This window comes from Bosea sp. 124 (assembly GCF_003046175.1).
Taxonomy (GTDB): domain Bacteria; phylum Pseudomonadota; class Alphaproteobacteria; order Rhizobiales; family Beijerinckiaceae; genus Allobosea.
In genome coordinates, this window is sequence record NZ_PZZM01000001.1 from 4,883,087 (window position 1) to 5,107,214 (window position 224,128).

The following is a 224,128-nucleotide window of genomic DNA, read 5'->3' on the forward strand; positions in this document are numbered from 1 at the left end:
CCTCGATTGCGTGAGCGAGGACGCGCATGCGCTCGTCGAACCAGTTGCCACCCATCGCGTGCGGGTCGATGGCGAGGATGAGCTGGCCAGTGTCGGGCGGGCCGCCCTTGTCGTCCAGGAAGGAAGAGGCCTGGAAGCCGAAATGCGCGCCGACCAGCGCCGCCGCCAGAATCTCGACCATCATGGCGAGCGTCGCGCCCTTGGCGTCGCCCAGCGGGACCATGGTGCCGGCGAGCGCAGCGGCTGCATCGGTCGTCGGCTTGCCATGGACGTCCAGCGCCCAGCCCTCGGGAATCGTCTCGCCTCTCTGCTTGGCCGCGACGATCGGCCCGCGGGCGACCTTGGACAGCGCCATGTCGATGACGACCGGCTCGCGCCCGGCCAGCGGCGCCGCGAAGGCGATCGGATTTGTGCCGAAGACCGGCTTAGAGCCGCCCCAGGGCGCGATGGCGCCAGGCGTGTTGGCGAACAGCATGGCGACGAGCCCCTGCTCGGCCAGACGCTCGACATGCAGCCCCGCGGCGCCGCAATGGTTCGACCGGCGGATCGGCGCGGCGATGACGCCCTGTTCGCGGGCGAGGTCCGGCAGTTCGGCCACGGCGAGATCGATCGCCGGATAGGCGAAGCCGTGGCCGGCATCGATCGCCAGCACGCCGGGCTTCGGCCGCGACGCCTTGGGCACGACCTGGCCGTCGATCTTGCCGGCCTTCAGCATGGCGAGATAGGTCGGCACGCGCGACAGGCCATGGCCCTTCAGGCCGTCGGCCTCGGCCATCACCAGAGCCCATGCGACGGAAGCGGCATTGGCCGGCGAGGCGCCTGCGCCTGCGAAGATCCCGGTCAGGCGGGTTTCGACCTGTTCGAAGGAGAGCCTGGTCATGCCCGGCCCTCCAGTGCCGCCATGACGCGCTCGGCCACCAGCCCGGAGACGCGGCCGTTGGATTCGACCGTGTTGCCGGCGATGTGAGGCGTCAGGATCAGGTTCGGCACATCGGCGAAAATCTTGCCGGCGCCACGCAGCGGTTCCTCGGCGAAGACGTCGATCGCCGCGCCGCCGAGCTTGCCTGCTTTCAGCGCCGCTACCAGCGCGCCCTCGTCCATGATGCCGCCGCGCGCCGCGTTGATCAGGATCGCGTCCGGCTTCATCTTGGCGAAGGCGTCCTTGCCAATCAGGCCCTTGGTCTCGGGAGTCAGCGGCAGATGGATGCTGATGACGTCGGAGGTTGAAAGCACGGCGTCGAGATGGAGCCGCTCGGTTCCGGTCCAGGCCTTGTCGTCGGCGGGGACGTATGGATCGTAGGCTGCCGTGGTCATGCCGAGCAGGCGGCCATGGGCGGCAGCGTCGCGGGCGATGGCGCCGAACCCGACCAGGCCGAGGCGCTTGCCGGCGATCTCGCGGCCGATCAGCTTCGTCTTCGGAAACTCGCCCGCGACCATCGCCGTATTGGCGAAATAAGCGCCGCGCAGCAGCATCATGGCGCTGCCGATGACATATTCGACGACCGAGAGGCTGTTGGCGCCCGTCGCCGGGAAGACCTTGATGCCGCGCGCCGAACAGGCGTCCATGTCGATATTGTCGAGGCCGACGCCGAGGCGGCCGACGACCTTGAGCTTTTTCGCGGCGGCCAGCACATCGCCCCGGACCTGCGTCTGATTGCGCACGATGAGCGCGGGAACATCAGCGACGAGCCTGGCGAGTTCCTCCGGCTTGCCGAAGAGTTCGGGGTCGTGATGGACGGTGTAGCGAGCGCTCAGCGCAGCGACGGCCGCCTCGTCCATGAATTCGGTGATGACGATATCGGTCATGGCGTTGCGCTTTCCAGCCTTGACGGTCAGCCCAGTGCGATCAGGCCGCCGGTGACGATGACGAGGATGACGAGGCTGGTGCCGGTGACCAGCACCATATGACGCCAGCCGAGCCGGGCCATCGCGCCGAGAGAGGTGCCCAGCCCCAGCGCCGCGATGGCGATGAGCAGGCCCCAGCCCGAGATCGCGAGCAGCAGCGTGCGGATCGGGCCGTAGAGGCCGGCCAGCGACGGCTGCATCGCGAGCACGCTGTTCACCAGGCAAAGCACCAGGAACATGATGGCGAAGACCGGCACCGGCACCTTGGCCTTGTCGGCGACATCGCCGGTGCGCTTCGCATCGTCATGGACCAGCCACCAGCCGACGATCAGCACGGCCGGCAGCAGCAGGAAGACACGGAAGAGCTTGACGATGATCGCGGCATTGGCGGCCTCGACCGAGACCGACTGGCCGGCGCCGACCACCTGCGCCACGTCATGGATGGTGGCGCCGAGCATGATGCCGGTCTGCGCGGGCGAGAAGCCGAGCCAGACGCAGATCAGCGGATAGCCCAGCATCGCCAGCGTCGAGAGCGCGTTCATCGCGATGACGGTGAAGGCGACGTCGGCGGCCTTGCTCTTGTAATCGGGCACGACGGTCGCGGTGGCGAGCGCGGCGGACGCGCCGCAGACCGCAGTCGCGACACCGCCGAGCGCGCCCATTCCGGTCTCGCGGCCAAGCCAGCGCGCCAGCAGGAAGCCGGACAGGATCGTCGCGGCCATCGCGGCGATGACGAGGAGTGCCGTTGTCAGGCCGAGCGCGACGATGTCGCCGAGCGCGACGCGCAGGCCCAGCAGCGCGATCGCCCAGCGCAGCATCTTCTTGACGCAGAAGACCATGCCAGCCTGAAAGCGCACGGCATTGGCATAAGGGTGCAGAAGCATGCCGATAATCAGGGCGATCACCACGGCGGGAATGCCGAAACGACCTCCGGCGGCCGATTTCAGCAGCGGCTCGGCGATATAGGCCGCGACAGCGACGGCGGCCGAGAGCGCAATCCCGTCGAGGAGCGGACGCCAGGCAGCCAGGCGGGTCGTCGTCGCGATGGACAAGACTTGGAGCTCCCGAAGGTTTCGGCCGGGACGAAGGGAGAGGCCGGAGCGGCGCGCGGACGCCGCCCCGGCTGTTAGCAGCGGCTCAGGCCGAGCGGTAGAGCTTGGTCATCGAGAATTCGCGGTGCCCCAATGCTTCCGCCGCAGTCAGGCGGCCATTGGCGGTGCGCACGATGTTCTCGATCAGGGCGTCGCCGGCCTGCGGGATCGTCATGTCGCGGCGCAGGATGCCGGAGACGTCGACGTCGATATGCTCCGGCATAGTGCGCATCGTCTTGGGGTTGCCGGTGATCTTGATGACCGGCACGATCGGGTTGCCGATGACGTTGCCCTGCCCGGTCGGGAAGGTGTGCACGACATAGCCGCCGGCCGCCATCAGCGTGACGCATTCGGCCGCCGCGGACGAGGTGTCCATGTAATAGAGGCCCGGCCCCTTGGCCGGCGCCTCGGCCGGCTGCAGGATGTCGATGTATTTGCACTCGCGGCCGATCTTCTCGAGATTGCCGAGCGCCTTTTCCTCGATCGTGGTCAGGCCGCCGGCGATGTTACCCTTGGTCGGCTGCGAATCCGAGAGGTCGTCGGTCTTGTGGGCCTCAATGACGTCGTCCTGATAGGCCTTCCACATCTTGTACCAGCGCTCGCCCACCTCCGGCGTCGCCGCGCGCGCCTTGCAGAGGTGCTCGGCGCCGGTGATCTCGGAGGTCTCGCCGAAGACGCCATAGACGCCGCGCGGGATCCACTTGTCGTACATGTTGCCGACGGTCGGGCAGGACGACAGGCCGGTCGTGGTGTCCGATTCACCGCATTTGGTCGAGACCCAGAGCTCCTCGATGCCGCATTTCACGCGCTGCAGTTCGGTCGCCCACTGGACGAATTCCTTGGCGACGTAGGAGGCACGGGCGATGGTCGAGATGTCGCCATGGCCCTCGATGCCGAAGCCGACGACCGGCTTGCCGGTGGCGGCGATGCCGTCGACGACGCGCTTGGTCCAGCCATCCTCGATGCCGATGACGATGACGGCGGCGACGTTCGGGTTCGAGCCCGTGCCGATCAGGGTGCGGAAATGCAGGTCGAGATCCTCGCCGAACTGCAGGCGGCCATAGGCATGCGGGATCGCCAGCGTGCCCTTGACGTTGTTGGCGACGGCCTCGCAGGCGGCATTCGAGAGATCGTCGAGCGGCAGCAGCAGGACGTGGTTGCGTACGCCGACGCGGCCGTTCTCGCGGCGCCAGCCGGTGAAGGAATCGAGGCTGCGGCCGGTCGGGCGCTTGACCACCGGGGTCTTGAATTCGGGGGCCTCGATCTTGCGGCCCTTGATCCTGGCGAGCTTGCCTTTCACGAGATCGAAATTGGCGACAATCGACATGGCGTTTCCTCTTGTTCTGGGTGGGCTCGACCTTGCCGGGAGCCCCGTTCTGGCTGGAATCAGATCGAACTCGTGAGCGCTGCGCTCACCAGCGCTTGGTCTTGGCGTTGTGGACATGCAGGTGCTCGCCCTGCTTCACATCGGCCTTGGCCTGGCCGATGTCCTGGCCGTATTTCCAGATCGTCTCGCCCTTCTTGATGTCCTTGAGCGCAACCTTATGGCCGATCGGGATGTCCATCTTCGCCGCCAGGCGGAAATCGGAATTGTCGTGCGTGACGACGCAGAGCATGTCGGTGCCGGCCTTCAGACCCTCGACGACGACGACGCCGACGGTGTCCTTCTTCTCGTGAACCAGGAGGTGGGGTTTGCTCATCTTTGTCTCCTCACAGCCATTCTTGTCCGGCTTCCCGCCTGAATTCAGGACTCGACCGGCCTTGCGACAAGTCTTATATAAGACACATGACTGAGCACAAGCTCGAAATTGCAACGCGACCGGAAACGGCCAGCGGGGCCGAAATCCTCGGATTTCGGCCGCTTTACCGTCAGGTCAAGGCGAATTTCGTGCGCCGACTCGTCGACGGGAGCTGGGCTCCCGGTATGGCCCTGCCGAGCGAAGGCCAGCTCGCCAGCGAGATCGGCGTCAGCCAGGGCACGGTCAGGAAGGCGCTGGACGAGCTCGCCGCGGAGAACCTGCTGGTGCGCCGGCAGGGCCGCGGCACCTTCGTCGCCGAGCATGACGAGCAGCGCATCCTGTTTCAGTTCTTCAAGCTGGTTTCCGATGACGGGGTCGCGCGCTTTCCCGACAGCGCGGTGCTCGACATCGCGAGCGGGGCGGCCGATGCGGCCGAACGCACGGCGCTGAACCTGCAGGCCGAGGAGCGCGTCATCCGCATCCGCCGCATCCGCTCGCTGGGCGGGTCGCCGCTGATCCTCGAGACCGTCAGCCTGCCCGCCCATGTCTTCCCGGGGCTGCAGGACGCGTCGGTGCCGAACAACCTCTACAGCCTGTTTGCGACCCGCTACGGCATCACCATCGCGAACGCCCGCGAGCGCCTGAAGGCGGTGGCGCTGTCAGCCGATCAGGCGCGCCATCTCGGCGTCGCGGCCGGCACACCCGCCCTCGAGATCGACCGCATCGCCCTTTCGCTCGACGGTTCGGCCGTCGAGCGTCGTCTCAGCCTGTGTCTGACGGAGGAGGCTCACTACCAGTCCGATCTGCGCTGACGCGTTCGAGGTCCCTGAACTTACCCACCCAAGCCGACACAGAGCGGCCGTTCATCACGACCAATGGAGGATACGCATGAGCATGACGAAACGAACGACCCTTGCCGGGCTGCTGGCCCTTGGCCTGTCCGCATCCGGCCTGTCCGCGCCCGCGCTGGCACAAGCCTTTCCGACCAAGCCGATCACAGTGATCGTCTCCTTCGCAGCCGGCGGACCGAGCGACGTGATCGCCCGCCTGCTGGGCGAGCAGATGAGCAAGACGCTGGGTCAGCCGGTGGTGGTGGAGAACGTCGCCGGAGCCGGTGGAACGGCCGGCGCCAAGCGCGTCGCTGCAGCCGAGCCGGACGGACATACGATCCTGATCCATCATCTGGCGCTCGCCGCTGCGCCGGCGCTCTATGCCAATCTCGGCTACGACACGAAGACGGCCTTCGCCCCGATCGGGCTGGTCAACACCGGGCCGATGGTGATCGCCAGCAAACTCGCCCTGCCTCCGACGGACGCCAAGGCCTTCTTCGCCTACATCAAGGAGAATGCCGACAAATTGACGATCGCCCATGCCGGCGTCGGCTCCAACGCGCATCTCTGCGCCGTGCTGATGTCTCAGCAACTCGGGGCCAAGTTCAACCAGGTCGCCTATCGCGGCACCGGCCCTGCGATGAACGACCTCGTCGGAGGACAGATCGACATCCTCTGCGACCAGTCGACCTCGGCGATCCCGCAGATCCAGGGCAAGAGCATTCGGGCCTACGCCGTGACCTCGGCGCAGCGGCTCGACGTGCTGCCCGACACGCCGACCATGGCGGAGGCCGGCGCCAAGCTCGACATGACGATCTGGCACGGGCTCTACGCGCCGAAGGGCACGCCGGCTGCGGTGCTCGACAAGCTGAACGCCGCGCTGCGCGTCGCACTCAAGGACGCGGCCGTGGTCGAGAAGTTCAAGGCCTTCGGCACCAGCACGTTCCCCGAAGCCGAGTGGACGCGCGACGCGCATGCGAAGCTGTTCGCGGCCGAGGTCGACAAATGGGCGACCTCGCTGGCGGCTGCCGGCGTCAAGCCGCAGGGCTGACCGCGAGCCTGACCAAACCCTCGGGCATGCGCCGCTCGCCTCAAGCGGTGGCGCATGCTACCGCCTCGGCATGCCCAGCAACATCGTGCCGCTCGAAGCCTTTCTCGCCCTGCCCGATCATGCGCGGCTGCTCGGCCTCGACCTCGGGACCAAGACGATCGGCCTGGCGCTGTCGGACGTCGAACGGCAGATCGCGACGCCTCTGGAAACGATCCGCCGGGTCAAGTTCGGCCAGGACGCCGCTGCGCTGCTCAAGATCGCCGAAAAGCATGCGGTCGCCGGCCTCGTGATCGGCCTGCCGCTCAACATGGACGGCACGGAAGGTCCGCGCGTGCAGTCGACCCGCGCCTTCGTGCGCAATCTCGGGCCGCTGACGAACCTGCCGACCGTGTTCTGGGACGAGCGCATGTCGACCATGGCCGTCACGCGGACGCTGCTCGATGCGGATGCGTCGCGCGCCAAGCGGGCGGCCGTCGTCGACAAGATGGCAGCCGCCTACATCCTGCAAGGGGCGCTCGACCGGCTGATGCGGATGCCGCCGGATGAAACGCCGCAAGACTGAGCCAAATGACCCGCGCGCCCTGGGGCACGCGGGTCCATGGAGTTCCGGCCGCCCTCAGCGGTGGTCGCGGAAATCGTAGCTCGGCCGGTAGTAGTTGCGACGATAGACGGGCGCGGGCGCGTAGACCGGCGGGGCCTCGTAGACCGGCGCGTAGCCATACCCGTAGCCGTCGTCATAATAGTATGGGTCGGCATAGGCGCCGCGGCTGGACGCGATGGCCGCCGCCCCGAGGATGCCAAGGCCGACACCGGCTGCAACGGCGGCGCCGCGGTTACCGCCACGCCATCCACCGCGGTAGCCGCGATAATACTGGCTATACGCGGCCGGCGCCTTGTCGAGCCTGGCAGCGTCGAAGCTGCGGGGTGCGGCGAAGGCTGGCGCGACGAAGCCGGCCGAAACGACGCCCACCGAGGCGAGCGCGACGATGGCGGTCTTCCTGAGAGACATCATGATCAAATCTCCTTCTTGCCGGGATATTCCCGACCTGACGGGAAGTTTCGTCCCGCGCGATTGAATGCGGCGTGAACCAATCTCGGCCGGATTGCGGCGAACGCAATGCCGCCCCAACCTGTCGCCATTGCCGCATGGCGACCGCCATGAAAGGAGTGGCGCTGAGGCCCCTCCGGCTCGACAACGGCTGTCTCGTTGACATCAACGAGGAGCCCATCACTCTTGTTCCACCCGGGTCGGCGGGCAGGAGCTGGAGCCCGATGGCGGTTCCTCTCCCCATCCCTCCGATTCGTTCCCAGATGCCATGCTCGCCAGCCTGATCGCCGTCTTCCTCGTCATCGCGACGGGCTGGGTCCTCAAGGTCCGCGGCACGGTCTCGCCTGCACATTGGCTCGGCGTCGAACGCCTGACCTATCAGGTGCTGTTCCCGGCCGTGGTGGTCCATACGCTGGCCGTGGCCGATCTCGGCCGGCTGCCGGTGCTGGCCATGGGCATGAGCCTGGTCCTGACGATCCTCACCGTCGCCGGCCTTCTCCTGGCGTCGCGACCGCTGCTGCTGCGCGCCGGCATCGACGGGCCGGCCTTCACCTCGATCTTCCAGGGCTCGATCCGGTGGAACACCTTCATCGGGCTCGCCATGGCGGCGGGCCTGCTCGGGCGCGACGGGACCACGCTGATGGCGATCGCGGTTGCCGCGATGATTCCGCTGCTCAACGTGCTCTGCGTCGTGGTCCTGGCGCGCTATGCCAATGGCCGGCCGATGGGTGCCCTCGCGACGGCGCGCTCGATCGCCTTCAATCCCTTCATCTGGTCGTCGGCGCTGGGGCTCGTGCTGAACCAGTTGCAGTGGATGCTGCCGGTGCCGATCGTCACCTATCTCGACGTCATGGGGCGCGCTGCGCTCGGCGTCGGCCTGCTGGCGGTCGGGGCCGGACTCGATCTGCGCAGCCTGGCGCGGCCACGGCTCGCCCACTGGATCGCGATCACGCTCAAGCTCGTCGTGATGCCGCTCCTGGCCTGGACGATCGGCCGCTCCCTGGGTCTTTCCGGCCCGGCCCTGACCATGACCATCGTCGCAGCCTCGGTGCCGACGGCGACGGCGGCCTATTTTCTGGCGCGCGATCTGGGGGGCGATGCGCCGCTGATGGCCGAAATCACCACGCTCCAGACCCTGCTCGCTCTCGCGACCCTGCCGCTGGCGGTGCTTTTCCTCGGTTGAGGCGAACAGCCGCTTGTGATCGGCACCGTATACACTCTATGATTGTGTTATCGCGACTCGCTCCCCCATGGGTGCGGTCGCGACCCAGCCATTCAGCCAAGTCCAAGACTCGCAGGGGGTCCGTCGGCAATGACGTCAAAAGGGTGCAACCCGCTTGTCCCGCATGACGAGGCCAAGCCGCGGCATGACGCGGTCGAGCCCGTGGCGGCTGGTGGAGGAAGAGCTGCAAACCGCCCAGAAACCGGCGGCCTGCACGCGACGCAACGTGAGGTGGCCGCTTATATCGAAGGTCTGACCGCAGGGCTGCGCGCCATGGCCCGCTCGGCCGATCTCGACGGTCTCGCCTATTTTCTCGAGATGGCGCGGCTGGAAGCCTCGATCCAGGGCGAGCGCCTCGCGCGATCCGGTGGCGAGACAGGCAGCACCGGAGATTCTTAGCCGGCACGATTTCGTCGGCCGAATTGGCTGCCGGGCAACGGTCAGCAATCTCAGGTTGCAACGTAACGCAACGAGCGGGGCTCAGGGCTCGATCCGGGTCAGCGAGCCGCCGGGATGACGGCGGAGCAGGCTGTCGAGTTCGAGATCCAGCACCGTCCGGCTGATCTCGCGGGCGGAACGCCCGCTGGCGTGGACGAGGTCGTCGACCGAGATTGGCGCGCTGCCGAGAAGCTGCAGGACGAGGCGGCGCAGGTCCGCGGCATCGACCGCACCCGGTATGGAGGCACCCAGTATCGCAACGCCCGGTATCGCGCTTGCCAGCGTCTCCGGCTCGGGAACCGCTGCAGAGGACGCGGCCCCGATCCCCGGCAGGTCGAGTTCGTCCCAGAGCGCCTGCACCCGATCCTCTCCTGCCCCTTCGCGCATGGCGGGCGGCGGCGGAAGGAAGCCGGCATCACCGTGGAGCAACGGTGTCAGCGCCTCGATGACATGGGAGGCATCGGCGCAGAGCGTCGCGCCCTCGCGGATCAGGTGGTTGCCGCCTTCCGCACGCGGATCGAGCGGTGAGCCCGGTACGGCGAAGACCAGCCTGCCCTGCTCATTGGCGAAGCGTGCCGTGATCAGCGAGCCGGATTTGCGCGCCGCCTCGACCACGACCGTGCCAAGCGAAAGGCCCGAGACCAACCGGTTGCGGCGCGGGAAATCCCGCCCGCGCGGGGCCAGCCCCAGGGGCATCTCGCTGACCGCTGCGCCCTCCGCCAGCAGCCGCTGCAGCAGCGGTGCATTCTGCGGCGGATAGATTTCGTCGAGACCCCCGGCGAGGACCGCGACGGTGCCGCTCTGCACGCTGGCCTCATGAGCCGCCGTGTCGATCCCGCGGGCCAGACCGGAGACGACAACGAAGCCGGCCTCGCCGAGATCGCGCGCCAGACGGGCGGTGAATTTGAGCCCCGCGGCCGAGGCGTTGCGGGAGCCGACCAGCGCCACGCAAGGGCGCAGCAGAACCTCGGGCCGGCCGAGGACGGCGATCAGCGGCGGGGCGGTGTCGATCGCCTGGAGCGGTCGCGGATAATGAGCCTCCCCCATCGCGACCAGCCGGCCGCCGAGCCGGCGCAATGCCTCGGCCTCGCGCTCGGCTTCCGCCATCGTGCAGATGCGGATGTCGCGGCCGGCCTGGCGGGCGAGATCGGGCAGGGCCTCCACTGCGGCGGCGGCTCCGCCGAAGCGGTTCATCAGCGAGCGGAAGGTGCGCGGCCCAATGCTTTCGCTGCGGATCAGGCGAAGCCAATCGAGGCGCTGGCGATCGGTGAGAACGATGCCAGCCATGCCGCCTCAGCCCTTCTGGCCGATCTTGCCCTCGGTGCCCGAGAGCAGGCGGGCGATGTTGGTTCGATGCATGAACCAGAGCAGCACGGTCAGTCCGGCCATGAGCAATGCCGCCTGACGGTGGTCCATGGCGAACCAGAGCAGGACAGGCGTGGCCAGGCTCGCCGTCAGGGCCGAGAGCGACGAGTATTTCGAGAGCTTCGCGACAGCGAGCCAGATCGCGGCGAAGGCGAGCGCCACCGGCCAGGCGATGCCGATCAGCACGCCGAGATAGGTCGCGACGCCCTTGCCGCCCCTGAAGCCGATCCAGACCGGGAAGAGATGGCCGAGAAAGGCGCCGAGGCCCGCAACGAGAGCCGCCTGAGGGGCGCCGAGCGCAAAAAAACCGATCACGACCGCCGCTGTGCCCTTGAGCATGTCGCCGAGCAGCGTCGCCGCCGCGAGCTTCTTGTTGCCGGTGCGGAGCACATTGGTCGCGCCGATATTGCCGGAGCCGATGCTGCGCAGGTCAGGCCCGCCGCTCAGCTTCGTCAGCACGATGCCGAAGGGAATCGAGCCGAGCAGGTAGCCGAGCAGGAGGGCCATGGCGAAGGCCGGCCAGGACAGGCCCCAGTTCAACAGATCCGACATGCAGCCCCTCTCGTCCCGCGCGCGCAGCGTAACCTATGCCGCAGGTGCCTCATAGACCATGCGGCCACCGACGAAGGTGGCCTCGACCAGGCCTTGAAGCCGGGCCTCGTCGAAGGGCGAGTTCTTGGCGCGCGACTTTAGCTTGCGCTTGTCGACGACATAGGGCGCATCGGGATCGAGCAGCATCAGATCGGCCGGTGCGCCGGGCGCGAGGCGCCCGCAGCCGAGCCCAAGCAACCGGGCCGGCCGCGTCGACAGCGCCGCCAGCAGGTCAGGCAGCGCGATCTGTTCGGCCTGCACCATCCGCAACGAAGCCGAGAGCAGGGTCTCGATGCCGAGCGCGCCGTCGGCGGCCTCGGCAAAGGGCTGACGCTTGGTCTCGACATCCTGCGGGTCGTGATCGGAAACGACGACGTCGATGACGCCTTCCGCCAGCGCCGCGACCAGAGCGAGGCGCTCCTGCTCGTCGCGCAAGGGCGGCGAGACCTTGCAGAAGGTGCGGTAGTCGCCGACGTCGTTCTCATTCAGCGTCAGATTGTTGATCGAGGCGCCGCAGGTGACGCGCAGCCCCTCGGCCTTGGCCCGGCGCATGAGTTCAACCGAGTCGGCGCAGGAGATCATGGCGGCGTGGTAGCGGCCGCCGGTCGCCCTGGCGAGCCTGAGGTCGCGCTCCAGCATCACCGTCTCCGCCTCGCGCGGAATGCCCGGCAGGCCTCGGCGGCTGGCGAACTCGCCGTCGTTCATGACGCCGGAGCCGCGCAGGTCCGGGTCCTCGACATGGTTCATGATCAGCGCGTCGAAATCGCGGGCGTAGATCATCGCGCGGCGCATGATCTGCGGGTTGCGCAGAGCCTTCGCACCATCTCCGAACGCGACCGCCCCGGCCTCGAGCAGCAGACCGAACTCGGTGATCTCCTTGCCATGCAGACCCTTGGTCAGGGCGGCGCAGGGCAGCACGTTGACGATCGCCTTGTCGCGGGCGCGGCGCTTGATGAAGTCGATGATCGCGGGATCGTCGATCGGCGGGTCGGTGTCCGGCCGGCAGACGATGGTGGTGACGCCGCCGGCAGCCGCCGCCTGCGAGCCGGTGCCCAGCGTCTCGCGAAACTCGGCGCCGGGCTCACCCAGGAAGGCACGCAGGTCGACGAGGCCGGGCGCCAGCACAAGGCCCTTCGCATCGATGCGGCGGACGCCCTCGCCCGTTTCCGGTGCCGCCCCGCCCCAGCCGACCGCGGCGATGACGCCGGCGCGCAGCAAAAGCGAGCCCGGCTCGTCGCGCCCCGTGGCAGGGTCGACAAGGCGCGCATTGACGAACGCGATGTCCTGAAGCTCGGCCATGCCCGGTTCCACTCGCGCGTTTGCCTCAAACATTGGGCAGATGCTGCGCCAGCGCGTCGAGCACCGCCATGCGCACCGCGACGCCCATCTCGACCTGTTCGCGGATCAACGACTGGGCGCCGTCGGCAACCTCGGACGAGATTTCGACGCCACGGTTCATCGGGCCTGGATGCATTACCAGCGCGTCCGGCTGCGCGCGCTCCAGCTTGTCGCGGTCGAGCCCGAAATAGCGGAAATACTCCTTCGAGGACGGTACGAAGGCGCCATGCATGCGCTCGAGCTGAAGACGCAGCATCATCACGATGTCGGCGCCCTCAAGGCCCTTGTTCATGTCGGTGAAAATCTCGACACCCATGCGCTCGATACCGGCCGGCAGCAGCGTCGAGGGGGCGATCAGGCGGACTTTCGCGCCGAGCGCATTCAGCAGGATGATGTTCGAGCGCGCCACGCGCGAATGCAGGATGTCGCCGCAGATCGCCACGGTCAGCCCGGCGATGCGGCCCTTGTTGCGGCGGATGGTCAGGGCGTCGAGCAGGGCCTGCGTCGGATGCTCGTGGGCGCCGTCGCCGGCATTCACGACCGAGCAGCCGACCTTGCGGGCGAGCAGGTTGACCGCGCCGGCGGCGTGATGGCGCACGACGATGATGTCGGGGCGCATCGCGTTCAGCGTCGCAGCCGTATCGATCAGCGTCTCGCCCTTCTTCACCGAGGAGGAGGCGACCGACATGTTCATGACATCGGCGCCAAGCCGCTTGCCGGCGAGCTCGAAGGAGGCCTGCGTCCGGGTCGAGGGCTCGAAGAACAGGTTGATCTGGGTGCGGCCGCGCAGCGTCGCGGTCTTTTTCTCGACCTGGCGGGAGAGCGCGACATAGGCGTCGGCCCTGTCCAGCAGCGCCTCGATGTCCAAATGGGAGAGCCCCTCGATGCCGAGGAGATGCCGGTGCGGATAGAGCGGTGCTGGCGATGTCATTTGAAGAGGGGTGTTTAGGCGCGAGTCGGGGTCAGCGCAAGGCTCGCCGACAAATCGCTCGGGGACAAAAGCCTGGCAGATCGTGAAACCCCACGGCCCTGGATCGTCACTCTGTCGGCGGGGCCGCCAGGTTCTAGACGGCAGCGAGTCGGCGCGCCCGCAAGGCCCAGGCAAAGAAGAGCTGTGCCGCAAGCGCCGCCCCCGTCAGCACCATGCCGGCGGCAAGCGAGGGCTGGTTGCCGAGCCCCGTCAGGGAGGTTGCGAGCGCGCCGATCATCATCTGGATGAAGCCGTAGAAGCCAGAGGCAGAGCCCGCCAGAAGCGGCTCGACGCTCAGCGCCTCCGCCAGCGCCGCAGCGCTCGCCAGGCCGGCGCCGAAGGTGAATAATGACGCTCCGGCCAGTGTAAGCGCGACGCTCAGATGGCCTGACAGCGCGCCGCCGAGCAGCAGCAGCGCCCCGATCAGGCTGACCGCGCTGCCGCCGGTCATCAGCCTGGAGACGCTGACCCGCCTGACGAGTCGGGTCGAGCAGAGGTTCCCGAACCAGAAGCCGGTGACGACGAGGGCGATCAAGATGCCGACCTCATGCGGAGGGCGATGCAATTCCTTGCCGAAGATGAAGGGCGCAGCGCTGATGAAGCCATACATCGGCGTCGTCGCGAAGCTGCCGCCGACCGCATAACCGAGAAAGACCGGCGCCTTGAGCAGGCGGCTATAGCTGCGCAGCACCGCGCCCAGATCCCTGCCCGGCTCAATGCGGGCCGTCTCGGGCAGGACTCGCCAGGTCAGCAGGAGATTGGCGACGCCCAGCGCGGCGAGGCCACAGAAGATCGCGCGCCACCCAAGCGTTTCCGAGACCAGCGTGCCGATCAGCGGCGCGATACCCGGCCCGAGTACGACGACCAGGTTCATGGTCGCGAGCCGGCGCATGGCATCGGTCACGCCCGAACGGTCGCGCACGATCGCCCGGCCGAGCACGAGGCCGGCACAGCCGCCAAGCGCCTGCACCAGGCGCGTGGCGATCAGAGCCTCGGGCCCCGGTGTCAGAGCGGCGGCAAGGCTGGCGAGAGTGTAGACGACCAGACCGACCATCAGCACCGGCCGGCGGCCATAGCGGTCCGAGATCGGGCCGTAGAAAAGCTGCCCAAAGGCGAGGCCGAGAATGTAGAAGCTGATCGTCAGTTGCAGCGAGCCGGCACTGGCGTCGAGATCGCGCGCCGCCAGCGGCAGAGCCGGCACGAAGACATGCATGGCAAAGGTGCCGCTGAAGGTGATCATGGCGAGCAGCCACAGAGGAGCCGGGCGGATCGGCCCGGTCGACGACATGTCGGGCGTCATGTCGCGGCCTTGTCGGCAGGCACTTTTTCAACGGGCATGGCGAGCGCTTCGCAGATGCGATCGAGCACGGCGATCGTGTGCAGGAGATCCTCCTCCGGGATGTCCCGGATCGCGGCGAGCCTGACGTCGCGCGACACCGTCTCGACACGGTCGACGAGCGTCTCGCCTTCGCGTGTCAGGTGGATCGTCTTGGCGCGGCGATCCTCCTCGTCCTCCCGTCGCTCGATCAGCGCGGAGGCCTGCAGCCCGTCGAGCAGCCGCGCGACGGTAGAGCCGTCAAGGCCGAGCGATGCGGCGAGGTCCTTCTGGCGCATCGGCTCCCCGGCGCGCGACAGATGGAGCAGCGGCAGCCAGGTCGCTTCGGTCAGGCCGAAAGCCTGGAGGCGAATGTCGAGCGCCCGGCGCCAGACCCGCGCCGTGCGTGCCACCGTGCGGCCGATCATGTCTTTCGAGGTGGTCGCGTCCATGTCGCCTTTTGTGATCATGTCGCCTTCTTGGATGCAGACACAATAATTGTATCTGCATCTATTTTGAAATGCCCCTTTGTCATGGCGGCTCCGCCCATCTCGCAGGATGCTTGCGCCTTGCGCATGGGGCGTCTTTGGGCGACACGGCGAAGGACGCCCGCCCGCCCCGCCGTGAAAGGATCCACCCTTGCCTGCCTATGTCCCCGCAGACCACGGCGCCGCCTGGGAGAGCATCGCCCCCACCGAGGCCGGCTTCGATGGGGCGCGGCTCGATGCCGCCGTCGCTTTCGCCCAGAGCCATGACAGCCCCTGGCCGCGCAGCCTGTTTTATCCCGACGGGCGCTATGTCGGGAATGTCGAGTGGAACGAAAGCGGCCCCTGGAGCGAGATCGTCGGCCCTGTCCGCGAGCGCGGCGGTCCGGCCGGCCTCGTTTTGAAGGGCGGGCGGATCGTCGTCGAATGGGGCGACACGAGCCGCGCCGACATGACCTTCTCGATCGCCAAGAGCTATCTGTCCGTTCTCACCGGCCTTGCCGTGCAAGACGGGCTGATCCGCGATCTCGACGACGCCGTGGGCAAGACCGTGTCCGGACCGTTCTTCGCTAGTGACCATAATGCCGGGATCACCTGGCGGCACCTGCTGCAGCAATCGAGCGAGTGGCAGGGCGAGATTTTCGAGAAGTCCGATCAGGTCGACCACAACCGCCAGATCGGGCCCGGCGCCGACAACAGCCGCAAGGGCCAGCGCCGGGAGCTCAAGACGCCCGGCAGCTTCTACGAATACAACGATGTCCGCGTGAACCTGCTCGGATATTGCCTGCTGCAGCGCTTCCGCAAGCCGCTGCCTGAGGTTTTGCGCGAGCGCATCATGGGCCCGATCGGCGCCTCGGCGGACTGGGAATGGCAGGGCTACGAGAATTCCTTCGTCGAGATCGACGGCCAGCGCATGCAGTCGGTGCCCGGCGGCGGACATTGGGGCGGCGGGCTGTTCATCGGCGCGCGCGACCATGCCCGCTTCGGGCTGCTGATGGCGCGCAAGGGCGAATGGGACGGCCGCTCGCTGCTTTCCGCCGACTGGATTGCGCAGATGGTCTCCCCCTCCCCGACGCTCCCGAATTACGGCTATCTCTGGTGGCTGAACCGCGGCGCCTCGACGAAGGCCGGCGTGCCTGCGAGCGCGTTCTGGGCGCTGGGCGCCGGCACCAACGTGATCCTCGTCGATCCCGAGCACGATCTCGTCGCGGTGCTGCGCTGGATCGACGGCGCCTCCTATGACGGCTTCCTGACGGCGCTTTACGGCGCATTGCGCTGAAACCGGCACAGATCGCACGAAGGGTGCCGCCCTTGTGCGGCGGCACCTGACTCGCCATCTCAGGCAGGCCTTGGGGCGGGCCTTGGGGATTGTGGCCAAAACGCCGCCGAACGCCGCAAAAGCGTAAACGGCGTTTGACACGGCCTGCTCCCTGAACCACTTTCGCGCGCAATTCCGAACCGCCGGGTCCGTCACCGGTCGCGAGATCGCCCCCAGGGCCGGTTTCGCGCTCCGATGAGGCTGTTACCGAGACACCGCACCATGAAGCTCCTCGTCGTCGAGTCGCCGGCCAAGGCCAAGACGATCAACAAGTATCTCGGCTCGGACTACGAGGTGATCGCCTCGTTCGGGCATATCCGCGACCTGCCTGCCAAGGACGGCTCGGTGGAGCCGGACAATGACTTCGCGATGAAGTGGGAGATCGAGGGGCGCGGCGCCAAGCAGGTCGCCGAGATCGTCAAGGCGCTGAAGGGTGCCGACAAGCTGATCCTGGCGACCGACCCGGACCGCGAGGGCGAGGCGATTTCCTGGCACGTGCTGGAGGCGCTGAACGCCAAGCGCGCGCTGAAGGGCATTCCCGTCGAGCGCGTCACCTTCAATGCCGTCACCAAGGATGCGGTGCAGACCGCGCTCGCCAATCCGCGCCAGGTCGACCAGGCGCTGGTCGATGCCTATCTGGCCCGCCGCGCGCTGGACTATCTCGTCGGCTTCACGCTTTCGCCGGTGCTCTGGCGCAAGCTGCCGGGCGCGCGCTCGGCCGGCCGCGTCCAGTCGGTGGCGCTGCGCATCGTCTGCGACCGCGAGCGCGAGATCGAGGCCTTCCGGGCCCGCGAGTACTGGTCGCTGGTCGCGACGCTGGCGACGGCCGCCGGCGGCGTCTTCGACGCCCGGCTCGTCGGCGCCGACGGCAAGAAGATCACGCGGCTCGACATCGGCACCGGCGACGAGGCCAGGGCCTTCAAGGAGGCGCTGGAGACGGCTGCGTTCAACGTCGCCAGCGTCGAGGCCAAGCCGGTCAAGCGCCATCCCTATCCGCCCTTCCAGACCTCGACCCTGCAGCAGGAGGCCTCGCGCAAGCTCGGCCTTGCGCCGGCCCGCACGATGCAGCTCGCGCAGCGGCTCTATGAGGGCGTCGACATCGGCGGCGAGACCGTCGGCCTGATCACCTATATGCGGACGGACGGCGTCGACATGGACGGCTCGGCGATTGCCGCTGCCCGCCGCGTCATCGGCAAGGAGTTCGGCGACGACTACGTACCGGGCGTTCCGCGCAAATACACCGTCAAGGCCAAGAATGCTCAGGAGGCCCACGAGGCCATCCGCCCGACCGATCTCGGCCGGCTGCCCGCGATGGTGATGCGCCATCTCGAGCCGGAGCAGGCCAGGCTCTACGAGCTGATCTGGAAGCGCACCATCGCGAGCCAGATGGAATCGGCCTCGCTGGAGCGCACCACGGTCGACATTGCGGCCAAGGTCGCAGGGCGCAATCTCGAGCTGCGCGCCACCGGGCAGGTCACCCTCTTCGACGGCTTCCTGACGCTCTATCAGGAGAGCCGCGACGACGAGGAGGACGAGGACTCCAAGAAGCTGCCGGCGATGAAGGATGGCGACCCGCTCGAAAAGCGTGCCATCGCCGCCGATCAGCACTTCACCGAGCCGCCGCCGCGCTATTCGGAAGCCAGCCTCGTCAAGCGCATGGAGGAGCTCGGCATCGGCCGGCCCTCGACCTATGCGGCGACGCTCTCGACGCTGCGCGACCGCGAATATGTCCGCATCGAGAAGAAGCGCCTCGTGCCCGAGGACAAGGGCATGCTGGTGACGGCGTTCCTCGAGAGCTTCTTCAAGCGCTATGTCGAGTTCGACTTCACCGCGAACCTCGAGGAGAAGCTCGACCGCGTCTCGAATGCCGAGATCGACTGGAAGGTGCTGCTGCGCGAGTTCTGGGAGGAATTCACCAGGTCGATCGGCGACACCAAGGATCTGCGCGTCACCGAGGTTCTGGAGGCGCTGAACGGCGTGCTCGGCGCCCATGTCTTCCCGCAGCGGGAGGATGGCGGCGATCCGCGCTCCTGCCAGGTTTGCGGCACCGGGACGCTGTCGCTGAAGCTCGGCAAGTTCGGCGCCTTCGTAGGCTGCTCGAACTATCCCGAATGCCGTTATACGCGCCCCCTGACCGTCCAGGCGGCGGACGGCGAAGCCACCGCCGAAGGCGGAACCGGCGCGCCGGGCGTGCGCGTTCTCGGCAAGGACCCGGTCACGGAAGCCGAGGTGACGATCCGCGACGGCCGTTTTGGCCCCTATATCCAGCTCGGCGAGGGCGAAAAGCCGAAGCGCTCCAGCCTGCCCAAGGGCATGAGCCCGGGCAGCGTCGATCTCGAAAAGGCGCTGGCGCTGCTCTCGCTGCCCAAGGAGGTCGCCAAGCATCCCGAAAGCGGCGAGCCGATCCTGGCCGGAATCGGCCGCTACGGACCTTACGTCCAGCACGGCAAGACCTACGCCAATATCGACAAGGACGACGATATCCTGCAGATCGGCGGCAACCGCGCCATCGACCTGATCGTCGCCAAGGAGAGCGGCGGTGGCGGCAGCCGCTTCGGGCGCGGCGCGGCAGTGCCCGGCCGCGATCTCGGCGAGCATCCCGGCGGCGGCAAGCTCGTGGTCCGGGCCGGCAAATACGGTCCCTACGTCAACTGGGGCAAGGTCAATGCGACCCTGCCCAAGGCCATGACGCAGGAGGCGATCACGCTCGATCAGGCGGTCGAACTGGTCAACGCCAAGGCCGAGTCGAGCGGCGTCAAAGGCCCGGGCAAGGCGACGGCGAAGCCCAAAGCCGCGGGGGCCAAGGCCAAACCTGCCGCGAAGAAAGCCGCGTCGAAGCCGAAGGCGCCTGCGAAAGCCGCGACCGCCAAGCCCAAGGCCGCCGCCAAGGGCTGAAGTTCGACCAAGGCCAGCTCGATGCCGGCGGGAGAGGCTCCATGATCGATCATCTCGGCTTTGCCGTCGCTGATCTGGAGCGGTCGCGGGCCTTCTATGCGCAGGCGCTCGCGCCGCTGGCGATCGCTCTCGTCGCCGAGGTGACGGCAGAGCAGACCGGCGGCGCTGCCCATCTCGGCTTCGGGGCAAAGGGCAAGCCGTTCTTCTGGATCAGCAGCGGCGCGCGCCCGGTCTCGGGCCTGCATGTCGCCTTCGCGGTGGCGTCGCGCGCCGAGGTTCGCGCCTTCCATGATGCCGCGCTGAAAGCCGGCGGAACGGATAACGGCCCACCGGGCCTGCGGCTGCACTATCACCCGAACTACTATGGCGCCTTCGTGCTCGATCCGGACGGCAACAACATCGAAGCGGTCTGCCACGCTCCCGAATAGGGCCCGCCGGAGTAAAGCCTGCCGGATGAGCGCCCCCTGCCCTCAGTTCAGGCTGGCCACGACGACGAGGCGCCTGACCTCACCGCGCAGATAGGCCTGCAGGAAGCGGTCATAGTCCTTGAAGGACACGCAGCCGTTCGAATCGCCGTTGGGGCCGAGGAGATAGGGGTGGGTCAGCAGGCCGGCGCGGCCATGGATCGCGCCGCTGCCGCCGACCGGGTGCAGGCGCAGGGCGCGGTGGCCGTGGAACAGGGCCTCGCGCTCGGTCAACGTGTAGGTGTGCGGCGGCGTCGCGCCCTTCATCCGGATATGGACGAAGCGCGGGTCGTCCATCTTGTCGCCGAGGCCGGAATGGGCTTCCAGCCTGTCGCCATTCGGCATATGGACGACCCTGGCGCTGATGTCGTAGATCGCCGTTCCCTGCGCCGTGCTCACCGCCGGCCCGAAGGAGGGGCTGAGGCGCCTGCCGCGCGAGCGGTCGACGACATCGTCCTCGGGCGCAGCATACGCCATGGCGGGCCCGTTCGGCTGCCGCGGCGCGCTGAACAGCTTTTCGATGAAGGAGCGGTTGTCCTCGACGGCGGGTTCCGGTGTTGCCGCGACCTTCACGCGGCGTGCGGGCTGACGCAATGCGATGGCGGGCGGCTCTGCGGTCGCGGGCTGCTTCAGTTCGGCCGGACGCGGCGTCGGCAGCGGTGCATCCTTGACGATGCGCGAGACCGCTTGCGTCGCCGTCGCCAGAGCGTCGGCAGGCGGAACGGCGACGGAAGCGGCCGGGAGTGGTTGCGAAGGCTGGATGGCAGCCAGTGCAGCCGGACGCTCCGGCGCCGGCAGGGTCGCCTCGGACGCCTCGCTGCGCTGGAGCGAAGCCTGCATCAGCCGATTGCCGCCGAAGGAACCGGGCGTCGTTCCCAGTGTGAAGCCCGGCTTCAGGAGATCGCGATAAGCCGTTGACGACGATGGGAGAGAGCCGGTCGTCATCACGTCGAGCTGGACCGTCGCGCGGGCCGGAATCCGCGCCTCCTGCCCCGGATCGAGCGCGACGTAGCCGACGCCGCAGGCGACGACGATGACGGCGATCTGGAGAAAGACGTTGTGGCCGACCCGGTAGCGCATGCGCCCGGCCTTGCGCAGCCTATAGCCCTGTCCCGACATCACGCTACGCTCTCGACCCGACGCAACACACGCCCCGCCATCCGAAAAGACAGCGGAAAAACCGGCAACCTTGCCGGATTCGAGTAGAGGCCCACGTGGTTAAAGCCGGGTGAATCGCCTGCGTCGAATTCCGATAAAAAAAAGCGCGGCGGAACCGATGCCGGTCCGCCGCGCCGTCTCGTCTCCGCCCGGATATGTGACTGGGCGATCGTCAGTTCAAAGAGGCTTCAGCCCGGCTTCGATCTGGGCGCGCTTGCCCTCCAGGAAGGGCGGCAAAGAGAGCTTCTCGCCCATCGTCTCGGCCGGCTCGTCGGTGGCGAAGCCGGGCTCGTCCGTCGCGATCTCGATCAGGATTCCGTTCGGCTCGCGCAGATAGAGCGAGCGGAAATAGAAGCGATCGACCGGCCCGCTATTGGGATAGCCGGCCGCGCGAAGGCGTTCCGCCCAGGCGTCGTAATCGGCGAAGGTCGGCGTGCGCAAGGCCAGATGGTGCACGCCGCCGGCCCCTTCGCGAGCCTGCGGCAGATCGGGCTCGACCGCGACATGGAGCTCTGCATCCGGGCCACCCTCGCCGATCCTGAAGACGTGGATGTCGCCTGTGGCATGGCCCGCATCGCGATAGCTCCCGATGCGTTCGAGGCCGAGGAGCTGGGTCAGCACGACCTCGGTGCGCTCGAGCTTCGGCACCGAGATGGTGACGGGCCCGAGCCCGCGAATCTGGTGCTCGGCCGGAACCGAGCTCCTGTCCCACACGACGAAGGGGATCGCGCCGCCATCGGCGATGAGGGTCAGGCGCTGGCCCTCCGGATCCTCGAAGTCGACCGCCGGGCGCCCGTTGATCTGGCGGACCGGCGTCACGGCCACGCCTGCCTCAGTGAGGCGAGCGCGCCACCACTCCAGAGAAGCCTCGTCGGCAACGCGCAGGGAGGTGCGGCTGATGGCGTGCGTGCCCCGGCGCGCCGGGGACGCTGGCCAGTCGAAGAAGGTCAGGTCGCTACCGGGCGAGCCGGCGCCATCGGCGTAGAACAGGTGATAGGCGGAGGTATCGTCCTGATTCACCGTCTTCTTGACCAGGCGCATGCCGAGCGTTTCGGCATAGAAGCGCCGGTTGGCGGGCGCATCGGCCGAGATCGCCGTGACGTGGTGGATGCCTGTGAGCTTCATCGAATGGCCCTCAACATGGACGCCGGCCAAAGGGCTCGGCTGTTGCAGCCAGAGATAACGTGCCTTCAACGCAATGGAATGCCCCAGAAGGCAATCATACTATTGCGTCGATGCAATTTCGTCAGGCGCGCCGCGCCGATCTCGATCCAGGCACCGCCCGATCAGCCACAGAGGCTCAAGGCTTCGCAGGCGGCGTGGTCGCCGAGGTCGCGGGTGTGCTCGCCTTATCGGACGGGCTGGCAGGCGTCGTGCAATCCTGCGGCTTGGCCTTGCAATCGAACACCATCGTCGGGGCGGCGGATTCGTCGGAGCGCCCGGCCGAAGGCAGGATCATGTTCTGGCCCTTGTCGATCTGGGTCGGATCGGTGGTCTTCGGGCCGAGTCCGCCGCTGGCCTGGGCTTCCGCCGGCTTGTCCGGCCGCGTGGTGGTCGGCGACGTCGTCTGCGCTGCGGCCGTCAGGGCCAGAGACGACAGGGTTACGGCGAGCGCGAGGCCCGGCAGCGTGCGAAGCATTGGATGTCCCCTTTCGCAGCCCGCACGATCGGCAGGCTTCCGATCAGGGAACCCTGCTCGGCGCGGGATGTTCCGCCGCGAGGCGCCACGGCGCCTGACGGCGGAGGCCGGCCGATCAGGCCGAGAGCGCGTGGCGGCCCGGCTTGGCCTTGAGCTTCAGCTCTTCGAGATCCTGCCGCTCGCGCGGGGTGTTGCGCATAAGCTGGTCCTTGCCGGGCTGGTACTGGACCGGCTGCATCAGATCGACATCGTACCAGGCTGCCGCCCGGAGCACGAAGGCAGGGTCGGCGAGGTGCGGGCGCCCCAGCGCGACGAGGTCGGCGCGGCCCGAGGCGACGATGGTGTTGGCCTGGTCGGCCGTCGTGATGTTGCCGACGCACATCGTCGCGATGCCGGCCTCGTTGCGGATCTGGTCCGAGAACGGTGTCTGGAACATGCGGCCATAGAGCGGCCGCGATTCCCGCACGGTCTGGCCGGTCGAGACATCGACGAGGTCGCAGCCCTCGGCACCGAAGGCCTCCGCGATGGCAACAGAATCCGCAGCCGAGAGGCCGCCCTGGGCCCAGTCGGTCGCGGAGATGCGCACCGACATCGGCTTCTCCCGTGGCCAGACCTCACGCAGGGCGCGAAAGATCTCGAGCGGATAGCGCAGGCGGTTTCCGACCGAACCGCCATAGTCGTCCGTGCGGCGGTTGGTCAGCGGCGAGAGGAAGCTCGCCAGCAGATAGCCATGGGCACAATGCAGTTCCAGCATGTCGAATCCAGCGCGGATGCCGCGCGCGGCAGCGAAGACGAACTCGGCCTTGACCCGGTCCATGTCGGCGCGATCCATCTCGCGAGGGACCTGGCTCTCGGGGTAGTAGGGCAAGGCGGAGGCCGAGATGATCGGCCAGGCGCCCTCCGCCAGCGGCCGGTCCATCCCGTCCCACATCAGCTTCGTCGCGCCCTTGCGCCCGGCATGGCCGAGCTGGAGGCAAAGCTTCGCGGCCGAGTTCGCGTGGACGAAAGCGACGATGCGCGTCCAGGCGGCTTCTTGCTCGTCCGTGTAGAGCCCGGCGCAGCCCGGCGTAATGCGGGCATCGACCGCGACGCAAGTCATTTCGGTGAAGAGCAGGCCCGGCCCGCCAATCGCGCGCGAGCCGTAATGCATCAGGTGCCAGTCGCCCGGGACGCCGTCTTCGGCGGAATACTGGCACATCGGCGCCAGCACCATGCGGTTCTCGATGCGCATCTCGCGCAGCATCAGCGGCTGGAAGGCCGGTGGCACGGGCGAGCCGTCCTTGCGGCGCCGCGCGAGCGGACCGAGTTCGGCCGCGACCATCGCATCGACCGCCCCGACCATGGCCGGTGCGCGCAAGGCCAGGTTGTCATAGGTGATGGCCTTGGAGCGCGTCATCAGTCCGAAGGCGAAACGCAAGGGATCGAAATCCCAGAAACGCCCGAGCTGCTCGAACCAGACCAGCGAGACATCGGCCGCATGTTGCGTCTTCTCGACCTCCTCGCGGCGGGTGCGCTCGAACAGCGCCAGCGCCTCGCCGACATGCAGGCCGGCCTTGTGGAAGGCCTTGTGCAGGCCGATGGCGTCCTCCATCGCCAGCTTGGTGCCGGACCCGATCGAAAAGTGCGCCGTCGCCTTGGCGTCGCCGAGCAGCACGACATTCTCGACGACCCAATTGCGGCAGCGGATCATCGGGAAGTTGCGCCAGAGCGAGCGGTTGGTGATCAGCCCATGGCCCTGCAGTTCCTCGGCGAAGACACCTTCGAGGAAGGCGGCCGAGGCGGCCTCGTCCATGGCTTCGAGCCCGGCCCTGGCAAAGGTCCCGGGATCGGTCTCCAGCACCCAGGTCGAGCGACCCGCCTCATACTGGTAGCAATGGGCGATGAAGACGCCATGCTCGGTCTGCTTGAAGAAGAAGGTGAAGGCGTCGAAGGGCCGGGTCGAGCCCATCCAGGTGAACTTGTTGGGCCGCAGGTCGACCTCCGGCTGGAAGCGGTCGCGCCAGCCCTCGCGGATGCGACTGTTGATGCCGTCCGCCCCGACGACGACGTCGTAGTCGCGCTTCAGCACCTCGATGTCGGCGGCCTCCTCGCCAAAGCGCAGGGTCACGCCGAGTTCACGCGCCCTCGCCTGCACGAGCAGCAGCAGCGAACGACGCGAGCAGCCGCAGAAGCCATTGCCGGAGACGCGATGGACGCTGTCCTTGAAGTGGACCTCGATATCGTCCCAGTATGCAAAATTGTCGCGGATCGCGGCATAGCTGGCCTCGTCCGCCGCCTTGAAGATGTCGAGCGTCTGGTCGGAGAAGACCACGCCGAAGCCGAAGGTATCGTCCGGCTGGTTGCGCTCGAAGACGGTGATGTCGAGGCCCGGCCAGTCGCGCTTCATCAGGAGCGCGAAATAGAGTCCGGCGGGTCCGCCGCCGACGACCGCGATACGCATGATGCCCCTCCCGAGAACCGATTGCCAAATTATTTTAGGCCTAAAATAATTTAGGCTCAAGCGGCGATGGAACGACCTTGATCAAGATCAATTATGGTGTCGTCAATCGGCCCGTTTTACCCGTTTTTCCAACGAAGAATCATACACGCTCTGCGAAAATGAGCCCGGCGCCACCGAGCCCTTGCAAAATGCTTTAGACCTAAAATAGATTGTCCACATCTGGAGGTGGATCGAATGCTCCTGGCAGGGCGGCACGCAGTGGTGACGGGTGGAGGGCGCGGCATCGGCCGGGCCATCGCCGCAACGCTCCGGCGCCACGGCGCCCGCGTCGCGATCATCGGACGCGACGAGGCCGCGCTGGCTTCGGCCTGCGAGGCGGGCGATGCAGACGCCTATGCGATCTGCGATGTCGGCGACGAGGCCGCCATGGCCGCCACTGTCTCCCGTCTGGCGGAGACCCAGCCCATCGACATCGCCATCGCCAATGCGGGCGCCGTCGAGACCGGGCCGTTCCTGCGCAGCCCGGCCGAGCGCTTCCGCCGGCTGAGCGAGATCAACCTGATCGGCACGGTGAACCTGTTTCACGCCGCCCTGCCCGGGATGATCGAGCGCGGCGACGGCCGGCTGATCGCGATCGCCTCCACCGCCGGCCACCGCGGCTATCCTTACGTCTCGGCCTATGTCGCAGCCAAGCATGCCGTCGTCGGGCTGGTGAAGTCGCTGGCGCTGGAGACGGCGCGCTCCGGCGTCACGGTCAACGCGGTCTGCCCGGGCTACGCCGATACCGAGATGGTCGCTGGCGGCATCGACACCATCGTCGCCAAGACCGGCGCGACCCGCGAGCAGGCGCTGGCCGAGATGGTCAAGGCCAATCCGCAGGGCCGGCTGATCGCACCCGGGGAGGTCGCGGCCAGCGTGCTCTATCTGTGCGGACCGGGCAGCGGCTCGGTGACCGGCCAGTCACTTCTGATCAATGGCGGGGAGTTCTGAAAGCCATGGAGACGACCGTCCCCGGCCTGATGCTCGACCGCGAGACCAAGGCCAGCGAGCGCCCCGGCGACCACAAGGACGAATTGCGGCTCTGGCTCAGGATGCTGACCTGCTCGACCCTGATCGAGACCGAGATCCGCAACCGGCTGCGCGAGGAGTTCAGGACGACGCTGCCGCGCTTCGACCTGATGGCGCAGCTCGACAAGTCGAGCACCGGCATGACCGTGGGCGAGGTCTCGCAGCGGCTGATGGTCTCGAACGGGAACGTCACGGCCGTCGTCGCCGGGCTTCTGGCGGACGGTCTCGTCGACAAGCGCGCCGCGACGCAGGACCGGCGCGTGCAGGTGCTGACGCTGACGGCACAGGGCCGCAAGGCCTTCAAGGCCATGGCCGAGCGGCATGAGGGCTGGATCGCCGAGCTCTTCGCCGGGCTCGACCAGCCGGAGATCGCGCAGCTGTTTCGCCTGCTCGGACAGACCAAGACCTCGCTGCACCGCGCCATCGCGGCGCGGGCACAGGAGGCGAACAGGAACGAAGCCGGCAAGACCGAGACCGGCAAACATCAAACCGGGTCCGGAGACGCCTGATGACCACCCTCGCCAATGCCACGATCCTTCCTCTGGCGGAGTTCGAGCCCGCACATTTCGCGCTTTCGGTCACCGGGAAGGTCGCGACCGTGACGCTGAGCCGGCCTGAGAAAAAGAATCCGCTGACCTTCGCAAGCTACCGCGAACTCACGGACTTCTTCCTCGCCGCGCAGAAGGACGACGAGGTCAAGGCGATCGTGGTGACAGGCGCGGGCGGCAATTTTTCGTCCGGCGGCGACGTCTTCGAGATCATCGGCCCGCTGGTCGCGATGGAGACCAAGGAGTTGCTCCGGTTCACGCGGATGACGGGCGATCTGGTCAAGGCGATCCGGTGTTGCCCGCAGCCGGTGATCGCAGCGCTCGACGGCATCTGCGCCGGCGCGGGCGCGATCATCGCGATGGCCTCCGACCTGCGGCTCGGCACGGCGGAGACCAAGATCGCCTTCCTGTTCAACCGTGTCGGGCTCGCCGGTTGCGACATGGGCGCCTGCGCGATGCTGCCGCGCATCATCGGTCAGGGGCGTGCGGCCGAACTGCTCTACACCGGCCGCGTGCTGCGCGGCGAGGAGGCGGAGCGCTGGGGCTTCCTGAACCGCCTCGTCGCCCGGGAGGCCGTCGTGGCCGAGGCGCAGGCGCTCGCTGGCGAACTGGCCGACGGCCCGACCTTCGCCAACGCCATGACCAAGCGCATGCTGGAAATGGAATGGGCGATGTCGGTCGAGAGCGCGATCGAGGCGGAAGCCGTGGCGCAGGCGCTGTGCATGCAGACCGAGGATTTCGCCCGCGCCTACCACGCCTTCGCTGCGAAGCAGAAGCCGGTCTTCGAGGGCAACTGAGATGGGCGCGCAAGGCAGCGGACGGCTCGGAACGGCGATCCTCGGCGATACGCTCGACTGGCCGTTCTTCGAAGACCGGCACCGGCGCTTCGCCGAAGAGCTGTCGAGCTGGGCCGATGCGACCTTGCCCGGCCTGCCGCATGACGATGTCGACGCAGCCTGCCGGGCGCGCGTCAAGGCGCTGGGCGAAGGCGGCTTCCTGCGCGCCGTCGTGCCGGAGGCCTTCGGCGGGCTGAATTCCGCGCTGGATGTGCGCACGCTCTGCCTCGCTCGAGAGATTTTGGCGGCACGCGACGGGCTCGCCGATTTCGCCTTCGCGATGCAGGGGCTCGGCACCGGCGCGATCACGGTGGCGGGTTCCGAGGCGATGAAGGCGCGCATCCTGCCCGGAATCTGCGAAGGCGCACGGATCGCAGCCTTCGCGCTCTCGGAGAAGGAGGCCGGCTCGGATGTCGCGGCGATGGCGACGACGGCCGTGCCGGATGGCAACGGCCATCTCCGCATCGACGGCGAGAAGACCTGGATCTCGAATGGCGGCATCGCCGACCATTACGTCGTCTTCGCCCGCACGAGCGAGGCTCCCGGTGCGCGCGGGCTCTCGGCCTTCCTGGTCGAGGCCGATACGCCGGGCCTGAGCATCACCGAGCGGATCGAGGTGATCGCACCGCATCCGCTGGCGACATTGCGCTTTGAGGCCTGCCGCGTGCCGGTCGAGAACCGGATCGGCGGGGCCGGCGACGGGTTCAAGGTCGCCATGGCGACGCTCGACATCTTCCGCTCGACCGTGGGCGCGGCGGCGCTCGGCTTCGCGCGACGGGCGCTGCACGAGACGCTCAGCCACGCCAATGGCCGCAAGCTCTTCGGCGGCACGCTCGGCGATCTCCAGCTTTCGCAGGCGGCCATCGCCGACAGCGCGGCGGAAGTCGATGCGGCGGCCCTGCTGGTCTATCGCGCCGCCTGGACCAAGGATCGCGGCGCGGCGCGGGTCACACGGGAGGCCGCACTCGCCAAACTCGTCGCGACAGAGAACGCCCAACGCGTGATCGACCGGGCCGTCCAGATCCATGGCGGGCTCGGCGTCACCAAGGGCGTCAAAGTGGAGGAACTCTACCGGGAGATCAGGGCGCTGCGCATCTACGAGGGCGCCAGCGAGGTCCAGAAGGTCGTGATCGCGCGCGACCTCCTCAAAGCCAAGAACTGAAGCACGAGGGGTAACGGCAATGCGGTTCCTGCGCTCCGGCCATATCGACAGTTTCGCGCGCGACAACCTGCCGCCATCGGAGCAATGGCCGCAGATCGACCTCGAAAAGGCCGGTCTGCGCTATCCCGAGCGGCTGAACGCAGTGACCGCGCTGGTCGACGACCATGTCGCGCAGGGGCACGGCAGTGCGACGGCGATCATCGGGGACCATTTCACCTGGAGCTATGGCGAACTCGCGGAGCGCATCAACCGCATCGCCAATGTGCTGACCCGCGATCTCGGCATGGTCGCAGGCCATCGCGTGCTGCTGCGCGCGGCCAATACGCCGATGATGGTCGCGGCTTATCTCGCCGTGATCAAGGCCGGCGGCGTGGTGGTCGCGACCATGCCAATGCTGCGTGCAATCGAGCTGGTCTATCCGATCCGGAAGGCCCGGATCGCGCTCGGCCTCTCCGATCATCGCCTGCTGGCGGAACTGGATCGCGCGAAAGAGCAGGCCCCGGAACTGGAACGGATCGTCGCCTTCGGTGAAGACACGTGCGAACTCGAAAAGCTCATGGCCCAGCCGGGCTACGAGGTTTTCGAGGCCGTCGACACGTCGAGCGACGATGTCTGCCTGATCGGCTTCACCTCCGGCACGACGGGCGAACCCAAGGGCACGATGCATTTCCAGCGCGATCTGCTGGTGATCTGCGATGCCTATGGCGCGAAGGTGCTGAAGGCCGCCCCGCAGGACCGTTTCATCGGCTCGGCACCGCTCGCCTTCACCTTCGGGCTCGGCGGCATGGTACTGTTCCCCTTCCGGATCGGCGCGGCTGCCGTGCTGCCGGACAGGACCGGACCGTTCGACCTGATCGACGCGATCGAGCGGCACAAGGCGAGCGTGATCTTCACCGCTCCGACCGCCTACCGCGCCATCCTCGATAGGCTGGACAATCGCGACATCGGCTCGCTCAGGATCTGCGTCTCGGCCGGCGAGACGCTGCCGAAGCCCGTCTTCGATGCCTGGCTGGCCAGGACCGGCCTGCCGCTGATGGACGGCATCGGCGCGACCGAGATGCTGCACATCTTCATCGCCGCCCCGCGCGAAGCCATCCGGGCCGGTTCCACCGGGATTCCGGTGCCGGGCTATGAGGCGAAGATCGTCGATGATGACGGTCGCGACATGCCGGACGGCTCGCCCGGGCGGCTCGCCGTGCGCGGTCCGATCGGCTGCCGCTATCTCGCTGACGAGCGCCAGGGCAAATATGTCCAGAACGGCTGGAACGTCACCGGCGACACCTATATCCGCGATGCAGACGGCTATTTCTGGTATCAGGCCCGCTCCGACGACATGATCGTCTCGTCGGGTTACAACATCGCCGGACCCGAGGTCGAAGCCTGCCTGCTCGCCCATCCGGACGTGCTGGAATGTGGCGTCGTCGCAGCGCCCTGCCCCGAGCGCGGCAACATCGTGAAGGCCTATGTGGTTCTGCGCGAGGGCCTGGCCGGCAGCGACGCGCTCGCCAAAGCCTTGCAGGAGCATGTGAAGGCCGGTATCGCGCCCTATAAATATCCCCGCGCCATCGCATTCGTGGCGGCGCTGCCCAAGACCGCGAGCGGCAAGCTGCAGCGCTTCACCCTGCGCCGGATGGCGAGCGATGGCGACGAATCGTGATCTTCCATGGTTAGAAGCGAAAACCCGAAGGCATCTCAAGCCGGAACGGCCCCGACCCGAGGCGACGCCCATGCCGAGTGATACCCTGTCCCGCGCCATCCTGCCCGAGGGCTGGCCGGCGCCGCGCGGCTATGCCAACGGCATGGTCGCGCAGGGCCGCGTGCTGGTGACGGGCGGCCTCGTCGGCTGGGACGAGCACGGCGTCTTCGCCACAGGCTTCCTGCCGCAGCTCCGGCAGACCTTCCTCAACATCAAAGCCGTGGTCGAGACCGGCGGCGGACGCATCGAGGATATCGTGCGGCTGACCTGGTACGTCACCGATATCGAGGCCTATCGCGCGAGCCTGAAGGAGCTGGGGCCGGTCTATCGCGAGGTGCTCGGGCGGCATTTCCCGGCGATGGCCGTGGTGCAGGTGGTCTCGCTGGTCGAGCCCGAGGCGATGGTCGAGATCGAGGCGACGGCGGTCATCGCCTGAGGGAACCAGCTTCGCGACGATTGTGTTTCCGGCTGTTTCCGGGGCGTAAATCCGAAACGTCACGTAACCAAGATGTTGGCGGCGACGCGGCCGCCTTAGCCTTCGGGCATGGAATCGGGGTCGAAACTCCTCGCGCCGCCATCCGGCGGTGACGCGATGGAGACCAATCATGTCCAGCATCAGCGGCGTCGGCGGCGGCTTCCGCCCGCCTCCGCCGAAACCCCCGAGCTTCGAGACGACAGCGATACGAACGGCGCGCTCAGCCTCGACGAATTCAAGGCCGGCGCGCCCAAGGGCCCCGACAGCACCAAGAGCGAGGAGCTCTTCAAGGCAATCGATTCCGACAGCGACGGCTCGGTCACCAAGGAGGAGTCCGATGCCTTCAAGGCCAAGGCCGAGAAGGCCCAGCAGACGCTGCAATCCTTCCTGTTCGGCTTGCAGTCCGATGCGGCAAGCCAGACCGCCTCGACGAGCGAAAGCGACGACGAGACGGACATCTTCGCCCAGCTCGACGCCAACTCGGACGGCAGCATCGCCAAGGACGAGTTCCTCTCGGCGCTCTCGTCCGGCACGCAGTCGTCGAACGATTTGCTGAGCAAGCTGTTCGAGGCGATCGATTCAGACTCGGACGGCTCGGTCACCGAGGAGGAACAGAGCTCGTTCCAATCGGCGCTCGAAAAGCGCGGCCCGCCGTCCGGCGCCTCCTTCGGCGCGTCGCAGGCCTATGGCTCGACCTATCAGCTCGGCGCGTCGAACGCGTCCGGCGCGGCTTATTCGCAGGCGGCCTGAACCAATCCGCCTGGCTAACGCCGGTCAGCAGAAGGCTGGCCGGCGCTTTTTTTGGAAAGATGTGGAAGCCCTGTGAGGCTCAGATGCCCCGCGTCGCGCCGCCGTCGATGCGGATCTTGGCGCCCGTCACATAGCTCGCCCGCTCGCTGGCGAGGAAGGCGACAACATCGGCGAATTCCTGCGCCGTACCGTAGCGGCCGGCGGGGATCGTCGCCTGCGAGGCCTTGGCGGCCTGCTCGGGCGTGGTGCCGGTACGATCGGCTGCCGCCTTGTCGAGCTGGTCGACCCGCTCGGTGTGGATGCGGCCCGGCAGCACGACATTGACCGTGACGCCCTGGCCGGCGACTTCCGCAGCCAGCGTCTTCGACCAGCCGACCACGGCCGAACGGATGCCGTTCGACAGAGCAAGCCGCGGAATCGGCTGCTCGACGCCCGAGGAGGCGATGGTGACGATGCGGCCGAAGCCGCGCTCGACCATGCCCGGCAGCATGCCCTGAGCGAGATGGAACAGGTTGGCGGCCATCGCCTCGAAATGCTTGAGCCAGTCGTCGCGCCCGGCCTCGCGCGCCTCGGCCGGCGGCGGACCGCCCGAATTGCCGATCAGGATATCGATGCCGCCGGCATCCCTGAGCACGCCGACGAGGGAATCAACCGAGGCAAGGTCGGAAAGATCGAGGCTCGCCGCGAAGATACGGCCGCGCACCTCCTCGGGGCACTGGCTGACCCAGGCATCGGTCGCCGCGACGTTGCGGGCGGCGGCGATGACCGAGGCGCCTTCGCTGGCGAGCGTGCGAGCGATCGCCGCGCCAAGACCGCGGCTCGCGCCCAGCACCAGCGCGCGCTTGTCGTGAAGGCCGAGATCCATGGTCTGCTCCGTCGGGTTGGCGCAGCAAGGTCGCGGCGCGTGGTCGACTTGCTGATAGCCGGTCGCTTCCGCAGAGGGAATGGCTTGTGGCGCAGGGCAGGATTTGCAGCGATCTCAGGCCGCCGCGAGCGCCTGCTCGGCCAGGATGCAGCGCACCACCCGGCCCTCGCCGAGCTGGACGACCGGCGGCAGGGCTGCCCGGCAGCGCTCCTGGGCAAATTTGCAGCGCGGAGCGAAGGAGCAGGAGGATGGCGGCTCGTTCAGGGCCGGCGGCGCGCCGGGGATCGCCTCCAGACGCTCGCCCTTCTTGGCGCCGTGCAGGTTCGCCGCGAGCAGGCCGCGCGTATAGGGGTGCTGCGGATCGCGAAGGAGTTCGCGCACGGTGCCGGTCTCGACGATCTGGCCGGCATACATCACCGCGAGCCGGTCCGAGACCTCGACCGCGACGCCGATGTCGTGGGTGACGAAAAGCATGCCCATGTTGAGGTCGCGCTGGAGCTGGCGCAACAGCAGCAGGATCTGGATCTGCACGGTGGCGTCGAGCGCCGTCGTCGGCTCGTCGGCGAGCAGGAGCTTCGGCCGCGCCGCGAGCGCGAGCGCGATCATGGCGCGCTGGCGCATGCCGCCCGACATCTCATGCGGATACGCCTTGAGCCGGCGTGCCGGCGAGGGAATGCGGACGAGTTCGAGCAGTTCGAGCGCGCGCGCCATCGCCGCCTTATTCGAGAGCTTCTCGTGGCGGACGATCGCCTCGGCGATCTGCTCGCCGACCGTATAGACAGGGTCGAGCGCCAGCGCCGGGTCCTGGAAGATCATCGAGGTGACGGCGCCGCGGTAATCCGACAGGTCCTGCGGATTCAGCGCCAAGACGTCACGGCCATCGACCCGCACGCTGCCGCCGATATCGGTGCGGCTCTCGGGCAGAAGGCGCAGCAGCGTCTTCAGCGTGACGCTCTTGCCCGAGCCGGATTCGCCGAGGATGCCGAGGACCTTGCCCGGCTCCAGCGTCAGCGAGACGCCGTTGACGGCATGAACCGTCTGGGCGCCGCGAAAGCGCACCGTGAGATTCTCGATGGCGACGAGGGGCGCCGTGCCCTGGGGCTTGCTCGTGACCTGGGGCTTGCTCATGCCGCATCCTCCAGGCGGGGCGCATGGCTGTGGCCGGAGCCCGCAACCTGCATGTGGCAGGCAACCTCGCGCGTGCCACCGCCCGTTGTCGCCAGCACGGGCTTGGTCTTCGCGCAAACGGTCTGGGCGTGCGGGCAGCGCGGATGGAAGCGGCAGCCCTCGGGCGGGTTGATCGGGTTGGGCGGGTCGCCGGCGAGCGGCGCCTCCATCGTCCGGTTGTCCGGGTCCATCGACGGCATCGCCGAGAGCAGCGCGCGGGTATAGGGGTGGCGCGGATCGTCGTAGAGTTCCTCGACCGGGCCGATCTCCACCACCTCGCCGAGATACATCACCATGACGCGGTCGCTGATGAAGCGGACGACGTTGAGGTCGTGCGAAATGAAGATATAGGTCAGGCCGAACTCCTCGCGCAGATCGGCGAGCAGGTTCAAGACCTGCGCCTCCACCGACTTGTCGAGTGCCGAGACCGCCTCGTCGAGGATGACGAGGCGCGGGCCCAAAGCGAGCGCGCGCGCGATGTTGACGCGCTGGCGCTGACCGCCGGAGAGTTCGTGGGGATAGCGCGCGGCGAAGCGGGCCGGATCGAGCCCGACGCGCTGGAGCAGGTCGCGCGCCTTCAGGATGGCAGCCGCCTTGGGGACACCGTGGACGGTCGGGCCGAAGGCGACCGAATCCTCGATGGTGAGACGCGGGTTGAGCGAGGCGTATGAATCCTGGAAGACCATCTGCGCCTGGCGGCGATACTCCTTCAGCGTCAGGGCCGAACCGCCGACGATCTCGCCGTCGAACAGCATCTCGCCCTTGTCCTGCGGGATGAGCTGCATGACGACGCGGGCGGTCGTCGACTTGCCGCAGCCGGATTCGCCGACGACGCCGAGCGTCTCGCCCTTCATCACCGCGAAGTCGACGCCGTCCACGGCGCGCACCACCGCGCCGCCACCGAGCGGGAAATGCTTGGTCAGGGTCTTTGCCTGCAGCAGCGGCGTGCCCGGGCCGCCACGGTCGGAATGGGTTTCCAGCATCATGGTCAGCCCTTCACGTCCATCGCCGAACGCAGACCGTCGGAGAGCAGGTTGAACGAGATCGAGGTGATGAAGATCGCCGCGCCCGGCAGCGCCGCGACCCAGGGCTGCACATAGATCGCGGTGCGCAGCGTGTTCAGCATCAGGCCCCATTCCGGCGTCGGCGGCTTGGTGCCCAGGCCCAGGAAGGAGAGGCCAGAGGCCAGGATCATCGAGACCGAGATCAGGCTGGTCGCGTAGACGAAGATCGGCCCGAGCACATTGCCGAGGACATGGACGCGGATGATCGTCAGGGCATTGGCGCCGCTGGCGCGGGCCGCCTCGACATAGTCCATGCCGCGCACCTGCGTCGTCACGCTTTCGGCGATGCGCGCGATCGGCGGGATGAAGACGATGGTCAGCGAGAGCAGCGAGTTGGCGATGCCGGCCCCCATCGCGCCTGACAGCGCGATCGCCAGCAGGACCGAGGGGAAGGCGTAGAACACGTCGACCGTGCGCATGGTGATGGTGTTGAACTTGCCACCGAAGAAGCCGGCGGCGACCCCGATGACAGAGCCGACCATAAAGGCGATGAACACCGGCACCACGCCCATGAAGAGCGAGAGGCGCGCGCCGAAAATCAGGCGCGAAAGCATGTCGCGGCCGAGCTCGTCGGCGCCCAGCGGATAGCCCGGCGTGCCGATCGGGCGCAGGCGGCGCAGCATCGAGGAGCGGGTCGGGTCGGCGGGGGCGATGTAGTCGGCGAAGACCGCCATCAGGATGATCGCCAGCACGACGAGACCGGCGCAGACCGCGACCTTGTCCTTCCTGAAGCGTTTGAAGACGCCGGCCCAGTAGCCCGGCGACTTCGCCAGCGGCGGCACGACGAGGGGCGCCGAAGCTTCCGTGATCGCGGCCATCTCAGCGCCTCCTGACGCGGGGGTCGAGCAGACCCTGCAGGATGTCGACGAGCAGGTTCAGGCCCACGAAGAACATCGCCAGCACGAGGATCGTGCCCTGCAGCAGTGGAAGGTCACGCTGGAAGATCGCGTTTCCGAGCAGGAAGCCGGTGCCTGGCCAGGAAAATACCGTCTCGATCAGGATCGAGCCGCCGAGCAGATAGCCGAGCTGGAGGCCCATCACGGCGAGAGCCGTCGGAGCAGCATTCTTCACGACATGCCTGAACACGCCGAAATCCATCAGCCCCTTGGCCCGCAGCGCCGGCACGAATTCCTGGTTGAGGATGTCGGCGACAAGCGCGCGCACGGTGCGAGCGATGATGCCCATCGGGATCACCGACATCGTGATCGCGGGCAGGATCATGTAGCTGACATGCTCCCAGTTCCAGATCCAGGCGGCCGAGCCGCCCGGCCCCGCGCCACCCGGCGGCAGCCAGCCGAGCTGCACCGAGAACACGATCACCATCACCATGCCGAGCCAGTAATGCGGCACGGAGACGCCGAGCACGGCCAGCATGGAGGCGAACTTGTCGAGGAACGAGCCGCGGAAATAACCGGCTACGAAGCCGAAGAACGAGCCGAGTAGGAAGCCGATGACGGTTGCCAGGATCGCGATCAGCAGGGTGTTGGCGACGGCCCGCCAGACCTCGGCCGCAACGGGGCGTCCCGTCGCGATCGAGGTGCCGAGATCGCCCTGCAACGCCTTGATCAGCCAAAGCCCAAATTGCACCGGCAGCGGCCTGTCGAAGCCGTAAATTTTGCGCAGTTCGTCCTGCATCGCCTGCGAGGCATCCGGCGGCAGCACAGAGGTCAGCGGATCGCCCGGGGCGATATGCACCAGCAGGAAACAGAACAGGCTGACGCCGAAGGCCACCGGCAGGACGTAGAGGATGCGCTTGGCGAGATAGCTCAGCATGGGCGCCTCGTCGGACGCGCCGTGACGCGTACCCTTCCCCCCGCTTGCGGTGGGGAAGGGCTAGGGATGAGGGGCCGGAAAGCCAGAGCCTTGTCCTTGAAGGTCGAGCCAAGCGGCGCTGCCCCCCACCCTAACCCTCCCCACAGCAAGCGGGGGGAGGGAAACCCGGCGGCGCCCGTCGTCGGATGCGGTGCACAGGCCAAAGACAACCTCACTTCGCCATCGTGATCGGCGAGAAGTCCTGGAACCAGTTTTGCGCCTGGACGAAGCCCTTCACCTTGGGGCTGAGCGCACGCGGGTTGACGTCGTGCGTCACCATCAGGAACAGCGCCTCGTCGACATATTTCTCGTGGACCTTCTGCAGCACCTTGGTCTGCTCTGCGGGATCGAAGGTGTTGCGGATCTGGTCGAAGAGCTTGTCCATCTCCGGATCGCAATACATGCCCCAGTTCGTGCCGGCCGGCGGAACGAGGTTGCACTGCAGGTGGCGGACGAAGCCGGTGAAGGGGTCCTGGATGAAGTAGGTGTAGTTCATGCCCGTCGCCTTGCGCGACGATTCATGGTTGGCGCCGGCCCGCCAGATGTTGATCAGCGTGTTCCACTCGACAACCTCGAACTCGATCTTGATGCCGACCTCGGCGAGGTTCTGCTGGACGAACTCGTTCATCGGCAGCGGCTGCATCTGGCCCGAGCCCGACGGCGCGATCAGGATCTTGGTGGTCACCGGCTTGGCGGGCGAGAAGCCGGCCTCGGCGAGGAGCTTCTTGGCCTCGGCCTGATCGAGCTTGAGCTTGAATGTCGGGTTGCCGAACCACTGGTGGCCGGGTGGGTAGAAGCCCTCGGCCGGGATCATCATGCCGCCGAGCAGCTCCTTCAGCCCCTGCCGGTCGACGGCGAGGTTGGCGGCCTTGCGGACGCGGATGTCGTTCCAGGGCGAGCCCTCGGCGCGCGAGAGATGCCAGGTCCAGTTGTGCGGATAGGCGTTGGTGATGATCTGGAAGCCGGCGCTCTTCAGCGAGGGCACGAGATCGGGCGACGGCGCCTCGATCCAGTCGACCTGCCCTGCCCTGAGCGCCGCGGCACGGGCATTGGCCTCCGGCAGCGGCAGCAGCACCATCTTGTCGAGCTTGGGCACGCGCGCCTTGTCCCAGTAACCGGGGAAGGGCGAGAGTTCGGCGCGCTCGCGCGGCTGGAAGGCGGTGAGCTGCCAGGGGCCGGTGCCGGACGGGGTCTTGGCAAAAGCCTCCCAGCTCTTGCCGAGCTTCTCCCACTGCGCCGGGGACGACATCATCACCCAGGCGATCTGGTAGGGCAGCGTCGCGTCGGGCGCCTTGGTGGTGATTTCGACCTTGTACTTGTCGACGACCTTGTAGGCCGCGACCGCCGGGATGCGCGAGCGGCCCTGTGCCGCCTGGCGCTGGTCGAATTGCGGCGCGTCGTTCTTCAGGAGCTTGTCGAGGTTCCAGACCACGGCATCAGCGGTAAACTCCGAGCCATCATGGAACTTGACGCCCTCGCGCAGGACGAAGGTCCATTTGTTCTTGTCCGTGGCATCGACCGCCCAGCTCGTGGCGAGGCCCGGCGTCAGGTCGGAGGCCTTGTCGGCCTTGCTCAGGTCCCAGTTGATGAGGCCGTCATAGACCGTATAGCCCATGAAACGCATGCCCTCGCCGCCCTGGTCGGTCTGGCCGGTGGTCAGCGGGATGTCGGAGGCGGTCATGCCGATGCGCAGCGTGCCCTGGGCATGCGCCGAGGCCGCGAACAGGGAGATGCCGGCGGCGAGCGACAGGGCTAAGACGGAACGGATCATCGGGGAACTCCGAATTGGACGGTTTCAAAGCTGGCTTCGCAAGGGCTGTGCCAGCGGGCAGGCGTCCCCGCCGTCATGCCCGGGCTTTGTCCCGAGCATCCACGTCCTGAACACCGCACTCGACCAGTGAAGACGTGGATGGCCGGGACAAGCCCAAGCATGACGGAGGTGGCTGTTCAGTCGGAAGCTGGGCCCGTCACTCCATCGACATCGGGGCCAGATCGATGAACCAGCTCTTAGGCTGGACCACGCCCTTGACCTTGGTGCTCATGGCGCGGGGACCGACGTCATGGGCCACCCAGACGAAGGGCGCTTCCTCGACGATCCGGGCATGGAGCTTGGCGAGCGCGGCGTCGCGGGCCGCCCCCTCGAAGGTGGTGCGGGCGTCGGCAATCAGCTTGTCGAACTCGTCATTGCCGAAATAGCCCCAGTTGTTGGAGACCGGCGGGAACGCCTTGGTCGAGGTGAAGCGCACCATCGCGAAGAACGGATCCATCGCCGCAAAGGTGACGTTGGTGGCATTGGCGCCGCGGGCATTGGCGTGCTTGGCGCCTTCGCGCCAGTTGGTGAAGACGGCGTTCCATTCGCCGACCTCGAGCGCGACGTCGAAGAAGCAGTCCTTCAGCGCCTGCTGCATGAACTCGTTCATCGGCAAGGGCTGCATCTGGCCGGAGCCCGAGGCCGAGGTCAGCACCTTGACCTTCGCCGGCTTGGAAGCGGAATAGCCGGCTTCGGTCATCAGCTTCCTGGCGGCGTCGAGATCGTATTTGATGTCGAATTTCGGATTGCCCCACCAGGGGTGGCCGGGGGGCACCGTGCCCTTCGGAATCTCCATCAGCCCGCCGAGCAGCGTCTTCAGCTCCTCGCGGTTGACGCAGAGATTGGCGGCGTGGCGGACCTTCCGGTCGATCCAGGGCGAGCCCTCGACGAAGGAGAGTTGCCACGGCCAGACATGCGGCTGGGCATTGGTATAGACGGTGAAGCCACGCTGCTTGATCTGCGGCACGGCATCCGGCGAGGGCGACTCGATCCAGTCGACCTGCCCCGACAGGAGGGCCGCGGTGCGGGCATTGGCTTCAGGCAGCGGCAGCAGCACGACGCGGTCGATCTTGGGCACGCGCCTGGGGTCCCAATAGGCCTTGTTGGCGACCATCTCGAAGCGCTCGCGCGGCGAGAGCTTGACGCCCTTGAACGGGCCGGTGCCGGACGGGTCGCCCGAGAAGGCCGTCCAGGCCTGCTTGGCGCGCTCGGCCGGGTCGGTGACGGACGCCGGGACCGCCGCGAGCTTGGCGGCCCAATGCGCCGGCGAGACGATGAACAGGTTTGTCAGGTTGATCGGCAGGAAGGCGTCGGGTTCGGTCGTGATCAGCTCAACCGTCATCGGGTCGACCGCCCTGGCGCTCTTCAGCGTCGGCATGCGCGAGACGGTGACGCCGATCTGGTCGGGCGCGAAATGGGCGGCTTCCTTGTTCAGGACCTTGTCGACATTCCAGACGACGGCCGCGGCGTCGAAGGCCGAACCGTCCTGGAACTTGACGCCCGGACGCAGCTTGAAGGTCCATTTGGTCTTGTCGGTGGCATCGACCGCCCATTCGGTGGCGAGGCCGGGAATGACGACGCTCGCCTTCTCCGCCGAGGAGAGGTCCCAATGGGTCAGCGCGTCGAACATCGGGATTCCGGTGAAGCGGTTACCCTCGAAGCCCTGGTCCGGCTGGCCATGGGTGCGCGGAATATCCGCCGCCGTCATGCCGATGCGCAGGACCTTCTCCTGGGCGAGCGCGGCGGTTGCCAGCGCCGTCGAAAGACCCAGACCGAGAAGGACGGAGCGGGTGAAATGGGATGCAGACACGGTTTTTCTCCCCTGTGATTGGCCGTCAGCTCCTGCGAGCTGCGGCAAGGGAAGGTTAGCAACGGCCATGCCAGACGAAGGTCGTACGACTAGCACTTTCGGATAAGCGGGCCGCGCTCCGCCCAACAGATGATCATCCAACACGACAGGTATGCGCGCAGGAATTTTATGCTCACTATTTAGGCGAATTGACTGAATCGGCGGCAGATCAATGGAAGTCGCGCGATTTCGGCAGGATGCGGACATTGCGCGGATGGCGGCCGCGCGGAGGCGGCGGGTTGCGGATCTCATCCGCCCGCGTCAGCGCGATCTCGACATGGTGGGTGTCGGAGAGGCCGGCCAGATCGGCCGTGCGATCCACGACGCGCTGTCCCATCAGATGCACCACGCCTTCCGGGCTCTTCTGCACCCTGCCCTCGATCTGCAGCAACCGCCCGCTCATGACCTCACGCCGGAAGCGCTCGAACAGTCGCGCCCAGAGCAGGATATTGGCGATGCCGGTCTCGTCCTCCAGCGTGATGAAGATCGCCTTGCCGTTGCCGGGGCGCTGGCGCACCAGCACGACGCCGGCCGCCCTCGCCCAGCTTCCATCGAGCCGGGTGTCGAGTTCCGCGCAACTCAGCACGCCGTCGCGCCGGAACAGCGGCCGCAGCATGCCCATCGGGTGGCCTTTCAGGGAGAGCCGCACCGTCTGGTAATCGGCGACGATCTGCTGCGGCAGCGGCATGACCGGCAGCGCCATGACCGGCTCCGCGCCGAGTTCGCGGGCCTGCGCGGCGGCAAACAGCGGCAGCGCCTCGTCATCCGGCAACCGGCGCACCGCCCAGAGCGCCTCGCGCCGGTCGAGCCCGATCGAGCGGAAGGCGTCAGCATCCGCCAGCAAACGCATGGCGCGGCCCGGCAGCACGGCACGGCGCATCAAATCCTCGACATCGCGATAACCGTCGGCGCGGGCCTTTGCGATGCGCAGCCCCCATTCCTCCTGAAAGCCGTCGATCTGGCGGAAGCCGAGACGCAATGCGAGGGGTAAGGCTTTGTCCTTCGCTTCACCCACCACATGTTCGATGTCAGCGCGGGGGGAACCCCTCTCCTGTAAGGAGAGGGGCAGGGGTGAGGTGTCGGCCCCTGGACCAGTTTTGTGTTCCGTTTCGGCGGCGCAGCGGTGAGGTTCGGCCAAAGCGTCCAACGGCCGACCCCTCACCCTGCCCTCTCCCTCCGGGAGAGGGTTCCCCGCGCCCTTTTCGGCAAGATCATTGAGATCAGAGTTGCCGAGTTCGACCCTTTCCAGCCCGTTGTCCCAGAAGCTGAAATTCACATCGATCACGCGCGGTTCGACGCCGCCATATTCCTGCGCCTCGCGCACGATCTGGGCGGGGGCGTAGAAGCCCATGGGCTGGGAGTTCAGCAGCGCACAGGCGAAGGCGGCCGGATGGTGCTTCTTCAGGAAGGACGAGACATAGACCAGCTTGGCGAAGGAGGCGGCGTGGCTTTCGGGGAAGCCGTAGCTGCCGAATCCCTTGATCTGGTCGAAGCAGCGCTGGGCGAAGTCGCGCTCATAACCACGTTCGACCATGCGCCCGACCATCAGATCTTCGTAATTGCTGATGGTGCCGAGATTACGGAAGGTCGCCATGGCGCGGCGCAGGCCGTTCGCCTCGATATCAGAGAATTTGGCGGCGACCATGGCGAGGCGCATCGCCTGCTCCTGAAAGAGAGGCACGCCTTCCGTCTTATTCAGAACCTCGAAAAGCTCGTTCTCGTCACCGTGCTCCGGCGAGGGAGCCGGGTAGGTCACCTCTTCCAGCCCAGCACGCCGCTTCAGATAAGGGTGCACCATGTTGCCCTGGATCGGGCCGGGCCGGACGATCGCGACCTGGATGACGAGGTCGTAGAGTTTCCTCGGCTTCAGCCTCGGCAGCATGTTCATCTGCGCCCGGCTCTCGACCTGGAAGACGCCGAGCGACTTGCCCTCGCAGAGCATGTCGTAGGTCTCCTCGTCGCCATCCTTGATGTCGAGCGTGAGCTCCTTGTTTTCGTACTGTTTCACCAACTCGAAGGCCTTGCGGATGCAGGTCAGCATGCCGAGCGCCAGCACATCGACCTTCATCAATTTGAGTTCGTCGATGTCGTCCTTGTCCCATTCGATGAAGGTGCGGTCCGCCATCGCGGCGTTGCCGATCGGCACCATCTCGTCGAGGCGCCCGCGCGCCAGCACGAAGCCACCGACATGCTGGGAAAGATGGCGCGGGAAGCCGAGCAGCCGGACAGCGAAATCGACGGCACGGCGGACTGTCGGATTGGTCGGGTCGAGCCCGGCCTGGCGGACACGCTCATTGCCGATCTCAGTGCCCCAACTGCCCCATTGCGTATCGGCGATGCGGGCCGTGACGTCCTCGGTCAGCCCCAGCGCCTTGCCGACGTCGCGGATGGCGCTGCGCGGCCGATAGCGGATCACGGTCGCGGCGATGCCGGCGCGGTCGCGACCATAGGTCTTGTAGATCCACTGGATCACCTCCTCGCGCCGCTCATGTTCGAAATCGACGTCGATGTCGGGCGGTTCCTTGCGTTCGGTCGAAAGGAAGCGCTCGAACAGGACGTCGCTCTCGGCCGGATCGACCGCGGTGATGCCGAGCACGTAGCAGACGGCGGAATTGGCAGCCGAGCCGCGGCCCTGGCAGAGGATGCCCCGGCTTTCGGCAAATTCGACGATCTGGCGGATGGTAAGGAAATAACGGGCGTAGTTCAGATGCGCGATCAGATCGAACTCCTTGCGCAGCAACCCCTGGACTTTTGGCGGCACGCCGTCCGGATAACGGATCTCACTGCAGCGGCGCACCAGTTCCTCGAGCCAGGCCTGGTCGTTCCAGCCTGGCGGGACGGGCTCATCGGGATACTCGTATTCGAGCTGGCCGAGATCGAATTCGATCCGGCTGATCAGATGCTGTGTCTCGGCGATGGCCTCAGGCGCGTCGCGAAACAGCCTCACCATTTCCTGCGCCGTCTTGAGATGGCGCTCGGCATTGGCCTCGAGCAGGCGCCCTGCCCGCTCGATGGAAACGCCCTCGCGGATGCAGGTCAGCACGTCCTGCAGATCGCGTTGTTCCACTGCGTCGTAGAGCACGTCGTTTGTCGCCAGCAGCGGCGTGCGGGTCGCGGCCGCGAGCGCCTTCAGGCGTGCGAGACGGCGCCTGTCGTCGCCGCGCCGGGGCATGGTGGCGCCGAGCCAGATCGCGCCGGGAGCGGCCTCGTCGAGCCGGGCGAGCAGCGCCGGAAGGCCATCGAGGCTGCGGCCCGGCATCAGGATCAGCAGGAGATCACGCGCATCGGCGAGCAGATCCCCGAGATGCAAGGTACAGTCGCCCTTGCCAGCGCGAAGATTGCCCTGGCTCAGCAGGCGGCAGAGCCGCCCCCAGCCCTGCCGGTTGGCCGGATAGACGACGATGTCGGGCGTGCCGTCAGCGAAGACGAGGCGGCTGCCGGTGGCCAGTTTGAAGCGGCCCGCCATCGCTTTCATCTGCTCCGGCGAGAAGGGCAGTTCGTCAAAGGCCGGGTTCTCGATCCAGATATATTCGCCGGGGCTGCCGCCTTCCCGGACCTTCTCACGCGAGGGCAAACCGTCCTCGCGCAAATCCCGCAGGGCGCTCCAGGCCCGCACCACGCCGGCCACCGTGTTGCGGTCGGCCAGCCCCAGGCCGGCATGGCCGAGCAGCAGCGCCGTCAGCACCAGATTGGGGCCGGGCGATGCGCCGCGCAGGAAGGAAAAATTCGTCGCGGCAACGAGTTCGGCGAAGAGGCTGGCATTCCGATTCATGCGAAGAGCCCATGCAGGAACCAGCGCGGCGGAGCCCGTTCCGGCTCGTGGAAGCCGATGCGGAAGAGCCAGAAGCGGCGCCCCTGCGCATCTTCCACGCGGTAATAATCGCGCATCGGCTCGGAGGAGCCGTCGCGCCACCATTCCGGCGCGATCCGCTCAGGCCCCTCGGCGCGAGCGACGTCATGGATCAGGCGGCGCCAGCGGAAGCGGATCGGCGGACCGTCCGGCACCTCGGCGATGGCCTCCACCGGCTGGGGCGGCTCGAACAACTGGAGCGGGCGCGTCGGCGGCTCATGCGGCTCCGGCACCGGCCAGGCGGCGGCCGACGCCGGCAGCGCCGCCGAGAGCGCGGCCGACAGGGCCCTGGCCGCGCGCACCGGGTGATGCGTATCCTGCGCGACGAAACGCAGGACCCTGTCGCGGCCGAAGCGGGCGACCAGCCGGTCGACGAGATCCGCCACCGCCTCGTCCTCGACGGCGCGGCCGTCGAGGCTCGGTTGATGGGTGTCCAGCGGCTCGCAGACCGGGACGGCGAGCCGAACCGCATCGAAGCCGAAGCCGGGATCGAGCGGATCGGCCAGCGTGTCGATGCGCTCGCGCCAGAGCCGCAGGATGGCTTTCGCATCGCGCGAGGGTCGCCCGGTCTCGACCATGAGGCGCCTGACCGCTCCATCACTGCGAAAGAAGCTGATTTCGAAGGCGCGCCCGCCCTCGCCACGCTGCTCCAGTAGACGGGCCGCCTCCTCGATCAGGCGTGCCACCACCTCCTCCAGCCCGGCGCTGTCGAGCATGGGTTCGGCGAAATGGCGCTCGACGACGCAGGCCGGCGGCGGACGCAGCGGCGTGATGCGCGCATCCTCCCGCCCCAGCGTGCGCCGCAGCTTCACGACCAGGTCTTCGCCAAAGCGGGCAGACAGGGCGGCGGATGAGCGATCCGCAAGATCGGCCAACGTCTTCAACCCGGCTCGCGACAGGGCGATCACGGTCTCCGCCGAGAGCTCCAGCGCCGCGACCGGAAGCGGACGCAGCCTGGCTTCGTCATCCCCCACCGGCACGATGCCGCCGCTCCCGAAGCGCGACAGCGCATGTGCCGCTTCCGGCGTCCCTGCGATGGCGGCGCGGACCTCGAGGCCTCCTGCCCGCATCCACCGGCCGATCGCCTCATGCAGCGCCGCCTCGCCGCCGAAGAGATGGGCACAGCCGGTGATGTCGAGCATCAGCCCGTAAGGCAAATCGAGCGCGACCAGCGGCGTGAAACGGTCGCAGAAAGCCGCGAGCCGGCCAAGGAAGGCTTCGTCGGCCTCGGGCTCGGCCTCGATCGCCAGCAGGGACGGAATCCGGGCGCGCGCATCCGCCAGCGTCAAATCCCGCGTCAGGCCGAGCGCGACCGCGCGCTGGTCGCCATCGACGAGCCTCAGCGCGTTGCGCTGCGTGGCGAAGACGACCACTGGCGGCTCAGCCGGTGCGCCGGATATCGTGCTCCGCCCCTCCCGCCGCAGCCGGTCTGTCGGCAGGAAAGGGAACCAGAGTGCGAGATAGCGGCGCGGCATCGCGGCTGGCCCCATCGTGAGCGGCCCTGTCCGGATCGGCTCTGCGGCGGCTGACTGCGGCCTGATGCTCAAGGACGGTTTCCTGGAATGATTGTCGGTCACGGCTCCACTCCACATGCCACTCACGCTCGCCCAGGCCGCCGCGATGGCGCAGCAGCCTGAGACTGAAAGCCGGATCGCCCGGCGCATTCGCTTCCAGAGCCCGCGACGGCAAGGCCGCGACCTGCCAGCGGGTCGCGGCCGCGCTCGCCACGGGCGAGACCGCGGCGCGCAACAGCAAAGTCGTCGCCCCCGAGCTTTCCGCCGCCAGTGACAGGCGCCGGCTCGCGGTCAGGTCGAGACGTCGCGGCTCGCCCCAGGGCTCGATCAGCACGGCCCCCAGCGCCGGGCAGCGCGCGGCTTCCGACCCCGCCCGCAACACCCCTTCGGCATCGCGCGCCCGCACCAGCAGGACACGCGCCGGATCGAGGCCGAGTTCGGTCAGGCCCGGCGGATGCAGCCGGCCGGTCTCGGCATCGACGACATCCTGCCGAACCCAGAGGATCGGGCGCATCCCGGCCGCCCGGATCGCCAGCCCGACCGCAAATCCCGTCGCCGCCGCGAGATCGGCCGTGGCGGGTGCATAGACCTCATGCAGCGCCGCCCGCGCGATGCCACCACCCAACACCCCGTCGAGACCGGGCGCGCCGAAGCTCACCTGCCCGATGGCTGCCGGCACGGAGCGCAGCGCCGCCTCCGCCAGTCGGCGGCGCAGATCGGCAAGGGCGAAAGGGTCCGGTTGGGTCCGCATGGAGGCTCGAGTTCTTTATTTGTTCTTTTATAGAACGAGCCTCGGCGGAAGGCGAGTCGTGGCTGTCATCGCAGGTCATCATGAGCTTTAGAAATTCAGATACACATCGTGTATCTTGGCTGCTATCCTCATGTGACAAAGGAGACCGTCTCATGCCGCAAGCATTCAAAACAGTGACACGCGCCGTGAATCTCCGGATACGCGAGGATGTTCGCGACCTGATCGACCACGCGGCGCGCGCCCACAGCAAGACGCGCTCCGAGTTCATGATCGACGCCGCCCGCCGCGCCGCCGAGGACACGCTCCTCGGCCAAACGCTCGTCCGTGTCGATCCGGAGACCTATGCCGAGTTCCTGACGGTACTGGACCAGCCACCCGGAGGCGAGGGCTTCGAGCGGCTCATGGCGGCGCCGCGGCCATGGAAGGGCTGACGCTACGCGCACCCGCCCCGCTGGCGGACAGACATCTGCTGGATGCCTTCGATTCGGGCGCTCCGGCTCTCGACGACTGGCTGAAGCGGCGCGCGCGGGCCAATCAGGCCGGCGGTGCCTCCCGGATTTATGTCGTCGCCGAGGAGACAGGCCGGGTCGTAGCCTATTATGCCCTCGCCTCCGGAGCCCTCGCATCTGCCGTGGCGACCGGGCGGCTGAGGCGGAACATGCCCGATCCCATCCCCATGGCCATCATCGGACGGCTGGCCGTTGATCGCGGCTTCCAGGGGCAGGGACTTGGCGTCGCGATCCTGAGGGATGCAGTGCTCCGCACCCGTCAGGCCGCAGCGATCCTTGGAATCAGGGGCATCCTCGTTCATGCCTTGTCCGAGGATGCCAAGCGCTTCTATGAGTGCCACGGCTTCAGGGCCGGATCAGCGAGCCCGATGACACTGGTCATGAGCACCGCCGACCGGCCATGAGCATCGTCCGTTCTCAGTTCGCCGTATAGACCAGCTCGCGCTCGGCCTTGGGCGGCAGGAAGGCGCGGGAGAAGATCTCCTCGGGCTTCGGCGTGCGGGCGAGCTGATAGCCCTCGACGATGATGCCGATGGCGTTGGCCATGCGAGCGTCCTTGGTGTCGCCGACGCCGATCTCCTTCAGCTCGGGCGAGACCATCAGCTCGGTGAAGGAGTATTGCAGGCGTCGCTTCTCGATCTTCTCGTCGACGAGATTGTCGAAGTTCATCACGCCCTTCATGCCGATGGACTGATCCTTGGCGATCTCCATCATCGCCTTGTTGGTCGCGCGCACGAGGCCAGCGACGGCCTTCGGGTTCTCCCTGATCAGCTTCTGCGAGACCATCAGGCCATTCGAATAGAGATCGAGGCCATAATCGCCGAAGCTGAGGAAGTTGAAGTCCTTGTCCGGGTCCTGGCGGTTGAGCAGCAGGTTGAAATAGCCGGTGATGTTGAAGATCAGCGCGCCGTCGATGTCGCCCTTGATCAGCAGCGGCTCCTGCAGGTTCGGCGCCATGTTGGAGAGCTTGACCTTGCTCATATCGACACCGTTCTTGCGGGCGAAGACCTCGAGCAGGCGGGTGGTCGGGGTGCCCTGGGCGCCGCCCAGCGTCTTGCCCTCGAGATCCTTGGGTTTGGCGATGCCGGCCGTCTTCTTGCTGGAGATGGCGAAGGGCGGGCGGTTCCAGATCATGTAGACCATCACCGGCGCCTCGCCCGGCTTGGCGGCGGCGTTCTGGATGATCGCGTTGACGTCGCCGAAGCCGGCGTCATAGGCGCCGCCCATGATGCGGGTGACGGTCGCACCGGAGCCCTCGCCCTGGTCGATGACGACATTCAGCCCCTCGGCCTTGTAGTAACCCTTGTCCCTGGCGACGAAGAAGGCGGCGTCCGACCCTTGCGTCTTCCAGCCCAACGTGAACTTGACCGTGGTCTCCTGGGCCTGGGCGAGGCTCGTGAAAGCAAGGCCGGCGATGAACGTGCCTACGAATCTTTTCAGCATCTTGGTCCCCTCTGTTGAGATTTTGAGTCAGGTTCAGGCGGCGATGAGATCGTTCTTGCGGGTGGCCCAGCCGGTGACGCGGCCCTCGATCAGCGAGAAGGCGGCGTAGAGCGCGACGCCGAGGCCGGCGAGGATGAAGAGCCCGGCGAAGACCAGCGGCACGTTGAAGTTGGACGAGGCCGACATCATCACATTGCCGATGCCGCGGTTGGAGGCGACAGTCTCGGCCAGCACCGTGCCGACGAAGGCATAGGTGATCGCGACCTTCAGCGAGGCGAAGAAGAACGGCATGGTCCGCGGCAGGCCGACATTCCAGAGGATGTCGAGCTTCGAGGCGCCGAGCGCCTTGAGCACGTCCTCCATCTCGGGCTCGGTCGTCGCAAGCCCCGTCGCGATGTTCACGACAATGGGGAAGAAGCAGATCGAAAGCGAGGTCAGCACCGCCGGCACCGTGCCGGAGCCGAACCAGAGCACGAAGATCGGCACCACCGCGACCTTGGGGATCGAGGAGAAGCCGATCAGCAGCGGATAGACCGTGTCATAAGCCGTCCGCGAGACGCCGATCATCGCGCCGAGCAGGACGCCGAGCGCGACGCCGAGCACGAAGCCGGTCATCGTCGTCGCCAGCGTCTGCAGGATATGCGGCCAGAGGATCGGCATGCGCTGCCAGAGCGTGACGAAGATCTGACTCGGGCGTGGCAGGATCAAATCCGACATGCCCGACACGAGGCAGAACGCCTCCCAGCCGACGAAGAACAGCAGGATCAGCCCGGCCGACCAGAACTTCTGCCTGTAGGCGAGATGGGTCATGGGGTGCTCCCCTCGGCAGCAGGCACGGAGCGGGCATCGACGATGAGGCCGCGCAGGCGCTGGTTCAGCGCGACGAAGTCAGGCTCGAAGGTCATGGCGATGCTGCGCGGGCGGGCGAAGGCGACGGCGCTGTCGTCGACGATGCGGCCGGGACGCGCGCTCATCACGCAGATGCGGCTGGCCAGATAGCCGGCCTCGCGCAGATCATGCGTGACCAGCAGCACGGTCGGGCGATGCGCCAGCCAGAGCTCCTGCATGATCGCCCAGAGTTCCTCGCGGGTGAACTGGTCAAGCGCGCCGAAAGGCTCGTCGAGCAGCAGCAGTCGCGGCTCGTGGATCAACGCCCGGCAGAGATTGGCGCGCTGGAGCATGCCGCCGGAAAGCTGCCAGGGATATTTGCCGGCGAAGCCCTTGAGGCCGACCTGTGCCAGCAGCGCATGCGCCTTGTCGCGGAAGGCGCCCTTGCGCTCCTGCCAGAAGCGCGAGCGGAACGGCTCGACGATCTTCAGCGGCAGCATGATGTTCCGCTCGATGGTCAGCCAGGGCAGCATGGTCGGGTTCTGGAAGGCCATGCCGACGCGCAGGGCCCGCGCCGCGACCTCGCGCCCGCCGACGATCACCACCCCGGAGGTCGGCTGCACCAGACCGCTGACGAGACGCAGGATGGTCGACTTGCCGCAGCCGGACGGGCCGACCAGCGCGACGAAGTCGCCATCGGCGATCCGCAGCGTGGTCTGCGCCAAGGCCGGCACCGAATTTGCTCCGCGTCCGAAGGTGACGCAGGCCTGCGACAGCTCGATCGCCAGGGCAGATGGCGCAGCCCCGGCCGAGGCATGCGGGGCCGGCGGGCGAGAGGGGACGGCGGGCTGCGGATGCATGCTGGTCATCGCAAAAGTGCATGCAAGCTCGATGCCAGACTGCATTCGATCGGCCGGCCCGCGCCTTTTGCGCCGGCTGGCAGCCGGCCCGCCGGGCGCCGGATTGCGAGGTTACCCATGAAGACGCTAAGACGAGGCTTCAGCAGTTCGGAATTTGACGATGGCGCGTGAGGAGAACCGGGGCCGCAATGCGACGGACCGGGTCGGGACGATCTGCCGCGCTCTGCGCCGGGCGATCATCGAGCAGGCGCTCGAGCCGGGCGCCAAGCTGCCGGAGGATGCGCTGGGCGAGCGCTTCGGCGTCAGCCGCACGATCGCGCGCCACGCGCTCGGGCAACTCGCGGCCGAGGGCCTGGTGGAGCTTCGCCGCAACCGCATCGCCGTCGTCGCGACGCCGAGCTGGCAGGAGGCGCGCGACGCCTTCGACATCCGCATCGAACTGGAACGGCTGGTCGTGCGGCAACTCGCCGGCCGCCTGAGCAAAAGCCAGGTCGCGCAGCTCCACGCCCATGTCGACGCCGAGGACGGGGCCCGCAACGGGCCCGATGCCGTCTCGATCCGGCTGGCGACCGAATTTCACATCCTGCTCGCGAACATGACCGAGAGCCCGATCCTGATCCGCTATGTCAGCGAGATCGCCTATCGCTGCTGCCTGACGCTGTCGCTGTTCACCCGTCCGCATTCGTCGGAATGCGCCATCAACGAGCACCGGCTGCTGATCGACGCGCTGGCGGGCGGCGACGCCGAGACCGTAATGTCGCTGATGCACCACCATCTCGATTCCGTCGCGAACCGCGCGCTCGTGGCCCAGTCGCGGCCGCGCGGGCGCGACATCATGGATATCCTCGCTCCCTATGCCGAACCGCCGCGGCCTGTGCTCTTGGCCGTGCCGGCTCCGGCCGCAGTCGTGAGAGGGACCCGCCGGAAGGCAGCCGCCGGCAGCGCCTGACCGCGCCAGGCAGCAGGCGGCGGTGTGCCCATGGCAACCGTTCCACACGGCATGACGGCATGTAAAGTGCATGCAGTTTAATCACGAACCGCAAGCCAATGATCACCTCACGCCGATGCCAGACGACAACATCTTCGACCTGATCTTTCGCCAGGCCCGCCTCGCCGGCCATGAGCGCCCGGTCGATATCGGCGTCCGGCGCGGGCGTTTCGCGGCGATCGCGCCGGCTCTCACGGTGGATGCGCCGGAGATCGTCGTCGGTGGCCGCGCCGTGCTGCCGGGCTTCGTCGATACCCACGTCCATCTCGACAAGGCCTGCCTGCTCGGGCGCTGCGGCCATCTGCATGGCGGCCTGCGGGAGGCGATCGCCGCCGTCTCGGCGATGAAGCGCGATTTCACCGTAGCCGATGTCTATGCGCGCGGCGCACAGGTGCTGGAGCTCGCCATCGGCAAGGGCACCACCCGGATGCGCAGCCATGTCGAGGTCGATCCGCGCGCGGGCCTGCGCAGTTTCGAGGCGCTGAAGGCGCTGAAACGCGACTATGCCTGGGCGATGGATCTCACGATCTGCGCCTTCCCGCAGGAGGGGCTGACCAATGATCCGGGCACGGAAGACCTGCTGGTGCGGGCAATGCGCGACGGCGCCGACGCGCTCGGCGGCTGCCCCTATACCGATACCGACCCGCATGCACAGATCGAGCGGCTGTTCGCCCTGGCCGAGCGTTTCGACGTCGATCTCGACTTCCATCTCGATTTCGACCTCGACGCGAGCTGGATGCATCTCGACGAGGTCTGCCGGCAGACCCGGATGCGCGGCTATGGCGGGCGCGTCGCGATCGGCCATGTCACCAAGCTGTCGGCGCTCCCGCCCGAAGCCTTTGCGCGGGCGGCCGAGCGCCTGGCCGAGGCCGGTGTCGCGGTGACCGTGCTGCCTGCGACCGATCTCTATCTGATGGGCCGCGAGGCGAGCCATGACGTGCCGCGCGGCCTGACCCCGGCACATCGGCTGATGGCGCATGGCGTCACCTGCTCGGTCGCGACCAACAATGTGCTGAATCCGTTCACGCCCTTCGGCGATGCGTCGCTGCTGCGGATGGCCAATTTCTACGCCAATGTCGCCCAGGTCGGACCGGAGGGGTTCGACGGCTGCATCGATCTGGTGACGACGCTGCCGGCGCGGCTGATGAACCTGAAGGATTACGGCATCGCGGTCGGCAATCCGGCCGACCTGATCGTGCTGGACGCCGCGACGGCCAGCGAGGCGCTGGCCGGAATCGCCGAGCCGGTGCTCGGCTTCAAAGGTGGGCGGCAGAGCTTTTCACGCCCGGCGGCAGCGCTGCATGCGCCGGAGCGCGAGGCGGCGCTGACGCGCGCCGCTTCGCTGTAGCCAGCGGCCGGATCACTCCGCCGCATTGCCCATGGCGAGCCGCAGCGGCGCGACCTGCGCCTCGTGCAGGGCCTGGTAGGGGCCGCCGGCCCGCACCAGTTCGTCATGACGTCCCTGCTCGGCGATCCCCGCCTGGGTCACCACGACGATACGGTCGGCATGGCGGATCGTGGCGAGGCGATGCGCGATCACAAGCGTCGTCCGCCCCTCGGCGAGTTCGGTCAGGGATTGCTGGATCGCGGCCTCCGTCTCGGTGTCGAGCGCCGAGGTGGCCTCGTCGAGGATCAGGATCGGCGGGTTCTTCAGGAAGATGCGGGCAATGGCGAGCCGCTGCTTCTGGCCGCCCGAGAGCTTGACGCCGCGCTCGCCGATCAGGGTGTCGAGCCCGGCCGGCAGGTCGGCGATCATCGTCTCCAGACGCGCGCGACGCGCGGCCTCGGCGATCTCGTCCTCGGTGGCGTCGAGACGGCCATAGGCGATGTTCTCGCGGATCGTGCCGGCGAAGAGGAAGACATCCTGCTGCACGATGCCGATCTGGCGGCGCAGCGAGGCCAGTGTCAGCCTGCGGATATCATGGCCGTCGACGGTGATGCTGCCGGCATCGATCTCGTAGAAGCGCGGCAGCAAGGAGAGCAGCGTCGTCTTGCCGGCGCCCGACGGCCCGACAAAAGCAACCGTCTCGCCGGCCGCGATGGAGAGGTCGATGCCGGCGAGGACCGGCCGGCCCTTCGTATAGCCGAAATCGACCTTCCCGAAGCGGATGTCGCCCTTTAGCGGCGGTGCCTCGATCGCATCGGCTGCATCGGCTATGTCGGGCTCCGTCGCCAGCAATTCCTGATAGCGCTGGAAGCCGGCGATGCCCTTCGGATAGGTCTCGATCACGCTCGCGATCTTGTCGAGCGGACGATAGAACACGCCGACCAGCAGCAGGAAGCCGACGAAGCCGCCGACGCTCAGGCTGCCCTGCACGACATACCAGGTGCCGGCCAGCATCACCGCTAGCTGGACCATCCGCATGCCGAGATAATTCACCGCCTGGCTCGCCGCCATGATTCCGTAGGCTTCGAGCTTGGTCGTGCGGTAGCGCTGGTTGTCACCGGCGAAGAGCGCGCGCTCATGGGCCTCGTTGGCGAAGGCCTGGACCACCCGCATGCCGCCGATATTTTCCTCCAGCCTCGCGTTGAAGGCGCCGACCCGACCGAACTGGCTGCGCCAGTTCTGCGCCATGCGGGCGCCGTAGCGCGCCACGACGAAGCCGGCGAGCGGTACGATCAATGCCGTCATCAGGGCGAGCTGCGGATGCACGCTCAGCATCAGCAGGAAGGCGCCGATGAAGGTCATCACCGCGATGAACAGATCCTCGGGGCCGTGATGGGCGACCTCGCCGATCTCCTCCAGATCCTTGGTGACGCGCGCGACGAGATGGCCGGTCTTCTGCTCGTCGTAGAAGCGGAAGGAGAGCTTCTGGAGATGGTCGAAGGCGCGGCGGCGCATCTCCGTCTCGATGTTGATGCCGAGCCGATGGCCCCAATAGGTGACCACCGCCATCAGGCCGGAATTGACCGCGTAGATCACCAGAAGCGCAGCGCCCGCCATCAAGATCAGCGGCCAGTCGCCGCGCGGCAGCAGCAGGTCGACGAAGGCCTTCACGGCCATGGGGAAGCCGAGTTCGAGCAGCCCCGAGATGACGGCGCAGCCGAAATCGACCAGGAACAGCGTCCGGTGCGGGCGATAATAGGCGAAGAACTCTCTCAGCATGGCGGGTTCATAGCAGATCGCCGGCCGTGGGCATCAGCCCGCCGACGCGAGCCCGCCATGCCGGCGCCGGCCCGGTCCGGACGTATCACCTGACCGCGATGGTGCCGATCGCCATCGCCACGGCGGCCTGGGTCGGGTCGATGACGGGAATGCCGAGCTCCTGCTCCAACGGCCGGCGATGGCGCGCCATCCCGGCGCAACCCATGACGATGGCACCGGCACCGTCGATCTCCTTCAGTTCGCGGCCGATCGCGATCATGCGCTCCAGCGTGCGGTCGCCCGAGGCGGTCTCGGCGACGGACATCTCGAGCGGCCGCTCGCCGGCGAGCCGGTCCATCAGGCCCATCTGGCGCAGATAGCGGATATGACGCGGGATCGAGCGGCTCTTGATCGCGATGACGCCGAAGCGGTCGGCGCGGGCCAGTGCCGTCAGCACGCCGCTCTCGGCGATGCCGAAGACGGGGCTCGTCGTGCCTTCGCGCGCAACGTGAATGCCGGGGTCGGAATAACAGGCGATGACGAAGGCATCGACATCGTTGGCCGCCTCGATCTTGCGCCGCAAGGGAATCGTGACACTGTCGGCATGCTCCTGCGTCTCGACGCCGAATGGGCCCTCGGCAAGCGTCTCGCAGACGATCTCCGGCCCTTCCGCATAGCAGAGCGGCAGCACGGCCTGGCGCAGCCCCTCCGTCACGACCTCGTTGGAGTTGGGATTGATCACGAGGATACGGGCGCGGCGGGTCATGAGGGTCTCATCCATTCTGGGCCGGCAGGTCTCGGTTCGGCCGTGTGGCGGCATCATCGGGCGGCGCGCGGCGCAGGTCCACCCTCGGCAGCGGATGACAGCCCTCCTCCCGGATCGTGGCGGCGGCTTGCCGCGCCATGAGGCTTCGCGCAGATTGCCGGGCAATCGGGTCCGGACCGGGGGAGAACGACCATGCGGCGCGCACTGACGATGAGCATGGCAGCGCTTGGGCTGCTGGCGGGCAGCGCCGCTATGCCGGCCCCAGCGCGGGCCGAGAGCTGCGAAGATCTCTGGTATGCCCGCAACGAAATCTACAAGGCGCAGGGCTACTGCTTCCGAACCCGCCGCGGCATCGAGGCCTTCGGCAATGCCGGCTGCCAGTACGACAATGCGGAGGACCTGCCGCTGTCGAACAGCCAGCGCCGGACCATCGCGGAAATCCAGCGCGAGGAGCGCGCCCGCCGCTGCCCGCGTTGAGAGAACGGCCACGCTGAAACTCCGCCCCGATTATTGTGGACGCCGGCCCCCGACTCGGACGCAACTGCGAAAGGCCGTGCTAGAAGCGCCGGTCGCGAGCCCTCCGGTCATCCACCTGACGGCGGCCCAGAGCCTCGCGAGCAAGACTGAATATCGGCGGAGCGGCGCGATCACGGCATGACGACGGCCATCGACATGGGCTTGGGCCAAGGCGGTCAACCCGCCCTGCTCGATCTCGCTGAATTGCTGGCGACGCGGCTTCTGGTCCAGGGTAATTCCGGCTCCGGCAAGTCGCATCTGCTGCGGCGCCTGCTCGAACAGAGCGCGCCACTGGTGCAGCAGGCGGTGATCGACCCGGAGGGCGACTTCGTTTCGCTGGCCGACCAGTTCGGCCATGTCGTCGTCGATGCCCAGTGCGGCGAGGCCGAGCTGCAGCGTGTCGCCTTGCGGGTGCGCCAGCATCGCGTCTCGGTCGTGCTCAATCTGGAAAACCTCGAAGCCGACGAGCAGTTGCGCGCGACCGCCGCCTTCCTCGGTGGGCTGTTCGACGTCGACCGCTCGCTCTGGTTCCCGATGCTGATCGTGGTCGACGAGGCGCAGCTCTTCGCGCCAGTGATGGCGGGCGAGGTCTCCGACGAGGCGCGCCGGCTCTCGCTCGGCGCCATGACCAACCTGATGTGCCGGGGCCGCAAGCGCGGGCTCGCCGGCGTGATCGCGACGCAACGCCTCGCCAAGCTGGCCAAGAACGTCGCGGCCGAGGCCTCGAACTTCCTGATGGGGCGCACCTTCCTCGACATCGACATGGCGCGAGCCGCCGACCTGCTCGGCATGGACCGCAAGCAGGCCGAGATGTTCCGCGATCTCGAGCGCGGGCAGTTCGTGGCGCTGGGCCCCGCCCTGTCGAAGCGGCCGCTGCCCTTGCGGATCGGGCCCGCCACCTCCGTCGACCGTGGCGGCGCGCCGGGGCTGATGCCGCTGCCCGAGCAGGCGCCGGAAGAAGCCGGCAAGCTGATCTTCACGGCCGGTGCCGACGAACCCCTCCCGATCAGCCGGATGCCACGCCCGGCGCCGCGCCCGCGGCCGGCCGTCCATGAGACGATGCGACAGATCGAGAGCTATCGTCCGACGGCGGCGCCCGATCCCGAGCCGGAAATCCCGATGGAGCCGGCCGAGCGCGAGGCGATCATGACCGAGATCCTGCGCGAGCTGATGGCCGACCCCGAGGCGCGCTCGCGCCAGGTCGCGGTGCTCTATCAGGATTTCACGGTGCGCTGCCGGATGCGCCGGCTCGGCCGCACCAATCCCGGCCTCGACGAGTTCCGCCGGCGGCTGGCCGTCGCGCGGGCCGGAGCCAGCGACGAGATCGTCGGGTCCGACATCTGGCGGGCCGCGGTCGAGGCCTCGCTGGCCTTGCCGGACGACCTGCACGGACTGTTCCTGTTCATCGCGCGGGCCGCGATGGAAGGGGCGCCCTGCCCCAGCGACGCCGAACTCGCCAGCGTCTATGGCAGCCATTCGCCCAGCCGGGCGCGGCGCCTGATTACCTATATCGAGGAGCGCGGGCTGCTGGTCTGCCATGTCGATTTCCGCGGCCAGCGCACGCTCGCCCTGCCGACGCTGGGGATCGAGACCGCACCGGGCCAGGGCACGATCCGGACGGCCGGCGTGCCGCGCGGCGCGCGCGCCTGACGGGCCGCGGCGGCGCTCCACGCGTTGCGCCGCACAACATCCCGAGGCGCCCGCGAACTTGACCAGCCGGCCCATGACCGTGCATGACCGGAGCCCGAAATCCACGGTCCCTGCCGATGCGCATCCTGCTGATCGACAACTACGACAGCTTCACCTGGAACCTGGTCCACCTGATCGGCGGACTGGGCGCGCAGGTCGACGTGCGCCGGAACGACGCGTTGACGGTCGACGAGGCGCTCGGTGGCGATCACGACGCGATCGTGCTGTCGCCCGGTCCGTGCACGCCCAACGAAGCAGGCATCTGCCTCGATCTCGTGCGCGAGGGCGCGGTCAGCAAGCCGATCTTCGGCGTCTGCCTCGGGCTGCAGGCGATCGGCCAGGCCTTCGGCGGCGATGTGGTGCGCGCGCCACTGCCGATGCATGGCAAGGTCTCGGCGATCCAGCACAGGGCGCGCGGGCTGTTTCGTGGCATCAACGGACCGCTGCAGGCGACGCGCTATCATTCTCTGGTCGTCGCGCGCGAAACCTGCCCGACCGATCTCGAGATCGAGGCGGAGACGAGCGACGGGCTGATCATGGCGCTGTCGCATCGCAGCCTGCCGGTGCATGGCGTGCAGTTCCATCCCGAGAGCATCGCTTCCGAACACGGTGCGACGATCCTGCGGAATTTCCTCGACCTCGCCGAGCGATGGCAGCGCGACCATGAGAGCGCCGCGCTGGCCGGCGCGGTCTGAGCCCGGAACGCCCGTTCGAGCCGCCCTTTTCCAGATCGACTGCTTCCAGGTCGCCCTCTACACAGAGTTCCCATGGACGATTTCAAACCCTTCATCGCCAAGGTCGCGACCGGCGCCTCACTGTCCCGCGACGAGGCCCGCGACGCCTTCGACACCATCCTTTCGGGCGGTGTGACCAATGCACAGGCGGCCGCCTTCCTGATGGCGCTGCGCGTGCGCGGCGAAACCACGGAGGAGATCACCGGCGCGGTCGGGGCGATGCGCGGCAAGATGCTGACGGTGAAGGCGCCGGTCGACGCCATCGACATCGTCGGCACCGGCGGCGATTCGTCGGGCTCCTACAATGTCTCGACATTGGCCTCGATCATCACCGCTGCCTGCGGCGTGCCCGTCGCCAAGCATGGCAACCGTGCCGCCTCGTCCAAGACCGGCACGGCGGATGTTCTGATGGCGCTCGGGGTCAAGGTCGGGCTCGATCCGGCGGCGACCGAACGCTGCCTTGCGGAAGCGGGCCTCTGCTTCATGTTCGCGCCGACGCACCATGCCTCGATGCGCCATGTCGCGCCGGTGCGCGTCGAACTCGGCACCCGCACGATCTTCAATCTGCTGGGCCCGCTCTCCAACCCCGCCGGGGTGAAGAAGCAGCTTATCGGCGCCTTCTCGGAGACCTGGCTAGAGCCGATGGTGCGCGTGCTGGCGACGCTGGGCTCGACCCGAATCTGGGCCGCGCATGGCTCCGACGGCCTAGACGAGATCACCACCACCGGGCCAAGCCGCATCGTCTCGCTCGACAACGGCAAGGTCGAGAGCTTCACGATCAGCCCCGACGATGTCGGGCTTCCCCGCGCAAAGCCCGAGGATCTGCGCGGCGGCGAACCGGCGCAGAACGCGGCGGCGCTGCGCGCCGTGCTCGATGGCGAGAAGACCGCCTTCCGCGACATCGCCGCCTTCAATGCGGCGGCAGCGCTGCTTGTCGCGGGCAAGGCGGGCGATCTGCGCGACGGACTGGCACAGGCCACCGCCGCGCTCGATTCCGGCAAGGCGAAGGCGACGCTGGCTGCGCTCGTCGCCAGCTCCAACGCGTGAGGCGGCGATGACCGACATCCTCGCGAAGATCGAAGCCTACAAGCGCAGGGAGATCGCCGCCGCGAAGGAGGCCGTGCCACCGGCCGAGATCGAGCGGCGCGCACGGGCGGCGGACCCGGTCCGCGGTTTCGCCGCCGCCATCGCGGCGAAGCATGCCCAGGGCAAGCCGGCGCTGATCGCCGAGATCAAGAAGGCCAGCCCGTCCAAGGGCCTGATCCGCGCCGATTTCGACCCGCCGGCGCTGGCGCGCGCCTATGCGCAGGGCGGCGCCGCCTGCCTCTCGGTCCTGACCGACGCGCCCTCCTTCCAGGGCAAGCCCGAATTCCTGACGCAGGCGCGCGAGGCCTCCGGCCTGCCGGCGCTGCGCAAGGATTTCCTTTACGAGCCCTATCAGGTCCATGAGGCGCGTGCCTGGGGCGCCGACTGCATCCTGATCATCATGGCCGGCGTCGACGACGCCACGGCCGGCAGCCTCAACGCGACGGCGCGCGAACTCGGCATGGACGTCCTCGTCGAAGTCCACAACGAGGCCGAGCTCGAGCGCGGGCTCTCGCTCGGAAGCCGCCTGCTCGGTATCAACAACCGCGACCTGCGCAGCTTCCATGTCGATCTCGCCGTGACCGAGCGCCTCGCGCCGCGCATCCCCTCCGACCGGATCATCGTCGGCGAGAGCGGCATCTTCAGCCATGCCGAGACGCTCCGGCTGAAACGCTGCGGCGTCGAGACCTTCCTCGTCGGCGAGAGCCTGATGCGGCAAGCCGATGTGGCGCAGGCGACGCGCGATCTGCTCGAAGGCCCGGGCCGCGAGGTCGCCGCGTGAGCCGGCTCAGCCATCTCGACGCCCGCGGCCAGGCCCATATGGTCGATGTCGGGGACAAGGCCGAGACGTCGCGCATGGCCATCGCCGAGGGCTGCGTCGTGATGCAGCCGCAGACGCTGGCGATCGTGCGCGACGGCGACGCCAAGAAGGGCGACGTGCTCGGCACCGCACGGCTCGCCGGCATCATGGCCGCCAAGCGGACGCATGAGCTGATCCCGCTGTGCCACCCGCTGCTGATCAGCAAGGTTGCCGTCGATCTCGTCCTGGACGAGGCCCTGCCCGGCGTGCGCGTCCGCGCCGAGGTCAAGATGAAGGGCCAGACCGGCGTCGAGATGGAGGCCCTGACCGCGGTCAGCGTCGCCTGCCTGACGGTCTACGACATGGTCAAGGCGGCCGACCGCGCCATGCGGATCGAAGGTATCCGGCTCGTCCACAAATCGGGCGGCAAGTCCGGCAGCTTCGACGCCGGCGATTCTGCGGCGGAGACGGCCTGATGGCGCTGACCCCGGTCCCCGTCGCGCTCAGGGCCCTGCTCGACAGCGTTCCGGCGGCGACGCCGGCCGAGACCCTGCCGCTGGCGCAATGCGCCTGGCGCGTGCTGGCGGGCGATATCGCGGCGCTGCGCACGCAGCCCCCCTTCGCCAATTCCGCGATGGACGGCTATGCGGCGCGGGCCGACGATCTCTTGCCCGGACGCGACCTGCGCGTGACCGGCGAATCCGCCGCGGGACGCTCCTTCGCCGGTTCGCTCGCACCGGGCGAGGCCGTGCGCATCTTCACCGGCGCACCGATCCCCGACGGCGCCGACACCATCCTGATCCAGGAGAATGCCGACGGGGTCGGCTCCGCCACGATCCGCGTGCGCGAGGGGGCCCCCAGAGGCAAGTTCATCCGCGCGGCCGGGCTCGACTTCGGCACGGGCGATGTGCTGCTGCAGGCCGGCCGCAAGCTCGACAGCGCCGCACTCGGCCTTGCCGCCGCGGCGGGCCATCCGACGCTTTCGGTGCGCCGCAAGCCGCTTGTCGCGATCCTCGCCACCGGCGACGAACTCGTTTCGCCGGGCGATCCGGTCGGGCCCGACCAGATCGTCGCCTCGAACAGCTTCTCGCTCGCCGCGCTGGTCGAGCAGGCAGGTGCGACGGCGCTCGATCTCGGCATCGCGCGCGACAACCATCCCGACCTCGCCGCGCGGATCGAGCAAGCCCGGGCCGCCGGCGCGGATGTGCTGATCACGCTCGGCGGTGCGTCGGTCGGCGCGCATGATCTGGTGCAGGAGGCGCTGACGCGAGCCGGCATGGCGCTCGGTTTCTGGAAGATCGCGATGCGCCCGGGCAAGCCGATGATGACCGGCCGGCTCGGCCGCATGGTCGCGGTAGGGCTGCCGGGCAACCCGGTCTCGTCGATCGTCTGCGGCCATCTCTTCGTCGTGCCGCTGATCGAGGCGCTGCTCGGCATGCCGGCGCCCGAGCGAGACCGCAGCGAGCCCGGCATCCTCGGGCGCGACATGCCGGCCAATGACGAACGCGAGGATTATCTGCGCTCCGACCTTGCCTTGACCGAAGCTGGCTGGCAGGCGACGCCGTTCGAGCGGCAGGATTCCTCCATGCTCGGCCTGCTGTCACGCGCACAGGCGCTGGCGATCCGCCCCGCCTTCGCGGCGCCCGCCAGGACAGGCGATCCCTGCCGCATCATCAGGCTGCGCTGACGCAAGGCGAGGCGCGCTTGCGGAACACAACGCGAACGGGTATGGTGTTCGTGATTTGTTTCGAATCTGCGCCCACTTACATCTATCATCGCGCCGGCGGGGACCATGCTGACACGCAAACAGTTCGAACTGCTTCGCTTCATCCAGGAACGCCTGCGCGAAAGCGGCGTCCCCCCTTCCTTCGACGAGATGAAGGATGCGCTCGACCTGCGCTCCAAATCCGGCATCCATCGCCTGATCATGGCGCTGGAGGAGCGCGGCTTCATCCGCCGGCTGCCGAACCGGGCGCGCGCGCTCGAGATCATCAAGCTGCCCGAGGGCGTCGGTGCCGGCGGCCAGCCGACCGCGCGGGGCCGTTTCAGCCCGTCGATCGTCCAGGGCGGTCTCGGTAAGGACAGCGGGCTCGGCAAGGTCAGGCCGGTCGAGACGGCCTCCGACGACATCCGCACGACCATCGCGATTCCGGTGATGGGCCGCATCGCGGCCGGCACGCCGATCTCGGCGATCCAGAGCCGCAGCCACAGCGTCGCGCTGCCGGCCGACATGCTGGGCGCGGGCGAGCATTTCGCGCTCGAAGTCCGCGGCGACTCGATGGTCGACGCCGGCATCCTCGACGGCGACACGGTGGTGATCCGCAAGCAGGACAGCGCCAATACCGGCGACATCATCGTCGCCCTGATCGACGACGAGGAGGCGACGCTGAAGCGGCTGCGCAAGCGTGGCTCCTCGATCGCGCTGGAGGCGGCGAACCCGGCCTATGAGACGCGCGTGCTCGGCCCGGACCGGGTCAAGATCCAGGGCCGGCTCGTCAACCTGATGCGGCGCTACTGAAGCCGTTCCGGATTGGCCGGATCGTCCACCGGCTGGGCGGCGGCCGGCCTGGCCGGCGCTGATGCTGGAGCCTCGACCCGGCGGCTCCAGGGCCGCTCGCCGGAGCCCTGTTCCGACGTGTGGCTGCGCCATGCCCCTCCCCGGCGGATGAGCGCTGTCGCGCCATCGCGGGCCAGCGCCGTGCGGTCGACGAGTTTCGTGGCGCAAGGCGCGGTCCAGGGGATCGGCGTGACGACGAGATCGGCGCGGCGACAGTCCTCGATGATGGCGAGCCGGTCGCGCGCATAAGCGATGCTGCGGCCGTCCCTGGTCGCGATGACGCAGCCGGCATCATCGCAGGCAGCCGCCTGTCGCAAGCTGGCGTCGTCGGGGTTGCGGCCATCGCCGTCGGCGGTGAGCCATTGCTGCAGGACGAAGCGGCTGGGCTTGCCGGCGACGACCAGCAGGCCGTCCTTGCCGCGCACGGCAATGCCCGAGCCGTCACGCTCGATCAGGACGTCGGGTCGCTCGGGCTTGGCCGCGACCGCGACGCCGACGACGAGCGGCAGGAGCGCGAGCAGGCGCAGTCTGGTGGTCCAGAGGGTGAGCCAGAGCAGCGTCGCGGCGAAGCAGGCGAGCGCGGCCGGGCCGAAGGCCGCGATGACGAGCGTCGAATGGTCGATGGTCGCGACCCAGTGCGCCAGCTTCAGGACCACGTCCGAAGCGAACCCCATCAGCCACCAGGCCGGAGCATCGAGCCCGAACGGATAGGCGAGCACGCCAAAGACCGCCGCCGGCATCACGCAAAGCGACACGAAGGGCAGTGCCAGCGCGTTGCCGAGCAGACCGAATGGATTGAAGGTCTGGAAGTGATAGGCGCCGAAGGGCGCTGTCGCGGCGGTCGCCAGCAGGGTCGTGACGATGACGCCGACCGAGGCGATCCAGAGTGGGCCCAGCGGCCAGGGCAGCAATGATGGCGGGTGCGGACGGGTGCGGTTCTCCCAACGCTCAGCGAAGGCGATCAGGGCCGCCACCGCGCCGAAGGACATCTGGAAGCTCGGCCCGAGCAGCGCGTCGGGCTCGCGCAGCAGCACGATCATCGCCGCCAGCGCCAGATTACGCATGCTCAGAGCCGGCCGGTCGACCAGGATCGCCCCGAGTATGACCAGCGTCATGATCAGCGAGCGCACGGTCGCGACCTCGGCGCCGGAGAAGACGCAATAGCCGATGGCGCCGACCATGGCGGCGACGGCGGCGATCTTCTTGACCTGCCAGTGCAGGGCGAGCGTCTGCGAGAGGGCGAGCAGCGCCCGCACCAGCCAGAAGATCGTGCCGGCGGCGAGCACCATGTGCAGGCCCGAGATCGAGACGATGTGGTAGGCGGTTAATCCGGCTTCAGGATACCGTCAGCACGTATGCGATCGCGCTAGATGCGGTCTGAGGCTGGCGAAAGTCTCCGCCATCAGCGTGGACAGCCGCTGCGCGGAGTACTGATCGCGCCTTCTCGATGTCGCTGGCGTCCGTAAGGGCTATCCACAGCAGGATCTGCTGAACCCGCAACGCAAAGGCCTCGCCGGAGCGGACGTCACCGGCATCCATGCGAGCGAAGGCAGCCTGTCTCTCCTAGAAAGCGGTCCGGACGACGTCGACGATCTGCTCCCGGTCGCCGCCTTCCTGCTCGATGATGTAGTCCACCGTGCGGAACAGTGCCTGGTTCGAAACCGCCAGGAAATTCCGGTCCTCGCCGTTCTCACGATCGTTCCACCAAGCGTAGATGAAGAAGGCATAGGCGGCGCTGGCCAGCGAGACGCGGCCGCGCTCCAACGGTCCGGCCCTATGGACGCCTCGCTCAGCCTCTCCTGCAGCAGCAAGGCGATATCCGTCGCCGTCCGCTTGAACTTCCGCTGTACGATCTCGACAGGTGTACCGCTGACGTCCTTTTCCTTGCCGCCGAACATGCGGCCGATCAGATTGCCGATGCCCAAGTTAGCCCCTCGCCTCGCCAGGTTTCATACTAGGCCGTAATCCATGGCAGGCTAATTCGAGGCCGTTGGCCCAGGGTAAACCACTCGCACTTTTCTCTGATTGGTCGGCGCGGCTTCGGTGCCGGAGGAAATGGGTGTCGCGAGCGTCTCCGGCGGTTTCGGAGCCGCGAGCTCCAGTTTGGCAGAAGGACGCGCTCGACTGGTTAGATCCAGTCCAGGTGAACCGTGGCTTTTGCCTTGGTGCTCCGCGCCGGCTGATGTTGCCATCAGGATGCCCAGGACCGCCGAGCCAACCGGTACCGACAAGATGCGTCGCATCAGAATCCCCATTTAACCGAGCCTGAGATGAGCGAGGGGCCGGTCCTTTCGGAGCCGGCCCCTTGCGACGCGAAATCAGTCGATGACCTGCACGATGCGTCCAGTGTCGGGATCGACGAGCACGGTGCGGTTGTTGACTACTGTGTAACGATAGGTGGTCGCGCCGTATTCACGCGGGACTTCGTAATAGGTCACGCCCTGGCGCGGCAGGGTCGAGCCGACCACGACCGGCTCGGCATAGGTATAGGACGGACGGCGCTGCTCGGTGACATAGCTCTGGAAGCGCGGGGTGTTGTCGCCGATGATCCCGCCGACCACGGCGCCGCCGACACCGCCCACTACCGCACCAACCGGGCCGCCGACGATGGCACCGCCCACGGCACCGGTGAGTGCGCCGCTCGCTGCACCACCCTGTGCGCCCGGAGGATTCTGCGCGATCGCGACGGCGGGGACTGCAGCCAGAGCGAGAACCAAAGCAAACTGCTTGATCATAATGAAGTCTCCTCGCCGCCATACGTCGGGACGATCCCTGGTTGGCAGCCGGGGCGATAACTCGGCTAAATTACTAAGGTTCCAAACTGCGTAGTTTGGCAAACAATAAAAGTCATTCATGTGGTGTTCATTTTGCAAGCAAATTTTTTCGACCATGAAGAACTAACAACGCTAGTTGAATTTATGTTCATCTGGCGTTCGGGAGCGCGCTTGCCTGAGTGAAATCAATAAAAATGCCATCGCGTCTGCAACGTCATGTCGTGCGCGCTATTGGGAGCCATGCCCTAATAGACTGAAATTGGGACGGCGGCGGGCCCGGAAGTGGGCACCCCGTGGCCGCCTGCTACGCTAGCGCGAAGCACGTGGCCAGTCGTTGGTTTGGTCCTATGCTGGCCGAGCGCAGTCCGCCCCTGCCGCCCTCATCGTGCTCGTCGGCCTCTATCCCGGATAGATCGGTTGGCAGAGACTTCAGCACGCCGTCGCGTGAGCCCTAGATCTGTTTCGTCACGGGCGGCTGTCCGGCATACGGAACGCCGCCATCGCGACGAGGTGCATGACCCGGATACGGCCGCCAAGCGCGACAGAGGCCGTGGCCAGCGAGCGATGCGCGGGATGGGCCGCCTCGTGATTTTCAGCCCGTCTTAAGTGATGGCTTCTCGGTGCATACGGTGCTCTCGATCGGCTCGCCTTGTTCATTCAGCCACTGCCACTGCTTCAGGTCAGGCTGGAAGAGCAGTGTTGGTAGACCTTGATCGCGTGGAACCAGTTTACGTTCTTGGAGAGCGTACTGGCGAGCCTTCCCATCAACTTCGACCGTCACTTCGCCCGCCGCATTGGCCTGCTCGATTACGATCCGCCCCGCCTTGAACTGACACGTGAAGACTGGGTTTGCCACCGGGTCCGTTTCAGCCGCCAAGGCCAGACTGATAGGCATGAGCAGAAGCGCGACGTGCAAAATCATGTTGTTCTCCCAAGGTACCGGACAGGGCGGAAAGCCTTGTCCGGGAAAAAGGTTCCTTTGGGGAACAACCCATCGATCGGGAGCAGTCGTGACAGGGTCGCGTCCTCGAACAGGGTACGCCGAGAGCAGCTCAAATAGCTCTAACCCCCTCATTATGAACGGTTATTCATGGAACGGACGCTTTCGGCCGCAGTTTAGATTGCGACTGAGGGGCAACATGTCCTCGAAAGGGAGAAGACCATGATCAAGAACATCGCACTCATCGCCGCCCTCGCTCTCGTCCCCGCGACTGCCTTCGCGCAATCCAACTCCGGCGCGGCTGGTGGCGCAGCCAGCGGCGCGGCTACTGGTGCTGTCGGCGGTGCCATCGTCGGTGGCCCTGTCGGAGCCGTGGTGGGTGGCGTCGGTGGTGCGGCTGCTGGCGCGATCGTCGGCGGCATCGCAACCGAGAACCGCACCGAGTTCCGCACCTATGTGACGCAGCAGAAGGTGCCTTCGGTGGCGTACCGCGAGAAGGTCGTTGTCGGCGCGACGTTGCCCGACACGGTCACTTATCGCGAGGTTCCGGCTCGCTATGGCAAGACCGAGTATCGCTACACGGTGGTCAACGACCAGACCGTGCTGGTCGAGCCGAAAACGCGCAAGATCGTTCAGATCATCGAGTGATCAAATCGGAGCCCGCCCTTTTCAAGGGCGGGCTCTTTTTCCGCGAAATCAGGAGCGACAAGCTATGTTCAAGACCCTCTTGCTGGCTGCGGGCGTTGCCGCAACAGCGCTTATTACGGCTCCCGCACAGTCTCAGGTGCGGGTCGAGACGCGCATCGAGCGATCTGACGACGACGGACCGCGCTATCGGGAACGGCGTGGGTACGAGGAACGTCGAGGCGGGTATGAGCGTCGGATCGTGCGCAGCCGCTTCGGCGATGACTGTCGAATGGTGGAAAAGCGTCGCGTCAACCGGTTCGGCGAAGTTGTCATACGGCGTACGCGTATCTGCGGGTGACACCATGAGGCGGTGGGCAGTTGTAGCGCCCGCCGCTTCTCTGCTTTTCCAGCAATGGTTTCGACAGGAGAGTCCTATGCGAACGCTCGTTCTCGTTGCGGTGGCCATGTTGGGCTTCGGCTCGATCACGCCATCGACTTCACAGGCCGCCCCGGTGGCGGGCCCAACAGCGATCGAGACGCCAGACCACGTCGAGCAGATCAAGAAGGGTGGACACGGGTACAAGGGCCATAAGGGTTGGGGCGGGTCCCGCAATTGGAACCGTGGACGTGGCTATGGTCATCATTATGGCAGCCCACCTGCGCATGCTCGCGCCTATGGTCGGCGGGCTCGTGACTTCGGATACTACCGTTATCGGTAAGTGAGATGGCGACGGTGGGTGAAATAGCGACCGTCGCCAGTATTGTCGCGCGCTGGCTTTAACGGAAGAATGGTACAATGCGCCAAGGGCAACAGGCTTTACGACAGGCCTTCAGGCGCTTCGAGCAGGAGGTACCTCTCTGGCTCGGTTCTTGGATGCGTTGGCTTCGGCACCCAGCATCTCGCTGGCTTCGCATTCCTGTAGGCGTGCTGCTCATGCTCGGCGGGGTGTTCTCAATCCTGCCAGGGCTTGGCATCTGGATGCTGCCGCTCGGTCTCCTCCTGCTCGCCACCGATGTTGCGCTTCTTCGAAAGCCCGTCGCGAGGTTTACCGTCGCGAGTGCAGATCAATGGGCCCGTATTCGACAATGGCTCGGGCAGAAGTGACTGCTCCGCTGCTCACAGGCAACGCTGCGGATCCTACAACTTGGTCGCATATGCGACCCAAGAGCGCACGATTTCTCAAAAAATGTGTCAAATTGGCGCGGAACTGGGCGGGATCTCGGCGACATCACGACCGAAGTCGTCACGCTCTCCTGCTGGACGTCGATTGAGGCGATCAAGGCGTTCGCCGGCGACGACCATGAGCGCGCCCGCTGCTATCCGGAGGACGACCGTTACCTGCTGAAGAAACCCGATGAGGTGGAGCACTCCGACGACGTGATCGAGGGCTGATTGGCCCCGACGAAATGGCAGCGATTGTCAGGAACCCGTCTCCGGCATTTTCGTTTGAGGATCGGGGACCATGGGACTTGTAGACGCATGCCTCATTTCAGGATCGCGACCGACGCCGGCAACGGCTTGGAGCCCTTCGATGAGCCGCTGGAATTCCCGGACCGGGACGCGGCCACCTTAGATGCCCAGGTGGCGCTGACGGACATGTGCCGCGAGAACCTGCCGCATGCCGGGAAAGCCGACTACCGCGTCCAGGTCGAGGACGAGACCGGCAAACCCGTTTATAAGGCATCGCTCAAGTTCGATGCCGAAACCGAGACCGACGACAAGGCTGACAGCGGCGCTGCCGCGTCTAACATGCGACCGGCGAGATACGTGATTTGACAGGCGCAGCTCATAAATCCCGTGCTAGCCCGGACGTGGGCTAATCACGAGAAGAGACTTGGTGCCGATCGCGACGAGAATTTTTGACAACCCGCAGATGCTTCGGGTCCTCACCGACGCCATGCCGCAGATGGTCTGGTCCACCCAACCGGACGGGTTCCACGATTACTACAACGCCCGCTGGTACGAGTTCACTGGCGTGCCAAAGGGCTCGACCGATGGCGAGGGCTGGAGCGGCATGTTCCATCCCGAGGACCAGGACCGGGCTTGGGGACGCTGGCGGCATGCGCTGGAAACCGGTGAGCCGTACGAGGTCGAGTATCGCCTGAAGCACCACTCCGGCGAATACCGATGGACGTTGGGCAGGGCGCTGCCGGTGCGCGACGGCGACGGTAAGATCGTGCGCTGGATCGGCACATGCACCGACATCGACGAGGCCAAGCGCGCAGCCGAACAGAACCAGCTTCTCAGCCAGGAACTCGCCCACCGCATCAAGAACATCTTCGCCGTGATAAGCGGTCTCATCGGCCTGTCCGTCCGGCAGGCACCCGAATGCAAGGACTTCGCGACCTCGCTGCGCGAACGGATCGCGGCCTTGGGCCGGGCCCATGAGTTCGTCCGACCGCACAGCGTGGAATCCCGTCCAACCATTGGTCGCACAACACTGGGTGGGATGCTCCGCGAGCTGTTCGAGCCCTATCCCGCCCTCGACACCGGCAACATCACGATCGTCGGCGACGATGTCCCGGTCGACGACAGGGGCGCGACGCCCTTCGCCCTGCTGTTCCACGAACTGGCCACCAATGCGGTCAAATATGGCGCGCTGTCGACAGACGACGGCAAGGTGGCCATCTCGATCTCTATCGCAGGCGACGATGTCGTCGTCATCTGGAAGGAGATTGGCGGCCCCGCAGTGTCAGGTGCGCCCGAACGGACAGGCTTCGGGTCACGGCTTTCCGAGGTCGCAGTTCGCAACCAGCTCGCCGGCGATTTGCAGCGGTCCTGGGAGCCAGACGGCCTGCGGCTAACCGTGCGCGTGCCGGCCGCCAACCTGGCGAGAGGCGACATCGCCTGAGAAAGGCAGAAAGCATGCAGGAGGCACGACGTCCCTGCCTTCTCGCTTGGCGATGGCGAACGAGATGATCGAGGCGATCAAGCCGTCATCTAAGGGCTTCTCGACCACCCCCAGGGCGCCGGGAATACCGTCGGCCAGTAGGCGGGGGTTCGCGGTCACGAAGACGACCACGATGCCGCGCTTGGCCAACTCTCGTCCTACGTCTGGCCCGGTCAGGCCATCGCGCAGGTTTAGGTCGACGAGGGCCACGTCAGGCTTGTCCTCGGCAAGCTTCAAGGCCTCAAGGCTGTCGGCGGCGATGCCGACCGGCTGGAAGCCGGATTCCTCGATGATGGCTTCCATTTCCATGGCTACCAGCACCTCATCTTCGACGATTAGGATGCGGGCTGTCATGACTTCTACCGGAATTCCTGATTGATGACGTTCTTAACCACCCTACCTAGCGGGTTGTTCCTGATCCAATAACGCTTTGTCGCCTTTGCCCAACGAAACACGGGCCGCCTCTCGGCAGCCCGCTCATCATTCCGTGATCGCGTCGTTAGACCTTGTCGACGACCTTCTTGATGGTCTCCTGGCCATCGTCAGAGCCTGTTGGCCCTCGCCCTTGGCTTCCTCGGCCTCAAGCTCGGCTTGTCCAGCGCCTTGCCGGCGACCTGCTTGACGTTGCCGACCGCCTCGCAGAGTGCCGGAAAGCAGACGCTCCAGAAGTCTGCTGGGAGCCATTTAGGGAAGCGTAAGCTGAACTCACCTCGTCACGCAGGGATCCAAAATTCGACGATGTGGTAGGTGTTTAATCCGTACTCTTGGTGGGGGCCCGGTTGCTCCTGGTTCGAGGTAGCACCCGTCTTAGCGGGTCTCAAAGCGCGCCCGCAGCCCGCCCTCCCCGCCCGGAACAACCGCACCAAACTAGCCAACAGTTCGCCATACGAAATGCGCCAATGGAAGATGAGGCGAGTTCAGGAACCCGCCATCAATCTGTCGAGTCCCCGGTTGTGGCTCAGCTCAGGAACTAGTGCCAGGCAATCAGCGTTGCGGCGTCATGGCCAAGTTACGCTCGCAAAACATAGATCCCGTCGAGGTTCTCGCTCGCATCGGTTATGCGGCACGAGGGCTGGTCTACACAATCGTCGGGTGGCTCGCTGTTCTAGCAGCCCTTGGCGGCGCGGCACGCGCGCCGGACAGTAAGACGGCGCTATCTGCCATCCTGACACAGCCGTTCGGCGCGGTGCTGCTCGGCTTGGTTGCGGCCGGCCTGGTCTGCTTTGCCATCTGGCGCATCGCGCAAGCTGCTTTAGATGCGGATCGTCTTGGTACCACAACAAAAGGATTAGTTCGTCGCGTAGGCTTTGCTGTGAGTGCAATCATCAACGCCGGTCTCGCATTCTCAGCCGTGCAGATGATCATGCGGACTTCTGCCGTGGGAGGCGGAGACAGCGCAGCCCGCGACTGGACCGCATATTTGCTGTCATTCCAATTCGGCCAAATTCTGGTTGGCGTCGTCGGGGTTGTTGTCTTCGCCGCAGGGGGAGCTAACGCATGGAAAGGCTACAAGGGCCGTGTCATGGATCGAGTTACTGCCGACGGTCAGGTTGAACCTTGGCTGGTGAGGCTAGGACGGGCTGGCTACCTCGCCCGTGGCCTCGTATTCGCGCTTATAGGCGGCTTTTTCATCAGCGCGGCTTACCAAGCCAGGGCCAGCGAGGTTCAGGGCCTGGCGGGTGCGCTTCGGACATTGCAGGAGCAGCCTTATGGCTGGGCGTTGCTGTTGGTGACCGCGCTTGGCCTATTCGCGTTTGGTGCCTTCCAAATTGCTCTTGCGCGCTACCGCCGGATAAATCCAACTGGGTTCACTGCTTCAGTTTAGCTTTGGATCAAGTTCGCCGCGAGGAGTCTCGTGGCGGACTAAACAGGCCGCTGCAAAAAAATTCTCATCAGTGTCGACCTTTTCGCGTTTCTGGCTACGGGTTTGTGGCCTGCATAGTTGAAAACCAGAACCGAAGATGCGCCATCGGATTATGACATCTCTCATTCTTGTTGCGGCGCGTTTATCGCTAAAACTGCGCAGGTCGTTTCCCCTGATCTGTCACGTCCGGATGTAATGCGCCAATAGCTGCCGTTCGGGCCTTGCCAGGAACCGAACGTGCGAGGCGAAGGTGAGTCGGGACTGCTTTCGACCGAGGCTGTGTAAAAACGCGCTGCCTGCCTTTGATCAACTGGGGCGGCGAGCCCGCGATGAGGGGCAGTGTCAGGCCCGGATCGCTTCCATCAGCGGCTTGGCGCCGATGATGGCGATGACGCGCTTGAGGTTATAGGCGAGGATGTGGAGGCCGATTTCGGTCTTCACGTTGGGCAGGCGCCTCGTCAGGAAGTGCGTCGCCCCCATCCAGGCCTTGATCGTGCCGAAGGGGTGTTCGACGAGCCGCCTTCGTTGGCGCATGGCGCCAGGCGTCAGATCCATCCGCCGTTGAAGGGCGTCGATGATCGCCTCGTGTTCCCAGCGGGTGACCCGCCGTTCGACGCTGGGCGTGCACTGAGCCTTGAGGGCGCAGGCCTGGCAACTAGCGCGATCCCAGTAGCGGTGGAGCGTCATTCCCCGCTCGACCGTGGTCATATGGCGCGGCAGCAGCGCGCCGGATGGGCAGCGATAGACATCCTGCTCGGGCAGGTAGACGAAGTCCTGCTTGCCGAACCGGCCCTCGGCCTTGGCGCCCGAGGTCAGCGGCTTGGGCAGATAGGGCGTCACGCCCAGGGCCTCGCAGGAGCGGATCTCCTCGCCGGAGAAGTAGCCGCGGTCGGCCAGCGCATCGAGCTTTTCCGCGCCCATGGCGTTCTTTGCCTTGGCGGCCATGGCTGCGAGCTGCTCGCGGTCGCTGCCGGTCATGACCACGTCGTGGGCGACGATCAGGTGATGCTTGGCCTCGACAGCGGACTGGACGTTGTAGCCGACAATCCCACTGCCGCGTCCGCTGGTGGCCATCGAGCGAGCGTCCGGATCGGTCAGCGAGATCTGGCCTTCAGGTGAGGCAGCGACTTGCGCCTCCATGGCCTTGAGCATCTTCATCTGCTCGCGCAGCCGCTCGACCTTCTCCTGCAGCCGTCCCGAGCGCGCCTCGGCGGCCTCGTCTTCCTGACGATCGGCCGTGTCGAGGTCACGCAGATAGCCCGCGATGTGTTCAGCCACCTGCTGCAGGCGCCTCGTGAGCTTGTGGGCCGTGAAGTTCTTGTCGCGGCTGTTCACTGCTTTGAACTTGCTGCCGTCGATGGCGACCAGGGTGCTCCCGAACAGGCCGATCTGACGGCACAGCACCACGAACTGAGCGCAGGCGCCCTGGATCGCGGGCCCATTCTCCTTCCGGAAGTCGGCGATGGTCTTGTGGTCGGGCGCAAGCCTCCCCGTCAGCCACATCAACTCGACATTGCGCCCCGCCTCGCGTTCCAGCCGGCGGCTGGACTGCACCTTGTTCAGGTAGCCGTAGATGTAGAGCTTGAGCAGCGTGGCCGGGTGGTAGGCCGGGCGTCCTGTCGCTGCCGGCGTCACGCCCTCAAAACCCAGGACCTCCAGATCCAGGTCATCGACGAACACGTCGACCACCCGCACCGGGTTCTCATCCGCCACATAGTCGTCCAGGCAATCGGGAAGCAGCGTCGGCTGCCGGCGGTCGCAACCCTCAACGAAGCGGCTCAAATCCGACCTCCCGACTGCAACGTCAGGAGTCTACCCGAACCAGCACGGTTTTCACACAGCCTCGACCCATAGCGGACGCGGTGTTCCAATGCCGATTGCCAGTCCGCCATTCTATAGGGCTCGCCCGGAAGCAGACGTTCTATACGTCGGCTATGGCCAAAAGCGTCAGCTGCCCCCTCCCGGCGCAGGAATCCATAATTCAACAATGTGGTAGGTGGTTAATCCGAGTTCGAGGTCTCCCCCCGACAACGAGGTGTCCGCTACCAGTGCCAGGCACTTGGGGGTGCAGTGAACGCGGTGGTCACGGCTTCAAGGTCAGCGCGGATTTTCCGGGAAAGTCAGATAAAGCTCTCGAACTGCTTCGATGTAGCTGGCCAATGGGCGCTTATCGCAGAATGACCGCAAGAACTGCTTTTTTGTCGGATTTGGGACGACCCGGAGATCGCGCGTTGGTTCGCCGCGAGAACGAACCGCCTCATTGATCGCGCTCCAATAGCCCTGAGCCCAGGCGAACGACTGCACTTCTGCGACTGCCGGGTTTCGCCTGTAGAATTCTGCGAACTCAGCGCATGGAACGATCCCAAGCCCTGCGGTCACCGGCATCTGAGCATTGGCTGAGCCGGTCAAGATTATCAGGGCAATCATAACGCGACGCATCTCAACTCCTGCCTGCTAACATCGCGGCCGATGGTATCCGCCTTTCGGCACGGCGTCTCGGATTAGGACCGCGTCCACGATCGCATCAGCAAGCTCGTAAACCGGCTTGCCAGCGTGGCGGGTCAGGGTCTGGACGATGGTGGCGTGGAGATCGTCGCGGTCTGACTTTTCGGCTGCGAGCTTTTCGCGCTCAAGTTTGCGGCGGAACGCTTCCATATTGCGGTGCGCCTCAGCGTGCGTCCTGCCGCATAAGATTAGATGCGCGAGCTTCCTGCGAAACCGGCAGCAGGCCATTTGAGCGATCTCTCATTCTGGATCGTGCTAGCTCTGGTCGGACCGCTGCCAAGGCTAGGGGCGTGAAGTTCGGGCGAACGCCCGCGATGACCCCGCAGAAGTTAGCTGTTGCGCGTGAGTTGCTAGCTCAGCCTGACAACACTATGAGCCAGGTCGCCGCAGCAATCGGTGTTCACCGGGCGACGCTTTACCGAGCATTGGGCGCGCGCAACTGAGTGGCGCAACTCTCAATGGTCGGGATATCGAGTTTGGTATCGCTCGTCAGGCGCGAGCCAATCAGCGAGATAGCTGAGGGGATCTTGCTCGCCCAGCATCGCTCGCGCCAGCGCCAGGCGGCTTTGAATGTGCTCCCGGCGATCCTCACCGAGGTGCTCCAGCCGCTTCTCCGCCTCCACGAAGAAGCGCTCAACAGCGGTAGCCGCCGCCCACTGCTCCATGATTTCGGCCAACTGCTTCTTGCTATGCGACAGCGCCTGCTCGACGGCTCTCCGATCCTCTTGCCGGCGATACCGCTCTTGCGCCTCGGCCCATTCTTTGCGGCGCTTGGCGGCAGCCTTTTCCTCAGCGTCGATCAGCGCCTGTAGTTCAGCCTCGGAACCGTGAAGCCGTGCGACGATCGAGGGAACGAGCGACTTCAGGCCAGCTGCATCTGTTTCCTGCCAGCTTGCTGACCATTCGATGTTCGCCAGCGGGCAATAGGCCACAAACCGAAACCGGCCGCAGGGTAGGTCTTGCTCGGTCGTCCATGAGTGCGTGAGCTGCCAGGGTCTGGCGGAGCGAACCAGCTTGCTGTCTTCCCGAACATAAGAGCCGTCGAGATATCGCATCGTCACGCGCTCGGTCATCTCGGTCAGCACCAGGCCGACTGGGATAGAGCCGACGTAGGTGACCGTGGGACGGCGCGGAGACCAGATGCTGCCTGTCTGATACCGCCCGTACTTTCGATCCTTGCGCGGGACCTCCTGCTCGTCCACGTGCCTGCGCCGCATCTCCTGATCTGCAGGCGCAAACATGACGCGATGTCCCTTCAGGTCGAGCGCGTTGTAGATCTCGTTTGCGATGTCGAGTGCGGTAGATAGGTGGTCGGCCGACGCCACAATGTCGGGCAAGAGATATTTGTACGGCCGCAAAAACTCGTTCTTCTCGTCGGTGCGCGTTTTGCGGAAGGACTCGTCGACGCCGATCAGCATCGGGTGGCGTGCCGGTCTTTGTGGGCGATCGGCCGCTTTCCGCTCCACGCGACGGTACACACGCTTTGGCAGGGGCGCTAAAAGCCGAGTGCCTTTACTCCAACGGGCATGGTCTCCAGGCAGTGCAGCGGGCAGCTCGGGCCGAGGCGCCTCCTTCCCAACCGCCTTCTTCTGCCAGTACCCGGCGGGCGGTCTGGGCACGTTGAGCGCTTCGCAGATGCGAGCGAACTGGTAGTGGTTCATGCCGAGTTTTTCGGCCAGGTGGTTGATCGGCGTGGTCCAGACCCGCTCGAATAGGTCTTCACGCGTGATGCCAGCGGGCGGTGATGCTGCGTTCTCCGGGTCCATTTGGTGCTCACGGTCGACGTGGTTTCGGCCTCGCAATCTCAAGCAGGAGCGCGATGGCGTGAAGTCCGAATGACAGCACGGAGCGTGCGTCGCCGGGGCAGGCGCCCTTCAGATAGCTTCTCGATTTCCGAGGCGATCGTCGCTACGAAGTGAGCTGTGCCAACCCTACCGGATACCCAAACTCGCGCTGCAGGAACCGACTGGGAACCCGTCGAGGTCGCAGCCGTGGTCGCCGAATACTTCGCGATGATGGCCAATGAGGTGGCCGGCCGACCGTACACCAAGCGCGAGCATAATCGGGCGCTACAGGCTTTGACCGGCCGCTCTGCGGGCTCCATCGAGTTCAAGCACAGAACATCAGCGCCGTATTGTCCGAACTGGGGCTGCCATGGCTGCGCGGATACAAGCCTCGCGCAAACTACCAGGATGCACTCGTCGCCGAGGTCAGCGGGCATCTACCATCCGCGGCCTGGTTGCAATCCGTACCCGTAGAGCGCCCGGTTCCAGCAATTCCAGTTGGCGACCTATTTGTGCCACCGCCAGAGCGCCGCCGGAATAGGATCACTCAGCCCCTGGAGCGCCTGGTGCGCACATTCGATCCGGCCGAGCGGGACGAGCGCAATAGGAGCTTGGGCAGGGCCGGTGAAGAGTTTGTCGTAGAGGTCGAGGAGCGGCGCCTGCTCGGCGCTGGTCGGCGTGATCTGATGGGCAAGGTTCGATGGGTCGCCAGGGACGATGGCGATGGTGCGGGCTACGACATCCGCTCGTTCGAGGATGACGGGCGCGAGACGCTGATCGAAGTGAAGACTACTCGCGGCGCGAGGACCACGCCCTTCTATCTGACCCGCAACGAGCTGGCTGTAGCCGGTGAAAGGCCAGACGCCTGGCGGATCTACCGCGTCTTCGAGTTCGGCGAGGCTTCCCGGATATTCACGCTCAAGCCGCCGCTGGAGGAGACCGTCAGTCTGAGTCCGGCGACCTGGTCAGCGTCATTCTAGATGACCGCTCTGGCCGGTTTCGGAAGCGTCAGTTACACCCCCCTCCCCGCGCAGGGATCCAGAATTCAACGATGTGGTAGATGCCGGCCGCGCGCAAATCGGTGTTGGTGGTCTCGGTGATCAGACCGCGCTTGCCCGTCACGAGCGCGGCCGCCATCGCGCCGGCCTGCCCCCCCGCCGATCTCGGCGATGCGCCGGGTCAGGGCGTTGCGCGCCCGGTCGATCGTCGCAGCCAGCACCAACTCGGTCGGCGGAGGCCGTGGCGGCGGGGTCAGCGCGATCTTGCCGGGAATGCTGCCGACGGCACCCAGCCCGCGAAAGAAGGCGTCCCGGCCGAAATCATACCCGCCGGGCCGTGCCGGCCCCGGTGGCGGCAGCAACCGGGCCATGGCCGCGATATGGTCCCCCGGCGAAACACTGCCGCTGCGAATATTGACGCGGACGCGCCTGGGCCAACGCTCGGGCTCGAGCCCGGCCAGGCTCGTCACCAGGATGACGAGGCGTGCGCCGGCATCGCGGGCCTCGACCGATTCCACGAAGCCGCTGACCTGGCCAATACGGGGCCGGTCGAGCATCGGCGCCGCTACCGTGGCGGTGCGCCAGGTCGCCGCCGCGAAACCGGCGAAGGCGGCGGCACAGCCGAGAGCGATCAGCGGCGCGAGGCGCCGCCGCCGCAGGGCAAATGCGGCCCCGGCGGCGAGCCCGAGGCCGGTCAGCGGTGCCCAGAGCGCAGGCTCGCGATCGGCGAGGAAGTAGAGCAGGATGCCGGCGCCCATCATCACCGGCAGCCAGAGGAAGAGCCGCCGGCGTTCGGCTTCGAGCGCAAGCGCCCGGAAGAACCCGCCGCGCCAGGCGGTGAGCGTTACGCCGAGCCCCGGGCCGCCAAGTACGAAGGTGGGCAGGCGCGAGGGCAGCACGTCGGCCCGGGCGCCGCGCGCGGGCCCCGGTGCCGGCATCCCCTGCCCTGGTCGCGCCGGCTGCATGCACCGCTCCTGCCCCAGCCGGCTGCATCTTGCGCTTAACGCAGGCGGCAAGGGCATGTTACAGGGGCGGCGCCGGATGTCATGTCGCCTCCGGCGCGAGCCCGCGTCCGGCTCGCCGTTTCGTCCTCCCATCTCGTTCTGGGCCCGCGATCATCCGCCCAGCCGGAGCTTTGCCTTTCATGAGCGACGCCGTCGTCACGCGCTTTGCGCCCTCGCCCACCGGCTTCCTGCATATCGGCGGCGCGCGCACAGCCCTGTTCAACTGGCTCTATGCCCGCCGGCATGGCGGCAAGATGCTGCTGCGCATCGAGGACACCGACCGGGAACGCTCGACGGACGCCGCGATCACCGCGATCCTCGACGGCCTGTCCTGGCTCGGGCTCGATTGGGACGGCGACACGGTCTACCAGTTCGCCCGGGCGGAGCGGCATCGCGAGGTCACCCGGCAGATGCTCGCCGCCGGCACCGCCTATTATTGCTATGCGACACCGGCCGAGCTCGACGAGATGCGCGAGAAGGCGAAGGCCGAAGGCCGCCCGCTGCGCTATGATGGGCGCTGGCGCGACCGCGACCCTGCGACGGCCCCGGCCGGCGTCAAGCCGGTGATCCGGCTGCGCGCAGCCCAGACCGGCGAGACCGTGGTCGAGGACGAGGTCCAGGGTCGTGTCGTCTGGCAGAACGAGAACCTCGACGATCTCGTGCTGCTGCGCTCCGACGGCAACCCGACCTATATGCTCGCGGTGGTGGTCGACGACCACGACATGGGGGTCACCCACGTCATCCGCGGCGACGACCACCTGACCAACGCCGCGCGCCAGACGCAGATCTACCAGGCGATGGGCTGGACAGTGCCGAGCATGTCGCACATCCCGCTGATCCATGGGCCCGACGGCGCCAAGCTGTCGAAGCGCCATGGCGCGCTCGGCGTCGATGCCTATCGTTCGATGGGCTATCTGCCGGTGGCGCTGCGCAACTATCTGCTGCGGCTCGGCTGGAGCCATGGCGACCAGGAGATCTTCTCGACCGACGAGATGATCGCGCTGTTCAATCTGTCCTCGATCGGGCGTTCGCCGGCGCGCTTTGACTACGCCAAGCTGGAGAGCCTGAACGGGCTCTATATGCGCCAGTCGGACGACCGCGACCTGCTCGAGGCGCTGAAGGTGATCCTGCCCGAGATCGGCCCGGCACGCGGAGCGCCGGCCGCGCTGTCGCCGGAGCTGGAGGCGAAGTTCCTCGCCGCCATGCCGGGGCTTAAGGAGCGGGCGAAGACCCTGGTCGAACTGCTCGAGAGCGCCTACTACCTCTATGCGGCACGCCCGCTCCAGCTCGACGCCAAAGCCGCGACCCTGCTCGACGATGCCGGCAAGCAGCGCCTGCCGGGATTGGCCCAGACGCTGTCAGCCGTGAACGACTGGTCCGTCGCGGCGCTGGAAGCCGCGGTGCGGGCCTATGCGGAGGAGCACGGGCTTAAGCTCGGCCAGGCTGCGCAGCCTCTGCGCGCGGCACTGACGGGCCGGGCGATGTCGCCCGGGCTGTTCGACGTGATGGCGGTGCTCGGACGCGAGGAAACCCTCGCGCGCCTGGCCGACCAGGCATGAGCCCGAGGCAGTGTCGACAGTCTTTCGGCTCGGTTGAACAGCTCCCGCAAATGGTCTAGTGACGCGACGTGTAGCCCGCTTCGGCTCCCGCCGGGTCGGGCACAAATATTGCTTGAAAATCAGTCGGATGAACCGCTCTTCCAACCTGTCCACCCGGGAACCGACACGACGCTGTCATGTCGGTTCGATCTGACGACGGAAAAGGCCTCATGGACAACCGTGGCCGGATCGAGCGCGACGACGACTGACCAGCAGCGAGCCTGAAAGGATCGGTATCGATGAGCGGAACCACCAGCCAGCTTCAGGTCGACGGCAAAACCGTCGACATGGCGATCAAGACGGGTTCGATCGGCCCGTCCGTCATCGACATCGCCAAGCTCTACGCCCAGACGGGCATGTTCACCTTTGATCCGGGCTTCACCTCGACGGCGAGCTGCGAGTCCCAGATCACCTATATCGACGGCGACGAGGGCGTGCTGCTCCATCGCGGCTACCCGATCGAGCAGCTTGCCGAGCATGGCGACTTTCTCGAGACCTGCTTCCTGCTGCTGGAAGGCGAACTGCCGACGGCCGCCCAGAAGGCCGATTTCGACTATCGCGTGACGCGCCACACCATGGTGCACGAACAGATGGCCCGCTTCTTCCAGGGCTTCCGCCGCGATGCGCATCCGATGGCGGTGATGGTCGGCTCGATCGGCGCGTTGTCGGCCTTCTATCACGACTCGACCGACATCTCCGACCCGCACCAGCGCATGATCGCCTCGATGCGGATGATCGCGAAAGTGCCGACGCTGGCGGCGATGGCCTACAAATACACGGTCGGCCAGCCCTTCGTGTATCCGCTGAACTCGCTCGACTACACCTCGAACTTCCTGCGGATGTGCTTTGCCGTCCCCGCCGAGGAGTACAAGGTCAACCCGGTGCTGTCGCGCGCGCTCGACCGGATCTTCATCCTGCACGCCGACCATGAGCAGAACGCCTCGACCTCGACGGTCCGGCTGGCCGGCTCGTCCGGCGCCAACCCCTTCGCCTGCATCGCGGCCGGCGCGGCCTGCCTGTGGGGGCCTGCCCATGGCGGCGCCAACGAAGCGGCCCTGAAGATGCTCGAGGAGATCGGGACGGTCGAGAACATCCCGAAATACATCGCCAAGGCCAAGGACAAGAACGACCCGTTCCGTCTGATGGGCTTCGGCCATCGCGTCTACAAGAACTACGATCCGCGCGCCAAGATCATGCAGAAGACCACGCATGAGGTGCTGAACGAGCTCGGGATCAAGGACGATCCGCTGCTCGACGTCGCCATCGAACTGGAGCGGATCGCGCTGTCGGACCCCTACTTCATCGAGAAGAAGCTCTATCCGAACATCGACTTCTATTCGGGCATCACCCTGAAGGCGATGGGCTTCCCGACCTCGATGTTCACGGTGCTGTTCACGCTGGCACGCACCGTCGGCTGGATCGCGCAGTGGAAGGAGATGATCGAGGATCCGTCCCAGCGCATCGGCCGGCCGCGCCAGCTCTATACCGGCGCTGCGCAGCGCGAGTACAACCCGATCGGCCGCCGCTGAGGCCTTTGTCTCGCGGTTGAAACAAAAAGGGGCGCCCCGGTCGGGGGGCCCCTTTCGCATTCCTGGTCTTTGGCCGTCGCGGCCTGCCTTCAGGATCGCATTTCGAGCAAGGCCAGCGCGGCCTCGACCGCGTTGGCGGCCGGGCTCGCTCCGGCGGATTTCATGATCGCCTCGACCTCGGCGAAGCCATCGAGCTGCCCCGCGCGGTCCGGCCCTTCAGCCAGGACTGCGAGCAGATGTCCGCTCAGCGCCTCCGCCGTCGCATCGTCCTGAAGAAATTCCGGCACGACACTGCGGCCGAGGATCAGATTGGGCAGAATGACACTCGGCAGCTTGATCAGGCGGCGTGCGATGGCGGCTTCCCAGCCGGCACCACGATAGGCCGCCACGGTCGGCACCTGGGCCAGCGCCAGTTCGAGTGTCACGGTACCCGAGGCCGCCAGCGCCGCCCGCGCCTTGCGGAAAGCCGCGAGCTTCCCGTCGGCGCCGACGACGATCTCGGGCCGGACTGGCCAGCGCGACGCCGCCTGCGCGATCTCCGCCTGGAGATGCGGGACCGCCGGCAGCACGAAGCGTGTGCCGGGCTTCGCCGCTGCAATGCGCGCGACCGCCTCGCCGAAGACGGGCATGAGGTGGCGGACTTCCGAGCCGCGACTGCCGGGGAGGATCAGCACCCGCGGAGCCGTGGTGTCCGCGCGGATCGCCGCCTCCTCTGCGTCAGGCCTGAGGTCGGACAAGCGCTCTATCAGCGGGTGGCCGACATAGACGGTCCTGGGCCCCTGCAGGCGCTCCAGCGCCGCCGGCTCGAAAGGCAGCAGCGCCAGGATGCGATCGACATGCGGCGCCATCCGGCGGGCGCGGCCGGAGCGCCAGGCCCAGACGCTCGGGCAGACCCAGTGGGCGATCGGAATCGAGGGGGCGCGGGCGCGGACCTTCTTCGCGACGCGCAGGTTGAAATCCGGCGCATCGATCGTCAGCAGCAGATCGGGCGCGAAGGCCGCAATGCCGCGCGCCGCATCCTCCATCCGGCGCAGCAGAAGCGGCAGGCGCGCGACCACAGGGCCGAAGCCCATCACGGCGATATCGGCCTGCGGGAAAAGCGGAACCAGCCCCGCCGCGATCAGGCTTTCGCCGCCGACGCCGGTGATGACGAGCTCGCGGTCGCCCAGACGCGCGCGGAGGCTCTCCAGGAAGCGCAGCGCCAGCGCGTCGCCCGATGCCTCGCCCGCGACCAGAGCGAGGCGGAAGGGCGGGCTCACGCCACGCCCTCGACGAACAGTCCGGACTGGTCCGCCAGCTTCGCAAGGCCTGCGGCATTGCCGACCAGGACGCGCCCGGCCCGAAGGCCGATGCCGGCGAGGCCCGCTGCCGCGACGTGGCGCAGGGTCTCGGAGCCGATGGCGGGCATGTCGACCCTAAGGTCCTGGCCATCCTTCGGCGCCTTCACCAGCACGCCGTCGCCCTTGGCGATGCGGAGCCGTCCGGACGCGATCATGTCTCCGACGCGGCGGATCATCGCGTCCGTGCCTTCGGCAGCCTCGATCGCGATGACGCGATGATCGGCCAGGATCGCGGCCTGCCCGACATCGAAGGGCGAGAGTGCCGCCAAGAGCTCGAAGCCCCGCGCGACAAGCGCCCTCTGCTCCGGCGAGGCCTGCCTGCGGCCAAGCGGGCCGGGCTGCGCGGTCATCTGCGGCGCGATGTCGGCAGGGCCGTGGACAGCGAAGCCCTGGCCCTCGAAGAAGCTGACGACGCCGCGCAGCAGGTGATCGTCGCCGCCGCGGAAGGCGCGCGCGAAATGAGGCAGGTATTTCAGCGTAGAAGCCTCGGGCCGCAGCGCGGCGAAGCTCGGCCGCGGCAGGCCGCCGATCAGGACGAGATCGACGATCTCGCGCCGGCGCAGTTCCTCGAGCAGGCGGCCGAGCTGGCCGAGGCGATAGCTCCGGAGTTCGGCACTGCCGAAGGCGGAGGGGTCGGCCGCGCCTTCGAGCGCCGCGATGAAGACGGGCCGGCCGCTCGTCACGGCCAAACTGGCGAGATGGGGCGGAAAATCGCCGGCGCCCGCGATGATCGCGAGCGGCCTGTCGTTCACGGCCGCGGCTGACGGTTCAGCGCTCACCGATCCGGCGCGTTGACGTCATGGGGCACGCAGATCGCGCGCTCGCCGCCGAGCCGGATGAAATCGAGGATCTCGTGGACCAGCGGATGCGAGGCGAACTCGCTGGCGACGTCCTCGACGCGCTCCGACAAGGTGCCCTCATCGGCGAAGAGCAGGCGATAGGCGCGGCGCAGCTCGTGGATCTGCTCGCGCGAAAATTCCCGGCGGCGCAGGCCGACGAGATTGAGCCCCGCCAAATGCGCCGGGTTGTCCCGGACGAGGCCGAAGGGAATGACGTCGTTCAGCACACCGGCGCCGCCGCCGATGAAGGCATGATCGCCGACGCGGATGAATTGCTGCAGGCCCGTGCCACCACCGACAATCACGAAATTGCCGACAGTGACGTGGCCCGCGCACATGACGTTATTGGAGAAAATGACGTTGTTGCCGATATGGCTGTCATGCCCGACATGCGAATTCGCCAAAAAGAAGCAGCTATCGCCGACGGTGGTTTTCATGCCCCCGCCTTCGGTGCCGGGATTCATGGTCACGCCTTCGCGAATCTTGCAATCGGCGCCGATCGTCAGCGTCGACGGCTCGCCACGGTACTTCACGTCCTGGGGCGGATGGCCGATCGAAGCGAAGGGATAGATGCTCGTCCTCGCGCCGACCGTGGTGCGCCCGGCGACCGCGACATGGCTGATGAGCTCGACGCCATCGGCCAGCACGACGTCGGGGCCGACCGTGCAGAACGGGCCAATCGTGACGCCCTCGCCGATGCGCGCGGCGGGATCGACGACCGACATGGGATGGATGCTGGAAGTCATGACCGGACACTCATGGAAAGGGCCGTGCTGATCGTGCGGAGTGTCATCAGTTCAGACGACCATGGCCGACAGATCGGCTTCGGCGACGAGCATGCCGTCGACGCGGGCCTCGCCCCGGTAGAACCAGATGTTGCGCTTGCGTGCCACCTTGGTCAGGTGGAAGCGCAGCGTGTCGCCGGGCCCCACGGGCTTGCGGAATTTGGCCTTGTCGATCGTCGTGAACAGCACGCTGCTGACCGCCGGGTCGGCCTCGCCGCGCGAGCTGACGACGAGCACACCGGCCGTCTGGGCCATCGCCTCGATCATCAGCACACCCGGAAACACCGGCCGTCCCGGAAAATGGCCGGTGAACTGCGGCTCGTTGATGGTGACGTTCTTGATGCCGATCCCGGACTCATCGCCATTGATCTCGACGACGCGGTCGACGAGCAGAAAGGGATAGCGGTGCGGAATGCAGGCCATGATCTTCTGGATGTCGGCCACACCCAGCGCCGCCGTCGTCGCATCGGTCATCGTTTCGTCTCTCCCGTGCGGGCCGTCCGTGCGGCCGCATCATCAATCCGTTCCAGCCCGTGCCGTTCTAGCCCGTGTCCCGGCTCGTGGCCAAGCGTTCGGCCGGCCGGCGGCCGCGCCCCCGGCCGACAGACGGCACAAGGAAGGTCGGCCCAGCGAGCACAGCGCCGGGGCATCAGCCCTCCGGCTGCCCCTTGCCGCGCTTGGCCACCAGCGATTTCAGCAGCGCAATCTCGCGCGCCCAGGTCAGTGCCGGTTGAGCCGGCGTACCACCGTAGCGCGCACCGCGCGGAATATCGCCGGCGACGCCACTCTGCGCCGCGACCTGCGCCCCCATGCCGACGGTCAGATGGCCGGCGAGGCCGACCTGGCCTCCCAGCACGACGAAATCCTCGAGCGTCGTCGAGCCGGCGATGCCGACCTGCGAGACGATGACGCAATGACGCCCGACGACGACATTGTGGCCGATCTGGACGAGGTTATCGATCTTGGTACCTTCGCCGATCACGGTGTCGCGGCTGGCGCCGCGGTCGATGCAGGTGTTGGCGCCGATCTCGACATCGTCCTGCACGATGACGCGGCCGATCTGCGGCACCTTCATATGGCCACGCGGGCTCATGGCGAAACCGAAACCGTCCTGCCCGATGCGAACGCCGGGATGGATGATGACACGGTTGCCGATCAGCGCGGCCTGCAGCGTGCAGCCCGCCCCGATCGAGCAGTTGCGGCCGATGCGGACCTGCGGACCGACGACCGCATGCGAGGCGACGACGGTTCCCGAGCCGATCTCGGCGCCGGGACCGATGACGGCGCCCGGATCGACCGTAACGCCCGCCTCGAGCACCGCCGTGGCGTGGACGAAGGCGCCCGGTGCCACGCCCTGCGAACCGAAAACCGAGCCGGGCCTCAACGCCGAGGGGAAGAAGCGGGCGAGCACCTTGGCAAAGGCGTGATAGGGCGTCGGCGAGACCAGCGCGATCGTGCCCGAAGGCACTCGTTCGGCGAAGCGCGGCGAGACCAGGCACAGGCCCGCCGCCGTCGCGGCGAGCGCGTCGGTGTATTTCGGGTTGTCCATATAGGCGATGTCGGCCGGGCCGGCGTTCTCCAGCGCCGCGGCGCCGGTGATCGCGCGCGCCGGATCGACGCCTTCAGGCAGCGTGGCGCCCGAAATGGCAGCGACCTCGCCGAATTCGAGCGAGGTCGCGACCGGGAAGAATTGGGGTTCTGACATCGAGAGGTGTCCGGAGCGGGGCGCTGGAGGCGCCCCGCTTCGTCAGAAGCGGGTGCCGCCGGAGAAGCGGAAGGCCTGGGTCCGGTCGCCGCCGTATTTGCCAGAGATGCCGGTGGTGGGATTCGTGCCCCACTGGCCGTCATCCTTCGACAGGGCATAGGCATAGTCGAAGCGGATCGGGCCGAGCGGCGACTGCCAGAGCAGGCTGACGCCGACGGACGAGCGGATGATGTTCTTGTCACGCACGCAGGCGACGTTGGTCTGATAGATCGACGTCGTCGCGACGTTGAACTGGCGCGCCGATGCACCCGCGGGGCAGCCCGCAAACGCCGAGGCATTGCCACCGTCGTAATTGAACAGCGTACCGGCGTCGGCGAAGACCGCGCCGCGCAGGCCGAGATCGCGCGGCAAGCCCCAGATCGGGAACTGCACTTCGAGCGAACCGCCAAAATAGGTGGTGCCGCCGAGCGCGTTGGCCGTGGGATCGTTCAGCACGTCGCGCGGGCCGATGCCGGACGGGGCGAAACCGCGCACCAGGGTCGGTCCGAGGAAGTAGTGGTCGATCATGCGGAGATCGCCGCTGGTGGCCTGGACGTGACCGCCCTGGACCCGTGCGAAGCCGACGACGTCGTCGAAGATCTCTTTGTAATAGCGCGCATCGGCCGAGACACGCAGGAACTTCGAGTCACCGCCTACGCCAGCGAACTCAGGCTTGATCTCGGCGATGAAGCCGTTGCGCGGGGTCTGGTTGCTGTCGAGCGAGTTGTAATTGAAGCTCAGGCCGACGAGCGAGGTCAGCGTCGTGCCCTGAGCTTCCTTGACCGCGATCGTCGCCTCGCCATTGGTCAGGCAGTTGATCGAGTTGCTCGCGCCGATCGCGCCGATCGTTCCGGGGGTGATGCCGGTCAGCGGCAAGCTACAATCGTTGTAGGGCCTACTCGATGTGTTCGGGATCTCGATCTCGGTGCTGTAGATCGAGTAACGCGGCGTGATCGAGAGCTCTTCCGTGATCGGGAAGGTCAGGCGGACGGTGCCGCCGGTGACGCGGCTCTCGAAGCGGCCGGTGTTGTAGTTGTCGCTGAACTTCGAGAACAGGTCGAAGCCTGCCGCGATGCGGCGACCGAGGAAATAGGGCTCGGTGAAGGAGAAATCGACACCCTGGGTGCGCTGGCCGAGCGTACCCGCGATGCGGACGAACTGGCCACGGCCGAGGAAGTTCGATTCCGACAGCGAGATTTCGCCGATGATGCCGTCCGAGGTCGAATAGCCGCCGGCGATCGAGAAGGAGCCGGTCGCCTTGTCCTCGACATCGATGTTGACCACCACGCGATCGGGCGCGGAGCCCGGCTCGTTGGTGATACGGACCTTGTTGAAGAAGCCGAGATTGTTCAGGCGACGTTCGGCGCGATCGACGAACACCTTGTTGTAGGCGTCGCCTTCACCGAGATCGAGCTCGCGACGCACGACATAGTCGCGCGTGCGGGTGTTGCCGCGCACGTTGATGCGCTCGACATAGACCCGCGGGCCCTCGTCGACGACATAGGTGATGCCGATCAGGCGGCCGGCCGAATCCCGGTCGCCGCGCGGGCGGACCTGGGCGAAGGGATGGCCGCGACGCGAGACCTCGGTCGTCAGATTGACGAGCGACTTCTCCACGGCTTCGGCGTTGTAGGTGTCGCCGGCCGAGGTGACGACATAGTTCTGCAGCACGGTGGAATCGAGTTCGCGCAGGGTCGAATCGACCGCGACATTGCCGACCTTGTACTGCGGGCCTTCGGCGACGGTGACATCGATCACCCAGCCGCCGGCGCTTTCGTCGAAGCGAGCCGTGTTGCCGACGATCTGGAAGTCGGCATAGCCGTTCTTCAGATAAAAGCGGCGGACCAGTTCGAGGTCAGCGGTGATCCGCTCCGGATCGTAGACGTCGGAGGTCTTGATCCAGCTCAGGAAATTCGACTCGGTCGAGCTCATCAGGCCGCGCAGGCGGCCATCCGAGTAAACCTCGTTGCCTTCGAAATTGATCGACTTGATGCCGGTCTTGCCGCTCTCGTTGATCGTGAAGACCACGTCCGAACGGCCGTTCGGGAGAGGTGCGATGCGGCCGCTGACCGAGGACAGGCCATAGCCGGACCGGCGATAGATTTCCTTCAGGCGACCGACGTCGGCGTCGATCAGGGCCTGGCTCATCGGGCCGCCAGCCTTGGACTGGACCTGCTGAAGCAGCATGTCGCTCTTCAGGCGGCGATTGCCCTCGAACGCGACGCGGTTGATCGTGTCGTTCTCCTGCACGGAGATGACGGTCTGGGAGCCGCGACGGTTCACCTGGACATTCGTGAACAGGCCGGTGGCGAGAAGATTCTGACGAATCTCCTGCGGGCCGCCCTGCCCTGCGGCGTAGGAGCGGATCGTCTCCGCATCGACACGCCTGTTGCCCTGGACAATCACGGCCTGCGCGAACACCACGCCACCGCTAACGGCCAACATGAAGGCCGAAAGTCCGACTGATCGAGAGAGCCGCATTCTGAAAGACCGGCTCTTTTGGGTCGACGTCATCGGGTCGCCTATTCCATTTCTCAGGTCACCACCCCAACGCAGGGGACCGCCACCCGACAGAGGCAGCAGCATGGGGACATTGCAGTCCATTCGCTTCTACAAAGTTTCCTGCGGGGTGCAAACCGGCATTGTCGTTAACAAATTATTTTTAGCCCCCTCGTTGCCATGAGGCCACGCGTCACGCCGCGATTTTGCCGCAAAGTCGCACGATTGGCCTCCGAAATCGTATTCCGGCCCCTGGCCGGAAATCTCGATCCGGGCGCCACGCGGCAGCGCGAAACCTAAAAAAGCCGGGAATCCATTAACACTGCCTCGCTGCGAGGCGCATGGCGGCACCGGCTCAAGGCTGCGCCTCCGGCCCGGCGGATTCCGGGGAAATCCTTGGACGGACCTGCCCGGCGGGATCCCTCGCAGCCTGTCGCGTGGGACCCGACGCTCTCCTAGAGCAGGGAGCGGACGTGGGTGATGTCGTTCCAGGTGACGAACAGCATCAGCATCAGCACGAGGCCGAGGCCGACCCGGAAGCCGATCTCCTGCGCGCGCTCGCTCAGCGGCCGGCCGCGCAGCGCCTCGACGGCGTAAAACAGCAGATGTCCGCCATCCAGCATCGGCACCGGGAACAGGTTCATCAAGCCGATCGAGACCGACAGGATGGCGGCGAGGTTGATCAGGCCGAGCAGGCCGCCATTCGACGCGACCAGCCCGGAGACCTGCGCGATTCGGATCGGACCGGAGAGCTGGTCGGCCGATTCCCGGCCACTGACCAGTTTCGCCAGATAGTCATAGGTGCGCTCGACGACGAACCAGGTCTCGGTGACGCCGACCCTGGCCGATTCGAGCAGGCTGAAATGCTGGGTCTTCCAGTCGCCGGCCAGATTCGAGGCCTGGACACCGAGGACGCCGATGCGCTGCTTGCCGAGCGGCGAACTCTGCTCGACGAGGGCGGGCGTGACCGGCAGCGTCACCGTGCCGCTCGCGCGCTCGACCACCATCGAGAGGGTCTCGTTCGGCCGCACCGAGATGACGCGCTGCATGTCGGCGAAGCTGCCGATCGGGCGCCCGTCGATCGAGATGACGAGATCGCCCGGAAGCAGCCCGCCGCGCTCGGCGGCGCTGCCGGCGACGACCTGGTCGACGCGCGGGGCCAGCACCGGCTTGCCGAAGAAATAGACCGTCGAGGCGAAGATCACGATGGCGAGCAGGAAATTCGCGATCGGGCCGGCAGCGACGATGGCCGCGCGCTCGCCGATCGACTGCGCCGGGAAGGAGCGCTCGCGCTGACGCGCGGTCATGCCGGAAAGCTCGGCGGAATCGCCGACGCTGGAGGTGGCGTCGCCGTCACCGGAGAATTTGACATAGCCGCCGAGCGGGATCGCGGCGAAACGCCAGCGCGTGCCGTGCCTGTCGTTGAAGCCGAAGAGCTCGCGGCCGAACCCGATCGAGAACACCTTCACATCGACGCCGCACCAGCGGCCGACGAGGAAATGACCGAGTTCATGGACGAACACGACCACGGTCAGGACGAAGAGGAAGGGAACGAGATAGCCGAGCAGGAACGAGCCGGCGTTCCAGATTGTTGCCACGAAATCCATCAAAATCTCCCGATCCGTCCCCCTCTGGAGCATGGCGCGAAAAAGCACGAACCGGCTTTTCGCTAACGCCCTGCGCCAACCCCAGGTCGACGATCATGTTCTTCGCGTTCGCGACGATACCGCCCGAATGCGACGTGATCTAGGTGACAGCGAAGGGCGCCCGCGACAAGAGCGCGCCGGCGCGGTTTCTCGCCTCATGGTCAATGGCAAGCGCGGCGGCGACATCGGCGGGTGCGGCGAGACCCGGCGCGGCTGCGGCGCAAACCGCTTCGACCAGCGCCGCGATGCCGGGAAAGGCGATGCGTCCCTCGAGATAGGCCGCGACGGCGACCTCGTTCGCCGCGTTCAGGATGGCGGGCATCGCACCGCCTGCCGCCAGCGCCGCAATGGCGAGACCGAGCGCCGGGAAGCGCGCGAGATCCGGCCGCTCGAAGGTCAGCGGCATGGTCGTCGCGAGATCGAGGAAACGCGCCGCCGGTGCGTCGAGCCGGCCATCGACGCCGAGGCAATGGGCGGCAGCGACACGCATGTCGGGCAGGGCCATGCCGGCGCTGACCGAGCCGTCGCGGAAGGTGACGAGGCCATGGACGAGTTGCTGCGGGTGCACCAGCACCTCAAGCTGCCCGGGAGCCAGACCGAACAGGAAGCAGGCTTCGATCAGCTCCAGCCCCTTGTTCATCATGCTGGCCGAATCGATCGAGATCTTCGTGCCCATCGCGTAGTTCGGGTGAGCCAGCGCCTGCTCCGGTCGAGCGGCCGCGATCTCGGCCGCGCTCCAGGTCCGGAATGGGCCACCGGAAGCCGTCAGCGTCATACTGCGGATCGCCGAGATCGGTTCAGAACCCAGCACCTGGAACAGCGCGTTGTGCTCGGAATCGAGCGGCAGGATGCGCGCACCGACCGCACTTGCGCGCGCCATCACGGCCGCACCGGCACAGACGAGGCTCTCCTTGTTGGCGAGCGCGACGACACGGCCGGGCACGAGCGCTGCGAAGGTCGCCTCCAGCCCGGCAGCGCCCGCTATCGCGCTGACGACGATGTCGCTCTCCATCGCGACGGCGTCGAGCACGGCTTGGCGACCTGCCCCGCAGGCAATGCCGCTGCCGGCCAGGGCCTCAGCCAGCGCCGGCCCCGCCCCAGCATCGGCGAGAGCAGCGAAGGAGGCCCCCGTCTCGATCGCGACCCGCGCCAGCGCCACGGCATCCCGGCCCGCAACGACGGCCCCTATCCGCAGGCGCTCGGGATTCTCGGCCACGACCTCGCGCGTCGATCTGCCGATGGAGCCGGTGGCTCCCAGAAGCGTGACGGTACGGAGCATGGCGGCTTTTAGAGTTTGAGATGCGTCAGGAACAGCACCATGCCGGCGAAGACGAGCACCGCCCAGTAGCCGTCGAGGCGATCGAGGAAACCGCCATGGCCCGGGATGAGACGGCTCGAATCCTTGGCGCCGAAACGGCGCTTCAGCGCGGATTCGAACAGATCGCCCATCTGGCTGAACACGGAGGCCGCGAACGAGCCCGCGATGACGAGCACCGGCCCGACGATCTGCGTCGCTGCCGGCGTCAGCGCCCAGACGGCATAACCGCCGAGCGTGCCGGCGATGGTTCCGCCGAGCGCGCCGGACCAAGTCTTGCCCGGACTGACGCTCGGCATCAACTTGGGGCCGCCGAACCTGCGGCCGGTGAAATAGGCCGCGATATCGGTGAACCAGACGACCGCGAAGCTCCAGATGACGAGAGCCAGCCCGAGTTCGGGCAGCGACCGCAGCGCCGGGGCGACCAGCGCGAAGGCGAGCGCATAGGCGACGCCGCAGAGCTCGAGGGCGAGCCGGCTCTCCACCCGGGGCGTCAGCACGGCGCCGGTCAGGGCTGCGACAGCCGCGACACCCGCCAGAGCCGGCTGGCTCGCCGAGGAGAAGCCAAGGAGGGTCCCGGCGAGGACCACGCCAATCGCGGCGGCGATCGCGTGGTCGCGGTTGGCCATGGAGAGCCACTCATAGGCGACGAGTCCGGCCACCAGAACCCAGACGATGCGGAAGGGCCAGCCGCCCCAGGCGGTGGCGATCAGGATCACGGCCGCGAGCACCAGCGCCGAGACGATCCTGAGGCGCAGTTCGCCCGAAACGGCCTTCGTCCCGCCGCCGGGAGGCGCCTCGCTCACGCCGCGCCTGCAGCGCGGCCGGAGGGTTCCGCCAGGCCGCCGAAGCGCCGCTCGCGGCGGCCATACTCGGCCAATGCGGCCTCGAAGGCGGCACGGTCGAAATCCGGCCAGAGGACCGGCGTGAAGACGAACTCGGCATAGGCCGCCTGCCAGAGCAGGAAGTTCGAGATGCGTGTCTCGCCGGAGGTGCGGATCACCAGTTCGGGGTCCGGAAGACCGGCGGTGTCGAGGCGCAATGCCAGCATCGCCTCGTCGATCGCGGTCGCTTCGATCCGCCCGGCGGCGGCATCGGTCGCGAGTTGCCGCGCCACCCGGACGATCTCGTCGCGCGAGCCATAGTTGAAGGCGACGACGAGCGTCATCCCGTCATTGTCGCGGGTCACCGCCTCGGCATGCTCGACCATGCGGCGCAGATCGGGCGCGAGGTCATCGCGGCCGCCGATGACGCGGACGCGGACGCCCGCGGCATGGAGCTCGCCCAGATCCTTCTCGACGAAGCGCTTGAGCAGGCCGAGCAGGAAGGAGACCTCGGTCGCGGGCCTGCGCCAGTTCTCGGTCGAGAAGCTGTAGAGGGTCAGGACACGGATGCCGAGCTCGCCCGCATTCCTGACGGTGCCGCGCAGCGCTTCCAGCCCCCGCCGATGACCTTCCTGCCGCGGCAGGCCGCGAAGCTGCGCCCAGCGGCCATTTCCATCCATGATGATGGCAACATGCGCGGGAGCGACTTGGGCGGGAGCGACTTGGGCCGGATGGGCGGCTTGCCCCGGGCGCTGGCCTGCTGACATTCTCGATATGCCTCGTTCGGCCTCGTGCCGGATGATCTCGCCGGGTGATCCGGCCCGCCGCAAGCTGGCGCGGAACCCGCGCCAACGACGTCAGACGCTCAGGATTTCCTTTTCCTTTGTCGCAAGCGCCTGGTCGATCTCGGCGATGTGCTGGTCGGTCGCCTTCTGGACGAGGTCGGACTGGCGGGTGACGTCGTCCTTGGTGAAGGCGCCGTCCTTCTCGACCTTCTTGATGATGTCGATGGCATCGCGGCGGACATGGCGCACGGCGATCTTCGACTCCTCGGCATATTTATGCGCGACCTTGACCATCTCCTTGCGGCGCTGCTCGTTCAGCTCCGGGATGCGGATGCGCAGCACCTGGCCTTCGGTCTGCGGGTTGAGGCCGAGATCGGATTCGCGGATCGCCTTCTCGACGGCATTGACCATGCTGCGGTCCCAGACCTGCACGCTGAGCAGGCGGGCCTCGGGGACGCTGACGGTCGCGAGTTGGGCCAGCGGCTGGCGCGCGCCATAGGCCTCGACCTGGATCGGGTCGAGCATGTTGGCGGAGGCGCGGCCGCTGCGCAGCGAGGCGAGATCGCCCTTGAAGGAGGTCAGCGCGCCCTGCATGCGGCGCTTCACATCGTCGAGATCGAATGTCGTCTGGGCCATCGTCTTCAAGACCTTGAACTGGTGCATCGCGCGAAAAGCGGAAACCCGGCTTTCCTCCAGCGACGATGCGAGATCGGTGTTGCATGCCGGGGTGTTTCTAAAACCCGGCGCGACCATGGCGGGGGGGCCGGCCAGGGTCAAGAACATCGTATCGCGAGGCGCTTACGGCGTCACATAGGTCGCCCTGCCCTCGCCGCGCAGCACGGCCGCAAGCATGCCCGCCTCCGCGATCGAGAACACCACGATGGTCAGCCCGGCATCGCGAGCCAGCGCAAAGGCCGCCGTATCCATCACCTTCAGATCGCGCGTGATCGCCTCGGCATGGGTCAGCGTGTCGTAGCGGGTGGCGCGCGGGTCCTTCTTCGGGTCGGCGGAATAGACGCCATCGACCTGCGTCGCCTTGAGCAGATGGCTGCAGCCGAGCTCGGCCGCCCGCAGGGCCGCACCCGTATCGGTGGTGAAATAGGGATTGCCGGTGCCGCCGCCGAGCACCACGACCTTGCCGTTGGTCAGGTGGTCGAGTGCGCGCTTGCGGGCGTAGCTCTCGCAGAGCGAGGGCATCGGCACCGCCGACATGGCGCGCGCAGGCGCACCCGCGCTCTCGATTGCATGCTCCAGCGCGAGCGCGTTCATCACGGTGCCGAGCATGCCGATCGAATCGGCGCTGGTGCGGTCGAGCCCCTTGTTAAGCCCCTGGACGCCGCGGAAGAAATTGCCGCCACCGACGACGATGGCGATCTCCACACCCTCTCGCGAGGCATTCGAAATATCGCTTGCAAGCGCCGTCAGCGTCGCGCCGTCAAGGCCGGATCCCGCTTGTCCGGCAAGGGCTTCGCCGGAGAGCTTAACGAGAACGCGATTGGGTCTCATCAGATCGTCTCCGTAATGCCGTTCATGATCGCATCATCCTGCCGGGACGAGCGAATCCGCAAGTCCGGCCGATGCCCAAGGGGTCCGCCGCGATTCGCGACGACCTCCCTTCTACAAAAAAGGCCGCGCTGGGCGCGGCCTTTTTCCGTCTCGCTGAGAGGCCCGATCAGCCCGTCGTGCCGCCGGCGGCCGCAACCTCGGCGGCGAAATCGGTCTCTTCCTTCTCGATGCCCTCGCCCAGCGCATAGCGCGCGAAGCCGGTGAGCGCGACCGGAGCGCCGACCTTGCCCTCGATCTCCTTCAGCACCTGGCCGACCGACTTCGAGCCGTCATGGATGTAGGCCTGCTCGAGCAGGCAGAACTCCTTGGCGTAGCTCTTCATGCCGCTCTCGGTGATCTTCTCGAGCACATGAGCGGGCTTGCCGGCGTTCTTCTCGGCCAGGATCGCCTTCTCGCGGGCCAGCAACTCGGGATCGATCGAAGCGAGATCGAGCGAGACCGGATTCGTCGCGGCGACATGCATGGCGAGCTGGCGGCCGAGGGCTGCCAGTTCATCGGCCTTGCCGGTCGATTCCAGCGCGACGATGACGCCGATCTTGCCGAGGCCATCGGCGACCGAACCATGAACGTAGGAGCCGATCAGGCCGGCAGAGACCTTGAGCTGCGCGACGCGGCGCAGCGTCATGTTCTCGCCGATCGTGGAGATGGCGTTGGCGATCGCATCCTGCACGGTGCCGCCGCCCGGATAGTGGTGGGCGAGCACGGCTTCGGCGTCGCCGCCGCGCTCCAGCGCGACATTGGCAATGCCGTGGGCGAGGCCCTGGAATTCGAGGTTGCGGGCGACGAAGTCGGTCTCGGAGTTGAGCTCGACCACGACGCCGCTGTGGCCGGACACGGCCACGGCGACGAGACCCTCGGCGGCGACGCGGCCAGCCTTCTTGGCGGCCTTGGCGAGCCCCTTGGTGCGCAGCCAGTCGATCGCGGCCTCGATGTCGCCGTCGACGGCCGTCAGCGCGGTCTTGCAGTCCATCATGCCCGCGCCGGTCTTGTCGCGGAGTTCCTTCACCATGCCGGCGGTGATCGCAGCCATCTTTGTCGTCCTTGTCTGTCGTGCGGCGCCGGATAGAGGCCGGCCGCGGAATCAGGCCGGCCAGCCCCTATGGGGAAACGCCGACGCTCCGTTTCCGGTCGTCGGCGCTGGTCGGCGTCAATCAGAGTTCAATGCAGCAACCGGATTGCGACGCGTCGATGACGCGCCGCCTCCCGTCTCGAAAGCGTCAGGCGTCGGCGAGCTCGCGCGACTGGGCGACCCAGCCCTCGCGCTCGATGCGGCCGGCGAGCTTCAGGTCCTGATCGACCTTGGCGAGGTCGGCGGGCGACATCGCAGCGAACTGCCAGAAGTGGAATAGGCCGCCATCATTGAGCTTCTGAACCAGCTCGGGACCCATGCCCGAGAGCTTCATCAGATCGTCCGGCGCGCCGCGCGGCGCGGTCAGCAATTCGAAGGCCACGCCGAGATCGGCGGCGGCGGGCTCGGCGAGAGCCTCCTCGACGACCGGAGCCTCGGCGGCGCCGAGATCGATGCCATGGTCGCCCGAAGCGCGCGAGATGCCGTCGATGGCCGAGCGCGCGACGAGGTCGCAATAAAGCTGGATTGCGCGGCCGGCGTCGTCATTGGCGGGAACCGGGAAGGTGATGCCATCCGGATCCGAGTTCGAGTCGATGATCGCGGCGACCGGGATGCCGAGGCGCTGGGCCTCCTTGATCGCAAGCGCTTCCTTGTTGGTGTCGATCACGAAGATCATGTCCGGCACGCCGCCCATGTCCTTGATGCCGCCGAGCGCCTTCTCGAGCTTGTCGCGCTCGCGGGCGAGCATCAGGCGCTCCTTCTTGGTCAGGCCGGTGCCGCCTCCGTTCAGCAGCTCGTCGACCTTGCGCAGGCGCTGGATCGAAGCCGAAATGGTCTTCCAGTTGGTCAGCATGCCGCCGAGCCAACGCGAATTCACATAATACTGGGCCGAGCGCTTGGCCGCGTCGGCGATCGAGTCCTGCGCCTGGCGCTTGGTGCCGACGAAGAGGACACGGCCGCCGCGGGCGACAGTGTCCGACACCGCCTGCAGGGCGCGCGATAGCATCGGCACCGACTGCGACAGGTCGAGGATGTGGATGTTGTTGCGCGTGCCGAAGATGTAGGGCGACATCTTCGGGTTCCAGCGATGCGACTGGTGGCCGAAATGGGCACCGGCCTCGAGGAGCTGGCGCATGGAGAAATCTGGCAGAGCCATGGTCTGTATCGTCCTTCCGGTTGAGCCTCTGGGGTGCGAATGAACGAGGCATAAGCTGCCAAGTCACCGGAACGCCTCGGAGATGAGGCGATGCTCCCCATGTGGGATGGGCTGCGCCATACAGGGAATGGCGCGGGAAGGCAAGACGCGCCGCACCTATTGGCTGGCGGCAATTCTGCGTAAGCGGGCGAGGCTTATTGTTCTTTGCCCATTCTTCTGCATCTTGCCAGCTTGTTGCCAAGCCGGTCCTCCGGCACCGTCATAAACAATCTCAGCCTCTTCGGGCGAAACGACCTTGAGCACAACCAGCCTGTCGCAGTCGGCATAGAGCGAAATGCTCGCTGTAGCGGTCATCTTGATCTGAACGTCGCCGCCCGCGTCATAGGCATCGTGACCGGCATGCGACGAGGGATACAGGGTCAACCCTAGTCGCTCAGCCGCGATCACTTCGCCTATCGATCCGACGAGATGCCCATCCGGCGTGAATTTTCTGCCAGGATAGAGTGCAGATAGCTCTTCCACTGCGCGGTAAATATCCTGCACCGGCTTTGGTAGCTTGATGCGCATTACCACCGCCCCCTCGCCTCAAAAGCACACGCTTCGCCGCGGCCAACTCAGCCACCGTCACCAATCTAACGCCGCCATATCTGTCAGAGCGAAGCAAATGCGGCTTTACCTCCCAGCCGCGCGCGTCATCCGCGTCATGCCCTTGCGGGCGGCGAACATGCGGCCATAGACGTCGCCGGCGAGATCAGGGCGGTAGCAGCGCTGTTCCAGCAACGGGTCCCAGATGTGCTCGACGGTGTCGATCAGGTCGAACCCGGTCTTCAGCCGGCCCGCAAGCTGGTCGCGGTTCTTGCGATTCTGATATTCGAGCAGGACCAGCGAGGTTTTCGACAGATCGATGCTGTCGAGCACGTCGCCCTCACCGCCCTCGATGTCGATCTTGACGATGTCGGCGGAGGGCAGGCTCGCCGGGTCGACGACTGCGACCTCGTAACGCTCGACCATGGCCCCGTCGACGAAGGTGTCGCCGGCATAGGACGCCAGACCGGACTCCCCGTCGCCGGCGAAGCGGCTGACGAAGCTCGCCGTCTTCGCGCCGCCGGGGAACAGAGCCGCATTGACCGCGACGATGTCGCGACGCTGGTGCGTGTTGCGCTTGAGCAATTCGAAGGTGCCGGGATGCGGCTCATAGGAGGTGACCAGGCTGCCCGGCCAGCGCGCTGTGGCCCAGAGCGCGAAGGAGCCGACATTGGCGCCGATATCGAGGATATCGAGGCCGACGCCGTCAAATCCGGTCTCGTATTCGCCTTCCAGAACGTCCTTGATGGCCCAGTACATCGCCTCGGGCACGGCAAGGCTCATCGGAATCTGCGCGACGTAGTGCTTCACCGTTGCCCCCCGGCATTCACGCCGCGCCCCGACGCTCCGACAGGACATGCGTCACGGAAGCTGGCGTCACGGGACCTGGCGTCCCCGCCCCAGAATGCACTGCCAGCCGGTTCGCACAAGGCCGGAATGCGCCGGGTCAGCGCAGCTCGACGCTGACCACCCCCGGCGCGGCCCTGACCGCATTGGCGATCTGCTGGTTGACCGGGTAGCGTCCGGGCAGCTCGATCTCGACCTCCTGGGCGCCGTCGTTCAGGATCATGACCAGCGCGATCTTGCCCTCGGCCTTGATGCCGTCCCCGCGCGGACGGACGCGCTCGGCGATCGAGGCCAGCGCCTTGTCGTCGCGCAGATAGACCAGCAGATCCTGCTTCTGCCGGGCGGCGAGTTCGTCGAGCACCTCGACATCCTCGATGCGGGGGCGGACATCCTCGCCGTCGAGCACCGCCGAGAGACGCAGCACCAGCGCCCTGCCCGGCTCCAGGAAATCGCGGAAGCGCTGCAGACCTTCCGAGAACAGGATCGCCTCGAACTGGCCGCTGGGGTCGGACAGGTTGACGATGCCCATCTTCGAGCCGGATTTGGTGCGTCGCTCGGACTTGTCGATGACCGAGACCGCGACCTTGGCGACGCCCGTGCCATTGGCGCGAACGGTCTGCGCGAAATCGGCGAAGCGCTGCACGCGCAGCCGCTTCAACACATGCTCGTAATCATCGAGCGGATGGCCCGAGAGGAAAAAGCCGACGGCATCGTGCTCACGCTTCAGCCGCTCGGCCGGGGCCCAGGGCTCGACCGGCGGAATGCGGAAGGCCTCCTGCACTGTGCCGCCGCCGAACAGCTCCGACTGGCCGCCGAGCGCGGCATCGCGGGTGCGGTTCGAGAGCGCCAGCATGCCGTCGATCGCCGCCATGGCGCGGGCGCGCTCGGGCTCCAGCACATCCATCGCGCCAGCCGCGATCAGCGCCTCGATGGTGCGCCGGTTGACCAGCTTCGTGTCGATGCGCCGGGCAAAATCGGCGAGGTCCCGAAAATCACCCCCGGCGCGCCGCGCGGTGACGATCGATTCGACCGCTGCGCTGCCGACGCCCTTGATCGCGCCCAGCGCATAATGGATCGCGCCCTCATGGACGTCGAACTCGACACCGGAGCGGTTGATCGCGGGCGGCAACACCTTGATGCCAAGGCGCTCGGCATCGCGGCGAAATTCCGAGAGCTTGTCGGTGTTGCCCATGTCAAGCGTCATCGACGCGGCCAGGAACTCGACCGGGTAGTTCGCCTTGAGATAGGCGGTCTGGAAGGCGACGACGGCATAGGCCGCCGCATGGCTCTTGTTGAAGCCGTAATCGGCGAATTTCGCCAGCAGGTCGAAGATCTCGGAGGCGACCTCCTTCTTGATGCCGCCCTCGACGGCGCCCTTTACGAAACGGTCGCGCTGGGCGTCCATCTCGGCCTTGATCTTCTTGCCCATGGCGCGGCGCAGCAGGTCGGCCTCGCCGAGCGAATAGCCCGAGAGCGCCTGCGCCACCTGCATCACCTGCTCCTGGTAGACGATGATACCATGCGTCTCGGCCAGGATCGGCTCCATCTTCGGATGGAGATAGGTCGGTTCCTCCTGGCCGAGCTTGCGCCGGCAGTAGCTCGGGATGTTGTCCATCGGGCCGGGACGGTAGAGCGCGACCAGCGCGATCAGGTCCTCGATCCGATCGGCCTTCATCTCGACCAGGGCCTTGCGCATGCCGGCGCTTTCCACTTGGAACACGCCGACCACCTCGCCACGCGCCAGCATCGCGTAGCTCGGCGGATCGTCGAAAGGCAGGCTCGCCAGATCGATCGCGATATTGCGCTGGGCGATCAGCTTCACGGCCGTGGTCAGCGTGGTCAGGGTCTTGAGGCCAAGGAAGTCGAACTTCACCAACCCGGCCTGCTCGACCCATTTCATGTTGAACTGGGTGACGCGCATGCCGGTGCGCGGGTCGACCGAGAGCGCGACCAGTTCCTCCAGCGGCCGGTCGCCGATCACCACGCCGGCGGCGTGGGTCGAGGCGTGGCGGTGCAAACCTTCGAGCTTCTGGCCGATCTCGAGCAGGCGGGCGACGACCGGCTCCTCGGCCGCCGCAGCCTGCAGCTTGGGCTCGCCCTCGATCGCATCCTTCAGCGAGATCGGCTTGGCCGGATTCTGCGGGACGAGCTTGGTCAGGCGGTCGACCTGGCCATAGGGCATCTCCAGCACGCGGCCGACATCGCGCAGCACGCCGCGCGCCAGCAGCGTGCCGAAGGTGATGATCTGCGCGACGCGCTCCTCGCCATAGCGATGCTTGACGTAGTCGATCACCTCTTCACGCCGGTTCTGGCAGAAGTCGATGTCGAAGTCCGGCATCGAGACGCGGTCGGGATTGAGGAAGCGCTCGAACAGCAGGCCGAAGCGCAGCGGATCGACATCGGTGATCGTCAGCGCATAGGCGGCGAGCGAGCCCGCTCCGGAGCCACGACCCGGACCGACCGGGATGTCGTGATCCTTGGCCCATTTGATGAAGTCCGCGACGATCAGGAAGTAGCCCGGGAACTTCATCCGCGTGATGATCGAAAGCTCGAAAGCGAGGCGCTTCTCGTAGTCCTCGACGGTGTAGCCCGAGGCCGGGCCATGCTTGGCGAGCCGCGCGGCAAGGCCAGCCTTCGCCTGCGTCTCGAGCTCCTCGGCCTCGTCGCGGCCGACCTCGCCGAAGCGCGGCAGGATCGGCTTGCGCAGACCGACGCGCCAGGTGCAGCGCATCGCGATCTCGACGGTTGCGGCCAGCGCCTCCGGCAGATCGGCGAAGCGGCGCTTCATCTCGGCGCGGCTGGTGAAATGATGCTCGGCCGTGACGCGCCGGCGCTCGCCATCCGAGACGAGCCGTCCGGCGGCGACCGCGAGCAGCGCGTCATGGGCATCGTAGTCGGCGGGTTTGGCGAAGAAGGGCTCGTTGGTCGCGACGATGGCGACATCCGCCTCATAGGCCAGCCGCAGCAGATGTGCCTCGACCGCCGCTTCGTCGTCACCGCCATGGCGCTGGATCTCGACATAGAGACGGTCGCCGAAGATCTCCGACAGCGCCGCCAGCCGGGCCTTCGCCTGCGGGACCTGGCCATTGCGCAAAGACAGGTCGACCGGCCCGCCATGGCCGCCGGTCAGTGCGATCAGGCCCTCGTGATGGGAGGCGAGACGTTCCAGGTTCGAGATCGGCTGCCCGGAACCACCGCTCGCCAGCGCGGCCTCGGTGACGAGTTTCATCAGGTTGCCGTAGCCGGCCTCGTTCATCGCGAGCAGGACGATATGCGGAGGCACCTGCTGCAGGGATTTTCGGCTACCCTCGGCCTCATCGGCAAAATCGACGGAGAGTTGCACGCCGGCGATCGGCTGCACGCCGGAGCCGACCAGCTTCTCGGAGAATTCGAGCGCCCCGAACAGGTTGTTGGTATCGGTCAGTGCCAGCGCGGGCTGGCCGTCGGACGCAGCCATCTTGGCGAGCGTCCCGACCGTCATGGCGCCCTCGAGCAGCGAATAGCTCGAATGGACATGGAGATGGACGAAGCCGACCTCGGAGAGGATGCGCGTGTCGCCCGGTTCGCGTGCCATCATCCGCCCTGCTGCCTGTCGTCGCGACTCACGCGTCGCCGCCAAGGGTCCTTATGGAGCGCCGCAGGCTCCGGCGCCACGCTACTGATCGTCGCTTTTGTGGACGGTCAGATATTCGGACCGGACAGGAGCGCCGCCCAGACCCAGACCATGCCGAGGAAGAGCCCGAGCGATGCAATCTCTGCGATGCCGGCTGCCAATTTACGCGCTACGGTCATGACGACCTCCTCGTGTTTTCGATATGTCCAAGTTAATTCATGTTTTGTTCTCGTCAATGCCTGTGCGTCAATTGCAGGCCGCGCATATCAAAATCAGTTAACAGGTCGTAAATTCAGAGACTGCGCGAGCGAGGCCGATCCCGCGGTCAAGCGAGCACGGGATGACGCTGTCGATGCCCGGCCAAACGATACCGCTACAGCGGCACGACATGCCCGTCGCGGATCGTCACCTGACGGTCCATGCGACGTGCGAGATCGAGGTTATGGGTCGCGATCAGGGCGGCCAGTCCCGAGGCCCGCGCCAGCGCGACCAGCGTCGAGAAGACGTGAAGCGAGGTGTGCGGATCGAGATTGCCCGTCGGCTCGTCGGCCAGCAGCAGGCGCGGCGTGTTGGCGACGGCACGGCCGATGGCGACGCGCTGCTGTTCGCCGCCCGAGAGCTCGCCCGGCAGGTGGTCGAGCCGCTCGCCAAGGCCAAGGAAGGTCAGGAGTTCGGCCGCCCTCTCCTCCGCCAATTCCCGGTCAAGGCCGCGGATGCGCTGCGGCAGCACGACGTTCTCCAGCGCCGTGAACTCGGGCAGCAGGTGATGGAACTGGTAGACGAAGCCGATCTCGGTGCGGCGCAGGCGCGTGCGGCCCTTGTCGTCGAGCTTGGTCGTCGGCAGGCCACCGACGAAGACCTCGCCGCCATCGGGCCGCTCCAGCAGGCCGGCGACATGCAGCAGCGTCGACTTGCCGGTGCCGGACGGGGCGACGAGCGCGACGAGCTCGCCGGGCCAGAGCGCGAAATCCGCCTTGCGCAGAATCTCAAGCGGCGCGTCGGTCTGGGGATAGTGGCGCTCGACCTGGGAAAGGAAGAGCGTCGGGGTCTCGCGTTGCGCGGCGGCCATGGACGTCACCCCATCCTCAGTGCCTGGACGGGGTCGAGCCGCGCCGCCTTCCAGGCCGGGTAGAGGGTCGCCAGCAGCGACAGGACGAGAGCCATCATCACGACGCTCGCAACCTCGCTCCAGTCGATGACCGAGGGAATGTCGCTGAGGAAGCGCACGGTGGGGTCCCAGAGATTGGCGCCCGTGATCCAGTTCAATGCGGCCATGATCGCCTTGATGTTCCTGGCAAAGACGACGCCGAGCGCGAGCCCGGCCAGCGTCCCGAAGACGCCGATCGCCGCGCCCGTGATCAGGAAGACGCGCAGCACCGTGCCGCGGGTCGCGCCCATGGTGCGCATGATCGCGATGTCGGCGGTCTTGTCCTTCACCAGCATGATCAGGCCGGAGACGATGTTGAGCGCCGCCACCAGCACGATCAGGGTCAGGATGATGAACATGACGTTGCGCTCGACCTCCAGCGCATTGAAGAAGCTGCGGTTGCGCTGGCGCCAGTCCGAGAGCACGAGCGGGCGCGGCGCGTTGGCCTCGATCGCGTCGCGCACCCCTTGTGTCCAGTCGGGGTCGTCGACGAAGATCTCGATGACGTTCACATCGCCTTCGCGGTTGAAATAGGCCTGCGCCTCGGTCAACGGCATGAAGACGAAGGAGGCGTCGAACTCGGTCATGCCGATCTCGAAGACCGCCTGGATCGGATAGGCCTTGATGCGCGGCGCCGTGCCGAAGGGGGTCGAGGCGCCCTTCGGCGAGATGATATTGATCGAATCGCCGACCTGAAGGCCGAGCGAATCGGCCAGCCGCTTGCCGATGGCGACGCCGCCGGCGCCGTCGAAACCATCGAGCGTGCCGCGCCGGATATTGCCGCCGACGAAGGGGATCGCCTTGATGTCGGCCTCGCGGATGCCGCGGACCAGTACACCGCCATTGCCGGTCTGCGAGGACGCCAGCGCCTGCCCTTCCACCAGCGGGATGGCGAGCCTGATGCCAGGGATCGCCTTCAGGCGCATCGAGACGACGTCGTAATCGTCGAGCGGGCGATCGATCGGCGTCGCGAAGATGTGGCCGTTCACGCCGACGATCTTCTCCAGCAGTTCCTTTCGGAAGCCGTTCATCACCGACATCACGATGATGAGCGTGGCAACGCCGAGCAGGATGCCGAGAAACGAGAAGCCGGCAATGACCGAGACGAAGCCCTCGCGCCGACGCGTGCGCAGATAGCGCCCGGCCAGCAGCCATTCGAAGCCGGCGAAGGGCTTCGTGCCGGTCGGGGCCTCGTTTCGGGTGTCGGTTTCTGCCGCGCCGCTCACGCCGCCTTGCCCTTGAACCTGTCGAGCGCAGCCTCGAGCGAAACCAGCTCGCGCTCACCGCCGGCGCGGCGCTTGATCTCGACCTTGCCTTCGGCCAGCCCCTTGGGGCCGACGATGATCTGCCAGGGCACGCCGATCAGGTCGGCGGTGGCGAATTTTCCGCCAGGGCGCTCATTCGTATCGTCGTAGAGCGCGTCGTAGCCCTTCGCGAGCAGCGCCTCGTAGAGCTGCTCGCAGGCGCCGTCGGTCGCGGCATCCCCGGTCTTGAGGTTGAGTACGGCGATGTCGAAGGGCGCGATCTCGTCCGGCCAGACGATGCCGGAATCGTCATGCCCGGCCTCGATCAGGGCCGCGACGAGGCGGCTCGGGCCGATGCCGTAGGAGCCCATATGGACGGGAACGTTCTGGCCATCGGGGCCCTGGACGGTCGCGCCCATCGGCTCGGAGTACTTCGTGCCGAAATAGAAGATGTGGCCGACCTCGATGCCGCGGGCCGAGAGCTGCTTGTCGGCCGGAATGGCCTCATAGGCCGCCGTCTCGTGCATCTCCTCGGTCGCCGCATAGAGGCTCGTCCACTTGTCGACGATGCCCTTCAGGCCCTCGACGCTGTCGAAATCGGTGTCGACTGCGGGAGTTTCGAAGTCGAGATAATCCTTGTGGCAGAACACCTCGCTCTCACCGGTCGAGGCAAGCACGATGAATTCGTGGCTGAGGTCGCCGCCGATCGGGCCGGTATCGGCCCGCATCGGGATCGCCTTCAGGCCGAGCCGGGCAAAGGTGCGCAGATAGGCCGTGAACATGCGGTTATAGGCGTGACGGGCGGAGTCCTGGTCGATATCGAAGGAATAGGCGTCCTTCATCAGGAATTCGCGGCCGCGCATCACGCCGAAGCGCGGGCGGACCTCGTCGCGGAACTTCCACTGGATGTGGTAGAGGTTCAGCGGCAGGTCCTTGTAGGACTTGACGTAGGACCGGAAGATGTCGGTGACCATCTCCTCATTCGTCGGGCCGTAGAGCATCTCGCGGTCGTGCCGGTCCTTGATGCGCAGCATCTCCTTGCCATAGGCGTCATAGCGCCCGCTCTCGCGCCAGAGATCGGCAGACTGCACCGTCGGCATCAGGATTTCGATCGCGCCCGAGCGATCCTGCTCCTCGCGGACGACGGCGCTGATCTTGTTGAGCACGCGCAGGCCGAGCGGGAGCCAGGAGTAGATGCCGGCCGATTGCTGGCGGATCATGCCGGCGCGCAGCATCAGCCGGTGCGAGACGATCTCGGCTTCCTTCGGCGTGTCGCGCAGGATCGGCAGGAAATAGCGGGAGAGGCGCATCGGACAAACTCAATTGGGGGGCGATGCGCGGCGGATGGCGCATCGAGTCACTTCGCCCAGAGACACCATCGCTCTGCGCAAAATGCAAACCAAAATCCGCAGGATGTGATCGAAGCGCAGCCTGACTTGCCGCAGCGTCGTCAGCGCTGCGCGAAGCGATCCTTCAGCGCCTGGAGCACCGCCGCGGGAACGAAGGGCGCGACATCGCCCCCCATCGCCGCAATCTGCCGGACCAGCGTCGCGGTGATATGGCGCACCGCCGGCGATGCCGGCAGGAAGACCGTCTGCAGCTCGGGCGCCATGACCGCGTTCATACCGGCCATCTGCATCTCGTAGTCGAGGTCGGAGCCGTCGCGCAGGCCGCGGACGATGATCGTGGCGCCGGCGCGGCGCGCCGCATCGACCGCGAGATCGTCGAAGGTCACGACGTCGAGGCTAGCCCCCGTCGCCACCAGCAGCGGCGTCGCGACCGCGCGCAGGAGTTCGGCACGGTGCTCGGCGCTCAGCAGCGGCGTCTTGCCGGGGTGGACGCCGATCGCCAGCACAAGGCGGTCGCAAAGCCGGGCAGCCCCGGCGATGACGTCGGCATGGCCGTTGGTGACGGGGTCGAAGGAGCCGGTGTAGAAGGCGGTGCGTGTCATGTTGCAAGCGTTAAACGCTGGCCCGGCGCCCGACAAGGACCCGGCCGGGCAGACCGGACCAGACGGTGCGGTCATGCTGCACAGTCACGCCGCACGGTCATGCGGCACAGTCATGCGGCACGGATTTGCACGATGAATTCCGCGACGCGCGATTTCAGCGAGTGGGCGAGTTCCGTCAGTTCGCCGGAGGCGCGCGACACCGCGGCGGCTGCGTCCGAGGTTTGCTGCGAGGCGGCGGAGACAAGGCTCGTCGCCTCGCCGATGCGACTGAACTCGCTCGTCGCCATGCCGACATCCTCGACGATCGCGTGAGTGACGCCGTGCTGGCGCCGCATCGTCTCGGCCGAGCGCCTGACCGCCTCGCTCAGGCCGCCGATCATGTCGCGGATGCCGGTGATCGCCTCGACCGTCGCGGTCGTAGCCTCGTTCATCGTCGCGATCTGGCGCGAGATGTCGTCGATCGCCCGCGCTGTCTGTCCCGACAGGCCCTTCACCTCGGAAGCGACCACGGCGAAGCCGCGCCCGGCCTCTCCGGCGCGCGCCGCCTCGATGGTGGCGTTGAGGGCGAGCAGATTGGTCTGGGCCGCGATGTCGGAGATGAGGCCAATGACATCGGAGACGCGCGCCGCGCCGGCGGCGAGCTGATCGACGACGCCGCCCATCTGGTCGGCATGCTCCTTGGCCGAGCGAGCCGATCGGTCGGACGACTGGACGTCGCCGTCGAGCTGGTCGATGGCGTGCCGCAGTTCCCGTGCGGCGCCCTCGATCGAGCGGATGCTGGCGACCGCACGCGAGGTCGCGCCATGGACGGTCCCGGCATTCGCCAGGGTCTGCCGCGCGCCGCCCGAAAGCTCATGGGCCGTGACGTTGAGCTGTTCGGCCGATGCCGATACGGCGGCGGTCACGCCGAGCACGGAGCGTTCGAGGTCGCTGGCGAGATCGGCGAGCAGCGTCATGCGCTGGACGCCCGCCTCCTTCTCGCGCTCCTCGCGCTCACCCAGGCGAGCGGCCTCGTCCTGCAGCAGGTTTTCGCGGATCTGGCGGACCGATCGCGCAATCTCGCCGATCTCGTCTCGCCGCTTCTCGCCCGGGATGCGTTGGTCTGTGCGGCCCGCGGCGATGCCGGCGAGCGCCTCGGCCAGACCGCCGATCGGCCGCGCCACGGACAGGCCGAGCAGGAGCGCGACCAGCAAGAGCGGACCGAGGACGCTGAGCCCGCCGATCACGATTGCCCGGTCCATCTTGTCGACCACAGCGAAGGCGACGCGCTCCGGCTCAGCGAGCCAGAGCAGCCAGGTGCCCTGCCCGACCTGAAATTCGCGGCCGATGACGACGAGCGGCTCGCCCTCGCGACTGGCCAATCTCAACAGCGAACCGCCGGTCTGCGTCAGCCGGTTCCGGTCGAGTGTCCCGGCCGGCGCAGTGCCGGCGCGGCGCGCCGCCGGATCGGAGCGCATGAATCCATCCGCGCCGACGACATACGTCATGATGTCCAAGGAGGCGCCCGCAATCGAGGCCAGCGTATTGTCGATGAAGGCCGGGCTGATCGAGATCACCATCGTCCCGACCAGCTCTCCGGAGGCCGGATTGCGGAAGCGCTGCGCCAGAAAGGCACGGGGCTCGCCGCCGATCACGTCATAGGGCGCCAGATCGCGCATGGAGGGCTCGTCAGCGGCCGTCGCAGCGGCGGCGACGACCTTTGCAAGGCCCGTCTCCGCCAGATCCGGATCACTCAGCAGGCGCCCGAATTCCGGCCCCTTGGTGACGCTGTAGACCACCCGCCCCCTCGGCGAGACGAGGTAGATGTCGGCATAGTCGAACTGCTGAAGCGCGGCGAGATAGGTATCGTGGATCGCCGCGTGCCGCTGCAGATAGCCGTGGCTCTGCCCGGCGCCGGTGCGCTGCATGCGCTCGTCGCGATCGGGCAGCCCATCACCCTGGAAATGCGCCACGATCCTCGCGCGCTCCTCGGGCAGCTCCATCCACCCCCTGATCTCGTCGAGAGAGGACACGAGATAAGCGCTGCGCGCTTGAACGGAGAGCTCTGCGCCCAGACGCTGCCAGCGGCGCTCCAGCGCCCTGGCACGCCCCTCCGCGAGAACACTGAGTCGCTCCTCGACGGCATCCTCGGCCCAGACCGTCACCGCGCGATAGGCGGACAGCCCGACCGCGAGCACGGCCAGGCACGCCAGCCCGAGCATGGCGGCAGGAAGTCTGACCCTGAGGCTGAGCAAAATCCCGGGACTCCGGTTTCGGCGCTGGTTTAACCAACACCGAATACAGCAGACCAAGGTTAACTTTGGTTGAAGAGTGACGTTAGGACAGAGGCACGAAGGCTGCCAGCGCAGCGACACTGCCGGCCAGGACCGACAGGAAGACGAGCATCGAGGCGGCCATCGAGCTACGACGCCGACCGAATGCATTCAAATCGAACCGCATGACGTCCCCGCCGAATCAGGAATTCTTGACTTACCCTGCGTGACGGCGCCTCCCGGCCGCGAAAAGGCGGTATCATGGCGAAAGCGTGGCGCGGCATTTGCCCTGGTTTTCGTGATTGCCTTCGCCTCGGCTTCACGCCAAAACCCCGGCCATGCTCACCATCAACGATATCACCTACCGTCTCGGCGAGAGATTGCTGCTCGACCATGCCAGCGCCTCGCTGCCGGATGGCTCGCGCGTGGGCCTCGTTGGCCGCAACGGCACCGGCAAGACCACCCTGTTCCGGATGATCACCGGCGAGCTCTCGCCGGAGGGCGGGACGATCAGCCTGCCCAAGGGCCGCCGGATAGGCGGCGTCGCCCAGGAAGCGCCGGGCGGACCTGAATCGCTGATCGAGGTCGTGCTCGCCGCCGACACCGAGCGCGCCGCGCTGATGGCGGAATCGGAGACCGCGACCGATCCGCACCGCATCGCCGAGATCGAGACGCGGCTGGCCGACATCAATGCCCACTCGGCCCCGGCGCGGGCAGCCACGGTGCTGCACGGCCTCGGCTTCAACGAAGAGGCCCAGCAGCGGCCCTGCTCCGATTTTTCCGGCGGCTGGCGCATGCGCGTCGCGCTGGCGGCCGTTCTGTTCTCCGAGCCCGATCTGCTGCTGCTCGACGAACCGACCAATTATCTCGACCTCGAAGGCACGCTCTGGCTCTACGACTATCTCGAGCGCTACCCGCACACTGTCCTCGTCGTCAGCCATGACCGCGAACTGCTCGACACCTGCGTCGACCACATCCTGCATCTCGATCAGGGCAAGCTGACGATCTATCGCGGCGGCTACACCTCTTTCGTCAAGCAGCGCGCCGAGAAGCAGATGCAGCTCTCCAAGGCCAAGGAGAAGCAGGACGCCGAGCGCAAGCATCTTCAGGCCTTCGTCGACCGCTTCAAGGCCAAGGCCTCGAAGGCGCGCCAGGCCCAGTCGCGCGTCAAGCGGCTCGAAAAGATGGAATCGATCGCGAGCATCGTCGACCGCGACGTCCAACCGTTCAGCCTGCCTGGTCCCGAGCGCCCGCTGGCGCCGCCGATGATCGTGCTGAACGACGCCAGCGCAGGCTATGGCGAGCGCAAGGTGCTCTCCAAGCTGAACCTGACACTGCTGCCGGACGACCGCATCGCGCTGCTCGGCTCGAACGGCAACGGCAAGTCGACCTTCTGCAAGCTGATCGGCGGCAGGCTCGCGCCGCTGTCGGGCGAGATGCGCAGTTCGTCCAAGCTGGAGACGGCGTATTTCGCCCAGCACCAGCTCGACGAGTTGCGGATGGAGGACACGCCGGTCGGCCATCTGCGCGACCTGATGCCCGACGCGCCCGAGGCCAAGGTCCGCTCCAAGGCGGCGCAGATCGGCTTTCCGGCGCAAAAGGCCGAGACGCCGGTCAAGAACCTGTCGGGCGGCGAGAAGGCCCGGCTGATGCTCGGGCTGGCAGCCTTCGGCGGCCCTCACCTGCTCATCCTCGACGAGCCGACGAACCATCTCGACATCGACAGCCGCACCGCATTGGTCAACGCGATCAACGATTATCCGGGCGCCGTCATCCTCGTCAGCCATGACCGCTTCCTGATCGAATCCTGTGCCGACCGGCTCTGGATCGTCGGCGACGGCACGGTCAAGAATTTCGACGGCGACATGGAGGATTATCGCAGCCTCGTGCTCGGCGGCGCCAAGGCGGCCAGGCGCGAGAAGGCCACTCCGGACGCCGCGGCCGCCAACGGCAAGGCTGAGGAGCGCAAGGGCGCAGCGGTGAAACGCGTGGCGCAAGGCCCGCTGCGGCAGAAGCTCAACCTCGCGGAGGCCAAGATCGCCAAACTGACCGGGCTGATCGAGAAGGTCGACGGCGTGCTCGGCAACGGCTCGGCCTTCGCCCGCGACCCGAACAAGGCGCGCGAGTTGTCGAAGCAGCGCGCGGTTCTGGCGAAGACGCTGGAGGCCGCGGAGGAAGAGTGGCTGGAGTTGAGCGCGGAGCTGGAGAGCGCCTGAGCACCGCTAACTTATCCCGGGAGGTATTGCGCCGCTTAGCATCGGCGTTCTCGCTCTCGGGAAAGCAACAGATGCGCCAGCTCATCAATTTCTACGACCAGAACGCCAGTCGCAAACAAGCCTTGGCGCTATCATCGAAGATAGCAGGCGATCGCATGATGGCCGCGTTCGAGCGGCTTTGCCGCCTGATGGCAAAAGAGAGTTTCAACCCGGATCAACCTTGCGTACCCGCAGGAAATCCGGACGCAGGGCAATGGACTGCCGGAGATGCGGCTGTTGGTTCTGGCGCGGCTCTCAATCCACTTCAATCCATAGCAGCGGCAACCAGCCGCGGCTTGCGCGCGATCTGCGAAGCACAGTTCGATCGCGATATATTCCAATGCCGAATGGTTGGTTTGGCGTCATGTTACGAGCAGACCTACCAACGTTATTCAGCTTGCCTGGCTCGCCGGCAAATCCCGCCCTTCAACTATTGAGGCGCTGCATGAAGATAGCTGAACGGATGCTTCATTACTCCGACGGGGGGCGTGATGTCGCCATCGCGGTATCGGTCGACCTTCCCGTTCAGGGAGAGCGCGATTGGTCCTGCCGCTATCGCATTGGATGGCCGGAAGGCGCCCATGAAGGCGCCGGATATGGAGTTGACTCGACCCAGGCCCTGTTGCTGGCGATGGAAGCCATCGGAACCGACCTCTATACCAGCGATCATCATCGATCCGGTCGGCTTCGTTGGCATGATCTCGGAGACGGATACGGATATCCGGTGCCAAAGACGATTCGGGACCTGTTGATCGGTGGAGACGCTGCGAAGAATGGCGAAATCTGAGTCGATGGCTCGGATGATCTCGTCTGTCGATTTGGGCTTATCACTGGCCAGATCAGACCGGATGATCAATCCAGCAGGGATGACGCCTCGCGCCGGTCAACCCTGCCCGGGCTTCACGATCCGGCTCAGCCGGTTGTCGGTGAACATGTAGATCTCGCGGCCGCCCGGCTCGGCGTAGAGCACCTGCGTCTCGCGCTGGCCCTTGCCGCTTTCGCCGATCAGCACGTCGGTCGGGCGGGCGCCCTTGAGCTTGACCAGCTCGCATTCGGTGATGCCTTCGGCGATGGACGGTGGCAGCGGGCGGGTCGAGGGATCGAGAGAGACATCGGCGCTGCATTCGCCGTCGGGCGTTAGGCTCGCCTCCCGCGTCGAGGCGCGGGCCGTGATGCTGCTCGTCGTCGCGGTCGTCCGGCCGTCGCGGCTTTCGGAGGTGAAGGCGAAGCCGCCCATATCGACGGAGCACCCGCCAAGCGCGGCGGCACAAACGAACAGAATGGGCAGTCTCACGCTTTTTTCTCCCAGCGGCCGGTCTCGTCCTGCTGCCAGTAGCTGGCGGCGAGACCCGAGGCCCTGGCCTTCTTCCAATCCTCGCGCGCCGCGGTCAGCGCGTCGGGATCGTCACCATCGAATATCAGAACAACGCGCTCGTAGTCCTGCATTGCGTCGGGAATGCGAACACCTTCGGCGCAGATGCGAACCTGGGCAGCGTTGGGGTTGTGCGCATGCGTCGTCAGCACCACCGGGTTGCTCGCGGCATCGGCCTCCATCGCCGTGACATGGGGCAGGAAGCTTTCGTCCGAATAGGTCCAGAGATGGTCGTCGACCGCGCTCAGCCGCTCCTGGCTCGACAGCTCGACCACCACCCTCTGGCCGCGCGACAAGGCGCGGTCGAGGATCGTCGGCAGCACCTGTTCGAGCGGGCGCGACTGAAGGTGGAAGAACAGGATCTCGGCCATCGAAAGCCTTTATGTTACAGCAATCTGCGCCTGCACCCTGCCAGATCGAGTCAGCTCTCGTAATGCTCGGCGACCAGCCGGTCGAGCAGGCGCACGCCCCAGCCCGAGCCCCAGGACCGATTGGTTTCGGAGTTCGGCGAGCTCATGCCGGTGCCGGCGATGTCGAGATGCACCCAGGGGCAGTCGTTGACATGGCGCTGCAGGAACTGGGCGGCGGTGATCGATCCGCCATGGCGGCCGGCGGCGTTCTTCATGTCGGCAAACTTCGAATCGATCATCTTGTCGTAGGCCTTGCCGAGCGGCATGCGCCACACGGTTTCGCCCGTGGCTTTGCCAGCCGCCGAGAGCCGCTCGCTGAGTTCGTCGCTGTTGGAGAACAGCCCGGCATACTCCTGCGCCAGCGCGACCAGGATCGCGCCGGTCAGCGTCGCCAGGTTGATCATGAACTGCGGCTTGAACTGCTCCTGCGTGTACCAGAGCACATCGGCCAGAACGAGCCGCCCTTCCGCGTCGGTGTTGATGATCTCGATGGTCTGGCCCGAAAGCGAAGTGACGATATCGCCCGGGCGCTGGGCGTTGCCGTCGGGCATGTTCTCGACGAGGCCGATGATACCGATGGCGTTGACCTTGGCCTTGCGGGCCGCGAGCGCATGCATCAGGCCGGTGACGCAGGCCGCGCCAGCCATGTCGCCCTTCATGTCCTCCATGCCGGCACCGGGCTTCAGCGAGATGCCGCCGGTGTCGAAGGTCACTCCCTTGCCGACGAAGGCGATCGGCTGGACGCTGCTCTTGGCGCCGTTCCAGCGCATGATCGCGACGCGGCTTTCGCGCCGCGAGCCCTGGCCGACGGCCAGAAGCGCGCGCATGCCGATCTTGCGGAGTTGCTTCTCGTCGAGGACCTCGACCTCGACGCCGAGCTTCTCGAGCTTGGCGGCCCGGTCGGCGAACTCCTCCGGATAGAGGACGTTCGGCGGCTCGTTGACGAGATTGCGCGCGAGTTCGACACCGGCCGCGACCGCGTCGCGCGCCTTCAGCGCCTTCTTCACCAGCGAGGGGTCGCCGGCGCGCAGCGTCACCGCGATCGGCTCGGCTTCCTCCGGCTTTTTGCTCTTCGTCTTGTACTGGTCGAAGACATAGGAGCGCAGCCGCATCCCGAGTGCGATCTCCGCTGCATGCTCGGCACCGAGCGGCCCTTCCGGCAACGCCAGAATCACATCGACGCTGCGGCCATGACCGAGGCGGCCGGCAATGGCACCGCCGAGCTTGGCGAAATCGAGCGTGCCGCGCTCGGCCTCGGGACCGACGCCGACCGCGATCAGGCGCTCATAGCCGGCACCGTCCGGAGCCAGCAGCGTCAGCCCGGCGAGTGCCTTGCCCTTGAAGCGTTCGGCGGCGGCGGCGCGCGCGAGCAGGGCATGGGCGCCCTCTCCCAGCCATTCCTCGGCGGCTTTCGGCGGCGTGAGCGTGTCGGAGACGAGAATGACGAGGTCCTGCCCTCCGATCGCGTTGAGGGCTTTGATCTCGAGCTTCAGGCGCTGCGACATGATCGGCTCACGATGTTGCGAGTGGGCTTTGGGCGGGACGAAACGAAACGGCCGCAAACGATTCCCGTTTGCGCCTTGATTGCGCCTATACCATAGGGTGATTTCCGCGAACCACCAGCGCAGGGCTGATCCCGTGCTGCCCAATCGGAAGCCCAAGCGTGCTGCTGCAGCGTCTCGACCGCTACATCCTGAAGATGGCGACGATCGCATCGATCGTCCTGCTGGTCGGGCTCACAAGCGTGATCTGGGTCACCCAGGCGCTGCGCGAGGTCGATCTGATCACCGGCAAGGGCCAGACGGTGCTGATCTTCTTCACCGTGACGCTTCTGTCGCTGCCGGCGCTGATCGCCGGCATCGCGCCCGTCGCGCTGTTCATGGCGACGCTCTATACGCTGAACCGGCTCAACGGCGATTCCGAGCTGATCGTGATGAACGCTGCCGGCGTCGCGCCGCATCGCATCACGCGCCCCTTCATCGTGCTGACGATCGCGGTCTCGCTGCTGGTGAGCTGGATGACGCTGTCGGTGATGCCGACGGGCTTTCGGATGCTGCGCGACCTGATCACGCTGATCCGGGCCGATTTCGTCGCCAATGTCGTCAAGGAGGGGCAGTTCGTCTCGCTCGATTCAGGCGTCACCTTCCATTACCGGGAGCGTTCGGGCGATGCGCTGGTCGGCATCTTCATGCAGGACAGGCGTGACCCGAACCAGCCCTCGATCTACATCGCCGAGCGCGGCCGCACCGTCGAGGTCGACGGCTCCAGCTTCCTGATGCTGGAAAAGGGCACGATCCAGCGCGAGACCAAGAACACCGACACGACCTCGATCATCTCGTTCGAGCGCTATGCGCTGAACCTGTCGGCCTTGTCTGGCGACGCCACCGGCGGTGCGGGCGAAGGCGACGGCGACAAGGCAGTCTACAAGCCGCGCGAACGCTCGACCTGGCAGCTCCTCAATCAGGATCCGAACGAGAACTACTACAAATACCAAGAGGGGCGCTTCCGTGCCGAACTGCACAACCGCCTCTCGGCACCGCTCTACCCGATGGCGTTCATGCTGATCGCCTTCGCCTGCATCGGCGAGGCGCGCACCACCCGCCAGGGCCGCGCCTTCGCGATCCAGGCCGCGATCCTGATCGTCGCAGCAACCCGAATCGGCGCCTATATGGCCTGGACGGCGAGCGTCCGGTCACCCTTGGCGGCTGTGATGCTCTATGTGCTGCCGGTGGTCGCAATCATCGCCGCCACGGCGGTGATCCTGTATGGCCAGCGCCTGCGGCCATTCTTCTCCCGGGCGACGGCGCCGCTGAAAGCGCCGCTGGCCGGGCTGACGGCCAGGTTCAGGCGCGCCTGATGCTGCTGACCTCCACCTTCGGACGCTATCTGACGAAGCAGTTCACCCGCTCGATCCTGGGTGTATTCGGCACGTTCTTCTTCCTGATCGGCACGCTCGATTTCGTCGAGCTGATGCGGAGAGCCGGCGATTCGCCGGCTGCGACGACGCCGCTGATCGTGCAGCTCGCGCTGTTTCGCGTGCCGAGCGTGGCCGAACAGATCTTCCCCTTCGCCGTGCTGTTCGGCGGCATGTTCGCGCTGCTGACACTGAGCCGGAAGCTCGAACTTGTCGTCGCCCGCTCTGTCGGCGTGTCGGCCTGGCAGTTCCTGCAGCCGGCGGCGATGGTCGCCGGTGTGATCGGGCTCGTCTCGATCCTGGTCTACAACCCCGTCGCGGCCGAGCTGAAGCGCAAGGCCACGGCGCTCGAAACCCGCCTGTTCGTTCGTGCCGCCATGTCGGGCAACGCGCCCGACATCTGGCTGAGGCAGCGCAGCATCGACGGGCAGGCGATCATCCGGGCGTCCGGATCGCTGCCGGAGGGCAACGGCCTGGCGAATGTCGCGATATTCAGCTTCTCGCCCGGCGGCGGCTTCAGCGAGCGGATCGACGCGCGGCAGGCCGTGCTGCATCCCGGCTACTGGGAACTGACGGATGCCCGCGTCGTCTCCGCCATGGAAGAGCCACAGACGTACCAGACCTATCTGTTCGCGACGACGCTGGAGCCCGAACAGGTGCGGCAGAGCTTTACCCCGCCCGACGCCGTCGGGTTCTGGTCGATGCCGGCCGTGATCGAGCGGACGCAGCGGGCCGGCCTCGACACCACGCGCTACGAACTACGCTACCAGTCGCTGATGGCGCGGCCCCTGCTGCTCGTCGCCATGGTGCTGGTGGCCGCATCCGTTTCCTTAAGATTTTTCAGGTTTGGTGGGGTGACCAAACTGGTGATAGGTGGTGTCGCCGCAGGCTTCGTGCTCTATGTTGCGACGCAGCTTTCGGAAGAGCTCGGTTCGTCGGGCATCGTCAATCCGATGGTCGCAGCGTGGCTGCCCGCGACCATTGGAGCGATGCTGGGTGTTCTGGCCCTCCTCCATCAGGAAGACGGGTAAATCTTACTGTGCCTATGGTTAATTTAGGATTGAGCGTATGCTTCCGGGCGTGACACGCATGGCTCGTTTTGCCGCGGCGACCGCCCTCGCCTCGAGCCTTGCCTGTATCCTGGCCTCCGCCGGGAGCGCCTTCGCGCAGACTCCGCCTGCCAAGCAGGAGCGGATGGTCGTCGATGCACGCGAACTGGTCTACGACAACGACAAGAAGACCGTTTCGGCCGTCGGCGACGTCCAGATTCTCTATCAGGGCCGCACGATCGAGGCCGACAAGGTCACCTACGACCAGGCCGGCAAGCGAGTCGTCGCGACCGGCAATGCCCGCATCACCGAGGCGAACGGCACCGTCATCACCGGCGACCGCTTCAACCTGACGGACGATTTCCGCGACGGCTTCATCGATTCGCTTCGCGTCGTGAACCCCGACAAGACCCGCTTCAGCGCACCCCGCGCCGAGCGTACCGACGGCGAAACCTTCATCTTCGAGAAGGGCATCTACACCGCCTGCGAGCCCTGCAAGGACAACCCCGAGAGGCCGCCGCTGTGGCAGGTCCGCTCGGCGCGGATCATCCACAAGAAGGCCGAGCAGACGATCTATTACGAGGAGGCCCGTCTCGAATTCGCAGGCGTGCCGCTGGCCTATATCCCCTACATGTCGGGGCCGGATTCGACGGTGAAGCGGAAATCCGGCTTCCTGTCGCCGAAGTTCCTCAACACCGGGCCGCTCGGCTTTGGCGTCGGGCTGCCCTATTTCATCAACCTGGCGCCGAACTACGACCTGACGGTAACGCCGACCTATCTGAGCCGGCAGGGCCTACTCGGCCAGGTCGAATGGCGCCACCGCGTGGTGAACGGCTCCTACACGATCCGTGCCTCGGGCATCTTCCAGCAGGAGAAGGAAGCGTTCCTGGCGGCTCCCTTGGGCGCCGGCGAAGACACGTTCCGCGGCTCGGTGGAGACCAACGGCAAGTTCTTCATCAATCCGCGATGGACGTTCGGCTGGAACGCCTCGATGTCGACGGATCGCTGGTTCTACAAGAACTACCGCATCCTCAACGAGAGCTTCAGCGCCACCACCTACCTCCAGGAAGCGATCTCGACCGCCTATCTGAACGGCCAGAGCGCAACCGCCTGGTTCGACCTGCGCGGCTATTATTTCCAGCCGCTGACTTCGACGGACTGGCAGAAGCAGCAGCCGGTCGTACTGCCAGTGCTCGACTACAACAAGCGGGTTCACAAGCCGAGCTTCCTCGGCGGCGAACTGAGCTTCAACGCCAATGTCACGCATCTCACGCGCGATAGGGCGGCGTTCCAGCAGTTGCCCCGTCAGACGGCCTATCTGGTCAGCGGCACGACGAACACCGGCGTGGGCTATTCTCTGTATGACGGCTGCGCCGTCTATCAGAAGAGCACATGTCTGATCCGCGGCCTCGCCGGCAGCGTCGCGCGCGCCACCGCCGAGGTGTCGTGGCGGCGCAACATCATCGACCCACTCGGCCAGGTCTGGACGCCCTATGCCTCGGTGCGAGCCGACATCTTCTCGGTCAACCCGGACACGACCGGTTATCCGAACGCGAATGTCCGAACGATCGCCGACACTTCGGACGAGGTCTTCGGCCGGGCGATGCCGGCGATCGGCCTGATGTATCGCTACCCCTTCGTCGCCAAGACGTCCTGGGGCACGCATATCATCGAGCCGGTGGCGCAGATCGTGGCCCGCCCGAACGAGACCAACAGCCTGCGCGTTGCCAACGAGGACGCGCAGAGCCTCGTCTTCGACGCCAATAACCTGTTCGAGTGGAGCGGCAAGTTCTCCGGCTACGACCGGGTCGAGGGCGGTACGCGCGCCAATGTCGGTGCGCTCTACACCGGGCGCTTCGGCAAGGAAGGCTTTGCCAACCTGCTGCTCGGCCAATCCTATCACCTGGCGGGCCGCAACTCCTTCGCCAGTGGAGACCTGCTCAACACCGGCCTGGATTCCGGTCTCGAGACGACCAAGTCCGATATCGTGGCGCGTGCCCAGTTCTCGCCCTTCACGGGACTGTTCTTCACGGGCGCGACACGTCTGAACCAGAGCACCTTCGAGACACAGCGCATCGACGCCGCCGCGACCTATGCGACGAGTGTCGTGACCGCCTCGCTGGGTTATGGCCGCTATGAGCCACAACCCAACCTCGGTATCTTCCGCCGACGCGAGGGCGTTTCGCTCAACGGGTCGCTTCTGGTCACGCCGAACTGGCGCCTGCGGGCCGGCGTCCTGTTCGATCTCGACAAGTACAAATATGACCGCGAGGTCCGGGCCACTCAGTACGCCGCGTGGCTCGCGTCCCCATCGACGGTCGCGATCCCGAAATATACGGATACGGGATTGTTCCAGGCCGCCTCGACGTCGTTCGGGATCAACTACACCGACGAATGCACCGTCTTCGACGTCAGCTATTCGCAGAGCTATGCCGACCGCCAGTCCGGCGCGACGAAGGACACGCGCACCGTGATGTTCCGGCTCGAACTCAGGACGCTCGGCGAGCTCAGCTACTCGCAAAACCTCGACGCCTCGTCCGTCGGCGACGGCGTGACCTCCAGCCGCTGAGCCGGAGCCCGGCAGCGGCGCCATGGTGACAAGGACTGCCAGATGCGCGCGGAGGCCGCGATGCCCTTGCCGCCGCTCGCCCTGACACAGGGCGACCCGGCCGGTATCGGACCCGAGCTCAGCCTGCTCGCCTGGCAGCGCCGCAAGGCTCTCGCTCTTCCAAGCTTCGCCTGCCTCGCCGATATCGACCATCTGGCGAGGCTGTCCCGACGGCTCGGACTCGACGTGCCCCTGGTCGCCTGTAGCTGGGACGAGGTCGGACGGCACTTCCCCGACGCGCTGCCGGTGATCCCGCTCGACGAGGCGGTGACTGCAGAGCCCGGGCGCCCCGACCCGGCGACGGCGCCAGGCACGATCGCATCGATCGCGCGCGCCGTCGCGGCCGTACGGCAAGGGCGAGCCGGCGCGGTCGTGACCAACCCGATCGCGAAATCGGTGCTCTACGCGGCCGGGTTCGCTCATCCCGGCCATACTGAATATCTCGCCCATCTCGCGGCCGATGGCGGGCCGCCGCCCCTTCCCGTGATGATGCTCTGGTGCGCCGAACTCGCGGTCGTGCCGGTCACCATCCATGTCCCGCTGCGGGCAGTGCCGGACCTGCTGACCACGGAGTTGATCGTCGCGACCGGGCGGATCGTCGCAGAGGGCCTGACGCGCAGCTTCGGCATCGCCGCGCCGCGGCTGGCGCTGAGCGGACTCAACCCCCATGCCGGCGAAGACGGTGCTCTCGGCCACGAGGATGCAACCGTCGTCCGGCCCGCCGTCGCGGCGCTGCGGGCACTCGGCATCGATGCCGGCGGTCCTTATCCGGCGGATACGATGTTCCATGCGCGGGCACGCGCCGGCTATGACGCGGCCCTGGCGATGTATCACGACCAAGCGCTGATCCCGATCAAGACGATCGCCTTCGACGAGGGCGTCAACGTCACACTGGGCCTACCCTTCATCCGCACCTCGCCGGACCACGGCACCGCCTTCGACATCGCTGGCAAGGGCATCGCGCGGCCGGACAGCCTGGTCGCCGCGCTAAAACTGGCTGCACGCATGGTGGCGCAGCACGAACGGGCCGCCGCATGAGCCAGATCGATACCCTGCCGCCCCTGCGCGAGGTGGTCGAGCGCCATGGGCTGATGGCGCAGAAGTCGCTGGGCCAGAACTTCCTCTACGATCTCAACCTGACCTCGCGGATCGCGCGCTCGGCCGGATCACTGGAAGGCGAGACGGTCGTGGAGATCGGACCTGGCCCCGGCGGGCTGACGCGGGCGCTGCTGGCGAACGGCGCCGGCCGGGTCATCGCGATAGAGCGCGACCGGCGCTGCCTGCCGGCACTGGAGGAGATCGCGGCGCATTATCCCGGCCGTCTGGAGATCGTCGATGGCGACGCGCTGGCGGTCGACCTCTCGAGCCGGCTCGACGGCAGGCCCGCCCGCATCATCGCGAACCTGCCCTATAATATCGGCACGCCGCTGCTGGTCGGCTGGCTCAGCCCGGAGGCCTGGCCGCCCTGGTGGACCTCGCTCACGCTGATGTTCCAGCGCGAGGTCGCCGAGCGGATCGTGGCGACGCCGGAGCAGCGGGCGGATTACGGCCGGCTGGCGGTGCTGTGCAACTGGCGGTGCGAGACGAAGATCCTGTTCGACGTGCCGCGCAGCGCCTTCGTGCCTCCGCCCAAGATCACCTCGGCGGTGGTGCAGCTCGTGCCGCGCGCCCATCCGGAGCCCTGCGACCGGCGCCTGCTCGAACGGATCACGCTCGCGGCCTTCGGCCAGCGCCGCAAGATGCTGCGGCAAAGCCTGAAGGCCGTGCTGGCGGAGCCCGGCGCATGGATCGATGACGCCGGCCTCGCACCCACCGCCCGTGCCGAGGAGGTGCCGGTGGCAGGCTTCGTCAGGCTCGCCAACACGCTGGCGGCGCGGCTCTGACGTCTGCGCTCAGGGCAGTTTCTCGGTCAGCAGTTGCTCGACGAATTCACCGAGGCCGATGGCGCGGCTGCGCTTGAGCCGCTCGGCGGCAAGGATCGAACGGACGGCCTCATAGGCCTTGTCGAGGTCGTCATTGACGATGACGTAGTCGTAGACGGTCCAGCGCGCGATCTCCTCGCGGGCGTTGGCAAGACGCTTGGCGATGACGTCGGGCGCGTCCTCGGCGCGGCGCACCAGGCGCGAACGCAGCTCCGCCATCGAGGGTGGCAGGATGAAGATGCTGACGACGTCCTCGCGCGCGCGCTCCAGGATCTGCTGTGTGCCCTGCCAGTCGATGTCGAAGAGCACATCGCGGCCCGCCTTAAGCGAAGCTTCCACGGGCTTGCGCGGCGTGCCGTAGCCGTTGCCGTGCACCTCGGCCCATTCCAGCAGTTCGTCGCGATCGCGCATCTGCTCGAAGGTCTCGCGATCGATGAAGTGGTAATGCACCCCCTCGATCTCGGAGGGGCGCTTGGCGCGCGTCGTCACCGAGATCGACAGGTCGAGATTGGTCTCACTCGGCGATTTGGACAGCGTCCGCGTCAGCGTCGATTTCCCCGCTCCCGAGGGCGAGGACATGATCATGATCAGGCCACGACGGGCCGGGCGCAGAACATCGGCCATCAGCACTCACTCCACATTCTGAACCTGCTCGCGCATCTGGTCGACCACGGTGCGCAGTTCGAGGCCGATGCGCGAGAGGCCGGCATCGCCCGCCTTGGCGCAGAGCGTCGAGGCCTCGCGGCCGAATTCCTGAGACAGAAAATCGAGCTTGCGGCCGATCGGCCCGCCCTGGTCGAACAGCAGGCGCAACGCCGCGACATGGGCGTGCAGCCGGTCGATCTCCTCGCGGATGTCGGCCTTGACCGCCAGCAGCGCCGCCTCCTGATGCAAGCGCTGCGGATCGAGCGCCTGGCTCGCCTCCAGCAAGGCGGCGACCTGTGCCGCGATGCGTTCGCGGATGGCTTCTACCCCCCGGGCCGGATGCTGTTCGGCCTGAAGCGTCAAACGCGCGATGGTTTCGAGATGGCCGGAGAGGACGACCTCGAGCGCCCGGCCCTCGCTGGCGCGGGCCTCCTTCAGGCCGAGCACGACCGATTCCAGCCCAGCCAGAACCGCCGCCTCGACGACTGTCAGGGCATCCTCGCTCTCCTCGGCGAGTTCGACCACGCCACGGATGCCGAGCAGGCCGTCATAGGATGGCGGGCGCACGGTATCCGAGGCCGGGAGACGCGCGATCGACTGCAGCAGGCCTGCCAGCGCCGCCTCGTTGATGCGGGGGCGCGGCGGGCCGGCATCGCTGGTGATCTGGAGATTGACGTGGAGCGTGCCGCGCGCAAAGGCGCCGGTCAGACGCTTGCGGGCAGCCTCCGCCAGCACCTCGAAGCCCGGCGGCACGCGCACGCGAATGTCCAGGCCACGGCCGTTGACGCTGCGAATCTCCCAGGCCCAGGCATGGATGCCCACGGTTCCGGCCGCGCGGGCAAAGCCCGTCATGCTCTCGATGGCCACGATGTCGGTCTCCGCCCCTCAACGCGGCCGGACCGTAGTGGCGGGGGCAGCGGGGAGCAAGCGCGGGCCGGCCCGCCGGTTCAGGAAAACGGGGACGGCGGCGCGCCGGGCGTCAGGGCCGGAGCGCGGGAACCTGCTTCGGCGAATTGAGATCGAAGCTCTTGTTCAGCAGCGGGTCGCGCGCCGTTCCCTCCGAGGCGTCGAAGGCGCGCGCGCGCACGCCTCCCGCGAGATTCGCCCCCTGCTGGGGTCCCGAAGCGCCGGCGCGGCGGTTGCCGGGAGCCGGCCAGGTCTCGATGGCCTCGCCCTCGGCTGGCGGCTGGCCGGGCGCTTCCGTGCGCGTGTCCGGCCCCGGGGGCGGCTCGACCTTGTCGACGGAGGTTTCCGCCGCAGGCTTGCCGGGTTCGCGGCGCGTCGCCTCGATCTGGCGCCAGCGCCCGACATTGCGGTTGTGCTGATCGAGCGTTTCGGCAAAGGCGTGTCCGCCGCTGCCGTCGGCGACGAAATAAAGATCCCTGGTGCGGGAATGATTGACCACCGCCTCCATGGCGGCCCGGCCGGGATTGGCGATCGGCCCCGGTGGCAATCCATCGATGACATAGGTGTTGTAAGGGCTGGCCTGGGTGATCTCGCTGCGCTGTATCGAGCGGCCGAGCGTGCCCTTGCCGCCGACGATGCCGTAGACGATCGTCGGGTCGGACTGGAGCTTCATCTTGCGATTCAGCCGGTTGATGAAGACGCCGGCGACGCGCGGCCGCTCATCGGCGCGCCCGGTCTCCTTCTCGACGATGGAGGCAAGCACGACGAGTTCCTGCGGCGTCTTGATCGGGAGGTCGGCCGGCTTGCGCTCCCAGACCCGCGCGAGCACGGCGCGCTGGTCGCGCGTCATGCGGTCGATGATCGCCTGCCGGCTGAAGCCACGCGGAATCCGGTAGGTATCTGGCAGGATCGAGCCCTCGCGCGGCACCTGGATGATGTCGCCCGTCAGCAGATCGTTGTCCCGCAGCCGCGCCACGATCTGCTCGCTGGTCAGCCCTTCGGGCACGGTGATCGAATGCTCGACGACCTTGCCCTCGGCAATGATGTCGAGAATATCGGCTTGGCTGATTCGGGCCTTGAACAGGTATTCGCCCGCTTTCAGCTTGGTCCAGTTGCCGCTGACCAGCGCCGAGACGCGAAAGGCCCAAGGGTGCTCGATCATGCCTTCGCGCTGCAGCAGATCGGCGATCTCCGTCAGGCCGCTGTCCTTGGGGATGATCAGGACGCGATCACTCGCGAGCGGCCCGGGCGCGCGGCTCTGGCTGCCGACCATCGCGACCCCGGCGCCGACCAGCCCTGCGACCACGAGCAACGCCGTGAACAGCCCGCTCATCATCGCAACGAAGGGGCTGCTGCGCCGACGCCGGCGCGCTTTCGGCGGCGGCGCCGGCGGTGCGACCGGCTTCAAAGCCTCGCTGGGGCTCTTCGGGGCAACGCGGGGCGAATCGTTCACGGGTCTAGCGCTCGCACTTCGGACATCATCACGGCCCAATCCGGCCAGACGGCAAAAACCGCGAACCGGAGCCTGTCGGCAAATAGCCGATTTACTAGAGCCGGATTCACGGTGCCTGTGAAAGCAAATTCGCGCTCCACAATGAGCGGAGCACTCTAACGAACATTATGGCGAAAGCGCGCTGCCCGAAGGCACTTACGCGCCATCGGCATAGCGCCGCATCACCAGCGACGCGTTCGTTCCGCCGAAACCGAAGGAGTTCGACAGAACAACGTCGATCTTCCGCTTGCGCGCGACGTGCGGAACGAGATCGAGATCGGTCTCGACGGAGGGATTGTCGAGATTGATCGTCGGCGGCGCGATCTGGTCGCGAATCGCCAGGATCGCGAAGATCGCCTCGACCGCGCCGGCCGCGCCGAGCAGATGGCCCGTCGCCGATTTGGTCGACGACATCGCCGGCTTCTTCGGAGCGTTGGCGAGCAGGCGCTCGGCTGCGCGCAGCTCGATCTCGTCGCCAAGCTGCGTCGAGGTGCCATGCGCATTGATGTAGTCGAGTTCGGAGGCTGTGATGCCGGCGCGGTTCAGCGCGGCCTGCATGCAGCGATAGGCGCCGTCGCCATCCTCGGCCGGCGAGGTGATGTGATAGGCGTCGCCCGACATGCCGTAGCCGACGACCTCGGCATAGATGCGCGCGCCGCGCGCCAGAGCGTGCTCGAGTTCCTCGAGCACGACGACGCCGGCGCCCTCGCCCATGACAAATCCGTCGCGATCCTTGTCATAGGGACGCGAGGCCTTTTCAGGCGTGTCGTTGAAATCCGTGGAGAGCGCCCGGCAGGCGCAGAAACCTGCGATGCCGAGACGGTTGATCGCCGATTCGGCGCCGCCAGCGACCATCACCTCGGCATCGCCGAGCGCGATCATGCGAGAAGCGTCGCCGATGGCGTGCGCGCCGGTCGAGCACGCGGTGACCACGGCGTGATTGGGGCCCTTGAGGCCGTGCTCGATCGAGACGTAACCGGCAGCGAGATTGCTCAGCCGGCCCGGAATGAAGAAGGGTGAGAGACGGCGCGGGCCGCGCTCCTTGAGCAGGATCGAAGCCTCGTAGATGCCGCCGAGCCCACCAATCCCGGAGCCGATGGCGACGCCGGTCGCGATCTGGTCCTCGTAACTCTCGGGCTTCCAGTTCGCGTCGGTCAACGCCTGCTTGGCGGCAGCCATGGCGAAGACGATGAAGTCGTCGACCTTGCGCTGCTCCTTCGGCTCCATCCAGTCGTCAGGATTGAAGGTGCCGTTCGAGCCGTCGCCACGCAGGATGTTGCAGGCGATACGCGCCGGCAGATCACTGCAGTCGAAACTGGTGATGGGGCCGGCGCCACTGGCGCCGGCAAGGATACGAGACCAGGTCGGCTCGACGCCGCAGGCCAGCGGCGTCACCATGCCAAGTCCGGTCACGACGACACGTCGCATCGGGAGACTGCGCGAAACCATGGCTCTTTCTGCAGCGATCGGCCAGAGCAGTCGATCAGGCGGTCTTCGACAGGAACTTGACGGCGTCGCCGACGGTCACGATCGTCTCGGCCGCATCGTCAGGGATTTCGACGCCGAATTCTTCCTCGAACGCCATCACGAGCTCGACCGTGTCGAGGCTGTCCGCCCCGAGATCCTCGATGAAATTGGCGCCATCCACGACCTTCTCAGGCTCGACGCCGAGATGCTCGACCACGATCTTCTTCACGCGCTCGGCGACATCGCTCATGGGTCTTTTCCTTAAAGATTGAAAACACGCAACGCTGGATCGCGCCGCATATAGGGACGGTCACTCCTGAATCCCACCTCACCGAAACGGTGTCGACGGGTCGGAACTCGAAGCCTGCACAAACGCAACAACCGGGTTCCCGTCAAGTCCCCCGCCTCCTGCATCGCAGCCCGACGGCGCTAGTTAACACACGAGATCATGGCTGGCGAGAGCGTCCCGAGGAGCATGGAACTTATTGAAAATCGACAGCAAGGCCTTCAAACCATTGTCATTCCGCCGTTGACGTGAAGGGTCTGGCCCGTCACGTATCCCGCCTCTCCACTGGCGAGATAGGCCACAGCGGCCGCGACGTCGGCGCCCGAGCCGAGGCGCCCCATCGGCACGTCGGAGAGGATGCCCTCGCGCTGCTTCTCGGTCAGCGACTGCGTCATCGGTGACTCGATGAAGCCCGGCGACACGACGTTGACGGTGATGTTGCGGCTGGCGACTTCGGCGGCGAGCGCCTTCGACATGCCGATCAACCCGGCTTTGGAGGCGGCATAATTGCCTTGCCCCGGATTGCCGGTGGTGCCGACGACGGAGCCGATCGAGATGATGCGGCCATAACGGCGGCGCATCATCGACTTCACGGCCGCGCGCGAGAGCCGGAAGGCCGCCGTCAGGTTGACCGCGATGACGCTGTCCCAGTCCTCGTCCTTCAGGCGCAGGAAGAGATTGTCCTTTGTCACGCCGGCATTGTTCACGAGGATATCGAGACCGCCGAGCTTCTCCTCGGCTGAGGGCACGAGCGCCTCGACCGAATCCTTGTCGGCGAGGTTGCAGGGCGCGATCACGACGCGCTCGCCGAATTCGGCGGCCAGCGCCTCGAGGGCCTCCATTCGCGTGCCCGAAAGCGCGACCGTGGCACCCTGTGCATGAAGCACGCGCGCGATGGCGCCGCCGAGGCCCCCGGTCGCGCCCGTGACAAGAGCCTTCCTGCCCGTCAGATCAAGCATCGTCTCTCCCTTTCGGCGTTCTGCCGTCTCTTGCCCGTTCAGAGCTTTTTTACCCGTTCGCGCCCTTGCGGCCGTTCAGGGTTTGTAACCTGCAACATCGTCGGCCGTTCCAACCGAGAGCGGCGTCGCGCCCGCGGCGATGCGCTTGACCAGTCCGGCCAGGACCTTGCCGCTGCCGGCCTCGACGAAACGCGTCACGCCGGCCGCCGTCATGGCCTCGACGCATTCGCGCCAGCGCACCGTACCCGTGACCTGCGCCACCAGCGAGGCACGAATCGCGTCCGGCTCGGTGAGCGGGGCTGCACCGACATTGGCCATGACCGGCACCACCGGCGCCTGCATGGCAACCTGCGCCAGCGCCGCCTGCATGGCCTCGGCCGCCGGCTGCATCAGCGTGCAATGGAACGGGGCCGAAACCGGCAGGAGCATGGCGCGCCTGACGCCGCGCTCGCCGGCCAGCGCAATGGCGCGCTCGACGGCGGCCTTTGCCCCGGACAGCACGACCTGGCCGCCGCCATTATCGTTGGCCACCTCGCAGGCCTGCCCCTGGGCCGCGTCGGCGGCGATGGCGCGCGCCAGATCGAGTTCGGCACCGAGCAGGGCCGCCATGGCGCCCTCGCCCGGCGGCACGGCCTTCTGCATGGCGTCGCCGCGAATGCGCAGCAGGCGCGCCGCATCGGCGATGCTGAAGGTGCCGGCGGCGGCGAGCGCCGAATATTCGCCGAGCGAATGGCCGGCGACGAAGGCTGCGTCGCGCTTCAGATCGAGCCCGGCTTCCGCTTCAAGCACGCGCACGACCGCGAGGCTGACGGCCATCAGCGCCGGCTGCGCGTTGGCGGTGAGGGTCAGCTCGTCGAGAGGACCGTCCCACATCAGCGCAGAGAGCTTCTGCGACAGCGCCGCATCGACCTCGTCGAACACGGCCTTGGCCACCGGGAAAGCCTCGGCGAGTGTCTTGCCCATGCCGACAGCCTGGGAGCCCTGCCCGGGAAAGAGGAACGCGGTCGTCATTCGGCTGCCTCGAATTCAAAGTTTTCTTGCGCGAATTCACCGGGCTGTCACACTGCCTTGGACGTCAAGTCAAGCGCGGGGCCGGAATATTCGCCTCCAAAACCGGGGCGGCGCACTGATTTCGGTTGCATGACGGGGCCCGAGCCTGTAACGACCGCCTCCTGTTTGTTCGGCCGGAGGCTGAACGGATGGCGCTGCGCACTCACCCTCCACGAGATCGCTCCGCAGGCTCCTTCAGGGAGTCGTCATCCCGTGTCTCCGCCTTCGATGAAATCCTGTCGGGCCTTATCCAGGGCTCGGAGGGCTCCGCGCCGAGCGAAACAGGGTGAAACGAGGAAGGCCAACCATGGCATTGTACGAGCATGTTCTGCTCGCGCGGCAAGACGTCAGCGCGCAGCAGGTCGAGACCCTTGTCGAGACGTTCAAGGGCATCATCGAGGCGAATGGCGGCTCGGTCCCCAAGATCGAGTACTGGGGCGTCAAGTCGCTGGGCTATCGCATCAAGAAGAACCGCAAGGCGCATTACTCGCTGCTGAACATCGACGCTCCCTCCGCCGCCGTGCTGGAGATGGAGCGCCAGATGCGCATCAACGAGGACGTGCTGCGCTTCCTGACCATCCGCGTCGAAGAGCTCGAGGAAGGCCAGTCGGCCATGCTGCAGAAGCGCGACCGTGATGATCGTGGCGACCGGGGCGACCGCTTCGACCGTCCCGGCGGCGGCGACCGTTTCGACCGCGGCCCGCGTCGTGACCGTCCGCGTCGTGACGACGAAGCTGCTCCTGAAACGACCGGCGCGGAGGCCTGAGCCATGTCGACTGCATCCGCTGGCGCACGCCGCCCCTTCTTCCGCCGCCGCAAGTCCTGCCCCTTCTCGGGCGAGGGCGCTCCGAAGATCGACTACAAGGATGTGCGCCTGCTCTCGCGCTACATCTCCGAGCGCGGCAAGATCGTGCCGTCGCGCATCACGGCGGTCTCCGCCAAGAAGCAGCGCGAGCTCGCCCAGGCGATCAAGCGCGCCCGCTTCCTCGGCCTGCTGCCCTACGTCATCCGCTGAGCGGATTGGAATACCCCGGCGGCGAGCGATCGCCGCCGGATACTGACCTGAATTCCACCAGTCGCCCTGTGGTGAAACTCCACCGGGTTCGTTGAGGCGGAATGCCTCTCACCCTGCCCGGCCGTCAGGCCCGGGAGCAGCGGGACAGCAGGACAACGAATGATTCCGATCGTCGGCATCGGCGCGGGCCTGGTTGCGGCCCTGCTCTTCTCAGTGGTGATCACCGGATCGCCGCTGGCCGTGCTGTTGTATTCGGCTGCCCCCCTTCCGATCCTGATCGCCGCGCTCGGCTGGAACCACCGCGCCGGGCTGTTCGCCGCAGCCGCCGGCGCGGTCGCTGTCGCCATCGCGCTCAGCCTGCCGGCCGGCATCGCGTTTGCGCTGATCATCGCCCTGCCGGCCTGGTGGATCGCCTATCTGGCCTTGCTGGCACGGACGGACGGCACGGCCGCGACTGAATGGTATCCGCTCGGCAACCTGATGATCTGGATCGCTGCGACCGCGACGATGGCGACCGTCGCCAGCGCGCTGGTGATGACGACGGATTACGAGGCCTATCGCTCGGTCATCGCGCGCATCGTCGAGAACCTGCTGGCCGAGATGGTCCGCAGCAAGATGCTCACCCTGCCGGAGGGCACCACGCAGGCCGAGCTCGCGGCAAGCGTCACGCCGCTGCTGGTGCGGGCCGTGCCGCTCGGCATCGGCGCCTCGGTCGTCACCACGATCACCGCCAATCTCTGGATCGCCGCAAAGGCCGTCCGGCTTTCGGGCCGCCTGCCACGGCCCTGGCCCTTCATCCCGTCGACGACGTTGCCGCGCCAGGCGCTGCTGCTGCTGGCGGCGGGTTTCGCCACGGCCGCGCTCGACGGCTTCGTCGGGCTGGCGGGCGTGGCCCTGGTCGGTGCCCTGCTCGCCACCTTCATGTTCACCGGGCTCGCCATGCTGCACGACCTGTCGCGCGGACAGGCCTGGCGCACCCCGATGCTCGTCAGCGTCTATGTCGCGCTCGTCGTGATGCAGGCCGTGCTGACCCCGCTGCTGGCGCTCGCCGGCGTGCTCGACACCCTTCTCGGCCTGCGCAAGCGAGCCGCGCTGCCTCCACCGCCTTCCAAGACATGACCTGAACCACCCGCCTTGACTACCAAGACCTGAACCACACCCAACCGATCTCAAAAAGGAAGAAGACCATGGAAGTGATCCTGCTCGAACGCGTCGCCAAGCTCGGCCAGATGGGCGAAGTCGTCCGCGTGCGCGACGGCTTCGGCCGCAACTACCTGCTCGCCCGCGGCAAGGCGCTGCGCGCCACCGAGGAGAACCGCAAGCGCTTCGAGAGCCAGAAGATCGAGCTCGAGACCCGCAATCTCGAGCTGAAGTCGGAAGCCGAGTCCGTTGCCGGGACGCTCGACGGCTTCAGCGTCGTGATGCTGCGCCAGTCGGGCGAGTCCGGCGTGCTCTACGGTTCGGTCTCGACCCGCGACATCGCCGAGGCGCTGATCGCCGAAGGCTTCCACGTCGCCCGCAGCCAGGTGACGCTGAACACCCCGATCAAGACGCTCGGCCTGCACACCGTCCCGGTCGTGCTGCATCCGGAGGTTTCGGTCACGGTCACCGTCAACATCGCCCGTTCGGCCGAGGAAGCCGAGCGCCAGGTGCGCGGCGAGAACGTCACGGCCCGTGAGGAGTTCGACCTCGACGATCTCGGCCTCGAGGTCGGTGCCGCGCTGGCGGAAGCCGGCGAGGACGATCGCTGAGATCGGGTTTCGACCTGCGCAATCAGAGGGGCGCCGCGAGCAATCGCGGCGCCTTTTTCACACCTGCAATCGGGTCACGAGTCCCAGGGGTTGATGACCGTCAGCCCAGTGCCGTTGAAATCCGTGACATTGCGCGTTGCCAGGCGGCCACCATTGACCAGAGCAACAGCGGCGATCATCCCGTCGGCTCCTGACATCTGGATACCGCGTCGCGCAGCCTGGCCCATGATCTCGCCATATGTCAGCGCGGCCTCTTCAGTGAATGGGAAGATGCGACCGGCAAACCGCTGCCTCAACGCATGAAGGCCGCCTTCCAGTCGTTTGGCGCGCTCGTCAGGCCTTATCTTCTGAATTCCTAATGCGACCTCGGCGATCACGACAGACGACAGCGCGAGTTCGGCATCATGGCGCGCCAGCCACGCCTCGACATGCCGCGTGGGGACGATATTCAAGATCTCGGAGATGACGTTCGTATCGACGAAAATCACAGATCAATGCCGGGGTGCGGCTTGCGATTTTCACGAATGATCGCTTCCAGATCGATGTCGGTTGCGGCTTCCGCGCGCAACCGCGCGTAAAACTCCGCAGCTGGCTCGCGTCCCGCCTCCCTCGCCTCGTAAAGTTCTAGAGCGCGCTCGACGACGCTTGCGACGGTGCGCTTTTCGCGCTGCGCCAGACGGTGCGCAATGTCCCGCGCCCGCGCACTGCGGACGGAAAGCTGGGGCTCGGCCATGTCGACCTCCTGGGAACCGCTTGAGAGAGTACCCCTCGCCGGACCTGCCATCAAGATGGCAGAAGATGGCTAGATGGCTGAATATCCTGTCGTCGTCTGACAGGGGTCCGCTTCAGACTGTGGACAATTCGGACTACTCGACGACGAATGTTGCGTTCCCCTCTCGTTCTCTTTCGCTATCACTCAGCGCTGACTTATCCAAGGCCATGGCCACAGCAACCGCCCTCGTCGCCCGCCTCGAAACCCGCGAGGCCGAATACCGCGTCCAGCCTCACAACATCGAGGCGGAGCAGGCGCTGCTGGGCGCGATCCTGGTCAATAACGACGCCTTCTACCGCGTCTCCGACTTCCTGCTGCCGGACCATTTCTTCGAGCCGATCCATCAGCGCGTTTTCGAGCTGACCTCGAGCCTGATCCGGGCCGGCAAGATCGCGACGCCGATCACGCTCAAGACCTTCGTCGGCGAGATGGACCTCGGCGGCATCACAGCCTCGCAATATCTCGCGCGCCTCGCGGCTGAGGCCACGACGGTCATCAATGCCGGCGATTATGGTCGCACGGTCTATGATCTGGCGGTTCGCCGCCTGCTGATCGGTGTCGGCGAAGACCTGGTCAACGTCGCCTACGACGCGCCGGTCGAGATGGCGCCGCGCGAGCAGATCGAGGAAGCCGAGCGCAAGCTTTACGAACTCGCCGAAAAGGGCCGCTACGAGGGCGGCTTCCAGAAATTCGACGGGGCGCTCTACACCGCCATCGAGATGGCCGCCAACGCCTATCAACGCGCGGGCGGTCTGTCGGGTCTGTCGACGGGCCTGCGCGATCTCGACCACCGGATGGGCGGCCTGCAGCACTCGGACCTGATCGTGCTCGCCGGCCGCCCGGCCATGGGCAAGACCTCGCTTGCCACCAACATCGCCTTCAACATCGCCAAGGCCTGGCGTGGCGAGCGCCAGACCGATGGCACGATCAAGACGGTCGATGGCGGCATCGTCGCTTTCTTCTCGCTCGAAATGTCGGCCGACCAGCTCGCCACCCGCATCGTCGCCGAGCAGTCGGGCATCTCCTCCTACAAGATCCGGCAGGGCCGCATCACCGAGGCCGATTTTGCCAAGCTGACCGATGTCGCGGCACAGATCGAGAAGCTGCCGCTCTATATCGACCAGACCGGCGGCATCTCGATCGCCCAGCTCGTCGCCCGTGCCCGCAGGCTGAAGCGCCAGAAGGGCCTCGACGTCCTGTTCATCGACTACCTGCAGCTTCTCTCCGGCTCCTCCAAGAACAATCAAAACCGCGTGCAGGAGCTGACCGAGATCACGACCAGCCTGAAGGCGCTGGCGAAGGAACTCGCGGTTCCGATCGTTGCGCTCTCGCAGCTCTCGCGCCAGGTCGAAAGCCGCGACGACAAGCGCCCACAGCTCTCCGACCTGCGCGAATCCGGCTCGATCGAGCAGGACGCAGACGTGGTGATGTTCGTCTATCGCGACGAATATTACCTCAAGGGCAAGGAGCCGCGCCCAAACACGCCCGAACACGCAACCTGGCTCAACGAAATGGAGCTGGCGCATGGCGTGGCCGAGTTGATCATCGGCAAGCAGCGCCATGGCCCGACCGGCGCGATCGCGCTGCAGTTCGACGCCGAGGTGACACGCTTCTCCGACCGAGCCGACGACATGCGACTTCCGGACCGCGAATGACGATTTTCGATACGCCCGATGCCGAAACCTGCGGCACCATCCTGACGATCGACCTCGGTGCGCTCGTCGCGAACTGGCGTTCGCTGGGCGAACGCGCGGGGACCGAAGCTTCCGCCGTCGTCAAGGCCAACGCCTATGGGCTGGGCCTCGAACCGGCCGTGACGGCGCTGGCTGCCGCAGGCTGCGAGAGCTTCTTCGTCGCCCATCTCTCGGAAGGCGTCCGAGCCCGCGCCGTTGCACCGCGAGCTGCGATCTATGTGCTCAACGGGCTCCTGCCGGGCAGCGCCGGCCGCTATGCCGAGCATGATTTGTCGCCGGTCCTCGGCTCGTCCGAGGAATTGCAGGAATGGGCGGCATTCCGAGCCTCCGGGGCGGCGGTCAGGCCTGCCGCCTTGCATCTCGACACGGCGATGAACCGTCTCGGCATCTGGCCGGGCGAGGGCATGAGCCTGATGCGTGCGCTCAAGGCCGACATCGACGCTGCCGGAATCGGGCTGGTGATGAGCCATTTCGCCTCTTCGGAAGACGAGAACGACCCGGCCAATGCGCGCCAGATCGCGGCCTTTTCCGAGATTGCGGCCGCTTTCCCCGGCATTCCCGCCTCGCTGAAGAACTCGTCGGGGCATTTCCTGAAGGACTGTCCCTCCTACCAGCTCACCCGGCCGGGCTATGCGCTCTATGGCGGCAATCCGACGCCCGGCCTCGCCAATCCGATGCGGCCCGTCATCGCTCTGACCTCGCGCATCCTGCAGCTTCGCGATGTCGAGGCCGGCATGCAGGTCGGCTATAACGGCCGCTGGACGACCAAGCGGAAGAGCCGGCTCGCCACGATCTGCCTCGGCTATGCCGACGGCTATCCGCGCAATGCGAGCTGGACCGACACGAGCACGGGTGGCTCGGCGATCGCCGGTGGCGTCGTCTGCCCGTTCGTCGGCACGGTCTCGATGGATCTGATCATCGTCGACGTGACGGAGGCGCCGGCCGCGCAAGCGAAGCGCGGTGACCCGGTCACGCTGATCGGCGGCCCGCTCGATCTCGAGACGGTCGGTGCCGGTGCCAAGACGATCGGCTACGAGATCCTGACCAGCCTCGGCCGGCGCCATGCGCGCCGCTATCTCGGGCTCTAGCCGCGCGTGGCGAAACGCGGCCCGACCTACACCTGCCAGGCCTGCGGCGCGGTCTATCATCGCTGGCAAGGCAAATGCGACGCCTGCGGCACCTGGTCGTCGCTGTCCGAGGAGGCGCAGGCCGCGCCGGTTCCAGGCGCGCGCGGCGCCTCCGGTGGCAGGGCCAGGGGACGCGTCTTCGCCCTGGAGAGCCTGAAGGGCGACACGCTGGATGCGCCGCGCATCGTCTCCGGCATCGGCGAACTCGACCGCGTCACCGGCGGCGGTTTCGTGCCGGGCTCGGTGCTGCTGATCGGCGGCGATCCCGGCATCGGCAAGTCGACCCTGCTGATGCAGGCCTGCGCCGCACTCGCCTTGTCGGGCCGCCGCGTCGTCTATGTCTCGGGCGAAGAATCGACCGGGCAGGTGCGCCTGCGAGCCGAGCGCATGGGACTGGCGGACGCGCCGGTCGATCTCGCCGCCGAGACCAATGTCGAGGACATCATCGCGACGCTGGGCCAGGGCAACCGCCCTGCCCTCGTCGTGATCGATTCGATCCAGACGATGTGGTCGGGCGAGGTCGAGAGCGCGCCGGGCACCGTGACGCAGGTGCGTGGCTCAGCCCAGGCGTTGATCCGCTATGCCAAGACCAGCGGCGCCTGCCTGATCCTGGTCGGCCATGTTACCAAGGACGGGCAGATCGCCGGGCCTCGCGTGGTCGAGCACATGGTCGATGCGGTGCTGTCGTTCGAAGGCGAAGGGGCGCACGCCTTCCGCATCCTGCGCGGGCAGAAGAACCGCTTCGGCGCGACCGACGAGATCGGCGTCTTCGAGATGACCGGCAAGGGCCTGTCCGAAGTCGGCAATCCCTCCGCACTGTTCCTGGCCGGCCGGGACCAGGCGGCGCCGGGCGCGGCCGTCTTCGCCGGCGTCGAGGGCACGCGGCCGGTCCTGGTCGAGATCCAGGCGCTGGTTGCGCCGACCTCGCTCGGCACACCGCGCCGCGCCGTCGTCGGGTGGGAGAACAGCCGCCTCGCCATGGTACTGGCCGTGCTGGAAACGCATGGCGGCCTTCGCCTCGGGCAGCACGACGTCTATCTCAACGTCGCCGGCGGCCTGCGCGTGAACGAGCCGGCCGCCGACCTCGCGGTCGCCGCCGCGCTGGTCTCCTCGCTCACCGGGGCGATCCTGCCGCCCGAATCGGTCTATTTCGGCGAGATCGCGCTGTCGGGGGCGATCCGCCCGGTCTCGGTCGCCGCCGCTCGGCTGCGCGAAGCCTCCAAACTCGGCTTCGAGGCGGCGCTGATGCCGTCCGGCGGAGCGGACGCCGGCGACGGCGGCGGCCTCAGCCTGAGGCGCTTCGGCCATGTCACGGAACTCGTTGCCGATATCGCCGCGCGTGCACCTCGCAGAGATGTGAAATGACGGCGCCGCAATAGTGACGCAGACGGCACGAACGCGTATAGCAAAGCCGATGCGGCCAGCCCATTTCTTGCAGGCCATTCCGAGACCATAACGAAGCGGCTCATCCATGCCTGTGACCATCCTCGATCTCGTCGTCATCGGCGTGGTTCTGATCTCGGCTTTGCTGGCAGCCGTGCGCGGTCTGACGCGCGAGGTGCTCGCGATCGCCTCCTGGGCGGCTGCGGCTGCGGTGGCCTGGGTGTTCCACCCGCAGGTACTGCCGATCCTGAAGCAGTACATTCCCAACGACACGATCGCGCTGATCGCCTCGATCGCCTCGCTCTTCCTGGTGACGCTGATCGTCGTCTCGCTGGTGACGGCGCGGATTTCCGACTTCGTGCTCGATTCGCGCATCGGCGCGCTCGACCGCACGCTCGGTTTCGTGTTCGGCGCGGGGCGAGGCGTGCTGCTCGCGGTGATCGGCTATCTCTTCTTCGCCGCCCTGATGGGCGACAAGAACATGCCGGCCTGGGCCAAGGACGCCAAGGCCAAGCCCATGCTCGAGGAAACCGGCCGGTCGCTGCTGGCGATGCTGCCGCAGGACGTCAACGCCGATTTCGTCAAGAAGCTGCTGAAGCCCAAGGCCGAGGGCGAGCCGACCGAGGCGCCGGCGGAAGAGCCGCGCCAGCCCGCGACGCCAGGAACGCCCTCTGGCACCGACCCGCAGCGCCGCACCGAAGTGCCCAATGCCGCCGACCGGCAGGCGCTGCAGCGCGCCATCGACGCCACTCGCCCGACGACGCCTGCCCCAACCCGTCCCTAATTTGCGCGTAAAGACCCATCGTCCGAGCCGCATGGAGCCTTTGTATGATCTCGAAACCCGAGACTGAGGCCGCCGAGACCGAGGCCGCTTTCGATCCCAACGCCGACAGGCTGCGGGAGGAATGCGGCGTGTTCGGCATCTTCGGCCATGCCGATGCCGCGGCGCTGACCGCGCTTGGCCTGCATGCTCTGCAGCATCGCGGCCAGGAGGCGGCGGGCATCGTCGCCTTCGACGGCACGCGCTTCCATTCGGAGCGCCGGCTAGGCCTCGTCGGCGACGCCTTCTCGGAAGCCTCGGTGATCGAGAAGCTGAAAGGTGCGCAGGCCGTCGGCCATGTGCGCTACTCGACCACGGGCGAGACGATCCTGCGCAACGTCCAGCCGCTCTTCGCCGAACTGCATGGCGGCGGCTTTGCCGTTGCCCATAACGGCAACCTGACCAACGGGCTGACGCTCAGGCGCAACCTCGTCCGCGACGGCGCGATCTACCAGTCGACCTCGGATACCGAGGTGCTGCTGCATCTCGTCGCGCGCAGCCGCAAGCCGCGCTTCATCGAGCGCTTCGTCGAGGCGATCCGCCAGATCGAGGGCGCCTATGCCTTCGTCGGCATCACCAACAAGAAGCTGATCGGCGTCCGCGACCCGCTCGGCATCCGGCCGCTGGTGCTGGGCGAGCTTGACGGTGCGCCCATCCTGACCTCGGAAACCTGCGCGCTCGACATCATCGGCGCGAAGTTCATCCGCGAGGTCGAGAACGGCGAGGTCGTGGTGATCTCGGAGGACGGCATCGAGAGCCACAAGCCCTTCCCGGCCGTGCCCGAACGGCCCTGCATCTTCGAGTACATCTATTTCGCCCGGCCGGATTCGATCGTGAAGGGCCGCAGCATCTATGAGCGCCGCAAGGCGATGGGCGCGCAGTTGTCGCTAGAAGCGCCGGCCAGTGCCGACGTGATCGTGCCCGTGCCTGATTCCGGCGTGCCGGCGGCGCTCGGCTTCGCGCAGGCGAGCGGCATCCCCTTCGAACTCGGCATCATCCGCAACCACTATGTCGGGCGCACCTTCATCGAGCCGACGCAGAAGGTCCGCGAACTGGGCGTGCGCCTGAAGCACTCGGCCAACCGCTCGGTCGTCGAGGGCAAGAGCATCGTGCTGGTCGATGATTCGATCGTGCGCGGCACGACCTCGCTCAAGATCGTGAAGATGATGCGCGAGGCCGGCGCCCGCGAGGTGCATTTCCGCATCTCCTCGCCGCCGATCACCCATCCGGACTATTACGGCATCGACACCCCCGACCGCGAGAAGCTGCTCGCCGCGACGCATTCCCTCGAGGAGATGCGCCAGTTCGTCGGTGCCGATTCGCTGGCCTTCCTCTCGGTCGACGGGCTCTACCGCGCCATGGGTCATGAGCGCCGCGACCCCGTCCGGCCGCAGTTCACCGACCATTGCTTCACCGGCGATTACCCGACCTCGCTGACCGACGTGATCGGCGAGAGCGCCAAGCAGCAGATCTCGCTTCTTGCCGAAGCCGGCTGAATCTCAGGGATATCCATGACCAAGCCTCTGGAAGGGCGCGTCGCGCTCGTCACCGGCGCCTCGCGCGGCATCGGACGGGCGGCGGCGCTCGCCTTCGCGGATGCCGGGGCCCATGTCGTCGCGCTCGCCCGCACCAGCGGCGCGCTCGAGGAACTCGACGACGAGATCCGCGCCATCGGCGGCACCGCGACGCTGGTTCCGCTCGATCTCGGCGATGCCGCCGGGATCGAGAAGCTCGGCCCTGCCCTGCTTCAGCGTTGGGGCAAGCTCGACATCCTGCTGGCCAATGCCGGCATCCTCGGCCCGCTGTCGCCGCTGACCCACGCCTCGCCCAAGGAGTGGGCCAAGGTGTTCGACACCAATGTCACGGCCAACTGGCGCCTGCTGAAATCGGTCGAGCCGGCGCTGCAGGCGTCCGATGCCGGCCGCGTCATTCTGATGTCGTCGGGCGCGGCGCATAAGTGCCTGGCCTATTGGGGGCCCTATTCGATCTCCAAGGCCGCCGTCGAGGCGATGGGCCGGACCTATGCCGCCGAGACCGTGACGACCCCTCTGAAGGTGATGATGGTCAATCCCGGGCCGTTGCGCACGCGCATGCGGGCCGAGGCGATGCCTGGCGAAGACCCGCTGACGCTGAAGACGCCGGAGGACCTGGCGCCGCATCTGGTCGCGATCGCCTCGCCGGACTGGGCGGAGACCGGCAAGATCTTCGACTTCCCGCAGGGCAAGGTGCTGGCGCCGCAGATGCCGGCGTGACAGCCGTCATGGTCGGCTTTGAGCCGACCATCTCCGGACGAGAATGCTCCCGCAAGAGATGCTCGGGTCAGGCCCGAGCATGACGCTGCGCCTCACCCGGCGCGCTTGTTCTTGTCGTAAGGGTTGTCTCCGCCGCGCGTGTGTAGGCGGATCGGCGTGCCCGGCAGTTCGAAGGCCTCGCGCAGATTATTGACCAGGTAGCGGGTGTAGGACACCGGCAGATGGTCGAGCTGGTTGCCAAACAGCGCGAAGGTCGGCGGGCGGGCCTTGGCCTGGGTCATGTAGCGGATCTTGATGCGCCGGCCGGCGACGGCCGGAGGCGGATGGGCCGAGAGCACGCCTTCGAGCCAGCGGTTGATCTTCGCCGTCGAGACGCGGCGGTTCCAGACGTCATAGGCGCCGAAGACCGCCTGCATCAAACGGTCGATGCCCTCCCCGGCGAGCCCCGAGAGCGGCACGATCGGCACGCCGCGCACCTGCGCCAGAAGATGCCCCGCCTTTTCCTTCAGCTCGGCCAGAAGGCCGTTCTTGTCGGCAACGAGGTCCCACTTGTTCAGGCCGATGACGACGCAACGGCCCTCGCGCTCGGTCAGATCGACCAGCGTCAGGTCCTGCTTCTCGAAGGGAATGGTCGAGTCGAGCAGAACGACGACGACCTCGGCAAAGCGGATCGCGCGCAGCGCATCCTGCACCGACATCTTCTCGAGCTTCTCCTCGATGCGGGCGCGCTTGCGCATGCCCGCCGTGTCGAAGAGCTTCACGGGGCGCCCGCGCCATTCGTAGTCGACCGAGATCGTGTCACGCGTGATGCCGGCCTCTGGGCCGGTCAGCAGGCGTTCCTCGCCGATCATGCGGTTGACCAGCGTCGACTTACCGGCGTTGGGGCGGCCGATGATGGTGACGCGCAGCGGCTTGTCCGGGTCGTTGTACTCGTCGTCCTCGTCGCCGGTGACAGCGGCGGGCGCATCGACCCATTTCTTGTCGCCATAGCTCTCGTCGAAGGCTTCCTCCTCCTCCGGCTCGACATCGACGTAAGGGGCGAGCGCCTCCAGCAGATCCGAGGTGCCCTCGCCATGCTCGGCGGAGAACGGCACCGGGTCACCCAAGCCCAGCGCATAGGATTCGAAAATGCCGTCGAGGCCCTTCCTTCCTTCGGCCTTGTTGGCGAGCAGGATCACGGGCTTGCCGGATTTGCGCACGAGATCGGCGAAGGGCTGGTCCATCGGCGTCAGGCCGAGCCTGGCGTCGATCATGAACAGGATGACGTCGGCCTGGCCGATGGCGGTCTCGGTCTGGGCCCGCATGCGGCCGGCGAGCGAGGCCGGATCGGCCTCCTCCAGCCCGGCCGTATCGATGATGTTGAAGCGCAAATGGCCGAGCGAGGCCTCGCCCTCGCGCCGGTCGCGCGTCACGCCCGGCCGGTCGTCGACGAGCGCGAGCTTCTTGCCGACGAGCCGGTTGAACAGCGTCGACTTGCCGACATTGGGGCGGCCGATGATGGCGACGGTGGCAGTCATGGCAGTTCAGATAATCCTGTTTCGCCGGCGCGGCACGACATGGGTCGAACCATCAAGACGATAAAAACGAACCGTCGTTCCGGACAAGCGGCAAAGCCGCGCCGATCCGGAATCCATGCCGGAACGCTGTTCGGAGAGGCTCAGGCATGGATCCCGGGTCGACCTGCGGCCGGCCGGGATGACGTTCGTCGAATAAAACTCAGTTCCTGGTCTCGACCGGACCGCCCCGCACCAAAGCAAGGTAGAGTTCCGTGCGCTGGCGCAACACGGCGGGCGATTGCGGATCGGTGACGATGGCATCGAACCAGCGGCCGGCATCCTCGAAGAGATTGGCCTTGAGCGCGGCGATGCCGAGGAACTCGCGGGCCGAATGGCGCCAGACGCCCTGTGGCGTCGCCAACGGCTCCAGCGCCGTCCGGAGCTCGGCATAGGGCATGAGGTCGACGCGCAGCATGCCGGCACGCAGCCGGGCGAGATCGCGGTAGAGCTGCGCCAGCGAGCCGTCATTGGCGAGCGCGTCGAAAGCGGTCGCGCCGGCCGCCGCATCGCGCTTGGCCGTCTCGGCGGCAAGGCGGAAGCGGGCGATCTGGCGATAGCCGGCAGGCGCACTCGCGGCGAGTTCGCCCAGAATCGTCTCGGCTTCGGTGCCGTTGCCGTCGCGCGAGGCCTTCAGCGCCGCTTCGAGGCGTGCGCCGACGAGCTGCGAAGCCTGCTGCTCGCGATGCAGCCAGAACTGCCAGCCGGCGACAGACAGCACCGCCAGCACGGCCAGCCCGGTGACGAGCCAGCCATATTTCTTCCAGAGCTCCGCCGCCTTGTCGCGGCGGACTTCCTCATCGATCTCGCGAAAAATATCGGCCATGGTCCGTCAGAATTCCTGTGTGGTGGTGCCGGGTAGCATTTTCACCACGCGAAGGCGAGCCGGAACACGATTTTCCTCGCCGCGCAGCGCCGCGTTCGGACCCTCGGGATGGATCAGCGTGCCGCGGGGCCTGCCGCCGCCCGATACAGCAGGCTGCCGTCCCCATAGGAGTAGAAGCGGTAGCCCCCGGCGATGGCGTGCGCGTAGGCGCGCTGCATCAAGTCGAGCCCGCAGAAGGCCGAGACGAGCATGAACAGCGTCGAGCGTGGCAGGTGGAAATTCGTCAGCAGCAGGTCGACCGCGCGGAAGCGGTAGCCCGGCGTGATGAAGATGGCCGTGTCTCCCGAGAACGGCGCGATGACGCCATCCTCGCCCGTCGCGCTTTCGAGCAGGCGCAGCGAGGTGGTCCCGACCGCGACGATGCGCCCGCCTTTCGCCCTGACCGCATTCAGCGCCGCCGCCGTCTCGGTCGAGACGCTGCCCCATTCGGCATGCATGCGATGTTCGTCGGTGTCGTCCGCCTTGACCGGCAGGAAGGTGCCGGCGCCGACATGGAGCGTGACCAGGTGGCGCGAGACGCCGCGTGCCTCCAGCGCCGCGACGAGACCGGGCGTGAAATGCAGGCCGGCGGTGGGCGCCGCGACCGCCCCATCGGAGCGGGCGTGCATGGTCTGGTAGTCGCGGGCATCCGCCTCATCGGTCGGGCGCTTGCCGGCGATGTAGGGCGGCAGCGGCAATTCGCCGAAGCGCGCGATGGCGTCGTCGAGATAGGCACCGCCGAGGGCAAAACGCAGCTCGACCTCGCCGCCTTCGTCCTTCGCGACAACTTCAGCCTGCAAGCGGCCGAGCTCGCAGACGATTGCCTCGGAATCATCGCCGAAGGTGATCGTCTCGCCGAGCGCGAGCTTCTTGGCAGGCCTCGCAAAAGCGCGCCAGCGATCCGCCGCCTCGCGCTTGTGCAGCATGATCTCGACGCGGGCAGCAGAGTCCCCGCGCCAGCGGCGACCGTAGAGCCGCGAGGGGATGACGCGCGTGTCGTTGAGAACGAGCGCGTCGCCGGGTTCGAGCAGCGAGACGAGGTCGCGGATGCCGCGATCCTCGAAAGACTCTGGCGCATCCGGCCTGACGACGAGCAGACGCGCCGCATCGCGCGGGCTCGCAGGCCTCAGCGCGATGCGGTCTTCGGGGAGGTCGAAATCAAAGAGCCCGACATCCACGGTGGGGCTCAGGCCGCGTCGGCCATCACCTTCATCGAGACAATCGAATCGGGATCGCGCACCGGCTCACCGCGCTTGATCGTGTCGACGATCTCCATGCCTTCTACGACCTGCCCCCAAGCGGTGTACTGCTTGTCGAGGAAGCGGGCGTCCTCGAAGACGATGAAGAACTGGCTGTTGGCCGAGTTCGGGTTCTGCGAGCGAGCCATCGAGCAGACACCGCGGACATGCGGCTCGGCGTTGAACTCCTGCGCCAGGTCTGGCAGGTCCGAACCGCCGGTGCCGGTGCCATGCGGGCAGCCGACCTGGGCCATGAAGCCGTCGATGACACGGTGGAAGACGATGCCGTCATAGAAGCCCTTGCGAGCGAGCGTCTTCAGGCGCTCGACATGGTTCGGGGCGAGATCGGGACGCAGCTTGATCACCACCTTGCCCTTGGTGGTCTCCATGACGAGGGTGTTCTCGGGATCGAGGGACATCAGATCGGCCTTTCGTTGGACGGCGCGCGGCCGTGGAAGCGGATGGACAAAGGTCGCCCCGCGATAGCCGCTCCAAGCGGCGGGGACAACCTCATTGGTGTGCAGCCGCGAACGGCAGCGATCACCGATTCGGTGAAGCGCTGGCGCAGTTCGGCATCGGTCTGCCTGGTTTCCCAGGTCACGCGGGGCTGGCCGAACAGCGAGCCGTCACGGCGCAGGCTGAAGCGGACGGTCGCCATCGCGCCGGCATCGGGCCCCTCGATCGCGGGTGGAGTCCAGCAGCGGCGCAAGGCCGGGGCGATATCGGCGAGGCGATCAAGTGCCTCGCCGTCGAACGACTTGGTGGCGGGCTCGATCACGCCGATGACGCCGATCTCGCCACTGCCCGAGCGCTGCGGGGGCCGGCGGCTGCGCTCGCCGCCTCCCGGCAGGTCAGCATCGCCGCCGAAACGGCCGCCGACGCCCGGCAAATAACGCTGCCCCGACGGTGGCGGCAACACCGGGTTCTGCGAACCGGACCGTGGCGGCAGGACCGGGTTCTGGAAGCCGGATGGCGGCGGCAGGCCGAAATCGGTCGTGCCCTGCGCACGAGCGCCCGTCATCGCCGCAAGCAGTGCGGCCGCCATGACGGAAAGCGCCCATGCGCGCAACATCACCCTGCCCCTCTCGACCCGCCTCGCAAGCTTACTTCACGTCGGACTGAAGCCGCATGCGCACGATCTTGTCGGGGCCCGAGACCTGGCCGCTGCCGGCCGCGCCCTTCTTGATCTTGCGCACCGCTTCCATGCCCGAGACGACCTCTCCGAAGAGCGTGTACTGGCCGGTCAGCGAGCCGCAGCCTTCAAAGCAGATGAAGAACTGCGAATTGCCGGAATCGGGCGATTGCGAGCGGGCCATGCCGACCGAGCCGACCTTGTAGGGGGTCGGGGTGAACTCGGCCTTGATGTTCGGCAGGTCGGAACCTCCCGTGCCGGTGCCCGTCGGATCGCCGGTCTGGGCCATGAAGCCGTCGATGACGCGGTGGAAGACGATGCCGTCATAGAAGCCGCGCTTGGTCAGCGCCTTGATCTGCGCGACATGCTTGGGCGCGAGATCGGGCCGCAGCCGGATCGTCACGGGGCCATCCTTGGTTTCCAGAACCAGCGTGTTGGCCGGGTCCGGCGCCTGCGCCTGTGCGGGCATCTGGGCCAGGCCGAGCGACGCCAGGACGGTAAGGGTAGCGAGCGAGCTGCGCAGCATTGTCATCTCCATGGCCGCCGACGATCCGGCGGGAGTCTTGTCATCGCGGGTCCTAGCGGCATCCTTTGACCGGAACAAGGCGCCCCAGGCCGCCGAATCGCACGATGTTGCACTGCACAAGTGCAGTTGAGAATAATTTTGCAAAAAGATCAGGCTAGGCATGCCTAAAGTGATGACAGAGCTGTCGCAATCGGTTATCAAACCCTTGCTGGACACGCTTTGCTGGACGAAGCGCCGCGGACCAGGTCTCGGGAGGACAAACGCCCGCCTAGTATACGAGTCGCACGCAACCAGACGCGCGCCGTTACTGCGGTAAAAACAGACTTAAAGAAGGCAAGGCATCTGCCTTGCCTTTTTCTTTTTCTGTTGTCCGTCGACCAACTGGTGATCCGCCCGAGACAGCGCAGCAGCCCGGACGATCCCGTTCCCTCGCCTGAACCAGCGCTGCCTAGAGATCGAACGTCGCCCAGACATACCAGACGATCGCGAAGACGACCGCGGCGATGACCGAGGTGATCAGCGCCTTGCGCAACAGGCCCGGCAAGGCGGGCGCCCCGGGCTCAGTGCCTTGCGTGATCTCACCCGTCTCCGACTGGCTGCGGACACCGAAGGGCAGGACGGCGAAGAGCACCGTCCACCAGATCACGAAATAGACGGCGAGTGCGCTGGCGACGGTCATGCCCGCCGGTCCTTGGCCCCATCGTCCGCAAGAGCGATGCAGGAAAACGCGACGCGCGCCTGCGTCGGCACGCCGAAGCGCGCGGTATGCCGGGCGGGCAGCCCGCCTGGAAAATGCTTCACATATTCGGCGTTGCAGGCCGCGTAGTCGGCCGGGTCCGTGATCAGCATCGTCATCTGGACGACGCGGTCGAGAGCGCTGCCGGCCTCGGCGAGAATCCCGGCGATATGCGCCAGCGCATTGCGGACCTCGTCGGCCGGCGTCTCGCCGCGACGGATGCCCCGCGCCGGGTCATGGGGAGCCGAATGGCCGGACACGAAGACGAGCCCACCGGCCCGCGTCGCGGCGCTGAAAGGGCGCGGCGAGCCTGGCTCCGGCTGGCCGAAAAAGTTGATGTCGGGCGCAGCCATGGTCTCAGGCCTGCTCGAGTTCGACCAGCGTGCCGGTGAAGTCCTTCGGGTGCAGGAAGATGACCGGCTTGCCATGCGCGCCGATGCGCGGCTCGCCGCTGCCGAGCACACGTGCCCCCATCTCCTTCAGGCGATCGCGGGCAGCGATGATATCGTCGACCTCGTAGCAGATGTGGTGGATGCCGCCATCGGGATTGCGCTCGATGAACTTGCCGACCGGCGAGTCGGTCCCAAGCGGCTCCAGCAGCTCGACCTTGGTGTTCGGCAGCTCGACGAACACGACGGTGACGCCATGCTCCGGCTGCGGCAGGGGCTGGGAGACGTGCGCGCCCAGCGTGTCGCGATAGAGCGCGGTCGCCGCCGCGAGATCCTTCACGGCGATGGCAACGTGGTTGAGGCGTCCGATCATGCTTGCGCTCCCATCTGGCTACCCGCCGATCCTAAACCTCGATCACCAGCGCATGCACCAGCGGCTTCTTGCCCCACTCCTCGTTGACGGCGCTGCGCAGGCCACGCTCGAGCGCATTGCGGAGCGCCTCGGGATCGCGGCGGCGGGCCTTGGGGATGCCGTCGATCAGTTCGGAGACGGCGTCCGCCACATATTCGTCGAAGCCGGTGCCGTCGCGCGTGTAGGGCGGCAGGCCGAGCACGGCGATCTCGGGATCACCCGCGAGCCCGCCCTTCTCGTCGATCGCAACCGCGACCGAGATCATGCCGACGAAGGACAGGCGGCGGCGCTCGGGAATCGTCTTCTCCAGGGCGTTCACCAGCAGGTGGCCGTCCTGATAGAGCCGGCCATGCGTGACCTCGTCGATCTTGCTGGCGCCCTCAGTCGAGATCGCGACGACATCGCCATTGCCGGCGCGGACCACAGTCTTGACGCCGAGCCCGCGCGCGAAGATCGCATGCTCGGACAGATGCAGGTCCTCGCCATGAGCGGGGATGACGATCTTCGGTTTCAGCCAACCATAGAGCCTGGCCATCTCCTCGCGGCGCGGATGGCCCGAGACATGGACGAGATGCGTCCTGTCCGTGATGATCTCGATATTGTCGCGGGCGAGCGCGTTCTGGATGGCGCCGACCGCCTTCTCATTGCCCGGAATGGTGCGCGAGGAGAAGATCACGCGATCACCCGGCGTCAGCGTGATTTCCGGGTGGTCGTCAGAGGCAATGCGCGAGAGCGCGGCGCGCGGCTCGCCCTGGCTGCCGGTGAGGAGCGCCACGACCTTGTCGCGCGGCAGATAGCCATAGGTATCGGCCGAGCGGAAGGCGGGGATGCCGTCGAGATAGCCGCATTCGCGCGCGACGTCGATGACGCGGTCCATGGCGCGGCCGACGACGACGACCTCGCGCTGATCCGCCATCGCGGCCTCAGCCACGGCCCGCAGGCGCGCAACGTTGGAGGCGAAGGTGGTGACGGCGACGCGGCCCGGGGCCGAACGGACCAGTTCCTTGAGCTTCGCTGCGACCTCCGCCTCGCTCGGCGAGGTGCCGTCGCGCATAACATTGGTCGAGTCGCAGATCAGCGCCAGCACGCCCTCGTCGCCGAGTTCGCGCAGCCGCTTCTCGTCGGTCGGCAGGCCGACCTGCGGGGTCGGATCGATCTTCCAGTCGCCGGTATGGATGACGAGGCCGACCGGCGTACGGATGGCGAGCGCGTTCGATTCGGGGATGGAGTGGGCGACCGGCACGAATTCGATGTCGAAGGGGCCGAGCGTCACGCGCCCGCCCTGGGCGACGACATGCATCGGCACCTTGGGCGCGCCCGGCTCCGACAGGCGGCGCGTGGCGAGAAGACCGGCGGCGAAGCGCGTGCAATAGACCGGCGCGCGCAGGGACGGCCAGAGCGCTGCGAGCGCGCCGATATGGTCCTCATGGGCATGGGTGATGATGATGCCCAGCAGGTTCGCGCGTTCCTCGATGATGTAGCGCAGATCCGGCAGCACGATATCGACGCCCGGCGCTTCAGGGCCAGCAAAGGAGAGGCCGCAATCGACCAGGATCCATTTCCGCCGACCTTCCGGGCCGAAGCCGTAGAGGGCGGCGTTCATGCCGATCTCGCCGAGGCCGCCAAGAGGAACGAAAACGAGCTGGTCTTTGGAACGGGTCACGAAGAATCCTGACTGGGACAATGGGCGCGCGGACGCCGGATGTGAGCGGGAGCCCTACCACGCCGGGCAGCAGGTCTCCATAGCGGGTTGGCTGGGTGGATCACCCCTTTTCCCGCAGCCCTCCCCTTCAAGATGCGGGCTTGCGGCCGGCTTCTCAGGATGAGGGCCGAGGGTCGGGAGAGGCTCCGAAAAAGAGATCGCCCGCATCGAACGGGCGGATGCCGGCCGGGGTTTCGAGCAGGAGCCGCCCGGTCGGATCGATGCCGGCAAAGACGCCGCTGACCGCTCCGTCAGGAGGCCTGATCGTGATGGTCTGGCCAAGGAAGGCGGCACGTTCGAGCCAGGCCTGCCGGATCGAGCCGAAGCCACCCGCGGCCTGCCATGTCGCGAAGCGGACGGCCCAGGCGTCGCCGAGCGCGACCAGCATGGCCTCGATCGTCGCGGCCGGGGCATGCGCCTGCAGGAAATCAGCCGGATAGGGTGTCCCCTGCGCGCAGGAGGCGATGTTGACGCCCAGCCCGATGACGACGCTGAACTGCCCTGCCCGGCTCTCGCCTTCGAGCAGCAGTCCGGAGCATTTGGCACCGTGGATCAGGAGGTCGTTCGGCCATTTCAGCGCCAGCCGCGGCGCCGCGAGACCCGTCACCCTGGCGGCTGCGTCATGCAGGGCGAGCCCAGCGACGAAGCCGAGTTGCGGAGCGAGCACCGGCTCGCAGGGCGCGACCAGCAGCAGGCTGGCGTAGAGATTGCCGGGCGGCGAGGTCCATTGCCGACCATGACGGCCGCGGCCGGCATTCTGGCTGCGGGCGACGATCCAGAGCTTGCCGGTATCGCCCTGGGCGAGCGCGCGGCGCGCCTCCTCCATGGTCGAGCCGACCTCGTCTCGGACGATCAGCCGGTAGCCGGCGGCGCGGGCGGACTCACCGAGCACGGCGCGACCGATCATTCTCGGGCGATGCGAAGCACAGCCCCAAGAACGTCTGGCAGGAGATGCTCGGGTCAGGCCCGAGCATGACGCGCTTGCGCACTCAGAACAGCGACTTCGCCGCAGCCGCAGCCGAATTGAGCAGCGGCGCGGGCAGAAGCGAGAGCGCCAGTACGAAGAGCGCCGATACCAGCAGCACGGCACGCACGCCGAGATCGCCCTTCTCGAAGGCGGGCTTCGCATCGTCGAAATACATCACCTTGACGAGGCGCAGGTAGTAATAGGCACCGACCACGCTGGTGACGACGCCGATGACGGCCAGCACATAGAGCTTTGCGTCGATCGCGGCCAGGAAGACGTAGAACTTCGCCCAGAAGCCGGCCAGCGGCGGGATGCCGGCGAGCGAAAACATCATCATCGACAGCGCGAAGGCCATCCACGGGTTGGTCCGCGACAGGCCCGCGAGCTCCGAGATGTCCTCGACCGCCTTGCCGTCGCGGCGCATCAGCAACACGCAGGCGAAGGCGCCGAGCGTCGTCGCGAGATAGATCGCCATGTAGACGAGCACGCCCTGCACGCCACCCGCGGTGCCGGCCGCGAGGCCGACCAGCGCATAGCCCATATTCGCGATCGAGGAATAGGCCAGCAGGCGCTTGATGTTGCTCTGGCCGATCGCGGCGAAAGCGCCCAGGGCCATCGAGGCGATCGAGATGAAGACGACGATCTGCTGCCATTCATGCAGCGCGCCCGGGAAGGCGCCGACGAAGATGCGTACGACCATCGCCATCGCCGCCATCTTGGGGGCGGAGGCGAAGAAGGCGGCGACCGGGGTCGGCGCACCCTCATAGACGTCGGGCGTCCACATGTGGAACGGCACCGCGGAAATCTTGAACGCCACGCCGGCGGCGATGAAGACGATGCCGAAGATCAGGCCAATGCCGGGATGTCCGTGCTGCACGGCGGCCGCGATGCCCGGATAGGTCACCGTCCCGGTGAAGCCATAGACCAGCGAGGCGCCATAGAGCAGCATCCCTGAGGAGAGCGCGCCGAGGACGAAGTATTTCAGGCCGGCTTCCGTCGACTTGGCGTTGTCGCGGTCGAAGGCGGCGACGACATAGAGCGCCAGCGACTGCAGTTCGAGGCCGACATAGAGGCTGATGAGATCGTTCGCCGAGATCATCATCATCATGCCGATGGTGGCGAGGACGACGAGGATCGGGAACTCGAAGCGCATCGAGCCGTCGCGGCGCAAGCTGTCCGACGAGAGCAGGATCGCAGCCGCGGCGCCGAGCAGTGTCAGCACCTTGAAGAAGCGGGCGAAGCTGTCGACGACGAAACCGTCGTTGAAGGTCAGCACCTTGCCCTGGCCCGAGAGCACCAGCACGAGCGTCAGCGCAAACAGCGCCAGCGCCACGCCTTCGAGCAGGCGCGTCGCGCGCTCGCCCCGGATCGCGCCAACAAGCACCATCGCGATGGCGCCGAGGCTAAGGATGATTTCCGGAAGCGCCGGGCCGAGAGCGGGCAGAGCCATCCTGCGAGACCTTACTGAATAGCCAGCATCGCCGTTTTCGCGGCGGTGAGTGCGGCCTGATAGTTCTTGATGAGGGCTTCGGTCGGCGCGGCGAAGGCGTCGAGGATCGTGCCCGGACGGATGCCGTACCAGATCGTCAGCAGCACCAGCGGGGCGAGGATCACCATCTCGCGGCGGTCGAGATCCATGATGTCCTTGAGCTCGGGCTTGACCAACTCGCCGAAGACGACGCGGCGATAGAGCCAGAGCGCATAGCCGGCAGAGAGGATGACGCCCGAGGATGCGATGAAGGCGACCCAGGGGTTGGCCTTGAAGGCGCCCATCAGCGTCAGGAACTCGCCGACGAAGCCTGCCGTGCCGGGCAGGCCGACATTGGCCATGGTGAAGACCATGAACACCACGGCGTAGATCGGCATCCGGTTGACCAGCCCGCCATAGGCGGAAATCTCGCGGGTGTGCATGCGGTCGTAGATGACGCCGACGCAAAGGAAGAGCGCGCCCGAGACCAGCCCGTGGCTGACCATCTGGAACATCGCGCCCTGGATGCCCTGCGTCGTCAGCGTGAACAGGCCCATCGTGACGAAGCCCATATGGGCGACCGACGAGTAGGCGATCAGCTTCTTAATGTCCTCCTGCATCAGCGCCACCAGCGACGTGTAGACGATGGCGATGACGGAGAGCGCGAAGACGAAGGAGGCGAAATACTGCGACGCCTCCGGGAACATCGGGATCGAGAAGCGGATGAAGCCGTAGCCGCCCATCTTCAGCATGATCGCCGCCAGCACGACGGAACCGGCGGTCGGCGCCTCGACGTGGGCATCGGGCAGCCAGGTGTGGACCGGCCACATCGGCATCTTCACCGCGAAGGAGGCGAAGAAGGCGAGCCAGAGCCAGGTCTGCATGCCGGACGGGAACTTGTGCGCCAGCAGCGTCGGGATGTCGGTGGTGCCGGCATTCCAATACATCGCCATCAGCGCGAGCAGCAGCAAGACCGAGCCAAGCAGCGTGTAGAGGAAGAACTTGTAGGAGGCGTAGACGCGCCGCTTGCCGCCCCAGATGCCGATGATCAGGAACATCGGGATCAGGCCACCCTCGAAGAAGAGGTAGAACAGCACGAGATCGAGCGCCACAAAGACGCCGATCATCAGCGTCTCCAGGATCAGGAACGCGACCATGTATTCGCGCACCCGCTTCGTGATCGAGTGCCAGGACGCCAGGATGCAGAACGGCATCAGGAAGGCGGTCAGCACCACGAAGGGGAAGGAGAAGCCGTCGACGCCGAGCTTGAACTTGATCGCGTCCGAAACCCAGGCATGGGTCTCGACCATCTGGAAGCCGGGATTGGCCGGATCGAACTGCGCCCAGGCGACACAGGCCAGAACGAAGGTCGCGATCGTCGCGGCGAGCGCCGCATAGCGCGCATTGGAGTCGACCGAGGCCTCGTCGCCGCGCTGCGCCAGGATAAAGGCCGCACCGACCAGCGGCAGGACGAGAAGACCGGTGAGGATACCGAAGCCGAACATCATCTCACCCGCGCGCCAAGAGATACCAGGTCACGAAGCCTGCGACGCCGATCAGCATGGCGAAGGCGTAGTGATAGACATAGCCGGTCTGGAGCCGGACGACCCGGTTGGTCACGTCCACGATGCGCGCGGAGACACCATCGGGGCCCATACCGTCGATGACGAAGCCGTCGCCTTTCTTCCAGAGGAATTTCCCGATCCACATCGCCGGCTTCACAAAGAGGAAGTCGTAGATCTCGTCGAAATACCACTTGTTGAGCAGGAAATTGTAGAGGACCGGGTTCGCAGCAGCGAGCTTGCCGGGAACATCCGGGCGCAGGACGTACATGTAGAGCGAGACCAGGAAGCCCAGCACCATCGCGATGAAGGGCGACGCGATCACCCAGCCCGGAACCTCGTGCATCTCGTGCAGGATGTGGTTGTCCTTGCCGGTGAACAGCGCGGCCTTCCAGAAGTGCTCGTAGTTATGGCCGATGAACGCCTCCTTGAAGGCGAAGCCGGCAGCGACCGCGCCCAGCGAGAGCACGGCGAGCGGGATCAGCATCACCAGCGGGCTCTCATGCGGCATGTGGTCATGGCCATGGCCGTGATGATCGTCATGGGCATGCGCTGCATGGGCGTGGTCGTCGTGACCGTGTGCGGCATGAGCATCCGCACTCCAGCGCGGCTTGCCCTCGAAGGTCATGAAATACAGCCGCCAGGAATAGAAGGAGGTGAAGCAGGCAGCCACCACCAGCAGCACGAAGGCATAGGAGGCGGCGAAGCCCTTGTGCGCGACTGCGGCATAGGCGCTCTCGATGATCGCGTCCTTGGAGAAATAGCCGGCGAAGAGCGGGAATCCGGTCAAGGCCAGCGTACCGATCGTCATGGCAGCCGCCGTCAGCGGGATGTGCTTGCGCAGGCCGCCCATGTTCCGCATGTCCTGCTCGTGATGCATCGCATGGATGACGGAGCCAGCACCCAGGAACAGCAGCGCCTTGAAGAAGGCGTGGGTGAAGAGATGGAAGATGCCGGAGGAATAGGCTCCAACGCCCAGCGCCACGAACATGTAGCCGAGCTGCGAGCAGGTCGAATAGGCGATGACGCGCTTGATGTCGTTCTGAACGAGGCCGACCGTCGCGGCGAAGAAGGCGGTGGTCGCGCCGATGACGATGACAACTGTCAGGGCGACGGGCGCATATTCGAAGATCGGCGAGAGCCTCGCCACCATGAAGACGCCGGCGGTGACCATGGTCGCGGCATGGATCAGGGCCGAGACCGGGGTCGGGCCTTCCATCGCGTCCGGCAGCCAGGTGTGCAGCAGGAACTGCGCCGACTTGCCCATGGCGCCCATGAACAGCAGCAGCGCGGTCAGCGTCAGCGCGTTCCAGTCATAGCCGAGGAAACGGAAGCTGCGCTCGGTGAGGCCGGCGATCTGCGGGAAGATGCTTTCGAAGCCGACCGAGCCCGTCAGCACGAAGACCATGAAGATGCCGAGCAGGAAGCCGAAATCGCCGACGCGGTTGACGATGAAGGCCTTCATCGCCGCGGCACAGGCGGAGGGCTTCTGATACCAGAAGCCGATCAGCAGATAGGAGGCGAGGCCGACGCCTTCCCAGCCGAAGAACATCTGCACCAGGTTGTCGGCCGTCACCAGCATCAGCATGGCGAAGGTGAAGAGCGACAGATAGGCGAAGAAGCGCGGCCGATGCGGATCCTCGTGCATGTAGCCGATCGAATAGAGATGCACGAGCGACGAGACGGTGTTGACGACGACCAGCATCACCACGGTCAGCGTGTCGATGCGGAACGCCCAGTCGACCCGCAGGTCGCCGGAGGCCAGCCAGGTCGCGATCTGAACGCGCGTCGTGCCGGCGCCGAAGCCGACCTGGAAGAAGGCGACCCAGGACAGAACGGCCGAGACGACCAGAAGCGAGGTGGTGACGATCTCCGAGCCGCGCGCGCCGATCAGCCGGCCGAAGAGGCCGGCGATCAGGAAGCCGATCAGGGGGAGGAAGACGATCGCGTGATACATCGGGCGGTTCCGGGCGCGTGCGCGCCTCAGCCTTTCATCATGTTGATGTCTTCCACCGCGATCGTGCCGCGGTTGCGGAAGTAAACGACGAGAATGGCGAGCCCGATCGCAGCCTCGGCCGCCGCGACCGTCAGCACGAGCAGGGCGAAGACCTGGCCGACGATGTCGTTGAGGAAAGCCGAGAAGGCGACGAAGTTCAGGTTCACCGAGAGCAGGATGAGCTCGATCGACATCAGGATGACGATGACGTTCTTGCGGTTGATGAAGATGCCGAGGACGCCGAGCGTGAAAAGGATCGCGCCGACGGCGAGGTAATGGCCAAGTCCGATCATCAGACCGTCTCCTCCGGCAGGGCGGCGCCGGAGGGCACCTTCTTGACGTCCATCGCGGTCGCCTTGGTGCGCGCGTTCTGCACCACGATATCCTGGCGCTTGATGCCGACGCGCTCGCGCAGCGTCAGCACGATCGCGCCGATCATGGCGACGAGCAGGACGAGCCCGGCCGCCTGGAAGTAGTAGACATACTGGGTGTAGAGCACCCGCCCGAGCGCCTCGGTGTTGGTGATGTCGGCGGGGATCGCCGCGACCGGCGCCTTGACGATCTGCGGGTCGATGACCCAGGCGCCGACGATGAGCAGCAACTCGACCGCGAAGATCAGCCCGATCAGCGCCCCGATCGGCAGGTAGTTCAGGAAGCCCTGGCGAAACTCGGCGAAATCGACGTCGAGCATCATCACCACGAAGAGGAAGAGCACCGCGACCGCGCCGACATAGACGACGATCAGCAGCATCGCCAGGAACTCGGCCCCGAGCAGCAGGAACAATCCCGCCGCATTGACGAAGGCCAAGATCAGGAAGAGCACCGAGTGAACGGGGTTGCGCGAAGCCACCACCATGAACGCCGAAGCGACGGTGATGCCTGCGAACAGATAGAAGAAAGCCGCTGCGGCATTCATCTCGGTCAGCCTTTCCGCCCCTGCGGGCGGCTCTCGTTTTCAATCACGCCCGACTCTCGTGGGGCGCAGTTTGGAGCGTCTATAGTCAGGGCAGCAGCAGCGGACAACCGCGCGACGGCCCCCGTCGCCTTCACCGATACGGTGCGTCCATCGCAATGTTGCGCGCGATCTCGCGCTCCCAGCGGGCGCCGTTCGCGAGCAGCCGGTCCTTGTCGTAGAACAGCTCCTCGCGGGTCTCGGTCGCGAACTCGAAGTTCGGTCCCTCTACGATGGCATCGACCGGGCAGGCCTCCTGGCAGAAGCCGCAATAGATGCATTTGGTCATGTCGATGTCGTAGCGCGTCGTGCGGCGCGTGCCGTCGTTGCGGCGCGGCCCGGCCTCGATGGTGATGGCCTGCGCCGGGCAGATCGCCTCGCAGAGCTTGCAGGCGATGCAGCGCTCTTCCCCGTTGGGGTAGCGGCGCAGCGCGTGCTCGCCACGGAAACGCGGGCTGAGCTGCCCCTTCTCGAAGGGGTAGTTCAGCGTCGCCTTCGGCTTGAAGAAATAGCGCATCGACAGCGCGAACGCGCCGACGAACTCCTTCAGCAGCAGGCCCTTGGCGGCTTGTGCGAGCGACATGCCTTCTCGTCCTTCCAACTCAGCCAAACACCGTCTGGCCGATGACATAACCCAGCATGGGCGTGACGCCGATCATCAACACGATCAGCGCGACCCTGACGTAAGCGATGCGACGCTCGTAATCGTCGCGCTCGCCTTGAGTCTTCGACGGATCGGTCCGGCGCAGGGCCCCGATGACCAGCGCCGAAACGATCCTGTATTCCACAATCCCCACGACGAGCCCGATCAGCGCACCAATGGGACCGGCCCAGTTCTCGATCACCGCAAGACCTCCTGGCTTGAGGGCCATTCAGTCACGCCGCGACCAGCCCAAGCCAACCTGCCATGCGGTGCCCTAGAAAACCTCCGATGATGGCTGCGGCGGATATTCCGCCGAGGCCGACGTCAAAGGCATCGAACACCTTGCTCCGTCGGAGCAGCCAGGCTGCAGCGACGAAAAGAAGAACCCCAACCGCCATCCCGACCACCGTCAGAATGACAGCAACCGCCATCAGCGCACCGGGCCCCAGCCCGTGACCTGCAGCACGAAGGCGACGACCACGACGGAGACCAGCGAGAGCGGCAGGAAGACCTTCCAACCCAGCCGCATCAACTGGTCGTAGCGGTAGCGTGGCACGAAGGCCTTCACCATCGCGAACATGAAGAAGACCGCGCAAACCTTCAGCGCGAACCAGAACACGCCCGGCAGCCAGGTGAAGGGCGCGATCGGGAACGGCGGCAGCCAGCCCCCGAGGAAGAGGATCGTGGTCAGCGCGCACATGGTCATGATCGCCACGTATTCGCCGAGCATGAACAGCAGATACGGCGTCGAGGAGTACTCGACCATGTAGCCCGCGACGAGTTCCGACTCCGCTTCTGGCAGGTCGAAGGGCGGCCGGTTCGTCTCGGCCAGCGCCGAGATGAAGAAGACCACGAACATCGGGAAGAGCGGCAGCCAGTACCAGCCGAACATGCCGACCCGGGTGTTCTGCGCCTCGACGATGGCGGTCAGGTTCAGCGAGCCGACGCAGAGCAGCACGGTGATGATGACGAAGCCGATCGAGACCTCGTAGGAGACCATCTGCGCGGCCGAGCGCAGCGCGCCCATGAACGGGTATTTCGAGTTCGAGGCCCAGCCCGCCATGATGACGCCGTAGACGCCGAGCGACGAGATCGCGAGGATGTAGAGGATGCCGACATTGATGTTGGCGATCGCCCAGCCTTCCGCCACCGGAATCACGGCCCAGGCGCCGAGCGCCAGCAGGCAGGAGATCAGCGGGGCCAGCAGGAAGACGCCCTTGTTGGAACCCGACGGGATGATCGGTTCCTTGAAGGCGAATTTCAGCAGGTCGGCGAAGCTCTGGAACAGGCCGAAGGGGCCGACAACGTTGGGGCCGCGCCGGAGCTGCACCGCCGCCCAGATCTTGCGATCCGCCAGCAGGATATAGGCGATGAAGACGAGCAGGCAGACCAGCAGCAGCAGGCTCTTGCCGAGGATGATCGCGAGATCGAGGACGAGGTCCCAGTTCATGGCCGCTTACTCCGCCGCCTGCTGCAGCCGGCCAGAGGCCAGCGCCGAACATTCGGCCATCACGGCGGAAGCGCGCGCGATCGGGTTGGTCTGGTAGAAATCGGCGACGGTCGAGACGAAGCCGGCCTTGTCGGTGCCGCCGCCAAGGCCGGCAAGCGCAGCAAGGCCTGCCGCGTCCGCGATCTGCAGCGTATCGAGCGCCGCGAAATGCGGCTGCGCCTCGTAGAGCGCCTTGCGCAGGCCCGATAGCGAATCGAAAGGCAGTGTCTTGCCGAGCGCCGCAGACAGCGCCCGCAGGATCGCCCAGTCCTCGCGGGCATCGCCCGGCGGGAAGGTGGCGCGGTCGGTCATCTGGACGCGGCCTTCGGTGTTCACATAGGTGCCCGACTTCTCGGTATAGGCCGAGCCCGGCAGGATGACGTCGGCGCGGTGGGCGCCCTTGTCGCCATGCGTGCCCTGATAGACCACGAAGGCCCCCGCCGGCACCTCGACCTCGTCGGCGCCGAGCAGGAACAGCAGGTCGAGCGCGCCCGGCGCGATCATGCCGGCAACGTCGAGCCCGCCTTCACCGGGGACGAAGCCCAGATCGAGCCCACCGACGCGGGAGGCCGCTGTGTGGAGCACGCCGAAGCCGTTCCAGCCCTCGGATACGGCACCCAGCGCCTGCGCGGCTCTGGCAGCCAGCGACAGTACGGCCTCGCCGTCGGCGCGGGCCAGGGCGCCCTGCCCGACCAGCACCATCGGTCGGTCGCCGGCCTTCGCCGCCTTGGCAGCGAAGTCGATCAGCGTCTCGGTGCCGGCGCCGAGATAGTCGTAGTCATAGGTCAGATCGGCCTTCTCGCCGATCACCTGGACCTTGAAGTCGCCACGCAGCCAGCGCTTGCGGATGCGGGCGTTCAGGATCGGCGCCTCGCGACGCGGGTTCGCTCCGATGATCAGCAGCGAGGTCGCGTTGTCGAGACCGGCGATGCCGGCGTTGAGGAGATAGGAGGCGCGACCAAATTTTGGGTGCAGCTTCGTGCCGTCCTGGCGGGCGTCGAGATTGCCGCTGCCGAGCGAGGCGATCAGGCTCTTGAGCGCAAACATCTCCTCGACCGCGGCGAGATCGCCGGCGATCGCACCGATCTTCGCAGGCGCCGCCGCCTTCACCTTATCGGCGATCAGCGCGAAAGCCTCGGTCCAGCTCGCCGGACGCAACGCGCCGTTCTGGCGGATATAAGGACGGTCAAGGCGCTGGGTGCGCAGGCCGTCGACAATGTGGCGGGTCTTGTCGGAAATCCACTCCTCGTTCACCGCCTCGTTCAGGCGGGGCAGGATGCGCATGACCTCCTTGCCGCGGGAGTCGACGCGGATGGCCGAGCCGACGGCATCCATCACGTCGACGGATTCGGTCTTGGTCAGCTCCCAGGGCCGGGCCTTGTTCTGATAGGGCTTCGAGGTCAGCGCGCCGACCGGGCAGAGATCGACGACGTTGCCCTGGAGTTCCGAGGTCATCGCCTGCTCGAGATAGGTCGTGATCTCCATGTCCTCCCCGCGGCCGATCGCGCCGAGGTCGCTGGCACCGGCGACTTCCGTGGTGAAGCGGACGCAACGCGTGCACTGGATGCAGCGCGTCATCGAGGTCTTGACCAGCGGGCCGATATACTTGTCCTCGACCGCGCGCTTGTTCTCGGCATAGCGGGAATTGTCCACGCCATAGGCCATGGCCTGATCCTGCAGATCGCACTCGCCGCCCTGGTCGCAGATCGGGCAATCCAGCGGGTGGTTGATGAGGAGGAACTCCATCACCCCCTCGCGCGCCTTCTTGACCATCGGCGACTTGGTCGAGACGACCGGCGGCTCACCGTTCGGGCCCGGGCGCAGGTCGCGCACGCCAATGGCGCAGGAGGCCTGCGGCTTCGGGGGGCCGCCCTTCACCTCGACGAGGCACATGCGGCAATTGCCGGCGATCGAAAGGCGCTCATGGAAGCAGAAGCGCGGCACCTCGGCGCCCGCGGCCTCGCAGGCCTGGAGCAGGGTGTACTCGGCTGGGACGTCGACCTCGATGCCGTCGATGAGGAGTTTGGTCATGATCTCACTCCGCCGCCATCAGACGCACCGGCTCGGAGTGCGGGTTGGCGGCATAATCGTCGATGCGCTTCTCGATCTCGTGACGGAAATGCGCGATCAGGCCCTGGATCGGCCAGGCCGCGGCATCGCCGAGCGCGCAGATCGTGTGCCCCTCGATCTGCTTGGTGACGTCGAGCAGCATGTCGATCTCGCGCTTCTGCGCCCTGCCCTCGGCCATGCGGGTCATGACGCGCCACATCCAGCCGGTGCCCTCGCGGCAGGGCGTGCACTGGCCGCAGCTCTCATGCTTGTAGAAATAGCTGAGGCGGGCGATGGCGCGGACGATGTCGGTGGACTTGTCCATGACGATCACGGCCGCCGTGCCCAGCCCCGAGCGCAGCTTCGAGAGCGAGTCGAAATCCATCGGCGTGTCGATGATCTGCTCGGCCGGCACCATCCTGACCGAGGAGCCGCCTGGGATGACCGCCATCAGATTGTCCCAGCCGCCGCGCACGCCGCCGCAATGGCGTTCGATCAGCTCGCGGAAGGGGATGCCCATCACCTCCTCGACATTGCAGGGCTTGTTCACATGCCCGGAGATGCAGAAGAGCTTGGTGCCGACATTGTTCGGGTTGCCGAGCGAGGAGAACCAGGCCGCGCCGCGGCGCAGGATGGTCGGCGCGACCGCGATCGACTCAACGTTGTTTACCGTGGTCGGGCAGCCATAGAGGCCGACATTCGCGGGGAATGGCGGCTTCATGCGGGGCATGCCCTTCTTGCCCTCGAGGCTCTCGAGCAGGGCCGTCTCCTCGCCGCAGATATAGGCCCCTGCGCCGTGATGGACGTAGAGATCGAAGGGGTAGCCGTGGATGTTGTCCTTGCCGATCAGGCGGGCCGCATAGGCCTCGTCGACGGCACGCTGCAGCGCCTCGCGCTCGCGGATGTACTCGCCGCGGATGTAGATGTAGGCGGCATGGGCGCCCATCGCGAAGGAGGCGATCAGGCAGCCCTCGACCAGCGTATGCGGGTCGTTGCGCATGATCTCGCGGTCCTTGCAGGTGCCGGGCTCCGATTCGTCGGCATTGACGACGAGGTAATGCGGGCGCCCGTCGTTCTGCTTGGGCATGAACGACCACTTCAGCCCGGTCGGGAAGCCGGCGCCGCCGCGCCCGCGCAGACCGGACTTCTTCATCTCGTCGATGATCCAGTCCCTGCCCTGCTCGAGCAGGAACTTGGTGCCGTCCCAGGCGCCGCGCGCCATGGCGCCCTTCAGCGACAGGTCGTGCAGGCCGTAGAGGTTGGTGAAAATCCGGTCGCGATCAGCAAGCATCGTCTTCGCCTCACTTCACCGGCTTGTCGCCGAGGGCCGATTCCGGCCGCCAGCCTGTCGCGAGCTTCGTCGCCTGCGAAATCCAGTCATCGCGCGTGGCGCGGCCCTTGAAGCCGGTCAGGCGAGCATCGACCCAAGCCAGTTCCTCGGCCTTCCAGCCTGCTATCTGTTCGAAATGCCAGACGCCCATCTCGTTCAGCATCTTCGCGAGCTTGGGGCCGACGCCCCAGATCAGGGAGAGATCGTCGGGCTTGCCGTTACGCGCAGCCGCGAGAAGCTCCGGCTTCGTCTCCGCCACAGCCGGCGGAGCAGATGCGGCCGGCTTGGCCGACTCGGCGACGGCCGCCCCGGTGATCTTGCCGTTGGCTGCAGGCGTGTCATGGGCCGCGCCCGAGGGCTGGGCCGGCGCCGAGGGCTTAGGGCGCCCGGCCGCGGCGGTCTCGGTCGCTGGCTTGGCCTCGACGGCGGCAGGCGTCGCCTCGGCAGCCTTCGCCGCAGCTTCGGCGGCGGCCTTGGCGGCGGCAGCCTCGGCTGCGGCCTTGCGCTGTTCGGTGACGCGCTTCTGCCAATCGCCGGCGCCGACCATCGTGCCGTCGTAGAGGGCCGCGTCCTTCAGCGTCTCGCCACCGCCCAGCGGCTCCGAGCCCGAGCGGCCGTTCTGCGGGCCGGGCTTCGTCGGCCGGCCATGGCGCAGATCGTCGAGCAAAGCCCGGAAATTCTCGGGCGTCAGGTCCTCGTAATAGTCGAAATTGACCTGGACCATCGGCGCGTTGCAGCAGGCGCCGAGGCACTCGACCTCGAGCCAGGAGAGCTTGCCGTCGGCGCTGACCGTCGATTGCGGTCCGATGACGTCCTCGCAGACCTTCCGGATCGCCTCGGCGCCGCGCAGGGCGCAGGGCGTCGTGCCGCAGAGCTGGATGAAATGCTCCCCGACCGGCTGCAGGTTGAACATCGTATAGAAGGTCGCGATCTCCATGACGCGCATCGGCGCCATCCCGAGCTTGCGCGCGACCTCCTCGATCGCAGCGCGCGGCACCCAGCCATCGTGCTGCTCCTGCGCCTTCCACAGCAGCGGGATCACGGCCGAGGCCTGGCGGCCTTCAGGATATTTGGCGATCTGCTGGGCGACCCAGTTCTCGTTCGCCGCATCGAAGGCGAAGGAAGCGGGCTGGACGTGATCGGGTGCGAGGCGACGGACTGACATCAGCGGTCTACTTCACCAAAGACGATATCGAGGGAGCCCAGGATGGCGGAGACGTCCGCCAGCATGTGCTTGCGGCACATGAAATCCATGGCCTGGAGATGGGCGAAACCGGGAGCCTTGACCTTGCAGCGATAGGGCTTGTTGGTGCCGTCCGCGACGAGATAGACGCCGAACTCGCCCTTGGGGGCTTCGACCGCGGCATAGACCTCGCCAGCCGGCACCTTGAAGCCCTCGGTGTAGAGCTTGAAATGGTGGATCAGCCCTTCCATCGAGCGCTTCATCTCGCCGCGCTTGGGGGGCACCATCTTGCCGTCGAGCGAGGAGACCGGCCCGCCGCCATCGGCGGAGAGCAGCTTCGCGCAGCACTGCTTCATGATACGCACGGACTGGCGCATCTCCTCCATGCGGATGTGATAGCGGTCGTAGCAGTCGCCGTTCTTGCCGATGGGGATGTCGAATTCCATCTCCTCATAGCACTCGTAGGGCTGCGACTTGCGCAGGTCCCAGGCGGCGCCGGAGCCGCGCACCATCACGCCCGAGAAGCCCCATTTCCAGCAGGTCTCGAGATCGACCACGCCGATATCGACATTGCGCTGCTTGAAGATGCGGTTGTCGGTAAGCAGCGTCTCCAAATCGTCGCAGACCTGCAGGAACGGATCGCACCAGTCGGCGATGTCGTGGATCAACGAGGGCGGCAGGTCCTGGTGGACGCCGCCAGGCCTGAAATAGGCCGCGTGCATGCGCGATCCCGAAGCGCGCTCATAGAAGATCATCAGCTTCTCGCGTTCCTCGAAGCCCCAGAGCGGAGGCGTCAGGGCGCCGACATCCATCGCCTGCGTGGTGACGTTGAGGATGTGCGAGAGGATGCGGCCGATCTCGGAAAAGAGCACGCGGATGAGCTGGCCGCGGCGCGGCACCGTGACGCCCATCAGCTTCTCGACCGCCATGCAGTAAGCATGCTCCTGGTTCATCGGCGCGACATAGTCGAGCCGGTCGAAATAGGGCAGCGCCTGCAGGTAGGTCTTGGCCTCGATCAGCTTCTCGGTGCCGCGATGGAGCAAGCCGATATGCGGATCGACGCGCTCGACGATCTCGCCGTCGAGTTCCAGCACGAGGCGCAGGACGCCATGGGCCGCAGGGTGCTGCGGGCCGAAATTGATCGAGAAATTCCGGATGTTATGCTCTGACATGTCCGGCTCCGATCACGCCGTCTTCGCTTTTTCATCGCCCGGCAGCACATAATCCGTGCCCTCCCATGGCGAGAGAAAATCGAAGTTGCGGAATTCCTGGTTGAGCTTCACCGGCTCGTAGACAACGCGCTTCTGCTCGTCGTCGTAGCGGACCTCGACAAAGCCGGTCAGCGGGAAGTCCTTGCGCAGCGGATGGCCCTCGAAACCGTAGTCGGTGAGGATGCGGCGCAGATCGGGATGGCCCGAGAACAGGATGCCGTAGAAATCATAGGCCTCGCGCTCGAACCAGTTCGCCGCCGGAAAGACCTCGATGACGGAGGGAACGGGCGTCGCCTCGTCGGTCTGGACCTTCACCCGGACGCGGCGGTTCGAATAGGGCGCAAGCAGATGGTAGACGACGTCGAAGCGCTTCTCGCGGCCGGGATAGTCGGCACCGGCGATGTCGGTGAAGTTCACGAAGCGGAAGCGCGGATCGGTGTAAAGCGTCCGCATTACATTCACGATCGACGCAGCTTCGGCGTGAACCGTCAGTTCGCCGAAGGCGACGACAGCCTCCGTCACAGCGCCCGGCAGCGCCGCCTTGACCTCTTCGCCGAGTGCTACGAGCGCTTCGCTCATCGTCTTACCTTCGTTGCCGGCTCGGCGTCATGGCCGGGCTTGACCCGACCATCTCTTCCGGAACCAGACTTCGTCCCTGCGTTCAACAGACGCCTCTCCGTCAGGAGATGGCCAGGTCAAGCCCGACCATGACGCCTTGCGTTCCGTCTAGCGCTCGATCGTCCCGGTGCGCCGGATCTTCTTCTGCAGCAGCAGCACGCCATACAGCAGCGCCTCCGCCGTGGGCGGGCAGCCCGGCACGTAGATATCGATCGGAACGATGCGGTCGCAACCGCGCACGACCGAGTAGCTGTAATGATAATAGCCACCGCCATTGGCGCAGGAGCCCATCGAGATGACGTAGCGCGGCTCAGGCATCTGGTCGTAGACCTTGCGCAAAGCCGGAGCCATCTTGTTGGTCAGCGTGCCGGCCACGATCATCACGTCGGATTGCCGCGGACTGGCGCGCGGAGCAAAGCCGAAGCGCTCGACATCGTAGCGCGGCATCGAGAGCTGCATCATCTCGACGGCGCAGCAGGCGAGACCGAAGGTCATCCACATCAGCGAGCCGGTGCGCGACCAGTTGATCAGGTCGTCGGTCGCCGTGACGATGAAGCCTTTGTCGGCGAGTTCGCTGTTGATCTCGGTGAAGAATGGATCGCGGTGGCCGACGGGCCTTCCGTCTGGCCCGAGCAGACCTTTCGGCGCGGGCGCAACGAGCGGATCACCGCGGTCGATCGCTGTTGTTGCCATTCTCGTATCCTCGTGAACCCATAACCGTCAGATATATCGCGAGCTTTTCGCCTGCGAGATGACAGTTAGTCCCACTCCAGCGCGCCCTTGCGCCACTCATAGACGAAGCCGACCGTGAGCACGGCCAGGAAGATCATCATCGAGACGAAGCCATACCAGCCGAGCCCACCGAAGGCGACGGCCCAAGGGAACAGGAAGGCGACCTCAAGATCGAAGATGATGAACAGGATCGCGACCAGATAGAAGCGAACATCGAACTTCATGCGCGCGTCGTCGAAGGCATTGAAGCCGCACTCATAGGCCGAGAGCTTTTCAGGGTCCGGCTTCGAGTAGGCGATCACGAAAGGCGCGATCAGCAAGGCGAGCCCGATCACGCCGGCCACGGCGAGGAACAGCGCTAGCGGCAGATAGTCGTTCAGCAGGGACGGCACTTGAAGAGCTTGCATGGACGATCCCGCTTCAAACGGACGACGGCGGCACGCCGTTTCTGTCGATTAGACCTTGCATTAGAATGAAGCAAGACTCTGCCGCGCCGCACAATCGCGCAACCGGGTTGAATCGGACGCAAGCCGCGGCCTCGTTGTCGACCGCACCGGATTTTTGCCGCATATGACGGGTCCTGCTGGCCGATGCTGGCGCGACGCGACACACTCGCGGCGAATCGATTTTCCCACGCGCAGCTCGCGCTTTCGAGAAAGGGGCGCTCATGACCCTGCTTGCCAGGCTCTTCCTCGCGGCAGCACTGCCGATCGCGCCGATCGTCGTCACCGGGGCGCATGCGGAGGGTGTCGATCTGACGCGGGCCAGCTGCGCCGATTTCGCCGCGATGAGCGAGAACGACCAGACGCAGCTTTCGCTCTGGCTCGCAGGCTATTTCGCCGGAAGCGCCATGCGCCCCCTGCTTGATCTCGAGAAGATCACGGCTGCGCCCGCGGGGCTCGCCGCCCTTTGCAGCAAATCCCCGCAGCTTCCCCTGGTTGGCGCCGAGACTCGAGCCGTCTTCATGCCTGCGCCTGCACCCTGAGCGAGATGCGGCTTTCCATTCCCGCCGGGCTGGCGCTGGCCTGCGTGCTGCATGTCGCGGGCGCGGTGGCGCAGGACGGGCAGATGACGCGGGCGCCGCTGCCGCCGCAGCGGCCCTTCGACCTCGACATGCCGAGCAGCCTGACGCTGCCCCCGATCGTCGTGCCGCCGCCCCTGGAGCAGGCTGCCGAGTCGGCGCCCGCCAGTCCGACCTCCCCCGCCAGTTCGGAGCCGGACGAGGATGAGGGCCCCGAATGGCCGCAGTTGACGCCCGGCCAGAAAGCCGGCGCCGAACCTGCATTCGACCCGAACGAAAAGCCTGACAAGCCGGGCGTCTCCACCGATCCCGGCACGTCGATCGCCTGCCTGCCACAGCGGCTGAAGCTCATCCTCGCCAGCATCGCCGACAAATACGGTGCGGTGAAGGTGACCTCGACCTGGCGGCCGCCGTGGCGAGCGCGCCGAGGCTCCTATCACAAGCGCTGCGAGGCGATGGATTTCCGCGTGCCGGGCGTGCGGCCTCGTACCGTGCTGGAATGGGTGCGCGTGCAGCCCGAGGTCGGCGGCCACAAGGTCTACTGGAACGGCATCCTGCACATCGACACCGGGCCGCGCCGCCCCTGGTGAGCCGGCCTCACTCGGGCGCGGACTCCATACCCTTCTCGGCAAGGATACGCCTGGCGACATCGCTGGAAAGGAAGGCCAGGAACGCCTTCGCGGCATCGGACCTGGCGCCTGCGGCGGCGAGGCCGCCGGTGTAGACCGTGTAGCTCTGGATTTCCGCCGGCAGCGGCCCGACCAGCACGGCGCCCGGCACGGCCAGGATTTCGCTGATCTGGTGGACGGCGAGATCGGCCTCCCCGCTGACGAGGCGCTGGGCAACGAGCCCGCCCGGGACGAGCACCGCCTTCGCCCTGACGACGTCTGCGATGCCCATCGTTTCCAGAAGCCTGGAGAAATAGATGCCGCTGGAGCCGCCGGCGGCGGGATCGATATAGGCCACCTTGCCCGCCGCCAGCAGCGCGGCCTTGAAGGCTGCGACCGTCGCAATATCGGGCCGGGGAGCCCCGTCCTTGACCGCGACGCCGACCGAGGTGCGCGCCAGGTTGATCGGCGTGCCCGCGGCGATCTTGCCGGTACCGACGAGCTCCTTCACGGCAGCGGGCGTCAGCACGGCGACGTCGAAGGCCTCCCCGCCGCCGATTCGGCGCAGCAACCCGCCCGCCGTGTCGTTGTCGATGACAAGCTTGTGGCCGCTGTCCTTCTCGAACGCCCCCGCAACGGCCAGCACGATCGGTTTGAAGGCGCCTGCGGTGAGCACCTTGATCTCGTCGGCCAGGACCGGCCCGGAGGGCAACGAGAACAGACTGGCGATCGCCAGCAGAGCGGCTGACCTGCGATGCATGGCTATCTCCGGGCGGCAAGCGATCCGGAAGGATCGGGCCGGAGAACCTTAAAGAGAGCTGCCGCATCGGCAAGGGATCGACGCTCCAATCGGAGCGGATCACGTTTCACACCGTTGTGATGAAGGGAGAAACGTGGCGCGGGCGACGGGGCTCGAACCCGCGACCTCCGGCGTGACAGGCCGGCACTCTAACCAACTGAGCTACGCCCGCGCAGGGCGGCTGGGGCGCGGTGGCCGTCAGCGAGGTGTGGATTATGGCGACCGGCCGGAAGTGTCAAGCACGAGAGTCCCGCAAAGCGGAACGGTGGAAAACTATCTGCCCGCATCGGCGGGCTGCGTCCCGCGATGCGGGCTATTCCTCCGATGTCAGACAAGGGTCGAGCAGCACGTGGCGGCGGTCCTGATGATCATAGCCGTCGCGGGGCACCACTCTGTCGCCGCGTTTGAGGTCGTTTGCGCTGCAGGTGACACAGAGCACGCGCTCCTCCGGATCGGAGCAGACCGCGACATACCAGAGCGCGCCATCCGCCTGAATCAGGGTGGCGTCGCCGGCGATGGCCGTGTCGACCCGCGAATCGCGCCGGACCAATCCGGAAGCTGGGCCGCAGGATCCTCGCAGCTTGCCGGCCGGGCCGGTTGCTCGGCGCGGGAAAGGCCGGGCGGCCGGTGAAGAAGGAATTGGGCAGAAGCGCTTGGGCTGACGCGCCGGTCGTGGCCAGGACGGCCGCGAGCGCTGCGGCAGCAAAGGCCCGGGCGTGCTGAGGAAGCGCGGAGGCTCAGCATCTCATGCGCGGCATGCCTGCCCGGTAACGTGGCGAAAATACCGGCCGTAGTTCACACCCGTCCTGCCAGCTGTGGCGACGCGTCGCCACAGAGAGACACGCAGCAAGGATAAGGGCCTGGGGCATGGTGGGCGGTGCAGGGCTCGAACCCGCGACCCTCTCCGTGTAAAGGAGACGCTCTACCAACTGAGCTAACCGCCCCTGCCGCGTGGGCTTTAAGGCCTGCGGGCCGCCTCTTCAAGCGCACAAAGCGACCCCTGCTCCGGCCACGCCAACAGAAAGCCGCCGGCGACGAGCGCCGGCGGCATTGTTTCGTCCTGCGAAGGGCTCAGTGGGCGATGACGCCGGCTGCATCCTCGTCGCCCGCCTTGGCGGGGATCGCCTTCAGATCCTCCTCCCAGACGATCGGGACCGGCTGGCGCGTCAAGGCGTGCTGGAGAACCTGCTCCATCCGCGAGACCGGGATGATCTCCATCCCCTCCTTCACGGACTTCGGCAAATCGACCAGATCCTTGGCGTTGTCCTCGGGGATCAGCACCTTCTTGATGCCACCCCGCAGCGCCGCCAGGAGCTTCTCCTTCAACCCGCCGATCGGCAGCACCCTGCCCCGCAGCGTGACCTCGCCGGTCATGGCGACGTCACGGTTGGTCGGGATGCCGGTCAGGATCGAGACGATCGAGGTCGCCATCGCGATGCCGGCCGAGGGGCCGTCCTTCGGGGTCGCCCCCTCAGGAACGTGGACGTGGATGTCGCGCCGATCGAACAAGGGCGGCTCGATCCCGAAATCGACGGCGCGCGAGCGGACATAGGACGCCGCAGCCGAAATCGATTCCTTCATCACCTCCTTGAGGTTGCCGGTAACGGTCATCCTGCCCTTGCCGGGCATCATGACGCCTTCGATCGTCAGAAGCTCGCCGCCGACCTCGGTCCAGGCCAGTCCGGTGACGACACCAACCTGATCCTCGGTCTCGGCCATGCCATAGCGATAGCGCGGCGGGCCGAGATACTCCTCGAGCAGCTCGCTGTTGACGGCGACCTTCTTCTTCTTGGTCAGCACGATATCCTTCACCGCCTTGCGGACGGTGTTGGAGAGCTCGCGCTCGAGATTGCGGACGCCCGCCTCCCGCGTATAGCGGCGGACCAGCGTCTGCAGCGCGTCATCGTCGATCGACCATTCCTTGGATTCGAGGCCGTGCTTCTTGATCGCGTTCGGAATCAGGTGACGCCGGGCGATCTCGGTCTTCTCATCCTCGGTGTAGCCGGCGATGCGGATCACCTCCATGCGGTCCAGAAGGGCCGGCGGGATGTTCAGCGTGTTGGCCGTCGTCACGAACATGACGTTCGACAGATCGTAGTCGACCTCGAGATAATGGTCGTTGAAGGTGCCGTTCTGCTCGGGATCAAGCACCTCCAGCAGGGCCGCCGAGGGATCGCCGCGGAAGTCCTGGCCCATCTTGTCGATCTCGTCGAGCAGGATGAGCGGGTTCGAGGTCTTGGCCTTCTTCATCGACTGGATGATCTTGCCGGGCATCGAACCGATATAGGTGCGGCGGTGACCGCGGATCTCGGCTTCGTCACGCACGCCGCCGAGCGACATGCGCACGAACTCGCGCCCGGTCGCCTTGGCGATCGACTTGCCGAGCGAGGTCTTGCCGACGCCCGGAGGGCCAACGAGGCACAGGATCGGGCCGGCGAGCCGGTTGGTGCGCTGCTGCACCGCGAGATACTCGACGATGCGGTCCTTGACCTTGTCGAGGCCGAAGTGATCGTCGTCCAGCACCGCCTGCGCGGCCGCGAGGTCCTTCTTGATCTTCGACTTCTTGCTCCACGGAATGCCGAGCATCCAGTCGAGATAGTTGCGCACGACGGTGGCCTCGGCCGACATCGGCGACATCTGCCGCAGCTTCTTCATCTCCGCGACGGCCTTGTCGCGGGCCTCCTTGGAGAGCTTGGTGCGGGCGATGCGCTCCTCGAGCTCGGCCAGCTCGTCACGGCCTTCCTCGCCGTCGCCGAGTTCCTTCTGGATCGCCTTCATCTGCTCGTTGAGATAGTACTCGCGCTGGGTCTTCTCCATCTGGCGCTTGACGCGCGAGCGGATGCGCTTCTCGACCTGAAGCACCGACATCTCGCTTTCCATCAGCGAGAGGACCTTCTCCAGCCGGTGCGCGACATGGGTGATCTCGAGCACGGCCTGACGGTCGGCGATCTTGACCGCCAGATGCGAGGCGACGGTGTCGGCGAGCTTGGTCGGCTCCTCGATCTGCGAGACGGCCGCGACGATCTCGGGCGAGATCTTCTTGTTGAGCTTCACATAGCTCTCGAACTCGCTGACGACCGAGCGGCCGAGCGCCTCGACCTCGACCTTCTTGCCCTCCTCCTCAGCCAGGCCGGTGGCCTCGGCCTGATAGAAGGCATCGTCCGCGATATAGGCCGTGGCCTTGGCGCGGCCGACGCCCTCGACCAGCACCTTCACGGTCGAGTCGGGCAGCTTCAGCAGTTGCAGCACGCGGGCAAGCGTGCCGATCTCATAGATATCCTTGGTCTCCGGATCGTCGTCTCCGGCATTCTTCTGCGTAGCGAGCAGGATCAGCCCGTCGGTCTTGACGACCTCCTCCAGGGCACGGATCGACTTCTCGCGGCCGACGAAGAGCGGCACGATCATATGGGGGAAAACGACGATGTCGCGCAGGGGGAGAACCGGATAGGTGCCGGTCTCACCGGAAACGAAAGGAGCGCGGGGCGCCGAGCCAGTCATGACTTTTCCTTTGTGGTTGCGCCCGGCGTGACCCCAAAATGGGCATCAGCATCGAACGTAAGCGGGCAGAGCGACCATTCACCCCGTCCGCCCCCGCGCATCGCACCCTCGACAGGCATGCGACTCTCGCGAGTGAAGCTAAAGTGGCGACTTCCTCGCCGGCTTTCAAGCGACCCGTCGCCGGTTGACCCCAGAAGTTTGCACCGCGTCAATTTGCGCCAGCCGAGGTCAGCAAAAGTCTTCGCCCTGCCCTGCAGGCCAGCACGGTGAAGACTCGCAATCACCCGAGCGAGCCCGGCAAGCAAACGATGCTGCGGATACGCAAAACGCGCGCCAACAGGCGCGCGCTTGATAGATCGACATCTATGGCCACTCGAATCGAACAGGGCCCGATCCTCGTTAATCGCCGACGTGCTCGACCGGGCCCGAGCGTCAGGCCGAGGCCGACTTGGCCTCGTCCTCGCGCTCCGAGTAGATGAAGAGCGGGCGGGACTTCGACTCGACGGCTTCCGGACCGATGACCACCTGCTCGACGCCTTCGAGGCCGGGCAGTTCGTACATGGTCTCAAGCAGGATGCCCTCCATGATCGAGCGCAGGCCACGCGCGCCAGTCTTGCGGTCGATCGCCTTGCGAGCGATCAGGCTCACCGCCTCGTCGGTGAAGGTCAGCTCGGTGTCCTCCATCTCGAACAGGCGCTGATACTGCTTGACGAGAGCGTTCTTCGGCTCGGTCAGGATGGTCTTCAGCGCAGCCTCGTCGAGATCCTCCAGCGTCGCCAGCACGGGCAGACGGCCGACGAATTCGGGGATCAGACCGAACTTCAGCAGATCCTCGGGCTCGACCTCGCGGAAGATCGCGCCGCTGCGGCGCTCGTCAGGCGCCTTCACGGTCGCGCCGAAGCCGATCGAGGTGCCCTTGCCACGGCTCGAGATGATCTTGTCGAGGCCGGCAAAGGCGCCGCCGCAGATGAAGAGGATATTGGTGGTGTCAACCTGCAGGAACTCCTGCTGCGGATGCTTGCGCCCGCCCTGAGGCGGCACGGAGGCGACAGTGCCCTCCATGATCTTCAGCAGCGCCTGCTGGACGCCCTCGCCCGAGACATCCCGGGTGATCGAGGGGTTGTCGGACTTACGGCTGATCTTGTCGATCTCGTCGATGTAGACGATGCCGCGCTGCGCCCGCTCGACATTGTAGTCGGAGGCCTGGAGCAGCTTCAGGATGATGTTCTCGACGTCCTCGCCGACATAGCCGGCCTCGGTCAGCGTCGTCGCATCCGCCATGGTGAAGGGCACGTCGAGGATGCGGGCGAGAGTCTGCGCAAGCAGCGTCTTGCCCGAGCCTGTCGGCCCGATCAGCAGGATGTTCGACTTCGCCAGCTCGACGTCGTTATGCTTCGTCGCGTGGGAGAGCCGCTTGTAATGGTTGTGGACCGCGACGGAGAGGACCTTCTTCGCATGCTCCTGGCCAATGACGTAGTCGTCCAGGACCTTGCGGATCTCCTTCGGGGTCGGCACGCCGTCCTTCGACTTCACCAGCGCGGATTTGGATTCCTCGCGGATGATGTCCATGCAGAGCTCGACGCATTCGTCGCAGATGAACACGGTCGGGCCCGCAATGAGCTTGCGAACCTCGTGCTGGCTCTTGCCGCAGAAGGAGCAGTAGAGCGTGCTCTTCGAATCGCCGCCGCTGACCTTACTCATCGTCCATCTCCATTCTAGGAGCCGGAGGCCAGACCCGCCGCGGCGGGTGCAACCGTCGTCTCTTCGTCATAATAGGCGCCCAGTTCACGATCATCAGGTTAACGGCCGGTTCCGGCACATCCTGAATCAAACGCGATCCACAACCGGATCATGCTGGGGCACCTCGGGATCATCCTTGGGCCTGTCCGATTCCCCATGCAATCATGGGGCCGGGTCCCATGCAATATGTGCACTGCACGCCGCGCCGCCAACCCACAGGCCGCTCGCAAGCGGCCCGAAGGCTCACGCCGCCTCTTCCGGACGCTTGTCGATGACCTTGTCGATCAGGCCGAAATCGCGCGCCTGGGCGGCGGTCATGAAGTTGTCGCGCTCCAGCGCCGGCTCGATCTCCTCATAGGAGCGGCCGGTATGCGTGACATAAATCTCGTTCAGCCGGCGCTTCAGGCTCTCGACCTCGCGGGCATGGATCAGGATGTCGGTGACCTGGCCCTGATAGCCGCCGGAGGGCTGGTGGACCATGATGCGGGCGTTCGGCAGCGCGAAGCGCATGTCCTTGGCGCCGGCGGTCAGCAGCAGCGAGCCCATCGAGGCGGCCTGGCCCACACACAAGGTCGTGACCGGGCAGCGGATGAACTGCATCGTGTCGTAGATCGACAGGCCCGAGGTGACCACGCCGCCGGGCGAGTTGATGTAGAAGGAGATTTCCTTCTTGGGGTTCTCGGCCTCGAGGAACAGGAGCTGCGCCACGATCAACGAGGCGGAGTAATCCTCGACCGGGCCGGTCAGGAAGATGATGCGTTCGCGCAGCAGGCGCGAATAGATGTCGAAGGCGCGCTCGCCGCGGCTCGACTGCTCGACCACCATCGGGACGAGATTATTGTAGGTCTCGATCGGATCGCGCAGCATGGAGATGTCCTTGGGTGGCAGAGGCCGGGATTGAAGCCGGCGAATCGTGGCTGTCTTGAGGAGACAACCACATAAGCACGGCAAAGGCGGCTGAAAAGAGAAGCGCCGCCCGGCACGGGGCCGAGCGGCGCAAATGTTCGGATTAAGGTTTCCGTGGCGGTCAGGCGGAGGCGTCGTCGGCCGCACCGTCTTCGGCCTTGTCGGCCTTCTTCGCCTTCTTGGCGGCGGCCTTCTTCGGCTTGGCTTCAGTCGTCCCCTCGGCGTCCTCGTCGGCGTAGAGCGCCTCGCGGGACACGGTCTGGTCCTCGACCTTCACCTGGCCGAGCAGATGGTCGACGACCTTCTCCTCGAAGATCGGGGCGCGGATCTCGGCGAGCGCCTGCGGGTTCTTGCGGTAGAACTCCCAGACCTGCTTCTCCTGACCGGGGAACTGGCGAGCGCGCTCGACCAGCGCCTGGGTGACTTCGTCATCCGAGATCTGGACCTTGGCCTGTTCGCCGATCTCGGCCAGGACGAGGCCGAGGCGGACGCGGCGCTCGGCGATCTTGCGATAGTCGACCTTGGCGGTCTCCTCGGTCGTGCCCTCGTCCTCAAAGGACTTCTTGGCTTCCTTCATATCCGCCTCGACCTGGCTCCAGACGCTGGCGAATTCCTGTTCGACCAGGGTCGGAGGCAGTTCGAAGGTGTATTTGCCGTCGAGCGCGTCGAGCAGGCTCTTCTTGAGCTTGCGACGCGACTGCTGGCCGAAATCGCGGCCGATCTGCTCGCGAATCGCGGTCTTCAGCGCATCGAGCGACTCCATGCCGAAGGCCTTGGCGAGCTCGTCATCGATCTTGACCGGCTCGGGAGCCTGGACCTCGGTGACGGTGACCTCGAACTCGGCCGGCTTGCCGGCGAGATGCTCGGCGGTGTAGTTCTCCGGGAAGGTCACCTTGACCGTCCGGGTCTCGCCAGCCTTGGCGCCCTCGAGCTGCTCCTCGAAGCCGGGGATGAACTGGCCCGCGCCGAGATCGAGCGGGATGCCCTCGCCCGTGCCGCCGTCGAAGGGCTTGCCCTCGAGCGTGCCGACGAAGGAAATCATCAGGCGGTCGCCGCTGGCGGCCTTGGCCTTCTCGCCCTTGTTGGCGAAGGTCCGGTTCGAGGAGGCCATGCGCTCGAGCGACGAGTCGACATCGGCGTCCGGAACCTCGGCGACCGGCTTGACCAGAGCGACGTCCGACAGGTCGGCGAGCTCGATTTTGGGCAGGACCTCGAGCGCGACGGTGAAGGCGAGATCGCCCTTGGCCTCCATCGCGGCCTCGATCTCGTCCTTGTTCTCAGGGAACTTGATCTGCGGCTCGAAGGCGAGCTTCAGGCCGTTATCGGCAACGATCTTCTGATTGGCCTCGTTGACCGCGTTCTGAAGCACATCGGCCATCACCGAGCGACCATAGAGCCGGCGCAGATGGCCGACCGGCACCTTGCCGGGGCGGAAGCCGTTGATCTTGGCCTTGCCCTGAAGACCCTGAAGGCCGTCATCGAGCCGGGTCTTGAGGTCGGCGGCGTTCAGCACCACCTGAAATTCGCGCTTGAGGCCCTGCGAGAGGGTTTCGGTCACGTTCATCGTTTTCGATCCGCCAACAGCTCGTTACTTCAATGTCCAAAGCGCGACGCCGGGAGACCGCCGCCGCGCTCGCGAAAAACCTCCGCATCGAACCGAAAAGTGGAATGCACTTTTCGGAAAATCCGACGCGGCATCAAATACGTAGATCACCGTTATCCGCACCCGCCAGGGCGCACGGTGATCTATGCCGATGGTGCGGGCGGAGGGACTCGAACCCCCACGACTTTCGCCGCTGGTACCTAAAACCAGTGCGTCTACCAGTTCCGCCACGCCCGCCGGCCCGATTGCGCTGCGCGCGAGCAAACGCAGCGCGGCCATCATTGGGCGCCGGTGCTATACGCATTTCAGCCGGGCCATGCAGCAAAAAAATGACGGTTCTGCAAAACACGCCGGTCCGGGGGCGGCTGCAGGCGCCGCGATGGCCTCTCGCCATCGGGCGCCGCCGACATTATGCCGGTCGTCATGAGTGATCGATCCGACCGCCCTGCCCCCCCAACCCGCCGCGCCGCCCTGCTCGGGCTCGGCGCCGCAACCATGCCGGGACTGGCCGGGCGGGCTCTGGCGCAAACCGCACCGCCCGGCCCGGCCCAGCCGGCACCGGCGGGACGCGTTCTGACAGCCGGCCCGGCCAAGGCGAGGCTGAGGCCCGCCCCCGCCTCGGAGACCGAGATCTGGGCCTTCGACGGCGCGACGCCCGGCCCGGCGCTGCGAATCAAGCAAGGCGAGACGCTGCGCCTGACCGTGGCGAACAGCACGACGAGCCCCCTCTCGCTGCATTGGCACGGCCTGCGCGGCGAGGCGGCGATGGACGGCGTCGGCGGCTTCAGCCAGCCTCCGATCGCGCCTGGCGAAAGCTTCGAATACCGGCTGCAACCGCTCGATTCGGGCACGGTCCTGTATCGCCCGCTGGTGATCGGCGGCGCGTCGGAGCCGGCCGGGCGCGGGCTCGGCGGCCTGCTGATCGTCGAGGAGCCGGAGCCGCCGCCGGTCGATCTCGACCTGCCGGTGCTGGTCACCGACTGGCTGCTGGGCGACGACCACGCGCTGCAGCCCTTCTCGGCGACGAGCCCCGATGGCGCCACGGCCGGCCGGCTGGGAAGCTGGATCACGGTCAATGGCGGTTCGCCGCCGCAGCGCATCGCCGTCGCGCGCGGGGCGCGGGTCCGGCTGCGTCTCGCGAACGGCTGCAATGCCCGGATCATGCGGTTGCGCTTCGATGGCATCAAGGCGGTCGTCATCGCCGTCGACGGGCAGCCGACCGAATCCTTCGAGCCCGTGCGCTCGCAACTGCCCTTCGCTCCCGGCACGCGCTACGACCTGCTGGTCGACATGCCGAGCGAGGCCGGCGCGACCGCCATCGTGACCGCCCTGGTCGGGGCTGGCGTGCCTCTGGTGCGGCTCGTCACCGAGGGGGCCGCGAAGCCTGCCTCGGCCGCTCCGATGGCGCTGAAGCCGAACCCGACCTTGCCGGCCGCGGTGCGCCTGCAGGACGCGCACCGTCCCCAGATCGTGATCGAGGGCGGGGCCAAGGTCTCGCCCGAATTCAAGCCCGACCTGACCGGCATCGATCCCGCCCGGCCCTGGCGCATCAATGGCGGTGTCGGCGAGGCTTCGACCAAGCCACTGTTCAGCGTGAAGCGCGGCACGCCGATCGTCCTCGCCATCGAGAACAGGACGGCGTTCTTCCAGCCGATCCATGTCCATGGCCATACCTTCCGCCTGCTTCATCCGCTCGACGACGGCTGGGAGCCCTATTTCCTCGATACGGTGCAGATTCCCGAAGGCAAGCGGCTGCACATCGCCTTCATCGCCGAGAACCCCGGGCGCTGGTTGATCTCCTCGACGGTGCTGGAGCGCTTCGACCGGGGCTTGTGGACCTGGTTCGAGGTGACGTGACCGCCCCCAGCCGAGCCCGCGTCGCGATGCGCTGGCTGATGTCGGCCTTCTATGGCGGCGCCGGCCTGTTGCATCTCGTCAGACCCGACGGCTTTCTGCCGATCGTGCCGGCCTGGGTGCCCGAGCCGCGCATGGTGGTGATCGCGACCGGCGTCGCGGAAATCCTCGGAGCGCTCGGCCTGCTCGTCCCCCCCCTGCGCAAGGCCGCCGGGCTTGGGCTCGCGCTCTATGCCCTCTGCGTCCTGCCGGCGAACATCAAGCACGCCGCCGAGGGCATCGTGCTGGCCGGGCTTCCGTCAAGCTGGTGGTATCATGCGCCGCGTCTGGCGCTGCAGCCGGTGCTGATCTGGGGGACGCTTTACGCCGGCGGCGTCATCGACTGGCCGTGGCGGCAGGAGGGCAAGGTCAAGCTCGGTTGAGCCCCCTCACCCCGCCCGGCTCAACCGAGCCCGAGCCCGAGCCGGGTCAGCACTTCCGTCTCGATCGCGTCCTTCGACAGCTCGACGGAGACGACGAGAGGACGCTCGTCCTCGCCCGGCTCCTCCAGCGCCGCGAACTGGCTGTCGAGCAGGGCCGGCGGCATGAAGTGGTGCTGTCGCTGCGCCATCCGCGCGCCGATCAGCTCCCGCGAGCCCTTGAGATAGACCAACGCGACATCGCGCCTGTCGCCGATGATGACGCGGCGATAGGCGCGCTTCAGGGCCGAGCAGGTGACGATGCCGTTGCCGCCCGACGCGCGCAGATCGTCGATCCAGGCGGCGATGGCGGCGAGCCAGGGCTTGCGATCCTCGTCGTTCAGCGGCGTGCCGCCCGCCATCTTGGCGACGTTCGCGGGCGGGTGGAAGGAATCGGCGTCGCGGAACGGCCAAGCGAGCTGGCCCGCCAGCCGCTCGCCGAGCGAGGTCTTGCCCGAACTGGCGACGCCCATGACGACGATGACGGCCGGCCTCACGACCGTTGGCGCGGAGGTCATCGTCGATCAGCCCTGCTTTTTGGGTTCGACATGGCCACCGAAGCCGGCACGCATGGCGGAAAGCACCTTCTCGCCGAAGGTGTGGTCGACGCGGGAGCGGAAGCGGGCGAAGAGCGCCGAGGTCAAGACCTCTGCCGGGGTGGCGGTCTCGACGGCAGCGTCGACCGTCCAGCGACCCTCGCCGGAATCCGAAACATTGCCGGAATAGGCGGAAAGGTCCTCGTCGGCGGCCAAAGCCTCGGCGGTGAGGTCGAGCAGCCAGGAGGTGACGACCGAGCCGCGGCGCCAGACCTCGGCAATCTCGGCGGTGTCGAAGTCGAAGCCGTATTCGGGCGGCAGGCCTTCCTTCGCCGAGGCGTTGCGCAACAGGTCGAAGCCCTCGGCGAAGGCCTGCATCATGCCGTACTCGATGCCATTATGGATCATCTTGACGAAGTGGCCGGCGCCGACCGGGCCGCAATGCAGATAGCCTTCCTCGCTCGTCGGATTGCGGCCCTCGCGATGCTTGGTCGGCTCGAGCTCGCCCTTGCCCGGCGCCAACGCCGTGAAGATCGGCTCCAGCCGGTCGAAAGCAGCCTTCTCGCCGCCGATCATCAGGCAATAGCCGCGATCGAGGCCGTGAACGCCGCCGGAGGTGCCGATATCCATGTAGTGCAGGCCCTTCGCGGCGAGTTCGCCGCCGCGCCGGACATCGTCCTTCCAGAAGGCGTTGCCGCCGTCGATCAGCGTATCGTCGGGCGAGAGCAGGCCAGACAGCTCCGTCAGCGTCGCCTCGGTGATCTTGCCGGCGGGCAGCATGACCCAGATCGCGCGCGGCGCCTTCAGCTTGGCGACCATGTCTTTCAGATCGCTGGCGACGATCGCGCCATCGGCCGCCAGCGCCGCTCCGGGCTTCGGATCGCGGTCATAGACCACGCAGTCATGACCGGCGCGCATCAGCCGGCGCACGATATTGCCACCCATCCGGCCGAGGCCGATCACTCCAAGCTGCATGAGATTCTCCTGGGCAGCGGGCGCAGTTCCGTAAAAGCGGTTCTGGCATCGGCCCGTCGCCTCGACAAGCCAGCTCGCGATCCGACCCCGAGCTCAGGAACGCCTTTCGTGCTGGCGGATTGTGAATGAGAAGCCCGAATGAGGTAGCTTTTGTGGCGGATTGGGCAGGTAGACCACAAACTCTCGCCGCTTTCTTAAATCGGTGTAGAGGTTGCCCTGATAGCACTCATACAGGCCGCCTCTGAAGGTGTAGTAGGTGGTCGCGTGTGCATAAGTGACTTTGGTGTCGATCAGGCGGGCACCCGACGCCACCGGATGCAGCCCGAACGCGAGGCAGAAGGCAAAGAGATCGCGTGCATCCGCCGTTCCCTCGGCGAATCGATCCGCAACTCGGTCGATCGTCTCCTCGCCTGCTTCATGCAGTTGCGGTGCCCATTGCTGGAACTGATGCTTGAGCGCAAAGGCGAGATACGCGCTATTCTCGCGCCGACGGATCGGGTCCAGTTCGCCCAGGCCCTTGAGAGCCTGCCCGATGCCGAACTTCAACGCAGCATCCAGCGCCTTTTTCGCCTTCTCCCGGTAGGCCCCCTGCAAGTCCGGAAAGGTTCTCGATATCGTCGTGACGTCTCCCCGCTTGACGATGGCCACTATCGCGCTCCTCATCCAGCCCGCCGCCGAGCGGCGACTAGAGCGCTTCGACAATCGGCCTGCAAGAGCGGCCGACGTTACGTCAGTCATAGGCCGAGGTTTCAGGGGAACATCAGGGCGAGCGGCTCCATCGACCAGATCGGCTGGACCCGCAGGATACGGGCCGATGTCGAGGCCGCGAGGACGCCTTCCTCGCGCCAGCGTTCGAGCAGACCCGTTGCGGCGGCAGCGCGCGCAAGACCGATCGCGACGACCTCGCGCTCGGGCTGGCCGGAACTGCCCGCTTCCGTTGCCACGAAGCTCAGCCTCGCCTGCCCGGCCAGCGCGAGCGCGCCGGCCCGCTCCAGCAGGGCGGCGCGGCCGGACACCGCACCCGCAGCGAATTCGATGAGGACAACGACCTCCATCGCGATCAGCCGTTGCGGAAGGTGTAGCTGTAGCCGTTGATCGCCGGCACGCCGCCGAGATGGGCGTAAAGCACCTTCGATCCGGCCGGGAAGAAGCCCTTCGTCACCAGATCGATCATGCCCTGCATGGATTTCCCCTCATAGACGGGGTCGGTCATCATGCCTTCGAGCCGGGCCGAAAGGCGGATCGCCTCGATCGTTTCCCTGGAGGGGACGCCGTAGACCGGATAGGCGTAGTCCTCGTTCAGCACGATGTCGTCAGCGACGATGTCCTTGCCGCCGATCAGCGCCGAGGTCTTCTGCGCGATGTCGAGCACCTGCGCCTTCGTCTGCGCCGGAGTGAAAGAGGCGTCGATGCCGATGACGCTGCGCTGGCGGTCATCCTTCGCGAAGCCGACGACCATGCCGGCATGGGTCGAGCCCGTGACGGTGCAGACGACGATGTAGTCGAAGCTGAAGCCGAGCTCGGCCTCCTGCGCCCGCACCTCCTCGGCGAAGCCGACATAGCCGAGGCCGCCGAACTTGTGGACCGAGGCGCCGGCGGGAATCGGATAGGGCTTGCCGCCCTTGGCCTTCACATCGGCCAGCGCCTGCTCCCAGCTCGCGCGGATGCCGATATCGAACCCCTCGTCGACGAGCTGGACGTCGGCGCCCATCACCCGCGACAGCAGGATGTTGCCGACGCGGTCATAGACCGCATCCTCATGCGGCACCCAGCTCTCCTGAACGAGCCGGCATTTCATCCCGATCTTCGCCGCGGTTGCCGCGACCATGCGCGTGTGGTTCGACTGCACGCCGCCGATCGAGACCAGCGTGTCGGCGCCGGACGCGATCGCGTCGGGGACGATATATTCCAGCTTCCTCAACTTGTTGCCGCCGAAAGCCAATCCGGAATTGCAATCCTCGCGCTTGGCGAAGAGCTCGACCTTGCCGCCGAGATGGGCCGACAGACGCGGCAGTTTTTCGATCGGCGTCGGGCCGAATGTCAGGGGATAACGCTCGAATTTGCTCAGCATGGCAGGCCGTCCTCAATCGATTTCGATGGCCGAAAACCTATCGAAACTGGACTGGAACGTCCTTCCGAAGTGAGGCAGTATTCTGCACGCTAATTAGGTAACTGCGTCTATCCTTCGTCCTGACCGCGCAGAAATAAGGTCAAATCTGGAAGATTCTTTCATGACCTCGAATCTCGACCGAACCGACCTCAAAATCCTGCGCCTGCTGCAGTCGGACGGGCGGCTTGGCAATGCCGAGATCGCCAAGCGGGTGAACACCAGCGCCGCCACCTGCCACCGCCGGATCCAGCGCCTGTTCGCCGAAGGCTACGTCACCTCGGTGCGGGCGCAGGTCTCGCCCAGACATGTCGAGATGGGCACGCTCGCCTTCGTCGGCGTGGTGCTTGACCGCTCGACGCCCGAGAGCTTCGGCGATTTCGAGGCCGCCATCCGGGCGATGCCGGTGATCCTCGACTGCCACATCGTCGCCGGCGATTTCGACTACATCCTCAAGATCCGGGTCCGCGACATGGCGGATTTCAACAAGCTCCACGCCGAAAAGCTGATCGCCCTGCCGGGCGTCCGGCAGACGCGGACCTTCTTCGTGATGAAGGAGGTCGTCGACAACGCGCCGCTGGCGTTTTGAGGGGCGACGGGTGTCCGGATTGCCGAGCAGCTGACTCTTAATCAGCGGCTTGAACCCGTCATGCTCGCCCTTGTGGCGAGCATCCACGTCTTGACCAGCGCATTCGACCAGCGAAGAGGTGGATGGTCGGGACAGGCCCGACCATGACGGAACAGCACCGGGCCGCGGCTCTGGTGCGCTCCGGCCCTCACACCTGAATCAGCCGTTGCACCTGGTTGGCGTCGAGGTCCTTCATCGGGCCCGACAGCACGACCTCGCCGCGATCCATCACGAACATCGTGTCGGCGAGGTCGCGGGCGAAGTCGAAATACTGCTCGACCAGCACGATCGCCATGTCGCCCTTCGAGCGCAGATAGTCGATCGCGCGGCCGATATCCTTGATGATCGAGGGCTGGATGCCCTCGGTCGGCTCGTCCAGCACCAGCAACTTGGGCCGGGTGACCAGCGCTCGCGCAATGGCGAGTTGCTGTTGCTGGCCACCCGAGAGGTCTCCGCCGCGTCGGCCCAGCATGGACTTGAGCACGGGGAAAAGGTCGAAGAGTTCATCGGGAACGTAGCGCTCCTTGCGAGGCAAGGGCGCGAAGCCGGTCTCGAGGTTTTCCTTCACGCTCAGCAGCGGGAAGACCTCGCGGCCCTGCGGCACGAAGCCGATGCCGGCCCGCGCACGATCCTCGGTCCGCAGGGTCGAGATATCCTCGCCGCCGAAGGAAATCTTGCCGGCACTGATCGCCTGCTGGCCGACGATGGCGCGCATCAGCGTGGTCTTGCCGACGCCGTTGCGGCCCATCACGCAGGTGACCTTGCCAGCTTCAGCCGTGATCGAGACGCGGCGCAGCGCCTGGGCGGCACCGTAATGGAGATCGATGGCGTCGACACTCAGCATCGTTCTCACCGCCCCAGATAGACTTCGACGACGCGCTCATTGGCGCTGACCTGGTCGAGCGGGCCTTCGGCCAGCACTGAACCCTCGTGCAGCACCGTGACCTTGACGCCGAGTTCGCGGATGAAACCCATGTCGTGCTCGACCACGATGACCGAATGGTCCTTCGCGATCTCCTTGAGGAGGACCGCCGTCTCGGCCGTCTCGCCATCGGTCATGCCGGCGGCGGGCTCATCGACCAGCAGGAGCTTGGGATCCTGCGCCAGCAGCATGCCGATCTCGAGCCACTGCTTCTGGCCATGCGAGAGCGAGCCGGCGAGCCGGTCGCGGGCATCGCCGAGCTTGATGATGCCGAGGATGTCGTCGATGCGCTTCTGCTGCGCGGCCGCCGTCTTCCAGAACAGCGTCTTGCCGACCGAGCGTGGCGCCTTCAGGGCCAGCAGGATGTTGTCCTCGATCGTGTGGAAGTCGAACACCGTCGGCTTCTGGAATTTGCGGCCGATGCCGAGATTGGCGATCGCCGCTTCGTCGAGCCTGGTCAGGTCGACCGAGCCGCCGAACATCACCGTGCCGACATCCGGCTTGGTCTTGCCGGTGATGATGTCCATCATCGTGGTCTTGCCGGCGCCGTTGGGGCCGATGATGGCGCGCATCTCGCCAGGCGCGATGACGAGCGAGAGCCCGCGAATAGCCTTGAAGCCGTCGAAGGAGACGCTGACGCCGTCGAGATAGAGCAGCGAGGAGGTGAGAGCATGGCGCGAAAAAGTGGACGCCGGTTTTTCGCCAAGGCCACGCTCTCGAATGTTGGAATCGATCACGCCTTTGGCGTGATCTCTGGCGCCGGGGTTGGAAGCGGTCATGCGCGTCACTCCGCCGGGGCCGGTTCGGCCGCAGGGACCGGAGCAGGTTTCCTGCGCTTGTCCCACCAGTCCTGCGCCGTGCCGAGGATGCCCTTGGGCATGAAGATCGTCACGAAGACGAAGAGCGCGCCCAGCGCGAACAGCCAGTACGGCGCCATGAAGCCCGAGGTGAAGACGGTCTTGGCGTAGTTGACCACGACGCCGCCCAGCGCCGCGCCGACCAGCGTGCCGCGCCCCCCGACCGCGACCCAGATCACGGTCTCGATCGAGTTGGCGGGGGCGAACTCGCTGGGGTTGATGATGCCGACCTGCGGCACATAGAGCGCGCCCGCCACACCCGCCATGCAGGCCGAGACGGTGAAGACGAAGAGCTTGAAGCGGTCGACCCGGTAGCCGAGGAAGCGCGTGCGGGATTCGGCATCGCGGATCGCGATGACGACCTTGCCGAGCTTCGAGGCAACGATGCCGCGCGCGATCAGGAAGCCGGCTGCCAGCATGACGCAGGTCATCGAAAACAGAGCCGCGCGAGTCGTTTGCGCCTGGACGTTGAAGCCGAGGATGTCCTTGAAATCGGTCAGGCCGTTATTGCCGCCGAATCCCATGTCGTTGCGGAAAAAGGCGAGCAGCAGCGCATAGGTCAGCGCCTGGGTGATGATCGAGAGATAGACGCCGGTCACGCGGCTGCGGAAGGCGAACCAGCCGAAGATGAAGGCAAGCAGCCCCGGCGCGAGCAGCACCATCAGCATCGCGAAGGGGAAGGAGGAGAATCCGTACCAGTACCAGGGCAGCTCCTGCCAGTTCAGGAAGACCATGAAGTCCGGCAGGACCGGGTTGCCATAAGTGCCGCGCGAGCCGATCTGGCGCATCAGATACATGCCCATCGCATAGCCGCCGAGCGCGAAGAAGGCGCCATGGCCGAGCGAGAGGATGCCGCAATAGCCCCAGACCAGATCGAGCGAGATCGCCAGCAGGGCATAGCAGAGATACTTGCCCCAGAGCGACATGGTCGAGGTCGGGATGTGGAAGGCCGAACCGACCGGCATCAGCAGGTTCAGCAGCGGAACCAGGACGGCGATGGCGGCGATGATGGCGAGGAAGACGTAGCCCCGCCTGTCCATGTTCTGCAGGAGAAAGCGGGAGATCATGCTTCCACCGCCCTGCCCTTGAGCGCGAACAGGCCGCGCGGGCGCTTCTGAATGAACAGGATGATGAAGACGAGCAGCGCGATCTTGCCGAGCACCGCCCCGGCATAGGGTTCGAGCAGCTTGTTGGCGACACCGAGCGTCATGGCGGCGACGAGCGTGCCCCAGAGATTGCCGACGCCGCCGAAGACCACGACCATGAATGAGTCGATGATGTAGCTCTGGCCGAGATTGGGACTGACATTGTCGATCTGCGAGAGCGCGACGCCGGCGAGCCCCGCGACCCCCGAGCCGAGCCCGAAGGTCAACGCATCGACGCGGCCGGTGCGGATGCCCATGGCCGAGGCCATGCGGCGGTTCTGGGTGACGGCCCGCATCTGCAGGCCGATCGGCGTCAGTTTCAGGATCGCCAGCAGCGCGGCGAAGACGAGGCCGGCGAAGACGATGATCCAGAGTCTGTTCCAGGTGATGGCGAGCTGACCGATCTCGAAGGCGCCGGACATGAAGTTCGGGGCGCCGACCTCGCGATTGGTCGGGCCGAAGGCGGTGCGCACCGCCTGCTGCAGAATCAGGCTGATGCCCCAGGTCGCGAGCAGCGTCTCCAACGGACGCCCATAAAGGAAGCGGATGACGCCGCGCTCGATCGCGATGCCGACAGCACCAGCCACGAGAAAGGCGAGCGGCACGGCGATCAGCAGCGAATAGTCGAACAGGCCGGGAAAGCGCGTGCGGATGATCTCCTGCACGATGAAGGTGGTGTAGGCGCCCAGCATGACCATCTCGCCATGGGCCATGTTGATGACGCCCATCACGCCGAAGGTGATGGCGAGCCCGATCGCCGCCAAAAGCAGCACCGAGCCGAGCGACAGGCCGTACCAGAGGTTCTGTCCGGCCCGCCAGAGCGCGAGCTTGCCCTCGATGGCCGAGACGGCGCGGCCTTGCGCCTCCTTCAGCGCGGGCGAGGAATCGCCCGGCAGCGAGCGCAGGGTCGCCAGCGCATCCTGGTCGCCGCGCTCGCGAAGGACGTCGATGGCGGCGATCCGGTCGAAGGGCGGCGCGTCGGATTTGGCGACGAGGATCGCTGCCTGGGCTTGGCGCAGCGCCGCCTTCGCCCTGGGATCGCTCTCCTTGGCGATGGCGCCTTCGAGCACCGGCAGCAGGGATGCGTCGCGCGACTTGAACACGGCCTCGGCGGCCGCGATGCGCTTGGTCGCATCGGGATTGAGCAACCCCAGGCCGCCCAGCGCAGCCTGAATGTTACGTCGGACACTGTTGTTGAGGCGAACCGGGGCGAGGCCCGCGGGCTCGGCCGGGAGAGCCGCGCCTGTCTTCGCGTCGAGGAACTTGCCGTCTTTCGTCCGGACGGTGACGGCGCCGCCGCCGGCCAGAAGCCGGCCATCGGCCAGAGCCTCGATGATCGTCGCCGCCTGCGGATGGGCGTTTGCGATCAGAAGCTCGATGGCGCGGTTGGTATCGGAGAAACTGTCGGCGCCGAGCCTGGTGAAGGCTTCATCGGCGCTCTGGGCGACTGCAGTGCCCGGCTGGAGTGCAAGCAGCGTCGCTAGCGCAATCAAGCGCAAAAGGCAGGACACAATCCGCATGGGCTCGTTTCGGGTTTGCAGGCCTGCAACCTGGTTCGGTTGCAGTCTGGATCGGCGGTGTCGGATGCCCCCGGCGCCAAGGCCGGGGGCATCGTCGAATTCGAGGAACGGCCGGATTTTATGAAGTCCGTGCCGTCCCTCCCCCTCTTGAACTCAGCAGGCCGCCCTCACGCGCCGCCGCACTTGCCGGTCTTGACGTTGAAGTTGCCGCACTTCTTCTCGACCCAGTCGCCGATCAGGTCCTTGGAACCGTCGAGCTCCTTGGACCAGGCGTCGCCGGCGACGAGGCCGGTCTTGGAGACCACGTCGAACTGGCCGTCGGCCTTGATCTCGCCGATCAGGACAGGCTTGGTGATGTGGTGGTTCGGAAGCATCTTCGAGATGCCGCCGGTCAGGTTCGGCGCCTCGATGCCGGGCAGAGCGTCGATGACCTTGTCGGGATCGAAGCTCTTGGCCTTCTCGACAGCCTTCACCCACATGGCGAAGCCGATGACATGGGCCTCCATCGGATCGTTAGTGACAGCCTTGTCGTTCTTCTTGTAGGCCTTCCACTGCTTGATGAAGGCCTCGTTCTCGGGCGTCTTGACCGACTGGAAGTAGTTCCACGCGGCGAGATGGCCGAGCAGCGGCTTGGTGTCGATGCCGGCCAGTTCTTCCTCGCCGACCGAGAAGGCCACGACCGGGATGTCAGTCGCCTTGACGCCCTGGTTGCCGAGTTCCTTGTAAAACGGCACGTTGGCGTCACCATTGATGGTCGAGACCACGGCGGTCTTCTTGCCGGCGGTGCCGAACTTCTTGATGTCGGAGACGATCGTCTGCCAGTCCGAATGACCGAACGGCGTGTAGTTGATCATGATGTCTTCGGACTTGACGCCCTTCGCCTTCAGATAGGCCTCAAGGACCTTGTTGGTCGTGCGTGGGTAGACATAGTCGGTGCCGGCGAGGACCCAGCGCTGAACCTTCTCCTCCTTGGCGAGGTAGTCGACGGCCGGGATCGCCTGCTGGTTCGGCGCGGCGCCGGTGTAGAACACATTGCGCTCGCTCTCCTCGCCCTCGTACTGGACGGGGTAGAACAGGATCGAGTTCAGCTCCTTGAAGACCGGCAGCACCGACTTGCGGGAAACCGAGGTCCAGCAGCCGAACACGGCCGAGACCTTGTCCTTGGTGATGAGCTCGCGGGCCTTCTCGGCGAAGAGCGGCCAGTTCGAGGCCGGATCGACCACGACCGCCTCGAGCTTCTTGCCGAGCACGCCGCCCTTCTTGTTCTGCTCTTCGATGAGCATGAGCATGACGTCCTTCAACGTCGTCTCGGAGATCGCCATCGTGCCCGAGAGCGAGTGGAGGATGCCGACCTTGATGGTCTCTTGCGCCGCAGCCGGCAGATATGAGCCCAGAATGGTGGCGCCCGCGAGAGCGGCACCCAAAATAACGCGACGTGTGGTGTTCACGGACATATCCCCCGAACCATCCCTGGTTGGCCGCGCCCTTGAGTGGGCGGCGGCGGGCCTCCCCGGCCCGAGGCAGATGGCTCGCAAGCGACGTGCCAACGGCACAACCGGACGTTACGGAACCACAAGTCTCTGCCAAATGCTCTCCTCCGACGGCATTTCCTGCGGTCCATGACCTCACGCACGCAAAAATCATGCGGGACCGCGGTATTTGTCTAAATAATAAGCATGAAAGCCGGCGCGAAATTAGGCAGTTGCCGGGAACTGCGCGATTCAGGCGCTCCCGCCTCAGATTCCCACACGTCCGGCAGCGTGTTTTTTGACATTTACGCCGGGTCGAGAATCGACCTAGCCTGACATCGTCGGTAACAACTGAAAGGAGGTGATCCAGTGTCTCATTGTCATCAACCGCTGGTTCAAAGCGGGCGGACCTGGGCTCTTTCCATATGGGGTTCTTGTTCCGCGTGAGCTTTTGGATCTTCAGGCCCGGTTACCGGGGCTGCGGTTCGGCAATGGAAGGGCTGCCCGAAAGGGCAGCCCTTCTTTCGTTGCAGGGGACCAATTCGGTGGTGGTTCTGGTATCCTGGCGTGGCGCGTGCGACATCAGGGCCATGACCCTGCATTCAAGTTTCCCCGCAAGCCTGTCCGAGAGCCACCGCGTTGTCCGCGCCTGAACCCAGCCGCCAGGCGATCCTCGACTTCGTCGAATCCGAGCGGGAGGCCGGCCGCGAGGTCGGCCGGCGCGAGATCGCCAAGGCCTTCGGCCTGTCCGGCGGTGGCAAGATCTGGCTCAAGCGCATTCTCAAGGAGCTCGAGGAAGAGGGCGAGACCGGCGGCGACGGCGTCGAGCGGCCAGTGCATCCCCGTGGCGCCCTGCCGCCGGTCCTGCTCTGCGAGATCAAGGGCAAGGATCGCGACGGCGACCCGTTCGCGGCACCGCTGGAATGGAACGAGGCCGACCAGGGCGCGCCGCCCAGGATTCTGGTCGAGCGGCAGCGCGAGTTTCGCGCCAAGCGCCATGCGGCGCCTGCTCCGGGCATTGGCGACCATGTCCTGCTCAAGCTGACGCGCCTCAAGGGCGTCGACGGCTTCGCCTATTCCGGCCGCGTGCTGAAGGTGATGGGCAAGGGCAAGGCGCAGGTGCTCGGTATCTTCCGCGCCCTGCCCGACGGCTCGGGCCGGCTGATCCCGATCGACAAGAAGGCGCAGGGCCGCGAGGCGCTGATCCCAAGGGGACAGACCGGCGACGCACAGGATGGCGACCTCGTCTCGGTTGCGCTGCGCAGCGAGAGCCGGTTCGGCCCGCCCGAGGCGCAAGTACGCGAAAGACTCGGCTCGCTGAAATCGGAGCGCGCTGTCAGCCTGATCGCGATCCATGCCCATGGCATCCCGCATGTCTTCCAGCCCGCGACGATCGCAGAGGCCGAGGCCGTGCGGCCGGCGGGCACGGCGGGGCGCGAGGACTGGCGCGAGCTGCCGCTGATCACGATCGACCCGGCAGACGCCAAGGACCATGACGACGCGGTCCATGCCGCTCCCGACGACGATCCGGAGAATCCGGGCGGCCATGTCGTGACTGTCGCGATCGCCGATGTCGCGGCCTATGTCCGGCCCGGTTCATCGCTCGACAAGGAGGCGCTGGAGCGCGGCAACTCGGTCTATTTCCCCGACCGTGTCGTGCCGATGCTGCCCGAGCGCATCTCCAACGATCTCTGCTCGCTGCGCGAGGGCGAGGACCGCCCGGCACTGGCGGTCCGGCTCGTGCTCAAGGCGGATGGTTCTAAGAAGAGCCACTCCTTCCACCGCGTCCTGATGCGCTCGGCGGCGAAGCTCTCCTACCAGCAGGCTCAGGGAGCCATCGACGGCCAGGGCGACGAAAAAGCGGGTGCGGTTCGCGATGCGATCCTGATGCCGCTCTGGGCGGCGTATGGCGTCGCGGCGCGCGCCCGCGACGCGCGCCAGCCGCTCGATCTCGACCTGCCGGAACGCAAGCTGGTGCTGAAGGCCGACGGCTCGGTCGATCGCGTCATCGTGCCGGAGCGCCTGGCCGCGCATAAGCTGATCGAGGAGTTCATGATCCTCGCCAACGTCGCCGCTTCGGAGACGCTGGAGAAGGCCGGCAGCCTCCTGATCTATCGCTGCCATGACGAGCCCTCGCTGGAAAAGATGCGGGCGCTCGGCGAGGTCCTGGCCTCGATCGGGATCAAGCTGCCGAAGGACGGCGTGCTGCGGCCAGTGCTGTTCAACCGCATCCTCGCGATGATCAAGGGCTCGGAGAACGAGACCTTCATCAACGAGGTGGTGCTGCGAACCCAGGCGCAGGCCGAATATGTCGCCGAGAATTACGGGCATTTCGGCCTGAACCTGCGCCGCTACGCGCATTTTACCTCGCCGATCCGGCGCTATGCCGATCTCGTCGTGCATCGGGCCCTGATCGCCGCGCTGAAAGCCGGCGATGACGGGCTGGGCAGAGGCACGACGCTGGAGGCATTGCGCGAGGTCTCGACGCGAATCTCGGCGGCCGAGCGGCGCGCCATGGCGGCAGAGCGCGAGACCACGGATCGGCTGATCGCGCATTTCCTCGCCGACCAGATCGGATCGTCCTTCGACGGGCGCATCGGCGGCGTCAACCGCGCCGGGCTGTTCGTCAAGCTCGACGGTACCGGCGCCGACGGCTTCATCCCCGCCTCGACGCTGGGCGCCGACTACTATCGCTATGACGAAGCCGTTCACGCCCTGATCGGCGAGCGCACCGGTGAGAGCTTCCGTCTCGGCGACCGGGTCCATGTCAAGCTGGTCGAGGCGGCCCCCGTCGCGGGCGCGCTGCGCTTCGAATTGCTCTCGGAAGGGCGGCAGGGGGCATCGTCGAGCCCTGGCGTCCGTGCGGGCCGCACGCCGTTTTCCGCGCGAGGCCGGCCTGGCTCGACATTCGGCGGGCCGGGAGGTCGGGCGCCGGGCAAGAGCGGTCCTGGCAGAAGCGGGCCTGGCAAGCCCGGAAAAGGCAAGCCGGGCACATCGAAATCCGGCAAGAGGCGATGATGGCGATCCAGATTCACACAGCGGCCGAGCGCCCCGTGGAGCGCGACTGGCGCAGCGCGATCGGCAACGGGCTGCGCGGCCGTTGCCCGCGCTGCGGTCAGGGCCGGCTGTTCCGGGGCTTCCTCAAGCCGGTCGATACCTGCGCCGCCTGCGGCGAACCGCTGCACTACCAGCGCGCCGACGACCTGCCGCCCTATCTCGTCATCACCATCGTCGGCCACATCGTCGTCGGCGGGATTCTGATGGCGGAGAAATACGCCGACTGGTCGATGGGGCTGCATATGGCGATCTGGCCCGCCCTGACCGTGATCCTGTCCCTGCTGCTGATGCAGCCGGCGAAGGGCGGGGTCATCGGCCTGCAATGGGCGATGCGCATGCACGGTTTCGGCGGCACGCCCGATACGCCCGAGCGCCAGCCCCTCCCGCCAACGGTCCACCAGTCATGAACGATCACGCCGTCACCCTGACCCAGACCGAGCGCGTCCGCGTCGCGACCAACATCCGCCCCAAGGATGCGGCGACGATGATGATTCTCGATCGCAGCGCCGCGAAGCCGCGCATCCTGATGGGCAAGCGTCACCCCAGCCACAAATTCATGCCGGGCAAATACGTCTTCCCTGGTGGCCGCGTCGATCCGGGCGACAGGCGGATGACGGCGACGGGCGCACTCTCCCAGATCTGCGAGGACAGGCTCACGGCGCGGACCGTGCGGCCGACCGCCGCCAAGGCGCGGGCGCTCGCCCTGGCCGCGATCCGCGAGACCTTCGAGGAAACCGGCCTGCTCTTCGGCTCGGCCGAGTACGGGGCACCGGAGCGGCCGCCGGCCGGGAGCTGGAGCGAGTTCGCCGGGCACGGCATCTATCCGGACCTCTCCGCGATTTCGTTCGTGGCCCGGGCCATCACGCCGCCACGCCGGCCGAAGCGATTCGACACCCGCTTCTTCACCGTTGATGCCTCGGCCTCGGCCAAGCAGATCGAGAATGTCGTCGGCCCCGATTCGGAACTGATCGATCTGGTCTGGGTCGATTTCGACGAGGCCAAGCGGCTCGACCTGCCCGCCATCACCAAGGTCATCATCCAGGAGGTCGAGGCCCGTATCGCCGCGGGCTTCGCGCCCTATTTGCCGGTGCCCTTCTTCTGGGAGAAGAAGGGCAGCTTCGTGCGCGAGGAGCTCTGACGCCGGCTGCCGGCGCGAAAGTCGCGCGCCGCCACGCCATTCCACCTTGACTTCGACAGGCCTTTACGGCATTCCCACGCCCGACGGTTTGCCGGGTTCGCCCGGCCATTATCATTTCCCGTGGGCCTCACCAGCCCCACATGGTTCGAGGATATCCCCATGGCCAAGGCCGTGACCATTAAAGTGAAGCTGCTTTCGACCGCCGACACCGGCTTCTTCTACGTGACGAAGAAGAACTCCCGCACGATGACGGAGAAGATGTCGAAGAAGAAATACGACCCCGTCGCGCGCAAGCACGTCGAGTTCAAGGAAACCAAGATCAAGTAAGGCCCCTTCGCCTGCTGATGATGGTTCGAGATTGAAAGCCGCCCCGTCCGGGGCGGTTTTTTATTGCCTTAAGTGTTGGCCTCTTAGCCCTCCAACGCCCGCCCCGCTTCGTCCAGTCCCGGCAGGCCATCGCCTGCCATCGCCTGCGGAAGGACCCTTGCGTCATGAGCATCGACCGGCCACGCCGTCCCGTCAGCGCCCGCGACAAGGCGGAGGCGCTCTTCAGCGCAGCGACGCCGAAGGCCGCCGCACCGGCTCCGCCGCGGCCGGCGGTGCCGGGCGCACGGGAACTCGTCTCGCTGCGCATCGACAGCGACGTGCTCGAACACTTCCAGAGCGACGGCCCCGGCTGGCAGGATCGCATCAACGACGCACTCCGGCGCGCGGCCGGCCTTTAGGCGGCCTGCTTTTCCCGTCGAGCGACAGTGTGGCGAGAGTCCGTCCGATCAGGTCGGCTCAGCCTGACCGGATCCCGCTCTAATAGTACGGCTTCGGCACGAAGAGGCAGAACGGCCGCTGCGACGGCGCGATCACCGTGCCGGTCAGGGTTCCCCCGCTCCGGCAGATGTGAAAGCGTCCGTCCCTGGAGACGCGTGTCGCCTTTTCGGGGACGAAATGTCCGTCATGGGTCAGGTAGCCGCCGGGCACGATGCGCGGATCAGGCTCTCTTGCGTCGACGTCCAGCCCCATGGGCCAGCAATCGCGGTCGCTGCAGCAGTCATAGGGGTACCAACTATGCGCGTAGACAAGCCCTCCACCCCACGGTGACGCCGCGAGGCAGAGCGCCAATGCGAAAATACGCATGGGTCGCTCCAGTGATTGAGGATGTCAGGCCAGCATCTTCGCATCGACAAGCAGGATGCGAATCGTTCTCAGGATATCACGCTGTGCTGGCAGCGGTGATAGCCATGCTGCACCGCAACATGGAAATCAGCCCGACGGCCGGGCTCAAACGGCTGTTTCCGGCATGGTTGCGGCGAATATGTCACTCTCGTGAATGCATATTGATGCCAGGATCGCGGTGCGGGTCGCAATCGGCCGAGACGATGCCCATATCAGGCGTGTTCCTGCCGAATGCCGTCCCAAGGCAGCTTTCCCCTTTCACCGGAATACGCATCGTGATCACCGGCGACAGGCAACCCGAACCGCGCAGCACGCCTCATGGGCCGGGCAGGCGCATGCTGAAGATGCTCGTCGAGATCGACTCTTCGCGCTTCTTGCGCAATCGCGTCGGCGCGGCCATGGCCCTCGCCGGGCTTCTGGCGATCTTCGCCGGCATCGGCTACGGCGTGCCGGCCGTGATCTCGCAATATTTCTGACGGAACGGCCGCGCATTCAGCAAAGGCCGATGGGCAAGAGGTGGCCGGCCGGCGGCGGTTCTGAGGAGGCCAGAGAGTCCGCAACCGGCCGGCCGAGCCCTCCGGTTTCCCAGGAGATGCGGCGGACCTGAGCACCCGAGGGGCGTCGCGAGGCAGCGGATGTCGCTGCGTCGCAGAAACCCTTGCAGCCGGGCCGCGGGCGAATCAATCGAATACGATCGATTCACCAATGTTCATCGATGCTTAACCTTACTGCGTAACCAGTCGAGCCGCGATTACCCAGCGTCATGTTGCCGAAATCGTTCCGGTGCTTGCTGGAAACGCATGCGCCTGATGGGCCAACACTCAGGCTGCGTTGGCAGCCATGACGCGGTTGCGGCCGTTCGCCTTGGCCAGATAGAGCGCATCATCGGCGCGTTTCATGATCTCGGCCGGCGAGGCGTCGCCGGCGCGCCGGCTCGACACGCCGATCGAGACGGTGACGGGAATGGCGCGCGTATCGCCGTGAATGCCGAAGGGCTCGGCCACGACACGCTCGCGGATGCGCTCGGCGACCGCATAGGCGGCATCGAGCGCCGTGTCCGGCAGCACCACGACGATCTCCTCTCCGCCCATGCGGGCGACGAGATCGATGCCGCGGGTGCAGGCACGCACGCGATCGGCGAATTCACGCAGCACCTCGTCGCCGGCATCGTGACCCCAACTGTCGTTCACCGACTTGAAGTGGTCGATGTCGAGCACGAGCAAGGCGAGCGAGCGCGCCCGCAACGCGGATTCGTCGAACATCGCCGCCATCCTTGTGTCCATGTAGCGGCGGTTGTGCAGCCCGGTGAGCTGGTCCATCACCGCCATCTCCATCGAGGACTGCACGCTGTCGCGCAGCTTCTCGGTGAAGCGCTTGCGCCGGACCTGGGTGCGGACCCGGGCCAGGAGTTCATTGCGGTCGATCGGACGGATCAGGAAGTCATGCGCGCCGATCTCGAGGCCGCGCAGGATACGGGTGCGATCCTCGGCCTCGCCCATCATCAGCACGGAGACGTTGCGGGTGCGCTCCAGCGAGCGGAGCTGGCTGCACAGGCGCAGCCCGTCATAGTCGGTCAGGTCGAGGCTGACGATCACGCTGTCGAAATCTCCCTCGACGGCGCGCAGCAGCGCCTGCTGCGGGTCGGCCTCGATCTCAACGACATGAAAGGCCGAGAGCGCGCTTTCCAGGCGCTCGGTCACCCTCGGCCGGTCCTCGACCAGCAGGATGCGACCGTTCAACCCGGTTTCGGAGGCAGCGGCCGCGAGTGGATCGGCAATGCCGAGACGACGCGAGGCCAGCGCCCGGTTGCGCAGCTCGTCCGTCATCGATTTCAGCCGCACCAGGCTGCGGACGCGGGCAAACAGCGCGGTATCGTCGAGCGGCTTGGTCAGGAAATCATCAGCGCCGGCGTCGAGCCCCTTCAGCCGGTCGCCGGGCTGATCAAGCGCAGTGACCATCACGACCGGGATATGCGCGGTCGTCGCCTCGCTCTTGAGGCGGCGGCAGACATCGAACCCGTTCATGCCCGGCATCATCACGTCGAGCAGGACGATGTCAGCCTCGCCACGCTCGCAGATCGCGAGGGCATCGGGCCCGTTGAGCGCGGTCACGACGTCGAAATATTCCGCCGAAAGCTTCGCTTCCAGCAGCTTCACATTGGTGACGATGTCGTCGACGACGAGGACGCGCGCGGACATGGCTGCTCTCAGGGCTCAGGCTGTGCCGGCATAGGCACGGACGGTCTCCAGGAACTTCGCGACCGAGATCGGCTTCGACAGATAGGCCTCGCAGCCACCCTCCCGGATCCGCTCTTCGTCGCCCTTCATCGCGAATGCCGTGACCGCGATGACGGGGATCGATTTCAGCGTATCGTCTTCCTTGATCCATTTCGTGACCTCGAGCCCCGAGACCTCCGGAAGCTGGATGTCCATCAGAATCAGGTCGGGGTGATGCGCGCGGGCCAGCTCGATCGCCTCGATGCCGTCGGCTGTCTTCAGCGTGGCATAGCCATGCGCCTCGAGAAGGTCGTTGAAGAGCTTCATATTGAGCTCGTTGTCCTCGACAATCAGAACCGTCTTCATGATGCCGCCCTTCATTTGCGCCACGGATTCCCGGCACGATCCGGATTGTCCAAGCTGGCGGCCTCGTTCAATGATGCTGCTCTAGCATGCGAGCCGTTGACGAAACGCAAACCCGATCCCGGACTCATCAGGAGCACACGACCGTCATGGCGAGACCGCCCAGCCTTCAGGACGCCGAGACGCTGGCGCTGCGCGCTCTGGGCTTCCTGGCCGCAGAGCCCGAGCGGCTCGAGCCGTTTCTGGCAACGACCGGGCTCGGCCCTGCGACGCTGCGGGCCGCCGCGAGCGACCCCGGCTTCCTCTCGGCCGTTCTCGACCACATCGGCGGCAGCGATTCGCTGCTGCTCGAGTTTGCAGGAAATCTGGGTGTGAGTCCGGAGAGCGTCGCACAGGCGCGTGACCGGCTCGGCGGACCGCATCCCGGCGAGCCGGCTTGAGCCCCATGCAGCCTTCGGCGTCGCGGCGGGTGCTGTGCCGCGACTGCCTGAGCGACCATGACGGCACGGCGTCCGAACCGCGCCGCTGCCCGTCCTGCGGTTCGCCGCGCCTGCTGCGCCACCTCGAGCGCGACCTGTTGAGCCTGGCCCATATCGATTGCGACGCCTTCTATGCCGCGATCGAGAAGCGCGACGACCCATCCCTGATGGACAAGCCGGTGATCATCGGCGGCGGCAAGCGCGGCGTGGTCTCGACCTGCTGCTACATCGCCCGGACCTATGGCGTGCGCTCGGCGATGCCGATGTTCAAGGCGCTCAAGGCCTGCCCCGAGGCGGTCGTCGTCAAGCCGGACATGGCGAAATACGTCGCTGTCGGCCGCCAGGTCCGCCGGCTGATGCAGGAGCTGACGCCGCTGGTCGAGCCGATCTCGATCGACGAGGCCTTTCTCGACCTGGCCGGCACGGAATTGCTGCACCATGCGAGCCCGGCCGTCACGCTGGCGCGTTTCGCCAGGCGAATCGAGAGCGAGGTCGGGATCACGGTCTCCGTCGGACTGTCCTATGCGAAATTCCTGGCCAAGGTCGCCTCCGACATGGACAAGCCGCGCGGCTTCTCGGTGATAGGGCGAGCGGAAGCCGTGGCCTTTCTCGCGGCCAAGCCGGTCGGCCTGATTCCCGGCATCGGGCAGGCCAGCGCCGCCAAGCTCGCCGAGGCCGGATTCCGCCTGATCGGGGATTTACGCGAGGCGCCGGTCGACAAGCTCTTTCGGCTGGCCGGCAAGGACGGGCCGCGGCTGAAGAACCTCGCCAACGGCATCGACCAGCGCCGGGTGACGCCCGACCGGGAAACCAAGAGCGTCTCCACCGAGACTACGCTCGATATCGATCTCGCGCGCTTCGAGGAGCTCGAGCCGGTGCTCTGGCGGCTTTGCGAGAAGACCTCGAAACGGCTGAAGCATCAGGAGCTTGCGGGGAGAACCATCACCCTGAAGCTAAAGACGGCAGACTTTCACTCGATCACGCGCGCCGCCCGCCTCCCGGAACCGACGCAACTCGCGGCGAGGCTTTTTACGGCCGGACGCGACCTGCTCCGGCGCGAATGCACGGGCGCGCGCTACAGGCTGATCGGCATCGGCGCGAGCGACCTCGCCGGCCCCGAGGAAGCCGACCATGGCGACCTCGCCGATGTCGCGACGCCGCGGCTGAAGGCGATGGAGGGCGCGCTCGATGCCTTGCGCGCGCGCTTCGGCGATGCCGCGATCGGCAAGGGGCTGAGCCTGCGCCTGCCGCAGCGGGCTGGCAACGGCGCCGCTACTTCGCGCACTCCGCCTGAGGCAGAAGATCCAGACGCGTGAGCGTGCCGCGCAGCGCGAAGCTGCCGTAGTCGAGCCTCACGGCGCCAGTGACGCCGTTTTCGTAGAGCTCAAAGGAGATCGTGTAGGAAGGCGTCGTTTCGCCCGATCCGACCTTGAAATAGGACATCGTCACCGGCCAGCGCGCCAGCTTCTCGAATTCCGGCCGCAGCAGCGGCGTCTCGACCGGCTTCGCCTCGATGCGCCTGCCGATGACCGAGAGCGTCTCATAGACATCCTTGCCGCCATTGGCGCCGTCATAGAGCCTGACGTTCAGCGTGCTCTGTCCGGCGCGGGCAGCCTGGATCACCGCCTTCATCTGGGCATTGGGAAACAGCGCGCCGATGGCCTCGCGATGGGTCTCGGCCTTGGGAGCGCTCAGCTTGACCTCGTAGCCGTCGCCGGCCTTGCTCGCCATGCCGTCGACCGTCTCGGTCGGGGTGCCGCTGGCCGAGCTTTCGGTCTTGAAGCGGTAGCTCGCGCCGTCGCCGGCCTCGAAGCTCGTGGTGCGCGCATCGATGGTGCGCGGGCCGCGTTCGCCGCTGTCGAGCTGCGTGACCTGGCGGAAGGACAGGGCATAACCCTCGCAGGCATCGCCGGTGAAGTCGAAGGCGATGCGGCCGCGGGCCGATTCGACGTTCTTGGCGGCCTTGCCGTCGTCGAGAACGAGATCGTAGACCGCCCGGTGCGGGACGAGCACGACGCGCCCCGCCGATTGCGGCTGCGCGAAGGCGGCCCCGTTCCAGAGCGCCGCAACGGCGAGGATACCGGCAAGGCCTGGAGCGTTCGTCTTCATGGGGCACGCCGCTTTCGTTTGGTGGTGCGTTGAAGCTAGGTGCATTGCCGCAATGGCGCAAACAAGGCAGCGAGCGAGCGGCATCGCGCCGCCCCTGCAACGGACCGGCCTGCACGGCGTCCGCGCCCGCAGGGCATGGCCACGCGCTTGCGGCTGGGCCGGGCATCGGCCATGAAAGGCACTCAGCCCCTCGGAGAGGCCAAGCCCTCCCGAAAGGCCCTGCCCCCGGTGGAGTTCGCCCTGATGAATGCCGTCGACGCCAAGCTTGCCGAACTCGGCATCACCCTGCCAACGCCGGCCGCGCCGGTCGCCAATTACGTGCCCTATGTGATCACCGGCAATCTGCTCGTGATCTCGGGCCAGCTTTGCTTCGGGCTCGACGGCAAGCTCTCCGACAGCCACAAGGGCAAGCTCGGCGTCGAGGTCTTCAACGAGGCCGGCCTGGAGGCCGCCCGGCTCTGCGCCATCAATGTGCTGGCCCAGGCGAAGGCCGCGCTCGGCGGCGATCTCGGCCGCATCGCGCGCTGCGTTCGCCTCGGCGGCTTCATCAATGCCGCTCCCCATTTCGCCGCCTTGCCGGCGATCATGAACGGCGCCTCCGATCTGATGGTCGCGGTGCTCGGCGACAAGGGACGCCATGCCCGCTCGACCATCGGTGTCGCCGAACTCCCGGCCGACGCGGCCGTCGAGGTCGAGGCCATGTTCGAGATCGCCTGATGCGCGACCGATCCATGCACGAGCACTCCCATTCCGGCCTGGGCTGGCTGATCGCCCGGCCGATCGCGCATCGGGGGCTGCATGACGCGGCGGCCGGCGTGATCGAGAACAGCATCCCGGCAGCGGAGGCTGCGATCGCCGGGGGCTTCGGCATCGAATGCGACGTCCAGCTCAGCGCCGATGGCGAGGCCATGGTCTTCCATGATTTCGGGCTCGACCGGCTGACGGGGCACAGCGGAGCGGCCGCGGCGCAGAAGGCCGAAGCGCTCGCCGCGATCACGCTGAAGGGCAGCGAGGCCAAAATCCCGACGCTCTCCGGCTTTCTCGACCTGATCGCCGGGCGCGTGCCGCTCGTCATCGAGATCAAGAGCCGCTTTGACGGCGATCTCGCGCTGACGCGCCGCGCCGCCGAGATCGTCTCTGGCCGGGCCGGCCAACCGATCGTGTTCAAGTCGTTCGATCCGGAGATCGTCACCGCCCTGCGCGACATCGCGCCTGCGGTGCCCCGCGGGATCGTCGCGATGAACGACTACACCTATGACGACTATGCCCATCTCGATGCCGGCAAGCGCCGCGCGATGGCGAACCTGTTGCATTTCGACGAGAGCAGGCCGGACTTCCTGTCGTGGAAGGTTTCCGATCTGGAGAGCGCCGCGCCCTATCTCTGCCGGAACGCGCTCGGGATGCCGCTGATGAGCTGGACGGTGCGGACGCCAGCGGATCGCGCGATGGCGGCGCGCCATGCCGACCAGATGGTCTTCGAGGGCTTCAAGCCTTGAGTTCGGGCGGGCGCGGCGACCTCAGGGTCCGCGTCGCCACCTCGCTCAAGACCGTGCCGGCCGGCGCCTGGAATGCCTGCGCCAATCCGGCTGCGCTGAGCGAGGTGCTGGGCGCGCCCAGCCGCCCTGCCGAGGCCGTGCAGGCTGGCGCGGACCATGACAACCCTTTCGTCTCGCATGAATTCCTGCGTGCGCTGGAAGAGAGCGGGTGCGTCGGCGGGCGCTCGGGCTGGTCGCCTGCCTATCTCCTCGTCGAGGATGGCGAAGGCGCCCTGCTCGCCGCCGCGCCGAGCTTTCTCAAGAGCCACAGCCAGGGCGAATACGTCTTCGACCATGCCTGGGCGGACGCTTACGAACGTGCCGGCGGGCAATACTACCCCAAGCTTCAGGTCGCGGCGCCCTTCACCCCGGCGACCGGGCCGCGCCTGCTGGTGGCGGATACGCTGCGGGCCGAAGAGGCGCGGGCCGGGCTGATCGCGGGGCTGGAAGCGCTGCGCGGCCAGGCGGAGGCCTCCTCGGTGCATGTCACCTTCGCGCAGGAGCCCGACATCGCGACGCTGCGCGAGGCCGGCTATCTCGAACGGCACGACCTGCAGTTCCACTGGCAAAACGAAGGCTTCGCCGCTTACGACGATTTCCTCGCGACGCTGGCCTCGCGCAAGCGCAAGGCACTGAAGCGGGAGCGGCGCGAGGCGCTGTCCGCCGGCATCACGGTCGAGGTTCTCTCCGGGGGCGACCTGACAGAAGCGGTCTGGGACGATTTCCATTCCTTCTACGAGGATACCGGCGCGCGCAAATGGGGGCGCCCCTACCTCAACCGGGCGTTCTTTTCGGCGGTCGGCGCGGCGATGGGCGAGCGTATCGTTCTGGTGATGGCGCGGCGCGCGGGGCGATACATCGCGGGCGCGATCAATTTCCGTGGCGCCAACACGCTCTACGGTCGCAACTGGGGCTGCATCGAGGACCACCCCTTCCTGCATTTCGAGCTGTGCTATCATCAGGCGATCGACTACGCGATCGCTCACAGGCTCGTCCGCGTCGAGGCCGGGGCGCAGGGCGAGCACAAGCTGGCACGCGGCTACCGCCCGGTCATCACACGCTCGCTGCACCATCTCGCCGATCCGGGATTGCGACGCGCCGTGGCACATTACCTGACAGGCGAACGGCAACAGATCGCGCAGGCGCAGGACGCGCTCGCGGCCGAGAGCCCGTTCCGCAACGCCGGAGACACGGCCGGAGACACGCATGAGTGATGGAGCCGGGCCGGCGGCGCGGGAAAACCCCGCCGCGTTCTCCAGTGATGACGAGCTGGGCTATCTGCGCAGCCGGACGCCGTTTGCGGATGGCGTGCCGCTCACGCTCGATGAGCCCTACCGCCTAGCCCATCTCCCACTGGTGTCGCCGGCGCATCCTGGCGTGATCGCCCGCAAGGACGGCCGCTTCTACGACATGGGCCGGCACCCGACGGTGTTTTCGCTCGTGCTGCCGATCGACGAGGCGGCGCTGGCCGCATCCGCAGCGTTCGCCCGGCTCGATGCGGAGATACGGCGCGCGCCCTTCGCTGCGAAGATCGCCTGGGACATCCTGCCGCGACGGGCGGACCGGCTCCACGCCACGCTGTGCGGCACAATATCGACCGTCGAAGCTCCCGTGATCGACGCCCGCACCCGCGAGGCGGTTTCACGCATCGGGTCGTTCACGGTCGAGATCAGGGGCTTGTTCTCGGGCAACATCAACCGGGGAAGGCTCTATCTGCGCCTCTATCCGGAAAGGCGTGACGGGACGAACCCGATCCACGCGATCCAGACCGCGTTCGGGCGGCAGCCATCGGATCTCTATCTCGTCGGGCTCTACAACCTGGTCGACGATCTCGACGCCGAGGAGACCGCCGTGCTGGCGGCTCTGATCGAGCGCTGGTGGAACGAACCGCTGCTGCGCTTCGAGGCGACAGGCCTCTGGGTACTCGGCGCCCGCGACGATCTCGTGCTCGACGCCGATCTGGCCGAGGTGCTGCCGCTGCATGCGGGTCCTGCCTTATCGATGCCGAGGCTGCGGCCTTGACGTCGGCGGCCGGCTCGCGACAGGCTGACAATCTATCCCGCTCCACCTCGCCCGCCCCGGATTTCGCATGACAGCCTATGACCCCGCCAATGTCTTCGCCAGAATCCTGCGTGGCGAGCTGCCTTCGCACACCGTCTATGAGGATGCCGAGACGCTGGCGATCATGGACATCATGCCACGCGCCGACGGGCATGTGCTGGTGGTCCCGAAAGCTGCGTGCAGGAACGTGTTCGATGCACCGGCGGATGCGCTGCAGGCGGTCGCGCTGACGACGCAGAGGCTCGCACGGGCCGTCACGACCGCTTTCGCAGCGGACGGCGTCACCATCCAGCAGTTCAACGAGGCCGCAGGCGGGCAGGTCGTGTTCCATCTGCATGTGCATGTGATGCCGCGCCATGACGGCGTGGCACTGCGACCGCATACCGGCGCTATGGAGAAGCCAGAGATCCTCGTCGCCAATGCCGAGAAGATCAGGATGGCGCTGACGGGCGGCTGAGCCCGCGTGCGGGGCGTCCGAAACCGCCGGCCCGGCTCAGTTCAGGAGCCAGATTCCGCCCATCAGCGTCGTCTCGCCGGCCAGCACCGCCAGCACGATACGGCTTCGATTGGTGAGGATGATGGCGACGGTCACGGCGAGTGCGCCGACCCGCAACGCCAGCGGTGCGACGCCCAGCACGCCCGGCGGCGCGATGATGAGCTTGGCCACGACGCCGGCCAGCAGCGCCGTCGCCACCGCCCTGACCCAATCCAGCACCGGCGAGTCCGGGGCGACCCGGCGCGCCATCGCGACTGCGAGCCAGCGCCAGATCTCGGTCGGCAGGAAAGCGAACAGCAAGAGCGCGAGATAGGGCCAGAACGGACCGTCGAGCCAGGCGATGGGCTGCGTCATGCCGGCCTCGCCCGCTTGCGCCCGACGGCAAAGGCGATGCTGCCGCCGATCAAGCCGGAGACGATCAGGTCGAAGCCGCCGCCGATGAAGCGGTCCGAGACCGGGGCGAAAGCCAACCCCAGCGCGATGGCCAGCGCATCGCTGCGGACGCGGGCGCCGGCGACCAGCGAGGTCAGGAAGAAGATCGGCGTCAGGCAGAGCAGGCCGGCCGCAAGGGGGATCGGCAGGGCCCCGAGCAGATAATAGCCCGCGAAGGTGCCAATCGCGCTGACCGTCATGCAGGTCTGGCAGAAGCCGATGAAATAGGTGACGCGCTGGTGCGGCGGCACGGCGGGCAGGCGTCGCAGGCCCTCGGCCCAGCCGGTCACGGCGACGTAATGCGCCAGCAGCAACTGCATCCTGATGCCCTGCCCGGGCTTGCGCAGCAGCGGCAGGATCGCCACCGTCATCGGCAGGAAGCGCAGCGAGGCGAAACCGATCGCGATCGCGATCGCGCTCCAGGCGGCGCCCGCGGCGATCGAGGCGAAGAAGATCACCTGGGACGGGCCGGCCCAGACCAGCACGGTCGAGAGCACCGCGACATCGACAGGGTAGCCGACATCGCGCGCCAGCGAGCCGATGCCGACAAGGCCGAAACCGACCATCCAGGCGGGGAAGGACAGTGCATCGCGCATCCCAGCCAGCGCGACGCGCTGCCAGCCCCAATCCGGCGAAACTGTCATGGATGGGTTCGCACGCCTGTCAGATCGCCGCCGGGGAGAAATGGACCGGCGGCGTTCGCCGACCCTGCCGCGGTTCTAGCAAGCTGCGCCGGTCAAGCCGACATGCGGTGCCGCGCGGCGGACCTGCGCCCGCTGCACGGAAGGCGCCGACACCGATCAGCGCCCGCCCTTGAAGACGATGCCGATGAGCTCGTTGCCGAAGTCGATCAGCTCCTTGGGAATGCCGCCGACCGCCTTCACCGCGAGGTAGATCCCGTAGATGAAGGCTGGAACCAGAATCCAGCCCAGCACCTCCTCGAACATCTTGCGCCGGCGCCGGCGCCGGTCGCGCTTCTCGAACCAGCCGAGCTTCTCCCGACGCACCGGAAGAGTCTTTTCCGGAGCGGGCTCCGCCGCATGGGCGAGCAGGGTGTCTGTCTTGCGCCTGAAGAACACGCTCTCAAGCCTTCGTCAGCGGGACCTTGGGGACAGTGCGGACCGAGCGCTGCGCCTTGGGCGCATCCGGCGCCTTGCCGCCGCCATCGCCCTTCCCGGCCTTGCCGCCGGTCCCGCCGCCGCGACGCGGAGCGGCCGAGGTCGGCTTTGCGGGAGACGACGCCTTGGCGCGCGGCTTGCGGGCACGCTGCTCGGCGGCGGCTGCCACGTCCTTCTCGGGCTTGGGCTTGACCGGCCCGTCCGGGAATTCGAGGCCGAGCACCTTGATGCCCGTTTCGGACTGCACGACCACGACCTTCACCGCACCGCCGTTCTTGAGGCGCCCGAACAGCACCTCGTCGGCGAGCGGGGTCTTGATCGTCTGCTGGATCAGCCGGGCCATCGGGCGGGCGCCCATCGCCTCGTCATAACCGTTCTCGACCAGCCATTCGCGGGCCTCGTCCGACAGCTCGATCGTGACGTTGCGGTCGGCCAGTTGCGCCTCGAGCTGGAGCACGAACTTGTCGACGACGCGGGCCACGACCGTCTTCGGCAGATGGCCGAAGGAGATCACCGAATCGAGCCGGTTGCGGAATTCCGGCGCGAACAGCTTGTTGATCGCCTCGGTGTCGTCGCCCTCGCGCTTCTGGCGGGTGAAGCCATAGGCGTTGCGGGCCATGTCGGCAGCGCCGGCATTGGTCGTCATGATCAGGATGACATTCCTGAAATCGACCTGCTTGCCGTTGTTGTCGGTCAGCTTGCCGTGGTCCATCACCTGCAGGAGGATGTTGAACAGGTCGGGATGAGCCTTCTCGATTTCGTCGAGCAGCAGCACGCAATGCGGGTGCTGGTCGATCTGGTCGGTCAGCAGGCCGCCCTGATCGAAGCCGACATAGCCCGGAGGCGCGCCGATCAGCCGCGAGACGGTGTGACGCTCCATGTACTCCGACATGTCGAAGCGAACGAGCTCGACGCCGAGCGAGGAGGAGAGCTGGCGGGCGACCTCGGTCTTGCCGACGCCGGTCGGCCCCGCGAAGAGATAGCAGCCGATCGGCTTCTCGCCGTCGCGCAGGCCGGCACGCGCCAGCTTGATCGAGGAGGATAGCGCCTCGATCGCCTTCTCCTGGCCGTAGACGGTGCGCTTCAGCGTGGTTTCGAGATTGCGCAGGACCTCGGCATCGTCCTTCGACACGGTCTTGGCCGGAATCCGCGCCATGGTGGCGATGGCGGCCTCGATCTCCTTCACGCCGATCGTCTTCTTGCGCTTGTTCTCGGCCACCAGCATCTGCGAGGCGCCGGTCTCGTCGATCACGTCGATCGCCTTGTCCGGCAGCTTGCGGTCATGGATGTAGCGGGCCGACAGCTCCACCGCCGCCTTGATGGCGTCGTTGGTGTAGCGCAGCTTGTGGAACTCCTCGAAATAGGGCTTCAGCCCCTTCAGGATCTCGATCGTATCGGGGATCGACGGCTCGTTGACGTCGATCTTCTGGAAACGGCGGACGAGTGCCCGGTCCTTCTCGAAATACTGGCGGTATTCCTTGTAGGTGGTCGAGCCGATGCAGCGCAGGCCGCCCGAGGCGAGTGCCGGCTTGAGCAGGTTCGATGCATCCATGGCGCCGCCCGATGTCGCACCGGCGCCGATCACCGTATGGATCTCGTCTATGAACATGATCGCCTTGGGGTGGGCCTCGATCTCCTTCATCACCTGCTTGAGGCGCTCCTCGAAATCGCCGCGATAGCGCGTGCCGGCCAGCAGCGTGCCCATGTCGAGCGAGAAGACCGTCGCGTCCTCCAGCACCTCGGGCACCTCGCCGCGGATGATCTTGAGGGCGAGGCCCTCGGCGATGGCGGTCTTGCCGACGCCGGGCTCGCCGACCAGCAGCGGGTTGTTCTTCTGCCGGCGGCAGAGGATCTGGATGGTGCGCTGGACCTCGGCCTCGCGGCCGATCAGCGGATCGATGCGGCCGTCGCGGGCCTTGCGGTTGAGGTTGACGCAATAGGCGTCGAGCGCGCTTTCCTTCTTCTTCTTGTCCTTGTCGGCATCGTTGCCCTGGTCGGCGGCACGCGAATCGCGCTGCTGCTCGGGCTCCTCCTCGACGCCTCGGACCGGACGCGGCTCGCTGGCGCCCGGGCGCTTGGCGATGCCGTGGCTGATGTAGTTGACCGCGTCGTAGCGGGTCATGTCCTGCTCCTGCAGGAAATAGGCGGCGTGGCTCTCGCGCTCGGCGAACATCGCGACCAGCACGTTGGCGCCGGTCACTTCCTCGCGACCCGAGGACTGGACATGGATGACGGCACGCTGGATCACGCGCTGGAAGCCTGCGGTCGGCTTCGAATCATCACGCCCGTCGGTGACCAGATTGGCCAGTTCGGCGTCGATGTAGTCGACGAGGTTGCGCCGCAGCGTGTCGAGATCGACGCTGCAGGCGCGCATCACCGCCGCCGCGTCCTGATCGTCGACCAAAGCGAGCAGCAGGTGCTCCAGCGTGGCGTATTCGTGGTGGCGCTCATTGGCGAGGGCCAAGGCCCGGTGAAGCGCCTGTTCGAGACTGCGCGAGAAACTCGGCACGGATAGCGCTCCTATTCCGTTTCCAGATGGGTATGCGAACGCAAGGCTACTTTTTCTCCATCACGCATTGGAGCGGATGCATGTGCTTGCGCGCAAGATCCATAACGAGCGTGACCTTCGTCTCGGCAACCTCGTAGGTGAAGATGCCGCATTCGCCGACGCCGTTCTGATGCACATGCATCATGATCTGCGTGGCTTCGGCACGATCCTTGTTGAAGAAGCGTTCCAGGACGTGAACGACGAACTCCATCGGGGTGTAGTCGTCGTTCAGCAGGAGAACGCGGTAGAGGTTCGGCTTGCGTGTCCTGGTACGGGTCAGAACCGCGGTGCCGGCGCCGTCCCGCGAGCCATCGCCAGGCGACACCGGCCGCCGCGGGCGATCGGCCATGTCCGTCTGCCCGGCCGCCGCCCCGACAGAGCCAACCGCAAGCGCCGCCACGGTGTCACGCGACCCCGTGGTGTGCCCTGCCTGCGTCGTCGTCGCTGCCATCGTTCTCAAGATCGATCCCTGGCGTTTCCCACCCGACATAATGCTTCGGCGATGAATTTACAGACCTCGCCTCCGCTTCGCCAGTGCGTTCGACGCGATGTCGCAGCTTATCGGCATCGCGGGTGCCGTGGGTTGACCCGCGGGCCCAACCGGACATAAGCCCGGCGGCCTCATCCCAACGGAGATGCCACCCATGACCGCCAACGCCATCGTCTCCGTCGGCACCGACCTGGCTTCACCCGTCCGCTTCGGCAACACGCTGCCGCTCGCGATCATCGCCGGCCCGTGCCAGATGGAAAGCCGCGAACACGCGCTCGAGATGGCCTTCGCGCTGAAGGAGATCTCGGAATCGCTCGGCATCGGCCTCATCTTCAAGACCTCCTTCGACAAGGCCAACCGGACCAGCGTCAGGGCCGAGCGTGGCATGGGGCTTGCGGCCGCCCTGCCCGTCTTCGCCGAGATCCGCGAAGCGACCGGCCTGCCCGTCCTGACCGACGTGCATGAAGCAGGCCAGTGCGCGGCAGTGGCGGAGTGCGTCGACGTGCTGCAGATCCCCGCCTTCCTCTGCCGCCAGACCGATCTCTTGGTGGCGGCGGCGCAGACCGGACGCGTCGTCAACATCAAGAAGGGCCAGTTCCTCGCGCCCTGGGACATGGTCAATGTCGCCGCCAAGGTGACGGAGAGCGGCAATCCCAACGTCATGCTGACCGAACGCGGCGTCTCCTTCGGCTACAACACGCTCGTCTCCGACATGCGCGCGCTGCCGATCATGGCCCAGAGCATCGGCGCGCCGGTGATCTTCGACGCGACCCATTCGGTGCAGCAGCCAGGGGGCAAGGGCTCCTCCAGCGGCGGCCAGCGCGAATTCGTGCCCGTGCTGGCGCGCGCCGCCGTTGCCGTCGGCGTCGCCGGCGTGTTCATCGAAACGCATGAGGACCCCGACAGCGCCCCCAGCGACGGCCCCAACATGGTGCCGCTGAGCGCCTTCCCTGCGCTGATCGCAGAGCTGCAAGGCTTTGATCGCCTTGCCAAAGCCAAGGCCAGGCCTACTCTGGCTTATGTCTGACACGCCGACACCGGCGCCGCCCCTCGCGCCGGCTCCAACTTCGCTTCGCCCCCTCATTCTGGTCCTCGGAGCCTGCGGCTTCGCATCGACCTTCACGATGCGGATCATCGACCCGCTGATCCCGACGCTCGCCGGCGAGTTCAGCCGGAGCATTCCGCAGATCGTGATGATGGTGACGGCGTTTTCGCTGTCCTATGCACTGGGCCAGCCCTTTCTCGGCCCGCTTGCCGATGCCATCGGCAAGGTCCGCACGATCCTGATCTGCCTGCTCGCGCTGGCGCTCTTCTCCACCGTCGCCGCCCTGTCCGGCTCCTATGAGGTGATGTTCACGGTGCGCGCGGTCACGGGGATCGCGGCGGGCGGCATCATTCCGATCGCCATGGCGGCGATCGGTGACCGCGCTCCGATCCAGGAGCGGCAGGTCGCGCTCGGGCGCTTCCTGGTGCTGATGATCATCGGACAGATGTCCGGCTCGGCCTGCTCGGGCCTGATCGCGACCCATGCCGGCTGGCGTGCGGCCTTCCTGTCGGCGGCGGTCATCGCGACGCTGGCGGCCATTCTCGTCGCAGTCGTCCTGAAGCCGCGCCGCAACGTCACGCGCAAGGCGCTGAGCCTCGCCGGCGCGCTGGCCAACTACCGCATCGTCTTCGCCAATCCGAGGACCAAGCTGCTCTACGGCCTCGTCGTCATCGAGGGCATCCTGCTGTTCGGCATTCCGGCCTATGTCGCCGCGATCCTGTTCGAGCGCTCGGGCGTCGGGCCGGCGCAGGCCGGGCTCGTCATCGCCGGCATGGGCTTCGGTTGCCTGGTCTATGGGCTTCTGACCCGCATTCTCGTCGAGCGGCTGGGGCCGACGCTGATGACGCGGACGGGCGGCGTGATCTGCGCGCTCGGCCTCGCGCTCTTCGCCTTCGACTGGCCGTGGTGGAGCGCGATCCCGATCTTCGCGGCGCAGGGCTTCGGCTTCTTCCTGCTGCACGGCACCTTCCAGGCACAGGCGACGGAACTCGCGCCGAGCGCACGTGGATCGGCGATGGCGCTGTTCGCCTGCAGCTTCTTCCTGGGCCAGGCGACGGGCCCCCTGGTGATGGGCTTCACGATGCACCTGCTCGGGACGGGGACCGCGATCCTGCTGTTCGCCATCGCCATCGCCGTGTTCGGCTATGTCACGCCGCGCATCATGCCGGTCGCCCGCAGCCGGACCTGACGGGAATTCCCTTTCAGAACAAAGGTCTGTTTCAAAGGTTAGCGGAACGGAATCTCAACATCTCTGCGTCATGGCATGGTCTCATGAGCAACTGAACGCAAATAGCCTCGCATCAGAACACCGTGCGAGGCCATTGCGCCAAGGGAGATGCCGCGATGGGCCCGTCCTTCACGGATTCGTTTTTTCGGCTTGCCCGCCGCTTCCGCGAACAGGAATCAGGCGCAACCGTCACCATGTTCGCTTTTGCCGGCGTCGTCCTGATCTGTCTGGCCGGGGCCGTGGTCGATTATGGCCGCGTCAGCAAGGCGCATACCTCCCTGCAGGCGGCGACCGACGCCGCCGCCCTGGCGGCGGCGCGCCTGCCGAGCAAGGATGCAGGCCTGATGCGGACCGCGGCGAACAACTTCTTCGTCGCCAATTCCATCGGCATCGACGGGCACAACATCCAGATCACCAACTTCACCTTCCAGGAGGCGAGCGGGACGGTCTCCGTCGAGACGAGCGGCGTTCTCGACACGTCGCTGATGTCGCTGGCCGGCATCAAGACGATGGGCTTCAGCGCCAAGTCGGCAGCCGTCAAGGAAGTGACCGGCACGGTCGAGATGGCCCTCGTCCTCGACAACACCTGGTCGATGTCGGACAGCGCCGGCGGCAGCGACTCCAAGATCACCATCCTCAAGGCGGCGGCCAAGAACCTGATCACGACCGTCCTCAAGGAGGGCGGCACCAATGTGAAGATCGGCATTGTGCCCTTCGCCGACTATGTCAATGTCGGCACCGGCAATCGCAGCCAGTCCTGGCTCTCGGTGCCCCCCGACACGACGACGACCACCCAAAATCCTCCACGCACATGCGTGACGAAGACCACGAAGTCGGTCTGCACGAAGGGCGCGCCCGCCACCTGCACCCGCACTGTCGATGGCGTCCGCGAAACCTATGACTGCACGCCATCGACCTGCGTCGACCAGACCGTAGCGCCCTATGAATCGTGCAGCGGTGGCGGCTCAAGCACGACCACGACGCGCTGGTATGGTTGCGTCTATTCACGCAAGACGGGCAGCCTCAGGCTGAACGACAGCGAGCCCACGACACCTTATGTGGGCTTCCTCGGAACAAGCCAGAAATGTCTCAATCCGATCGTGCCGCTGACGTCGGAAAAGACCGTCCTGACGACCGCCATCGATAACCTGATCATCAATATCGGCACAGGCTATCGACCACAGACCTATATCCCGGCCGGCATGATCTGGGGTGTCAACGTCCTGTCCCCAACCGCGCCGTTCTCGGAAGGGGCAGCCTACGACACCGCCAACAGGATGCCGCGCAAGGCGATGGTGCTGATGACGGACGGCGCGAACACGCTGCGCTTCAACAGTGCGGACGGCAGCCACGCGACGCTGAACAGCAATGCCACCACCGCGGCGAACCAGGTCACCGCGACGAACACGGACACCTCGGCCATCTGCACCTATGCGAAGTCCAAGAACATCGAGGTCTTCACCGTGGCGTTCGCCGTGACCGACGTCGCGGCCAAGACGATGCTCCAGGGCTGCGCCACCGACGCGGCACACTACTACGACGCAACCAATGCCGCCGCGCTCGCCGCCGCGTTCCAGGCGATCGGCCAGTCGCTGACCAGCCTGCGCCTGTCGCAATAATCGCGGCAGGCGGCTGAACCGGAACCGGGTGTCAGCGCCCGTTCCGGAATTAAATCAACCGGATCGGATCCGGCTCTAGCGTCCGCGATAAGGTGCGACTCCCTGGTCCGGCAGCCAGAGCCCCTTCGGCGGCTCGCCCGTCTGCCAGAACACGTCGATCGGGATGCCGCCGCGCGGATACCAGTAGCCGCCGATCCGGAACCATTCCGGTTCCAGCAACTCGACGAGCTTCCTGCCGATACCGACCGTGCAGTCCTCGTGGAAGGCGCCGTGGTTGCGGAAAGCGCCGAGATACAGCTTCAGCGATTTCGACTCGACCAGCCATCGACCCGGCAGGTAGTCGATCACGAGGATGCCGAAATCGGGCTGTCCGGTCACAGGACAGATCGAGGTGAACTCGGGACAGGTGAAGCGCGCGAGATAGGACGTGCCCTGATGCGGATTCGGCACGCGATCGAGGCGTGCCTGTTCGGGCGAGGCAGGCAGCTCGGCATGCTGCCCGAGTTGCAAGGTCGAGGCGTCGATCGACATCGGAGGCTCCTGAGGTTTGGCGCCTTCTAGAGCATTGTCCGAGAGAGTGGGAATCGGTTTTCGTGATGCGGGGTCACGGCGCGTTCGTTGCGGCACCATCCGCCACGCCGAAGCGGGGCACCCGCCGGCCTGCTCCGTCGATTTGATTCAAATCCCGCACGTCCCGTAAAATCGATCGGAGCAAACGGTACGCTAGTACGTTTTCCAGCCACGGACTTCGCTGTGTGCCACGAGACGAGCGATCCTATCCGACCATGATTATTGCCGGCATCCTGTTTCTCATGGGGATCTTGATCGGGCTGTCCTACAACCACTTCGCGATCCTCGCCGCGAGCCTGGCCATGACGCTGGTCATGCTCCCGCTCTGGCTGGCGAGGGGTGAGTTCGGCTTCTTCAGCGTCCTGGTCTGGATCGGCTATCTGTTCGCGCTGCAGAGCGGCTTCCTCGTCGGCGGCTATCTCCGCCCGGACGAGGATTCCTGATCACCAGAACCAGACCGCGCGGCCAGCGACCGCGCAGAGCCCCGCCCACCAGGCGAGGGTGACGGCGACCGAGGCCAGGACGATCGTCGGCGACGGCCGGCGGTTGTTCGGCATGATACGGAACATAGTCGTCTCCGGATGAAACAGGGGAGCTGCATTCACCGGGGAAAGCGCAAGACGCAGGCCGCATCGGGGGCCGCGAGAGCCGGTCGCATGCCGAATTCCGCACACATCGCGGGCGGCAGGCGGATTGAGACTTCCCGAGCGCAGGGCCCTTGGCTAGAAGCGCGGCTGAGACCCTCCTCCTGCGTCCGCCACGGAGCTTTCCATGACCGCGATCATCGATATCATCGGCCGCCAGATCCTCGATTCCCGCGGCAACCCCACAGTCGAGGTCGATGTCGTGCTGGAAGACGGCTCGATGGGCCGCGCCGCCGTTCCCTCCGGCGCCTCGACCGGCGCGCATGAGGCGGTCGAACTCCGCGACGGCGACAAGAGCCGCTATCTCGGCAAGGGCGTGCTCAAGGCCGTCGAGGCCGTCAATGTCGCCATCGCCGAGCAGCTCGTCGCCATGGATGCCGAGGATCAGGTCGCCATCGACGAGGCGATGATCGAACTCGACGGCACCGAGAACAAGAGCAAGCTCGGCGCCAATGCCATCCTGGGCGTCTCGCTCGCCGTCGCCAAGGCCGCGGCCGAGGCCGCCGGCCTGCCGCTCTACCGCTATGTCGGCGGCACCTCCGCCCGCATCCTGCCCGTGCCGATGATGAACATCGTCAATGGCGGCGCCCATGCCGACAACCCGATCGACTTCCAGGAATTCATGATCATGCCGATCGGCGCTCCGTCCTTCTCGGAAGGGCTGCGGATGGGCTCGGAGATCTTCCACACCCTCAAGAAGAAGCTCCACGACGCCGGCCACAACACCAATGTCGGCGACGAGGGCGGCTTCGCGCCGAACATCAAGTCGGCGGAAGCGGCGCTCGACTTCGTCATGCAGGCGATCGAGGCCGCTGGCTACAAGCCCGGCGAGGACATCGCGCTGGCGCTGGACTGCGCCGCGACCGAGTTCTTCAAGGATGGCACCTATGTCTACGAGGGCGAGCGCAAGACCCGCGATCCCAAGGCGCAGGCCAAGTATCTCGCCAAGCTCGTCGGCAACTACCCGATCGTCTCGATCGAGGACGGCATGTCCGAGGATGATTGGGAGGGCTGGAAGGCGCTGACCGATCTCGTCGGCGGCAAGTGCCAGCTCGTCGGCGACGATCTCTTCGTCACCAACGTCACGCGCCTGTCGCGCGGCATCAAGGAGAAGACGGCCAACTCGATCCTGGTCAAGGTCAACCAGATCGGTTCGCTGACCGAGACGCTGGCCGCCGTCGAGATGGCGCAGCGCGCCGGCTATACCGCCGTGATGTCGCACCGCTCGGGCGAGACCGAGGATTCGACCATCGCCGACCTCTCGGTCGCGACGAATTGCGGGCAGATCAAGACCGGTTCGCTCGCCCGCTCCGACCGGACCGCGAAGTACAACCAGCTCCTGCGTATCGAGGAAGAGCTCGGCGCCCAGGCGGTCTATGCCGGCCGCGCCGCGCTAAAGGCGCTGGCCTGAGCCTCACAGGCGCGGCAGCAGGTCCGAGGCGCGCGACAGCGTCCAGCTCCCCGCCGCGCCGACCAGACCGACCGCACCGGAGACCGCGTCGCCGACGCGGGAGACCGGCGCGGGCATGGTCACGCCGAGCAGGCTGCGCTGTTGCTGCGGCATGGCCGCGTCGGTTGCCGGCAGTCTCTCCGCGATCTGGACGGCCGAACGCGCGACCTGAAGCGGCGCCAACTCGGCGACAGCAGCCGTGCGTTCGGCTAGAGGCCGTTCGATCGCCGGCCGGCGCGGCGGCAACGCCTGCGCTTGCTGGGTGCGAATGCGTGGCTCGGCGACAGGAGCGGGACGCGCCTGCTGAGCTACCGCGACATCGGCAGCTGGCTGCGTCCATGCGAGCGCCATCGGCATGACGATCGCTGCCGGGCCGACCAGGCCCTGGCCGTCCCGCGCGGGCATCGCCGCGTCCCCGCCGGCTGCTGCATCATGATGACGCTCGCGGATCTTGCCGTCGGACGCCACGGGCGAAACCCAGCCCTCGGCGGCGTTGCGGCCGGCATCGCCCTGCTCCGCCGTGCCGCCAAAGACCGATAGCGAGAAGCCGGCGGGAAGGGCGAGCAGCGCCGCGGCGATGGCCGAGGCCGCAACCGAGACGGCCGCCTGATTGCCGACGCCGCGCAGGAAACCGGCCGCAGCCGTAAAGACAGAACCCGACATGTCCGAAGCTCCTCCTTGAACACGATCAGGAGAGCACCGGCGCACCGGCACGAGAACGGCTGAAGCTAGGAGCAATTGCGATGTTTCGTCTCCGATTGTTTCCGAAGAGAGACAGAGCGCCGATGCTGCACCTGCGAATGCGGCGCGCAGGGGCCATGCACCCGCGGTGCTAACGCCGCTCCGGCAATCGAGCGATACCGGATGCATGGACCAGATGTCGCCGTTGTCCGAAGCCACGCAGATTCGCGACAAGCGGCTCTGGCGGCTTTCTTTTGCCGGCATGGTGCTCGCCATGGTGATCTTCGGCTCCAATTTCGTGATCAGCCGCCATGCCGTGCTGAACGGCCTGTCCTCGCATGACCTGCTGGCCATGCGTTTCGGCATCGCCGGCCTTCTGCTGTTACCGGGATTCCTCGCCCGCGGCGTCGCGACCTGCAACGGCGTCGGCTGGGGCCGCGGCATCCTGCTCGCGGTGATGAGCGGCTTTCCAATGAGCTTCCTGCTGCTGACCGGCGTGACCTATGCACCAGCCGCCCATGGCGCAACGATCGGGCCGGGGCTCGTCACGGTGATCAGCATCATCGGCAGCGTCGTGCTGTTCGGCGCGATGGTCACGCGCCAGCTCGTGCTCGGCGTCGTGGCGGTACTGCTCGGCCTGGTCTGCCTCGGCATCGCCGGGACGACGCATACGAATCCGTCGATCCTGTTCGGCGATCTCTGCTTCGTCGGGGTCGGGCTGATCTGGGGCATGTATCCGCTGCTCGTCCAGCTCTGGCGTCTCGACGCGCTGAAGGTGACGGGCATCGTCGCGGTGCTCTCGATGGTCTATCTGCCGTTCTATGCGCTGTTCTTCTTCCGGGGCTTCGACGTCGCGCCCTGGTGGGTCATCGTCCTGCACGGGCTGAATCAGGGCGTGCTCAACGTCGTTCTCGGGCTGTGGCTGTGGAGCCTGGCTGCCCGCAGGCTAGGCCCCGCCCTGGCCGGGCGCTTCCCGCCGACGATTCCGGTCATCGGGACGCTGCTTGGCATCCCGGTTCTCGGCGAGATCCCGACCGGCCTGCAGGTGGCCGGCATTGGCCTGATCATCGGCGGATTGTTCGTGGCGTCCTGGCGGCGCTCAGCGCGCGCGGCGGCTTAGCCGCATCAACCCCAGATTCCAGACGACCGAGATGGCGAGGCTCAGCGTCAGCGCAACCGCGGATCCGAGCGGGATTGCCGTCAACTGGACGGCTGCGATCGCGATCCCGAAGCCGATCAGGGGCAATGCGCCATTGGCGATGACGGCCGCGGTCGCAGGTCCGCCGATCCGCGGCTGAAGCATCACGATCATGCTGGTCAGCACCACCGGCAGCGCTGCGAGCGCCCCAGACCAGTTCGGGCCGAGATGCGCGCTGAGCGTCGTCACCGTACCGGCGAGCGTCGCGACGAAGCCGGCGCGCATCGGGATCAAGTACCAGGGCCGGCTCGGCTCATGCGTCGGCCGCGCCGCGCGATAAGGCCGGAAGAGCCGGTGCAAGCCGCCATAGACGAGGATCGTCGCGGCCAGCATGACGGGAAGCGACGGTTCGAGCAGGCGCAGCAGGAGCAGCGTCGCAAGCCAGGCCAGCATCGCCGCCCCGAGAGAGAGGGCGGTTCCGAAGCGCTGCGCCATCGGCACATAGGCGAAACTCAGCCCCGCATTGGCGAGATTGGCCGCCATGCTGCCGAGAGCGCCTTGCGCGATGAAAGCGGCGTCATGATCGAGGGCGAGGAAGATGTAGACCGGGCCGATCGAGATCGGCAGCGTCGCGATCAACGCCGCGACCATCGGCCCGCTGCGTTCGGCCAGGAGCGAACAGCCGACGACGACGGCCGCCGCGGTCGCCATCTTGACAGCCAGCAGCAGAAACCAGGGGTCGATCACGCCGCCTCGCCCGAGGTGTCGCCCCTAACCCAGCCCTCTTTGGTCTCGGCGACGAAATCGGCCAGCCGGCCGGCCGCGATCGCGGCGCGCAGCCCGGCCATCAGCTCCTGATAATAGGCGAGGTTGATCCAGGTCAGCAGCATCTTCCCCAGCATCTCCTCGGCCTTGACGAGGTGGTGCAGATAGGCGCGCGACCAGTCCCTCGCCGCCGGGCAGGACGAGGCCTCGTCGACCGGGCGCGGGTCCTCGGCGTGCTTCGCATTCTTCAGGTTCATCCGGCCGAACCGCGTGAAGATCTGGCCGTGGCGGCCGGCGCGGGTCGGCATCACGCAGTCGAACATGTCGATGCCGCGGCAGACGGCCTGCACGATATCGTCGGGCGTGCCGACGCCCATCAGGTAGCGCGGCCTGGCCTGCGGCAGATGCGGCTCGACCGTCTCGATCATCGCCAGCATGACATCCTGCGGCTCGCCCACGGCCAGACCGCCGATGGCGTAGCCCTTCAGGTCCATGGCGACGAGCTCGCGCGCGCTTTCGACGCGCAGAGCCGGCACCGAGCCGCCCTGAACGATGCCGAAGAGCGCCCGCCCCGCGGGATTGCCGAAGGCCTCCTTGCAGCGCTGCGCCCAGCGCAACGAGAGCCGCATCGCCTTTTCCGCGACCTTGTCCTCGCAGGGCAGCGAGACGCATTCGTCGAGCTGCATGACGATGTCGGAGCCGAGCAGGTTCTGGATCTCGACCGAGCGCTCGGGGCTGAGCATGTGCTTCGAGCCGTCGATATGGGAGCGGAAGGTGACGCCCTCCTCCGTCAGCTTGCGCAGATTGGCGAGCGACATCACCTGGAACCCGCCGGAATCGGTCAGGATCGGGTGCGGCCAGTTCATGAAGCTGTGCAGGCCACCAAGCTTCGCCACCCGCTCGGCGCCAGGCCGCAGCATCAGGTGATAGGTGTTGCCGAGCACGACATCGGCGCCGAGCGCCCGGACCTGATCGGGATACATGCCCTTGACGGTGGCGGCCGTACCGACGGGCATGAAGGCCGGCGTGCGGATGACGCCACGCGGCATACGGATTTCGCCGGTGCGGGCGGCGCCGTCGCGGGCGTGGAGATGGAAGCTGAAGTCGGTCGCGCTGGGCTCGGTCGTCATGGGCTGCGAGGTAGCGCAGTCGGCCGCGTCGCGAAAGGGCGCGTCCGGTGTAGCGGCTGCGCCTTGACCGCGTGTCAGCCGGTCTATCGCGTCCGATAGGATTGGCGCAGCGCGAACACCAGGATCGCCACCGTCAGCCATAGCCGCACGGTCGCAAAGGAAAAGACGAATGCGAAGAAGAGCAGCCCCTTGACGCTGCGAGGGAGGTCGGCGTGGAACCACATGTCGCGGATCAGCATCCGAAACCAGCCCTGGACCGGATGAAGCAGGATCGAGATCGCAGCCACCAGCAGGACACCCGGCACGAGCCAGCTCGCCCTGTCCGCAAACTGCCGCATCGCTTTGAAAAGACCAGGCTTCGACGCCTCGTCGACCTGCAGCACCATCAGCAGGAGCAGAGCCGCCACGAGTGCGCTCCAGACACGGCCGAGAGGACTCCTTTGATCAAAGGCGATGCCGTCAAAACCCAGCATGAGCTCATGAGGCTCGGCGACAAGGCCGGAACTCGCTGCGACGATGGTCGCCACGATCATGAGACCGAAAATCGGCAGGAGAACGGTGCGGGACATTTTGATCTGCTGCGACAGACCCATCTGGCCCAGGCCGCTTTGACCGTTGCTGATCAGCACCATGCGCCACGTCACGATCACAAATGCCAGGAGCAAGGAGACATTGGCGATCACGATGGCCGGCACGGCGATCAATCCGCCGCCAAATGCCACAAGGCGCATCGTCGCCGCCAGCATGAGCCAGGGGATCGCCTGGAGCAGCCGAAAGGGGCCATAGGAAACCGATGGCAACGCGGGTTGCGGCAGGGCAAGAGGTGTCGCCATGACGCGCACCCTATCAGCGACGGCTCAACCACCCGTTGAGCCGTCGCTTAAAAAGCTCCGCTTCGTGCCGGCAATGGTGGGCGGTCAAGCCGCCGCAGGCTTGATGCCCCCGGCATAGATTTCCGGCTTGAAGCCGACGATCGTCGCGCCTTCGCCCAGATCGAGCACCGGTCGCTTGATCATCGCGGGCTGCGCCAGCATCAGGGCGATGGCCTTTTGCGCGTCGAGGCCATGCTTGTCGGCGTCGGGCAAGGCGCGAAAGGTCGTCCCGGAGCGGTTCAGCACCGTCTCCCAGCCATGCTGCTTCACCCAGCGCTCCAGCGAGGCGCGATCGACGCCGCTGGCCTTGTAGTCATGGAAGGCATGGGCCACCCCATGCGCCTCCAGCCAGCTCCGCGCCTTCTTGATCGTGTCGCAGTTCTTGATGCCGTAGATCGTGATCGCCACGCTGGACGCTCCTCAGGCCGGCCGCTTCGGGCTGTCGAGACCGCGCTGGACGGCGGGCCGTGCCAGTCCGCGCTCGAGCCAGGCCGGAACGTTCTTCAAGCTGGCGTAATCGACGAGTTCGCCGGCGCCATAAAAACCAACGAGATTGCGCACCCAGCCGAGGGTCGCGATGTCGGCGATGCTGTAGTCGGCGCCCATGATCCAGTCGCGCCCGGCAAGCCGCGTCTCCAACACACCGAGAAGGCGCTTGCTTTCGGCGGCGTAGCGGTCGCGCGGGCGCTTGTCCTCATAGTCCTTGCCGGCGAATTTGTGGAAGAAGCCGAGCTGGCCGAACATCGGCCCGATGGCCGCCATCTGGAACATCACCCACTGGATCGTCTCGTAGCGGGCAGCCGGGTCGGCCGACATCAGCTTGCCGGTCTTCTCCGCGAGATAGACCAGGATCGCGCCCGACTCGAACAGCCCGAGCGGCTTGCCACCCGGCCCATCTGGATCGATGATCGCCGGAATCTTGCCATTGGGGTTGAGCGAGAGGAATTCTGGCCCCCAGGTCTCGTTCTGGCCGATATTGATCGTGTGCGGCTCGTAGGGCAGGCCGAGTTCCTCCAGCGCGATCGACACCTTCACGCCATTGGGCGTCGGCAGCGAATAGAGCTGGATGCGGTCGGGGTGCTTCGCCGGCCAGCGCGTCGTGATCGGAAAAGCGGACAGGTCTGCCATCGGAAGCTCCACGGACACCAAAGGCGCCGAGGAATCGACGCATGATGGGCGGGACGATAGCCGCCCTGCCCGGCCGTGCAATCTCACATGCCCGTCAGCGGCAGCAGCCGTGCCACGCGTTCAGAGCGGGGCGGCCTCGCGGGCACGAGCCACCGGGGCGGCGGCTGGCGCCGCGTCGTCCCGCTCGGCGCGGAACGCCGCGATTTCCCCGGCGAGCATCGTCTCGATCGGTGGGCTGGCATCGTCGCAGACGATCGGCCTCAGCCGCGTCTCGACGAGCGAGAGGTGGCTGCTCATCGCCTTGACCGCCTTGTTGCGCTCGCCCGCCGCCAGCGCCCGGAAGATCAGCCGATGCTCCTCGCAGCCGCAAGCCGAGCCAGCCGTCGTCTCGTAGCGCTTCACCAGCATCAGCGTCCGGCTGATCAGTTCATGCGCCTGCCGCTGGACGATCGGGTTCCCGATCATCTCGGCCAGCAGGAAATGGAATTCGGCCGAGAGCCTGAGCCAGGTCGGCTGATCGCCGCGCCGCATCGCATCGGCCTCGGCATCGACATGCTCGCGCAGCCGGGCGATCTGGGGCTCGGTCAGGGTGTCGGCGAGATGGGCGACCATGCCGCTTTCGAGGATGCGCCTGGCCTCGTAGACCACGCGGCCCTCGCGCAGGTCGGGCTCGATGGTGAAAGCGCCGCGATTCTTGACGATCTCCAGCAGGCGTTCATGGCCGAGCCGGTGCAGCACCTTGCGAATGCGCTCGCGGCTGACCCCGAAGACCTCGGCGAGGCGATGCTCGCCGAGCTTCATCCCGCCCGGCAGGCCGCCGGCCAGGAGGAATCGGGAGAGGATCGCGTGAATCGTCGCTTCGTTCATTTCAATCCGTCATACCGCATGTTCGGGCCGGCGAGCGGTCTTCCGCTGTCCGCCAACGACGCCTCCGATCATCCCCACTCTATCATCGGCGGCCCGAATCTTATGCACATTCTATTTGCGATTGTGCACAAAATTGACACGACCATGCGCTATGGCCGCGCCTGTTCCCGTGATGAAACCGATTCCGGAACCGCCCTCATCCATCTGAAATTACGACATCTTTTCAAGGCGTCATGAGTCGTCCGGCAATTGGCATGGCGGTTGCTAAAGCCTTCGGATGTCCGCGCCACCTGGGAGCGCGCCGAAGCTGAGAGGCCAGACCATGGATACGCTTTTCGAGGGCCAGCCGACCCGCCGCGCCTTGCTCCGGGCCGGAGCCGCGGCCTCCGTGCTGATCGCCTCTCCGGCCGTGCTGCGCGCGCAGACCAAGGAACTCGTCGTCGGCGGCGCCGCCGGCCACAAGCCCTGGGTCGAGCAGATCGTCACCCCCGCCTTCGAGAAGAAGTACAACTGCAAGGTGCTGTTCGAAGGCACGCGCTCCCTCGTCAATCTCGAGAAGATGCAGAAGAACAAGGGCAGCCAGTACATGTCGGTCGTCCAGATGGACGATCCCGTCATGATCCTGGCGGTCAAGGAGGGCCTGCTCGAGCCGCTGACCGTCGCCAAAGCGCCCAACCTCGCCGACCTGCTGCCTGGATCGACCCATATGGAGGGGATGTGGGCAAACTACCTCCAGCCCTGGCTCGGCGTCGCCTACAGCAAGAGCGCGATGAAGACCCCGCCCTCCTCCTGGGCCGAGATGTTCGACCCGAAATACAAGGGCCGCATCGTCATCCCGTCGCTGCAGAATACGGAAGGCCTGCCCTCGCTGTTCGTCGCCGGGCTGCTCGCAGGGGGCACGATAGAGAGCGTGCAGAAGGACACCGATGCCGGCTTCAAGAAGCTGGCTTCGCTGAAGCCGAACCTGCTGACGATCTACACCCAGCAGCCGCAGGCCTTCAATCTGCTCGAACAGGGTGAGGCCTGGATGATCGGACCGGCGATGTCGTCCTATGCGCTGGAGCGCAAGGCGGCCGGCGCGCCGATCGATCTCGTCGCGCCGAAGGAAGGCGTCTTCGCGATGCCGTCGGGCATCGCCGTGATCAAGGGCGCGCCGCAGGCCGAGCTCGCCTTCGCCTATGTCAACGAACTGCTCGGGGCCGAACTGCAGAGCAAGCTCGCCGGGCCGACCTTCTCGCTCGCCACCAACAAGGCCGTTCCGAAACCGGAGGGCCTGGGCGCCGACGTCAAGATCCACCAGATCGACTGGGCCAATGTCGCGGCCCAGCGCAATGACTGGGTCAAGCGCTGGGACCGCGAGATGGCGATCTGAGCATGGCGGACGGTTTCCTCTCCGTCGCCGGGGCGGCGAAGACGTTCGGCAGCGCCCTGGTCCTGGACGGCGTCGACCTCTCGATGAGCCGCGGCGAGTTCATCTCGCTGCTCGGCCCCTCGGGCTGCGGCAAGACCACGCTGCTGCGCATCGTGGCCGGGCTGATGCGGCCCGACCAGGGCAAGGTCGCCCTCGACGGAGAGGACATCACACGGCGCCCGCCGCATCGGCGCGACGTCAGCGTCGTGTTCCAGAGCTATGCGCTGTTTCCGCATCTCACCGTCGCGGAAAACGTCGCCTTTGGGCTCAAGGCACGCGGGGCGCCCGCAGCCGACGTCGCGCCCGCAGTCGCGCGCTTCCTCGACCTCGTCCAGATGGGCGCCTATGCCGGGCGCTCGATCAAGGCCCTCTCGGGCGGCCAGCAGCAGCGTGTCGCAGTGGCGCGCGCGCTGGTCGTCGGGCCGAAGCTCCTCCTGCTCGACGAGCCATTCTCGGCGCTCGACCGCAAGCTGCGCGAGACCATGCAGATCGACCTGAAGCGCCTGCTGCGCGAGGTCGGCACCACCGCGATCTTCGTCACGCATGACCAGGACGAGGCGCTGACGATGTCGGACCGCATCGCGGTGATGTATCGCGGCCGCATCGAACAGCTCGACACGCCGGCCGAGATCTACCGCAAGCCGGCCACGCCTTTTGCGCTCGGCTTCGTCGGTCTGTCGACACGCCTGCCCGGCAAGGTCACCGAATCGGCCGGTGGCATCGTCACCGTCGCGACGGCCGCCGGCCTGCTGCGCGCCAGAGGCAACTTCCTGCCGGGCAGCCCCGTCCTCGTCGGCGTACGGCCTGAACGCATCGCACTCGACCACGACCGTGCCAACCGGATCGAGGCGCCGCTCTCCGATGCCGCCTTCCAGGGTGCCCGCGTGCAACTGCATTTCCAGGCACCTGAAGGCGGGCAGATCCTGGTCGAGGCCCCCGCTTTGCCAGCCGCGGCGGGACCCGGCACGAAACTCCCGCTGTCCTGGGATGTCGAGGACACGCTGATCTACCCTGCGCCGGACAGTTCGCCATGACTGCCGCGCGCCGTCTCGACCCGGTCATCCTGCTGGCCCTGCCGGCCGTTCTCTATCTCGCCATCGTCTATGGCGTGCCGCTTCTGGTGCTGCTCGGGCGCAGCATCATGGTCGGCGGGGTGCCCTCGCTGGCCCCCTTCGTCGGATTCCTGTCCGATCCCTTCAGCTGGACCGTGATCGGCAACACCGTCCGCATCGCGGTGATGGTCACGCTGGTCTGCCTCGTCATCGGCTATCCAACGGCACTGGCGCTGTCGCGGGCCAGCGGACTGGCGCAGGCCCTGATCCTGGTCGCGATCATCCTGCCGCTCTCGGTCGGCGTGGTGGTCAAAGCCTTTGCCTGGCAGATCGTGCTGCGGCGCGACGGCGTCGTCTCGCAACTGATGATGGGTCTCGGCTTATGGAACGAGCCGCAGCGCCTGCTCTTCACCGAAGCCGGGCTGGTGATCGGCGCGGCCAACGTCTTCGTGCCCTTCATGATCCTGCCGATCTATTCGGTGCTGAAGCTGGTCGATCCGCGCCTCGGCGAGGCGGCCGCGACGCTCGGCGCCTCGCCGCTCTACCGCTTCTTCAAGGTCGCGCTGCCGCTGTCGCTACCGGGCATCGTCACCGGCATCGCCTTCGTGTTTTCGATGGCGGCCTCGATGTATGTGATCCCGAACCTACTGATCGGTGACCGCTTCCAGACGCTGGCGACGCTGACCGGCCGCTCCTTCCTGTTCATGCGCAACGAACAGCTCGGATCGACGACCGCCGTGGTGCTGCTGGTGCTCACGGTTGCCGTCGTGGTCGGGAGCGCCGCGCTGTCGAAGCGGCTGGGAGGAGCCTCGTGACCGCCATCGAACGCATCGCCTCGGTCGTCGTCTGGACGCTGGCCGCCTTCACGGTGGTCTTCCTGCTGACGCCGCTCGTCGTCACGGTCATGGTCTCGTTCGGGTCGAGCGCCGTCTTCACGCTGCCGGCGCCGAGCTGGTCGCTGCGCTGGTATCAGGCGCTCGGCCGCTCGCGCGAACTCTGGCCGGTCGTCGCGGCCTCGGTCCAGCTCGCGGCGCTCTCGACCGTGGTGGCGCTGGCACTGGGGACGCTCTGCGCCATCGGCCTGCTGCGCAGCCAGTTCCGGGCGCGCGACGCGATCGTCACCTTCCTGGTGTCGCCGCTGATGCTGCCCGGCCTCGTCATCGGCATCGCGATGCTGGAAACCTTCCGGGCGGCTGGTTTGCGCGATGTCTGGGTCAGCCTGATCCTGGCCCATGTCGTGATCACGCTGCCCTATGTGGTGCGGACGGTCTATGCGGCGCTGTCACTGTTCGACTTCACCCTGATCGATGCCGCACGCACGCTCGGCCTGCCCTATCCGAAGGCGGTGATGAAGGTGCTGGTGCCGGCGCTGGCTCCAGCCTTCCTCACCTCGGGCATGTTCGCCTTCCTGGCCTCGATGGACAATTATCCGATTTCGATCTTCTTCACCGATGCCTGGACCAAGACCTTGCCGATCCAGATGCTGCAATATGTCGAGGAAAGCCCCGATCCGACGATCGCGGCGATCTCTGCCCTGCTGATCCTGCTGGCGGCCGGCGTGCTCATCATCGGCGACCGGCTGGTGGGGCTGCGCCGGATGGCCGATCTCTGATGTCGCCCATGCCCGAGGGCGACCGCGACTTTCGCGGTTACGGCGCCAATCCGCCCGCCATCCGCTGGCCGAACGGCGCACGGCTCGCCGTCTCCGTCGTCGTCAATGTCGAGGAGGGCGCGGAGCTTTCGATCGGCCAGGGCGACGAGCGCAACGAGAGCGTCTACGAGGTCGTCGAGGAAATCACCGGCGTCCGCGATCTCTGCATGGAATCGCATTTCGAATACGGCCCGCGCGCCGGCTGGCCGCGCATCCGCGCGCTGCTCAAGAGCTATGGTGTCAGCGCGACGCTCAACGCCAATGGCCGGGCCGTCGCGCTCTCGCCCTGGCTCGCGCAGGAGGCGGTCGCAGACGGCCACGAGGTCGCGGCCCATGGCTGGCGCTGGGAGCGCCACGCCGGCATGAGCGAGGCGCAGGAGCGCGAGGCGATCGCGCGGGCCGTGTCGGCGATCACGGAGGCGGCCGGCACGCCGCCGGTCGGCTGGCACACGCGCTCGGCGACGTCGGTCAACACCCGCCGGCTGCTGCGTGAGCATGGCGGTTTCCTGTACGATTCCAACGCCTACAATGATGACCTTCCGTTCTTCGTCGATGTCGAGGGGGCCGAACACCTCGTCCTGCCCTATGCCTTCGACACCAATGACATGCGCTTCCAGCGCGGTGGTGGCTTCGTCTTCGGCGATGATTTCGCACGCTACTGCATCGATGCCTTCGACCGGCTCTACGACGAAGGCGGCGACGCACCGCGGATGATGTCGGTGGGGCTGCATCTGCGGATCATCGGGCGGCCGGGCCGGATCGGCGGGCTGGAGCGTTTCCTGGCCCATGCCGCCTCAAAGCCCGGCGTCTGGTTCGCCCGCCGCGACGCCATCGCCCGGCACTGGCTGGCGGCAAGCGGCAAGGGTTGAGAAGCGCTGCCCATGCCGCCGATCCTGATCTAGAGTTGCAGGCATGACCCAACGCGACCTCGAAGGCTATGCCGGTGCGTGGCCCGACATCACCTGGCCGAACGGCGCGAGGCTCGCCGTCTCGGTCGTGGTCAATTTCGAGGAGGGTGCGGAGCTTCAGGTCGGCGACGGCGATGCGCGCTCGGAAACCATGGGCGAGGTGATCAGCGTCGTGCCTGCGGGGAAACGCGACCAGGGTCAGGAGCAGATCTTCGGCTACGGCATGCGGGCCGGCCTCTGGCGGATGCTCGACGCGCTCGACGAGACTGCGATCCGGTCGACAATCTTCTTTTGCGGGCGCGCGGTCGAGCGGGTTCCGGCCCTCGCGCGGATCGTCGTGGAGCGTGGCCACGAACCGGCCGTGCATGGCTGGCGCTGGCGCCCGCATGCGGACTACGACACGCGTGAAACCGAGGCTGCCGACATCGACCGCTGCGTCGAGACGATCACCGCCGCGACCGGCGTCAGGCCAGCCGGCTTCTTCTGCCGCGGCGGCGAGAGCCCGTGGACGCGCTCGCTGCTGGCCGAGCGCGGCTTCCTCTACACCTCCAACGGCTTCGACGACGACCTGCCCTATTGGGACCGGACCCTGCCCGGGGCGCCATTGCTCGTGGTGCCCTATTCGCTCGACAGCAACGACATGAAGTTCTTCCATCCCAACGGCTTCGTCCGGGCGCGGGAGATGGTGGACTACGTGACCGACGCGCTCGACGTACTGGAGGCCGAGGCCGAACGCGGCCTGCCGCGCCTGCTCAATATCGGCTTCCATCTCCGCATCGTCGGGCGACCCGCGCGGCTCGCGGCCTTTCGCGATATCCTGCGCCTGCTGGCCAAGCGACGCGGGCGCATCTGGATCGCCAGCCGTGCCGAGATCGCGCGCGCCTTCATCGCCGCCGTGCCGGAGAGCCCATGACGCGCCTGCTGCTGATCAACCCCAACACCAATGCCGCCACGACCAGCATGATGCGCGCCATCGCCCAGGCGGCCGCACCCGGCGGGACCGTGATCGACGCGATGAGCGCGCCCTATGGCGTGCCGCTGATCACCAATGAGGAGGCCCTGGCACAGTCTGCCAAGGCCGTGCAGGCGCTCGCCGGCACGATCGCCACGACGCCGCCCGACGGCGTCATCATCTCGGCCTTCGGCGACCCCGGGCTGGCGGCGTTGCGG

Annotated in this window: 221 protein-coding genes and 3 tRNA genes (2 of these 224 cut by a window edge); 86 read left to right on the forward strand and 138 right to left on the reverse strand. The window is 66.6% G+C overall.

What is annotated here, in order from left to right; genetic code table 11:
- The 5 genes from C8D03_RS23110 to C8D03_RS23130 form a co-directional block, all read right to left on the reverse strand.
- A protein-coding gene (locus tag C8D03_RS23110; RefSeq protein ID WP_108050041.1) for an Ldh family oxidoreductase crosses the window boundary here: on the reverse strand, positions 1-880 show its 5' portion. It extends 101 nt beyond the left edge of the window; the window shows 880 of its 981 coding nt (coding positions 1-880); it begins with the start codon at positions 878-880; the stop codon falls past the left edge of the window.
- Positions 877-1,806, reverse strand: coding sequence for a hydroxyacid dehydrogenase (locus C8D03_RS23115; protein WP_108050043.1), 930 nt, complete (start codon positions 1,804-1,806; stop codon positions 877-879). The genes C8D03_RS23110 and C8D03_RS23115 overlap by 4 nt, the downstream gene beginning before the upstream one ends.
- A 26-nt stretch (positions 1,807-1,832) precedes the next feature.
- Positions 1,833-2,897 carry a YeiH family protein gene (locus C8D03_RS23120; RefSeq protein WP_248308588.1) on the reverse strand — a complete coding sequence of 355 codons (1,065 nt, stop codon included), beginning with the start codon at positions 2,895-2,897 and terminating at the stop codon, positions 1,833-1,835.
- Between the two features lie 85 nt (positions 2,898-2,982).
- Entirely contained in the window at positions 2,983-4,263 is a 1,281-nt protein-coding gene (locus C8D03_RS23125) for a UxaA family hydrolase (protein WP_108050045.1), read from the reverse strand.
- Positions 4,264-4,348: 85 nt separating this feature from the next.
- Complete coding sequence (locus C8D03_RS23130) at positions 4,349-4,636, reverse strand: UxaA family hydrolase (RefSeq protein ID WP_108050047.1); 288 nt, start codon at positions 4,634-4,636, stop codon at positions 4,349-4,351.
- An 86-nt stretch (positions 4,637-4,722) separates the two neighbouring features.
- Here C8D03_RS23130 and C8D03_RS23135 point away from each other — a divergent pair, with 86 nt between their 5' ends.
- From C8D03_RS23135 to ruvX, 3 genes are all read left to right on the forward strand, one after another.
- The gene (locus C8D03_RS23135; RefSeq protein ID WP_108050049.1) at positions 4,723-5,487 is read left to right on the forward strand and encodes a GntR family transcriptional regulator; all 765 of its coding nucleotides are present in this window, start codon (positions 4,723-4,725) and stop codon (positions 5,485-5,487) included.
- Between the two features lie 82 nt (positions 5,488-5,569).
- Positions 5,570-6,556, forward strand: a complete 987-nt coding sequence (locus C8D03_RS23140) for a tripartite tricarboxylate transporter substrate-binding protein (protein WP_108051929.1) — start codon at positions 5,570-5,572, stop codon at positions 6,554-6,556.
- 70 nt (positions 6,557-6,626) lie between these two features.
- Positions 6,627-7,118: a Holliday junction resolvase RuvX gene (gene ruvX, locus C8D03_RS23145; RefSeq protein ID WP_108050051.1), complete on the forward strand. Its 492-nt coding sequence runs from the start codon at positions 6,627-6,629 to the stop codon at positions 7,116-7,118.
- 54 nt (positions 7,119-7,172) lie between these two features.
- Here ruvX and C8D03_RS23150 read toward each other — a convergent pair whose 3' ends face one another.
- Positions 7,173-7,568 carry a hypothetical protein gene (locus C8D03_RS23150; protein ID WP_108050053.1) on the reverse strand — a complete coding sequence of 132 codons (396 nt, stop codon included), beginning with the start codon at positions 7,566-7,568 and terminating at the stop codon, positions 7,173-7,175.
- A gap of 304 nt (positions 7,569-7,872) precedes the next feature.
- Here C8D03_RS23150 and C8D03_RS23155 point away from each other — a divergent pair, with 304 nt between their 5' ends.
- Together C8D03_RS23155 and C8D03_RS26555 are read left to right on the forward strand one after the other, a co-directional pair.
- Positions 7,873-8,787 (forward strand): AEC family transporter, encoded by a 915-nt coding sequence (locus C8D03_RS23155; protein ID WP_108050054.1) that lies wholly within the window; start codon positions 7,873-7,875, stop codon positions 8,785-8,787.
- A 270-nt stretch (positions 8,788-9,057) separates the two neighbouring features.
- Positions 9,058-9,225 carry a hypothetical protein gene (locus C8D03_RS26555; RefSeq protein ID WP_181301196.1) on the forward strand — a complete coding sequence of 56 codons (168 nt, stop codon included), beginning with the start codon at positions 9,058-9,060 and terminating at the stop codon, positions 9,223-9,225.
- Positions 9,226-9,306: 81 nt separating this feature from the next.
- Here C8D03_RS26555 and dprA read toward each other — a convergent pair whose 3' ends face one another.
- From dprA to C8D03_RS23185, 6 genes are all read right to left on the reverse strand, one after another.
- Positions 9,307-10,542, reverse strand: coding sequence for a DNA-processing protein DprA (dprA, locus tag C8D03_RS23160; protein WP_108051930.1), 1,236 nt, complete (start codon positions 10,540-10,542; stop codon positions 9,307-9,309).
- Between the two features lie 15 nt (positions 10,543-10,557).
- Positions 10,558-11,181 carry a glycerol-3-phosphate 1-O-acyltransferase PlsY gene (gene plsY / locus C8D03_RS23165; RefSeq protein WP_108050056.1) on the reverse strand — a complete coding sequence of 208 codons (624 nt, stop codon included), beginning with the start codon at positions 11,179-11,181 and terminating at the stop codon, positions 10,558-10,560.
- Positions 11,182-11,214: 33 nt separating this feature from the next.
- Positions 11,215-12,519 (reverse strand): dihydroorotase, encoded by a 1,305-nt coding sequence (gene pyrC, locus C8D03_RS23170; protein ID WP_108050058.1) that lies wholly within the window; start codon positions 12,517-12,519, stop codon positions 11,215-11,217.
- A gap of 25 nt (positions 12,520-12,544) precedes the next feature.
- Positions 12,545-13,489 (reverse strand): aspartate carbamoyltransferase catalytic subunit, encoded by a 945-nt coding sequence (locus C8D03_RS23175; protein ID WP_108050060.1) that lies wholly within the window; start codon positions 13,487-13,489, stop codon positions 12,545-12,547.
- A 133-nt stretch (positions 13,490-13,622) separates the two neighbouring features.
- A complete protein-coding gene (locus C8D03_RS23180) occupies positions 13,623-14,828 on the reverse strand; it encodes a multidrug effflux MFS transporter (RefSeq protein ID WP_108050062.1) in 1,206 nt (401 codons plus the stop codon).
- Positions 14,825-15,313 (reverse strand): MarR family winged helix-turn-helix transcriptional regulator, encoded by a 489-nt coding sequence (locus C8D03_RS23185; protein ID WP_248308589.1) that lies wholly within the window; start codon positions 15,311-15,313, stop codon positions 14,825-14,827. The genes C8D03_RS23180 and C8D03_RS23185 overlap by 4 nt, the downstream gene beginning before the upstream one ends.
- A gap of 169 nt (positions 15,314-15,482) precedes the next feature.
- Between C8D03_RS23185 and C8D03_RS23190 the strand changes: the two genes are divergently transcribed.
- From C8D03_RS23190 to C8D03_RS23200, 3 genes are all read left to right on the forward strand, one after another.
- On the forward strand, positions 15,483-16,607 hold the full coding sequence (locus C8D03_RS23190) for a serine hydrolase domain-containing protein (RefSeq protein WP_108050064.1): 1,125 nt from the start codon (positions 15,483-15,485) through the stop codon (positions 16,605-16,607).
- Positions 16,608-16,868: 261 nt separating this feature from the next.
- Positions 16,869-19,541, forward strand: coding sequence for a type I DNA topoisomerase (gene topA / locus C8D03_RS23195; protein ID WP_108050066.1), 2,673 nt, complete (start codon positions 16,869-16,871; stop codon positions 19,539-19,541).
- A 41-nt stretch (positions 19,542-19,582) separates the two neighbouring features.
- The gene (locus C8D03_RS23200) at positions 19,583-19,969 is read left to right on the forward strand and encodes a VOC family protein (RefSeq protein WP_108050068.1); all 387 of its coding nucleotides are present in this window, start codon (positions 19,583-19,585) and stop codon (positions 19,967-19,969) included.
- A gap of 42 nt (positions 19,970-20,011) precedes the next feature.
- Here the strand turns inward: C8D03_RS23200 and C8D03_RS23205 are convergent, their stop codons facing one another.
- The 4 genes from C8D03_RS23205 to C8D03_RS23220 all read right to left on the reverse strand — a co-directional run bounded on the left by C8D03_RS23205 (position 20,012) and on the right by C8D03_RS23220 (position 25,242).
- The gene (locus tag C8D03_RS23205) at positions 20,012-21,124 is read right to left on the reverse strand and encodes a DUF2778 domain-containing protein (RefSeq protein WP_465246483.1); all 1,113 of its coding nucleotides are present in this window, start codon (positions 21,122-21,124) and stop codon (positions 20,012-20,014) included.
- 216 nt (positions 21,125-21,340) lie between these two features.
- Entirely contained in the window at positions 21,341-22,288 is a 948-nt protein-coding gene (locus C8D03_RS23210; protein ID WP_108051933.1) for a ring-cleaving dioxygenase, read from the reverse strand.
- A 175-nt stretch (positions 22,289-22,463) separates the two neighbouring features.
- The gene (locus tag C8D03_RS23215) at positions 22,464-22,802 is read right to left on the reverse strand and encodes a hypothetical protein (protein ID WP_108050070.1); all 339 of its coding nucleotides are present in this window, start codon (positions 22,800-22,802) and stop codon (positions 22,464-22,466) included.
- A gap of 115 nt (positions 22,803-22,917) precedes the next feature.
- Entirely contained in the window at positions 22,918-25,242 is a 2,325-nt protein-coding gene (locus tag C8D03_RS23220; RefSeq protein ID WP_108050072.1) for a bifunctional salicylyl-CoA 5-hydroxylase/oxidoreductase, read from the reverse strand.
- 234 nt (positions 25,243-25,476) lie between these two features.
- Here C8D03_RS23220 and C8D03_RS23225 point away from each other — a divergent pair, with 234 nt between their 5' ends.
- The 7 genes from C8D03_RS23225 to C8D03_RS23255 all read left to right on the forward strand — a co-directional run bounded on the left by C8D03_RS23225 (position 25,477) and on the right by C8D03_RS23255 (position 31,777).
- The gene (locus C8D03_RS23225; RefSeq protein WP_108050074.1) at positions 25,477-26,232 is read left to right on the forward strand and encodes an SDR family NAD(P)-dependent oxidoreductase; all 756 of its coding nucleotides are present in this window, start codon (positions 25,477-25,479) and stop codon (positions 26,230-26,232) included.
- Positions 26,233-26,237: 5 nt separating this feature from the next.
- Positions 26,238-26,819 carry a MarR family winged helix-turn-helix transcriptional regulator gene (locus tag C8D03_RS23230; RefSeq protein ID WP_248308591.1) on the forward strand — a complete coding sequence of 194 codons (582 nt, stop codon included), beginning with the start codon at positions 26,238-26,240 and terminating at the stop codon, positions 26,817-26,819.
- Positions 26,819-27,655 carry an enoyl-CoA hydratase family protein gene (locus C8D03_RS23235; RefSeq protein WP_108050076.1) on the forward strand — a complete coding sequence of 279 codons (837 nt, stop codon included), beginning with the start codon at positions 26,819-26,821 and terminating at the stop codon, positions 27,653-27,655. Before C8D03_RS23230 ends, C8D03_RS23235 begins: the two co-directional genes overlap by 1 nt.
- A 1-nt stretch (position 27,656) precedes the next feature.
- Positions 27,657-28,856, forward strand: a complete 1,200-nt coding sequence (locus tag C8D03_RS23240) for an acyl-CoA dehydrogenase family protein (RefSeq protein WP_108050078.1) — start codon at positions 27,657-27,659, stop codon at positions 28,854-28,856.
- A gap of 19 nt (positions 28,857-28,875) precedes the next feature.
- Positions 28,876-30,513 carry a benzoate-CoA ligase family protein gene (locus C8D03_RS23245; RefSeq protein WP_108050080.1) on the forward strand — a complete coding sequence of 546 codons (1,638 nt, stop codon included), beginning with the start codon at positions 28,876-28,878 and terminating at the stop codon, positions 30,511-30,513.
- Positions 30,514-30,583: 70 nt separating this feature from the next.
- Positions 30,584-30,988 (forward strand): RidA family protein, encoded by a 405-nt coding sequence (locus tag C8D03_RS23250; RefSeq protein ID WP_108050082.1) that lies wholly within the window; start codon positions 30,584-30,586, stop codon positions 30,986-30,988.
- A gap of 156 nt (positions 30,989-31,144) precedes the next feature.
- Entirely contained in the window at positions 31,145-31,777 is a 633-nt protein-coding gene (locus C8D03_RS23255; RefSeq protein ID WP_181301199.1) for an EF-hand domain-containing protein, read from the forward strand.
- A 79-nt stretch (positions 31,778-31,856) separates the two neighbouring features.
- Here the strand turns inward: C8D03_RS23255 and C8D03_RS23260 are convergent, their stop codons facing one another.
- The 10 genes from C8D03_RS23260 to C8D03_RS23305 all read right to left on the reverse strand — a co-directional run bounded on the left by C8D03_RS23260 (position 31,857) and on the right by C8D03_RS23305 (position 46,459).
- Positions 31,857-32,642, reverse strand: coding sequence for an SDR family oxidoreductase (locus C8D03_RS23260; RefSeq protein ID WP_108050086.1), 786 nt, complete (start codon positions 32,640-32,642; stop codon positions 31,857-31,859).
- Between the two features lie 114 nt (positions 32,643-32,756).
- Positions 32,757-33,770 (reverse strand): ABC transporter ATP-binding protein, encoded by a 1,014-nt coding sequence (locus C8D03_RS23265; protein WP_108050088.1) that lies wholly within the window; start codon positions 33,768-33,770, stop codon positions 32,757-32,759.
- Complete coding sequence (locus C8D03_RS23270) at positions 33,767-34,795, reverse strand: ABC transporter ATP-binding protein (RefSeq protein WP_210203955.1); 1,029 nt, start codon at positions 34,793-34,795, stop codon at positions 33,767-33,769. The genes C8D03_RS23265 and C8D03_RS23270 overlap by 4 nt, the downstream gene beginning before the upstream one ends.
- A 2-nt stretch (positions 34,796-34,797) precedes the next feature.
- Positions 34,798-35,691 (reverse strand): ABC transporter permease, encoded by an 894-nt coding sequence (locus C8D03_RS23275; RefSeq protein ID WP_108050090.1) that lies wholly within the window; start codon positions 35,689-35,691, stop codon positions 34,798-34,800.
- A 1-nt stretch (position 35,692) separates the two neighbouring features.
- Positions 35,693-36,646, reverse strand: coding sequence for an ABC transporter permease (locus C8D03_RS23280; protein ID WP_108050092.1), 954 nt, complete (start codon positions 36,644-36,646; stop codon positions 35,693-35,695).
- A 211-nt stretch (positions 36,647-36,857) separates the two neighbouring features.
- Positions 36,858-38,456: an ABC transporter substrate-binding protein gene (locus C8D03_RS23285; RefSeq protein ID WP_108050094.1), complete on the reverse strand. Its 1,599-nt coding sequence runs from the start codon at positions 38,454-38,456 to the stop codon at positions 36,858-36,860.
- Between the two features lie 196 nt (positions 38,457-38,652).
- Positions 38,653-40,374, reverse strand: coding sequence for an ABC transporter substrate-binding protein (locus tag C8D03_RS23290; RefSeq protein WP_108050096.1), 1,722 nt, complete (start codon positions 40,372-40,374; stop codon positions 38,653-38,655).
- A gap of 139 nt (positions 40,375-40,513) precedes the next feature.
- Positions 40,514-44,116, reverse strand: coding sequence for an error-prone DNA polymerase (locus C8D03_RS23295; RefSeq protein WP_108050098.1), 3,603 nt, complete (start codon positions 44,114-44,116; stop codon positions 40,514-40,516).
- Positions 44,113-45,567, reverse strand: coding sequence for a Y-family DNA polymerase (locus tag C8D03_RS23300; protein WP_348981708.1), 1,455 nt, complete (start codon positions 45,565-45,567; stop codon positions 44,113-44,115). The genes C8D03_RS23295 and C8D03_RS23300 overlap by 4 nt, the downstream gene beginning before the upstream one ends.
- Positions 45,568-45,574: 7 nt before the next feature.
- Positions 45,575-46,459 (reverse strand): ImuA family protein, encoded by an 885-nt coding sequence (locus tag C8D03_RS23305; RefSeq protein WP_108050102.1) that lies wholly within the window; start codon positions 46,457-46,459, stop codon positions 45,575-45,577.
- 152 nt (positions 46,460-46,611) lie between these two features.
- Here C8D03_RS23305 and C8D03_RS23310 point away from each other — a divergent pair, with 152 nt between their 5' ends.
- Both C8D03_RS23310 and C8D03_RS23315 read left to right on the forward strand, forming a co-directional pair.
- Positions 46,612-46,890, forward strand: a complete 279-nt coding sequence (locus C8D03_RS23310) for a type II toxin-antitoxin system TacA family antitoxin (RefSeq protein ID WP_108050104.1) — start codon at positions 46,612-46,614, stop codon at positions 46,888-46,890.
- Complete coding sequence (locus C8D03_RS23315) at positions 46,878-47,372, forward strand: GNAT family N-acetyltransferase (RefSeq protein ID WP_108050106.1); 495 nt, start codon at positions 46,878-46,880, stop codon at positions 47,370-47,372. Before C8D03_RS23310 ends, C8D03_RS23315 begins: the two co-directional genes overlap by 13 nt.
- 13 nt (positions 47,373-47,385) lie before the next feature.
- Here the strand turns inward: C8D03_RS23315 and C8D03_RS23320 are convergent, their stop codons facing one another.
- From C8D03_RS23320 to C8D03_RS23330, 3 genes are read right to left on the reverse strand one after another with little or no spacing between them, the layout of a single operon-like run.
- Positions 47,386-48,411 (reverse strand): ABC transporter substrate-binding protein, encoded by a 1,026-nt coding sequence (locus C8D03_RS23320; protein ID WP_108050108.1) that lies wholly within the window; start codon positions 48,409-48,411, stop codon positions 47,386-47,388.
- Positions 48,412-48,444: 33 nt separating this feature from the next.
- Positions 48,445-49,221, reverse strand: a complete 777-nt coding sequence (locus tag C8D03_RS23325) for an ABC transporter permease (RefSeq protein WP_108050110.1) — start codon at positions 49,219-49,221, stop codon at positions 48,445-48,447.
- On the reverse strand, positions 49,218-50,099 hold the full coding sequence (locus tag C8D03_RS23330) for an ABC transporter ATP-binding protein (RefSeq protein ID WP_108051936.1): 882 nt from the start codon (positions 50,097-50,099) through the stop codon (positions 49,218-49,220). The genes C8D03_RS23325 and C8D03_RS23330 overlap by 4 nt, the downstream gene beginning before the upstream one ends.
- Before the next feature lie 160 nt (positions 50,100-50,259).
- Here C8D03_RS23330 and C8D03_RS23335 point away from each other — a divergent pair, with 160 nt between their 5' ends.
- Together C8D03_RS23335 and C8D03_RS23340 are read left to right on the forward strand one after the other, a co-directional pair.
- The gene (locus C8D03_RS23335; RefSeq protein ID WP_108050112.1) at positions 50,260-51,048 is read left to right on the forward strand and encodes a GntR family transcriptional regulator; all 789 of its coding nucleotides are present in this window, start codon (positions 50,260-50,262) and stop codon (positions 51,046-51,048) included.
- Between the two features lie 115 nt (positions 51,049-51,163).
- A complete protein-coding gene (locus tag C8D03_RS23340; protein ID WP_108050114.1) occupies positions 51,164-52,435 on the forward strand; it encodes an amidohydrolase family protein in 1,272 nt (423 codons plus the stop codon).
- A 12-nt stretch (positions 52,436-52,447) separates the two neighbouring features.
- On the opposite strand, the gene C8D03_RS23345 is transcribed toward C8D03_RS23340, so the two are convergent.
- Together C8D03_RS23345 and C8D03_RS23350 are read right to left on the reverse strand one after the other, a co-directional pair.
- Positions 52,448-54,193 (reverse strand): ABC transporter ATP-binding protein, encoded by a 1,746-nt coding sequence (locus C8D03_RS23345; RefSeq protein WP_108050116.1) that lies wholly within the window; start codon positions 54,191-54,193, stop codon positions 52,448-52,450.
- Positions 54,194-54,278: 85 nt separating this feature from the next.
- Positions 54,279-54,938, reverse strand: coding sequence for an aspartate/glutamate racemase family protein (locus C8D03_RS23350; RefSeq protein ID WP_181301201.1), 660 nt, complete (start codon positions 54,936-54,938; stop codon positions 54,279-54,281).
- 192 nt (positions 54,939-55,130) lie between these two features.
- Between C8D03_RS23350 and C8D03_RS23355 the strand changes: the two genes are divergently transcribed.
- The 8 genes from C8D03_RS23355 (at position 55,131) to lexA (ending at position 62,280) form a co-directional block, all read left to right on the forward strand.
- Complete coding sequence (locus tag C8D03_RS23355; protein WP_248308592.1) at positions 55,131-55,415, forward strand: YARHG domain-containing protein; 285 nt, start codon at positions 55,131-55,133, stop codon at positions 55,413-55,415.
- A 177-nt stretch (positions 55,416-55,592) separates the two neighbouring features.
- Positions 55,593-57,104, forward strand: a complete 1,512-nt coding sequence (locus tag C8D03_RS23360; RefSeq protein WP_108050118.1) for a helicase HerA domain-containing protein — start codon at positions 55,593-55,595, stop codon at positions 57,102-57,104.
- 83 nt (positions 57,105-57,187) lie between these two features.
- Complete coding sequence (locus C8D03_RS23365; protein ID WP_248308593.1) at positions 57,188-57,838, forward strand: anthranilate synthase component II; 651 nt, start codon at positions 57,188-57,190, stop codon at positions 57,836-57,838.
- Positions 57,839-57,910: 72 nt separating this feature from the next.
- Entirely contained in the window at positions 57,911-58,924 is a 1,014-nt protein-coding gene (gene trpD, locus C8D03_RS23370) for an anthranilate phosphoribosyltransferase (RefSeq protein ID WP_108050122.1), read from the forward strand.
- Between the two features lie 7 nt (positions 58,925-58,931).
- Positions 58,932-59,744 (forward strand): indole-3-glycerol phosphate synthase TrpC, encoded by an 813-nt coding sequence (trpC, locus tag C8D03_RS23375; RefSeq protein ID WP_108050124.1) that lies wholly within the window; start codon positions 58,932-58,934, stop codon positions 59,742-59,744.
- Positions 59,741-60,238 (forward strand): cyclic pyranopterin monophosphate synthase MoaC, encoded by a 498-nt coding sequence (gene moaC / locus C8D03_RS23380; RefSeq protein ID WP_108050126.1) that lies wholly within the window; start codon positions 59,741-59,743, stop codon positions 60,236-60,238. The genes trpC and moaC overlap by 4 nt, the downstream gene beginning before the upstream one ends.
- Positions 60,238-61,449 (forward strand): molybdopterin molybdotransferase MoeA, encoded by a 1,212-nt coding sequence (locus tag C8D03_RS23385; protein WP_181301203.1) that lies wholly within the window; start codon positions 60,238-60,240, stop codon positions 61,447-61,449. Before moaC ends, C8D03_RS23385 begins: the two co-directional genes overlap by 1 nt.
- Before the next feature lie 105 nt (positions 61,450-61,554).
- The gene (gene lexA, locus C8D03_RS23390) at positions 61,555-62,280 is read left to right on the forward strand and encodes a transcriptional repressor LexA (protein WP_108050128.1); all 726 of its coding nucleotides are present in this window, start codon (positions 61,555-61,557) and stop codon (positions 62,278-62,280) included.
- Here the strand turns inward: lexA and C8D03_RS23395 are convergent.
- The 4 genes from C8D03_RS23395 to C8D03_RS23415 form a co-directional block, all read right to left on the reverse strand.
- Positions 62,274-63,632, reverse strand: a complete 1,359-nt coding sequence (locus C8D03_RS23395) for a ComEC/Rec2 family competence protein (RefSeq protein ID WP_282568621.1) — start codon at positions 63,630-63,632, stop codon at positions 62,274-62,276. The genes lexA and C8D03_RS23395 overlap by 7 nt on opposite strands.
- 250 nt (positions 63,633-63,882) lie before the next feature.
- Positions 63,883-64,083, reverse strand: a complete 201-nt coding sequence (locus C8D03_RS23405; RefSeq protein ID WP_108050134.1) for a hypothetical protein — start codon at positions 64,081-64,083, stop codon at positions 63,883-63,885.
- A 554-nt stretch (positions 64,084-64,637) separates the two neighbouring features.
- Positions 64,638-65,054, reverse strand: coding sequence for a DUF1236 domain-containing protein (locus tag C8D03_RS23410; protein ID WP_108050136.1), 417 nt, complete (start codon positions 65,052-65,054; stop codon positions 64,638-64,640).
- A gap of 631 nt (positions 65,055-65,685) precedes the next feature.
- Positions 65,686-66,015, reverse strand: a complete 330-nt coding sequence (locus C8D03_RS23415; RefSeq protein WP_108050138.1) for a hypothetical protein — start codon at positions 66,013-66,015, stop codon at positions 65,686-65,688.
- Between the two features lie 240 nt (positions 66,016-66,255).
- Between C8D03_RS23415 and C8D03_RS23420 the strand changes: the two genes are divergently transcribed.
- From C8D03_RS23420 to C8D03_RS23440, 5 genes are all read left to right on the forward strand, one after another.
- On the forward strand, positions 66,256-66,681 hold the full coding sequence (locus C8D03_RS23420; protein ID WP_108050140.1) for a DUF1236 domain-containing protein: 426 nt from the start codon (positions 66,256-66,258) through the stop codon (positions 66,679-66,681).
- 64 nt (positions 66,682-66,745) lie between these two features.
- A complete protein-coding gene (locus C8D03_RS26280; protein WP_146170272.1) occupies positions 66,746-67,018 on the forward strand; it encodes a hypothetical protein in 273 nt (90 codons plus the stop codon).
- An 831-nt stretch (positions 67,019-67,849) separates the two neighbouring features.
- A complete protein-coding gene (locus C8D03_RS23430) occupies positions 67,850-68,053 on the forward strand; it encodes a hypothetical protein (RefSeq protein WP_108050144.1) in 204 nt (67 codons plus the stop codon).
- A gap of 87 nt (positions 68,054-68,140) precedes the next feature.
- The gene (locus C8D03_RS23435; protein WP_108050146.1) at positions 68,141-68,437 is read left to right on the forward strand and encodes a DUF6894 family protein; all 297 of its coding nucleotides are present in this window, start codon (positions 68,141-68,143) and stop codon (positions 68,435-68,437) included.
- Between the two features lie 61 nt (positions 68,438-68,498).
- Positions 68,499-69,512 (forward strand): sensor histidine kinase, encoded by a 1,014-nt coding sequence (locus C8D03_RS23440; RefSeq protein WP_248308727.1) that lies wholly within the window; start codon positions 68,499-68,501, stop codon positions 69,510-69,512.
- Here the strand turns inward: C8D03_RS23440 and C8D03_RS23445 are convergent.
- Positions 69,462-69,905 carry a response regulator gene (locus C8D03_RS23445; RefSeq protein ID WP_108050150.1) on the reverse strand — a complete coding sequence of 148 codons (444 nt, stop codon included), beginning with the start codon at positions 69,903-69,905 and terminating at the stop codon, positions 69,462-69,464. The two genes, C8D03_RS23440 and C8D03_RS23445, sit on opposite strands and share 51 nt — an antisense overlap.
- 646 nt (positions 69,906-70,551) lie before the next feature.
- Here C8D03_RS23445 and C8D03_RS23450 point away from each other — a divergent pair.
- On the forward strand, positions 70,552-71,376 hold the full coding sequence (locus C8D03_RS23450; protein ID WP_108050152.1) for a DUF1206 domain-containing protein: 825 nt from the start codon (positions 70,552-70,554) through the stop codon (positions 71,374-71,376).
- 381 nt (positions 71,377-71,757) lie between these two features.
- On the opposite strand, the gene C8D03_RS23455 is transcribed toward C8D03_RS23450, so the two are convergent.
- From C8D03_RS23455 to C8D03_RS23465, 3 genes are all read right to left on the reverse strand, one after another.
- On the reverse strand, positions 71,758-73,197 hold the full coding sequence (locus C8D03_RS23455; protein WP_108047418.1) for an IS1182 family transposase: 1,440 nt from the start codon (positions 73,195-73,197) through the stop codon (positions 71,758-71,760).
- A gap of 315 nt (positions 73,198-73,512) precedes the next feature.
- Complete coding sequence (locus tag C8D03_RS26285; protein WP_146170273.1) at positions 73,513-73,854, reverse strand: hypothetical protein; 342 nt, start codon at positions 73,852-73,854, stop codon at positions 73,513-73,515.
- Positions 73,855-74,375: 521 nt separating this feature from the next.
- Positions 74,376-75,686 (reverse strand): hypothetical protein, encoded by a 1,311-nt coding sequence (locus C8D03_RS23465; RefSeq protein ID WP_108050157.1) that lies wholly within the window; start codon positions 75,684-75,686, stop codon positions 74,376-74,378.
- 584 nt (positions 75,687-76,270) lie between these two features.
- Here C8D03_RS23465 and C8D03_RS27065 point away from each other — a divergent pair.
- Complete coding sequence (locus tag C8D03_RS27065) at positions 76,271-76,684, forward strand: protein NO VEIN domain-containing protein (protein WP_348981709.1); 414 nt, start codon at positions 76,271-76,273, stop codon at positions 76,682-76,684.
- Positions 76,685-76,749: 65 nt separating this feature from the next.
- On the opposite strand, the gene C8D03_RS23475 is transcribed toward C8D03_RS27065, so the two are convergent.
- Entirely contained in the window at positions 76,750-77,667 is a 918-nt protein-coding gene (locus C8D03_RS23475) for a DUF4131 domain-containing protein (RefSeq protein ID WP_248308594.1), read from the reverse strand.
- 179 nt (positions 77,668-77,846) lie between these two features.
- On the opposite strand from C8D03_RS23475, the gene gltX reads away from it, so the two are divergent.
- On the forward strand, positions 77,847-79,265 hold the full coding sequence (gltX, locus tag C8D03_RS23480) for a glutamate--tRNA ligase (protein ID WP_108050159.1): 1,419 nt from the start codon (positions 77,847-77,849) through the stop codon (positions 79,263-79,265).
- A gap of 278 nt (positions 79,266-79,543) precedes the next feature.
- On the forward strand, positions 79,544-80,833 hold the full coding sequence (gene gltA / locus C8D03_RS23485; RefSeq protein WP_108050161.1) for a citrate synthase: 1,290 nt from the start codon (positions 79,544-79,546) through the stop codon (positions 80,831-80,833).
- Between the two features lie 89 nt (positions 80,834-80,922).
- Here gltA and lpxB read toward each other — a convergent pair whose 3' ends face one another.
- The 22 genes from lpxB to C8D03_RS23595 form a co-directional block, all read right to left on the reverse strand.
- On the reverse strand, positions 80,923-82,092 hold the full coding sequence (gene lpxB, locus C8D03_RS23490) for a lipid-A-disaccharide synthase (RefSeq protein ID WP_108050163.1): 1,170 nt from the start codon (positions 82,090-82,092) through the stop codon (positions 80,923-80,925).
- Positions 82,089-82,952 (reverse strand): LpxI family protein, encoded by an 864-nt coding sequence (locus tag C8D03_RS23495; RefSeq protein WP_108050165.1) that lies wholly within the window; start codon positions 82,950-82,952, stop codon positions 82,089-82,091. The genes lpxB and C8D03_RS23495 overlap by 4 nt, the downstream gene beginning before the upstream one ends.
- Entirely contained in the window at positions 82,949-83,758 is an 810-nt protein-coding gene (gene lpxA, locus C8D03_RS23500; protein WP_108050167.1) for an acyl-ACP--UDP-N-acetylglucosamine O-acyltransferase, read from the reverse strand. The genes C8D03_RS23495 and lpxA overlap by 4 nt, the downstream gene beginning before the upstream one ends.
- Positions 83,759-83,809: 51 nt before the next feature.
- Positions 83,810-84,271 (reverse strand): 3-hydroxyacyl-ACP dehydratase FabZ, encoded by a 462-nt coding sequence (gene fabZ, locus C8D03_RS23505; protein ID WP_108050169.1) that lies wholly within the window; start codon positions 84,269-84,271, stop codon positions 83,810-83,812.
- Between the two features lie 175 nt (positions 84,272-84,446).
- Positions 84,447-85,502, reverse strand: a complete 1,056-nt coding sequence (lpxD, locus tag C8D03_RS23510) for a UDP-3-O-(3-hydroxymyristoyl)glucosamine N-acyltransferase (RefSeq protein WP_108050171.1) — start codon at positions 85,500-85,502, stop codon at positions 84,447-84,449.
- A 42-nt stretch (positions 85,503-85,544) separates the two neighbouring features.
- Positions 85,545-88,055 carry an outer membrane protein assembly factor BamA gene (gene bamA, locus C8D03_RS23515; RefSeq protein ID WP_108050174.1) on the reverse strand — a complete coding sequence of 837 codons (2,511 nt, stop codon included), beginning with the start codon at positions 88,053-88,055 and terminating at the stop codon, positions 85,545-85,547.
- Positions 88,056-88,495: 440 nt separating this feature from the next.
- The gene (gene rseP, locus C8D03_RS23520; RefSeq protein WP_108050177.1) at positions 88,496-89,647 is read right to left on the reverse strand and encodes an RIP metalloprotease RseP; all 1,152 of its coding nucleotides are present in this window, start codon (positions 89,645-89,647) and stop codon (positions 88,496-88,498) included.
- Between the two features lie 139 nt (positions 89,648-89,786).
- Positions 89,787-90,965, reverse strand: coding sequence for a 1-deoxy-D-xylulose-5-phosphate reductoisomerase (gene dxr, locus C8D03_RS23525; RefSeq protein ID WP_108050179.1), 1,179 nt, complete (start codon positions 90,963-90,965; stop codon positions 89,787-89,789).
- Between the two features lie 8 nt (positions 90,966-90,973).
- Positions 90,974-91,807, reverse strand: a complete 834-nt coding sequence (locus C8D03_RS23530; protein WP_108050181.1) for a phosphatidate cytidylyltransferase — start codon at positions 91,805-91,807, stop codon at positions 90,974-90,976.
- Positions 91,804-92,592, reverse strand: coding sequence for an isoprenyl transferase (locus C8D03_RS23535; RefSeq protein WP_108050183.1), 789 nt, complete (start codon positions 92,590-92,592; stop codon positions 91,804-91,806). The genes C8D03_RS23530 and C8D03_RS23535 overlap by 4 nt, the downstream gene beginning before the upstream one ends.
- Positions 92,593-92,682: 90 nt before the next feature.
- On the reverse strand, positions 92,683-93,246 hold the full coding sequence (gene frr / locus C8D03_RS23540; protein ID WP_108051940.1) for a ribosome recycling factor: 564 nt from the start codon (positions 93,244-93,246) through the stop codon (positions 92,683-92,685).
- A gap of 162 nt (positions 93,247-93,408) precedes the next feature.
- Positions 93,409-94,116, reverse strand: a complete 708-nt coding sequence (gene pyrH, locus C8D03_RS23545; RefSeq protein ID WP_108050185.1) for a UMP kinase — start codon at positions 94,114-94,116, stop codon at positions 93,409-93,411.
- A gap of 166 nt (positions 94,117-94,282) precedes the next feature.
- Positions 94,283-95,206, reverse strand: a complete 924-nt coding sequence (tsf, locus tag C8D03_RS23550; RefSeq protein ID WP_108050188.1) for a translation elongation factor Ts — start codon at positions 95,204-95,206, stop codon at positions 94,283-94,285.
- Positions 95,207-95,393: 187 nt separating this feature from the next.
- On the reverse strand, positions 95,394-96,401 hold the full coding sequence (locus C8D03_RS23555; RefSeq protein WP_108050190.1) for a 30S ribosomal protein S2: 1,008 nt from the start codon (positions 96,399-96,401) through the stop codon (positions 95,394-95,396).
- A gap of 156 nt (positions 96,402-96,557) precedes the next feature.
- Positions 96,558-96,968 carry a DUF6998 domain-containing protein gene (locus C8D03_RS23560; RefSeq protein WP_248308597.1) on the reverse strand — a complete coding sequence of 137 codons (411 nt, stop codon included), beginning with the start codon at positions 96,966-96,968 and terminating at the stop codon, positions 96,558-96,560.
- A 105-nt stretch (positions 96,969-97,073) separates the two neighbouring features.
- A complete protein-coding gene (locus tag C8D03_RS23565; RefSeq protein ID WP_181301204.1) occupies positions 97,074-97,796 on the reverse strand; it encodes an FkbM family methyltransferase in 723 nt (240 codons plus the stop codon).
- A 136-nt stretch (positions 97,797-97,932) separates the two neighbouring features.
- Positions 97,933-101,406 carry a DNA polymerase III subunit alpha gene (gene dnaE / locus C8D03_RS23570; RefSeq protein WP_108050195.1) on the reverse strand — a complete coding sequence of 1,158 codons (3,474 nt, stop codon included), beginning with the start codon at positions 101,404-101,406 and terminating at the stop codon, positions 97,933-97,935.
- Positions 101,407-101,818: 412 nt separating this feature from the next.
- On the reverse strand, positions 101,819-102,514 hold the full coding sequence (locus C8D03_RS23575; RefSeq protein ID WP_108050197.1) for an ABC transporter ATP-binding protein: 696 nt from the start codon (positions 102,512-102,514) through the stop codon (positions 101,819-101,821).
- A gap of 5 nt (positions 102,515-102,519) precedes the next feature.
- Positions 102,520-103,818 (reverse strand): lipoprotein-releasing ABC transporter permease subunit, encoded by a 1,299-nt coding sequence (locus tag C8D03_RS23580; protein ID WP_108050199.1) that lies wholly within the window; start codon positions 103,816-103,818, stop codon positions 102,520-102,522.
- On the reverse strand, positions 103,815-105,146 hold the full coding sequence (gene proS / locus C8D03_RS23585; protein WP_108050201.1) for a proline--tRNA ligase: 1,332 nt from the start codon (positions 105,144-105,146) through the stop codon (positions 103,815-103,817). Before proS ends, C8D03_RS23580 begins: the two co-directional genes overlap by 4 nt.
- Before the next feature lie 140 nt (positions 105,147-105,286).
- Positions 105,287-105,787, reverse strand: a complete 501-nt coding sequence (gene coaD, locus C8D03_RS23590) for a pantetheine-phosphate adenylyltransferase (protein WP_108050203.1) — start codon at positions 105,785-105,787, stop codon at positions 105,287-105,289.
- Positions 105,788-105,897: 110 nt separating this feature from the next.
- A complete protein-coding gene (locus tag C8D03_RS23595) occupies positions 105,898-108,021 on the reverse strand; it encodes a methyl-accepting chemotaxis protein (RefSeq protein WP_181301206.1) in 2,124 nt (707 codons plus the stop codon).
- Positions 108,022-108,377: 356 nt separating this feature from the next.
- Between C8D03_RS23595 and C8D03_RS23600 the strand changes: the two genes are divergently transcribed.
- The 3 genes from C8D03_RS23600 (at position 108,378) to C8D03_RS23605 (ending at position 111,081) form a co-directional block, all read left to right on the forward strand.
- Positions 108,378-110,255, forward strand: a complete 1,878-nt coding sequence (locus C8D03_RS23600) for an ABC-F family ATP-binding cassette domain-containing protein (RefSeq protein ID WP_108050207.1) — start codon at positions 108,378-108,380, stop codon at positions 110,253-110,255.
- Positions 110,256-110,326: 71 nt separating this feature from the next.
- Positions 110,327-110,731 carry a hypothetical protein gene (locus tag C8D03_RS26290; protein ID WP_146170274.1) on the forward strand — a complete coding sequence of 135 codons (405 nt, stop codon included), beginning with the start codon at positions 110,327-110,329 and terminating at the stop codon, positions 110,729-110,731.
- 8 nt (positions 110,732-110,739) lie between these two features.
- Positions 110,740-111,081, forward strand: coding sequence for a DUF6968 family protein (locus tag C8D03_RS23605; RefSeq protein ID WP_248308598.1), 342 nt, complete (start codon positions 110,740-110,742; stop codon positions 111,079-111,081).
- Between the two features lie 96 nt (positions 111,082-111,177).
- On the opposite strand, the gene C8D03_RS26905 is transcribed toward C8D03_RS23605, so the two are convergent.
- The 3 genes from C8D03_RS26905 to C8D03_RS23620 are packed head-to-tail and all read right to left on the reverse strand — an operon-like array spanning position 111,178 to position 113,581.
- Positions 111,178-111,588 (reverse strand): hypothetical protein, encoded by a 411-nt coding sequence (locus C8D03_RS26905; protein ID WP_248308599.1) that lies wholly within the window; start codon positions 111,586-111,588, stop codon positions 111,178-111,180.
- Positions 111,585-112,037 (reverse strand): DNA polymerase III subunit chi, encoded by a 453-nt coding sequence (locus C8D03_RS23615; protein WP_108050211.1) that lies wholly within the window; start codon positions 112,035-112,037, stop codon positions 111,585-111,587. The genes C8D03_RS26905 and C8D03_RS23615 overlap by 4 nt, the downstream gene beginning before the upstream one ends.
- Before the next feature lie 50 nt (positions 112,038-112,087).
- Entirely contained in the window at positions 112,088-113,581 is a 1,494-nt protein-coding gene (locus tag C8D03_RS23620; protein ID WP_108050213.1) for a leucyl aminopeptidase, read from the reverse strand.
- A 164-nt stretch (positions 113,582-113,745) separates the two neighbouring features.
- On the opposite strand from C8D03_RS23620, the gene lptF reads away from it, so the two are divergent.
- Genes lptF through rsmA form a run of 5 tightly spaced genes read left to right on the forward strand, consistent with a single transcriptional unit; the run spans position 113,746 to position 120,530 of the window.
- Positions 113,746-114,933, forward strand: coding sequence for an LPS export ABC transporter permease LptF (gene lptF, locus C8D03_RS23625; protein WP_108051941.1), 1,188 nt, complete (start codon positions 113,746-113,748; stop codon positions 114,931-114,933).
- Positions 114,933-116,021: an LPS export ABC transporter permease LptG gene (lptG, locus tag C8D03_RS23630; RefSeq protein WP_108050215.1), complete on the forward strand. Its 1,089-nt coding sequence runs from the start codon at positions 114,933-114,935 to the stop codon at positions 116,019-116,021. The genes lptF and lptG overlap by 1 nt, the downstream gene beginning before the upstream one ends.
- 58 nt (positions 116,022-116,079) lie before the next feature.
- Entirely contained in the window at positions 116,080-118,608 is a 2,529-nt protein-coding gene (locus tag C8D03_RS23635) for an LPS-assembly protein LptD (RefSeq protein WP_248308601.1), read from the forward strand.
- A gap of 42 nt (positions 118,609-118,650) precedes the next feature.
- Positions 118,651-119,685 carry a 4-hydroxythreonine-4-phosphate dehydrogenase PdxA gene (pdxA, locus tag C8D03_RS23640; protein ID WP_248308602.1) on the forward strand — a complete coding sequence of 345 codons (1,035 nt, stop codon included), beginning with the start codon at positions 118,651-118,653 and terminating at the stop codon, positions 119,683-119,685.
- The gene (gene rsmA, locus C8D03_RS23645) at positions 119,682-120,530 is read left to right on the forward strand and encodes a 16S rRNA (adenine(1518)-N(6)/adenine(1519)-N(6))-dimethyltransferase RsmA (RefSeq protein WP_108050219.1); all 849 of its coding nucleotides are present in this window, start codon (positions 119,682-119,684) and stop codon (positions 120,528-120,530) included. The genes pdxA and rsmA overlap by 4 nt, the downstream gene beginning before the upstream one ends.
- A 9-nt stretch (positions 120,531-120,539) precedes the next feature.
- Here the strand turns inward: rsmA and gmk are convergent, their stop codons facing one another.
- The 7 genes from gmk to fabD all read right to left on the reverse strand — a co-directional run bounded on the left by gmk (position 120,540) and on the right by fabD (position 127,335).
- Positions 120,540-121,193 carry a guanylate kinase gene (gmk, locus tag C8D03_RS23650; protein ID WP_108051943.1) on the reverse strand — a complete coding sequence of 218 codons (654 nt, stop codon included), beginning with the start codon at positions 121,191-121,193 and terminating at the stop codon, positions 120,540-120,542.
- 6 nt (positions 121,194-121,199) lie between these two features.
- On the reverse strand, positions 121,200-122,081 hold the full coding sequence (locus C8D03_RS23655; protein ID WP_108050221.1) for a YicC/YloC family endoribonuclease: 882 nt from the start codon (positions 122,079-122,081) through the stop codon (positions 121,200-121,202).
- Between the two features lie 112 nt (positions 122,082-122,193).
- A complete protein-coding gene (gene mltG / locus C8D03_RS23660; protein ID WP_248308603.1) occupies positions 122,194-123,573 on the reverse strand; it encodes an endolytic transglycosylase MltG in 1,380 nt (459 codons plus the stop codon).
- A gap of 195 nt (positions 123,574-123,768) precedes the next feature.
- On the reverse strand, positions 123,769-125,040 hold the full coding sequence (fabF, locus tag C8D03_RS23665; protein WP_108051944.1) for a beta-ketoacyl-ACP synthase II: 1,272 nt from the start codon (positions 125,038-125,040) through the stop codon (positions 123,769-123,771).
- A 55-nt stretch (positions 125,041-125,095) separates the two neighbouring features.
- Positions 125,096-125,329 (reverse strand): acyl carrier protein, encoded by a 234-nt coding sequence (locus C8D03_RS23670; RefSeq protein ID WP_054207921.1) that lies wholly within the window; start codon positions 125,327-125,329, stop codon positions 125,096-125,098.
- 257 nt (positions 125,330-125,586) lie between these two features.
- The gene (gene fabG / locus C8D03_RS23675) at positions 125,587-126,324 is read right to left on the reverse strand and encodes a 3-oxoacyl-[acyl-carrier-protein] reductase (RefSeq protein ID WP_108050226.1); all 738 of its coding nucleotides are present in this window, start codon (positions 126,322-126,324) and stop codon (positions 125,587-125,589) included.
- A gap of 75 nt (positions 126,325-126,399) precedes the next feature.
- On the reverse strand, positions 126,400-127,335 hold the full coding sequence (gene fabD, locus C8D03_RS23680; RefSeq protein ID WP_108050228.1) for an ACP S-malonyltransferase: 936 nt from the start codon (positions 127,333-127,335) through the stop codon (positions 126,400-126,402).
- A 346-nt stretch (positions 127,336-127,681) separates the two neighbouring features.
- Here fabD and rpsF point away from each other — a divergent pair, with 346 nt between their 5' ends.
- From rpsF to rplI, 4 genes are all read left to right on the forward strand, one after another.
- Positions 127,682-128,140 carry a 30S ribosomal protein S6 gene (gene rpsF / locus C8D03_RS23685; protein WP_108050230.1) on the forward strand — a complete coding sequence of 153 codons (459 nt, stop codon included), beginning with the start codon at positions 127,682-127,684 and terminating at the stop codon, positions 128,138-128,140.
- A 3-nt stretch (positions 128,141-128,143) separates the two neighbouring features.
- Positions 128,144-128,389, forward strand: a complete 246-nt coding sequence (gene rpsR / locus C8D03_RS23690) for a 30S ribosomal protein S18 (protein ID WP_038367644.1) — start codon at positions 128,144-128,146, stop codon at positions 128,387-128,389.
- A gap of 159 nt (positions 128,390-128,548) precedes the next feature.
- The gene (locus tag C8D03_RS23695; RefSeq protein WP_108050232.1) at positions 128,549-129,508 is read left to right on the forward strand and encodes a DUF2232 domain-containing protein; all 960 of its coding nucleotides are present in this window, start codon (positions 128,549-128,551) and stop codon (positions 129,506-129,508) included.
- A gap of 68 nt (positions 129,509-129,576) precedes the next feature.
- Positions 129,577-130,140 carry a 50S ribosomal protein L9 gene (rplI, locus tag C8D03_RS23700; protein WP_108050234.1) on the forward strand — a complete coding sequence of 188 codons (564 nt, stop codon included), beginning with the start codon at positions 129,577-129,579 and terminating at the stop codon, positions 130,138-130,140.
- A 74-nt stretch (positions 130,141-130,214) separates the two neighbouring features.
- Here the strand turns inward: rplI and C8D03_RS23705 are convergent, their stop codons facing one another.
- Both C8D03_RS23705 and C8D03_RS23710 read right to left on the reverse strand, forming a co-directional pair.
- Positions 130,215-130,628 (reverse strand): type II toxin-antitoxin system VapC family toxin, encoded by a 414-nt coding sequence (locus tag C8D03_RS23705; RefSeq protein WP_108050236.1) that lies wholly within the window; start codon positions 130,626-130,628, stop codon positions 130,215-130,217.
- Positions 130,625-130,873: a plasmid stabilization protein gene (locus C8D03_RS23710; RefSeq protein WP_108051945.1), complete on the reverse strand. Its 249-nt coding sequence runs from the start codon at positions 130,871-130,873 to the stop codon at positions 130,625-130,627. The genes C8D03_RS23705 and C8D03_RS23710 overlap by 4 nt, the downstream gene beginning before the upstream one ends.
- A gap of 206 nt (positions 130,874-131,079) precedes the next feature.
- Here C8D03_RS23710 and C8D03_RS23715 point away from each other — a divergent pair, with 206 nt between their 5' ends.
- The 6 genes from C8D03_RS23715 to C8D03_RS23740 all read left to right on the forward strand — a co-directional run bounded on the left by C8D03_RS23715 (position 131,080) and on the right by C8D03_RS23740 (position 138,188).
- Positions 131,080-132,567 (forward strand): replicative DNA helicase, encoded by a 1,488-nt coding sequence (locus C8D03_RS23715; protein WP_108050238.1) that lies wholly within the window; start codon positions 131,080-131,082, stop codon positions 132,565-132,567.
- Positions 132,564-133,694: an alanine racemase gene (alr, locus tag C8D03_RS23720; protein ID WP_108050239.1), complete on the forward strand. Its 1,131-nt coding sequence runs from the start codon at positions 132,564-132,566 to the stop codon at positions 133,692-133,694. The genes C8D03_RS23715 and alr overlap by 4 nt, the downstream gene beginning before the upstream one ends.
- A 6-nt stretch (positions 133,695-133,700) precedes the next feature.
- A complete protein-coding gene (gene radA / locus C8D03_RS23725) occupies positions 133,701-135,098 on the forward strand; it encodes a DNA repair protein RadA (protein ID WP_108050241.1) in 1,398 nt (465 codons plus the stop codon).
- A 106-nt stretch (positions 135,099-135,204) separates the two neighbouring features.
- The gene (locus C8D03_RS23730) at positions 135,205-135,900 is read left to right on the forward strand and encodes a CvpA family protein (protein WP_108050243.1); all 696 of its coding nucleotides are present in this window, start codon (positions 135,205-135,207) and stop codon (positions 135,898-135,900) included.
- A gap of 44 nt (positions 135,901-135,944) precedes the next feature.
- On the forward strand, positions 135,945-137,432 hold the full coding sequence (purF, locus tag C8D03_RS23735) for an amidophosphoribosyltransferase (protein WP_108050245.1): 1,488 nt from the start codon (positions 135,945-135,947) through the stop codon (positions 137,430-137,432).
- Between the two features lie 15 nt (positions 137,433-137,447).
- Entirely contained in the window at positions 137,448-138,188 is a 741-nt protein-coding gene (locus C8D03_RS23740; RefSeq protein ID WP_108050247.1) for an SDR family NAD(P)-dependent oxidoreductase, read from the forward strand.
- Between the two features lie 92 nt (positions 138,189-138,280).
- Here C8D03_RS23740 and der read toward each other — a convergent pair whose 3' ends face one another.
- The 27 genes from der to C8D03_RS23875 all read right to left on the reverse strand — a co-directional run bounded on the left by der (position 138,281) and on the right by C8D03_RS23875 (position 163,348).
- Entirely contained in the window at positions 138,281-139,705 is a 1,425-nt protein-coding gene (der, locus tag C8D03_RS23745) for a ribosome biogenesis GTPase Der (RefSeq protein ID WP_108050249.1), read from the reverse strand.
- 199 nt (positions 139,706-139,904) lie between these two features.
- Positions 139,905-140,567 carry a tetratricopeptide repeat protein gene (locus C8D03_RS23750; RefSeq protein WP_108050251.1) on the reverse strand — a complete coding sequence of 221 codons (663 nt, stop codon included), beginning with the start codon at positions 140,565-140,567 and terminating at the stop codon, positions 139,905-139,907.
- A 113-nt stretch (positions 140,568-140,680) separates the two neighbouring features.
- Positions 140,681-141,784: a tRNA preQ1(34) S-adenosylmethionine ribosyltransferase-isomerase QueA gene (gene queA / locus C8D03_RS23755; RefSeq protein WP_108050253.1), complete on the reverse strand. Its 1,104-nt coding sequence runs from the start codon at positions 141,782-141,784 to the stop codon at positions 140,681-140,683.
- 8 nt (positions 141,785-141,792) lie between these two features.
- Complete coding sequence (locus C8D03_RS23760) at positions 141,793-142,263, reverse strand: peptidylprolyl isomerase (RefSeq protein ID WP_108050255.1); 471 nt, start codon at positions 142,261-142,263, stop codon at positions 141,793-141,795.
- Positions 142,263-142,916, reverse strand: coding sequence for a hypothetical protein (locus tag C8D03_RS23765; RefSeq protein WP_146170275.1), 654 nt, complete (start codon positions 142,914-142,916; stop codon positions 142,263-142,265). Before C8D03_RS23765 ends, C8D03_RS23760 begins: the two co-directional genes overlap by 1 nt.
- 31 nt (positions 142,917-142,947) lie before the next feature.
- Positions 142,948-143,508, reverse strand: a complete 561-nt coding sequence (locus tag C8D03_RS23770; RefSeq protein ID WP_465246484.1) for a peptidylprolyl isomerase — start codon at positions 143,506-143,508, stop codon at positions 142,948-142,950.
- A 442-nt stretch (positions 143,509-143,950) separates the two neighbouring features.
- The gene (locus tag C8D03_RS23775) at positions 143,951-144,181 is read right to left on the reverse strand and encodes a DUF1467 family protein (protein ID WP_108050258.1); all 231 of its coding nucleotides are present in this window, start codon (positions 144,179-144,181) and stop codon (positions 143,951-143,953) included.
- Entirely contained in the window at positions 144,178-144,591 is a 414-nt protein-coding gene (locus C8D03_RS23780; RefSeq protein WP_181301208.1) for a RidA family protein, read from the reverse strand. The genes C8D03_RS23775 and C8D03_RS23780 overlap by 4 nt, the downstream gene beginning before the upstream one ends.
- 4 nt (positions 144,592-144,595) lie before the next feature.
- Positions 144,596-145,000: a methylmalonyl-CoA epimerase gene (mce, locus tag C8D03_RS23785; RefSeq protein ID WP_108050262.1), complete on the reverse strand. Its 405-nt coding sequence runs from the start codon at positions 144,998-145,000 to the stop codon at positions 144,596-144,598.
- Positions 145,001-145,031: 31 nt separating this feature from the next.
- Positions 145,032-146,702, reverse strand: a complete 1,671-nt coding sequence (locus tag C8D03_RS23790; RefSeq protein ID WP_108050264.1) for a ribonuclease J — start codon at positions 146,700-146,702, stop codon at positions 145,032-145,034.
- Between the two features lie 154 nt (positions 146,703-146,856).
- Complete coding sequence (locus C8D03_RS23795; RefSeq protein WP_108050266.1) at positions 146,857-147,648, reverse strand: biotin--[acetyl-CoA-carboxylase] ligase; 792 nt, start codon at positions 147,646-147,648, stop codon at positions 146,857-146,859.
- 82 nt (positions 147,649-147,730) lie between these two features.
- Positions 147,731-149,158, reverse strand: a complete 1,428-nt coding sequence (nuoN, locus tag C8D03_RS23800) for an NADH-quinone oxidoreductase subunit NuoN (RefSeq protein WP_108050268.1) — start codon at positions 149,156-149,158, stop codon at positions 147,731-147,733.
- Positions 149,159-149,169: 11 nt separating this feature from the next.
- The gene (locus tag C8D03_RS23805; protein WP_108051947.1) at positions 149,170-150,681 is read right to left on the reverse strand and encodes an NADH-quinone oxidoreductase subunit M; all 1,512 of its coding nucleotides are present in this window, start codon (positions 150,679-150,681) and stop codon (positions 149,170-149,172) included.
- 4 nt (positions 150,682-150,685) lie between these two features.
- Positions 150,686-152,695 (reverse strand): NADH-quinone oxidoreductase subunit L, encoded by a 2,010-nt coding sequence (nuoL, locus tag C8D03_RS23810; protein ID WP_108050271.1) that lies wholly within the window; start codon positions 152,693-152,695, stop codon positions 150,686-150,688.
- Positions 152,696-152,721: 26 nt separating this feature from the next.
- On the reverse strand, positions 152,722-153,030 hold the full coding sequence (nuoK, locus tag C8D03_RS23815) for an NADH-quinone oxidoreductase subunit NuoK (RefSeq protein WP_082609698.1): 309 nt from the start codon (positions 153,028-153,030) through the stop codon (positions 152,722-152,724).
- Positions 153,027-153,650 carry an NADH-quinone oxidoreductase subunit J gene (locus C8D03_RS23820; protein ID WP_108050273.1) on the reverse strand — a complete coding sequence of 208 codons (624 nt, stop codon included), beginning with the start codon at positions 153,648-153,650 and terminating at the stop codon, positions 153,027-153,029. The genes nuoK and C8D03_RS23820 overlap by 4 nt, the downstream gene beginning before the upstream one ends.
- A 130-nt stretch (positions 153,651-153,780) precedes the next feature.
- Positions 153,781-154,269, reverse strand: a complete 489-nt coding sequence (nuoI, locus tag C8D03_RS23825) for an NADH-quinone oxidoreductase subunit NuoI (protein WP_054141310.1) — start codon at positions 154,267-154,269, stop codon at positions 153,781-153,783.
- A 19-nt stretch (positions 154,270-154,288) separates the two neighbouring features.
- Complete coding sequence (locus C8D03_RS23830; RefSeq protein WP_146170276.1) at positions 154,289-154,531, reverse strand: hypothetical protein; 243 nt, start codon at positions 154,529-154,531, stop codon at positions 154,289-154,291.
- A gap of 31 nt (positions 154,532-154,562) precedes the next feature.
- Positions 154,563-154,760 (reverse strand): hypothetical protein, encoded by a 198-nt coding sequence (locus C8D03_RS23835; RefSeq protein WP_108050277.1) that lies wholly within the window; start codon positions 154,758-154,760, stop codon positions 154,563-154,565.
- Positions 154,760-155,779: an NADH-quinone oxidoreductase subunit NuoH gene (gene nuoH / locus C8D03_RS23840; RefSeq protein ID WP_108050279.1), complete on the reverse strand. Its 1,020-nt coding sequence runs from the start codon at positions 155,777-155,779 to the stop codon at positions 154,760-154,762. The genes C8D03_RS23835 and nuoH overlap by 1 nt, the downstream gene beginning before the upstream one ends.
- Before the next feature lie 6 nt (positions 155,780-155,785).
- Positions 155,786-157,849, reverse strand: coding sequence for an NADH-quinone oxidoreductase subunit NuoG (gene nuoG, locus C8D03_RS23845; RefSeq protein WP_108050281.1), 2,064 nt, complete (start codon positions 157,847-157,849; stop codon positions 155,786-155,788).
- A gap of 4 nt (positions 157,850-157,853) precedes the next feature.
- A complete protein-coding gene (nuoF, locus tag C8D03_RS23850) occupies positions 157,854-159,158 on the reverse strand; it encodes an NADH-quinone oxidoreductase subunit NuoF (RefSeq protein ID WP_108050283.1) in 1,305 nt (434 codons plus the stop codon).
- 10 nt (positions 159,159-159,168) lie between these two features.
- Positions 159,169-160,362 carry an NADH-quinone oxidoreductase subunit NuoE gene (nuoE, locus tag C8D03_RS23855; protein ID WP_108050285.1) on the reverse strand — a complete coding sequence of 398 codons (1,194 nt, stop codon included), beginning with the start codon at positions 160,360-160,362 and terminating at the stop codon, positions 159,169-159,171.
- Positions 160,362-161,552, reverse strand: a complete 1,191-nt coding sequence (locus tag C8D03_RS23860; protein WP_108050287.1) for an NADH-quinone oxidoreductase subunit D — start codon at positions 161,550-161,552, stop codon at positions 160,362-160,364. The genes nuoE and C8D03_RS23860 overlap by 1 nt, the downstream gene beginning before the upstream one ends.
- A gap of 12 nt (positions 161,553-161,564) precedes the next feature.
- On the reverse strand, positions 161,565-162,170 hold the full coding sequence (locus tag C8D03_RS23865; RefSeq protein ID WP_108050289.1) for an NADH-quinone oxidoreductase subunit C: 606 nt from the start codon (positions 162,168-162,170) through the stop codon (positions 161,565-161,567).
- A 147-nt stretch (positions 162,171-162,317) separates the two neighbouring features.
- Positions 162,318-162,902 carry a NuoB/complex I 20 kDa subunit family protein gene (locus tag C8D03_RS23870; protein WP_108050291.1) on the reverse strand — a complete coding sequence of 195 codons (585 nt, stop codon included), beginning with the start codon at positions 162,900-162,902 and terminating at the stop codon, positions 162,318-162,320.
- Positions 162,903-162,967: 65 nt separating this feature from the next.
- Positions 162,968-163,348, reverse strand: a complete 381-nt coding sequence (locus C8D03_RS23875) for an NADH-quinone oxidoreductase subunit A (RefSeq protein ID WP_465246454.1) — start codon at positions 163,346-163,348, stop codon at positions 162,968-162,970.
- Positions 163,349-163,608: 260 nt separating this feature from the next.
- Here C8D03_RS23875 and C8D03_RS23880 point away from each other — a divergent pair, with 260 nt between their 5' ends.
- Together C8D03_RS23880 and C8D03_RS23885 are read left to right on the forward strand one after the other, a co-directional pair.
- Positions 163,609-163,926 (forward strand): HdeA/HdeB family chaperone, encoded by a 318-nt coding sequence (locus C8D03_RS23880; protein ID WP_108050296.1) that lies wholly within the window; start codon positions 163,609-163,611, stop codon positions 163,924-163,926.
- Positions 163,927-163,931: 5 nt separating this feature from the next.
- The gene (locus tag C8D03_RS23885) at positions 163,932-164,552 is read left to right on the forward strand and encodes a YcbK family protein (protein ID WP_108050297.1); all 621 of its coding nucleotides are present in this window, start codon (positions 163,932-163,934) and stop codon (positions 164,550-164,552) included.
- A gap of 7 nt (positions 164,553-164,559) precedes the next feature.
- Here the strand turns inward: C8D03_RS23885 and C8D03_RS23890 are convergent, their stop codons facing one another.
- The 9 genes from C8D03_RS23890 to C8D03_RS23930 all read right to left on the reverse strand — a co-directional run bounded on the left by C8D03_RS23890 (position 164,560) and on the right by C8D03_RS23930 (position 173,353).
- Positions 164,560-165,330 (reverse strand): molybdate ABC transporter substrate-binding protein, encoded by a 771-nt coding sequence (locus tag C8D03_RS23890; protein ID WP_108050299.1) that lies wholly within the window; start codon positions 165,328-165,330, stop codon positions 164,560-164,562.
- Positions 165,331-165,464: 134 nt separating this feature from the next.
- A tRNA-Asp gene (locus C8D03_RS23895) sits at positions 165,465-165,541 on the reverse strand.
- Positions 165,542-165,682: 141 nt separating this feature from the next.
- Positions 165,683-165,919 carry a hypothetical protein gene (locus C8D03_RS23900; protein ID WP_108050301.1) on the reverse strand — a complete coding sequence of 79 codons (237 nt, stop codon included), beginning with the start codon at positions 165,917-165,919 and terminating at the stop codon, positions 165,683-165,685.
- A 318-nt stretch (positions 165,920-166,237) separates the two neighbouring features.
- Positions 166,238-166,313 (reverse strand) — tRNA-Val (locus C8D03_RS23905).
- A 127-nt stretch (positions 166,314-166,440) separates the two neighbouring features.
- Positions 166,441-168,867: an endopeptidase La gene (lon, locus tag C8D03_RS23910; RefSeq protein WP_108050303.1), complete on the reverse strand. Its 2,427-nt coding sequence runs from the start codon at positions 168,865-168,867 to the stop codon at positions 166,441-166,443.
- Positions 168,868-169,299: 432 nt separating this feature from the next.
- Positions 169,300-170,568, reverse strand: a complete 1,269-nt coding sequence (clpX, locus tag C8D03_RS23915) for an ATP-dependent Clp protease ATP-binding subunit ClpX (protein ID WP_108050305.1) — start codon at positions 170,566-170,568, stop codon at positions 169,300-169,302.
- Between the two features lie 282 nt (positions 170,569-170,850).
- Positions 170,851-171,474 (reverse strand): ATP-dependent Clp protease proteolytic subunit, encoded by a 624-nt coding sequence (locus C8D03_RS23920; RefSeq protein WP_465246455.1) that lies wholly within the window; start codon positions 171,472-171,474, stop codon positions 170,851-170,853.
- A 160-nt stretch (positions 171,475-171,634) separates the two neighbouring features.
- A complete protein-coding gene (gene tig, locus C8D03_RS23925; protein WP_108050307.1) occupies positions 171,635-173,077 on the reverse strand; it encodes a trigger factor in 1,443 nt (480 codons plus the stop codon).
- A 191-nt stretch (positions 173,078-173,268) separates the two neighbouring features.
- Positions 173,269-173,353, reverse strand: a tRNA-Leu gene (locus tag C8D03_RS23930).
- 186 nt (positions 173,354-173,539) lie between these two features.
- Here C8D03_RS23930 and C8D03_RS23935 point away from each other — a divergent pair.
- Both C8D03_RS23935 and C8D03_RS23940 read left to right on the forward strand, forming a co-directional pair.
- Positions 173,540-174,973, forward strand: a complete 1,434-nt coding sequence (locus tag C8D03_RS23935) for a multicopper oxidase family protein (RefSeq protein WP_108051949.1) — start codon at positions 173,540-173,542, stop codon at positions 174,971-174,973.
- The gene (locus C8D03_RS23940; protein WP_348981710.1) at positions 174,970-175,392 is read left to right on the forward strand and encodes a DoxX family protein; all 423 of its coding nucleotides are present in this window, start codon (positions 174,970-174,972) and stop codon (positions 175,390-175,392) included. The genes C8D03_RS23935 and C8D03_RS23940 overlap by 4 nt, the downstream gene beginning before the upstream one ends.
- 20 nt (positions 175,393-175,412) lie before the next feature.
- Here the strand turns inward: C8D03_RS23940 and C8D03_RS23945 are convergent, their stop codons facing one another.
- The 5 genes from C8D03_RS23945 to C8D03_RS23965 form a co-directional block, all read right to left on the reverse strand.
- Positions 175,413-175,946 carry a gluconokinase gene (locus C8D03_RS23945; protein WP_108050308.1) on the reverse strand — a complete coding sequence of 178 codons (534 nt, stop codon included), beginning with the start codon at positions 175,944-175,946 and terminating at the stop codon, positions 175,413-175,415.
- 6 nt (positions 175,947-175,952) lie between these two features.
- Complete coding sequence (gene gnd / locus C8D03_RS23950; RefSeq protein ID WP_108050310.1) at positions 175,953-176,939, reverse strand: phosphogluconate dehydrogenase (NAD(+)-dependent, decarboxylating); 987 nt, start codon at positions 176,937-176,939, stop codon at positions 175,953-175,955.
- 93 nt (positions 176,940-177,032) lie between these two features.
- The gene (locus C8D03_RS23955) at positions 177,033-177,587 is read right to left on the reverse strand and encodes a hypothetical protein (protein WP_146170277.1); all 555 of its coding nucleotides are present in this window, start codon (positions 177,585-177,587) and stop codon (positions 177,033-177,035) included.
- A 101-nt stretch (positions 177,588-177,688) separates the two neighbouring features.
- Complete coding sequence (locus C8D03_RS23960; protein ID WP_108050313.1) at positions 177,689-177,994, reverse strand: hypothetical protein; 306 nt, start codon at positions 177,992-177,994, stop codon at positions 177,689-177,691.
- Between the two features lie 5 nt (positions 177,995-177,999).
- Complete coding sequence (locus C8D03_RS23965) at positions 178,000-179,010, reverse strand: 1-aminocyclopropane-1-carboxylate deaminase (protein ID WP_108050315.1); 1,011 nt, start codon at positions 179,008-179,010, stop codon at positions 178,000-178,002.
- Between the two features lie 160 nt (positions 179,011-179,170).
- Between C8D03_RS23965 and C8D03_RS23970 the strand changes: the two genes are divergently transcribed.
- A complete protein-coding gene (locus C8D03_RS23970) occupies positions 179,171-179,635 on the forward strand; it encodes an Lrp/AsnC family transcriptional regulator (RefSeq protein WP_108050318.1) in 465 nt (154 codons plus the stop codon).
- Between the two features lie 187 nt (positions 179,636-179,822).
- On the opposite strand, the gene urtE is transcribed toward C8D03_RS23970, so the two are convergent.
- The 5 genes from urtE to urtA all read right to left on the reverse strand — a co-directional run bounded on the left by urtE (position 179,823) and on the right by urtA (position 185,572).
- Positions 179,823-180,518 (reverse strand): urea ABC transporter ATP-binding subunit UrtE, encoded by a 696-nt coding sequence (urtE, locus tag C8D03_RS23975; RefSeq protein WP_108051951.1) that lies wholly within the window; start codon positions 180,516-180,518, stop codon positions 179,823-179,825.
- A gap of 5 nt (positions 180,519-180,523) precedes the next feature.
- The gene (urtD, locus tag C8D03_RS23980; protein WP_108051952.1) at positions 180,524-181,375 is read right to left on the reverse strand and encodes an urea ABC transporter ATP-binding protein UrtD; all 852 of its coding nucleotides are present in this window, start codon (positions 181,373-181,375) and stop codon (positions 180,524-180,526) included.
- Between the two features lie 5 nt (positions 181,376-181,380).
- Positions 181,381-182,520 carry an urea ABC transporter permease subunit UrtC gene (urtC, locus tag C8D03_RS23985; RefSeq protein ID WP_108050320.1) on the reverse strand — a complete coding sequence of 380 codons (1,140 nt, stop codon included), beginning with the start codon at positions 182,518-182,520 and terminating at the stop codon, positions 181,381-181,383.
- Entirely contained in the window at positions 182,517-184,118 is a 1,602-nt protein-coding gene (gene urtB, locus C8D03_RS23990; RefSeq protein WP_108050322.1) for an urea ABC transporter permease subunit UrtB, read from the reverse strand. The genes urtC and urtB overlap by 4 nt, the downstream gene beginning before the upstream one ends.
- A gap of 167 nt (positions 184,119-184,285) precedes the next feature.
- Entirely contained in the window at positions 184,286-185,572 is a 1,287-nt protein-coding gene (urtA, locus tag C8D03_RS23995; RefSeq protein WP_108050324.1) for an urea ABC transporter substrate-binding protein, read from the reverse strand.
- A 654-nt stretch (positions 185,573-186,226) separates the two neighbouring features.
- On the opposite strand from urtA, the gene rnr reads away from it, so the two are divergent.
- From rnr to C8D03_RS24025, 5 genes are all read left to right on the forward strand, one after another.
- Positions 186,227-188,605, forward strand: a complete 2,379-nt coding sequence (gene rnr / locus C8D03_RS24005; protein ID WP_108050329.1) for a ribonuclease R — start codon at positions 186,227-186,229, stop codon at positions 188,603-188,605.
- Positions 188,605-189,051, forward strand: coding sequence for a DUF983 domain-containing protein (locus C8D03_RS24010; protein ID WP_108051953.1), 447 nt, complete (start codon positions 188,605-188,607; stop codon positions 189,049-189,051). Before rnr ends, C8D03_RS24010 begins: the two co-directional genes overlap by 1 nt.
- Complete coding sequence (locus C8D03_RS24015; RefSeq protein ID WP_108050331.1) at positions 189,048-189,782, forward strand: NUDIX hydrolase; 735 nt, start codon at positions 189,048-189,050, stop codon at positions 189,780-189,782. The genes C8D03_RS24010 and C8D03_RS24015 overlap by 4 nt, the downstream gene beginning before the upstream one ends.
- A 159-nt stretch (positions 189,783-189,941) precedes the next feature.
- Positions 189,942-190,109, forward strand: a complete 168-nt coding sequence (gene rpmG / locus C8D03_RS24020) for a 50S ribosomal protein L33 (protein ID WP_108050332.1) — start codon at positions 189,942-189,944, stop codon at positions 190,107-190,109.
- 164 nt (positions 190,110-190,273) lie between these two features.
- Positions 190,274-190,507, forward strand: a complete 234-nt coding sequence (locus C8D03_RS24025; RefSeq protein WP_108050334.1) for a BrnA antitoxin family protein — start codon at positions 190,274-190,276, stop codon at positions 190,505-190,507.
- A gap of 79 nt (positions 190,508-190,586) precedes the next feature.
- On the opposite strand, the gene C8D03_RS24030 is transcribed toward C8D03_RS24025, so the two are convergent.
- A complete protein-coding gene (locus C8D03_RS24030; protein WP_248308604.1) occupies positions 190,587-190,913 on the reverse strand; it encodes a hypothetical protein in 327 nt (108 codons plus the stop codon).
- An 83-nt stretch (positions 190,914-190,996) separates the two neighbouring features.
- Between C8D03_RS24030 and C8D03_RS26295 the strand changes: the two genes are divergently transcribed.
- A complete protein-coding gene (locus C8D03_RS26295; protein ID WP_146170278.1) occupies positions 190,997-191,428 on the forward strand; it encodes a hypothetical protein in 432 nt (143 codons plus the stop codon).
- Between the two features lie 345 nt (positions 191,429-191,773).
- Here C8D03_RS26295 and C8D03_RS24035 read toward each other — a convergent pair whose 3' ends face one another.
- Together C8D03_RS24035 and C8D03_RS24040 are read right to left on the reverse strand one after the other, a co-directional pair.
- The gene (locus C8D03_RS24035) at positions 191,774-193,150 is read right to left on the reverse strand and encodes a PleD family two-component system response regulator (RefSeq protein WP_108050336.1); all 1,377 of its coding nucleotides are present in this window, start codon (positions 193,148-193,150) and stop codon (positions 191,774-191,776) included.
- 15 nt (positions 193,151-193,165) lie between these two features.
- Positions 193,166-193,537, reverse strand: a complete 372-nt coding sequence (locus C8D03_RS24040; protein WP_054208871.1) for a response regulator — start codon at positions 193,535-193,537, stop codon at positions 193,166-193,168.
- Between the two features lie 143 nt (positions 193,538-193,680).
- On the opposite strand from C8D03_RS24040, the gene C8D03_RS24045 reads away from it, so the two are divergent.
- Together C8D03_RS24045 and C8D03_RS24050 are read left to right on the forward strand one after the other, a co-directional pair.
- Positions 193,681-193,971: a DUF3572 domain-containing protein gene (locus C8D03_RS24045; RefSeq protein ID WP_108050338.1), complete on the forward strand. Its 291-nt coding sequence runs from the start codon at positions 193,681-193,683 to the stop codon at positions 193,969-193,971.
- A 5-nt stretch (positions 193,972-193,976) separates the two neighbouring features.
- Positions 193,977-195,326: a DNA polymerase IV gene (locus C8D03_RS24050; RefSeq protein ID WP_108050340.1), complete on the forward strand. Its 1,350-nt coding sequence runs from the start codon at positions 193,977-193,979 to the stop codon at positions 195,324-195,326.
- Here the strand turns inward: C8D03_RS24050 and C8D03_RS24055 are convergent.
- Complete coding sequence (locus C8D03_RS24055) at positions 195,283-196,119, reverse strand: cell envelope integrity EipB family protein (RefSeq protein WP_108050342.1); 837 nt, start codon at positions 196,117-196,119, stop codon at positions 195,283-195,285. The genes C8D03_RS24050 and C8D03_RS24055 overlap by 44 nt on opposite strands.
- Before the next feature lie 243 nt (positions 196,120-196,362).
- Here C8D03_RS24055 and C8D03_RS24060 point away from each other — a divergent pair, with 243 nt between their 5' ends.
- From C8D03_RS24060 to C8D03_RS24080, 5 genes are all read left to right on the forward strand, one after another.
- Entirely contained in the window at positions 196,363-196,836 is a 474-nt protein-coding gene (locus tag C8D03_RS24060; RefSeq protein ID WP_108051954.1) for a RidA family protein, read from the forward strand.
- Positions 196,836-197,615, forward strand: coding sequence for a glycerophosphodiester phosphodiesterase family protein (locus C8D03_RS24065; protein ID WP_248308605.1), 780 nt, complete (start codon positions 196,836-196,838; stop codon positions 197,613-197,615). Before C8D03_RS24060 ends, C8D03_RS24065 begins: the two co-directional genes overlap by 1 nt.
- On the forward strand, positions 197,612-198,868 hold the full coding sequence (locus tag C8D03_RS24070) for a GNAT family N-acetyltransferase (protein WP_248308606.1): 1,257 nt from the start codon (positions 197,612-197,614) through the stop codon (positions 198,866-198,868). Before C8D03_RS24065 ends, C8D03_RS24070 begins: the two co-directional genes overlap by 4 nt.
- Positions 198,861-199,676, forward strand: coding sequence for a hypothetical protein (locus C8D03_RS24075; RefSeq protein ID WP_108050344.1), 816 nt, complete (start codon positions 198,861-198,863; stop codon positions 199,674-199,676). Before C8D03_RS24070 ends, C8D03_RS24075 begins: the two co-directional genes overlap by 8 nt.
- Before the next feature lie 67 nt (positions 199,677-199,743).
- Positions 199,744-200,172: an HIT family protein gene (locus C8D03_RS24080; protein WP_108050346.1), complete on the forward strand. Its 429-nt coding sequence runs from the start codon at positions 199,744-199,746 to the stop codon at positions 200,170-200,172.
- A 36-nt stretch (positions 200,173-200,208) separates the two neighbouring features.
- On the opposite strand, the gene C8D03_RS24085 is transcribed toward C8D03_RS24080, so the two are convergent.
- The 5 genes from C8D03_RS24085 to clpS form a co-directional block, all read right to left on the reverse strand.
- Entirely contained in the window at positions 200,209-200,565 is a 357-nt protein-coding gene (locus tag C8D03_RS24085) for an AzlD domain-containing protein (protein WP_108050348.1), read from the reverse strand.
- Positions 200,562-201,287: an AzlC family ABC transporter permease gene (locus C8D03_RS24090; RefSeq protein WP_108050350.1), complete on the reverse strand. Its 726-nt coding sequence runs from the start codon at positions 201,285-201,287 to the stop codon at positions 200,562-200,564. The genes C8D03_RS24085 and C8D03_RS24090 overlap by 4 nt, the downstream gene beginning before the upstream one ends.
- A 156-nt stretch (positions 201,288-201,443) precedes the next feature.
- Positions 201,444-201,722, reverse strand: a complete 279-nt coding sequence (locus tag C8D03_RS24095; RefSeq protein ID WP_108050352.1) for a hypothetical protein — start codon at positions 201,720-201,722, stop codon at positions 201,444-201,446.
- Between the two features lie 4 nt (positions 201,723-201,726).
- Complete coding sequence (gene clpA, locus C8D03_RS24100; RefSeq protein WP_108050354.1) at positions 201,727-204,270, reverse strand: ATP-dependent Clp protease ATP-binding subunit ClpA; 2,544 nt, start codon at positions 204,268-204,270, stop codon at positions 201,727-201,729.
- Positions 204,271-204,316: 46 nt separating this feature from the next.
- Positions 204,317-204,658 carry an ATP-dependent Clp protease adapter ClpS gene (gene clpS / locus C8D03_RS24105; protein WP_108051957.1) on the reverse strand — a complete coding sequence of 114 codons (342 nt, stop codon included), beginning with the start codon at positions 204,656-204,658 and terminating at the stop codon, positions 204,317-204,319.
- A 295-nt stretch (positions 204,659-204,953) separates the two neighbouring features.
- On the opposite strand from clpS, the gene kdsA reads away from it, so the two are divergent.
- The 3 genes from kdsA to C8D03_RS24120 all read left to right on the forward strand — a co-directional run bounded on the left by kdsA (position 204,954) and on the right by C8D03_RS24120 (position 208,691).
- A complete protein-coding gene (gene kdsA, locus C8D03_RS24110; protein ID WP_181301210.1) occupies positions 204,954-205,826 on the forward strand; it encodes a 3-deoxy-8-phosphooctulonate synthase in 873 nt (290 codons plus the stop codon).
- A complete protein-coding gene (locus tag C8D03_RS24115) occupies positions 205,819-207,033 on the forward strand; it encodes an MFS transporter (protein WP_108050358.1) in 1,215 nt (404 codons plus the stop codon). The genes kdsA and C8D03_RS24115 overlap by 8 nt, the downstream gene beginning before the upstream one ends.
- Before the next feature lie 233 nt (positions 207,034-207,266).
- A complete protein-coding gene (locus C8D03_RS24120; RefSeq protein ID WP_181301215.1) occupies positions 207,267-208,691 on the forward strand; it encodes a pilus assembly protein TadG-related protein in 1,425 nt (474 codons plus the stop codon).
- A gap of 75 nt (positions 208,692-208,766) precedes the next feature.
- Here the strand turns inward: C8D03_RS24120 and queF are convergent, their stop codons facing one another.
- Positions 208,767-209,222 carry a preQ(1) synthase gene (gene queF, locus C8D03_RS24125; RefSeq protein WP_108050364.1) on the reverse strand — a complete coding sequence of 152 codons (456 nt, stop codon included), beginning with the start codon at positions 209,220-209,222 and terminating at the stop codon, positions 208,767-208,769.
- A gap of 254 nt (positions 209,223-209,476) precedes the next feature.
- On the opposite strand from queF, the gene C8D03_RS24130 reads away from it, so the two are divergent.
- Positions 209,477-209,704, forward strand: a complete 228-nt coding sequence (locus C8D03_RS24130) for a hypothetical protein (protein ID WP_108050366.1) — start codon at positions 209,477-209,479, stop codon at positions 209,702-209,704.
- Here C8D03_RS24130 and C8D03_RS27015 read toward each other — a convergent pair whose 3' ends face one another.
- Entirely contained in the window at positions 209,705-209,830 is a 126-nt protein-coding gene (locus tag C8D03_RS27015) for a hypothetical protein (protein ID WP_282568606.1), read from the reverse strand.
- Positions 209,831-210,032: 202 nt separating this feature from the next.
- Here C8D03_RS27015 and eno point away from each other — a divergent pair, with 202 nt between their 5' ends.
- Complete coding sequence (eno, locus tag C8D03_RS24135) at positions 210,033-211,316, forward strand: phosphopyruvate hydratase (protein WP_108050368.1); 1,284 nt, start codon at positions 210,033-210,035, stop codon at positions 211,314-211,316.
- A gap of 3 nt (positions 211,317-211,319) precedes the next feature.
- On the opposite strand, the gene C8D03_RS24140 is transcribed toward eno, so the two are convergent.
- Positions 211,320-212,018: a hypothetical protein gene (locus tag C8D03_RS24140; protein WP_108050370.1), complete on the reverse strand. Its 699-nt coding sequence runs from the start codon at positions 212,016-212,018 to the stop codon at positions 211,320-211,322.
- A 205-nt stretch (positions 212,019-212,223) separates the two neighbouring features.
- Here C8D03_RS24140 and C8D03_RS24145 point away from each other — a divergent pair, with 205 nt between their 5' ends.
- On the forward strand, positions 212,224-213,156 hold the full coding sequence (locus tag C8D03_RS24145) for a DMT family transporter (protein ID WP_108050372.1): 933 nt from the start codon (positions 212,224-212,226) through the stop codon (positions 213,154-213,156).
- Here C8D03_RS24145 and C8D03_RS24150 read toward each other — a convergent pair.
- The 6 genes from C8D03_RS24150 to C8D03_RS24175 form a co-directional block, all read right to left on the reverse strand.
- Positions 213,136-213,921: a hypothetical protein gene (locus C8D03_RS24150; protein WP_248308607.1), complete on the reverse strand. Its 786-nt coding sequence runs from the start codon at positions 213,919-213,921 to the stop codon at positions 213,136-213,138. The two genes, C8D03_RS24145 and C8D03_RS24150, sit on opposite strands and share 21 nt — an antisense overlap.
- Positions 213,918-215,069 (reverse strand): tRNA guanosine(34) transglycosylase Tgt, encoded by a 1,152-nt coding sequence (gene tgt / locus C8D03_RS24155; RefSeq protein WP_108050374.1) that lies wholly within the window; start codon positions 215,067-215,069, stop codon positions 213,918-213,920. The genes C8D03_RS24150 and tgt overlap by 4 nt, the downstream gene beginning before the upstream one ends.
- Before the next feature lie 83 nt (positions 215,070-215,152).
- The gene (locus tag C8D03_RS24160; protein WP_146170279.1) at positions 215,153-215,902 is read right to left on the reverse strand and encodes a hypothetical protein; all 750 of its coding nucleotides are present in this window, start codon (positions 215,900-215,902) and stop codon (positions 215,153-215,155) included.
- Between the two features lie 84 nt (positions 215,903-215,986).
- Positions 215,987-216,349 (reverse strand): ArsC family reductase, encoded by a 363-nt coding sequence (locus C8D03_RS24165; RefSeq protein WP_108050378.1) that lies wholly within the window; start codon positions 216,347-216,349, stop codon positions 215,987-215,989.
- A gap of 12 nt (positions 216,350-216,361) precedes the next feature.
- A complete protein-coding gene (locus C8D03_RS24170) occupies positions 216,362-217,069 on the reverse strand; it encodes a glutathione S-transferase N-terminal domain-containing protein (protein WP_108050380.1) in 708 nt (235 codons plus the stop codon).
- A 120-nt stretch (positions 217,070-217,189) separates the two neighbouring features.
- Positions 217,190-217,936, reverse strand: coding sequence for a GntR family transcriptional regulator (locus C8D03_RS24175; RefSeq protein ID WP_108050382.1), 747 nt, complete (start codon positions 217,934-217,936; stop codon positions 217,190-217,192).
- On the opposite strand from C8D03_RS24175, the gene C8D03_RS26300 reads away from it, so the two are divergent.
- From C8D03_RS26300 to C8D03_RS24210, 8 genes are all read left to right on the forward strand, one after another.
- On the forward strand, positions 217,916-218,173 hold the full coding sequence (locus C8D03_RS26300; protein ID WP_146170280.1) for a hypothetical protein: 258 nt from the start codon (positions 217,916-217,918) through the stop codon (positions 218,171-218,173). The two genes, C8D03_RS24175 and C8D03_RS26300, sit on opposite strands and share 21 nt — an antisense overlap.
- An 85-nt stretch (positions 218,174-218,258) precedes the next feature.
- Positions 218,259-219,308 carry an ABC transporter substrate-binding protein gene (locus C8D03_RS24180; protein WP_108051959.1) on the forward strand — a complete coding sequence of 350 codons (1,050 nt, stop codon included), beginning with the start codon at positions 218,259-218,261 and terminating at the stop codon, positions 219,306-219,308.
- 2 nt (positions 219,309-219,310) lie between these two features.
- Positions 219,311-220,381, forward strand: coding sequence for an ABC transporter ATP-binding protein (locus tag C8D03_RS24185; protein WP_108050384.1), 1,071 nt, complete (start codon positions 219,311-219,313; stop codon positions 220,379-220,381).
- Positions 220,378-221,214, forward strand: a complete 837-nt coding sequence (locus C8D03_RS24190; protein ID WP_108050386.1) for an ABC transporter permease — start codon at positions 220,378-220,380, stop codon at positions 221,212-221,214. Before C8D03_RS24185 ends, C8D03_RS24190 begins: the two co-directional genes overlap by 4 nt.
- Positions 221,211-222,011 (forward strand): ABC transporter permease, encoded by an 801-nt coding sequence (locus C8D03_RS24195; protein ID WP_108050388.1) that lies wholly within the window; start codon positions 221,211-221,213, stop codon positions 222,009-222,011. The genes C8D03_RS24190 and C8D03_RS24195 overlap by 4 nt, the downstream gene beginning before the upstream one ends.
- Positions 222,011-222,919, forward strand: a complete 909-nt coding sequence (locus tag C8D03_RS24200) for an allantoinase PuuE (protein WP_108050390.1) — start codon at positions 222,011-222,013, stop codon at positions 222,917-222,919. Before C8D03_RS24195 ends, C8D03_RS24200 begins: the two co-directional genes overlap by 1 nt.
- A gap of 43 nt (positions 222,920-222,962) precedes the next feature.
- Positions 222,963-223,871, forward strand: coding sequence for a polysaccharide deacetylase family protein (locus C8D03_RS24205; protein WP_108050392.1), 909 nt, complete (start codon positions 222,963-222,965; stop codon positions 223,869-223,871).
- Positions 223,868-224,128, forward strand: partial view of an aspartate/glutamate racemase family protein gene (locus C8D03_RS24210; RefSeq protein WP_108050394.1) — the 5' portion only. It continues 399 nt past the right edge of the window; 261 of the gene's 660 nt are visible here — the first part of the coding sequence; the start codon lies at positions 223,868-223,870; its stop codon lies off the right edge, out of view. The genes C8D03_RS24205 and C8D03_RS24210 overlap by 4 nt, the downstream gene beginning before the upstream one ends.

Bases quoted from the DNA above. Each gene is read 5' to 3' on its own strand.
- C8D03_RS23115 (WP_108050043.1), bottom strand. From the start codon at position 1,806: ATGACCGATATCGTCATCACCGAATTCATGGACGAGGCGGCCGTCGCT.
- C8D03_RS23125 (WP_108050045.1), bottom strand. From the start codon at position 4,263: ATGTCGATTGTCGCCAATTTCGATCTCGTGAAAGGCAAGCTCGCCAGG.
- C8D03_RS23130 (WP_108050047.1), bottom strand. From the start codon at position 4,636: ATGAGCAAACCCCACCTCCTGGTTCACGAGAAGAAGGACACCGTCGGC.
- C8D03_RS23135 (WP_108050049.1), top strand. From the start codon at position 4,723: ATGACTGAGCACAAGCTCGAAATTGCAACGCGACCGGAAACGGCCAGC.
- C8D03_RS23140 (WP_108051929.1), top strand. From the start codon at position 5,570: ATGACGAAACGAACGACCCTTGCCGGGCTGCTGGCCCTTGGCCTGTCC.
- ruvX (WP_108050051.1), top strand. From the start codon at position 6,627: ATGCCCAGCAACATCGTGCCGCTCGAAGCCTTTCTCGCCCTGCCCGAT.
- C8D03_RS23150 (WP_108050053.1), bottom strand. From the start codon at position 7,568: ATGATGTCTCTCAGGAAGACCGCCATCGTCGCGCTCGCCTCGGTGGGC.
- C8D03_RS23155 (WP_108050054.1), top strand. From the start codon at position 7,873: ATGCTCGCCAGCCTGATCGCCGTCTTCCTCGTCATCGCGACGGGCTGG.
- plsY (WP_108050056.1), bottom strand. From the start codon at position 11,181: ATGTCGGATCTGTTGAACTGGGGCCTGTCCTGGCCGGCCTTCGCCATG.
- pyrC (WP_108050058.1), bottom strand. From the start codon at position 12,519: ATGGCCGAGCTTCAGGACATCGCGTTCGTCAATGCGCGCCTTGTCGAC.
- C8D03_RS23175 (WP_108050060.1), bottom strand. From the start codon at position 13,489: ATGACATCGCCAGCACCGCTCTATCCGCACCGGCATCTCCTCGGCATC.
- C8D03_RS23180 (WP_108050062.1), bottom strand. From the start codon at position 14,828: ATGACGCCCGACATGTCGTCGACCGGGCCGATCCGCCCGGCTCCTCTG.
- C8D03_RS23185 (WP_248308589.1), bottom strand. From the start codon at position 15,313: ATGATCACAAAAGGCGACATGGACGCGACCACCTCGAAAGACATGATC.
- topA (WP_108050066.1), top strand. From the start codon at position 16,869: ATGAAGCTCCTCGTCGTCGAGTCGCCGGCCAAGGCCAAGACGATCAAC.
- C8D03_RS23200 (WP_108050068.1), top strand. From the start codon at position 19,583: ATGATCGATCATCTCGGCTTTGCCGTCGCTGATCTGGAGCGGTCGCGG.
- C8D03_RS23205 (WP_465246483.1), bottom strand. From the start codon at position 21,124: ATGTCGGGACAGGGCTATAGGCTGCGCAAGGCCGGGCGCATGCGCTAC.
- C8D03_RS23210 (WP_108051933.1), bottom strand. From the start codon at position 22,288: ATGAAGCTCACAGGCATCCACCACGTCACGGCGATCTCGGCCGATGCG.
- C8D03_RS23215 (WP_108050070.1), bottom strand. From the start codon at position 22,802: ATGCTTCGCACGCTGCCGGGCCTCGCGCTCGCCGTAACCCTGTCGTCT.
- C8D03_RS23220 (WP_108050072.1), bottom strand. From the start codon at position 25,242: ATGCGTATCGCGGTCGTCGGCGGCGGACCCGCCGGACTCTATTTCGCG.
- C8D03_RS23225 (WP_108050074.1), top strand. From the start codon at position 25,477: ATGCTCCTGGCAGGGCGGCACGCAGTGGTGACGGGTGGAGGGCGCGGC.
- C8D03_RS23230 (WP_248308591.1), top strand. From the start codon at position 26,238: ATGGAGACGACCGTCCCCGGCCTGATGCTCGACCGCGAGACCAAGGCC.
- C8D03_RS23235 (WP_108050076.1), top strand. From the start codon at position 26,819: ATGACCACCCTCGCCAATGCCACGATCCTTCCTCTGGCGGAGTTCGAG.
- C8D03_RS23240 (WP_108050078.1), top strand. From the start codon at position 27,657: ATGGGCGCGCAAGGCAGCGGACGGCTCGGAACGGCGATCCTCGGCGAT.
- C8D03_RS23245 (WP_108050080.1), top strand. From the start codon at position 28,876: ATGCGGTTCCTGCGCTCCGGCCATATCGACAGTTTCGCGCGCGACAAC.
- C8D03_RS23250 (WP_108050082.1), top strand. From the start codon at position 30,584: ATGCCGAGTGATACCCTGTCCCGCGCCATCCTGCCCGAGGGCTGGCCG.
- C8D03_RS23255 (WP_181301199.1), top strand. From the start codon at position 31,145: ATGGAGACCAATCATGTCCAGCATCAGCGGCGTCGGCGGCGGCTTCCG.
- C8D03_RS23260 (WP_108050086.1), bottom strand. From the start codon at position 32,642: ATGGATCTCGGCCTTCACGACAAGCGCGCGCTGGTGCTGGGCGCGAGC.
- C8D03_RS23265 (WP_108050088.1), bottom strand. From the start codon at position 33,770: ATGAGCAAGCCCCAGGTCACGAGCAAGCCCCAGGGCACGGCGCCCCTC.
- C8D03_RS23270 (WP_210203955.1), bottom strand. From the start codon at position 34,795: ATGATGCTGGAAACCCATTCCGACCGTGGCGGCCCGGGCACGCCGCTG.
- C8D03_RS23275 (WP_108050090.1), bottom strand. From the start codon at position 35,691: ATGGCCGCGATCACGGAAGCTTCGGCGCCCCTCGTCGTGCCGCCGCTG.
- C8D03_RS23280 (WP_108050092.1), bottom strand. From the start codon at position 36,646: ATGCTGAGCTATCTCGCCAAGCGCATCCTCTACGTCCTGCCGGTGGCC.
- C8D03_RS23285 (WP_108050094.1), bottom strand. From the start codon at position 38,456: ATGATCCGTTCCGTCTTAGCCCTGTCGCTCGCCGCCGGCATCTCCCTG.
- C8D03_RS23290 (WP_108050096.1), bottom strand. From the start codon at position 40,374: ATGGCCGTTGCTAACCTTCCCTTGCCGCAGCTCGCAGGAGCTGACGGC.
- C8D03_RS23295 (WP_108050098.1), bottom strand. From the start codon at position 44,116: ATGAATCGGAATGCCAGCCTCTTCGCCGAACTCGTTGCCGCGACGAAT.
- C8D03_RS23305 (WP_108050102.1), bottom strand. From the start codon at position 46,459: ATGCGGACCCAACCGGACCCTTTCGCCCTTGCCGATCTGCGCCGCCGA.
- C8D03_RS23310 (WP_108050104.1), top strand. From the start codon at position 46,612: ATGCCGCAAGCATTCAAAACAGTGACACGCGCCGTGAATCTCCGGATA.
- C8D03_RS23315 (WP_108050106.1), top strand. From the start codon at position 46,878: ATGGAAGGGCTGACGCTACGCGCACCCGCCCCGCTGGCGGACAGACAT.
- C8D03_RS23320 (WP_108050108.1), bottom strand. From the start codon at position 48,411: ATGCTGAAAAGATTCGTAGGCACGTTCATCGCCGGCCTTGCTTTCACG.
- C8D03_RS23325 (WP_108050110.1), bottom strand. From the start codon at position 49,221: ATGACCCATCTCGCCTACAGGCAGAAGTTCTGGTCGGCCGGGCTGATC.
- C8D03_RS23330 (WP_108051936.1), bottom strand. From the start codon at position 50,099: ATGCATCCGCAGCCCGCCGTCCCCTCTCGCCCGCCGGCCCCGCATGCC.
- C8D03_RS23335 (WP_108050112.1), top strand. From the start codon at position 50,260: ATGGCGCGTGAGGAGAACCGGGGCCGCAATGCGACGGACCGGGTCGGG.
- C8D03_RS23340 (WP_108050114.1), top strand. From the start codon at position 51,164: ATGCCAGACGACAACATCTTCGACCTGATCTTTCGCCAGGCCCGCCTC.
- C8D03_RS23345 (WP_108050116.1), bottom strand. From the start codon at position 54,193: ATGCTGAGAGAGTTCTTCGCCTATTATCGCCCGCACCGGACGCTGTTC.
- C8D03_RS23350 (WP_181301201.1), bottom strand. From the start codon at position 54,938: ATGACCCGCCGCGCCCGTATCCTCGTGATCAATCCCAACTCCAACGAG.
- C8D03_RS23355 (WP_248308592.1), top strand. From the start codon at position 55,131: ATGCGGCGCGCACTGACGATGAGCATGGCAGCGCTTGGGCTGCTGGCG.
- C8D03_RS23360 (WP_108050118.1), top strand. From the start codon at position 55,593: ATGACGACGGCCATCGACATGGGCTTGGGCCAAGGCGGTCAACCCGCC.
- C8D03_RS23365 (WP_248308593.1), top strand. From the start codon at position 57,188: ATGACCGGAGCCCGAAATCCACGGTCCCTGCCGATGCGCATCCTGCTG.
- trpD (WP_108050122.1), top strand. From the start codon at position 57,911: ATGGACGATTTCAAACCCTTCATCGCCAAGGTCGCGACCGGCGCCTCA.
- trpC (WP_108050124.1), top strand. From the start codon at position 58,932: ATGACCGACATCCTCGCGAAGATCGAAGCCTACAAGCGCAGGGAGATC.
- C8D03_RS23385 (WP_181301203.1), top strand. From the start codon at position 60,238: ATGGCGCTGACCCCGGTCCCCGTCGCGCTCAGGGCCCTGCTCGACAGC.
- lexA (WP_108050128.1), top strand. From the start codon at position 61,555: ATGCTGACACGCAAACAGTTCGAACTGCTTCGCTTCATCCAGGAACGC.
- C8D03_RS23410 (WP_108050136.1), bottom strand. From the start codon at position 65,054: ATGATCAAGCAGTTTGCTTTGGTTCTCGCTCTGGCTGCAGTCCCCGCC.
- C8D03_RS23415 (WP_108050138.1), bottom strand. From the start codon at position 66,015: ATGATTTTGCACGTCGCGCTTCTGCTCATGCCTATCAGTCTGGCCTTG.
- C8D03_RS23420 (WP_108050140.1), top strand. From the start codon at position 66,256: ATGATCAAGAACATCGCACTCATCGCCGCCCTCGCTCTCGTCCCCGCG.
- C8D03_RS26280 (WP_146170272.1), top strand. From the start codon at position 66,746: ATGTTCAAGACCCTCTTGCTGGCTGCGGGCGTTGCCGCAACAGCGCTT.
- C8D03_RS23435 (WP_108050146.1), top strand. From the start codon at position 68,141: ATGCCTCATTTCAGGATCGCGACCGACGCCGGCAACGGCTTGGAGCCC.
- C8D03_RS23445 (WP_108050150.1), bottom strand. From the start codon at position 69,905: ATGACAGCCCGCATCCTAATCGTCGAAGATGAGGTGCTGGTAGCCATG.
- C8D03_RS23450 (WP_108050152.1), top strand. From the start codon at position 70,552: ATGGCCAAGTTACGCTCGCAAAACATAGATCCCGTCGAGGTTCTCGCT.
- C8D03_RS26285 (WP_146170273.1), bottom strand. From the start codon at position 73,854: ATGCGTCGCGTTATGATTGCCCTGATAATCTTGACCGGCTCAGCCAAT.
- C8D03_RS23465 (WP_108050157.1), bottom strand. From the start codon at position 75,686: ATGGACCCGGAGAACGCAGCATCACCGCCCGCTGGCATCACGCGTGAA.
- C8D03_RS23475 (WP_248308594.1), bottom strand. From the start codon at position 77,667: ATGCAGCCGGCGCGACCAGGGCAGGGGATGCCGGCACCGGGGCCCGCG.
- gltX (WP_108050159.1), top strand. From the start codon at position 77,847: ATGAGCGACGCCGTCGTCACGCGCTTTGCGCCCTCGCCCACCGGCTTC.
- gltA (WP_108050161.1), top strand. From the start codon at position 79,544: ATGAGCGGAACCACCAGCCAGCTTCAGGTCGACGGCAAAACCGTCGAC.
- lpxA (WP_108050167.1), bottom strand. From the start codon at position 83,758: ATGACTTCCAGCATCCATCCCATGTCGGTCGTCGATCCCGCCGCGCGC.
- fabZ (WP_108050169.1), bottom strand. From the start codon at position 84,271: ATGACCGATGCGACGACGGCGGCGCTGGGTGTGGCCGACATCCAGAAG.
- lpxD (WP_108050171.1), bottom strand. From the start codon at position 85,502: ATGTCAGAACCCCAATTCTTCCCGGTCGCGACCTCGCTCGAATTCGGC.
- bamA (WP_108050174.1), bottom strand. From the start codon at position 88,055: ATGACGTCGACCCAAAAGAGCCGGTCTTTCAGAATGCGGCTCTCTCGA.
- rseP (WP_108050177.1), bottom strand. From the start codon at position 89,647: ATGGATTTCGTGGCAACAATCTGGAACGCCGGCTCGTTCCTGCTCGGC.
- dxr (WP_108050179.1), bottom strand. From the start codon at position 90,965: ATGCTCCGTACCGTCACGCTTCTGGGAGCCACCGGCTCCATCGGCAGA.
- C8D03_RS23535 (WP_108050183.1), bottom strand. From the start codon at position 92,592: ATGTCAGCAGGCCAGCGCCCGGGGCAAGCCGCCCATCCGGCCCAAGTC.
- frr (WP_108051940.1), bottom strand. From the start codon at position 93,246: ATGGCCCAGACGACATTCGATCTCGACGATGTGAAGCGCCGCATGCAG.
- pyrH (WP_108050185.1), bottom strand. From the start codon at position 94,116: ATGAGACCCAATCGCGTTCTCGTTAAGCTCTCCGGCGAAGCCCTTGCC.
- tsf (WP_108050188.1), bottom strand. From the start codon at position 95,206: ATGGCTGCGATCACCGCCGGCATGGTGAAGGAACTCCGCGACAAGACC.
- C8D03_RS23555 (WP_108050190.1), bottom strand. From the start codon at position 96,401: ATGGCTCTGCCAGATTTCTCCATGCGCCAGCTCCTCGAGGCCGGTGCC.
- C8D03_RS23560 (WP_248308597.1), bottom strand. From the start codon at position 96,968: ATGCGCATCAAGCTACCAAAGCCGGTGCAGGATATTTACCGCGCAGTG.
- dnaE (WP_108050195.1), bottom strand. From the start codon at position 101,406: ATGGCACGCGAACCGGGCGACACGCGCATCCTCTCCGAGGTCGGCTTC.
- C8D03_RS23575 (WP_108050197.1), bottom strand. From the start codon at position 102,514: ATGGCCGCCGCGCAACGCGAGACCCCGACGCTCTTCCTTTCCCAGGTC.
- proS (WP_108050201.1), bottom strand. From the start codon at position 105,146: ATGCGCCTCTCCCGCTATTTCCTGCCGATCCTGCGCGACACGCCGAAG.
- coaD (WP_108050203.1), bottom strand. From the start codon at position 105,787: ATGACACGCACCGCCTTCTACACCGGCTCCTTCGACCCCGTCACCAAC.
- C8D03_RS23600 (WP_108050207.1), top strand. From the start codon at position 108,378: ATGCTCACCATCAACGATATCACCTACCGTCTCGGCGAGAGATTGCTG.
- C8D03_RS26290 (WP_146170274.1), top strand. From the start codon at position 110,327: ATGCGCCAGCTCATCAATTTCTACGACCAGAACGCCAGTCGCAAACAA.
- C8D03_RS23605 (WP_248308598.1), top strand. From the start codon at position 110,740: ATGAAGATAGCTGAACGGATGCTTCATTACTCCGACGGGGGGCGTGAT.
- C8D03_RS23615 (WP_108050211.1), bottom strand. From the start codon at position 112,037: ATGGCCGAGATCCTGTTCTTCCACCTTCAGTCGCGCCCGCTCGAACAG.
- C8D03_RS23620 (WP_108050213.1), bottom strand. From the start codon at position 113,581: ATGTCGCAGCGCCTGAAGCTCGAGATCAAAGCCCTCAACGCGATCGGA.
- lptG (WP_108050215.1), top strand. From the start codon at position 114,933: ATGCTGCTGACCTCCACCTTCGGACGCTATCTGACGAAGCAGTTCACC.
- C8D03_RS23635 (WP_248308601.1), top strand. From the start codon at position 116,080: ATGGCTCGTTTTGCCGCGGCGACCGCCCTCGCCTCGAGCCTTGCCTGT.
- pdxA (WP_248308602.1), top strand. From the start codon at position 118,651: ATGCGCGCGGAGGCCGCGATGCCCTTGCCGCCGCTCGCCCTGACACAG.
- rsmA (WP_108050219.1), top strand. From the start codon at position 119,682: ATGAGCCAGATCGATACCCTGCCGCCCCTGCGCGAGGTGGTCGAGCGC.
- gmk (WP_108051943.1), bottom strand. From the start codon at position 121,193: ATGGCCGATGTTCTGCGCCCGGCCCGTCGTGGCCTGATCATGATCATG.
- fabF (WP_108051944.1), bottom strand. From the start codon at position 125,040: ATGCGACGTGTCGTCGTGACCGGACTTGGCATGGTGACGCCGCTGGCC.
- C8D03_RS23670 (WP_054207921.1), bottom strand. From the start codon at position 125,329: ATGAGCGATGTCGCCGAGCGCGTGAAGAAGATCGTGGTCGAGCATCTC.
- fabG (WP_108050226.1), bottom strand. From the start codon at position 126,324: ATGCTTGATCTGACGGGCAGGAAGGCTCTTGTCACGGGCGCGACCGGG.
- fabD (WP_108050228.1), bottom strand. From the start codon at position 127,335: ATGACGACCGCGTTCCTCTTTCCCGGGCAGGGCTCCCAGGCTGTCGGC.
- rpsF (WP_108050230.1), top strand. From the start codon at position 127,682: ATGGCATTGTACGAGCATGTTCTGCTCGCGCGGCAAGACGTCAGCGCG.
- rpsR (WP_038367644.1), top strand. From the start codon at position 128,144: ATGTCGACTGCATCCGCTGGCGCACGCCGCCCCTTCTTCCGCCGCCGC.
- C8D03_RS23695 (WP_108050232.1), top strand. From the start codon at position 128,549: ATGATTCCGATCGTCGGCATCGGCGCGGGCCTGGTTGCGGCCCTGCTC.
- rplI (WP_108050234.1), top strand. From the start codon at position 129,577: ATGGAAGTGATCCTGCTCGAACGCGTCGCCAAGCTCGGCCAGATGGGC.
- C8D03_RS23710 (WP_108051945.1), bottom strand. From the start codon at position 130,873: ATGGCCGAGCCCCAGCTTTCCGTCCGCAGTGCGCGGGCGCGGGACATT.
- C8D03_RS23715 (WP_108050238.1), top strand. From the start codon at position 131,080: ATGGCCACAGCAACCGCCCTCGTCGCCCGCCTCGAAACCCGCGAGGCC.
- alr (WP_108050239.1), top strand. From the start codon at position 132,564: ATGACGATTTTCGATACGCCCGATGCCGAAACCTGCGGCACCATCCTG.
- C8D03_RS23730 (WP_108050243.1), top strand. From the start codon at position 135,205: ATGCCTGTGACCATCCTCGATCTCGTCGTCATCGGCGTGGTTCTGATC.
- purF (WP_108050245.1), top strand. From the start codon at position 135,945: ATGATCTCGAAACCCGAGACTGAGGCCGCCGAGACCGAGGCCGCTTTC.
- C8D03_RS23740 (WP_108050247.1), top strand. From the start codon at position 137,448: ATGACCAAGCCTCTGGAAGGGCGCGTCGCGCTCGTCACCGGCGCCTCG.
- der (WP_108050249.1), bottom strand. From the start codon at position 139,705: ATGACTGCCACCGTCGCCATCATCGGCCGCCCCAATGTCGGCAAGTCG.
- C8D03_RS23750 (WP_108050251.1), bottom strand. From the start codon at position 140,567: ATGGCCGATATTTTTCGCGAGATCGATGAGGAAGTCCGCCGCGACAAG.
- C8D03_RS23760 (WP_108050255.1), bottom strand. From the start codon at position 142,263: ATGTCCCTCGATCCCGAGAACACCCTCGTCATGGAGACCACCAAGGGC.
- C8D03_RS23765 (WP_146170275.1), bottom strand. From the start codon at position 142,916: ATGTTGCGCGCATGGGCGCTTTCCGTCATGGCGGCCGCACTGCTTGCG.
- C8D03_RS23770 (WP_465246484.1), bottom strand. From the start codon at position 143,508: ATGACAATGCTGCGCAGCTCGCTCGCTACCCTTACCGTCCTGGCGTCG.
- C8D03_RS23775 (WP_108050258.1), bottom strand. From the start codon at position 144,181: ATGACCGTCGCCAGCGCACTCGCCGTCTATTTCGTGATCTGGTGGACG.
- C8D03_RS23780 (WP_181301208.1), bottom strand. From the start codon at position 144,591: ATGGCTGCGCCCGACATCAACTTTTTCGGCCAGCCGGAGCCAGGCTCG.
- mce (WP_108050262.1), bottom strand. From the start codon at position 145,000: ATGATCGGACGCCTCAACCACGTTGCCATCGCCGTGAAGGATCTCGCG.
- C8D03_RS23795 (WP_108050266.1), bottom strand. From the start codon at position 147,648: ATGATCGGTCGCGCCGTGCTCGGTGAGTCCGCCCGCGCCGCCGGCTAC.
- nuoN (WP_108050268.1), bottom strand. From the start codon at position 149,158: ATGGCTCTGCCCGCTCTCGGCCCGGCGCTTCCGGAAATCATCCTTAGC.
- C8D03_RS23805 (WP_108051947.1), bottom strand. From the start codon at position 150,681: ATGTTCGGCTTCGGTATCCTCACCGGTCTTCTCGTCCTGCCGCTGGTC.
- nuoL (WP_108050271.1), bottom strand. From the start codon at position 152,695: ATGTATCACGCGATCGTCTTCCTCCCCCTGATCGGCTTCCTGATCGCC.
- C8D03_RS23820 (WP_108050273.1), bottom strand. From the start codon at position 153,650: ATGAATGCCGCAGCGGCTTTCTTCTATCTGTTCGCAGGCATCACCGTC.
- nuoI (WP_054141310.1), bottom strand. From the start codon at position 154,269: ATGTCGCTCGCACAAGCCGCCAAGGGCCTGCTGCTGAAGGAGTTCGTC.
- C8D03_RS23835 (WP_108050277.1), bottom strand. From the start codon at position 154,760: ATGGCGGTTGCTGTCATTCTGACGGTGGTCGGGATGGCGGTTGGGGTT.
- nuoH (WP_108050279.1), bottom strand. From the start codon at position 155,779: ATGAACTGGGACCTCGTCCTCGATCTCGCGATCATCCTCGGCAAGAGC.
- nuoG (WP_108050281.1), bottom strand. From the start codon at position 157,849: ATGACCAAACTCCTCATCGACGGCATCGAGGTCGACGTCCCAGCCGAG.
- nuoF (WP_108050283.1), bottom strand. From the start codon at position 159,158: ATGCTTGCTGATCGCGACCGGATTTTCACCAACCTCTACGGCCTGCAC.
- nuoE (WP_108050285.1), bottom strand. From the start codon at position 160,362: ATGTCAGTCCGTCGCCTCGCACCCGATCACGTCCAGCCCGCTTCCTTC.
- C8D03_RS23860 (WP_108050287.1), bottom strand. From the start codon at position 161,552: ATGTCAGAGCATAACATCCGGAATTTCTCGATCAATTTCGGCCCGCAG.
- C8D03_RS23865 (WP_108050289.1), bottom strand. From the start codon at position 162,170: ATGAGCGAAGCGCTCGTAGCACTCGGCGAAGAGGTCAAGGCGGCGCTG.
- C8D03_RS23870 (WP_108050291.1), bottom strand. From the start codon at position 162,902: ATGGCAACAACAGCGATCGACCGCGGTGATCCGCTCGTTGCGCCCGCG.
- C8D03_RS23875 (WP_465246454.1), bottom strand. From the start codon at position 163,348: ATGCAAGCTCTTCAAGTGCCGTCCCTGCTGAACGACTATCTGCCGCTA.
- C8D03_RS23880 (WP_108050296.1), top strand. From the start codon at position 163,609: ATGACCCTGCTTGCCAGGCTCTTCCTCGCGGCAGCACTGCCGATCGCG.
- C8D03_RS23885 (WP_108050297.1), top strand. From the start codon at position 163,932: ATGCGGCTTTCCATTCCCGCCGGGCTGGCGCTGGCCTGCGTGCTGCAT.
- C8D03_RS23890 (WP_108050299.1), bottom strand. From the start codon at position 165,330: ATGCATCGCAGGTCAGCCGCTCTGCTGGCGATCGCCAGTCTGTTCTCG.
- lon (WP_108050303.1), bottom strand. From the start codon at position 168,867: ATGACTGGCTCGGCGCCCCGCGCTCCTTTCGTTTCCGGTGAGACCGGC.
- clpX (WP_108050305.1), bottom strand. From the start codon at position 170,568: ATGAGTAAGGTCAGCGGCGGCGATTCGAAGAGCACGCTCTACTGCTCC.
- C8D03_RS23920 (WP_465246455.1), bottom strand. From the start codon at position 171,474: ATGCTGCGCGATCCGATCGAGACCTACAATAATCTCGTCCCGATGGTG.
- tig (WP_108050307.1), bottom strand. From the start codon at position 173,077: ATGAACGTGACCGAAACCCTCTCGCAGGGCCTCAAGCGCGAATTTCAG.
- C8D03_RS23935 (WP_108051949.1), top strand. From the start codon at position 173,540: ATGAGTGATCGATCCGACCGCCCTGCCCCCCCAACCCGCCGCGCCGCC.
- C8D03_RS23945 (WP_108050308.1), bottom strand. From the start codon at position 175,946: ATGACCTCCGCGCCAACGGTCGTGAGGCCGGCCGTCATCGTCGTCATG.
- gnd (WP_108050310.1), bottom strand. From the start codon at position 176,939: ATGCAGCTTGGAGTGATCGGCCTCGGCCGGATGGGTGGCAATATCGTG.
- C8D03_RS23960 (WP_108050313.1), bottom strand. From the start codon at position 177,994: ATGGAGGTCGTTGTCCTCATCGAATTCGCTGCGGGTGCGGTGTCCGGC.
- C8D03_RS23965 (WP_108050315.1), bottom strand. From the start codon at position 179,010: ATGCTGAGCAAATTCGAGCGTTATCCCCTGACATTCGGCCCGACGCCG.
- C8D03_RS23970 (WP_108050318.1), top strand. From the start codon at position 179,171: ATGACCTCGAATCTCGACCGAACCGACCTCAAAATCCTGCGCCTGCTG.
- urtE (WP_108051951.1), bottom strand. From the start codon at position 180,518: ATGCTGAGTGTCGACGCCATCGATCTCCATTACGGTGCCGCCCAGGCG.
- urtD (WP_108051952.1), bottom strand. From the start codon at position 181,375: ATGACCGCTTCCAACCCCGGCGCCAGAGATCACGCCAAAGGCGTGATC.
- urtC (WP_108050320.1), bottom strand. From the start codon at position 182,520: ATGATCTCCCGCTTTCTCCTGCAGAACATGGACAGGCGGGGCTACGTC.
- urtB (WP_108050322.1), bottom strand. From the start codon at position 184,118: ATGCGGATTGTGTCCTGCCTTTTGCGCTTGATTGCGCTAGCGACGCTG.
- urtA (WP_108050324.1), bottom strand. From the start codon at position 185,572: ATGTCCGTGAACACCACACGTCGCGTTATTTTGGGTGCCGCTCTCGCG.
- C8D03_RS24010 (WP_108051953.1), top strand. From the start codon at position 188,605: ATGGCGATCCAGATTCACACAGCGGCCGAGCGCCCCGTGGAGCGCGAC.
- C8D03_RS24015 (WP_108050331.1), top strand. From the start codon at position 189,048: ATGAACGATCACGCCGTCACCCTGACCCAGACCGAGCGCGTCCGCGTC.
- rpmG (WP_108050332.1), top strand. From the start codon at position 189,942: ATGGCCAAGGCCGTGACCATTAAAGTGAAGCTGCTTTCGACCGCCGAC.
- C8D03_RS24025 (WP_108050334.1), top strand. From the start codon at position 190,274: ATGAGCATCGACCGGCCACGCCGTCCCGTCAGCGCCCGCGACAAGGCG.
- C8D03_RS24030 (WP_248308604.1), bottom strand. From the start codon at position 190,913: ATGCGTATTTTCGCATTGGCGCTCTGCCTCGCGGCGTCACCGTGGGGT.
- C8D03_RS24035 (WP_108050336.1), bottom strand. From the start codon at position 193,150: ATGTCCGCGCGCGTCCTCGTCGTCGACGACATCGTCACCAATGTGAAG.
- C8D03_RS24045 (WP_108050338.1), top strand. From the start codon at position 193,681: ATGGCGAGACCGCCCAGCCTTCAGGACGCCGAGACGCTGGCGCTGCGC.
- C8D03_RS24050 (WP_108050340.1), top strand. From the start codon at position 193,977: ATGCAGCCTTCGGCGTCGCGGCGGGTGCTGTGCCGCGACTGCCTGAGC.
- C8D03_RS24055 (WP_108050342.1), bottom strand. From the start codon at position 196,119: ATGAAGACGAACGCTCCAGGCCTTGCCGGTATCCTCGCCGTTGCGGCG.
- C8D03_RS24060 (WP_108051954.1), top strand. From the start codon at position 196,363: ATGAATGCCGTCGACGCCAAGCTTGCCGAACTCGGCATCACCCTGCCA.
- C8D03_RS24065 (WP_248308605.1), top strand. From the start codon at position 196,836: ATGCGCGACCGATCCATGCACGAGCACTCCCATTCCGGCCTGGGCTGG.
- C8D03_RS24075 (WP_108050344.1), top strand. From the start codon at position 198,861: ATGAGTGATGGAGCCGGGCCGGCGGCGCGGGAAAACCCCGCCGCGTTC.
- C8D03_RS24080 (WP_108050346.1), top strand. From the start codon at position 199,744: ATGACAGCCTATGACCCCGCCAATGTCTTCGCCAGAATCCTGCGTGGC.
- C8D03_RS24085 (WP_108050348.1), bottom strand. From the start codon at position 200,565: ATGACGCAGCCCATCGCCTGGCTCGACGGTCCGTTCTGGCCCTATCTC.
- C8D03_RS24090 (WP_108050350.1), bottom strand. From the start codon at position 201,287: ATGACAGTTTCGCCGGATTGGGGCTGGCAGCGCGTCGCGCTGGCTGGG.
- clpS (WP_108051957.1), bottom strand. From the start codon at position 204,658: ATGGCCGATCGCCCGCGGCGGCCGGTGTCGCCTGGCGATGGCTCGCGG.
- kdsA (WP_181301210.1), top strand. From the start codon at position 204,954: ATGACCGCCAACGCCATCGTCTCCGTCGGCACCGACCTGGCTTCACCC.
- C8D03_RS24115 (WP_108050358.1), top strand. From the start codon at position 205,819: ATGTCTGACACGCCGACACCGGCGCCGCCCCTCGCGCCGGCTCCAACT.
- C8D03_RS24120 (WP_181301215.1), top strand. From the start codon at position 207,267: ATGTTCGCTTTTGCCGGCGTCGTCCTGATCTGTCTGGCCGGGGCCGTG.
- queF (WP_108050364.1), bottom strand. From the start codon at position 209,222: ATGTCGATCGACGCCTCGACCTTGCAACTCGGGCAGCATGCCGAGCTG.
- C8D03_RS24130 (WP_108050366.1), top strand. From the start codon at position 209,477: ATGATTATTGCCGGCATCCTGTTTCTCATGGGGATCTTGATCGGGCTG.
- C8D03_RS27015 (WP_282568606.1), bottom strand. From the start codon at position 209,830: ATGTTCCGTATCATGCCGAACAACCGCCGGCCGTCGCCGACGATCGTC.
- eno (WP_108050368.1), top strand. From the start codon at position 210,033: ATGACCGCGATCATCGATATCATCGGCCGCCAGATCCTCGATTCCCGC.
- C8D03_RS24140 (WP_108050370.1), bottom strand. From the start codon at position 212,018: ATGTCGGGTTCTGTCTTTACGGCTGCGGCCGGTTTCCTGCGCGGCGTC.
- C8D03_RS24145 (WP_108050372.1), top strand. From the start codon at position 212,224: ATGGACCAGATGTCGCCGTTGTCCGAAGCCACGCAGATTCGCGACAAG.
- tgt (WP_108050374.1), bottom strand. From the start codon at position 215,069: ATGACGACCGAGCCCAGCGCGACCGACTTCAGCTTCCATCTCCACGCC.
- C8D03_RS24160 (WP_146170279.1), bottom strand. From the start codon at position 215,902: ATGGCGACACCTCTTGCCCTGCCGCAACCCGCGTTGCCATCGGTTTCC.
- C8D03_RS24170 (WP_108050380.1), bottom strand. From the start codon at position 217,069: ATGGCAGACCTGTCCGCTTTTCCGATCACGACGCGCTGGCCGGCGAAG.
- C8D03_RS24175 (WP_108050382.1), bottom strand. From the start codon at position 217,936: ATGAACGAAGCGACGATTCACGCGATCCTCTCCCGATTCCTCCTGGCC.
- C8D03_RS24180 (WP_108051959.1), top strand. From the start codon at position 218,259: ATGGATACGCTTTTCGAGGGCCAGCCGACCCGCCGCGCCTTGCTCCGG.
- C8D03_RS24185 (WP_108050384.1), top strand. From the start codon at position 219,311: ATGGCGGACGGTTTCCTCTCCGTCGCCGGGGCGGCGAAGACGTTCGGC.
- C8D03_RS24190 (WP_108050386.1), top strand. From the start codon at position 220,378: ATGACTGCCGCGCGCCGTCTCGACCCGGTCATCCTGCTGGCCCTGCCG.
- C8D03_RS24200 (WP_108050390.1), top strand. From the start codon at position 222,011: ATGTCGCCCATGCCCGAGGGCGACCGCGACTTTCGCGGTTACGGCGCC.
- C8D03_RS24205 (WP_108050392.1), top strand. From the start codon at position 222,963: ATGACCCAACGCGACCTCGAAGGCTATGCCGGTGCGTGGCCCGACATC.